This window comes from Rhodococcus sp. NPDC060090, assembly GCF_042729855.1.
Classification (GTDB): domain Bacteria; phylum Actinomycetota; class Actinomycetes; order Mycobacteriales; family Mycobacteriaceae; genus Rhodococcus.
Map to the genome: position 1 here is coordinate 22,428 of NZ_JBHWXB010000004.1, position 225,550 is coordinate 247,977.

Sequence of the window (225,550 nt, forward strand, 5' to 3'; positions counted from 1 at the left end):
CTGCCACTTTGGCGGGGGGCCTACCCTATTGTAAGTTATCGTGGGTTTTTCCTTTGGGGGGGGGGGGGCGCCCTTTTCGGGCACGGCGCGGCCGGCCCGATCATCGATCGTCCGGCCGTCGCTCTTCTGTCCGGCACCGTGCTTCTCATCGGCACCGTGTGTTCCGGTTACGCCTTGTCCGGTTCGCGGGCTGCCGGCGGTTCTCCCAACAGATACGGGTCTCGGTCGAGGTACGCCTTCGTCTCCCGCGCGATCATGCCGGACAGTATGACAAGGCCGATGAGGTTCGGCAGCGCCATCAGACCGTTCATCACGTCCGAGAAGTTCCACACCACTTCGAGCTCCGTGGTCGCGCCGATGAACACGACGAGCACGAAGATCGCGCGATACGGCACCACACCGCCGCGGCCGACCAGACGTTCGACGCAGCGCTCGCCGTAGTACGACCATCCGAGGATCGTCGAGAAGGCGAAGAACACCACGGAGATCGCCACGATCCAGCTGCCCCACTCGCCGCCCAGGCCGTCCGAGAATGCGGTGGAGGTCATCGCGGCGCCCTGCTCACCCGACGTCCACGCGCCGGTGGTGATGATGACCATGCCGGTGAAGGTGACGACGATGATGGTGTCGATGAACGTCTGGGTCATCGACACCAGGCCCTGACGGACGGGGTGCGTCGTCCGGGCTGCTGCAGCCGCGATCGCGGCACTGCCCATGCCCGACTCGTTGGAGAAGATGCCGCGCGCGACGCCGTACCGCATCGCGGCCATGAACACCGATCCGATGAAGCCGCCGGTCGCGGCGGTGCCGGTGAACGCGTCGGTGAACACGAGACCGAGGGCGGACGGAATCTCACCGAAGTTGACGGCGAGCACGAGAATGCCCGCCCCGACGTACAGGACGATCATGGCAGGCACGAACCCTGCCGTGACCCGGCCGATGGACTTGATTCCCCCCAGCAGCACGGCGCCCGCGAGCACCATCATGACGGCGCCGCTCATCCACGTCGGCACCCCGAACGTGCCGTCGAGTTGTGTCGCGACAGTGTTGGCCTGGGTCATGTTACCGATACCGAAGCTTGCGAGCACCGCGAACACCGCGAACACCAGGCTCAGTACAAGTCCGAACTTGTTCGGGATCGCCCGGGCCAGGTAGTACTGCGGCCCGCCGCTCATCTCACCCTTCGCATCGGTCTTGCGGTACTTGACCCCGAGGAACGCTTCCGAATACTTGCTCGCCATTCCGACCAGGCCGGTCACCCACATCCAGAACAGCGCGCCGGGACCGCCGAGATAGATGGCCGTCGCGACACCGGCGATGTTGCCGACGCCCACGGTGGCGGCCAGCGCGGTGGTCAACGCCTGGTACTGGGAGATGTCGCCTACTGAGGCGCCGGGGTCGTTGCGGGTGATCAGTCCCAGCTTCAGCGCGGGCCCCAGCTTGCGGAACTGCAGTCCGCGGAGCCGGATGGTCAGGAGCAGGCCGGTGCCGAGGAGTAGGGGGATCAGCAGGAACGGGCCCCACACCACCCCTGCCACCTCGACCAGGAAATCGTTGACAGCGTCCATACACTTCTCCTGCTCGTCGACCGTTGAGGTGGATCCGATGGAGGGAAAGTGTAGGCCCGGGGTGCGGTCGTACAGAGATCAGACGCGCCGAGCCACCAACACCGCGTCGTACAGTTCTTTCTTCGACACACCGGTCCCCGCGACGTGAGCGCATGCGTCCTTGAGTCGCATGCCATCCGCAACCAGTTCTTCGACATCGTCGACGAGATCGGCGGGGTCACTGCTGCGCGGCGCTGCACCTTCGAGCACGACGGTGATCTCACCCCGCACCCCGCCTGCTGCCCATTCCGCGAGTTCGGCAAGGGTTCCGCGCTTGACTTCCTCGTAGGTCTTCGTCAGCTCGCGACACACCGCGGCGCGGCGTTCCCCGCCGAGGACCTCCACGGCGTCGGCGAGGCACGCGGCCAGCCGGTGCGGCGCTTCGAAGAACACGGCGGCGCGGGGCTCGGTCGCGAGTGTTGCCAGCCAGGTGCGGCGCTGGCCTTGCTTTCGCGGAGGAAATCCGTCGAAGCAGAACCGCTCGACGGGTAGGCCCGACAATGCGAGCGCAGTGGTCACAGCGGAAGGACCCGGCAGGCACGTCACGGGCAGATCCGCCTCGACGCATGCCGAGACCAACCGATACCCGGGATCGCTCACCGACGGCATGCCCGCGTCGGTGACGAGCAACACCGTGCGGCCGCCTTCGATGTCGGCGATCAGCGCGGGCGCCCGCGACACCTCCACCTGATCGTAGAAACTCACGATGCGGCCCGTGATGGTCACGCCGAGTGCAGAGGCGAGAGACCGGGTGCGGCGGGTGTCCTCGGCGGCGACGACGTCGGCGGTGGCCAGCGCGTCGCGGAGTCGTTGGGAGGCGTCGCCGACATCGCCCATCGGTGTGGCGGCCAGCACGAGCCGACCCTGTCCCGGATTCGCGTGTTGTCCCGGATTCTCTGCCTGCATGCGGTTCAGCCTACGATCGGATTGTGATCGCGACGGACCTGCGCCCTTTCGAGGCCCCGCACCGTCGCCTCTTGAGCCCCGCTCCGCAGGTGCCACCACCGCAGTCCGGTCCGACCGATCGGGCGCGCGGCTGGATCGTCACGGCGTTCGTCACTGCTCTTGCCGCCATCACGCGTTTCACGATGCTGAATTATCCGACGGACGCCAAGACTCCGGTGTTCGACGAGAAGCATTACGTCCCTCAGGGCTGGCAGGTCCTCACCGGCGGTGGGATCGAGGACAACCCCGGCTATGGGCTGGTGGTGCACCCGCCCGTAGGTAAGCAACTCATCGCGGTGGGCGAGGCACTGTTCGGTTACAACGGCTGGGGTTGGCGGTTCTCGTCGGCCGTCGCGGGTGTCGTCCTGGTGCTGTTGGTGGTGCGCATCGTGCGGCGGATCACGCATTCGACGATGCTCGGTGCCGTCGCCGGGCTGCTCCTCATCGTCGACGGAGTCACGTTCGTGACGTCGCGTATGGGCATGCTCGATATCTTCCAATCGGTGTTCGTCGTCGCCGCGTTCGGCGCTCTGATCGTCGACCGCGACGAGATCCGACGACGCATGGCCCGCGTGTACGCCGAGGGTCGCATCGGCGAATCGCGGTGGGGGCCTCGACTCGGGGTCCGGTGGTGGCGTTTCGGAGCCGGGGTGCTGCTGGGTCTGGCGGCGGGCACGAAGTGGTCGGGGTTGTACTTCATCGCGTTCTTCGGCCTGATGTCGGTGGCATTCGACCTCGCTGCGCGCCGCGCCTACGGTGTGCAGCGTCCGTGGATCGGCACTGCGCTTCGCGACATCGGTCCCGCGTTGTACGCGCTGGTGGTGATCCCGATCGGCGTCTACCTCGCGACGTTCTGGGCGTGGTTCGCCAGCGAGACGGGTGTATACCGGCACGCCGTCGGTAATCAGATCGGCCAGGACGGTGCCTTCTCGTTCGTCCCCGACGCCCTGCGGTCGCTGTGGTACTACAGCGCGAGTGTCCTGCAATTCCATTCGGGCCTGACCAACTCGGCGGGCAACATCCACCCGTGGGAATCGAAGCCGTGGACGTGGCCGATGGGGTTGCGTCCGATGCTGTACTACTTCGCGGACGGCCAGAAGATCGAGGGCTGCGGAGCAGACGAGTGCGTCAAAGCCGTGATGCTCATCGGCACTCCAGCGCTGTGGTGGGTGTCGCTGCCCGTCCTCGTCTGGGGGCTGTGGCAGATGCTCGTGCGCCGCGACTGGCGTTGGGCGGCCGTGCTCACCGGGTACGGGGCGGGCATTCTGCCGTGGCTCGTGAGCCTCGATCGGCAGATGTACTACTTCTACGCGGTTCCCCTCGCGCCGTTCCTCGTCATGGGGATCACGCTGGTTCTCGGTGAGGTGCTGGGACAGCGTCACGCGGCGCCGGAAAGGCGAACCACCGGTCTGCTCGTGGTGTGCCTCTACGTGGGTCTGGTGGTCGCGAACTTCGTGTGGTTGTGGCCGATCCTGACCGGCCTGCCCATCACGGTGGCGGACTGGCACAACCAGCTGTGGTTGCCCAGCTGGCGTTGATGCGCCTGTTCAGTTGGGTTCGTCGAACACTGTCGGCTCGTCGGACAGGGCGGACTCCGCATCGATGTCGCCGGTGTACCGCTCTCCGTCGAAGCGCTGTGCGAATCCGGTGTCGACGCTGCCGAGCAGCACCCTCAGGGCCCCGAAGAGGTCGATGAGGTGCCGGGGCACGAACGGGTCGCCCATCACATCGATCGTCGCCACGAGCCGGTCTTCGACGAGAAGGAGTTTGATGTGTGGCCATACGCGGTTGAGCTCGAGCAATTCTTCGGCTGCCTGCGCACGCCCGGTGATGCCGTGCAGCAGGGGCGCCCACAGCTGGATGGTGCGGGCGATGTCGTCGACCACGACGAACACGGCCTGTGAGTCGACGATGACGACGTAGTCGCCGTCGGCGTCGATGGGGATGGGTCGGCCGAACTGCAGTTTCAGTGCCTGCGCGACACGGGAGCGCAGTGTGCGGGGATCGTCGGGTTCGTCGCGGCGCAGGAAGGTGGGGTGCAGAACGCCGTGCGTCCTGCGTAGTGCCGAGACGACGCGCTGCGCGATTTCATCGGCTCGACGTGCGGGGATGATATTCGAGCCTGCGCCCATCATCTCGACCTCGATGCGCCGCGAATCGAGCGCGACGAGCTTCACGAGGGTGACGTATTCACCTGCGGATTCGGCCGCGAGTTCGATCTGCTCGCCCTTCCCGAGCGTCGCGATCCGTGCGGCCAGCCGAGTGCGGAAACGGTTCCAGCCCCGTTCCAGAATTCCGTCGAAGCGGTCTGTGTGGGCCATCCGTGACTCCCCTCTCGCGGTGCAACAGCGGGCTGCGGTCACGCTACTGCCGGGTGCCGACAAACCCTGTCAGGCGCACCGATCTCTGATCGCCATGACACCGATCTCTGATCGCCATGACACCGATCTCTGATCGCCATGACACCGATCTGCGATGGCGAGATCACCGAGGATTAACGGTCCGAGAGCCATTCGTGGCGGGTTCGTGGCATTCCGCTCGCACCTCCTGAGGTGGGACGCACCGCGAGCACCTGGTGGATCGTCAACCGCCCGGGCTCTTCGAATCCGAGCGCGCTCGCCGAGAGGTACAGCAACCAGGTTCGGGCACGTTCGGCGCCGACGAGTGCCACCGCGTCGTCCCATCCTTCGTGCAGATTCGCCACCCACGCTCGGAGGGTCAGCGCATAGTGTTCGCGCAGCGCCTCGGAGTCGCGGACTTCGAGTCCGGCGCGTTCGAATGCGTCGAGCGTCCGGCTCAGCGGCAGTATCTCCCCGTCCGGGAAGACGTAGCGGTCGATGAACGTCGCGGGTCGACTGCGGGAAAATGTCGAGGGTCGACTGCGGGGCTCGGGGCGGTACACCACCGAGGCGATGGCGTGATTGAGTAACCGCCCACCGGGGACGAGCAGTTCGTGCAGGTGGCGCGCATATTCGGGGAGTCTTGCGGCCCCGACGTGTTCGGACATTCCGATGCTCGAGATCGCGTCGAACGGGTTCTCGTCTATGTCGCGGTAGTCCTGCAACCGGATTTCGATGCGATCCGACATGCCTGCCTCGGCGATTCGGGCTCGCGCGAAGTCTCGTTGTTCGGCGCTGAGGGTGACGCCGAGGACGTCGACGCCGTAGTGCTGCGCGGCGTGCAGCGCCATCGACCCCCATCCGCACCCGACGTCGAGCAGTCGCATTCCCGGTTCGAGTCCGAGTTTGCGGCAGACCAGATCGAGCTTGTCGTGCTGGGCGTCCTGAAGACCGGCGGTGCCGGTGTCGGGTCGGGACCAATAGCCACACGAGTACACCATCGACGGGCCGAGAAACAGCCTGTAGAAATCGTTTCCGACGTCGTAGTGGTGCGAGACGGCCTGCGCGTCGCGTCGCTTGCTGTGGAGGGCTCCTCGCCGGCGAGGGATTTCGACCGACGGTGGTCGCGGCGGTGGCCCGATTATGCCGAGCGCGGCGAACTTCCGGGCCAGGCGCGCAAGTTCACCTGGCGATGTGTTGCTCAGGGTTCGGGTGCCGAGTGCGTCGACGAGGTCCGGGAGTGCGAGAACGGCATAGAGATCGCCGTCGATCACGAGGTCGCCGCTGACGTAGGCGCGGGTCAGGCCAAGTTCATTGGGTGCCCACAGCACGTGGCGCAGTGCCCGGCGGTTGCGGAATTCGACGCGGACCTCAGAGTCGGAGGGTCCGGCTTCCGACCCGTCCCAGCATCGCACGTGGACCGGAAGCGGCACCCGCAGGAACTCTTCGAAGGCGGTCAGGAGATCGCGTGCGGCGCTCATCCTTTCACCATTGCACAGAGCCCGATGACGCACCGGCCTTCGAGTATGTCGACGATCGCGAGTCCTGCATGCGAGAGTGTCGTGCTGATCCGCATGGACAGTGACCCGGCCGAATCGTCCTCTCCCGGTGAGTCGAACACCCACAGTTGTCCGGCGGGCAAGAGCAGCTCGGGGATACCGGCGAGCCGCGACACGTCGCTGTCGCGGAACTCCGGTATCCCGAAGGCGCAGACGAGGTCGGAGGCGCCGGCCGCGCCGGCCAGGTTGTCACCGGCCGCGCCGGCCAGGTTGTCACCGGCCGCGTCGGCCAGGTTGTCACCGGCCGCATCGGCCAGGTTGTCACCGGCCGCATCGGCCAGGTTCTCACTGACGCGGACCTCGACGTCGGGGCCGACGCGGGCCGCGAATGCACCGGCCTCGGTACCGGATCCGATCACGAGGACACTGCATCCCGGCTGCGGATCGGTCACCTCGATCGCGAATGCCACGCACTCCCTCACTCGATGCGTTTGAGCAGTCGTCGTCGCCGGCCGCCGGTGATCAGCGGATCTCGCCTCAGGTCGCGGTACAGCGACACGCACAGCCCGATCATCACGATGACGAACGGTGCTGCCGCGATGATCGTCATCGTCTGGAGCGCGTTGAGGGCCTCGGAGCCGCCCGTCCACAGCAGGAGCGCTGCGACACCACCGGTGAGACCGCCCCAGAACACGACGACGCCACGACTCGGCGTAAGTGTTCCCCGCTGGGTGAGGCTACCCATCACCATGGATGCTGCGTCGGCACCGGAGACGAAGAAGATCGATACGAGAACCATCACGACCACTGTGGAAATACCCACGAGGGGCAGGTTGTCGAGCATTCCGAACAGCTGCTCTTCGACGGTGTCCGCGCCTGCGATGTCGAATCCCTCTTCCTGCTGCTGGATCCCGGCGCCGCCGAAGACGGAGAACCACAACAGGCTCACGAAGCTCGGCACGATCATCACGCCGACGACGAACTCCCGGATCGTTCGGCCGCGGCTGATCCGCGCGAGGAACATCCCGACGAAGGGCGCCCACGAGATCCACCATGCCCAGTAGAAGATCGTCCAGCTGGAGAGCCATTCACCTGCTCCCGGACCCGAGGCTGCCGTGCGAGCAGACATCCTGGCGAGATCTGCTGCGTACGCGCCGAGAGTCGTGGGAATGAGGTTGAGGATGAAGATGGTGGGGCCGAGAACGAACACGAACAGCGCGAGGACGGCTGCCAGCACCATGTTGATGTTCGAGAGCCACTGGATACCTTTCGCGACTCCCGATACAGCGGACGCCACGAAGGCGAGGGTGAGGATCGCGACGATCGCCACGAGTAGGCCGACCCCGGCGGTCTCGAGCCATCCGGTGACCTCGAAACCCGAGCCGATCTGCAGGGCCCCGAGACCGAGCGAGGCGGCCGTACCGAACAAGGTCGCGTACAGGGCGAGGATGTCGATCAGCTTGCCGATCGGACCTTCCGAACGGCGGCCGATGAGAGGGATGAATGCGGCGCTCACCAGCTGCTTCCGGCCTTTTCGGAAGGTGCCGTAGGCGATGGCCAGACCGACGACCGCGTAGATCGCCCACGGGTGCAGGCTCCAATGGAACATTGTGGTTGCCATCGCCACGCCGGTTCCGCCTACGGTGCCGGGCGGTGGCGATGCGTAGTGCGACACCGGCTCGGAGACACCGAAGAACATCAGTCCGATGCCCATCCCGGCGCTGAACATCATCGCGATCCAGCTGACGGTGCGGAACTCGGGTACCTCGTCGTCCTTGCCGAGCGGAATATTCCCGTACTTACTCACCGCGATCCACAGCACGAAGATGACGAACGCGGTCGCGGCGATCACGAACAGCCAGCCCATCTCGATGACGATCCAGTCGAGGACGGATCCGGTCACGGAGGTGAAGTTGTCGGAAGCCGCCAGGCCCCACACCACGATGGCGACGACGAGGGCCGCAGATATGCCGAAGACGACGACGTCGGTGCGCGCGCGCGGTGGATCTGTCGGTGGAGTCTCCGGGGGCCCGGCCGCTACAGGTACTTCTGCAGCGTCGGTCCGGTCGTCAGGCACAGTCATGTGTCCCAACTTGCCTCCGTCGCCTGGATATTGTGCCGCTTTCGCAGAACTCGGTCGAGGCGAGTGCACATTTTTCCTGTGCGTTGGCAAAATTGTGATCTCGACGATATTCGATCGTTCAGGCGCGCAGCGCTACCTCGACGAATTCGGTGATTTCCTCGTCGGACATTCCCAGCACACGCACCGATGCGACGTACTCGATCGTCGCCTGCTGCGCCAGCGAACGCGTGGGGTCTCCCGAGTCCGCGATGAAGGTTCCGGCTCTCCCCCGTGTCTCGAGGACACCGAGTTGCTCGAGTTCCCGATACGTCTTCGCCACCGTGTTCGGCGCGATCCCGAGGGTCTCGGCCATTCCGCGCACGGTGGGCAGTTTGGTTCCTGCGATCAACTCCCCATCCCGGACGAGCTCCACGATTCGCCGTCGAAGTTGCTCGAACGGTGGGACGGACGAATCCGAATCGATCACGATATCGAGCATTATTGCAGGCTAGCAGCGTCTCGCAGAGGTTTCGACCGGAAGAGAAACGGCGGCCCAGCGTTGCGCGGGACCGCCGTTCGATCGAGCAACCGCGTGGTCAGACCCGAGCCTTGTCGCTGTGGCGACCGTCGGTGTCGTCGTCGACCGTGTTGTAGCTGCCCGTCTCGAGCAGATCGCGGATCTGGATGAGCAAGTCGGTCTCGCTCAGCGGCTCGTCCTCCGGTTCCTTGTCCGGGGCGAAGCGCGCCTTGGCGGCGTTGACCGGCACGATCAGCACGAAGTACACGACCGCGGCGATGATCATGAAGTTGATCAGGGCCGAGACCACAGCACCGAGGTTGATGAAGGTCGCCGCATTGTCGGGGAGGATCTGGAACCCCCAACCCATCTCGTTCTCGCCACCGACCACTGCGACGAGCGGATTGATGATGTTGTCGGTGAACGCGGTGACGATCGCGGTGAAGGCCGCGCCCACCACCACGGCAACTGCAAGTTCGATGACGTTCCCGCGCAGCAGGAAATCCTTGAAACCTTTGAGCATATCCCCGGGCCTTTCACGGAGGAACCACGTTGATGCAGACGGATTGACCCTGGAATGTTAAAGGGCCCGGTGGCCGCGTTCAACAGAGACAATTCCGGCGGTCCCACCGGCAGGGCACAATCGAGACATGGCACACACCGCAACGATTTATCACAATCCTCGCTGCAGCACGTCCCGCAACACCCTCGCGCTCCTGCGCGAGGAGGGCCTCGAACCGACGATCGTGAAGTACCTCGACACGCCACCGTCGCGCGACGGCCTGCGCAAACTCCTCGACGATGCGGGCCTGAGGCCCAGCGAAGCGATCCGTAAGAAGGAAGCCGTCTACAAGGAACTGAACCTCGCCGACGCATCCGAGGACGAACTGCTCGTCGCGATGGTCGAGAACCCGATCCTCATCGAACGTCCCCTCGTCGTCACCGACAAGGGGACGGTGCTCGCGCGACCGGTCGACAAGGTTCGCGACATTCTCTGACGCCTCTACAGTGCCGCCCGCGCCAACGGGCACGACATGCATCGCGGACCGCCGCGGCCGGAGCCCAACTCCGACCCGGCGATCCGCAGCACCTCGATTCCTGAATCTTCGAGCCGCGTGTTGGTTTCGACATTGCGCTCGTACGCAACCACCACCCCCGGTGCGACCGCGAGGGTGTTGTTGCCGTCGTCCCACTGTTCGCGTTCCGCCACAACGGAATCGAGACCGGTATCGATCACCCGGAGCTTCTCGATCCCCATCGAGTCGGCCGCCGCGGCGAGGAACGGCCGGGGTCCGGATATCCGGGCACGGCCGTCCTCACGCCGAATCGTGAACGCCTCCAACGTGTCGCGGATGGCGGGATACATCACAACCGCGTCGACATCGACCATGGTGCAGACCGTGTCGAGATGCATCGACGCACGTCGCTGTTCGATGGGCACCGCGAGCACCGTGTGCGCGAGATCGTCCTCGAACACACTGCGCGCCAGCGCTTCTGCACCGGCCGGACTGGTCCGCTCCCCCACTCCCACAGCGATCACGCCGGGCGCGAGGAGCAACACATCGCCACCTTCGACGGGTGCCGTGTGCGACTCGTATGCGCGTCGCACCCCGAGGAACTTCGGGTGGAACGCATAGATGAGATCGGTCAGGTTGGTTTCGCGTCGCCGCGCCGGGAGCGCCAGGGTCGAGATCGCCACGCGCGAGCCCACCCAGAACGACGAATCCCGAGTGAAGAGCAGGTTCGGGAGCGGATCGATCACGAAATCGGGGCCGTGATGCATCAGCCGCACGAGCGACGGCGCCGCGCCCATCCCGGCCGCGGGCAGTTCGTCGAAGGTCATCCCACCGATGAGGATTCGCGCGAGTTCAGGAGCGGGCACAGCGCGCAGGTGACCGGAGAGTTCCTGCGCAAGCGCATGTCCGAGTCTGCGCGGGTCGACGGCCGACGTAATGCTCTGCACCCGCGCCGCACCGCTGACCTCGAGTGTCTCGGTCAGCAGATCTGCGAGCAGGTAGACCTCGACACCGCGACTGCGCAGCACCTCGGCGAACGCATCGTGCTCCTCCTGTGCCCGCGCCACCCACGGCAACGCGTCGAACAACAACTGATCGCTGTTCCGGGGCGTGAGCCGTTCGAGTTCCGCGCCGGGCCGATGCAACATCACGGAGGTGAGGGCGCCCACCTCGGAATCGACACCCCACTGCTGGTTCATGCGACAACGGTAGCCGTCTGCGCGAGGATGGTGGGAGTGCACGCGCAGCCCACTCGCGAGGAGTTCCACCATGACCGAAAACGATCCGCTCGGCGAGCTCGCCCCGTTCGCGGGTCGCTGGGTGGGAGGCGGCGACGGCCACTACCCGACCATCGACGACTTCTCGTACGACGAGACGATCGAGTTCGCGTCGATCCCCGGAAAACCGTTCCTGATGTACATCAGCCGGACCCGTCACCGCACCGAGGCCCGGCCGCTCCACACCGAGAACGGGTACCTCCGGAACAGTGGTCACGACATCGAGCTACTCGTGTCGCAGCCGACGGGATTCGTCGAGATCCAGCGAGGCCGGCTCAGCCACGGTGTTCTCGACCTGGTCACCGTCGTGCTCGAACGCTCCCCCGACGCAAAGCCGGTGCACGAACTGAAGCGCCGATTCGTTCTCGACGGCGACACCCTCACCTACGACATGTGGATGGCGCACGCCGACACCCCCCTCACCCACCACCTGCGCGCGCAACTCCACCGAGACTCGTGATCACGCTTCCCGCGGGCTTGTCCGCTTCCCGCGGGCACAATTGCAGCAGCGGGAAACAACTACGCACGCGGGAGGATCAGCTGCCGGTGCGGGTGGTGCGGAGAACCTTGCGGAAGTAGTCGTTGGCGCCCTGCATGACGAGGTTGTAGGGCGGCGCGAACTTTCGGGCCCACCAGAAACCGAACCGGGTGTCGAACGACGTGTACACCATGAACCGGTTCTTCTTGATACCCACGAGGATGCGGTCGGCCACCTTGTCCGGTGAGGCCGCGTGCTTCACGAAACGGCCGGTGAGCTTGCGGACCGCGGGCGCATCTCGGTCGACGCCGATGATCTGCACCGTGTCGACCAGCGGAGTCGCCACCGCACCCGGCACCACGAGCGAGACACCGATCTTGTCGCGTTTGAGGTCGAATCGGAGCACCTCCGACACACCCCGCAGCCCGAACTTGCTGGCGCTGTATGCCGAGTGCCAGGGAAGGGCGAGCAGTCCCGCGGCCGACGACACGTTGACGATGTGCCCGCCGCGTCGCGTCGCCATCATCTGCGGCACGAAGTTCTCGATGACGTGGATCGGCCCCATCAGATTGACGTCGACCATGAGTTTCCAGTGCTTGTGTTCGAGCCGGTCGACGGTGCCCCACACCGACACCCCCGCAACGTTCGCCACGATGTCGACCGACTCGCACAGTTCGTGGACCTCGTGTGCGAACGCGGTGACGGCGTCGTAATCGGAGATGTCGAACGCAGCGGAATGCAGCACCGTCCCCCCGCGGTTGCGGACAGCCGTCACGACGTCGTCGAGGCCGTCCGGGTGGAGGTCGGTCAGGACGAGTTCGGCGCCTTCGTCGGCCGCAGCGAAAGCGAGAGCCCGGCCGATTCCACTGGCCGCGCCCGTGACGAGAAACCTCGTGCCGCGCAGATCCTTGATCGCCATGGCGACACCCTAACCGCCAGAGCACTCCGGAAAGCGCAACCTGCCCTCAAAGCCTCTCCGACATCTCCTTCTGGTAGTCGAGAATGGTCCGTTCCATCATTGCGGCGTCGTCCTCACGGCTCTCGTTGCGCGCAAGGTCCGCGCGTTCACGCAGCACCCGAATCGCGCGCCGCAATTCGTCGTCACTCATCCTGTGGTCCATGTCACATAGTGTGCCGGGTTCTCCGGATCCGCGCCATCGTCTCGTGTGACGGTTGCACGGTCGAGACAGTGCTCACAGGCAGGGGAACGTCAGCGTAGGACACCTTCGTGGAGTGCCCGCAACACCGCGTTGGTGCGGTCGCGGGCACCGAACTTCAGCAGAATCGACGAGACGTGGTTCTTCACCGTGCCTTCGGCGAGGAACAAGGCCTCGGAGATCCGGCGATTGCTGAATCCCTCGGCCATCAGGCGGAGCACCTCGAGTTCCCGGTCGGTGAGATCCTGTGCCCGCGAGACTTCCGCCCCCGGCGACGACGGTCCGGACCGGATAGCCCGGAGCAGCCGGTCGGTGATCGACGGCGCGATGAGAGTGCCGCCGTCGGCCAGAGTGCGCACCGCGTGCGTCAACTGCTCCAGAGTGACGTCCTTCAGCAGATAGCCGCGCGCGCCTGCGCGAAGCGCGGCGAGAACGAGTGCATCGTCGTCGAAGGTGGTGAGCACCAGCACGGGTACCGCGATGTCCTGCTCACGCAACCGGTCGAGTGTCCAGATGCCGTCGTATCCGGGCATTCTCAGGTCCAGCAGCACCACGTCGGGATCCGTCGAGGATATGACGTCGAGGGCCACCCTGCCATCGTCGGCTTCACCGATCACGTCGATCTCGGCGATCTCCAGAAGACTCCGGATCCCCTGGCGCACGAGGGTCTGATCGTCGACCACCACGACACTGGTCATGAGGAAGGTACCCACGCGGTGACCCGGAAGCCGCAGGTCCCATCGAACGAGACACTTCCACCGAGCGCCTCGAAACGCTCCGCAAGACCTCGCAGACCGTTACCGACGGTCAGCTTCCGCGCGCCGGCACCATCGTCCACCGCGGACAGGACGGCACCGCCGCGCTCCGACGACACCTCGATCCACAGTGTGCGGGCACCGGCGTGGCGGAGGGCGTTGGTGACGAGCTCCTGCACCGCACGCACGAATGCAGCGGCCTGATCTTCACCGACGTCCACGTCGGGAGCGACATCGATCTGCACCTCGAGCCCCGGCAGATCACACGCCACCTGGGTCAATGCGGCGGCCAGGTTCAGAGGTTCGACCCGCAGCTCACCCACCGTGGACCGCACGTCGGCGAGCAACTCCCGCGCGACACCGTTCGCCCGCTCGACATGCTCACGCGCCTGCTCGCCATCCCGGTGACGCGCCGTTTCGAGTTCGAGAGCCAGAACGGTGAGCTGATGACCGATGAGGTCGTGCAGGTCGCGAGAGATCCGCAGTCGTTCCGCGGTGCGCGCCGACTCCGACAGCAGGACGCTCGCCGCTTGTAGTTCGACATGGGCCTCCGTCAGCTCCCGCCGCATTCGCTGTTCCCTCAGGAGCGACACCGAACTGAACAGCGTCGCCAGCTGGATGAGGAGATAGAAACCGCTGGTGAGGATCGTCGCGCCCGTATCTCCGCTCTGCTGGGCCGTGGCCCACGCGATGACAAAGGTATTGAGTGCCACCACGCACAGACCGACACGTACAGGCACGATGTAGACGCTCACCGCGGCGACGATGACCAGCAGCACCGGCAGCAGGCCCATACCCGGCGCTGTCGACACCACGGCCCAGGCCGTCACGACCGCCACCGCCCACGACACTGCACCGACCGTCGAAGGCCGTTCTGTCGCAGCGGCGACGAAAAGGGCCACGAGCAGGGCGCCGAACAGCACGATCCATAGAGCGCGCGGAATCTCGGGCTGCGCGGCCCCGAACAGCACCGGGCCACCCACCACGACCGAGACGACGAGCATCGCCACGCCCGACAGCCCCTCTGGTGTCCATCGATGCACGTCACCACTCTAAGCCGCACCACCGGCACCGGGCGGGTGCCGAAAGTCATGGTCGGCATTCCTGACATCCGGCACGCGCGACCACCCACGCTCGGCTCCTAACGTCGGCGTCATGGACACCAGCGCCCCACAGGCGATCGTTGCCGAACACCTCCACAAGCGGTACCGCGACAAGGTCGCGGTCGACGACATGAGCTTCACACTCGGGATCGGCGAGACACTCGGCATCGTCGGCGCGAACGGCGCGGGGAAGACCACCACCGTCGAGATGGTTGCGGGGCTTCGAAAACCGGACGGTGGACGGGTGCGTGTCCTCGGCCTCGACCCGGACCGTGACCGCTCCCGCCTCCGTCAGGTGCTGGGTGTTCAGCTGCAACAGTCCACACTGCACGGGTCGCTGACCGTCGCCGAACTCGTCGGCCTGTATCGCACGTTCTATCCGAATCCCGTTCCTGCCGGCGAACTTCTGGAGATGGTCGGTCTCACCGAACAACGTGATGTCCGATTCGAGAAGCTCTCCGGCGGGCAACAGCAGCGGTTGTCGATCGCGCTCGCTCTCGTCGGGCGGCCACGTGTGGTCATCCTCGACGAACTGACCACCGGCCTCGATCCCCGCGCGCGGCGACAGATGTGGAAGACCATCGAGCGGCTGCGCGGCGACGACGTCGCAGTTCTGCTGGTCAGCCACGCGATGGAAGAGGTCGAGCACCTCTGCGACCGTGTGGCGCTGCTCGATGCGGGAAACATCGTCGCGCTGGACACCCCGTCCGGCCTCGTCGTACGAGCGGCGGCGGAGAACCTCGACGATGCGTTCGTCGCACTCACCGGACGTGAACTGGAGGAGACGGAATGAGCACCGCGGTCGAAACCCACCGTCCAGGACCCGCTGCCTGGCTCACGCTGACCGTGTGCGAGGCGAAGATGGTCGCACGCGACACCGCCGGCCTCGTCGTTCCGATCGGCCTTCCCCTGCTGATCCTGGTGATGAGCGCCTCGTCGGCGAGCACCGAAGAAGTGGCGAACGGACGCTCGGTGCTGGACGTATTCGTGCTGCCGTTGGTGTTCACGATCATCACCGCCACGATCGGTGTCATCAATATGCCGAGCTTCCTCGCGTACTACCGGCGCACGGGAATTCTGCGACGACTGTCGGTGACTCCCGCGTCCCCCGCGATGGTCCTGGTGGCCCAGGTCGTGGTCAGCGTGCTGCAGACCCTCGTCGGGCTCACCGCAGCTCTCGTCGTGGCCACTGTCTTCTTCGACGCCCGCCTGCCCGTGAATCTCGGCACCGCTCTCGGTGTGTTCGCACTGTCGATGGCGGCGATGTACGCCGTGGGGATGATCGTCGCGGCAGTGTCCCCGACCCCGAACTCCGCCGTGGCGATCGGGCTCGTCGCGTTCTTCGCACTGGGTGCGACCGGTGGCTTGTTCGGTAGCCGTGATGCCCTTCCCGGCCCTGTGGCGACGGTCGGCGAATGGTTGCCGTTCGGCGCTTCGGTCGAGGCGATGTCTGCCGCCTGGGCAGGAAACCCCGCCGACCCTGCGCACTTCGTCGCACTCTGCGTGACGATCGTGGTCGGTGTCGTGGTCGCGGCTGCACTCTTCCGATGGGAGTGATCCTGTGACGATCATCGGCTCTGTCGCACTCGTCGTGTTCGTCGTCGTCTTTCTCGTCGACGGGTGGACCCGCCCCGGTTGTCACCCTGTGCGCCAACCGGTCAGCGCACTCGCGCTGGGCCGCCGAGGCCGGGTCCAAGCGACCAACTTCGTCGTGTGCGGTTCGGCAGTGACGATCGGGGCAGTCGGTGTCGCCGATGCCTTCGGCAGCGTGCTTCTCGCGGTCGCGATCGGGGTATTCGGATTGTCGCTCGTGGTCTCGGGCCTCTTCCCGATGGACGCCATGCGCGGATACCCGCCGGGCACGCCGGACGAGACCCCGACGGAGTACTCGCGCCGGCACACCATCCACGACCAGGCGGGTGCGGTCGTCTTCACTTCGCTTCCCGCGGCGGCGATCATCGCAGTCTTCACCGTGCCCGGCGCGGGATGGGCGTGGTTCTCCGGTCTGACCGCTGCCGCGCTGACCGCCGGTTTCGTCGTGTTCGGGCAGTCGTGGGAGAACGATTCCCGCTACGCCGGCCTCATCCAGCGGGCAGTGATCACAGTCGGCTGGGCGTGGCTCGCCCTGCTGTTCGTCCACGCAGCGCACTCACCCGTACCCGCCACATAAAGGCTGCGAGTGGTCATGGGTGCACAAGAATTCCCGTACACCCATCACCATTGCGCGCACTTATAGCGCTGCGAGCTCACCCTCCGGTGCTGGGCAGACGACAAAGGCACGATCTCACGTGGAGATCGTGCCTGTGAAGTGGTGGAGCTGAGGGGAATCGAACCCCTGACCTCTTCGATGCGAACGAAGCGCGCTACCAACTGCGCCACAGCCCCGAAAGTCCATACGGACCAACTCGAAAAACCTTAGCAAACCGACCCCGCGAACACGAAATCCGGCTATCTCAGCAGGTCACAGGGCCAAGCAGCAGAAAACCCGCACCGTGTGATGCGGGCTTTCCGAGGTCGTAGATCGCACGCTTCCGGTCATGCACCGGAAGCGTGCCGGACCGGGAAGTCGTCAGGTTCGTCGTAGCCCGGGTCGACGTAGTCCGGGTCGCCGTAGCCTGGGTACTCGTACTCGTCGTCGAACCGGTCGAGGTGCTCGAACTCGGGATCTTCGTCGTCGAGCTCGAGAACCACTGCCCCCGGACGGCGCAGCCGCGAGGGAACTTCGCCGTGGTCGCCGTCGCCGCGCACATGCACTCCGGTCGCCGCCGACCGCTGCAGTCGTGCCATTCGACGCCGACGAATGTCTTGCTCGAGCCGAACCTGGCGACGCAGATAGAACAGGTAGCCGACCAGACCGGCCGTCACCAGACCACACACCCACCACATCGCCGACGAGAGGATCATGGCCAGCGCCGCGGTCATGATGGCGCCGATGAGCAGACCCAGGACGGCGCGCTGCCGGAAGTCGTATCGCTCGGCCGACGCAACGGCGTCTGCCTGCGGATCGAATCCTCCTCGGCCGCGTCGACGCGGAACGCTCTGACGAGCCGGCGGGCCGTCGACCTCGTACTGATACTCGTCGGAGTTCTCTGGTGCAGCGCCGTCGAGGTCGCTGAGTTCGAGTTCGGTGTCGAGCCTGTCGTCTGTCTGAGTGTTCATACGAGCCTCCGCATGGCGGTGCGTGTGATCACGACTCGGACGCCAGTTCGGATCAGTGCGGTGACCGGCCGCGGGCCCACGGGGAGCCTTCGGCTTCTGGTCACCGCGATGCAGAACCCGTGTTGCGAGTGCGGCGTCGGTCGTCTGACGGATACGAGGACGCTTCGTGACCAGCATGGGAACCAGGACGAACAACCACACGGCAACTAGCCCGATCCACAGGAGTGAGTTCGGCATTCCGGCGGCCCTCCTCCCAGTTGTCGCCTACCAGTCCGTCGACGCCACTGACCGTTCCCAGGTTAACGGCATCACCACTCTTATCCCTACAGAAACGCCGACTCAGACGGCTACAGCCGTCACACGAGTCACGCGAAACCATGTGACACACTCTTCACTCTAGTCACACAGATATATATTCGCGGTGGGGATTGTTACTTATGTTGTACGTAACTTGCGTTACACATGCAGCTGTTCACCGCTGAGTTGGGGGCTCAGGACCAGGTCGCGCGACCGCTACGCACCAACCGGTCCGCCACCGAACCCGGAACTTCCTCCGCCGTCATCGCAACGAGAAGATGATCACGAAAACGTCCGTGCACATCGAGGTACCGCTGCAACAGTCCCTCTTCACGGAATCCGACGTTGCGCAGCACGGCGCGGCTGGGTTCGTTCTCGGGACGCACTGTCGCCTCGACGCGGTGCAGCCCGAGGGGACCGAAGCAGTGATCGAGCCCGAGGGCAAGGGCTGCCGTCGCCACTCCGAGGCCGTTGACTTCCTTCTCCACCCAGTAGCCGATCCAGGCCGACCGCAGCGCACCGCGCACGATGTTGCCCACCGTGATCTGACCGCAGTACCGCCCGTCGAGCTCGATCGCCATAGGCACCATCAGCCCCTTACGGGCCTCCACACGCAGACTCCGATACAGGCCGGGCCACACGGAGATGTGGTGCCGCACCTCCCACGGGGATTCACCCGTCGGCTCCCACGGCTCGAGATGATCCCGATCGCGCGTACGCAGCCGGCTCCACGCGGCGGCGTCCCTCAGACGCACCGACCGCACCGTCACAAGCCCACCCGAGACCCGAAGCGGCCCCAGATCGGCCGGCCACCCGGGGTGACGACTCATCCACGCTGCCCCAGGAACGACACATCCACCGGGTCGCCCGTGCGAATCTCGGACACGTCCGGCGGAACCAGGACAAGGCAATTTGCTTCTGCGAGCGTCGCGAGCAGGTGCGACGACCCGCCCGCGGCACCACCGAGCGCCTGCACGAGATAGTCGCCCGTCTCCTCGTCGCGCATGAGCTGCCCGCGCAGGAAACCCTTGCGACCGGGAATCGACGTGATCGGGGCGACCGTGCGAGCGGTGACGATCCGTCGCATCGGCTGCCGACGTCCCAGCGCGATCCGGATGAGCGGGCGCACCATCACCTCGAACACGACGAGCGAACTGACCGGATTCGACGGAAGCAGGAAAGTGGGCACCTCGTCGCGTCCGAGCTGACCGAATCCCTGCACGGATCCCGGATGCATGGCCACCCGCTCGACCTCGAGTGTCCCGAGGTCGGTCAGGGCCTCACGGACGTCATCGAGCGCACCGCCACCGACAGCACCCGCGATCACGACGATCTCCGAGCGGATCAGCTGGCCCTCGACCACCTCGCGCAGCCGCTTCGGTTCGGTGCTCGCGATCCCGACCCGATTGACGTCGGCGCCGGCGTCGCGCGCGGCCGCGGCCAGCGCATAGGAATTCACGTCGTAGACCTGCCCCGGCCCGGGCGTGCGGTCGATGTCGACGAGTTCGCCACCGACCGAGATCACCGACAGTCGCGGTCGCGGGTGCACGAGGACCTTGGCGCGGCCGACGGCCGCGAGAAGACCCACCTGCGCGGCACCGATGATCGCGCCCGCGCGCACTGCCACGTCGCCGGGCTGCACATCGTCGCCGGTACGGCGGACGTATTCGCCCGACCGGACCGCTTCGAGCACCTTGATCCGAACATCGCCGCCGTCGGTGCTCTCGAGCGGGAGTACCGCGTCGGCGAGTGTCGGCAACGGCGCACCCGTGTCGACGCGCACGGCCTGTCGTGGCTGCAACCGGATCGGCTGGCGCGAGCCCGCACGAACTTCGCCGACGACCGGCAACGTCACCTCGGTGCGCTCCTCGCCGGACTCCGGGTCCGGTCGCGCGCCCACCGCCTGTACATCGACGCTGCGCACCGCATAGCCGTCGATCGCCGCCTGGTCGAATCCGGGCAACGGCCGCTCGGTCACCACTTCTTCTGCGCAGAGCAGGCCTTGTGCCTCGGAGATCGCCACCCGGACAGGCCTGGGTGCCACGGCTGCCGCCGTCACCCTGGTCTGCTGATCCTCAACCGACCGCATACCGCTACTCGTCCTCCAGCCCGCGCTACCCAGCGTCACCGTTCACAGATCACCCGTTCGACATCACCGTTCGAGACGTTCGACCAGCCACTCACGAAGCGAGGGACCGTACTCCTCGGTGTTCAACGCAGAGTCAACCGCAGCGCGGAGGTAGCCGCCGGGATTTCCGAGGTCGTGTCGGGTGCCGCGGTGAACCACGACGTGCACGGGATGGCCTTCGGAGATCAACAGGGCGATCGCATCGGTCAGTTGGAGTTCTCCGCCCGCACCCGGCTCGATGCGACGCAGCGCATCGAAGATCGCACGATCGAGCAGGTACCGGCCGGCTGCAGCGAAGGTCGACGGCGCATCTTCGATGGCCGGCTTCTCCACCATGCCGAGCACCTTGAGCACGTCGGGGTTGGCGGCGTCGGGCACGACCTCGACGTCGAAGACGCCGTAGGCACTCACCTGCTCCTTCGGCACGTCGATAGCGCACAGCACCGAACCACCGCGCTTGCTGCGCACCTTCTGCATGGTTTCGAGGACGCCGACGGGTAGCACGAGGTCGTCGGGCAGGAGCACCGCGATCGCGTCCTCGTCGCCGTCCAGCGCGTCCTCGGCGCAGGACACGGCGTGGCCGAGGCCGAGCGGCTGCGCCTGGATCACCGAGTCCACCTCGAGGATGCCCGACGACTTGCGCACCTTCGCGAGGAGTTCGTACTTACCCTTCTCCTCGAGCTTGGACTCCAGGACGAGATCTTCGACGAAGTGCGCGACCACGCCGTCCTTACCGGGTGAGGTGACGATCAGCAGACGCTCGGCGCCCGATTCGGCCGCCTCGCCCGCCACCAGCTCGATCCCCGGCGTGTCGACCACGGGAAGCAGTTCCTTCGGCACGGTCTTGGTGGCCGGGAGGAAGCGCGTGCCCATACCTGCCGCCGGCACGACCGCGGTTCTGAAATGCCGCGCGACCTCGGTCGAATTGTTCGTCATAAGCTCCAACCCTAACTTTTGCCGGCGAAGTGATGGCTTGGTGATCCTAAGGTGACGAATATGCATCCCCCGACCAAGGCCGATTGGCGTACCAAGGTCCTCGATGGGCGGCGCACGCTCGACACCGAACGGCGCCGTAGCGAGAATGCCGCTTTGGCCACGTTAGCCGCAACGCTCGTTCCCGCGGACGTGACGGTGTGCGCGTATGTTCCCGTCGGCTCCGAGCCCGGCGCGATCTCCATGCTCGACGCACTGATCGATGCGGGCGCCGAGGTGCTCGTGCCGATCACCCGGCCGGACACACCGCTGTGCTGGGCGCATTTCCTCGGCGCCGACTCACTGGCCGCGGCAGGCTTCGGGCTGCACGAACCCACCGGCGACGTACTGCCGTCCGAGACGGTGGGTCTGGCACACACCATTCTCGTGCCCGCCCTCGCGGTGGACCGGCGAGGCGTACGGCTGGGCCGCGGCGCAGGCTTCTACGACCGCATCCTCCACTTGGCCGCGCGAGATGCGCGGATCGTCGCAGTGGTGCGTGACGACGAAGTCGTCGACGAACTACCCGAGGAGCCGCACGACGTTCGGATGGGATGGGCACTCACGCCGGGATCAGGGCTGGTCCGCCTCGACTCCGGCGGGCGTGCGGAACAACACAGTCCGTAGATTTGTTGGCACTGTCGGTTGTAGAGTGCTAAAGCCGAACTTATACGCGGAGGAGTCCCCGGTGCCTACTTATTCATATGCCTGCACGGCGTGCGACAACAAGTTCGACATCGTGCAGTCGTTCAGCGACGAGTCGTTGACCGCATGCCCGCAGTGCACCGGCAAGCTTCGTAAGCTTTTCAACTCGGTCGGCATCGTCTTCAAGGGCAGCGGCTTCTACCGCACTGATTCGCGCAGCGGTGGTACCTCGAGCGAATCCGCGACTCCCGCGAAGACCGAGACCAAGTCCGATTCGGCGCCCGCCGCGGCGTCCACGTCGTCGACCTCGACCGCCGCAGCCGCCAGCTGACCCGTCCGACTCCCCCGGAGTTGTCCACAGGCACCTTGTTCATCCACAGGTTGCCCGAATTCGCCGGTTTCTCAGGTCCGGCGGGCCGATCCGAACCCTAGATTCGGAGCATGCCCGCCGGACCTGTGCTGTTTCGCCACCGTTCCCCACGACCCGCGTCGTCGCTGGAGCTGAGCCTTCCCGACCGCATCCGTACCCTTCTGCGCCCCGGCTGGGCCCGCTCCGTGGCCGTCAGACGTATCGTTGCGGCGCTCCTCGTCGCCCTGGCCGCACTTCTCGCGCTCAGAGACGATCCTGCCTCTGAACGGACCGCCGTGGTGGTTGCCGCGCGCGATCTGACTCCGGGGGTCTCGCTCACCGCCGAGGACGTCGAGTTCGCGGATCGCGACACTTCGGCCCTCGCGGCAGGAACCCTCACCGATCTCGCCCACGTCGTGGGCCACACCCTCGCCGGCCCGGTGCCTGCCGGTGAAGCGCTCGTCGACACGAGGATCCTCGGGCCGCGTCTCGCCGCTGCCGCGGTGGGCACCGACAATGCGCGCGTCGTCCCCATCCGGCTTGCCGACGCAGGAGTCGGCCGGTTGCTGCGCGAAGGAGACAGAGTCGACGTCCTGACCGTGACGGGCGAGTCCGACGCGGCGATGCCCGATGCACATGTGCTTGCCCGTGGCGCCGTGGTGGTACTCGCTCAACACGAGGAAGCGTCCGACCAGCGCGAACGCGTGATTCTCGTGGCACTCGAGCCGGAACAGGCCACCGCGGTGGCTGCGGCGTCGCTTGTAAGCGCATTGACCGTGACGCTCCACTGAGCCCACACGGCAGACCCGATCGGATTATCGTCCCTCTATCGGCATGTGATGCAGAGCACAACGCATCGCAGACGCGCCGATGCCGCGTCCACGCGGTCCAGCCGAAAGGGAGAGCACCGCATGTTGAAAGGCTTCAAGGACTTTCTACTGAGAGGCAATGTCCTCGATCTTGCCGTCGCGGTAGTGATCGGCACCGCCTTCACCGCCATCGTCACCGCCTTCACCGAGTACATCATCGAGCCGCTCATCGCCGCGCTCGGCGGCGAGAACGAGATGGGGTGGGGCTTCCAGCTCATCGCCGACAACCCGTCGACGTTCATCAACATCGGCGCCGTGATCTCCGCGGCCATCAACTTCATCATCATCGCGGCGGTCGTGTATTTCGTGCTGATCGTGCCTGCCAACGCCGCGAAGAAGCGCTTCGTCACCGAGGAGTCCGACGAGAAGGCCAGCGCCGAGGACCTGCTCATCCAGATCCGCGACATCCTCGAAACTCAGGCCTCACAACCGGGCCAGGGTGGCGCGCACGCCAAACCCGCGCCCGACCAACTCTGACCGCGAACGGGAGTCCCTTCGCCGGTGCGTGAAAAAGCTGGGCCCGCTCGCAGTGCGAGCGGGCCCAGCTTGTGAAACTTCGGCGTGCGCCGGACGTCTACTTAGACGGTCCAGGCCTGACCGTAGGTGGTGACGTTGTCGCCGTTCGCGGTGATCGCGCGGACGAACGGACGCACCTGGACAGCGCCGAGCACGCCGGAGGCGGTGCCGTGGACGTTGGAGAACTGAACGGTCTTGAAGTCGCCGTCGAACTCGCCCTCGGCGACGACGAGCTCCTCGATGCCCGGAGCCGGGGTCAGCTCGAGCTCGGCGTATGCCTGCGGGAGGATGTCGGTGACCTTGGCGCTGGGCTTGTCCGACAGCGACAGCTCGAGCTGCGGAGTGGAGTAGGTGACGCCGATGGCGCCGTCGATGCTGCCGGCCCATGCGAACTGGTAGCCGAACTGCATGGTGGTGCCGGCCTCGTCCGCTGCACCCTCACCGAGGAGGTTCACGGTGCCGCGGCCGTTGTGGAAGAACTCGCGGTTGAACGGGCTGCCACCGAGCGCCGGGACACCCTGGATGAAGGTGTCTTCCTGCGTCACGACGACCTCGAGGCCGTCGGAGACGATGCGGTTCTGGTCATTGACCTCGGCCGAAGCGGCACCCGAAGCACCGACGACCATGCCGAGGACTGCGGCACCGGCCAGGACGCTGTTGCGTGCGGCCTTGAAGCCACGCGACTTGATTCCCATGATTACTCCGTACTAGGTGGTGGGGATTTACTGCGGGAGTGCTCGGACCGGACTCAGAGAGTCCAGACCTGGCCGTAAGTGGTGACGTTGTCGCCGTTGTCCGTGATCGCACGAACGAACGGGCGAACAGAGACGGGCCCGATGACGCCGGTGGCGGCACCGTGGACGTTGGCGATCTGCACTTCCTTGAAGTCGCCGTCGAATGCGTTCTCAGCAACGACGACCTCCGCGATACCGGGAGCCTGAGTCAGCTCGACGCCAGCGGTGACCTGCGGAAGCAGACCCTTGACGGTGGGCGTCGTCTTGACCGTATCTACCAGGGTGTACGCAGGAACCTTCTTGCCCTCAGCATCGAGGATCTCCTCGCCGTTCTCGTCGTGCTGGTAAACCGGCTCCCCGTCCGCGTCGAGGATCGGTTCCTGCACCTGGGCCGTTTCGAACTTGGCCTCGAGGTCCGGACTGGTCCAGCTGAAGCCGATCGCACCGTCGAGCGATGCCGACCATGCAACCTGGTAGCCGAACTGGAAGGTCGTGCCCTCGAACTCTGCAGCCTCGGGCCCGACGATGTTGGCGAGGCCGCGACCGTTGTGGAACCACTCGCGGCTCAGCGGGCTGCCACCGATCGGGGGCACACCGTTGATGAAGGTGTCTTCCTGGGTGACGATGACCTCGTGGCCGTCGGAGACGATCCGGTTCTGATCATTGACCTCGGCGCTTGCCGCTCCGGCCGATCCGAGAACCAGACCGGCCACAGCGGCCGCCGCCACCGTGGCGTTGCGGGCGGTCCGGAAACCGCGTCGCGTCTGAATCTTCATGAATGCCTCATTCGTTCTCTGGTGCCGGTTTGCGCGCCCGCGTCCGACAACTTGGTCGCCCTAGCCGTCCGCGAGGCGCATCCCACACTGAGCTCACCGCCGGTCTTTGCCGTCGGTGAGCTCGTTGTTGATCAACGTCCGCACGGTTTGCGTTACCGATTCGTGATCAAAGTGGGGTCGCCGCGACCTTTCCTTGACCTGATCGAACCTGTGAGGAGATTAGACCGTGACCAATCTCGAGGCAATGGCTACACCCAGCCTGCGGAACTCTCACGAAACACAGTCAGACACAAGTAGGAAACGCAAGATATGCGTCACCCGGATTCACCCCAAGATTCCGGAATGACCCGCGGTCATTGGGTGTTGCCATCAAGATTCGGACATTCATGCAGGTAACTGCTCGAATTACGTGCACTTTAAGTGCACATACCTCACCCGCCCCTGTGATCATGAACACCCGTTGCGCTCGCCACGCGGACACCCTGCAGGGAAACGCGACATTACGAATGGGTTGCGACACGCCGACCCGAGGACAATGCCAGGACTTAAGTTACCCTATGCAAAGTGACTGATATCACAATCATCCGTGATGAGGGGGTACCTGACGTTTGAGCCATTCGTCGGAGTCGCCCGATCTCTCTTCGTCGACCCCGCGTTCGTCCTTCGTCGTGTCGGGAAGGGCGTCCCCGAAGATCCGAGCAAGCCGCGCCCGGTCGATCCGGGCGCGGCTCTTCTCTTCAGCGGTGTTGTCCGACCGAGCGGTGTAGTCGCGCTCGTCGTCGTCCGCCATGTCGTCAGCAGAGATGAGTTATTCCTCCACTCGCGACAACTCTTCGATGACATGGGTCGCGAGAGGCAACAACGTTGCCATGCCGTCGCGGATCGCCGCGCGCGACGACGCGAGATTCACGACGAGCGTCGAACCCGACACTCCGACGAGCCCGCGCGAGAGGCCCGCATCGACGGCACCCGACGCGAGGCCGGACGACCGCAGAGCTTCGGCGATCCCCCTGATCTCGTGATCGAGCACGTCCGCGGTCGCGTCCGGAGTCACGTCGCGCGGGGTCACGCCGGTGCCGCCGACCGAAATCACGAGATCCACTCCTCCGATCACCGCAGTGTTGAGCGCGTTGCGGATCTCGATCTCGTCGGCGGATACCGACACGACGCCGTCGACGGCGTAGCCGGCTTCGACGAGCAGTTCCGTCACGAGCGGGCCGGTCGAATCGGGGCTGTCTCCGTGGGAGACCCGGTCGTCGACGATCACGACGAGTGCGCGTCCCTTTAGGGGAGTTTCGAGTTCCATGGAGTCAAAGGTAGTTCGCAGGTCGTCCGGACGCGCAGTGTGTTCGACAATCTCCATGATGTCTGCCTCCTGAATCATCGGCCACCATCCGCGTCGGAGGCGGTTTGAACATCGACCGTCGTCGGGTTGTTGCCCTGCGCGTCGGTGTACGTGACGCTCACCGTGGTGCCCGGCGCCTGCGAGCGGATCGCCGCGATCAGGGAATCGCCGTCCGTGACGACGCGGTCGTTCACCTTCGTGATGACCGAACCGGCGGGGATCCCGGCACGATCGGCGGGCCCGTCCTGAACCACCTCGACCACGGCAGCGCCGTTCACGTCCGCCCGAGCGGGGACCTGGACACCGATGAGCGCATGTGTCGCGGTGCCCGTGGCGATGAGTTCGTCTGCGATCCGCCGTGCCTGATCGACGGGAATCGCGAAGCCGAGGCCGATGGATCCGGACTGTTGACCCGACGTCGCGATAGCGGTGTTGATTCCGACGAGGCGACCTTCCATGTCGACGAGCGCACCACCCGAGTTGCCGGGGTTGATGGCGGCATCGGTCTGGATCGCGTCGATCACGGTGTTCTGATTCCCGGTTTCACCACTGGCAGAGACGGGCCGGTTGAGCGCCGAAACGATTCCCGAGGTCACCGTGCTTTCGAGGCCGAGCGGTGAGCCGACCGCCACCACGGGCTGACCCACCTGGAGGTTCTCCGAGTTGCCCATCTCGATGGGGGTGAGGTCGTCGCGGCCTTCGGCACGGATCACCGCGATGTCGGTCATCGGGTCCGTCCCGACCACCGTGGCCTTTGCCGACGATCCGTCGGCGAAGGCCACGGTGAGCTCTGCGCCCGGACCGGCTCCTGCCACGACGTGATTGTTGCTGAGGATCAGACCGTCGGACGAGAGGACGACCCCCGACCCTTCACCCGCACCGGAACGCCCGACCACCTCGATACGGACGACGCTGGGCACGACCCGCTGCGCGACCGCCTGCACCGACCCCTCGGGGGCATTCGCCACCGTCGTGGTCTCCGGTCGAGGTGAGTCGAGTGAGTTGACCACCCCGGCTCCGCCGGAATCACGAACCGACCATGCACCCACCGCGCCACCGATACCGCCACTGACGATCGCCAGGGCGACAGCACCCACGACGAGTGCGGTACGCCCGGACCTGCGCTGTTGCGGGGGCTGCGGCGCCTGCTGGTACGGAGCCGTCGGCGGGGTTCCGTACTGGTACGGCTGCTGCGGCTGCGCGGAGCCGGGTTGTGCATGCCCAGGTTGCCCGTGCGCAGGTTGTCCGGAACCGTGGGTGGGGTCGTCGGTCATTCGTTCGTCGCCTTCATCCTTAGAGTCGATCCGAGTGGAGGATTTCTACTTCATCCAATATGGACCCGACAGCTGAGAAGGTCCTGAAGAATCAGCTCAGAGTTTCCTGGCAATTCCACTCTCTCGGCGATCATCAGGCATCGAGTTGCGGAGTGCCCGGAAGAACGATGCGGATGAGGGCACCCCCGCGCTCCGACCTGTCCACCGCGATCGTCCCGCCGTGCTTCATCACCACCTGCCGCACGATCGCCAGACCCAGCCCCGAGCCGGGCATCGACCGCGCGGTCGTCGCACGGTAGAACCGTTCGAACACCAGCTCACGCTCTTCTTCTGGGATGCCGGGTCCGGCGTCGTCGACGGTCAGTTCCATCAGGCCGGTGCCGATCTGGTGCATCTTCACCACCACGTCCTGGTCGGCCGGACTCCACTTCGCCGCATTGTCGAGGACGTTGACCACCGCTCGGGTGAGTGTCGCGTGGTCGCCGAAGACGAACCACTGTTCGGTGACAGCGGTGAAATCGATCTCCGTGCGACGTCGTCGTGCGCGCTCGAGGCTGCGATCGACAACCTCGGCGATGTCGACGGCCTCGAACACCGTCTCCGGCGCATCCTCCCTTGCCAGGTCGACGAGGTCGCCGACCAGCGTCGACAGTTCCGCGATCTGACCGACGACGTCTTCGCGGAGTTCGGCCATGTCGTCGTCGGGCAGGCTCGGTGCCCCGGGGCGGCTCGCGGCGATGAGCAGTTCCATGTTGGTTCGCAGCGAGGTCAGTGGCGTGCGCAGCTCGTGGCCTGCATCGGCGACGAGCCTGGACTGTCGCTCCCGTGATTCGGCGAGCGCCCGCAACATCATGTTGAAGCTCTCGGTGAGTCGCGCGAGTTCGTCGTGCCCGGTCACCCGGATGGGTCTCAGGTCGTCGGTCCTCGCGACACGTTCGGCGGCGGCGGTGAGTCGCGCGATCGGCCGCAGACCGGTGCGACCCACCGTTGCACCGACAGCCGCGGCGAGCACCACCCCGCACCCGCCGACGATGAACAGCACGCTCGCGAGCCGGTTGAGCACTTCGACGGTGGGTCGCAGTCGCTGCGCGATGACGATGGTGCTGCCGTCGGGGATCTGCTGCGCCAGGACCCGGTGCTGCGCGACGGTCCGCAACGACGACGGTTGATCGCCCTCGGCGACGGCGAGTTCGGGATCTCCGATCGGCACCGACGACCCGGGCGGCACATATCGGCCGAGGTCGGGGTAGATGAGCGCGACGCTGATGTCGGAGCTGTAGAGCTGGGCGCCCCCGATGTAGCGGGGATCGTAGGTGATCAGCGTGCTCGATTCGACGAGCGCGGCCACCCGGGCGTGCAGTTGCTTGTCGATGTCGGAATAGAGGGCACGCGACACCACCATGTACGCGGCAATGGATGTCACCGCGACCGCGAGCGCTACCGCTCCGGCAGCCAGCCAGGTGACCCGGGTGCGCAGCGGCACCGAACGGGTCAACAACATGGGAGGTCTCATCTGCTCACTCACGGAGGGGTCTCGCGGAGCACGTAGCCGACGCCGCGCACCGTGTGGATGAGTCGCGGTTCGCCCCCGGCCTCGGTCTTGCGGCGCAGGTACCCGACGTACACCTCGAGGGCGTTACCCGACGTCGGGAAGTCGTAGCCCCACACTTCCTCGAGGATCCGGCTACGAGTGAGCACACGCCGCGGATTCGCCATGAGCATCTCCATGAGCGCGAACTCGGTGCGGGTGAAGCTGATCTGCCTGTCCCCGCGGGCCACCTCACGGGTCGCGGGATTGAGGGTGAGGTCGTCGAAGCTCATCGCGTCCTCGAGCCCACCTTCCGGATCCGGGCCGGCGCGGCGCAGCAGCGCCCGGAGCCGGGCGAGGAGTTCTTCGAGCGCGAACGGTTTGGGGAGGTAGTCGTCGGCGCCGGCATCGAGCCCCGATACCCGCTCCGACACCGAGTCGCGTGCGGTGAGCACGAGGATCGGCAGGTCGTCGCCGGTGCTCCGCAGTCGGCGGCACACTTCGAGCCCGTCGACGCGCGGCATCATGACGTCGAGCACCATCGCGTCGGGTCGGGCGGCGGCGACCTTCTCGAGTGCGTCGTGCCCGTCGAACGCCAAGTCGACGGTGTATCCATTGAAGCTGAGTGATCGGCGCAGGGACTCCCGCACCGCCCGGTCGTCGTCGACCACCAAGATGCGCATGCACACCAGTGTGAACCGAAGCGCTGAGAGGTGCCTGAGAACGGTTGCGCTGTCAAGCCCGTGTCGCGAGTCCGGTACGATTGCGCAATCGAGACGCTGCGGACGGTCGCCCACGCGGCCACCTGCGGAAGTTCGGGTTCTCATGGACACGTGAGCCTGCCCGCCCCGGGAGTTACCCGGCGTCCACGTCGAGCTGGTGAGGAGCGAGGAATGGCTGTCAAGCGAGGACCGTCGAAGAAGTCGCGTGCCGTCGAGGGCCGCAAGCCGAAGAAGAATCCCCTCTTCGCGGCAAAGATCGATCATGTCGATTACAAGGACGTGAACCTGCTCCGCACGTTCATCTCTGACCGCGGCAAGATCCGCAGCCGCCGCGTCACGGGCCTGACCCCGCAGCAGCAGCGCGAGGTCGCCATCGCCGTCAAGAACGCCCGCGAGATGGCTCTGCTGCCCTACGTCACCAGCAAGTAACACGCATCGAAGGCGCCCCTCCCGATTTTCGGGAGGGGCGCCTTTCGTCACGGTCGAGTGTGCAGTTGTTGTCGTCTGTACTCGATGCGCGCGCCGAGTTGTGCACGCTCAAACTGGCGCTCCGGCCGCACGGAGCCGCTGCCGGACCCGGGCCACGATCGATGCGGGCTTTCGCCGAAGCTGCTCGGAGTTGACGCGGACCACCGACCATCCGAGCGACGCAAACGCTTCGTAGCGCTCGATGTCGTACGTGCGCTGACGTTCGTCGGTCCAATGGTGAGTTCCGTCGTACTCGACGGCTGTGCGCCATTGTCGCCATCCCATATCGGCGTGCCCGATCACCCGTGAGCCGTCGACGATCGGCACCTGCGTCTCGGGGGTCGGTAGGCCGCTACGGACGAGCAGCAGCCGAACCCGGGTCTCGGGGATCGATTCGGCGCCCGGGTCTACCAGCGCCACAACCGCGGCCAACTGCTTCAAGCCACGCTCACCGGGATGACGCGCAGCGAGGTCGAGGATGCCGCGGGGGTGAAGGCCGGTCGCTCGGCACAGTCCGTCCAGTGTGGCGATCGCGTCGTCACGCTCGAGCCGGCGCCCCACGTCGAACGCTGTCCGGGCCGGTGTCGTGACACGCATCGCGTCGACGACGCACATCTCGTCGTCGCTCAATGCGGTGCTGTGGATCACCACTCCGGCGGAGCCTCGGCGGCTACCGGTGCGAACGAGTTCGGCCGGGGCGGTCGTGTCGATCCAGCGGCAGCCGTGCAGAGCCGCAGCGGACAATCCCGCCGCCACACCGCCGCGAGCGGACCACAGCCACGCCGCCCGCGCCCGCAGTACCGGAGTCACCTCCACGTCCGGATGGATGTAGACGTTGCGGTGCACCCGCCGGAAGCGGCGGAGCTGTCGCAGCGACACTCGGCCCGCGGCCACCGCTTCGGTGCCGATGAACGGTTCGTCGAATTCCCCCATGAGCACCGACAATGCCCGGCGCTGCGCCCGCAGGGAAGGCGCGGGAGGCATATGTGGACAACTTCGTCGTTGTGCACAAGTGGGCAGTTTTCATGACATTTGCGACCAGATGTGCACGGTCGATCGAGCGCCGTCAGGAGATCATTAGACTAGGCAATCGTGTCTGGCGTGATCTCGGGATTCACTGTGATCTTCGTGATCATCGCAATCGGCTTCGTGCTGGGCCGACGCGGCACGCTCGGCGCCGAGGCACAGACGGTACTCAGTCGCATGGTGTTCGTCGTCGCCACGCCCGCGTTGTTGTTCGACGCGCTCGCCACCTCCGACCTGTCGACAATCTTCTCCGAGCACCTCTACGTCGGCGCGACCACCGCGTTCGCCGTGTCCATCGTCTACATCGTGATCGCCCGCATATGGCTGAAACGTGCGGTCCCCGAGTTGACGATCGGCGCGCTCTCATCCGGATACGTCAACTCCGCGAACCTCGGCATCCCCATCGCCGTGTTCGTGCTCGGCGACGCCTCGTTCGTCGCGCCCCTGATGCTGTTCCAGATCGTGGTGCTCTCCCCCATCGCGCTCACCGCCCTCGACCTGTCCACCGCGCGACAGGGAGCATCGCGGATCCAGACGCTCATCACACCGTTCAAGAACCCGATCGTCGTCGCCGGTGCTGCCGGGCTCGTCGTCGCAGGGAGGGGGTGGAGCGTGCCCGACGCACTGCTGCAACCGATCCAGCTTCTCGGCGGCGCGTCGGTGCCCGGCGCACTTCTCGCGTTCGGGTTGTCGCTGCAGGGCGTGCGGGTACTCCAGAAGGGCACCAGCCCGAGGCGCGACATCGCGCTCGCGTCGATGCTCAAGATCGTCGTCCAGCCGGTGCTCGCGTGGGCGATGGGTCGCTACCTGCTCGGGCTCGACGGCACAGAACTGTTCGCGGTGGTCGTCGTCGCGATGCTGCCGACCGCGCAGAGCGTGTTCGTCTACGCGAGCGCCTACGGCCGCGGCATGGTCCTCGCCCGCGACGCCGCGCTCGTCACCACCATCGCGGCGATCCCAGGGATCGGCGTGGTCGCCGCGCTACTCGCCTGATCTTCCCACCGACCACGCGGCCCACAGTCGCGCATACCGGCCGCCGCGGCGAACCAGCTCGTCGTGCGAGCCCTGTTCGACGATCCGCCCGTCGTCCATCAGCACGATCCGGTCGGCGCGCGCCGCCTGGCTCAACCGATGAGCGACGATCAGCGCGCTCCGCCCCTTCAATGCTTCCTCCGCCGACGCCTCGAGCTCGTCGGCGCCTGCCGACCCGGCGTCGGCCGTGGCCTCGTCGAGAATGACCAGGGCCGGATCGAGCAGGATCAGGCGTGCCAGCGCGAGCTGCTGTTCCTGCATCGGAGTGAGGACGTGGCCGCCCGAGCCCACCTCGGTGTCGAGCCCCGACGGCAGCCGCGACACCCAGCCGTGAGCTCCGACCCGTTCGAGCACGGAGACGAGCTGCTCGTCCGTTGCGTCGGGAGCTGCCATCCGCAGGTCGTCGCGCACCGCTCCGGAGAACACGTGCACTTCCTGGGTGACGAGAGCGATCTCGCGGGTACGACGCTCGTCGCCCAGTTCAGCGATCGGGACTCCACCGAACGTCACGGTTCCGGCGCGTACGGGATGCACGCCCGCGAGCAGCGCTGCGAAGGTGGTCTTCCCCGCCCCGGAGGCACCGACGAGCGCGACGTGTTCGCCGTCGCCGATTGTGAGATCCACCCCGTGCACGATCTCCGGTCCGGTCTCGTATCCGAAACGCACGTCGCGCGCGACGAGTTCACGGCCCGCCGGCGACGGCGACTCGGCATCCTCGCGATCCGTGCCGTCGTACTCTTCGCACTCCTCGATCAGACCCGCGATCCGCGACAGGGACGCGAGTCCGCTCTGCAGCGAGTCCATCACCATCAGCAGCTGTCCGAGCGGCCCGAACAGTCGCAGGAAGAACAGCATCGCGGTGGTGGTGACGCCGACGGTGACCGCGCCGCCGTCGACGAGCAGGAACCCGACGAACAGGATCGACGCCATGCCGAGGAATTCGGCGAGGTTCACCCGGCCGAACAGGCGGTTCACGACGATGCGGGCCCGCAGCTCCCACCGCGCGACCCACCACGAATGTTCGTCGATCGGGCCGGCGAGGCTCGGTCCGAGATCGAACGCGTGCACCGTCGGCAGGCCACGGATCCCGCCGAGTACGTGGTGCGCACGCTCCCCCATCGCGATCCGCGACTTCTGATAGATCGGCGGGGCGGCGCGCGTGTACATGCGCGCACCCAGATAGTGGACGGGCAGCACCACGATCAGCACAATCAGGAAACGCCAGTCCAGCACCGCCAGGCCGAGCATCGTGAGCACGACGGTGAACAGTGCACCGGAGATCGCGGGGGCGGCCTCACGGATTGCGGAACTGACCTGAGCGACATCGTCCGTCGCCCGCGACACGAGGTCGCCGCTGCCCGCCGATTCGATCCGGGCCAGCGGCATGCGCATCGCCGCCGCGAGCATGCGTTCGCGCAGGCGTGCCAGACCGGTCTCGAAAAGCTGCGAGGTGAGCATCAGGCCGAAACCACTCAATGCAGCGAACACCACGACGCCGACGACCATCGCCGCGGCGAGCCACGCGATGTCGGTGAGATCGCCACCCTCGAGCACGACATCGACCGACCGCCCCATCGCCCACGGCGTCACCAATCCGGCCGCGGCACCGACCACCAGCACGACGAACAGGCCGCACGCCGCGGGGCCCTTACCTGCGAACGCCGAGCGCGAGATGCGGACAGTGCCGCGCGCATCCGCGGTCCGGAACCGCTCACCTGCACGAACGCCAGTGGTGGTCATCGGCTCTCTCCAGGGGATGCGAAGGAACGTCCAGGTACGTCGCGGTCGGTCAGCACGACCACGTCGTCGGCCGCTGCCGTGAACGCGGGCGATCGGGTGAACACGACCGTGGTCTGTCCGCGCCGCAGCTCCGGCAGGCGTTCGGCGATCGTGGCCTCGGTGACGGAGTCGACGGCCGTCGTCGGATCGACCAGAACGAGCACCTCCGCCGGCGCGGCGAGAGCGCGTGCGAGCGAGACACGCTGGCGCTGTCCACCGGACAGCAGCCGCCCGGCCTCACCGACCGGTGTGTCGAGTCCGGCGGGCAGTACTCGTGCGACGTCGTCGCACGCGGCAGCGAACACCGCACGGGTGACCCGCGCATCGGCATCGGAAGCGCCCTCCGGTATTCCCGCGGCGATGTTGTCGACGACGGTGCCCTCGAACAGGTGCGACGCGTGCGGCACCACCCGCATGCTGCGCCTGGCTGCGTCGGATCCGAGGTCGAACAGGTCGACGCCACCGATGAGGACGCGGCCGCGTTCCGGGTGTCGTGAGCGCGACAACACGGCGACGAGATCTGCGGTGGTCTCTGCGTCGGTGTGGACCACGACGAAGGCACCCGCGGTGATGCTCAGGTCCAGGTCGCGCGCGTGTCCGGCAGTCAATGAATCGAATTCGACGGCGGAGTCGCCGGGAGCGTCACGATCACCGGTGTCGACGGCGGGCGGCGCCTGCAGAACACTGAGAACTCGTTCCGCGGAGGCGACCGCTGCCGCCCACACCGCACCCATGTTGGATCCGAGCGCGGCGAGCGGACCCATGATCACCTGTGTCACGCCGACGACGGTGATGAGCTGCCCCACGGTCAGCGACCCGGTCACCGCCATCGCTCCTGCCGCCACAGCGACACCGACGATGAGCAGGCCCGACGCGAATTCCATGGTCGCGATGTATGCGCCTTCGGCACGGGCCGAACGGAGCACGCCGTCGAGGGCACGGCGACTCGCTCCCACATACCGCCGCGACGCCTCCGCGTCGGCACCGATGCCCTTGACGACACGAATGCCCGTGACGAGGTCGGTGGCGGTGCCTGCGGCCGCACCCGCGACCCGCTGTTCCTCGAAGCTGCGCCGGCGCAACGGGCCCGAACCTTTGTCGAGCAGCCACAGGATCACCGGCGCTCCGATGAGAATCGCCAGGCCGAGCGGCCACGACACGCTCAGAAGCATGATTGCTCCGAACACGACCGCGGCGACGTGACCGATCGGGTACACCATGACGGCGATGCCACGGGCGAGCTGCTCGACGTCCGACGTCGCGATGTTGAGCATGTCGCCGGGGGTCCGCTGCGGACCGCCCACACCGCGCACGTCGAGGATCCGGTCGGTCACGCGCGTGCGCATCCGATGCTGCACCGCGAGCATGCCTGCCTGCCCGATCCGCCCGCCGAACCGGGCCGACACCGTCAGGACCGCGAAGACCGCGGCGAGGACGAGCAGCCACCGCCACAGCGCATCGAAGTCCCTGGTGGCGACCGCCCGGTCGATGGCCTGCCCCATGACGACGGGCACGAGCGTCTCGCACACCTGATGGATCGCGACCAGCAGCGCGGCGGGAATCGTCCACTTCTTCGCCGCCAGCATCGTCCGCACGGTGAACCGGCGCGGAGTGGTCGTGTCGTCGACGACGACCTCGGGCGTCGGCATCGCCCGGGGAGGCGGGTCGAAAAACACTGGCAGCTTCATGGTCCTCCGGTCATCGTGCGCGGCCTCCACACATTGCCACGTGGCACGCCTACGGTGGAAAGCATGCGTCTGTTCGTGCTCCTCGCCTGCTGCCTTCTCGCCGCCGCCTGCGGTTCGACACCCCCGGACGTCGAGCCGCTACCGGAGAGTCCCGAACCCGCAGGCGCCACGGTGTTTTCGGCGCGACCCGACATCGTCGAGGCTCATCCTCTGACGATCACGTCTTTCTCGCGCAGCGGCGACGACCGGATCTCGCTGCATTTCGAGACCGGAACTCCGCAGTGCTTCGGCGTCGATCCGACCGTGACCGAGACCGACGACGTCGTGACGGTGTCGCTGATGGGCGGCACCTTGCCCGAGATGCAGGACAGCATGTGCATCATGGTCGCGGTGTTCGGAACCATCGAGGTTCAGTTGGAGTCACCGCTCGGGGATCGAGTGGTCACCGCCGCCTGACCCATGCAGTCTCCTCCTCGGCACTGGCTCCTCTACCTCTGCGTCTCCACCGCACTGCTGCATGCGGCATTCCAGTCGGTGCGCGTCCTCGTCTCCTACCGGATCCTCTCCCTCGGCGGCGACGCCGCGGCGATCGGCATCATCACTGCCCTGTACGCGCTCGTACCGTTGCTCGCGGCGGTCCGGATGGGACGTGCCGTCGACCGCGGTCACGCCACCGTGATCCTGCGTGTCGGGATCGTCGTGTCCACGGTGGGGGTCGGACTGATCGCGATGAGTTCGGGCCTGCTGGTGCTCGGACTCGGCAACATCGTGCTCGGGCTCGGCCAGCTGCTCGTCACCGTGTCCGGTCAGGCATTCGTCTCGATCCTGTCGCCGCCGGGCGAACTCGACCGTGGCTTTGCCGGCATCACCCTCGGTGTGTCGATCGGACAGGCGGTGGGCGTACCGATCGCGGGTGCGATCGCCGCGACACACAGCACCGGCGACGGCGACGTCGAGACCACGGGCGCACTCGTGGCGATGACTGTGCTGGCGGCGCTCGCGTTGCCCTTCGTCCTCGGCTTGCGGCAACCGCCCGGATCGGGGCGCAGCGCCGACGACGGGCCACCCCAATCGGTACGTTCGATGCTCGCCACCCCCGGCATGAAGCCCGCGATGTTGTCGAGCCTGATCGTGCTGGCCTCCGTCGACCTCATCGTGGTGTACCTGCCGCTTCTCGGTGAGAAGTTCGGATTCGGGGTGCTGCTCGTGTCGGCGCTGCTCACCGCGCGGACCGTCGCGTCGATCGTGTCGCGCGCGTTGCTGCCGTGGGCGCTGCGACGGATCCCGCGTCGGCAGCTGCTGTTGTCGGCGACGGCGGGCACGATCGTGCCGGTCGCGTTGATCCCGCTGGTGCCGAATCCGTGGGTGATCGGTGTGCTGCTCGCGGTGTGCGGGGTGTTCTGGGGTGTGGGGCAACCGCTGACGATGACGTGGGTCGTCGGGCTGGTCGCGCCGCCGGATCGAGCGTCGGCGCTCGCGGTGCGGCTCACCGGAAACCGTCTCGGTCAGGTGATGGTGCCGCTCGCGGCGGGCGCGATCGCCGGCGTCGCGGGTGTCGCCTCGGTGTTCTGGGTGACGGCGGCCCTGCTGTCGGCGGCGGCCACCTCGACGTGGCGCGCCCTGCGCAGCTAGCGACGCCGCCGCATCCGCACGTAGTTGCCCACCACCGCGGCACCGAGACCATCGAGATCCGGCGCCACCACCCGGCCACCCACACGCCGCGCCATGTGGTCGACGATCCGTGCGAGCCCGGGATCGTCGCCGAGACGGAAGATCGTCACCTGCGCATCGATCTTCGCGAGATGATCGAGTTCCCGCACGGTCAGCCCGAGTGTCCGTGCGCTGGGCGGATAGTCGAACGCCGCGTACCCGTCCGGTTCGAGGTGCGCGGTGGGCTCGCCGTCGGTGACGACGAGCACCACCGGCTGCGCGTTCGGATGACGTCGTACGTGTCTGCCCGCGAGCAACAGCGCGTGATGCAGGTTGGTGCCCTGCTCGTAGACGCCGTCCAACCCTGCGAGTTCGGGGGCCGTCACGACGCGCGCGTGCCGTCCGAACGCGATGAGTTGCAGTGCATCGCCGCGAAAGCGGGTGGACACCAAGTGGTTCAATGCGAGCGCGGTGCGCTTCATGGGCACCCATCGTCCGTCCATGACCATCGAGAACGAGGTGTCGACGAGAAGCGCGACCGCGGCCTGCGCACGCTGTTCCGTCTCGACCACTTCGACGTCCGACACCGCCATCCGCACGGGCACCCCCGGATCGCGCAGGGTCGCATTGGTCAAGGTCCGAACCACATCCCACGGTTCGGTGTCGCCGAATTCCCACTGCTTGGTGGCCCCGGTCGGTTCACCCATCGCACCCGCGCGGCGCGTCTCGCGTTGCCCGCCCCGCGACGAGATCCGGTTCATCACATCGCGCAGCGCGTGCTGCCCGAGTTGCCGCATCGCCTTCGGCGACAAGCGCCACTGTCCGTCGGCACCGCGATCGAAGAACCCCTGTTTCTGCAGTTCCTTCTCGAGTTCGGCGAGGGTTCGCGCATCGGCGGCGGCTTCCGGGCCGAGGTGACGTTCGAGTGCGTCGAGGTCGACGTCGTCGAGCGACGCACCCGCATACTGCTGCGACAGCTGCTCGGCGAGCTGGTCGAGTTCGGAGATCTCCTGCAGCGCACCGGTGCCCTCTCCGAGCCCCATGCCCTCGTCGCCACGGAACCGCTGCGACCCCGTCCAATCTTCACCGGGCCTTGCCGCGCGCAGGTTCCCGTCGAGCCGGTCGAGCTGCTGCATGAGGTCGGGTGATCCGAATGCCTGCTGAGCCAGCGCATCGAGCTCGTCGCGCTGTTCCTGCGTCAGCGAATTGCGCAGTCGCTGCGCCGCGGCAGCACGCTGCGCGAGAGAGTCGAGCAGTTCCTCGACGTTCTGCGGATTCTCCGGGAAGAACTCGCCGTGCTCGGCCATGAACTGTTCGAAATCTTCCGGGGTGTCCTCACCGCGGGAGTGCTTGTCGAGCAGATCGTTGAGGTCCGAGAGCATCTCGGCGATGCGCTGCCGATCTTCGGCGGTCGCGCCCTCGAGCGCTTGTTTCATCCCCGTGAATCGCTGGTCGAGCATCTCCCGGCCCAGCAGGTCGCGGATCTTCTCGTAGTCCTCGCGCGCCTGGGTGCTGCGCCAGTCGTAGTCGGCGAGTTCCTGCACGGCTTGCGCCGTGGAACCCGGAAGTTCCTCCATGCGCATCTCCGAGAAGCGCGCATCGTCGTCGAGGGCCCGCGCGAGCGTTTTCCGTTCTTCGAGGACCGCCTTGTCCAGCAGTTCGCGCACTTCCCGCAGGGTGCCGTCGAGGTTGGTGCGGTCGAGCAGCTCACGCTTACGCCGGTTCGCCTGCGCCGCAAGTTTGTCCAAGCCTCGCATGTTGTCCTGACCGCGCCGGAGCAACTCGCGGAGGGCCTGCCGCGGGGAGCTACCGGCGAGGACGTCGTCGCCGATCGAGGCGAGTGCCTCGCGCAGATCCACCGGCGGAGCGAGCGGGTCACCGCCGTGATACGGACCGTAGCGAGCGGCCCGACTCATCAGGAGTACACCGCCGCGCCGTCGTCGCCGGTGTCCTTGGAGATCCGGCGTGCGAGGTAGAGCCCTTCGAGGGCGAGTTCGATTGCGGATGCCCTGGATCCGGGGTCGCTCGCGTCGAGTCGGTCGGCGACGTCGTCGAGCACCGGCAGTTCCGGCAGCTCGTCGAGCAGTACTTTCGCCGTGATCCGCTCACCTGTCACCACGGGCTCGCCCTGTTCGACGGCCGAGACAAGGGGCGCGAGATCGATGCCTGCGAGGCGGGCGCGCGCGGTCTCTGCGGTCGCGCGACGCAGCAGATGGTCGAGGACCTCGAATTCGCGTCCTTCTTCACCGGACTCGAATTCGACCTTGCCGCGCAGCACCTCGACGACCGTGGCGAGATCGACCGGGCGCGCCACCGGGTCGGCCTCCCCCAGCACCGCACCGCGGCGCACGGCCGCGGCGGCGACGGTCTCGGCACCCGCGACCGCGAACCGCGCCGACACACCGGAACGTTGATCGACGGACGTCGACTCACGCAGCAGCCGGGTGAAGCGCGCGAGGATCTCGAGCAGGAATCCTGGGACGCGTGCCTGCAGGTCGGCTTCCTGCTCGATGACCGCGATCTCGTCGTGGAGTTCCATCGGATAGTGGGTGCGGATCTCGGCGCCGAAGCGGTCCTTGAGCGGAGTGATGATGCGCCCGCGGTTCGTGTAGTCCTCCGGGTTGGCGCTCGCCACGAGCAGCACGTCGAGCGGAAGCCTGATGGTGTATCCGCGCACCTGGATGTCGCGTTCCTCCATCACGTTCAGCAGCGACACCTGGATGCGTTCGGCGAGGTCGGGCAGCTCGTTGACGGCGACGATGCCGCGGTGCGAACGCGGCACGAGACCGAAGTGGATGGTCTCGGGGTCGCCGAGGCTGCGACCCTCCGCGACCTTGACGGGGTCGACGTCGCCCACGAGGTCGGCGACGGACGTGTCCGGCGTGGCCAGCTTCTCCGAGTAACGCTCACTGCGGTGCCGCCACGCGACGGGCAGGTCGTCGCCGAGTTCGGCCGCGCGACGGATCGACGCGGGTGTGATCGGCTCGTAGGGATGCTCGCCAAGTTCCGACCCGGCGATCACGGGTGTCCATTCGTCGAGCAGTAGCGGCAGGGTGCGCAGCAGCCTGGTCTTGCCCTGACCTCGCTCACCGAGCAACACCACGTCGTGGCCGGCGAGCAAGGCCCGTTCGAGCTGCGGGACCACCGTCTCGTCGAATCCGACGATGCCGGGCCACGGGTCGGCGCCGTCGCGTAGCGCTGTGAGCAGGTTCTGCCTGATCTCATCCTTGACGGAGCGCTGCACGTGTCCGGACGCGCGCAGCTCACCGAGGGTGGATGGGCGGGATGTGGGTGACGTCACCTCACCCAAGGTACGACCGTCGCGTCGTTTCGGCATCCCCTCCGGTTTCCCGGGGCGTGAAAGGGCAGCGCCGGGGCGTGTCGCACTTACACTTCCGCTCATGGACACCTGGCTCCTGGTGACACTGCTCGGTCTCGGCCTGGCCGCCGCGACCGGGTTGCGCACGTTCCTCCCGCTGCTGATGTTGAGCGCGGCCGTGCACTTCGAACTGTTCGGCATTGCCGTGGGTGATTCGATGCAGTGGGTCGGTTCCATGGCGGCGCTCACGGCGCTGGCGATCGCGACCGTCGCGGAGGTGCTCGCAGATCTGATCCCGTTCGTCGACAATGCATTGTCTCTGGCCGGTACGGTCACTCGCCCGATCGCGGGTGCGCTGGTGGCGTGGGCGGCGTTCAGCAATCTCGATCCGACGTGGGCGGCGATCGCCGGGATCGTCGTGGGCGCGCCCACCGCGCTTGCGGTGAGCACCGCGCAGACCGGCACCCGCGCCGTGAGTACCGCCACAACCGCGGGAGCAGGCAACCCCGTGTTGTCGGTGGTCGACAGCACCGTGTCGTTCGTGACGTCGCTGATCGCGCTGGTCCTGCCGCTGCTCATCATCCCTTTGTTGATCTTGTTCGGCTGGGTCGGGTTCAAGGGATACGACCGGATGCGACGCGCACGCCGCGCACGACCGGCCTGAATGCCCGCACGGTCGGGTCCTTCTGATAGACAAATGACATGTCGGACACCGAGATCACCTTTTCCAGCGGCGATGTGACCCTGCACGGCAGCATGCGCATCCCCGTCTCGATCAAGGGAGCGGTACCGGCAGTTCTGTTGCTCGCGGGCAGCGGCCCCACCGATCGCAACGGCGACAGCGCCCTGCTCCCGGGCCCGATCGGGACGCTTCGCCATCTCGCCGACGTCCTCGAAGACAACGGGTTCGCCAGCCTGCGCTACGACAAGCTCGGCAGCGGCACCACAGGCCTCGGCCCTTACGAAGTCGAAGACGTCGCCGATCTCGGATTCTCGACGTTCATCGACGCAGCCGCCGATGCAATGGCGTTCCTCGCACGGCAACGTGGCGTCGACTCCACACGGATGTACGTCATCGGACACAGCGAGGGTGCGCTCATCGCCCTGGCTCTCGCCCAGGACACCGCTCAACACGACAGCAAGGCGAGCGGAGCGACGGGGAACGAGATCGACATCAAGGGCCTCGGTCTGCTCGAGCCGCTGGCCGTGCGCCTGCTCGACCTGCTGACCGCCCAGATCGACGCCCAGCTCGACGCCGTGGTGTCCGCGCGGCAGCTCCCGGTGCAGATCGCCGACGAACTACGTGTCGCGCTGGCGGGTGCTGTCGAGTCACTGCGCGCCGACGGCACGCTGAGCGACAACCTGCCCGAGCCGCTGCGCAACGCAGGTCTCGTCTCGGCCAACGCAAAGGCACTCGCCGAAGAGGATGCCCTCGATCCGCGGATGCTCGCCGCGCAGGTCGACGGCAATCTCCCCGTGCTCACCACCGTCTCGTCGAAAGACATCCAGGTTCGCATCGAGGACGTCGACGCGCTCGACTCCGCCCTGGTGCACACCCGGTTGACGTCGCTGCGCATGCAGCGCACCAACCACGTCCTCAAGGACATCGGCGACCAGCAGTCCACCGGTTCCGACTACGTCGCCGACCTGCCCTACTCCCAGGAGTTCACCTCCGGTTTCGAGAAGTGGCTCAAATCGCTCTGACCAGGTCGTCCGCGATGCGTCGGGGAATTTTAGATGTCACTTACGCGTCGATAGTGTATGGTTTGCCGTTAACCCGCTGGAGTACTCGAGAAAGGTACGGTCCGATGCAACGTCAGTATCACTTCTGTAAGCGCCGCTTCGTACCGTTCGCCTTCTTCCACTCCCACGTAGCCCCGCGGCAACCCCGAGAATAGAGTCCTCGACGACTCGCCTCTCGGGCACCCGGGCACTTCGCCCCGGGTGCCTTTTTCTTTACCTTCCAACAGGAGAACACCATGAAATTCCGACTCACCGCTATGGGCGAGATCCCGCAAGAGCTGCCTGAAGATCTCACAGGCCACGCCATCACCATCGATCTCAGCCACGTCGACGCCGAGAAGGGCGCCGAAGCCGCAGATCTCATCCGCCGACTGCTCGATCGCGGCGCTGCCCGCCTCGTCATCGCCGACGACCGCGGGATCCTCGAAGACCCCGCACAGCACACCGCCCACTCGCACGCCGCCTGACAACAGCGACTGTGAGTGGGCGGTAGCCCTGCGAAGATCGACTCAGCGCAGGATCTTGCTCAGTGTGCGAAGTGGCGCGCACCCGTCAGGTACAGCGTGACTCCGGCCTCGCGAGCAGCGTCGATGACCTCGTTGTCGCGCACCGATCCGCCCGGCTGCACCACTGCCTTGACGCCCGCCTCGGTCAGAACCTGCAGGCCGTCCGCGAACGGGAAGAACGCGTCGGACGCCGCAACGGAACCGACGACACGATCACCGGCGCGGGTCACAGCGAGCCGCGACGAATCGACCCGGTTTACCTGCCCCATACCGACACCGACGGTCGCGCCGCCCGACACCAGCAGAATCGCGTTCGACTTCACGGCACGCACCGTACGCCACGCGAACTCGAGGTCGCGCAGAGTTGCCTCGTCGGCGGGGTCACCGCACGCAAGCTGCCAGTTGGCGGGCGAATCACCCTCGGCAGTGAGCGCGTCGCGCTCCTGTAGAAGCAGACCACCGGAGATCTGACGCATCTCGATCTGCGCCGACTTCGGCGGATCCGCACGCAGGATCCGGATGTTCTTCTTGCGGGAGAGCACCTCGACGGCACCGTCGGCGTACGACGGGGCGATGATCACCTCGGTGAAGATCTCGGCGACCTGCTCGGCCATCTTCACACTGACCTCGCGGTTCGCGGCGATCACGCCACCGAACGCCGAGACCGGGTCGCACTCGTGCGCATTGCGGTGGGCTGCGGCGATGTCGTCGGAGATCGCGATGCCACACGGGTTGGCGTGCTTGATGATCGCGACGCACGGCTCACTGTGGTCGTGCGCAGAGCGCCACGCGGCGTCGGCGTCCTGGTAGTTGTTGTACGACATTTCCTTGCCGTGGAACTGCTCGGCCTGCGCCAGCCCGGGCTCGCCACCCTCGGACACGTACAGTGCCGCGGCCTGGTGCGGGTTCTCGCCGTAGCGCAGCACGTTCGTCCGCGTCCACGTCGCGCCTGCCCATTCCGGGAACTGGGACCTATCCTCAGTGGCATTCCCCGTCGCTTCGCTCGCCCCGGACTCAGCTGCATAACCGCTGTTCATCCAGCTCGCGACCGCAACGTCGTACGCGGCGGTGTGCTGGAAGGCCTGCGCCGCGAGACGCTTGCGCTGCGCCAGCGTGAACCCGCCACCCTTGACGGATTCGAGAACGTCACCGTAACCGGCGGGGTCGACGACCACAGCCACCGACGGATGGTTCTTCGCGGCAGCACGCACCATGGACGGGCCACCGATATCGATCTGCTCGACGCACTCGTCGGGGGTCGCGCCCGATGCCACGGTCTGCGTGAACGGGTACAGGTTGACGATCACCAGCTCGAAGGCCTCGATGCCGAGATCGGCGATCTGGTCGAGGTGGTCCTGCTTGCGAGTGTCGGCGAGGATGCCTGCGTGCACACGCGGGTGCAGCGTCTTGACGCGACCTTCGAGGCATTCGGGGAACCCGGTGAGCTCCTCGACCCGGGTCACGGGCACGCCTGCTCCGGCGATCGTCGCGGCGGTGGAGCCGGTGGACACCAGTTCGACGCCCGCATCGTGCAGCCCACTCGCCAGCTCGACCAGTCCGCTCTTGTCGTAGACGCTGACCAGTGCGCGGCGCACAGTCTTACGTTCGGTCACTGGGGATCACGGCCTTTCGTCCATCGGATACAACTCCACGGGTCGCGACGGCGGCGACAACGTCGGCCAGCAAGCGTCGTTCCACAACCTTGATGCGTTCGTGCAGGGCCGCCTCGTCGTCGCCGTCGAGAACCGGCACTGGTTCCTGCGCGAGAATCGGCCCGGTATCCACACCACCGTCGACGAGATGCACGGTCGACCCGGTGACCTTCACGCCGTAGGCCAGCGCGTCGGGGACGGCGTGCGCGCCGGGGAACGACGGCAGCAGAGCGGGGTGCGTATTGATGATTCGCCCACCGAAACGTTCGAGGAACGTGTTACCCAGGATCTTCATGAACCCTGCGGTGACGATCAGGTCGGGTTCGTGTTTCGCGACGGCGGCAGTGAGGGCACGATCCCACTCGGTGCGATCGGCGTAGTCGCGCAAAGCGACCTCGAACTGCGGAATGCCTGCGGCGTCGGCGTGCTCTTGCGCGGTGCACACGCGGTCCACCCCGACCGCGATGATCTGCGCGGGATATCCATCGGTGTGGGTCGCGGCGAGGAGCGAATGCAGCAGACTTCCCGTACCCGAAGCGAGGACGACGATCCGCGCGGGCGCGGTGGGCGGCAGCTGGTCACGCGAGGCAGTCAGCGCTCTACTCCTGGAACTCGAGGGGGCAGGCCGGAAAGGCGGCCGCCTCAGAGACTAGTCGCCGCCTTTCTCGCGCTTGTCTTCGACCTCCCCGTCGACAATGCCGGATGCCCCACGATCGGTATCTGCGTCGACCGCAGTGTCCGACTCGTCGTCTTCGAGGGCGACCACCTCTGCCTCGATGACGTTCGGGTCATCGTCGATATCTGTGTCGACTGTGTCGTCTGTGTCGTCTGCGTCGTCTGCGTCGTCTGCGTCGTCTGCGTCGTCTGCGTCGTCTGCGTCGTCTGCGTCGTCTGCGTCGTCTGCGTCGTCGTCGACAGTCTCAGCGTCGGGGCCCTCGATCGCCTTGACCTCGTCGGCGGCGTCGTCGTCATCTTCATCGAAGTCGAGATCGTCGTCGTACTCGTCGTCGGTGTCGTATTCGTCGGTGTCGGCGTCGAAGGCGTCGTCGTCGAGCGTCTGCGCCGCGGCGAACTTGCCTTCCCTCCACATCAGCAACTGAGCGGTGATCAGCCCGAGCAGGCCAACCCATGCGAAGACCAGAACACCGGTGAGCCACCAGTTGCTGCCCACGATCCCGAAGATCCCGAGCGGGCCGCCCGCTGCCCAAGTCAGCAGAGCGATCGCGATTCCGGTCTGGGCGGCTGTCGCGAGAATCGTCAGCGACGCGTCGGCGCTACGCACCGGCACACCATCTGCCTGCGCCTGCAGGACGCGCTGCGCGACGAACCGGCCCGCGAGCGCGCCGACAGTCGCCGGCACGGCAAGCATCACGGGCCAGAACGCAGCCGCAGGACCGGCCGGAATCGCGGCGAGGACGGGGAGTGCCGGCAGATCGCCGCCGCTCGCCTCGAACAGACTCAACCGGACGTCGCCGAACTGCACGGTGCTTCCGGCCATAATCGATGAGGCGCCGAAGAAGACATTGGGGAGGTAGAGAATCGACAGCACCGTCAGCCCCAGAACACCGACGACTCCCCCACCTCGCTCGAGCAGGTCTCCCATGGTGGTCCACGACAACGCCATGCCCACCGCGGTGAGCACACCACCCATCAGGAACATGCTCAGTAGCGCTCGCACCGCCGGGCGCACCGACAGAACGAGCCATTCCGGGATGTCGTAGCGTCGGCACACCACCAGCCACGTCCGGGAGCCGACCCCCAGCACTGCGGCAAGCAGGTACAGACCGGTGACCCAGGCCAGAGCTGCAGCCGCGTTGGGCGGCGTCACAGGGAGGACACCCGCGGCATCCTGCATCACGACGAGTGCGACCACCGTGATCACCAGGGGCCCCGCGATGGTCGCGACGATGACCCGCAACGCGTCCTGCAGCGTCAGATTCTGTTCGGTGTGGTCGATGGTCGCATCCACGGCCGCGGCACTCGCCCGCGCCGCCTGCCACACGATGAGCGCTGTGGGAAGCAGTGGCAGCACGCCGAGTGAGGTGCCGTCGATCGTCAGGGTCACCTGGTGCAGTGCAAGCCATGTACCGGCGATCGCCGCGTAGATTCCCGTGAGATCGCTGTTCACCGCGACCATCGTGGTCACCACGAGGGTCGCGACGAAGGCGATTGTCACCGCAGGAACACGCGTCGCCGCAGCGATCAGGATCCGGAAGCGCTCCGAGTCGAGCTGGTCGTCCTCGGAAGGTGTGTGCCGAACGGGCCGGCCGAGCGTCGAAGTCATCGCCTCGATGGTTGCACCGTCGGCCGGTCGACGGTGTCAGGCGCGCCGATCACCGCTGGTCGTCGGGTGCACGGAACACCTGAGTCGGCGCCTCGTCGGTGTTCTCGGCCACAGGTACCGTGCCCGATCCCGTGTCGCGGGACCGATCCGGCTCGGTCTGTTCGTGCGACTGCACCGGTTCGTGCGACTGCACCGGTTCGTGCGACTGCGTCTGCTCGTTCGACACTGCCTCGCGCTGTGCCGCCGCGTACGGCTGCAGGTATTCGCTGTAGGGGGCTTGCTGGGGTATCTGCCCCGAGAATTGGTCCTGCTGGCCGGGGTAGGGCTGCTGCATTCCCGGGTTCTGCATCCGACCGGGTTGCTGCTGTGCTCCGAACTGCTGCTGTTGTGCTCCGAATTGCTGGGCAGGATATTGCCCACCCTGCTGGTCAGGATATTGCCCACCGTATTGACCGGCAGGAAACTGCTGAGGGAAGCCCTGCTGTGCAACACCCTGCTGTGCAACACCCTGCTGGGTACCGCCCTGCTGGAAGGGTTGCTGTGGGAAGCCCTGCCCGTACCCGCCGTGCTGGGCAGGTCGCTGCCCCGGCACAAGGACACCTATCCCGAAGAGCAACGCGAACACGGCGAGCGCCGTCTGAATGAGACCGAGGACGAGGATCGTCACGCCGCCCCAGGCGATGCCCGTGTCCTGGGGCAGGTGGAACAGCTGGAACAGCGACGTGACGAAACCGACCCCCGACGCGACCACCGCGGCCGCGCGCAGGTCTTGGCCCGGCAGCAACGACAGGGCCGCACAACCACCGCCGAACAGCAGCAGCGCGAGCGGCACGACCGCAAAGCCGAAGTCGAACGACGACAGCGACACGAACGAGCCGAACGTGATCCTCACGTATGGGGCCAGTCCGACGATGAAGTTCACGATGCCGAGGACTGCCACACCGATGGGCAACAGCAACGGCACAACCTTGCTCGGCACGGATGGGCCGCTGGTGTATGACATCGAGCCTCCTGCAGTAGTCGGTCGCTGATCACCACCCTATGCATCCGGCGCCAGAATGGTGGCCATGCCGCACACACTCGCGCCAGGATCGGACATTGCCGTCGAGACGGAGGTGAAGAACTCGCGTTTCCTCGCCGCGCTCCGTCGCGTGGATTCGTCCGAGGACGCCACGGCATTCATCGGCGAGCAACGTCGGCTGTACCCCGACGCACGTCACCACTGCTGGGCCTTCGTGGTGGGTGACGATCAGGCGCACCGCGCAGAGCGGTCGAGTGACGACGGCGAGCCCGGCGGCACGGCCGGGGTGCCGATGATGCAGGTGCTGCACCATCGCGACCTCGTGAACGTCGTCGTGGTGGTCACCCGATGGTTCGGCGGCATCAAACTCGGTGCGGGAGGTCTCGTGCGCGCGTATTCGGGCGCGGTGTCGACGGCGCTGGACACCGCCTCGCTCGTCGAACGCCGCAAACGCGAGAAATTCACTTTGGGAGTCGGGCATGCCGATGCCGGACGACTCGAAGCAGAGTTGCGGGGGCGCGGAGTGGTGCTGCTCGACGTCGCCTACACGGACCGAGTGGTGTTCACGGTCGCCGGTGATCCGACCGAACTTGAAGGCCTGGTGGCGTCGCTGACCTCGGGTACAGGTGAGCTCGAGCCCGCGGGCACCGAATGGATCGATCGGTGAACCGGCCAGAACCTCTCCCCCACACCTGAGCGAATGGCTCATTCGGCTTGTCAGAACTAACGAGGGATACATTCGCTCAGCGACGCGATGGGGCGCGGGTCGACGAACAAGACGGTGGGAACGCGAACGCGGCGCCCTCCCGAACCGTGAGGTTCGGGAGGGCGCCGCGGTGGAACTGCTCAGGCGCTACAGGCTTCAGAGCGAAGCCAGGATCTCGCGCGCGAGGGCAGCGGTCTCGGACGGCGTCTTGCCGACCTTGACGCCTGCAGCCTCGAGGGCGTCCTTCTTGGCCTGGGCCGTACCCGAGGAGCCGGAGACGATGGCGCCTGCGTGGCCCATGGTCTTGCCCTCGGGAGCGGTGAAGCCCGCGACGTAGCCGACGACCGGCTTCGTGACGTTGGCCTTGATGTAGTCGGCAGCGCGCTCCTCGGCGTCGCCGCCGATTTCGCCGATCATCACGATGACCTTGGTCTCGGGATCCTTCTCGAACGCCTCGATGGCGTCGATGTGGGTGGTGCCGACGACCGGGTCGCCGCCGATACCGATGGCCGTCGAGAAGCCGTACTCGCGGAGCTCGAACATCATCTGGTAGGTCAGCGTGCCGGACTTGGAGACCAGGCCGACCGGGCCCTTGCCTGCGATGTTCGCCGGGGTGATGCCGACGAGCGCCTCACCGGGGGTGATGATGCCGGGGCAGTTGGGGCCGATGATCCGGGTCTTGTTGCCCTTCTCGACGTTGTAGGCCCACGCGTACGCGGAGTCCTGCACCGGGATGCCCTCGGTGATGACCACGAGCAGCGGGATCTCCGCGTCGATGGCTTCGACGATGGCGTCCTTGGAGAAGGCCGGGGGAACGAACGCGATCGAGACGTCCGCGCCGGTCTCCTTCATGGCCTCGGCGACGGTGCCGAAGACCGGCAGCTCGACGGCCTTGCCATCTTTGTCGGTGTGCGAGACCGTCGTGCCGGCCTTGCGTGCGTTGACGCCACCGACGACCTGGGTGCCGGCCTTGAGCATCAGCGCGGTGTGCTTGGTGCCTTCGCCGCCGGTGATGCCCTGGACGATGACCTTGGAATCCTTGGTCAGGAAGATTGCCATTGTTCTGTGTGTCCCTTACTTCGCGGCGAAGGCGAGCTCGGCGGCCTTGTCGGCAGCCTCGTCCATGGTTGCGACGACCGTGACCAGCGGGTGAGCGGCCTCGGCGAGGATACGCCGACCCTCGTCGACGTTGTTGCCGTCCAGGCGCACGACGAGCGGCTTGTTGGCCTCGTCGCCCAGGGTCTTCAGGGCACCGACGATGCCGTTGGCAACCGCGTCGCACGCGGTGATGCCGCCGAAGACGTTCACGAACACGCTCTTGACCTGCGCGTCGTTCAGGATGACGTCGAGGCCTGCAGCCATGACGGCAGCCGAAGCGCCGCCGCCGATGTCGAGGAAGTTGGCGGGCTTGACGCCGCCGTGCTTCTCGCCGGCGTAGGCGACGACGTCCAGGGTCGACATGACCAGGCCTGCACCGTTACCGATGATGCCGACCTCGCCGTCGAGCTTGACGTAGTTGAGGTCGTTCTCCTTGGCCTTGAGCTCGAGGGGGTCGGTGGCGTCCCGATCCTCGAATGCCTCGTGGCCGGGCTGACGGAACGCAGCGTTCTCGTCCAGCGTCACCTTGCCGTCGAGCGCCAGGATCTGGTCGTCGGGGGTGCGGACGAGGGGGTTCACCTCGACGAGGAGAGCGTCCTCCTTGATGAACACCTCCCAGAGCTTCTGGATCGTGTTGGCAGCTGCGTCGAGCACCTCTGCGGGCAGCTTGCCCGCTTCGGCGATCCGGCGGGCGAAGGCGAGATCGACGCCCTTGACGGCATCCACCTGGATCTTCGCGAGCGCGTCGGGGTTCTCCTCTGCGGTGACCTCGATCTCGACGCCACCCTCCACCGAGCACATGGCCAGGTAGGTGCGGTTGGTGCGGTCGAGCAGGAAGGAGATGTAGTACTCCTCCGCAATATCGCTCGCCTCTGCGACCAGCAGCTTCTTGACGACGTGACCCTTGATGTCGAGGCCGAGGATGTTCTCGGCGTGGGTCTGCGCGTCGTCGGCAGTGGCGGAGTACTTCACGCCACCAGCCTTGCCGCGGCCACCGACCTTGACCTGCGCCTTGACCATCACGGGCTTGCCGATTTCCTCGGCGATCTCGCGGGCACCGGCGACGGTGTCGGTCACACGGCCGGCCGAAGTCGGCACGTCATGCTTGGCGAAGAGTTCCTTCGCCTGGTATTCGAAGAGATCCATCTGCTCACCGTCTCGTCTGCGTTCTCGCCCGCTCGGGGGTAATGAGCGGGCCGATTTCGGACTCTAGTTTCTCGGACGACCTGCGAAACGACCGCGCCCGCACTCTGTGGCGCACATCACCGAATCCGCAGGTCTCGTACTACCTCACGGGGTTACCTCCGGGAAGGTAGCTGGACGACAACCGAGAGGACCACCTCGTCCAGAATGACAGGTGGTCGATGCCACATGACGACCGGCACCCGACGGGGGATCCGGTGGTCGCGCACACAGCAATCTGCGGCACTTGCCGATCACATCTGCAACCTCAGCGATATCCGAGGGTTTCGATTCGTGACCTCGGGGGAATGGCCCGATTCGACCTGGTCCACACTGTGATGCCAGTCACATAAGGGCCTGGTTCGGTCCTACGGCTTGCCACCTACGCGACCGTTTCGTTACCGTCTCATCCAGTTGAAGTAACGATGAGGTCACGATGAAGGAGGACGGCATGCGTCCAGGCAGCCAGATCACCGGCAGCCCCGCTCGCCGCTCCACCCCCGAACCGGAGGCCTGGGACCCGTGGGCCTCGTCCGATGCCCCGCACTTCCGCGATACCCCGCACTTCCGCGATACCGACTTCCGCAACTCCGGTAAGGCACAACCCACGTACTACGGCAGCGAGCCGGTCGAGGACGTCAACTCCCCCGCGCCCCGTACAGGTGCCCACCGCATCCCCACACCCCCCACCGCGCTCAAGGGTCGCGCAGCCGTCTTCGCGGTTGCCGCCGGCGCTGTCGTCGCCGCCGGACAGGCCGCGAGCAGCAATTCCGGCTCGAGCCCCGAGACTTCCGAGATCGCACTCGCCGCCGACAGCGCGAACTCGAGCACGCTCACCGCGACGGCCGTGCCGCAGGCTGCACAGTTCGCCTCCGATTCCACGAGTGGCGGCGCAGCGGCCTCACAGGCGCCCCAGGTTCTCAACATCGCGGATCCCAACGACCTGTCGCAGTTCTCGAATCTTCTCGCCAAGGGCCAGCGTTTCAGCGAGGAGCGGGCAGCGCGCGAAGAGGCCGCCCGTCGTCCCCTGTTCGCTCTTCCTGCCGTCGGCGCCTTCACCTCGAACTACGGAGCCCGCTGGGGCACCCTGCACGCGGGCGTCGACATCGCGGGCCCGATCGGCACCCCGATCCTCGCGGTGGCCGACGGTGAGGTCATCGACTCCGGCCCGGCATCGGGCTTCGGTATGTGGATCCGCTTGCTCCATGCCGACGGCACGGTCACCGTGTACGGGCATATCGACCAGTCGATGGTGAGCGTCGGCCAGCACGTCATGGCAGGCGATCAGATCGCCACCATGGGCAACCGTGGATTTTCCACCGGCCCCCACCTGCATTTCGAGGTTCACCTCAACGGCGTCGACAAGATCGACCCCATCCCGTGGCTCGCGACACGTGGCATCGCCCTCGGTTTCAACCGCGACTGAGCCCAATCCTCGGCACTCCGCCGGCACAGCACGACACCACTGCAGCAGAGCACTGCAGTAAGAGCACTGCAGTGAAAGCACTGCACTCAGAGCTTGGTCATCGGCACACCGCCGACCAGCATCAGCCGCACCTTGCCTGCGCTTCCGAAGTCGATGACCACCGTCGCTGTTGGCCCGGCTCCCTTGGTTTCGAGCACCGACCCCAGTCCGTACTTGTCGTGTGTGACGCGATCGCCGACGGCGAGCACGAGATGATTGTTCCGCCCCCGTGCGGCACCGAAACTCGGAGTTGCCGAACGTGATTCGCCGTCCGAGAATCGTGAGCCCGTTCCCGAACCGATCGACATTCCCCGCGTCGGCCCCGGATCGGTCCGGCGCCAATCGACGAGTTCTTGCGGAACCTCCTGCAAGAAGCGTGATTCCGGGTTGGTCACCGGCTGTCCCCATGCCGAACGCAGCACCGCCCGAGAGAGATAGAGACGACGACGCGCGCGGGTGATCCCCACGTACGCGAGGCGCCTTTCCTCGGACAACTCGGCCGGGTCGCCGAGTGCACGCATGTGCGGGAATTGCCCGTCTTCCCAACCGGTTACGAACACCACCGGAAACTCGAGGCCCTTCGCGGTGTGCAGCGTCATGAGCGTGACGACGCCGTCGTCGTTGTCGGGGAGCTGGTCGGCATCGGCCACCAGCGACACCTTCTCGAGGAACGCCGCGAGTGAACCCGGAGCGGGCTCTCCTTCTTCGAGTTCCACCTCGACCACACCGGCTGCGTTGCGAGCGTCAGAACTGAATTCTCGTGCGACGCTGACGAGTTCGTGCAGGTTGTCGAGGCGGGTGCCGTCCTGGGGGTCGTCGCTGGCGGCAAGTTCGGCGCGGTAGCCGGTGCGTTCGATGATCGCCTCGACCACGTCGCCGATGTCGGCCGCGTCGTTTCCGTCGGCGTCGGTCTCGCTCAACATCATCCGCAGGTCGTCGAGCATACCGACGAAGCCTGCGATCGCCTTCTGCGCGCGCGTGTTCAGCAACGCGACGTTGCCTTCCGCCGCGTCGAGCAGTGCCTGCCCGAAACTCACACCGTGCCGTTCTGCGTGGACGGCGACACACGCCTCGGCGCGATCGCCGATACCGCGCCGAGGGGTGTTGAGGATCCGACGCAGACTCACGGTGTCGTGGGGGTTGTCGAGCGCCTTCAGATAGGCGACGGCGTCGCGCACCTCCTTGCGCTCGTAGAAGCGCACTCCCCCGACCACCTTGTAGGGCACACCGTGACGGATGAACACGTCTTCGAAGGGCCGGGAGGCGTTGTTGGTGCGGTAGAAGACCGCAATGTCGGAGTACTTGACCTCGCCGGTGTCGACCAGCCTGTCGATCTCGGAGGCGACGAATCGGGCTTCGTCGTGCTCGTTGTCGGCCACGTAGCCGGTGATCGCTTCTCCTGTGCCTGCGTCGGTCCACAGCCGCTTCTCGCGGCGCCCGGTGTTGCGGGAGATGACGGCGTTCGCGGCCGACAGGATGTTCTGCGTCGACCGGTAGTTCTGTTCGAGCAGGATCGTGCGGGCCTGCGGGTAGTCGCGCTCGAATTCCTCGATGTTGCGGATCGTCGCGCCGCGGAACGCGTAGATCGACTGGTCGGCGTCGCCCACCACACACAGTTCGCTCGGCGGAACAGCGGCCGGTTCGTCGGGGTCGCCCACGAGTGTGCGCACGAGCGCATATTGCGCGTGGTTGGTGTCCTGGTATTCGTCGACGAGAACGTGACGGAAGCGGCGACGGTAGTACTCGGTGACCTGCGGATGCGCCTGCAGGAGCGCGACCGTCTCGCCGATGAGGTCGTCGAAGTCGAATGCGTTGGCCGCACGCAACCGCTTCTGATACTGCGCGTACACACTCGCGACGAGCTTCGGAAGCGGAGTGGGATCGGAGCTCGCGGTGGTTGCGGCCTCGTCGGGGCCGATCAGTTCGTTCTTCAGGTTCGAGATCTGGGTGGCGAGCAGCCGGGCGGAGTACTTCTTGGTGTCGAGCTCGAGATCTTTCGCGATCATCGTCAGCAGGCGACGGGAGTCGTCGGAGTCGTAGATCGTGAAGTTGGAGTTCATGCCGGTCAGCAGTGCCGATTGCGCCCGGAGAATCCGCACGCAGCTCGAATGGAACGTCGAGACCCACATCGAATGCGCGCGCGGCCCGACGAGGCCTGCGACACGCTCGCGCATCTCGGCCGCGGCCTTGTTGGTGAACGTGATGGCGAGCACCTGCCCGGGTGCTACACCGCGCTCCGCCAGCAGATACGCGATCCGGCGGGTGAGCACGGCCGTCTTACCCGAACCTGCTCCGGCGACGATGAGCAGCGGTGCACCTTCGTGGGTGACCGCTTCCCGCTGTTGCGGATTGAGACCCTCGAGGAGGGCGTCAGAAGCGGGGAGCGAATGGGCGAGCGCTGCAGGAGTGTTCATCGTCTTCCCAAACTACCGGACGGGTCGGACATCGAATCCGACTTGGCCGCGAGGTGTCCGAGTGGCAAACTGGACGCCATGTCATGTGTCCTTCGTTCGGCCGAGCTGCGATCGTACGGTCGGTTTCGCGTCTCGACCACCGACGTTTCCCGATTCCGGTAACAGCCCCCGTTTCCCGGACGATTTCAGAGCTGACGCGAGGAGATGACATGAGTACGAACATCGACGCTTCCATGTCCGACGGAGCTGCCACCCCGAACGGTGTCGCAACCGACCCCGTGCCCACCACCGAGGCCGAGATCGATGAGCTCCGCCAGGAGATCGACCGCCTCGACGCGGAGATCCTGGCCGCCGTCAAGCGCCGCGCCGAAGTGTCCCGTCTGATCGGCCGTACGCGCATGGCCTCCGGTGGTACCAGGCTCGTCCATAGCCGTGAGATGAAGGTGCTCGAGCGCTTCAGCGAGCTCGGCCAGGAAGGCCACACCCTGGCGATGCTGCTGCTGCGCCTCGGCCGTGGACGCCTCGGCCACTAGTCCCGGTCACTGCAAGACGGTCGGTTCACTGCAAGGCGGTCGGTTCACTGCAAGGCGATGTACTTGGTATCGAGGTACTCCTCGATACCTTCGCTTCCGCCTTCCCGGCCGAGTCCGGAATCCTTGACACCGCCGAACGGTGCGGCGACGTCGGAGACCACTCCGCGGTTGACGCCCAGGATGCCGGAATCGATCGCGTCCGAGAGGCGTAGTGCTCGGTCCAGATCGTTGGTGAAGGCATACGCCGCCAGCCCGTACTCGGTGGCATTGGCGGCTTCAATCGCTTCGTCCTCCGTGTCGAACCCGCTGATCGCGGCGACGGGCCCGAACACTTCCTCGCGCAGGATGCGGGCCTGCTGCGGGACGTCGTCGATCACGGTTGCGGGATAGAACCATCCCGGACCGTCCGGGACCTGACCGCCGAGGCGCACTCGTGCACCGGCCGAGACCGCGTCGTCGACGAGTTCGACGACGGTGTTCCGCTGGGATTCGTTGATCAGGGGTCCGAGCGTCGTGTCCGGGTCGGTGCCGGGCCCCATCCGATAGGTCGACATCCGCTCGAGCAGCTTGGTGACGAATTCCTCCTTCACAGAGTTCGCGACATGGAATCGATTCGCGGCGGTGCAGGCTTCGCCGCCGTTGCGCAGCTTCGCGGCCACGGCGCCGTCGACGGCAGCGTCGACGTCGGCGTCGTCGAACACCAGGAACGGTGCGTTGCCGCCGAGTTCGAGTGAGGTGCGCAGCAGCGACCGGCCTGCGGCTTCGGCAAGTGAGCGGCCCACCCCGGTCGATCCGGTGAAGGTGAGCTTCTGCAGCCGCGGGTCCTCGAGCAGGGGTTCGGTGACCGCGCTCGCGTGGGACGTCGGTAGCACCGACAGCACGCCTTCGGGAAGACCTGCCTCGGCGAAGATCTGTGCGAGCAACAGCAGCGTCAGCGGGGTTTCGGATGCGGGTTTGACCAGCATGGTGCAGCCGGCCGCGAGCGCGGGGCCGATCTTGCGGGTGCCCATCGCGAGGGGGAAGTTCCACGGTGTGATGGCGAGGCACGGCCCCACCGGCTGCTTCGTGACGAGGATGCGTCCCGTCCCGGCCGGGGACTGGGCGTAGCGACCAGCGATGCGGACCGCTTCCTCGGAGAACCATCGCAGGAACTCGGCGCCGTAGGCGACTTCGGATCGGCTCTCGGGGAGCGCTTTGCCCATCTCGAGCGACATGAGGTGGGCAAAGTCGTCGGCACGCGCGGTGATCTTTTCGAACGCGCTCCGGAGGATCTCGCCGCGCTGACGCGGAGGGGTCGCCGCCCAGTCGCGTCCGGCCGCCACGGCCGCGTCGAGTGCTCTGGCAGCGTCACCGGGCGAAGCATCTGCCACTCGGGTCAGTTCGTCGCCGGTGGCCGGATCGCGGACGGCGAAGGTGGCACCCCCTTCCGCGGCTACCCAGCGGCCGCCGAGGAACAGGTCTGTGGGAAGGGAACGGATCAACTCTGCGGTGTCCATTTCCTTATAATGCTTGATAGGACACCGTTCGTCATCAACCCGGCGGTAACCGCAGGTGAGAGTTAGTCTTCTCGCATGATCGACATCACGTCCACCGTCGAATGGCAGCAACTCGCCGCGCACCGGACGGAGGTCGAGTCGATACATCTGCGGGACCTCTTCGAGCAGGACCCTCAGCGTGCCATCCGGATGCACACCTCCGCGGGTGATCTGGCGATCGACTACAGCAAGCATCGGATCACCGACCGAACCCTCGAGTTGCTGCTCGATCTCGCGCGGGCCGCACAGATCGAGGACCGCCGCGACGCGATGTTCGCCGGCGAGCGGATCAACGTGACCGAGGACCGCTCGGTCCTGCACACCGCCCTGCGGCTGCCCCGCGGGTCGTCGCTGGTGGTCGACGGCGAGGACGTGGTCGCGCAGGTCCACGAGGTGCTCGACGCAATGGGTGCGTTCACCGATCGCGTGCGTTCGGGTCAGTGGCGCGGCGCCACCGGTGAACGGATTTCGACGGTCGTCAACATCGGAATCGGCGGCTCCGATCTGGGGCCGGTGATGGTCACCCGCGCGATGCGGCACTATGCCGACGGCCCCGAGGTGCGGTTCGTGTCGAATGTGGATCCGGCGGATCTGAGAGCGCGGCTCACCGGACTCGACCCCGCGTCGACGCTGTTCGTGGTGGCGTCGAAGACCTTCTCGACACTCGAAACCCTCTCGAACGCGACAGCCGCGCGACGATGGTTGATCGCCGCGCTCGGAGACGACGCGGTCGCATCGCATTTCGTCGCGGTTTCGACGCATCGCGAACGGGTCGCCGAGTTCGGGATCGATCCGGCGAACATGTTCGGATTCTGGGATTGGGTGGGTGGCCGCTACTCGGTGGATTCGGCGATCGGGCTGGCGGTGATGTGCGCGATCGGCCGAGAGCGGTTCGGGGAATTCCTGGCGGGTTTCCACACGATGGACACTCATTTCCGCACGGCACCGCTGGAAGAGAACGCGCCGGTTCTGCTCGGGATACTGGGCCTGTGGTACACGAGTTTCCTCGGCGCGGAGTCGCGGGCGGTGTTGCCGTATGCCAATGATCTGGTGCGGTTTCCGGCGTATCTGCAGCAGCTGACGATGGAGTCGAACGGCAAGTCGGTACGGGTCGACGGGTCTGCCGTCGAATGCGCGACCGGTGAGATCTTCTGGGGTGAGCCGGGCACGAACGGGCAGCACGCGTTCTATCAGTTGTTGCATCAGGGCACGCATCTGGTGCCCGCCGATTTCATCGGGTTCGCACGGGCACTCGACGACCTACCCGGCCTCGACGGCAACGGATCGATGCACGCGATCCTGATGGCGAACATGCTGGCGCAGTCGAAGGTGCTGGCGTTCGGGAAGTCTGCGGAGCAGATCCGCGCCGAGGGCACCGCGGATGTGCTCGTGCCGCACAAGGTGATGCCCGGCAATCGGCCCTCGACGACGATCCTCGCGCCGCAACTGTCGCCGTCCACCCTCGGTCAGCTGATCGCGTTGTACGAGCACCAGGTGTTCGTACAGGGTGTGGTGTGGGGTATCGATTCGTTCGATCAGTGGGGCGTGGAGCTGGGAAAGGTCCAGGCCACAGCACTGCAGCCGGCATTGTCCGGCGGCGACGAACCCGCAACCGGCGACACCTCCACCGACGCACTCATCCGGACGTACCACCGGATGCGCGAAGAGTGACGCGTATCAGGCCGCGCGCGGATCCGACCAGGTCGGCGTCGTGTGGATCCGCCCCCTCGAATCGATGAGCCGACCCGGGAGTTCGTACTGTTCGAGCCAGGACAGCGCCCCGATTCCCCGGTGCAGGGCCGTCGCCGCAGCGGCGTCCGCCCACACCGCATCCGCTGCCATGACGGTGACCGTGCTCCACAACTCCTCGTCACCGGCCGTTGCCCGCGAACTCATCGCGGCACCTGTCGGGAGCTCGACGATCCCGTGGTCGGGCAGCGACACCTGCCACCCGCCCGCCGGGCAGTGTCCTGCTGTCGCGATCGTCTCCCCCATCTGCACCAGGACCCCGCATTCGAGGACGGTCGCGACGAGCGTCGCCGCCCTGTCGGCGACGTCGGCGTGCGCGGTGGCGGTGATGTCGAGGCTCGCGCCCCACGGTGCGAGGACCGTGTCGTCGTCGAGCTGCACGTCGAGATAGCGCGGAATCGGATGGATCGGAGGCACCGACTTCTCGTCGAGCATCGCGTCGTCGCCCGCAACGGGATCGACCGCGCCGTCGGTCATCCGCGCGGCCCACAGCGCCGACCGCAGGAGTGCTGCCAGCCTGGGGCTCACGCGCACCGGTGTGCCCTGCGCGAGGTTCACGGCGTGGATCTCCGCGTCGCCGCGTTGCAGGTCGCATGCGGCCGCGGATTCTTCGATCACCGACCGCACGAGCTCTTCGGCTTCACCGAGTGCCGCGCACTCGGTGACGGCCAACGCGACGTCTTCCCCCCACCCCCGCCACTGTGTGCTGCTGATCATGACGGGCACCACCCGCAATCGTTTCTGGGACGTTGGTTTCCAGTATGCCTCGAATATTCGCGCCGGTCAGGCCCCGAAATTGAATTCAGCAGTCGTCAGATTCGAGACAGTATGCCCGCGGTGTCGACTCCTGTGGGCAGAGTGCCCAGTGCGATTCCCCAGTCGGAATCGAGTCGGCTCGCGCAGAACGCGTCGGCCACCGCCGGATGACCGTGCCGGACCAACTGGGCGCCCTGCAGCACCAGCGCCATGAGTTCGACGATGCGTCGGGCGCGGTATTCGATGTTCTCGAAGTCGGCGAGTTCCTTTCCGACGCGGGAGATCGCGTCGTCGAGTCGGCTGTCGGCGCCCTGCGCCAGTCGGACCTCGGAGAAGAACGCTTCGACGCTGTCGGGTTGTTTGACCATCGCGCGAAGTGCGTCGAGTGCAGCGACGTTGCCCGAGCCCTCCCAGATGGACATGAGCGGTGCCTCCCGATACAACCGCGGCATGCCCGAGTCCTCGACGTAGCCGTTGCCACCGAGGCATTCGAGTGCTTCGGCGCTGTGCGCGGGGGCGCGTTTGCACACCCAGTACTTGGTGACCGCAAGCGCGATCCGGCGCATCGCCGCTTCCTGGTCGTCACTGGCCGCGCGGTCGGTCGCTCCGGCGAGCCGCATCATCACGGTGGTCGCCGCCTCGGATTCGACGACGAGGTCGGCGAGGACGTTGCGCATGAGCGGCTGGTCGATGAGCAGCGCACCGAACGCCTTGCGGTGACGTGCATGGTGCACGGCGCGCAGCGTCGCCGCCCGCATGCCGGTCGACGAACCGATCACGCAGTCGAGCCTGGTCATGTTGACCATCTCGATGATCGTGCTGACGCCGCGGCCCTCCTCCCCGACGAGCCAACCGGTTGCGCCCTGGTATTCGATCTCGGACGACGCGTTGGACTTGTTGCCGAGCTTGTCCTTGAGACGCTGGATATGTATGCGGTTGCGGCTGCCGTCCGGCAGCACGCGTGGCAGCAGAAAACACGACGAACCGGTCTCGGTATTCGCCAGGGTCAGGAACAGGTCGGACATCGGCGCCGAGGTGAACCATTTGTGCCCGACGATCGTGTGGGTGCCGTCGGCGTTGGGGGTCGCGGTCGTGGTGTTGGCGCGGACGTCGGAGCCGCCCTGTTTCTCGGTCATGGACATGCCCGCGATGAGACCGCGCTTGGACGACGGTTCGCGCAGGCCGAAGTCGTAGTGGGGGGCAGCGAGGAGTGGTTCGTAGAGTGCGGCGAGCTCGGGGTTGTGCCGCAGTGCAGGGATCGCGGCGTAGGTCATAGAGATCGGGCACATGTGCCCGGCGTCGGCGTGCCCCCACACGTAGAACTTGGCGGCGCGGGCGACGTGCGCGCCGGGGCGGGGGTCGCGCCAGGGTGCGCCGTGCAGGCCGTGCTCGACGGCGACGGTCATCAGATCGTGCCAGTGCGGATGGAATTCGACCTCGTCGATCCGGTTTCCGTACCGGTCGTGGGTGTGCAGCACCGGCGGGTGCTCGTCGGCGAGCCTGCCCCAGGTCTGCGCCTCGGCACTCCCGGCGAGCGCGCCGAGCTCACGGACCTCGTCCTCGGCCCATGCCGCGCCCTCCCGGTGAAGTCCTTCGAGCAGGGGCAGGTCGTCGGCCGCCTGGTACGGCACCAGGTCGGGGGCCTGATTGAACACGTCGTGGGTGGCAGGGAAAGTCATGGTTGCGCTCCTTCGTGCCGGTGCGGCGGGATCGGGCCTGCGCCCGATGCCCGCAGGGCGAGGGTGACGAGATCGGGGACGGTGGTGGTGGACGTGACGCCGGCCCGGAGCGGGCCGGTGAGGACTTCGCCGACTGCCCCGACAAGGGCAGCGGCCACGAGCTCCGGATCCTGCGGGGGAAGCTCGCCGGTGGTCACGCCGTGACGGATCGCGTCGGCGAAGGCGCCGGCGAATGCGCGACGGAAGACGAGGCGCTCGGCGTCGACAGCAGCGTCGACGGGTTCGGCGAGCAGCGCGTAGGCGAGGGTGGGTTTCCGCAATGCGCGGGAAGCGAACGTCTCGACGACCCGCACGACACGCTCGGCGGCCGAACCCGCGGAGGCGACGGCCTCGACTGCGTCGACCTCGCGGCGGCACTGCTCACGGAACACTCGGATCATGAGATCGGATTTGTCGGTGAAATGCCGGTAGACGGTGCCGGTGGCAACCCCGGCCTGTTCCGCGACGGCCGCGATGGACAGCCCCTGGTACCCGTGTTCGGTCAGCAGTGCGACCGCCGCGGATGCGATCGAATCGCGTTGCGCGTCGAGTCGTTGCTGCACTGCAGGTGTTCGGCGGTAGGCCACACCAAGAATTGAACCTTGCTTCATCACTTGGGTCAAGGGATTCGATGCCTGGATAGCGAGTCGGAGATACCGTCGTATTTGTGAATCGTCGCAACGACCGGACCGTCGAGGACAACGTCGGCCATAAAACCGATCGCCTCACCGTGGTGGACGAACTGTTTCTCCACCGGCACCGAGGGCTCGGTCTGCCGTCGGTGATGCAAGGTCTGTGGCGCACCGACGACCACGTAGGAGCACCCCTGCTCATCTCGCTGCACGACGCGTTGTCGCACGGCCCGTTGGGTCGGCGGGTGGTGCGCTCGAAGGTGCCCGGCGCCCGCCCCCGCTTCGAACCCACCACCGTGACGTACCCCTTGCGCTACACCCACGATGCTCTCGGCGAAGGCGAGATCCTCGGCTGGGCCGATACCCAAGCGGAGATCGACCTCGACCCCGTGCGCGCACCGGGCTGGGCGCTCGGCGCCGCACCCACCGCAGACGGCGGCACCGTCGTGTCGCTCGTGTGCTCGCACGTCCTCACCGACGCTCGCGGACTGATCGAAGCAGTGGCCGATGCCCTTGCCGGGAAGATCGACGCCACCGAGAACGACAGAGCGTCCGACGCCCACGACTCCGATCTCCGCGACGCCCTGAGGCTCACCGGCCGGGTCGCCAAGGGACTGCGCAACGTCCGCTTCGGACGCCCACTCGGCAGCGCCCCGGCCTCTCCACCGACCCCACCGTCGCGACCGGTGCGGTCCAAGGCCCGCACCGCACTTGTCGATGTCGATGCCGCCGCATGGGACGATGCGGCGAATACCGCAGGCGGAACCCCCAACTCACTGTTCCTCTCGCTCACCACCGGCATCGCCCGACGCGCAGGGATCATGCTGCCGCTGCGCATCGCGGTACCGATCGACAAACGTGACACCGCCACGATGTCGAACGGGGTGACGATGACGGAGGTCGTCGCCGACGACGGCGACACACCTGCCACATTGCGCACCAAGGCCTCGGCGGCCTATCGCACCCCGCCCGAAGGTGCTCCGTACGGGATTCCGGAGGAGATCCTCCAGCTGATGCCCGACCGGGTGGCCGCGCGCCTGGCCCGCGGGGCAGGAGAACGCGATCTGCTGTGCTCGAACATCGGCCGCACGCCGCCACTGCTCGACACGTTCGGTCCGCATCGCAGCGGTGGTGTCGCCATGCGCGCCATGCACCCTGGTCTCGAGAAGCTGGAGGTGTCGACACCGACAAAACTGTCGTCGTACCTCAGCCGCAACCGCAACATCTATTCGCTCGCACTGGTCGCGCTGGACGAGGACGCATTCCCCGACGGAGCGACGTTGCGCCGGTGCCTCGACGACGAACTCGTCGCGCGAGGTCTCGAGCCTGTGCACTGGTGAGAGTCAGGCCGTCGGGGCCAGTGCCTCCACCAGACGTGTGCGCGCACGATTGATGCGGCTCTTGACGGTCTGCACCGGAATTCCTTGATGTTCGGCGATTTCGGCATAGCTGAGCTGCGCGTATTCACGGAGCACGACCGCGGAGCGGTACTCGTCGGGCAGCTCTGCGAGCGCGCGGCGCACGGCGTCGACATCGACGACGCGATCGGCGACCGAAGGTTCGGAGCTTGCACCGAGGTCGATCTCGTCAACCGTGACCTCCCGACGCCGACGCACGGTGGCCAGGGCCGCATTCGCTGCGATGCGATGCAGCCACGTACTGAACTTCGCGGCGCCCCGGAACTTGTCGAGGTTCTGCCAGGCCGCCGTCAATGCGTCCTGGAGCGCGTCCTCGGCATCGTGCCTGTTTCCGGTGATCTGGAGGCACACCGCCCAGGTCCTGGTTCGATAGGCGCCCACCAGCTCACCGAACGCTGCAGTGTCGCCGGCGCGGCACCGCTCGATCAGCTCGTCGTCATTCATCTACTCCCCCACGTCGTGGCGGTAGAGTACCGCCTTCGACCTCGGCCGGTGTTCACCATCCCTGGTCGAGCTCGTCCGGTCCATCGGAGCCGGAATTACCCAGGTCGATGTCGAGGTCGTCGTACATGTCGGAGGTGTCCTCATCCCACGGGGACACACCGTCGTCCTGAATGATGCCGTCGCCGTCATCGAGCTCGGATACCGGCTCGGGTACGAGTTCGGAGGCGACGACCGCCGCGTCCGGGTCGACCGCCGCTCCCACAGCGGCCTCCCACAGATCATCGGGTACCGGTTCGAGGACACTGTCGGGAGACAGCCCCAAGGCCTCCCACAGAGAGACGTCCGAGTCGTTCATCGCATCACCTTCCCGGAGTCGGTCACATCAGGTCGGTCGAGTCGGGCGACCCTGCCGATCCGGTGTCGGGTTCGAGTGTGTAGACCTCGTCGGCATAGCCGTCCTGGTCGTAGTCGACACCCATGACGTCGGCCACGCCGTCGCCGTCGACGTCGATCATCACCGTGTCGACGATACCGTCGCCATCCATGTCGAAATTGCCTTCGTCGATCACGCCGTCCTCGTTGTGATCGAACAGTGCGCCATCGATGCGGCCGTCGCCGTCGAGGTCGACATACAGGGTGTCGGCCACCCCGTTGCCGTCACGGTCGACCGCGCCGTCGCCGAGTGCGGGGTTCGCGATCGGTCCCTGCTCCGACGTGGATCCGGGTCCGACACCGTAAGGATTCTGCGCCATCATGTCCTCGTTTCTCGCTGCTCACCGTGCTGACAACAATGAGATGCCACGGCAACCGCAAATGTTCCCGAGTGACGACGATCGGTCGGAACGAGAACTACGACCAGTGCTCGGCAACCACCGTCGGCTGAGCGGTCGACGGGGTCGTTCCGGTCCCGTGAGCAGCGGAGTTCTCCGGAAGCCCGCGCACCGCGGCGAGGGCCACACCGGCCACGACCAGAGCGCCTGCCACCGCGATCCCCACGGGTCGAATCCAGCCGATCGCGCGGGCACGCAGACTCCGTCTGCTGTTCTCGGCCACGATCAGTGCACCCTCTGCCACCACTGCGGGATTGTTCGGTGTGGCGAGAGACCCGAGGTGCGCCAATCTTCTGGTCAGCAGTGGGATCCGCGCCGAGCCTCCGGTGGTGCAGAGGACGCCGAGTTCCTCCACCCCGTATCCGGCATCGGTCAATGTGCCCCACATCGTCTCGACCACGCGGTCGATGTGCGGCGTGATTGCCGCATCGAAGTCCTCACGGGTGAGCGTCACGGTGTGGTCGCAGCCGTCCAGCGTGACGACGATCGTGGCCGTGTGCTCGTCGGTCAACGATTCCTTGGCGCGCCGCGCCTGCTCGTCGAACTCGCGGTGCACGCCCAGCGGCGCCTGTTTCAGCTGCGTGGCGAACCCGGGGTCGCGCGTGGTGAAGACCTCCTCGGCCCATCTGCGGACGGCAGCGTCGAGGGTACGTCCACCGAGGGTGCCGTCGCCTCGGGCCTCGACCACATCGAACCCGCCGGTGTCGGTCACGACGACGACGGCCGTATCGAGTGAGGTACCCCCGACGTCGCACACCGCGAGGACCGTCCCGCGCCGGAGCGTCCTGCCCTGGGTGCAGTACTCCACCGTTGCCCGAGCCTCGGAAACCGTCATGATCGTGCGCGCATCGATTCCCGCCCGCGCCGCGGCGTCGGCGAGCGTCCGTACCTGCTGCTCCGACCAGGAATCCGGATGAGTCAGGACCACGACCTTCGGACGTTGCCCGTGATGTGCGGTGAGAGTCCGCTCGTACACAACTTCGAGGGGCCGGACCGCATCGTCGACAACCAGCGACTCGACCGTCCCGCGCACCGGATTAGTGTGCGCAGCAACAGTATTCGATGCACCGAAATCGATCGACAGAATCCAGCCGGACAACGAACCCCCTCTACGAACACACCGTTTCGTCCGACATCATGCCCTATACGATTCTGTTATCAACCGTGGGTCCGCCAGATGGTGGTATAGGCCCGGGTGAGCACCGTCAGGGCCGCATCCTCGGCAGCGGTGGACGCGGTCAACGTGCGTTGCTGAACGGCCGCGAGCCGCTGCGCCGCCGCGTCGCGGATCGCACCCGGGGGGGCCGACGCGGGCATCCGCAACCGCTCTGCGAACGTCCGACCACGCAACAGGTCGGCCAACTCCGCGACCAGCGGCGCCGACGGATCCGCGCGCAACAGCGCCCGCAACGCCCGCAGCAACAGCACCGGAGTCAACGCAGGATCGTTCTCCAGCCCGAATGCGATCGACCGGATGTGCTCCCGCGCGGGATGACTGTAGGCGAGCGAGTCGATCTCCTGCAGGATCCGACCGGCACGTTGCAGCACCGCGTATTCGCGCAGCGAAGTGTGCAGCACCTCGCGGAGACGGCCGATACCCGACCGTTCGGTCAGCCAGGCCCCCAGCGCGTGCGCACCACCGGTGGCCACCTGCCGTCCGTGCACGAGCCCGTACTCGCCGACGAGGTCGAGCAGTCGCTCGACGGTCGGTGCATCCACCGGCATCGGGTCGCCGACATCGATGATGTCGAACAACTCCGCACCGGGCGGACCCGCCAACGAACGCAACGCCCGTGCATCGGTCTCGGTGAGCCGGCCCGTGTGGCTGGTCTCCGCCAGCAGTCCCGCGACGGGAATCACCGAGCCGACGAGTCCGGGCAACTGGCCGGCCAGCACCGCGGCATGTTCGGCGGCGTGGCCGAGCGGATCGCGTCGGCCCAACGCTCCCTCACCGAATCCGTCGGCGCGCGAGAGCACCCCGAGCGTCGTCAGCGGGGTGAAGCCGAGCTGGTGCAGGAAGTCGACCTCGTCCGCGCGCGGTGCGGAATCGAACAGGAAGATCGCCGCGTCGGCATCCACCGATGCCGTGCGGGTCTGTTCGTATCCGTCGATCAACGCGCGCCGCGTCATGGCAGCGTTGTCGACCGTCAATGTCGCAAGCCCCGGCGTGTCGATGAGGGTGATCTCCGACAGCGACTGGGACGGCAGAAACCGCTGCACATAGGCGATGTCGGTGGGCGGGAAGGCCGGTTCGACCGTGCCCCCGAAACTCAGGGGCTGTGGGACGACGCTGCCGTCGAGCTTGACCACCTCGGCGCGCGACGGCGCCCCGTTGCTGTAGACGGTGACGACGTTGGTCGCCTCCAGCGCGGCCGTCTCCGCCAGCGGCGCACCGATCAGCGCATTGACCAGCGTCGACTTACCTGCCTTGAGACGACCGACGACGACGATGCGCGGCGGCGAGAACAGGATCGCCCCGATCCGCGACGCGTGCGACGGAAGGTCGCCGCCCAGATTCGCGAGGGAATGCAATGCCGACTCGATTCGAGCGTGCACCGGGTCGTTGCTTCGCGGGGAGCCCCCGCCCTGATACATCAACTCTGTAGCCCTGAACTCAGTGTCCCCGAAGCCTGGGACCCCGCAAGCAGCTTCTCGATCGCGTCGATCCGGTTCTGCACGATCTTCCGGTTCTTCGCCAGCCGCTCGAGGGTCTTCTCTCGGGTCGCGGTGTCGAGCCGGGCCGCTTCCTGCGCTTCCTTCAACTGGCTCTGCAGATCGTCGATCCGGGCCTTGAGGTCGTCGCGGTGGCGCAGCACTATCTCCGGCCGCCCCACCGACAGCGCAGACTCGAGCATGCGTGAACTGCTGGTGCGGGTCGCGGCCAAGGTCTCACGCAACCAGTTGAGCAGGTTGGTCTTTCCCGTCCGCATCGCCTTGTAACCGAGATTGACAGCCACCCACACCACTCCGGCCACGGCACCGACACCGATGACCGCGCCGAGCATCGATGTGCCGATCATGCCCATCGTCAGCACACTCGGGTCGAGCAGTCCCTGACGCTTCGAGCCGACCTCTCCCGCGCTGATGGTGCCCGTCTGCATCCCAGCCCACACGAGTTCGCGGATCTCCGACCACTGCGGTGAATTCGGGCCGAACAGTTCCGCAACGATCGCTTCGAGGCGTTCGAGGAACACCTGTGCCGCCGATTCCATTGCCGCGAGCAGATCGGTCTGCATGTCGGCGGTGAAACTCTGTGCGCTGCGCCGCATCACCTCGAGCGACGACTTGTTGACCCGAGTGGTCCACTGCTGTCTGATCCGGTCGAGTTCCCCGTCGAGATGGGTCAGCGCGGCCTGGCGGGCCAGCGTCAGATCACGAGCGAGGTACTGCTCCCACTGCTGCGACCGATTCTTCAGGTCCTGCAGACGATCGCGTTCCGCGGTGAGATCGGCGGTGGCGGTGGCGCTGTCTTCGACGACCGCGATATCCGAGGCAACCCGTTCATCGACGCGACGAAGCCCCTCGAGGAGGGTGCGAAGCGTATCCGCCTGGGGCAGTTCGGCTCTCTCGTCGAGCAGGACATCGATCTGCTCGCGCAGTTCGATGATGCCCGACGCACGTTCGGCTCGATCCCTCGCAGGACCGGGTGGCATCTGCGCGGCGAGTCCGGCACGCAGGCTCGACACGCCCAGCACCGGTATCTGCCGCTGCAGGTGACGTTCGATCAACATGCGGTCCTCGGCCACGATCGGACGCCACCGTCGCAGGTTCTTGTCGGTCTTGGTGACTGCGACGACCACCGATTCCACCGACGCGGACGCATCGCGCAGGAAATTCATCTCGGGTTCGGTCAGGGGTGTGGAGGCGTCACACACCATCACCAGAACGGAGGCCTGGCGTGCCGACTGGGTCGCGAGCGCCGTGTGAGAGGCGACGAGCCCCCCGGAACCCGGGGTGTCCACGACGACAGCACCGCCGAGCACCGGCCGCGCGATCGCGACGACCGCGCCGGTCGGCAGGTCCTCGATCGTGGGATCGGAGACGCGCGCACCGGTGCTCGTGATCCAGTCCGGGAGTTCGGCGCGGGCGATCGGCACGCTCCGATCGGCGTACAGCAGTTCAGCGGATCCCGGTGGGTGCCGATCGTCGGGCGGAACGAACCGCACCGCTGCGGACGTCGTGGTTTCGACCGCGGACGGCGACGCATCGAGTTCCCCGACGAGCGCGTTGACGAGCGCGCTCTTACCGCGCTGCACCTCACCGACCACGACGACGGTGCGACGCTGCACAGACGCCTTCGATTTGGCCAGGGCGAGGTCGGCCGTGGCGTTGCGGCCGTAGGCGCGCAGCACCTTCACCGACGCCTCTACCAGCACATCCACGTCGACAACCGCAGAACCGCTCGTCGTTGCAGTGGAGTGCGCAGGCTGCGTGGTCCGGGTCCCTGTCACCAACGCCTCCTCTCCTGCATCGGACGCGACATTATCGGACCCGGGAAAACCGGGCATTACCGGACATGTGCGTCCTCCACCGACCCCCGCTGAGACAGGCCGTCACGTAGAGTGCGGAGATCATGTCCGAGACGCTCGTCACAACCCCGGATGGCACCGTCCGCGGAGTCCGCAGCGGCGACCTCCTCGCGTGGCGGGGCATCCCCTACGCCGCGCCTCCGGTCGGTCCGCTGCGACTGCGCGCGCCGCAACCCGTGGAGCCGTGGCCGGGTGTCCTCGATGCGACACGCTTCGGGAACGCCGCGAGCCAACATCCGCGCGGCCTCGTGACAGGCGCAGGCACCCGGGTCACCGCCGGCGAGGACTGCCTGACACTCAACGTGCTCGCCCCGACGGGCAACGTCCACGCGCCACGGCCGGTGATGATGTTCATCCACGGCGGCGCCTTCACCATGGGCACCAGCGCGTTGTCGCTCTACGGCGGCGAATCCCTCGTGCGCGGCGGCGACATCGTGTACGTCTCACTCAACTACCGTCTCGGTGCGCTCGGCTACCTCGACTTCTCCGAATTCTCCGACGCATCGGGGCCTTTCGCTTCCAACCTCGGCCTGCGCGACCAGGTGGCCGCGCTCGAATGGGTTCAGCGCAACATCGCCGCGTTCGGCGGAGACCCCGGCAACGTGACCATCTTCGGTGAGTCCGCGGGCGGCACGTCGGTCACCACCCTCCTCGCGACCCCTGCCGCGCGGGGACTGTTCGCGCGGGCCATCGCGCAGAGCCCCGCGCCGGGACTGGTGAACACCGTCGACCGCAGCCGCGAATGGGGTCGACGCTTCATCGAGCTGCTCGGCGCCGACACAGACTCCGCAGCGAAGGCACTGTCGGACGCAACACCGGCCGAACTGGGTCGTACGGGCTCTCGCGTCGGCGCGTCGGTCCTGCGTTCGACGCCGGGGCTGCATCCGTTCGGTCCGGTCGTCGACGGCGACTACCTGCCGGTTTTTCCGCTCGAGGCGTACGAGAAGGGCACCGCACACGCGGTTCCCCTGATCATCGGCACCAACGACCGCGAGGGCGCGCTGTTTCCGCGGTTCCTCGACGCGCTTCCCACCAACCCGCAGCGAATCGACAAGATGTTCGCGGGCACCGATCCCGACGCGCACGCTCGTGTCACTGCCGCGTATCCCGGTTATCCCTCGGAACGCGCCGCCATCGACCTCGGCGGCGACACCACCTTCTGGTATCCGTCGGTGCAGATCGCGCAGGCCCACGCCCGGCATGCACCGACGTTCACCTACCGCTACGATTTCGCTCCCCGCCTGCTGCGGTGGACGGGCTTCGACGCCACGCACGCAGTCGAATTGTTCGCCGTGTTCGGACAAGCAGATGAACTGCTGGGGAAGCTCCTGACCTCGGCAGGTGGGCGTCGCGATCTGCGGGCGGTCTCCGCATCGGTGCAGCGGCAGTGGTTACAGTTCGCGAAGCACGGCGAGCCCTTGCCGTCGTGGCCGCGCTACGACGAGACCGACCGCGCGACGGTGGTGTTCGACGTGCCGACCCGCGTCGAGCACGATCCTCGAAGCGAACGTCGGCTCGCGTGGGAGGGCTACCGGGGCTACGCCGCCGCACTCGGGTAGACACCGCTCTCGGGTAGCCACTGTTTCTCACACGGACACTGCACTCACATGGACACCGCGCTCACATGGACACGGTGAGGATGAAGACAACATCCTCGAGTGCTTCGACGCTGTGTCGCGCGGCCGGGATGATCAACAGATCTCCCGACGACCCCTTCCACGAATCCTCTCCCGCGATCAGCTGGAGTTGACCGCTGAGGACCTGCAGGGTCGCCTCGCCCGGGCTGTCGTGCTCGCGCAGTTCGCGGCCGGCCTGCAATGCGACGACGGTCTGCCGCAGGCTCTTGGCGTGCCCACCGAAGACGGTGTGCGAGCTGCGTCCGCTGCTCGACGTGGCGGCGAGTTTCAGTTGCTGGCGGGCCAGTGCGGTGAGCGAGAGCTTGTCCATGGTTCGCAGTATGGCGCACCGGAAGACGCGACACTCAGCTTCGGATGTACCTGATCCAGCGGAATCGCGTTCCGGACGTCGACGTCGTCCATTCGCCTGTGTCTGCAGGGGTCCACTCCGGCCCGATCGCCGGCGCGACCGCGTCGCCGTCGACCTCGAGATCGACCTCCGTGACGAGCAAATGCGTCGCATGTTCCATGGCCTGCGCGTAGATCTGGCCACCGCCCATCACGACGACCTCACCGTCGACCGTCTTCAGCGCCTCGTCGACGCTCGACGCGGTGACAGCACCGTCGGCCGCCCACTCGGGATTGCGGGTGATCACGACGTTCCGGCGACCGGGCAGCGGCCGGAATCGTTCCGGCAACGAGTCCCAGGTGAGGCGACCCATCACGACGGGCAGGCCCATCGTCGCGTTCTTGAAGAACGCCATGTCTTCGGGGATGTGCCACGGGATCGCGCCGTCGCGACCGATCACACCACCGTGGGCCTGCGCCCAGATCAGCGTGACGTGGTCGCTCACACCGCCACCGGTGCCTTGATCGCGGGGTGATGCCGATAGTCGACGATCTCGACATCGTCGAAGCGGTAGTCGAAGATCGAGTCGCGCTGCGCCAGCTTCAACGTCGGATACGGGTATGCCTCGCGGGTGAGCTGCTCGGTGACCTGCTCGATGTGGTTGTCGTAGATGTGGCAGTCGCCGCCGGTCCAGATGAACTCGCCCACCTCGAGCCCGGTCTGCTGCGCCACCATGTGGGTGAGCAGCGCGTAGCTGGCGATGTTGAACGGCACGCCGAGGAACATGTCGGCGCTGCGCTGGTACAGCTGGCAGCTGAGCTTGCCGTCGGCGACGTAGAACTGGAAGAACGCGTGGCACGGCATGAGCGCCATGTCGTCGAGGTCCGCGACGTTCCACGCCGAGACGATCATGCGACGCGAATCGGGGTTGTTCCGGATCGTGTCGATGACGCCGGAGATCTGGTCGATGTGCTGCCCGTCGGGTGTCGGCCACGAGCGCCACTGAACGCCGTAGACGGGTCCGAGTTCACCCTCCTCGGATGCCCACTCGTCCCAGATCGTCACTCCGTGTTCCTGCAGCCACTTCACGTTCGAGTCGCCGCGAAGGAACCACAGCAACTCGTACACGATCGACTTGAGGTGGACCTTCTTCGTCGTGATCAAAGGGAAGCCCTGCGCGAGGTCGAAGCGCATCTGGTGTCCGAACAGGCTGCGTGTGCCGGTGCCGGTGCGGTCGGACTTCGGCGTCCCGGTGTCCAGGACCAGGCGCAACAGATCTTCGTACGGCGTCGGGACAGTCACGAACAGCAGTCTAGGCGGAGCTCTACGAAGTAGCCTTACCGCATGCCGGAGCTCCCCGAAGTGGAAGCACTCGCCGTGTTCCTGCGAGAACACGCGCTCGGGTCGGTGGTGGGTCGCATCGACGTCGCGGCGCTCAGCGTGTTGCAGACCGCCGATCCCCCGATCACCGCTCTGCAAGGCCACGATGTCACCGGCGCCCGCCGGTTCGGCAAGTTCCTCTCCGTCGACTGCGGTGACCTGTCGCTGATCACTCACCTGTCGCGGGCCGGGTGGCTGCGGTGGCGGGGCGAGCCGTCGCAGGCACCACCGAAGCTCGGCAAGGGGCCGCTCGCGCTGCGCGTGCACCTGTTCCGCCCCGACGCCTCCACCCCCGCGTTCGATCTCACCGAGGCCGGCACCAAGAAACGCCTGGCGGTCTGGGTCGTCCGCGACCCGGCCCACGTCCGGGGTATCGCGCGGCTCGGGCCGGATGCCCTCGCCGTGACCGCCGACGAGTTCGGCGCACTGCTCGCAGGCAGTACTGCACGGCTGAAGACTCTTCTCGTCGACCAGTCGGTGCTCGCCGGGATCGGCAATGCGTACTCCGACGAGATCCTGCATGTCGCCCGGTTGTCACCCTTCGCCACCGCGTCGCGCCTTACCGGCGAACAGGTCGCTGTGCTCTACGACGCGATGCGCTCGGTCCTCATCGACGCCGTCGACAGGTCGGTGGGCCAGGACGCCGCCCGGCTGAAAGGGGAGAAACGCTCGGGGTTGCGCGTGCATGCCCGGACAGGGCTGCCGTGCCCGATCTGCGGCGACACCGTCCGCGAGGTGTCGTACTCCGAACGGTCCTTCCAGTACTGCCCCACCTGCCAGACCGGCGGGAGGATCCTCGCCGACCGCAGGATGTCGCGGTTGCTGAAGTAAGGTCCCCGACGTGGACTTCTCGACCCGCTCGAGCGCGGCGGTCCGGTCGCTCGCACCCGGTTACTTCGCTCTCGTCATGTCCAGCGGGATCATCTCGATCGGCCTCCATCTCCGCGGATTCGACGTCGCCTCGCTGGCCCTGCTGATCGTCGCGGCCGTCGCCTTCGCAGTACTGGTGGTGTTCTCGACCTGGCGACTCGTGTCGTTCCGAAGTGCCCTGCGCGCGGACATGGCCGATTCGTCGCGGGCGTTCGGGTTCTTCACCTTCATCGCAGGCAGCAACGTGCTGGGTGTGCGCCTGATGATGCAGGGCTGGCATTCGACCGCCGCAGTGCTGCTCGTCGTCGCCGCACTGACCTGGCTGGTCCTCGGATATGTCATTCCGTGGACCGCGGTTCTCGGCACCACGCAGCGCCCCGTGCTCGCCAAGGCCAACGGCACCTGGTTCATCTGGGTGGTGGCCAGCGAATCGGTGGCCATCGCCGCAGCCACGTTGCAGCCCGTCTACCAGGACCTGAACCGGCTGCTGGCTGCGGTCGCGGTCTTCGCCTGGGCAGTGGGTCTGTTCCTGTACGCCGCGGCCGGGATATTCGTCGGCGCACGGATGCTGCAGTATCCGCTGCGCCCCACCGACCTGACCGCACCGTACTGGGTTGCGATGGGTGCCTGTTCGATCACCGTGGTGGCCGGTGCGCGGATCGTCGAGATGAACGACGCACCCATGGTCGATGCCACCCGTGGATTGATCGCCGGCCTCGCCGTGGTGATCTGGGCATTCGCCACGTGGCTGTTCCCCCCGCTGATCGCGGCGGGCTGGTGGCGCCACCGCATCCACCGGGTGCCGTTGACCTACGACTCGTCGCTGTGGTCCATCGTGTTCCCACTCGGCATGTACGCCGTCGCGGGGATCTATCTCGGCCAGGCCGACGACCTGCCACTCGTCGGCGCAGTCGGTGCGGCCGAACTGTGGATTGCGGTGGCGGTGTGGGTGCTCGTCTTCGTCGCGATGCTCCGCCATCTGTGGACGACGCTGCTCGGCCCCCGGGTCCACTCCGGATAGTCGACTTCGGTGGGAGCGCTTCCACCACCGGTTACCGTGTGAGTGTGAGCGTCGAAATGCTGGACACCGACACCGTGCACGGCCACCTGCATGTCCCCGATGGTGAGCCTCGCGGCGCGATCGCGCTCGCCCACGGTGCCGGCGGCAACTGCGACGCGAAGATTCTGCAGCTGATGTGCGACCGGTTCTCCGAACACGGTTTCGTCGCATTGCGCTACGACCTGCCGTTCCGTCGGCGCAATCCCAAGGGTCCGCCGCAGCCGTCCCGCGCCGGGCAGGACCGCGCGGGCGTGGCCGATGCCGCCGCAGCACTGCGCGAACGCTTCACCGGCCCGCTCGTCCTCGGCGGCGTCTCCTACGGCGGCAGGCAGACGTCGATGCTCGTTGCGGAACAACCGGCGCCGGCCGACGCACTGCTGCTGCTGTCCTACCCGCTGCATCCCCCGGGCAAGCCGGAGAAGGCCCGCACCGAACACCTGCCCGACATCACCGTGCCCACCACATTCGTCAGCGGCGCCAGCGATCCTTTCGGGACGCTCGACGAACTGCGCGCAGCGCAGGCATTGATCCCGGCCCCGACCGCACTGGTGGAGGTGACGGGTGCAGGCCACGACCTGAGCCGCGCGAAGATCGACCCGTCCGAGGCCACGGTGTCGTCGATGCTGGAAATTCTGGAGAGCGCATGATGAGAGACGCGATCACAACAGCCATCGATACCCTGCTCACCGATCTCCGCGACGGCACCGGTGACGGTGGCCTGCCCTCCGCCAAGCTGCACAATCTGTTCGAGGCGGTGTTGGTCGTCGGATCCGGCCTCGAACTGGACTCGATGCTCCAGCGCATCGTCCAGAGTGCGATCTCACTGCTGGGCGCACGGTACGGGGCGCTCGGTGTCCGGGCCGCCGACGGCGGGCTGTCCGAATTCGTCTACGAGGGCATCAACCCCGAGCAGCGCAGTCATCTCGGGCATCTGCCCGAGGGCCGAGGCATTCTCGGATTACTGATCAACGATCCGCGTCCGGTGCGGCTGGCGGATCTGTCGAAGCATCCGGCATCCATCGGGTTCCCACCGAATCATCCGCCGATGAAGAGTTTCCTGGGAACCCCGATCATGGTGCGGGGTAAGGTCTTCGGGAGCATCTACCTCACCGAGAAGCTCGGCGCGACGGAGTTCACCGAGGAAGACGGCGTCATTCTCGAGGTGCTCGCGAAGTCTGCGGGCATGGCTATCGACAATGCCCGGTTGTTCGAGAGCGCGTTGACCCGCGAGCGTTGGCTCGCCGCGATGGCCGCCATCAATGCGCGCCTCCTCGTGGGTGGTTCGGTCGACGAAACACTCGACCTGCTCACCGGCCACGTACGCGATCTCACCCGTGGAGCAGGCTCATTCGTCGTGCTCGTCGACGGTGCACACGGCACAGTGCGCGCAGCCTCCCCCATCCCCCCTACACGCGGAGTCCGCATCGATCTGACCGATTCTCCTGTGCTGCACGCCCTGAAGACGCGGCGTGAGGTGCTGACCGACACGCTCGCGGGCTTGCCGTCCGCCGGCGACCGCGACGCAGGCAAGGCCGTTGTGCTGCCACTGTCGGCCACCTCAACCATCACGGGAGTGCTGATCGCGACCCGAGAGAAGGGATCCGACCCGTGGGACGAGGAAGACGTCGCGCGGCTGGATTCGATGGCGAACCTCGCAGCAGTAGCACTCGAATTCGCCGAACAGCAACGCAAGAAGAGACTACTCGACGTCCTCGCCGATCGAGATCGCATCGCACAAGATTTGCACGACAACGTGATTCAACGATTGTTTGCAACCGGAATGAGCCTGCAGAGTGTGCTGGGTCCCGGAACCGACACTGAGCGCGTCACCGACGTGGTTCATCACGCCGTCGAACAACTCGACCGGACTGTCCGCGAGATCCGCACAACCATTTTCGACCTGCACACGACGGGCGCCTCGGCGGGGACCAGCCTCCGGCGGCGACTACTCGACGTCGTCGGCGACCTCAGCATCCACTCGTCCGTCTCACCCAATGTCCAATTCATCGGCCCGATCGACACATTGGTACCCGACCGCATCCACCCTCACGCCGAAGCCGTGCTGCGCGAAGGCCTGAGCAATGCGCTGCGGCACTCGCAATCCGAGAACATCACAGTGTCGGTGACCGCCGAGGACGATTTCAGCATCGAGATCCTCGACGACGGCACCGGGCTCCCCTCCACCGCACGACGAAGCGGGCTGGCCAACCTCGAACGCCGGGCCGCACAATGCGGAGGTGTATTCCTCATCGGCCCCGGCGACAGCGGCGGCACCCGGTTGTCGTGGCGGGCTCCGATCTGAATCACCCTGCAGTTCAGCAATACTAGGACTGCCCCTGCTCCTTGCCCTTACGCAGCTCGGTCGCCAGAACTGCGGCCTGGGTCCGACGCTGCATCCCGAGCTTGGCCAGCAACCGCGATACGTAGTTCTTCACGGTCTTCTCGGCGAGGAACAGCCGCTCGGCGATCTCGCGATTGGTCATGCCCTCGCCGATCAGCTCGAACACCGCCTTCTCCTGATCGGACAGCTCCGCGAGCGGATCCGCGGTCCGCGACGCGCGGATCCGATTCATCAGGGCGGCGGTGGCGCGGCTGTCGAGCAGAGAGCCGCCCTCGCCCACGGTGCGGACCGCCGACACGAGGTCGGTGCCGAGGATCTGCTTGAGAACGAATCCCGACGCACCCGCCATGATTGCGTCGAACAGCGCCTCGTCGTCGGAGTACGACGTCAACATCAGCGCGCGCAACTCAGGCATCCGGGCACGCAACTCCCGACACAATTCGACGCCGTTGCCGTCGGGAAGCCGAACGTCGAGCACTGCGACGTCGGCGCCGCTACCGGGGACCCGGGCCAGCGCCTCCCCCACCGAGGCGGCCTCACCCACGACGGTGAAGTCAGGGACGCTGCTGAGCAGGTCCACCAGTCCACGCCGGACGATCTCGTGGTCGTCGACGAGAAATATGCGGGGCATCGCACGCACCTTTCGTTCTGCTGGTAATGGTGCCATCGTCTCAGCCCGCCCGGACCCCATTCACCACAGGGCCGTTCGACGTCAAGATCGGGACCTTCGCCACCTGTGCCCTTCTGCACCCGTGAGAGAGGCTCGGAGTACACCGGGATATCTGTCCGAGCCCGGTGACGACCGGATTGGGAGGGTGGCGATGACCGTCGATTCCGAAACCTGGTCTCACAGCGATACGGAGATCATTGCGCGGGCCGTCATCGAGGCGCCGTCGGTGCACGACACGCAGCCGTGGAATCTTCGGCTTCCCGGCTCCGCCGCGGAACTCGAGGAACGCCTCGAATTCGCCGAGCCGGGCGCCGATCCCCTACGCCCGGACCGGCTCATCTCGTGCGGTACCGCCGTGGCTCACCTCGAGCTCGCGATGCGCGTCCTCGGCAGGCAGACCCGCACCGACCTGTGTCCGGACCCCGACCGTCCCGCGCTCATCGCGCGTATCGAGACGCTCGGGCCGGCTGTCCCCACGAGCTCGGATCTACGGCTCTACGCTGCAATCTCACATCGCAAGAGCCACCGCGACGCTTTCGCTGACATCCCGGTGCCCGCCGAGACCATCGGCGACGTCGTGTCCGCAGGCGCCGACGTTCCTGGCGTCGGTATCCGTCTACTGGCGTCCGACGAGGCCCCGGCTCTCGCCGACATGCTCACCTACTCCGCCGAGGCCAAACGTCGCAATCCTCACTATCAGCGCGAGATGTTCTCGTGGACATCGCATTGGCAGCCGGAAGGTAACGCCGAGGTCGTCGAGGGCTGGGACGCCACGCTGGACGAGCGCGGCGCCGCGGGCAAGGCCATGATCACCACCGACATACCCGACACTTCGGCCCTTGCCGCCTCGATCGACCGCGAAACCGTCCTGCTGTTCAACGCTCCTTCCACCGACCCGATCGATCTGGTCCGGGTCGGAATGGCCACCGAGCGTGCGTGGCTGGCGGCCGTCGATGCCCGTCTCTCGGCCTCGGTTCTCACCCACCCGCTCCGGATCGGAGACTCCGCCGATCGTCTCGGTACACGACTGGGAATGACCACCCCGCCGCAGCTGATCATGCGGATCGGTTTCTGACTGTGAGGAAGGATCGTCGAAGGTGACGCAAGAACTCACCGCGATCGAACTCGAGGAATCACCGAGTTCCGAGCTGTTCCAGGCTGTTCTGGACATGGCGCAGGCAGCGAAGGCCGGCAACACCTCGGGGTGGCTGGCGGCGCGCTACAGCGGTCTCCCCCTCGAAGACCTCGCCTACACCTGCACGGAAATGCTGGGAATCCTCATCGAGAACAACGCAATCCGTGAGGGTGTGCATCCGGCCGACATGTGGCGTCGCGTGCGCACGGCCGGCGTCGACGAATTCGGCTGACCGGGTCGACAGCTGCGACACAGTCGGGTACGACGGAGCTTATGGCGACGATCCATATTGCGCCCAGCTTCACCGCAGGGGTTGCACTGCACAGGGCGCTGTCCGCTGCCGGCGCCGAGTGCACGATTCTGGCCGACCTCGACGATCTCAGCCACGGGCCGATCGATGCGCAGTCACTGCGCCGCCACTCGTCCGGCCGGCTGTTCAGTCATGTCACCGCGCGCGAGGAGCACTCCCGTCATATCGCGTGGCTACCTGCCTACGGTCGTTGGGATCCACGATTCATCGACCTGGATACCCCCACGGTGTTCTGGTTCGGCAGGAGATCCGCTGAAGAAATGTGCAGCATGCTGTATTTCGCGAGCGCCGCCGAGGGCCGTCCGTGGTCCTTCATCGACGTCACCGAAAGCAACGACCATGGGCACGTCGCCGCCACGAGCCCATCGGAATTGGAGTTGCTCATCGACAGTCAGGTACCGGTGGACGACACGCTGTCCGCCGAACTGGCCGAACGTTGGCGAATTCTTCAACACGAAAACGCGCCGTTTCGGGTACTGACCGGTTCCGCTCTGACATCAGTGCCGGAAGACTACTTCGATCGGCTGTTGCTTCAACACACGCCGACTCTTCCGACACCGATGAGTCGAGTGATTGCTGAAACTATGGGCAGGGCACCGTCAGGGCCAGTAGCTGATTATGTCTTGCGTGGACGCTTGATCGAGTTGATAGCCGAGGGGAAGATCGCAGCAGAGGGCAACCCCAGCACGATGGAATCGTGTCTCTTGTACCGCGTAGGCATATGACTCACCCCATGTGTCGGCTTCGCGGGAAAGAAAGGCGCCGCCCGAGTTCGTCTCGATTCACCCCTGGGAAGTGGCCTCGAGCTTGGTTCCGAACTCGACGATGACGCGGTGGCGTTCGTCGTCACTGAGCAGCACCGACAGCGGCGACAGATTGCGCATCTCCCGACTGGTGTCATCGTCGCTCTCGACGATGACACGGATGCCGTCTATGTCGTTGTCGCGGAGGGTCTTCTCCCAGCGATCCAGGTAGCGATCCATCAACGGACTACGACCCACCTGCCGGCGGGTGGTCTCCAAATTCCGACGCACCGGCTCGGTGTCAACGGAGATACCTTCTCGTATGATCTTGTCCAAGACCGCGGCCTGGAGGAGTTGCTGGCGCAGAGTCTTCGGCGTGACAACAGACATCTGCCTCACCCACTCCAACTAGTAATGTCCGCTCGGACCCTTCCGATGATAAAGGGTGCGTGCAACGGGTTACACAAACGGCGGATTCCAGAATACGTTGCAGCGGCATCAACCGTTATCTTGACAGTTCTGAAGCCGTAGAACTGCGCAAATGCGGAAGGGGTGCCCCGACGCTATCGGACCATCGAAGTCTACGGAATGTGGCCGACGTCCCCGAGAGTATGCAATGTGCGGTTATAAAAATAGTCGTCTTCCTCGAGAATGGTGATGCTCCCAGGCCTGCCTCGGAAAGAGGCGTAAGCACAGGCACTCATCGGCAGTCGTTGCCAAGCCGCAATGACCCAGCTGAGGGAACCACCGTGGGTGACAACAATGAGATCGTCGGAGTTGTCCTGAGTGATGCGGTCGACGGCTCGGTAGACACGGGTAACCCACTCCAGCTTCGTCTCCGCGGCCTCGATCCCTTCGTCGTGGTCCAAACGCTCACCGACACGAGGCGGAGGTGCAAACCGAGAATCGAGCCATGCTTGTGGGCGCCCGCCTGCGACTCCATAAGACTTCTCCCGTAGGTCCCGAAGTAACACCGGTTCGATTCCGAACAAGTCTGCGATGGGACGAGCGGTTTGACGGGCGCGTGCGAGATCCGATGTATACAGCGCGGGCACTCGATCGGTTGGAATGATCTCACGCAACCGTGCTGCAGTGGCACAAGCGTCTTCGACTCCGCGAGCGGTCAGTTCGGAATCGTGCCAGCCACCGACGAGACCTTCGACGTGGTGCATTGCCTCAGTGTGTGTGACGACGTATACGCGTTTCATCCGCTCACTCTTTCATGGCTTGTTCATCTCAGAATCCCTGCAAGCCTTCGGTGCTGGACTTGTGGGGGTGTCCTGATTCCACCTCGGTGCCACGTCGCCCGCGGTTCCGGTGGTGCGCGCCCACCTGTGTTCGATCGAGACATGTACCGGCCGTGACATGCCGTCGAGTGCGGCATCAGAGGCGTCGTCAGTGCGCACGGTAATGCTCGGCCACCGCAGTGAACGCTTCCTTGGGTTCCCACGCCATATCGGGGTACGTCTGCCCGCGGCGCCCTTCGAGGACCTTGACGATCCCGAGGCTGGCAAGGTCGAGATCCTCGCGCGGATCACCGTCGGGACGGTGGGGGTGACTGTGGAGCGCGAAGAGGAACACGAAGGCGCTGTCGACACCCTCCGTGTCGAAGATTTCCAACAGCTCACGCAGATACGTGGCTTGGCCGGCCTCGTCACGTGTGTAGTGCCCATTCAACCGAAGCGGATCACCGTTCTCGTCGTGCTCGACGATCTCCATGCTGCGCGGCGCCAGGTCGCCGGAACCGCGCCAAGTCGCTGTCCCGAATCCGGTGACGGCCAATGGTTTTCCTTGCGCAACCAACGCGCGCACACCGTCGCGGAAGCGGTCCGCGACCTCGGCCGACCGGATCAGCTCGATCGACAGGTAGTCGAAAGGCGCCCAGTCGATCTGCTCGAACTGTATGCAGGCGTAGGTGACCTTTCCCAGGAAGTGTGCGCGCACGATCGGCAACGCTGTACGGAAGAAGTCGTTGAGACGAGCGCTCACATCGGCGAACCGGGCGGGCCTGGCCTCCGGGACTCCGAGTAGGTTGTCCAGTCGCTCCGACGTGCTGTCGCCAGCGATGAATCCCCGGTTCATGATGCTCAGCTCGACACCGGCGACGAACACGACCTCGACTCCTGCGCGTCGGAGCTGTTCGGCCCGCTCGGCGCACTCGGTGAACAGAGCCAGGATCTCATCGGAAGTCAGTTCCAAGGGATAAGGGGAAAACCACACTTCCAGGCCCGACTCGGCGGCACAGCGGGCCGCGAACTCGAGGCGGTCGGGATCACCTCCTGTGATCTGGACGGCGGTGCAGTGCAGATCGTTGCGAATGATGGCGAGTTCGCGCCTGACGACCTCTGGATCGAACTCCTCACGTGAGATCCTGCCTTTCCGGATAAAGCCGGTGTCGTATGTCATTCCCTTGCCCCGCATACGCACTGCTTCCTTCCCCGCTCCGTCGATTCAAAGCCCACAGTACATAAATACTGCGTGCACGCAATATTGCGGGCGCGTACATTCTCCAGTCATGATGGTTCCGTGACGACGAACCAGCTCGGATTACGAGAGCGAAAAAAGCAGAACACCCGCCGGGCATTGCGCGAATCGGCACTGCAGCTGGCTCTCGAACACGGGCCGGAGAACGTACGCGTCGAGGACATCGCCGAGGCAGCCGGTGTCTCGCCCAGGACCTACAACAACTACTTCCCCAGCCGAGAGCACGCGATCGTCGCGGCGGTCACCGCCGAACGCGAAGCGCAAGTCGCAGCGGCAGTTACAGCACAACCTTCGACCACCAGACTTTCCGATGCCATCACCGACGCGATCGTCACCCAGTACACCGACCCAGGCGAAGAACGTCGCGACGCACTACTGCTGATCACCACCCGCCCGGCCCTCCGAGAGGTGTTCCTGGGCTCCACACGTGCCATGGAGCAACCCCTCGCCGACGCCATCGCCGACCGACTCGACGGCGCCGACAGGCGCGCAGCCCACGTACTCGCCGCGAGCGCGGCGGCCGCGGTTCGCATCGCACTCGAGGAGTGGCTACGACCCGCCACCGATGCCCTCGGTACCAGCGGGCTGGTCACGGTGTCCGGCGCGCTTTCCGATGAACTCCGTGCAGCACTGTCCCCCCTCGCGCCGGCATTCGATGCTGCCGAGAGAAGTCGCCCCGACTCGCGGCGGTGAAGGCGGTGTGTGCGCGTCTCTACATCTCAGCGGATCTTGCGGCGGTAGACCGCTCCCGCGGCAACATACGCGGCGATGAGGATACCGACACACCACGCGAGCGCGATCCAGATGTCGTTGCCCACCGGTTGCTGGGCGAACAGATCGCGAATGGTGTTGACGATCGAGGTCACCGGCTGATTCTCCGCGAACCACTGCACCGGGCCGGGCATGGTGTCGGTGGGCACGAACGCCGAACTGACAAACGGCAGGAAGATCAGCGGGTAGGCGAACGCTCCCGCGCCGTCGACGGTCTTCGCGGATAAACCTGCAACCACCGCGACCCAGGTCAACGCCAGTGTGAACAGGCCCAAGATGCCCACCACCGCGAGCCACGCCACCGGGCTCGCACCCGTGCGGAACCCCATCACCACGGCGATTCCGACGACGACCGCGAGGGAGACCATGTTGGCGACCAGCGACGTCAGCACATGCGCCCACAGCGCACTGGAGCGGGCGATCGGCATGGACTGGAACCGTTCGAAGATCCCGCCCTGCATATCCATGAAGAGTCGATAGGAGGTGTAGGCAATACCCGACGCGATCGTGATGAGAAGGATGCCGGGCAGCATGAAGTTCAGGTACGACTCCGAACCGGTGTCGATCGCGCCGCCGAACACGTAGACGAATATCAACATGAGTGCGACCGGGGTGACCGCGGTCGTGATGATGGTGTCCGGGCTGCGCAGGATATGGCGTAGTGAACGGCCTGTCAGCGCGGTGGTGTCGCTGTAGAAGTACGCGGTGGTCATCCTCGCTCCTCCTCGCTCGTGCGATTGTCGTCGGCGGTGTTGGTGCCGACATTGCCGTCGCCACTGGTGATCGCTAGGAAGATCTCTTCGAGGGTGGGCCGTTTCTCGACGTACTCCACGGTCGCGGCCGGCAGCAGTGCCTCGAGTTCGGCCAGGGTGCCGTTGACGATGATCCGGCCCTGGTGCAGGATCGCGATCCGGTCGGCGAGCTGTTCGGCCTCGTCCAGATACTGCGTCGTCAGTAGCACGGTGGTGCCGTTGTCGGCGAGTTCTCGGATCGTCTGCCACACGTCGAGACGTGCCTGAGGGTCGAGGCCGGTGGTCGGTTCGTCGAGGAAGATGACCGGCGGATCCCCGATCAGGCTCATCGCGATGTCGAGGCGTCGGCGCATGCCACCCGAGTACTCGGCTGCTTTCCGGTCTCCCGCGTCGGTGAGCGAGAAGCGAGCGAGGAGGTGGTCGGCGATCGCGCCCGGATTCTCGACGTGGCGCAGTTTCGCGACCAGCACGAGATTCTCTCGCCCACTGAGGATCTCGTCGACGGCCGCGAATTGCCCGGTGAGACTGATCGACTCTCGCACGTCGCCGGCCTGGGTAGCGACGTCGAAGCCGTTGACCGTGGCCGTGCCGGTGTCTGCCCGGAGCAACGTGGACAGGATTTTCACGACAGTGGTCTTGCCCGCCCCGTTCGAGCCGAGCAAGGCGAAGATGCTGCCCCGTGTGACGTCGAAGTCGACCCCGCGCAATACGTGCAGGTCGTTGTACGACTTTTCCAGGTGCTGCACCCGGATCGCGGTCGCCGTGGTCATCGCTGTTGCCGTTCCGCGTCGTCGATGGCCTTGACCAGGCGGGCGCGCTCCTTGTCGATCCACCGCTTGCCGCCGTAGGCCTCGGCGAAGGTTTCCACGAACTCGACCGGGTCCTTTCCGACGATCTCGCGCACCGGCGTACCGTCGACGGCCGCTCGCTCCCAGAGGTCGACGAAGTCGCCCATCATCGCGACGAGGGTCGCACCGTCGGTGATGCTGCCGTGGTGCAAGATATACCGCTGCAAGGCTTTTGCGGCGGCAGCGTACGGTTCCGGAAGGGCGTCAAGGCGCGCCTTGTGTTGTTTGTACTGCTTCTTCTGCTCGAACGATCCGGTGATGGTTTCGATCCAGTTGGTCATGATCACTTCATTCCTTCGTGAAGTTGTTCGATACGTTCCGCCAGGAAGCTCCATGTCTTCCAGAATTCGTCGAGTTCGCGTCGCCCTTGTGGATTGAGCGAGTACACCTTTCGTGGAGGCCCCTTGTCGGATGGGACCTTCTCGACATCGACGATCTTGCGGCGCTCGATCCGGACGAGCAAGGCGTAGATCGTGCCTTCGGCTATATCGACGAAACCGCGCTCTCGCAGGTGCGCTGTGATCTCGTATCCGTACGCGGGCTTCTCGGCAAGAATTGCCAGGACGATGCCTTCGAGCGCGCCCTTGAGCATCTCCGTCATCTGGTTGGCCACTACCCACCTCCCTTCTAGTCAGCGTTACTGACTACCGGTAGAAAGTAACACTGAGTACCGGTAGTCAGCAACACCGAATAGTGGGACGGTCAGCAGATGCCTCCACCACTCCCCTGATCAAAATTCCGCACAGATGATTCTCGGTACCGGAATCCGGAAAGAACTGCGCCGTGGTCAGGTTCGCCGGTAAGACGCCATAGCGAACCGAACAATCGTTCGAGTTGACCCCGATCGCGCCACGTGAGATCATCCCTGCACCGGCCTGAATACAGGTCGACCCCGGCAGGTGCGCTAACACCGAACCGGGGTCTGGGCACACGACAGAAAGAGCTGTCATGCACCGTACGGTGGATTCTATCCACACGCCCTTCAGAGGCGTAAATCAGCAGCGAGCCGCGAGCGCATTCTGCCGCGCCGGCCACCATATCCCCTGCCCGCCGGGGGCTTCACTGACGTCGTAACCTTCGAGCCCCTCGACCTCCAGGTCGAGGGGCTCGAGGTGTTCGCTTCGCTTCGACATGTGCGCGGGCCGTTCCGGTAGCCGCGACACGTCGGGCATTCGTCGCTCATCTCCTCAGGTCCGACGTCAGCGCATCGACGCTGCGTACCGGGGTTCCATTCCCTGGCACGAAACCGACTGGGCGCCAGTATCCTTCGTCTCCACAGCTGGCGGTGGAGCACCCGATCGCGCGGGTCGACACAACCGACCGGGTCCAGTACAAGCCACGCGTCACCTCCGACGTGGGGCCAGAAGTGCTGGCCGAGACGGTCTATCGGGGTATGGCGACCGGGCAGCGTTGGGGAAGGGGCCGAAGGCAAGCTCAGGGACCCGTAGGGTCTCCGCATGGTCAGGCGCAGCCGCCCGCAGGGCGCCCGCTTCTTTCTACTTCGGGCAACTCCCGCTGTACCGGTCGAGACCCAGACCATTGTTCCGCTTCTTGCTCCGACCGGTGGGCCCGCCCTTCGGCTTACGAACCCACCTACTGCTCGAGTCCAACCCGGGCATGCGCTCACTCCCCCGATCGCCGTATCGGGTCTCGCCGTCCACGGTCAGAACGCCGTCCTGGACGTCGATGTGAGCGACCGTCGCCCAGTACGAATCCTTTCCGTTGCCCACGTACACGAGGATCTCGTCGGCGTCCGGGCCGGGCAGACCGTCGCGTCCCGCGCGCCCGTATCGGATTGCGACGCGCGGCTTTCCGAATGTATCGATCGCGCCCGCTCCGTTGTCGACGCTCTGATAGATGTTGACGAGCAGATCCCCATTTTCGTTCGGCAGCACCCGAACCTGTTCGACGGCAGGCTTCTTCCCACGGCCAGGACCTTGACTGTCGCCGTAGTGATGGATGTACGGCCACGTCTGAAGGTCGCCGCGATGTCCGGGATCTCCGCTGATCACGACGTACTTGTCGGTCTCTTCGTCACGACAGTAGAAGTAGACGTCGAGGTCGCCGGTACCGAACTTCTTCACCTTGCCGTTCCGGTCGTAGATCGCACGGCGCCCGTCCCATTCGAGACCGACGGTGAGCACCCAGTTCGGATCGCCCTGGGATTTCCGCAGGTCGATCCGGGCACTCTGGGTGGGTGAGTCCTTGGTGAGTGAGACCTGCACCTTCTCGAAGGAGATCGGACGCTCCGCAGGCGCAGGCGCAGGCGCAGGCGCCGAAGTGTTCACGGGTTCGGGTGACGGTTGGTCGCCCGGGTCGTCGACAGAGATACCGTGATCGGTCGCGAACGCTGCGAGCCCCTCCTGATACCCCTGCCCGATGGCGTCGAGGCGCCACCCGTCACCACGTCGGTACAGCGCGACGACCTGGAGGACTGTTTCGGTCGTCAATCCAGGCGGGGCGAACTCGAGGGCCTGGCCCGGCCCTCGCACTTCGACGCCTACTCCCGGCACATCCCCGAACCTTCGTCCCTGCGCTTCGGTACTCGCGGCGACGAGCACCCGCTGGACGTCTGCAGGCACCTCGGACAGTACGACGACAGCGGAGGTATCGGACGTGAGCTGGACGCCGGGAGCCTTCGGGTTGTTGAAGAACACGAAGTCGTCGTCGCTGCGGACGCGCCCGTTGTCGGCGAGGAGAACAACCATCAGGTCGGCTACGCCCGCTGCTCCAGCTCCGAGGCCGATCTCGTACCGAACATCGGTGAGATCGGTTTTCGAGCCCTTCGATACCGCAACCATTCAGTTCCCTACTCCTACGTCACCTTCGACTGCTGAGGCAGGCGCCTACTCCCCGACCACCTCGGACCGCGCGACCAGCACCGGGCAGTCTGCGGTCTGGATCAGCGCATTGCTGGTGGACCCAAGGAGCAACCCCTTGAATCCTCCGCGCCCGCGCGACCCCACCACGAGAAGCTGTGCGCTCTCGGCATATTCACTGAGCACCCGTACGGGCCTGTCGCGCGCGACGATCCGTTCGACAACAACGTCGGGATACCGCTCGTGGAAGCCGGCCAGGCGTTCGGCGAGCACGATCTCCTCGCCGGTCTGGATGCGGCTCCAGTGCGGGTCTTCGGGGACGGCGCCCAGCGACGGCTGCACGCTCACATCGCTCCACACGTTGACGGCGACGAGGGTCGCGCGCCGTGCGGCAGCCTCTTCGAATGCGACCTCGACGGCCGCCCGACAGGATTCCGACCCGTCCACTCCGACCACGACGGGGCCTTCGGCCGGGGGTGCTCCGTCGAGTGTGCGACCGCGCACGACGACGACGGGAGCCGCGGAGTGGGCGGCCAGGGCCGTCGACACCGATCCCGCGAGCAGGCCCTTGACCTCGCCGAGGCCACGCGACCCGACGACCATTCGGTCGGCGTGTTCGGACAGCTCGATCAGGGTGTTGGTGATCTTGCCCTCGATCTGCTCGGTGCTGATCTCGACCGATCCGTTGTTGTCGTCGACGACCTTCCGCGCGAGCACCCCGGCATTGGCGAGCCGGTCGCGGGCCGTCGCCTTCATCTCCTCGTGGAAGCTCTGCGCGAGGTAGGGCTCCGAGTAGTAGAACGAAGGGACGTGGACGACCGTGACGATGCGCAACGGCAGCGATCGGGCACTTGCCGCGCGGGCCCCCCAGATCACCGCGCCCGAGGCCGCATCGGACCCATCGACCGCGACGACGATCGGCTTGGTCTCGCTCATGTCGGGAACCTTTCTCCGTGAGTCAGCTACAGATATTTCGCATCTGCTCGATCAGACGTACCCGACCGGCGGTGTCGCCGGCGAGCGGGGTCACATTCAGTGTCGTAGCGCCGGCTTCCTCGAAAGCTGCGACACGCTCACGCACGTAGCTTTCGGGGCCGATCAGCGACACGGCGCGCACGAGATCCTCGGGCACTGCCGCGGCCGCCTGCTCCTTCTTGCCGTCCAGGTAGAGCTCCTGGATGAGCGCCGCTTCCTTCTCGAAGCCGTAGCGGACGGCGAGATCGTTGTAGAAGTTCTTGCCCTTGGCGCCCATACCGCCGATGTACAGCGCAAGCATCGGCCGGACCCAGTCGATCATGTGGTCGACGTCGTCGCCGATCGCGAGTGCGACCTGGACGTAGGTCTGCAGTTCACCCAACGCGGGGTCGCGCTTGGCCTTGCCCTTGGCCAGCGCGTCGCCCCACACCTCGGAAACCTTCTCCGGGTAGTAGAAGATGGGCTCCCAGCCCTCGGCGATCTCGGCGGTCAGCTCGACGTTCTTCGGGCCGATCGACGCGATGACCACCGGGATCCGTTCGCGCACAGGCTGGTTGATCAGCTTGAGCGGCTTACCGAGCCCGGTTCCCTTGTCTTCGGGAAGCGGGAGCTGGTAGTACTTGCCCTGGTACTCGACCTTCTCGCGCCGCCACACTTTGCGGCAGATTTCGACGATCTCGCGGGTGCGCCCGAGGGGCGCGTGGTACGGAACGCCGTGGAAGCCTTCGATGACCTGCGGACCCGATGCTCCGATACCCATGACGAAGCGACCGTCGGACACGTAGTCGAGGCCGGCCGCGGTCATCGCGGTCAGCGTGGGCGTGCGGGTGTAGAGCTGGAAGATGCCGGACGCGAGCTCGACTCGCGAGGTCTTGGCGGCGATATAACCGATCTGGCTCACTGCATCGAACGAATAGGCTTCAGGGACGAAGACGATGTCGAGGCCGGCACGCTCGAGGTCGGCGACCTCGGCGACCGTCTCGGCGAATCCGCCACTGTAGTTCAAACCCATTCCGATTCGCATGCACACACCTCAACTCTGCAGCGTGCGGGGCACGCCTGTGGACCGTGTCCCGAACACTACCGTCGTCAGGTTTCGTCCGGACGAACAACCATGACCGGGCAGTGGGCCTCACGCAGGAGCGAGTTGCTCGTGGAACCGAGGACGAGTCCCTTGAATCCGCCTCGGCCTCGGCTGCCGACCACGATCAGCTGCGCGTTTTCGCTCCATGCCTGCAAATGTGTGCGTGGTCCGTCGATGTAGACCTTGCGAACGACGGTGACATCGGGATAGCGCTCACCGTAGCCGGCCAGGCGCTCACCGAGCAGCACGCGCTCGATGTCTTCGAGGGCCTGGGGCTCGAATTCGAGGGGCATCGCCTCGAGACTTCCGACCTTCATGTCGCTCCAGATGTGCACAGCCACGAGGTCGACGCCGCGGAACGATGCCTCCTCGAATGCCGCCGCCAGGGCGTTCTCGCTCAACGGGCTGCCGTCGACTCCGACAACGACGGGTCGACGGTCGGGTTCGGGTGGCGCGTCGCCGCGCACGACGACGACGGGGCATGAAGCGTGGCCGACCACTGCCACCGGCGTCGAACCGAGGAACACTTCGCCGAGACGGCCGCTTCCGGATTCCCCGAGGACGAGCATCCGAGTCTCCTGCGACAATCGGACCAGCCATTTCGCGGTTCCGGTCAGGGCCACCGCGGCGGTGATCTCGAGGCCCGGGGCGCTCTCCTCCGCCAACTGCTCGGCTTCGCCGAGAACGACCTGGGCATCGTCCTCCGCCCACTCGAATATCGAGGAGGACTGAACGAAGGGGGTCGCGGCCCATCCCGTGGTGGCGAAGTCGACCGCGTGTACCAGATGCAGAGACAGTCCGCGCTGGGCGGCGGTGGTCGCGGCCCAGCGGATCGCTCGGGTGGCCGCAGGCGATCCATCCACACCGACCGTCACATTGTTGTGGTCCCGAGGTGTTTCACCGTGAGGTTTCACAAGATCGAGACTAGTCCCTAACGATGTGGTGTGGAATGGACTTTCGTCCCTGTAGCCAGAGACCTAAGCGAGACAACGAGATTCCAACAGCGATCTACGTCACACTAAATTGTCATTCTGGATGCAAATTAACTAACGTGAGGGCATGCAACTCACCCAGTTCACCGATCTCGGACTGAGAGTTGTCATGCACCTGGCCGCATCCCCTGCGGACTACGTACCGAGAACGAAACTCGTTGCCGAGCAGCTACATCTGTCGTATGCACATACGACGAAGGTGGTCGCCCGGCTGAGCGAGCTCGGTGTCGTCACTACCCGTCGCGGACGAGGCGGAGGGCTGGCCATCACCGAACTCGGCCGCACCGCCACCATCGGATGGCTGGCGCGGCAGCTCGAAGGAGACGAGGAAGTGGTCGACTGCGAGGGCTCGAACCCGTGCCCTCTCCGCCACGGCTGCACACTCAGGAAGGCACTGCGCGATGCGCAGGAGGCCTTCTACGCCACGCTCGACGACATCACCGTCGCCGACCTGGCCACATCGAAGATCGAACCGGTCCTGTTGACCCTCACCCAGCCCACACTCTGACAGGAAATGGAGTTCACCATGACTCTCTCGCCCGAATCCAAGGAAGTCATCGCCGCGACACTGCCCGCCGTCGGCGCGGCAATCGGCGATATCACTCCCCTCTTCTACAAGAAGATGTTCGCGGCGCACCCCGAACTCGAGCGCGACCTGTTCAACCGGGGCAACCAGAAGCAGGGTGAGCAGCAGAAGGCACTCGCCGGTTCGATCGCAGCATTCGCCACGCTTCAGCTCGATCCCGATCCCGCCCGCGTCGAAGCGATCCTCTCGCGCATCGCCAACAAGCATGCCTCGCTCGGCATCAAGCCCGACGAGTACTGGATCGTGCACAAGCACCTCTTCGCGGCGATCGTCGAAGTACTGGGTGCCGCAGTCACTCCCGAGGTGGCGAAGGCATGGGACGAGGTGTACTGGCTGATGGCGAATACCCTCATATCCCTCGAGGCAGACCTCTACAAGGCTGCCGGCGTCGAGGTCGGAGAGGTGTGGCGCACCGTGCGTGTCGCCGAGCGTCTATACCAGTCAGCCGACACCGTCTCGTTCGTACTCACCTCACTCGACGGCGCTGCGCTTCCCACTTTCCGTCCAGGACAGTATCTTTCGGTCGGCGTCAAGCTGCCCGACGGCGCCCGCCAGATCCGTCAGTACAGCCTGTCCAATGCCCCGTCGCAGGGCGACTGGCGCATCACCGTCAAGAGCGTGGCCTCTTCCTCCGCTCCCGACGGGACGGTCATTCCCGCTGGTGAGGTCTCGAACTTCCTGTTCCAGAATCTCTTCGAAGGCGATGAACTTCAGGTGACCACGCCGTTCGGCGACCTCGTCCTCACTGATGAGGACGCCCCCCTGTTTCTCGCATCGGCCGGTATCGGCTGCACCCCGATGATCGGCATGCTCTCGCATCTCGCGGAGGTCGGCGATCAGCGCCCGATCTCGGTGTTGCACGCAGACCGGTCCGCAGCCAACCATGCACACCGGCATGAACTCTCGACACTCGTCGGACGGATCCCGTCGGCCGATGTGTACCGCTGGTACGAGGACCTCGGCGCACGTCAGCCGCTCGAGACGATCCGCGTCGGCCGCGCCGACATCACGGACCTGCCGCTCGACCCGAAGACCCACGCCTACCTGTGCGGGCCGCTCCCGTTCATGCTGTCGCTGCGTGAGGCTCTCCTCGAGCGCAACGTACCCGCCGAGAACATCCACTACGAGGTGTTCGGCCCCGACAGCTGGGCACCCGCGGGCGCCTGAACGCGAGTGATCCACTGATGGGCAGTGCCCCGGCTTGTCGGCCGGGGCTCTGCCCGTTTTGACCGCTACGCTCGGTCCATGGACACCACTGCGTCCGGCGACGCTCGGGCTCTGCCCCGGCTGCCGAGCCTCCTCTCGCTGCTCGCTCTTCTCGTCGTCGGACTCGCAACGGTGCTGCTGCCCGCCGCGGCGACGCCGCTCGGACCCGATGCTGCGGACGAGGTCTTCAGTGCCGGCCGCGCCGCCACCCACATCGAAGCGGTCTCCGCCGAACCCCGTGTGCTGGGCTCCCCCGCTCACCGAGCTGCCCGCGAGTACCTCGTCGGCGAACTGGAAGAACTGGGCTGGCGTACCTCCGTCAAGAGTGGGGTGGGCTGGTTCTCTCCCCAAGACGGAACAACGCAGCGCGGTGCCCGAGTGCACAACATCGTTGCCCTTCTGCCCGGAACGGATCCCACCGGGACGGTCGTGCTCGCCGCCCACTACGACACCGTGCGGGGCTCGCCCGGCGCCGGGGACGACGGGATCGGCATCGGCACCGTCCTCGAGTCCGCCCGCGCGATCACCGCCGGACCGCCGCCGCGCAACGACATCATGGTCCTACTCACCGACGGCGAGGAGGACGGACTTCTCGGCGCCGACATGTTCACCAGCACACGCTCGCCGTCCCTCGGACCCACTGTCGTCCTGAACCACGAAGCACGCGGCAACTCCGGCGCACCCGTCACCTTTCGTATCTCCGACCCCAATGGTGCCCTCATCGAGGCTCTTGCCGGCGCACCCGACGCCAGCGCGGATTCCCTCACGCAACTCGGATTCGAGCTGCTCCCCAACGACACCGACTTCAAGCATTTCGACAACGCCGGATTTCACGCATACGACACGGCGATCTCCCGAGGTTCGGCCTTCTATCACAGCCCACTCGACACTCCCGACCGGCTGAGCCACGAGTCACTGCAACAGATGGGCGAGATCGCCCTCGCCACCGCGCACTCTCTCATCGACGCCGACCTCACCGAGCTCGATTCGGGAGGCGAAAAGGTCGTGACCACCACGCCGTGGGGGTTGCTCTACTACGCGCGGTGGGTGGAGGTTGCGCTGACCGCATTGTTCTTCGTCGCGGTCGGGTGGCTCGTCATCGCACGGATCCGGCGAGCCGAGGCCAGTATCTGGTCCGTGGCCGCCGCCGCTGGGGTGTCGGTCGCCACCGTCGGAGCCACGGCGCTCGCAGCGTGGCTACCGTGGTGGCTCGCCCAACGGCTCGCTCCGGGGATGGCGTCGCCCGTCGTCTCGGAGCCCTACCGCCCGGGCATGTACGAACTCGCCGCCGTCGTCGCAGCACTGGGTGTGCTCATCACGGCCTATCTGTGGGCCCGCAAGCACCTGTCCGCAGGGTCTCTCGTCGTCGGCGCCTTCGTTCTGATCGCAGTGGTGGCAGCGGTCGCGCTTCCGTTCAGCGGTGCCGCATCGGCGCTGGTTCTGCCCGCATTGCCGGCCCTCGTGGGCATGCACGTCGCCCGATTCGTCGTCGACCGTCCACCGCTTCCGGTAGTAGCGGTGGCGATCGGCTCGATCCCGGCCGCTGTGCTCCTCGTCCCCGCTGTAGTGCTGTCGTTCGACGCCGGACTCATGTTCGGTGCCCCCCTCGCCGGAGTGTTCGTCGCGGTGTTGTTCGTCCTGACCCTCACGCTGTGGGAAGCCGTACTTCCGTCATCCCGCACCTCTGTCGGCATCGCCTCCGTTACTCGCGTTGCCGGAACCGCTACCCTCGCATCGGTACTCGTCTGCGCGCTCGTCGCGGGATTCCTCAACCGGGACGGCGCGACAGAGCCACGGCAGGAACACCTGTGGTACGCGCTCAACAGCGATCTCGACACCGCGGTCTGGGCTTCGCCGGACTCCCCTCGCTCCGAGTGGAGCCGCGAACTACTCATCGACCAGGCAAGTCCCCTGCCCGTAGAATTCCCGTGGCGCGACGAGCAGATGGCACACGGTCCAGCACCCGTCGCCCCTCTCCAGGCTCCCGAGGTCGAGGTGCTCGACGACACGTCGGCCGGCGGTGCCCGCGAACTCCGCCTGCGCCTGTCGTCTCCACGAGGCGCGAACGCCGTCGGCCTGTGGGTCGACAGCACCACGGCCACCGTTCACGGCGCAACCGTCGACGGGCACCGTGCCGAACCGGCAGAAAATTTCGGATTCCGGTTCTGGGGGGCCGGGCCGGAAGGGGTCGAGGTGACTCTCACTCTCAGCGTCCTCGAAGACCGAGTGGGACTGCGCATCATCGACCTGTCGGATGATCTGAGCGTTGTGCCCGGCTACGAACCACCGACCGACCGGGTGGTGGTGGCACCCACCGTTGTGGTCGCGCGGTCGCTGCGGATCTGATCGGCCGTCAACTCCAGGTGTGGACCGGCGCTCCCGTCAGCATGTTCTCCACGTAGTCACGCATCATCCGGGTGAGCGCGGTCTTCCGGTCGGTCCCACTTGCTTCCTGTCGTGCGACGTGCTCGCGTTGCCACGCGGCGCCTGTGCGCCGGTTCAGGCACCGCCCCTCGATGACGCCGAGGTAGCGGTCGCGGGATTGCGCCGAGAGACCGAACGAGTCCAAACCCCGGTCGGCGAGCGGAAGCAATCGCCGCAGGACGAGTTCGTCGGCAGCGACCCAACCCAATTTCGGCCAGTACAAACGGGATTCGAGTCCGTGCTTGGCACCGATGATCAGGTTCTCTTCGGCCGCATCGAAACTCATCCGCCGCCACAACGGGTCGTCGTCCTCGACGAGCGCCCGCAGCAATCCGTAGTAGAACGCGGCGTTCGCCATGGTGTCGAGCACGGTCGGTCCCGCTGGTAGGACACGATTCTCGATCCTCAGGTGCGCCTGGCCGTTACTGATGTCGTAGACGGGACGGTTCCACCGGTAGATGGTGCCGTTGTGCATCTGCAGTTCGCGCAGTTGCGGAATCAGGCCCGCGTCGAGTTCGGCGGCGGGATCGGCATCGGTGATCTCCGGGAGTAGCGCAGTGAAGTAGCGGGAGTTCTCCTCGAACAGATCGATCGGGGACTCGATCCACCGTTCCCCGAACCACACCCGCGGACGGACACCCTGGTTCTTCAGCTCGAGCGGCCGCGTGTCGGTTGCCTGGGCGAACAGGGGAATCCGGCTCTCGTGCCACAGTGCCTTGCCCGCCAGAAACGGCGAGTTCGCCGCGAGGGCCACCTGCACCCCCGACAAGCACTGCGCCGCGTTCCAGTGCGGCGCGAAGTCTTCGGGTGCCACCCGCAGGTGCAGTTGCAGTGACGTGCAGGCCGCTTCGGGCACCACCGAGTTGGTATCGGCGCGCAACCGTTCGATCTCCTCCGTTCCTGGGAGGGGCACACCGTCGAGGTCGAGTTCGATGTCTTCGCCTCTGGCCGCGAAGATCTGCTCGTTGAGTGCCTCGTAGCGTGGATTCGCGGTGATCCGATCACGACCGAGATGGTCGAGTTCGAGTGTCGGCAGCATCCCGATCATGACGAGCTGGGCGTCGAACAGGTGCATGCGTTCGTCGGCTCGCCGAAGGGATTGACGAAGAGAATCCTCGATCTCGAGGGTCGCGTCGCCGGTGAGTGGGCCCGGTTCGACGTTCATCTCGACGTTGAACTGGCCGAGCTCGGTCTGAAAGACCGCATGGTCGTCGATCGCCTGGAGAACTTCGAGGTTGGACATTGCCGGGGCCATGTCGCTCTGGACCAGGTTGAATTCGATCTCCATGCCGAGCTGCGGCTCGGGCGAGGAGTGCGCATCGGCGAATGCGCCATCACGGAGCATGCGTTCGAGCGCACCCATGCACTCACGAACCTTGTGCCGGAACTGTCGGCGGTCTGCCCCGGTGAACGAACGAGCAGAAATCTCTGTGCCCACGGGTTCTCCCGGTCTGTGCCGTCGGACGTTTTCGCAAGCCTAACCGCTGTCCGTCTCGAATCGCATGATCCCACGACGTCCATCCTGTGAATGCGAAACACACCCGGCCGCAGGGCCGGGTGTGTTTCGAAGTTTTCGGAAGTGACGGTCAGACCGCGCGGTAGCTGCTCCAGTCGGCGACGACGCCGCGGTCGCTGAGCCAGGTGTTCGGGTTGGTCTTGTTGCCGGACGCATCCCACACCTCGAAGTGCAGGTGCGGCCCGGTGGACCAGCCACGGTTACCGACGGTGGCGATCTGCTGGCCCGCGCTCACGCGCTGACCGGAAGAGACCTGGAAGGTATCGACGTGGCCGTAGACGGCGGTGGTGCCGTCATCGTTGAGGACGCGAACCCACTGGCCGTAGCCGGACGCGGCGCCCGCATCGAGGACCGTGCCGTCGGAGGCCGACTGGATCGGGGTGCCGATGGGAGCAGCGATATCGATTCCGCCGTGGTGCGAACCCCAGCGCGAGCCCCAGTCCGAGGTCAGGGTGCCGGAGACCGGCTGCACCGTGCTGGGCTTGATGGGGTTGAGGTCGTTGAGCCAGTTGCCGCCACCGGTGAACTGGTCGACGAGGCCCTGGACCTCGACGGGCAGCTGCGGAGCGCCCTGCTCGGCGGGAGTGGTGATACCGGGGATCGCCGGAAGTTCGATGCCCGCGGGAAGTTCGAACGGAAGCTGCGGGGCAGCGGGCGCGGCCTGGACCGGTCCGTGATCGTGGCCGGGGTGAGCAGCGGCGGTGCCTGCGGTGAACTGCGCGCCGATGGCCATGAAGGCGCCCGTGGCGCACGCCACGGTCGCGGCCTTGGCAGGAGCCGACGGGCCCGTCGGTTCGATGCGATGACGTCCACGCTGTGCCGGTCCGGCCGTCAGGCCGATCTCGTATGCCGATGCATCTTCGCGTGTCCGCTGGTGCCGTGCCACAGTTGCTGTCCCGTTCGTAGTCCCGATTCGACCGGTTCGTAACGTTCCGGCCGTTCCTGGCGATTCAAGGTAACAAAACGATATACGCCAGGTCCAGCGTTACCTCTTCCTGATCTCACAGAGCGGGAACCGAACCAACCGGTCGGTAACAAAGGGCGGATTTTCCGCTCTCTTCGTCACCGCGGGAGAGCGACCGCTACACTCACACCGCGCCGCGATTCGGTCCGCCGGATGGGCGCGCGCCCTCGTAGCTCAGGGGATAGAGCAACCCTCTCCTAAAGGGTAGGTCGCAGGTTCGAATCCTGCCGAGGGCACACACTCTCCATACGCCGCTCTCCCGCTACAAAAGCAGCTTCCCGCGTCAGCGATTGCTGAAGCGGGAAGCTGATAAGCGCGCGGGAACACTCAGCCGGGCGAGTCCACGAGTTCCACCCCATGGATCCTCGCAGCATTCTGCATGCCACGATCCAGCGTCATCAGCTGATAGCTGAGACGTCGGGCAAGCGCCAAGTACAAGGCCTCCGCGTACGTGGCGTTATCGATCAACCCGACTGCAGCCACCGAATCGATCGGCTCACGGATTCGCTCCACAGGGTGATCACTGAACGCAGCTATGAGCGCACGCGCCTGATCGTGCTCCAGTTCCCCTCGACGCACCAGACTGAGGAGCGCGGAGCCGACCTCGAAGTCCACGTGCGGCGGAGACACACATCCTGCCGCACGGATCCGGTCCGCGTAGCCGGCAGGCAAGGCCCCTCGCAACAGATCGACCCACACCGATGCATCGACGACGATCACTTTTCTCCCCGGTCGTACTCGTCTCGAATGTCTCGCACGACTTCAGCACCGGACATCGTCGCCCTGCCGGAGATCGCCAGCCGCCGCTGCGTCTGCTCCAACTTCTCGTCCCACGCGGCAATGGCGCGCCGCTGCAACTCCCGCCGAACGTCGGCCGCCATCAGATCCCGCAGATACGCCGATACCGACTTGTGCTCGGCAAGAGCTTTCTCCGCGATCACCGCGGCGACTTCGTCCGGGACATCACGCACCTGAAGCGTTGCCATCACCCCTCCTCCGCATGCATAACTTCATGCAGAAGTTAGCATGCGCCGAGGCCTACAGTCCGACCTTCTCCAGAGCAGCCTCGTACACATCCATGGCCTCTTCGACCGACTTCCCCTCTGCGAGCGCGCCCGAGTACACCGCGCGCAACTCGTCGCCCTGCTCCTCGAACTTCGCCGACCACCGCTCGGCATCCTCACGCCAGTAGCCGACGATGTCGTACTGGTCGCGCGACCAGCCGAGTGAACGCAGGTGCTTCTTGGCGGCGCGGATGTCGGCGGCCTCGCCCGCGAACCAGCAGTATCCGTCGGCAGGCAGGTCGAGCTCGGCGAGCGCAGCGGACAGTCGTGTGCGCGACACTCCGTTTCCGGTACCGATGAGCTCGACGATCTCAGTGTTCTCCCGAGCAGGCAGGTACTCGAGCTCGCTGCGGTGGAGCACCTCGGCAACGACGGTCACGTGAACTGCGGGGTCTGTCTGCTCCAGGACTCTGGCCAAAGCCGGCAACGCGGCGAGATCTCCGGCCAGGACGTGACGGGTCGCCGAGGGCGGGGGCGCGTGCCACGAGCGCGGACCGGCCATCAGCACACGCCAGCCGGGTTCCGCGGCGCGCAGCCACTCGATCGCGGGACCGTGATCGTGCTCGGCGAAGTCGATCACCATCTCGCGGGACTCCGCGTCGTAGGAGCGCACCGTGTAGTTGCGGTGTCCGGCGTTGCGCTCCTCGTCGGCGATCTCCCACCCGCCGAGGGCATTCGGATTTTCGCTGGGTCTTGCGTGCAGCTCTTCCGCGTCGCGCGAGAGATAGAACGCCACCGACTCGTCGGCTGCAGCCAGCGGAAGGTAACCGTTCCCGGTCCCTTCCCCGACCTCGAGGCGGGCACGCAACAGATGCTCGGCGACCTGCTCACGCGCGACCAACGTGGCAACAAAATTCTCCCACTTCATTAGGCCAGGCTAACCGATCACGATTCCGCACCTGTGACCGCAACAACACTGCGGTGCCCGAAACCGCCCCTCGATGATCGACTGCTCGATAGAATCACGAAAGTCTTTCGGTCGTGGGACGCGCCACGCGAGCAATACGCACTGTGGTCGGCACCCGGACACGTCATTCTCACCTCTGAGGAGCCCGCAGCATGTCTGCAGTGCGATTCACCAGTCGAGCACTCACATTCGCAGCCCCCGTCGCAGCCGCTGTTCTGTTCGCCGGTGTCGCCACGGCGGCTCCGACGCAACCGCTGGGTACTGCGATCACCATCGGCTGCCTCAATCAGGGCAGCCTCGCGTCGCTCACATCGGTAGCAGCCCATCCCGGCCCCGACGAGGAACACGGGATCGCCGCGGGCCACGTGCTGTTCTCCACGACGCAGGCGGTGTGGCCGATACCGGCCGCCGGTCAGGTGACGGTCGCCTGGCTCAACCCGGACAATGGACGCACCGGCATCGTCGACCTCACCGGGGCGTACCCGAACCTGTCTGCGATGGTCGATACCGGGCCGGGCCAGGTGCTGACCACCGTGTTCGGATCGGTGAGCCTCGCGAGCGGCCCGCTGTGCAATTCGACGCCTGCGACCGGCGGGGTCACCGTCGGCTGAGCCCTTTCCATGGCACGATCATCGGCACGTGGGTCCGGTAGGAGCGATATCGCTCACCGAATGTCGCGATGAGGTCGTGCTCTTCGAACCTGATCGCCACCAGGATGTACGCGGTGGTGACCGCAGCGAAGAGCAGGTGCCCGACAGACATGGTCGGCGCAGCCCAGAACGCGACGACGAACCCCAGATAGAGCGGGTGCCGCACCGACCGGTACAGCAGCGGTATCCGGAAGGCGTTCGCGGCGGGCGGTTTTCCGAGCTGATGACGGACGACCTGCCTCAACCCGAACAGGTCGAAATGATTGATGGCGAACGTGGAGACGAGCACGAGCCCGAATCCGCCGAGCGACACCGCGTAGAGCAGAACTCGCAGCGGACCGGTCTCGATGTCCCAGATCGGGTGCGGGAGTGGACGCCACTGCCACATCACGAGCGCCAGCGCGGCCGAGGCGAGCAAGACGTAGGTCGATCGTTCGGCGGGTTCGGGCACGATCCGGGTCCAGCGTTTCTTGAACCAGGGTCTGGCCATCACCGAGTGCTGCACGGCGAACAGCGAGAGCAACGCCAGATTGATCACGATGGCGATTCCGGCCGGGGCACGCGGCCCTTCGTCGATGTTCCGGGGGACCACCAGTCGTTCGACCCACCCGATCGCGTACAGGAACACCGCGAGGAATATGAGATACGCGCCCACCCCGTATCCGGTGACGAGTAGGCGTGAGGCCAGGGTTCGGGTGCGAGGGCCCGTATTCGTTGTTGTTGTCATGCGCCCAGTGTCAGGACTATGACTGCCGCTCAGAAGATCCCCTGAGGTGGGTACCCGGCCACCCTTCGGCGCGCGGCTACCGCGGCGCGTACATGATCACGGCGACACCTGCGAGACACACCAGCGCGCCCGCGATGTCCCAGCGATCCGGGCGGAATCCGTCCATCACGACACCCCACAGCAGCGAGCCCGCGACGAACACTCCCCCGTACGCGGCGAGGATGCGGCCGAAATTGGCATCCGGTTGCAGCGTCGCGACGAATCCGTACGCCCCTAGCGCCAGTACACCGAGGCCCATCCAGATCCACCCGCGATGCTCGCGCACACCCTGCCAGACCAGCCACGCCCCACCGATTTCGAACAGTGCAGCCACAGCGAACAGAACGAGGGACTTCAGGACGGTCATGTTGGGACAGGCTACGGATCGGCGGCTACAGCTCGTCGATGGACACGACACCGTCCTGGAGCGCGCGCACGAGCAGCGACGTCTTGGTATTTGCGGGCCGCCCGACCCGCATGTACTTGTCGCGGATGCGGGCGATGTGAGTACTCACGGTGGCCGCGGTCACGAACAGACGAGACGCTGTCTCGGACTTGGACTCGCACAGAAGCCACTCCCGGAGGATCTCGGTTTCACGGGCCGAGAGCTGCGGCGAGGAGTAGGTGCGGATGGGTGCAAGCACACTCGTCATGTCGGGTTCCTTCGTTGAGCGGTCTGACGAACCGGTGGCTCCCCGACAAAGCCATTACGTCCGGTATCAGAAGAACATACGATTTTGCACCGACAACTACCAGTCGATGACCGAGTCGGACACTATTCGCGGTGCACATCCTGCGGGTCCAGATCGTCGCGAAGGCCGCGCCAACTCGGATGACGGAGTCGGCCACCCTCGGTCCACGACCCGAACCGCACCTCTCCCACCAGCACGGGTGCCACCCACACCGCGTCGCGCCGATCGACGGCCGGTAGCTCGTCCTCGAAGGGACTCGTGTCGCGCCGCAGCTCCCGCAACGACGACGTCAGCGCCGCGAGAGCCCGGTCGTCGAACCCCGTGCCGACCCTTCCCACGTAGACGAGCCCGTCGTCGCCGGGGATACCGAGCAACAACGATCCGAACGACCCCGCGCGGTTACCCTGACCTCGGCGATACCCGCCGATGACCACCGATTGTGTGAGCCAGTTCTTCGCCTTCACCCACGCCGCGCTCCGCTTCCCGGTCAGATACACCGAGTCACGTCGCTTTGCGACCACGCCCTCCCACCCGTACTCCAGACTCGCGGCGAGTGCGTCGGCGCCGTTCCCGGTCAACAGCTCCGGCACGATCAGCTTCGCCGATACCGCGGCGAGCGCCTCGAGCACCCGGCGGCGGTCGTCGTACGTCTTGCGCACGAGCGACACGCCGTCCAGGTAGAGGAGGTCGAACACCCGGTACTCCGGCACCGCCCCGCGCTGCAACTTCTCGAAACTCGTGACACCTTCCGCGTCCACCGCCACGATCTCCCCGTCGAGGACGGCATCGTGACCGGCGAGGACATCCGCAAGTTCAGCGAGCGCGGGAAACTCCTCGGTCACGTCCCGTCCCGATCGGGCACGCAACCGGACTGCGCCGTCGTGCACCTCGGCAATCGCGCGATATCCGTCCCATTTGCCTTCGAACGCCCACGACGAACCGCCCAGGTCCTCGACCTCGCCCGCGGTCGCGAGCATAGGACGCAGATCGACCGGAAATGCCTCCGACCGCCCTGAGCTGGACTGTTGCTTCATCCGGTGGGCGAGCCACTGATCCTTCTCCGTGCGGATCAACGCGTATCGGCCGTCGATGCGCTCACCGCGCAGTCGCACGATCACCTCGTCGTCGCGCCATTTCTCGGTGTCGTAGGTGCCGGTGTCCCACACCGTCATCGTTCCGGCGCCGTACTCACCGGACGGAATGGTGCCGTGGAAGTCCAGATACTCGAGTGGGTGATCCTCGGTACGGACGGCGAGATGGTTGCGGCCGGTGTCCTCCGGGAGATTCTTCGGCACCGCCCACGACGCAAGCACGCCGTCGCGTTCGAGTCGCAGGTCGTAATGTAGGCGCCTGGCGTGGTGCTTCTGGATGACGAACCGATCGTCGTGGCCGGTCTCGGCGACACGGGACGGGATCGGCTCCGGGGTACGCCCAGCGTTGCGCTTGCGCCGGTAGTCGGTGAGCGCGTCGGCGGCGGAGTCTTCGGACTGCGTGTCGCCGAGCGGGGGGTCGAGGCCCGCGAGCAAATCACCGTGGTCTGCGACCCGTTCGAGCACTTCGTCGAACGTGAGCTGCCGCAGCTTCGGGTCGTCGAGTTCGTCCCAGCTCCGCGGCGCCGCCACCCACGGTTCGGCGCGTCCACGCAACGAATACGGCGCGACCGTCGTCTTTGCCGCGTTGTTCTGACTCCAGTCGACGAACACCCTCCCACCGCGCACCACCTTTGCCATGGTCGCGGTGACGAGATCCGGGTGCAGCGTCGCAAGATTCGTCGCGACCTGTCGCGCGACGGTCGACGCACCGTCGGAGCCCAACTGCCGATCCAACGGCACGTAGAGGTGAAGACCCTTGCTGCCACTCGTGACGGGATAGGTCTCCCACCCGAGTTCCGCGACCATGTCGCGCACATACCGCGCGACCTCGGCGCACTCCGAGAGCCCCGCGCCCGGCCCAGGATCGAGGTCGAACACGAGCCGGGTCGCAGGGCCGGGGGTGGATCCGGCGAACCGCCACTGCGGGACGTGCAGCTCGAGCGAGGCCTGCTGCCCGAGCCACGCGATACCCGCCACCGAGTCGAACACCGGGTAGGTGACCGAGCGTTGCTTGTGATGCACCGTGCGGCGGTCGAGCCACGCCGGCGCGTGCGGCGCCAGGTTCTTCTCGAAGAAGGCCGGTTCGTCGACGCCGTTGGGCCAGCGCTTACGGGTACCGGGACGACCCACGACGTGTGGCAGCATGACCTCGGCGACGGCGACGTAGTAGTCGATCACCTCACCCTTGACGGTGCCGGTGCGGGGGTACAGCACCTTGTCGAGGTTCGTCAGAGTGAGACGACGGTCCCCGATCGTGCGGGTCGGCATCGTCTCATTGTGCCAACCGCGTCCTACCGCTCCCCCACATTCGAGCGAATGTATCGTTCGCTAGGTCTGAGGAGACGGGTGAGCCATTCGCTCAGTCACGGTCAGCCGTAGAGTTCCGCAAACTTGCGCAGTGAGGCGTCGAGGTCACCTTGGAGGGCGCGCGCCACACCCGACCCGATGGGTCCGAACAGCGGCGCTCCCCCGAGTTCGATCTTCATCGTCAACCGCGAACCCGACCCCGCGTCGGCAACAGCGAGCCGCATCTTGAACTTGGTGCCGCCCTTACCCGACCCACGGAGCACGACGTGGTGCGGTGCGTCGAGTTCCTCGACCGTCCACTCCACCCGGTTGCGCATTCCCTTGACCGACACCACCGACTGCAGTGCCACTCCGACTTCGAGTGTGTCGGGGAGTTCGCCGCGCCAGCCGTCGTGGATGCTCAGCCATTCGCCGAACGCTTCCAGGTCGGATGCCTTCTCCCACGCGGATTGTGGGTCGAGCGGAAGATCGGTCGCGACTTCGAGTTTCGCCATGCCCGCAGCGTAAACCGTTCCCCACGACAGAGCGAACGGCACCTTTCGCTCGATCAGATCGATCGAAGGTGCCGTTCGCTCGGGCAAGGGTAGGGAACCGTCAGTGCGACCCTCTCAGTGCGACACGGCCTTCTCGACACCGACACCGGTGAGCGAGCGCACCTCCATCTCCGCCTGCTTGAACGAATCCTCCGGCTTGTTGCGGCCGATGTACGTGCCGATGATGCCGAGGCCGAAGGCGAGCGGGATGGACACGATGCCCGGGTTGGACAGCGGGAAGAACGAGAAGTCGACATCCGGGAACATCGACGACGGACTGCCGGACACCGCCGGGGAGAACACGATCAGCAGCAGGCAGCTGATGAGGCCGCCGTAGATGCTGAACAACGCACCGGTGGTGTTGAACTTCTTCCAGAACAGCGAGTACAGCAGCGTCGGCAGGTTCGCCGAGGCGGCAACGGCGAAGGCCAGCGCCACGAGGAAGGCGATGTTCTGCCCCATTGCGAGGATGCCGAGCACGATCGAGACGAGGCCGATCACGACGACGGTGATGCGCGAGACCCGCACCTGCTCGTCCTCGGTCGCCTTACCGTGCTTGAGCACGCTCGCGTAGATGTCGTGGGCGAACGATGCGGATGCCGTGATCGCCAGACCTGCGACGACCGCGAGGATCGTGGCGAATGCGACTGCGGAGATGACGGCGAGGAAGATCGTGCCGCCCAGTTCGTAGGCGAGCAGCGGTGCGGCCGCGTTCTCCTTGCCCGGGGCATTGAGAATGACGTCGGGGCCCACCATCTTTGCGGCGCCGTAGCCGAGGACCAGGGTGAACAGGTAGAAGGCGCCGATGAGCGCGATCGCCCAGGTCACCGAACGTCGTGCTTCCTTGGCGGTCGGCACCGTGTAGAACCGCATCAGCACGTGCGGCAGACCCGCGGTGCCGAGCACCAGCGCGATGCCCAGGGAGATGAAGTCGATCCGGGTCATGCCGCTGATGCCGTACTTCGCTCCGGGAGCGAGGATGTCGCGGCCGGCGACCGCTTCGTCCGTGGAGCTGGATGCCATCGCCTGAGCGTCGGCGAGCAGCTGCGAGAAGTTGCCGCGTACCGCGAACAGCACGAGCACGAACATCACGCCTGCGCCCGCGATCAGCAGGACTGCCTTGACCATCTGGACGTACGTGGTGCCCTTCATGCCGCCGATGAGGACGTACACGATCATGAGCACACCGACGACGGCGACGACGATCGCCTGTCCGGCCTTGTCCTGGATGTCGAGCAGCAGCGCGACAAGGCCACCGGCACCGGCCATCTGGGCGAGCAGGTAGAACAGCGACACCGCAAGGGTCGACAGCGCCGCGGCCATCCGCACGGGCCGCTGCTTGAGTCGGAAGCTCAGCACATCGGCCATCGTGAATCGTCCGGTGTTGCGGAGCAGTTCGGCGACGAGCAACAGCGCGACGAGCCACGCGACGAGGAAGCCGATCGAGTACAGGAATCCGTCGTAGCCGTAGACAGCGATGGCGCCGGCGATACCGAGGAACGACGCCGCCGACAGGTAATCGCCTGCGATCGCGAAACCGTTCTGGGGACCGGAGAACTGGCCGCCGCCGGTGTAGAAGTCCGATGCCTTCTTCGTGGTGCGGCTGGCCTTGATGACCAGCCCCATCGTGACGACGACGAACGCCACGAAGATGGCGATGTTGAGCAGCGGGCTACCGACGTCGGTGCTGCCCTGGGCAAGTACGGTCACTTCTGCGGCCCTTCCAGTTCGTCGCGGATCGCTGCCGAGCGCGGATCGAGCTCACGGCCGGCGAACTTCACGTACACGGCGGTGATGATGAACGTGGTGACGAACTGCCCCAGGCCGAGGATCAGGCCGAGGTTGATGTTGCCGATCACCTTGGTTGCCATGAAATCCGCCGCGTAGGTCGCGAGCAGAACGTACAGGGCGTACCAGGCCAGGAAGAACACCGTCACCGGGAAGACGAACCGGCGCAAACGGCTGCGCAACTCCTGGAACTCCGGGCTCGCCTGCATGTCGACGAAGTCCTGCGGCGTGGGTTCTCGCCGCTCCGGTACGTCACTCTCGCTGAGTGGTGCTGTGGTCACTGCCGACTCCTTGGTCGTACGTGTGAGGTGTAGTTCACACAGACGCTAGTGAGACGGTCATCACACAGAAAGGGGTGCGTGCAGGTTGCACGCCGAGCTGTCGTGGCGTGCGCCGAACGGTCGACTCACCGCGACGAACGGCGCTCCCCGAATGCGCCGAGCTCTCGGTCGCGACCCATCCCGAGACGCTCCGGAACATGCATCCGAGAAAAGGTGCGGCCGACGTCGGCGGGCACCCTCCGCCTCGTTGCCAGGCTCACCCCGATCATGACGAGGAAGGCCAGTGGCACGCTCACCGCGCCCGGATAGGCCGACAGAACGGCAGGCCATCCCCCCGCGGTCGACGGGTCGAACCGCACCACGACTGCGAGCATGGCCGCACCTCCGGCCACCGCACCTCCCACGACCATTCCCGCAGCTGCGCCGATCGCGGTCAGTCCACGCCACCAGATCCCCAGTACGAGCAGCGGGCACAGCGTCGACGCGGCGATCGCGAACACCTGCCCCACCGACCTGGACAGGTCCAGCGAGACCACCGACACGGCCAGCAGTAACGGAACGATCCCCGCCAGTACCGCTGCCATCCGGAAGTCCCGGACCCGTCCGCGCAGCACGTCGGTCGACAACACCCCGGCGACACTCACCAGCAGACCGGACGACGTCGACAGGAACGCGGCGATCGCACCCGACGCGACGAGCGCGGCGAGGAGCTGACCCACCCACCCCGAGAGCACCGAGTTGGGCAGCAGCAACACCGCGGCGTCGGATCGGCCCGTGATGAGCAGCTGCGGCACGTACAGGCGCGCGAACACTCCGAGGATGGTGGGAAACAGATAGAACAATCCGAGCAGCCCGATCACGGCGAACGACGTCACGCGCGCCGCGCGGCCGTCGGGGTTCGTGTAGAACCGCACCAGGACGTGCGGTAGGCCCATCGTTCCGAGGAACGTGGCGATCATCAGCGAATACACCTGGAACAGGTGGTGCTCGCCACCGGCGCCGATCCCCGCGCCCGGCGACCCCCACGCATCGTTGTCGGAGGGTGCGCCCGCCACCACCGGCACGGACGACCCTTCATCGAGGACCAGTTCGGTGCCCGCGCCGAGTTCGTGCTCGCCGGGGGTCAGGACGATCCGGCCTGCCACCGGCCGGGAATCCACCTCGCCCGTGACCGTCACGGGGATCGGCTCCGCGACCTGCACGACGACGTCGACGGTGATGTCGACGGTGGTGATCTCGGTGACGGTGGGCGGCAATGGTTCGTCGACACCGCGGCTGTCGTTCACGAAATAGATCGTGAGGAACAGCGCGGGAACAGCGACCGCGGTGAGTTTGAGCCAGTACTGGAAGGCCTGCACGAACGTGATCGACCGCATGCCGCCGCCCACCACATTGGCGATGACGATGACGCCGACGACCGCCGCCCCGACCCAGCTGGGAAGTCCGAGCAGGATGTTCAGCGTCAGTCCGGCGCCCTGGAACTGCGGTACCAGGTAGAGCACGCAGATGACCGCCACGACCACCATCGACAGCGACCGCAACCAGGGTTCGCCGAGTCGGAACTCGGCGAAATCCGGCACGGTGTACGCGCCCGAGCGACGCAGCGGCGCGGCGACGAACAGCAACAGGCCGAGGTAGCCGGCGGTGAACCCCACCGGATACCACAGGGCGTCGGTGCCGTATTTGGCGACGAGACCCGCGACACCGAGAAACGATGCGGCGGAAAGGTATTCACCCGATATCGCGGCGGCGTTCCAGCGGGGTCCGACACTGCGGGACGCGACAAGAAAATCCGAGGTGGTGCGGGAGATCCGCACCCCGTACACGCCGATCGCGACCGTCGCGATCGCGGCGGCGACGATGCCGACCACTGTGAGGACAGGAACCGAGGTATCCATGGAGGTGGAACGTCAGTCGTCGGTCAGGTCGGTGAAATCCTGCTCATTGCGTTCGGCCAGGCGCACATACAGCCACGCACAGCCCAAGAGCAGGAGATACGAGACGAAGCCCAGGAGGATCCACGGCATCCGCACCTTCCACAGCGTGAGGTCGGCCAGCGCGGGAAACAGGGCCAGCACCACAGGGATCGCGCCGAGCAGGCACACCGGGACCACCGCGATCCGCAGGGCGAGCCCGAGTTGCGCGCGCACCAGACCTCGAACCATCGCGTCGCCCACCTCGGTCTGTTGCTGCACTTCGACGCGGGTGCGCACCATGCGCGCGCCGCGTCGCTTCGCCAGCACGACACGTTCGCGGTGCGGTCCGGCGGGGCGTGCGGCCGGGCCGGTCACCGCGACATCCACGACTGCATCGGACCTCTGATCAACCGGTCCTTGAGTTCACGAGTGTGGCGGCGGCTCACGGGTAATTCCACCGGGGCTTGGCCACCGACGGGTTTCATGCACACCACCAGCCCCGTTCCGGCGCTGCGGATACCGGTCACCAACGGCAGCGACACCAGGTAGGAGCGGTGGACGCGCAGGAAGCCTGCGTTCGCCCAGCGGCTCTCGAGCGACGAGATGGGAATGCGTACGAGGTGCGAACCGGTATCGGTGTGCAGTCGCGTGTAGTCGCCGTCGGCTTCCACCCAGCGCACCGACGACCGCGACACCAGGGTGGTCACGCCGCCGAGTTCGACGGGAATCACCTCGTCGCGAGCCTCCGCATCGGCAGGCTCGGGCGTCGCCGGTGGGTGACGTTCGACGATGCGACGCACGGCCTCGGCGAGCCGCCCCTCCCGCAACGGTTTGAGCACGTAGTCCACCGCGCCCAGGTCGAACGCCGAGACGGCCCGGTCGTCGTGCGCGGTCACGAACACCACCGACGGCGGCGCCGCGAAGTTCCGCAGGATCCCTGCCAGTTCGAGCCCGTCGAGGCCCGGCATGTTGATGTCGAGGAACACAGCGTCGATCCCGCCGTCGCGCAGCAACCGCAGCGCGGTGGTCGCGTCGCCCGCGGTGTGAACCTGCCCGATATCGGGCCGGGCACGCAGCAGGTAGGCCAGCTCGTCGAGCGCGGGCGGTTCGTCGTCGACGGCGAGTACGGTCAGGTTCTCGGTGTTCTCATTCACAGCGAACTCATCGTGCCACGAACGATTCCGGTCACGGCCGGATACCCGCCCGGAATTTCGGCACCCTCATGCTCACCTTGGTGCCTGCGCCCGGTGCGGTGTCGACGACGAGGCCGTAGTCGTTGCCGAACGCGGCACGCAGCCGGTCGTCGACGTTGGCAAGTCCGACGTGCGCGGATTCCTTGATCCCGCTGCCCTCGGTGCCGTCGGCGGTCGAATCGAGTACTCCCGACCGCAGCAGTTCCGGGTCCATGCCGACACCGTCGTCCTCCACGCTGATGATGCAGTCGGTGCCCTCATCCGCGGCCACGATCGTGATGGTGCCTGCGCGCGCCGACTTACCGGCGATGCCGTGCCGCACCGCGTTCTCCACGAGTGGCTGCAATGCCAGGAACGGCAACGCGACGTTGAGTACCTCGGGCGCGACCTGCAACCGAACCTCGAGTGAGTTGCCGAAGCGGGCGCGTTCCAGCGTCAGATATCGGTCGATGTTGCGCAGCTCATCGGCGAGCAACGTGTATTCGCCGGTCGCGCGGAACGAGTAGCGGGTGAAGTCCGCGAAATCGAGCAGCAACTCGCGGGCCCGGTCGGGGTCGGTGCGCACGAACGAGGCGACCGTGTTCAGTGCGTTGTAGATGAAGTGAGGGCTGATCTGTGCCCGCAGCGCACGTACCTCGGCGCGGTCGAGGCGAGCGCGGGACGCATCGAGTTCGGCGAGTTCGAGCTGGCTGCACGCGTATCTGGCCACCTCGGTGAGCGCGCCGAGCAGCGCAGGCCCCGGGTCGGTGGTGGTGACGACACCGAGCACACCAGCGACACCGACCTCGTCGATGACCAGCGGCTGCGCGACCACGGCACGCGCCGCGACATCGCCGAATCCGCGTTCGAGAGAACTGTGCCCGACGAGGACGCGCCGCTCACCGTCGATCGCGCGGGCCGCCGCATCCTGGACCTGCTCGGACAGTGTTTCGAACGGCCCGTCCCACGCGAGCATGAGTCCGTCCGCGTCGAACAGAGCCACCGCCTGCGCCTCGGCGAGAAGCATCCGCAGGTGCGGGGCTGCTTCCTGCGCGGAGGCCGCATCCAGGCCGCTGCGCAGCGGTCGCGCAGCGAGCGACGCGGTGTGCAGAGTTGCGTGGACGGCCCGCTCGGCGGGTGTCGTGACAACTCGGCGCGTGCGCGCCCACACCGCGGCGATCCCCGCGGCAACGCACAGTGCCACGACAGCGACGACGAGCAGGACGGTTCCGGTCACGGATCTACGCTACGACGCGCATGAACGAAGATGCGCACCGAACGGATCAGTCCCGGCCGCGCCGGTCGATCCGCTCCTCCGCCGCGGCCTCTTCGACGTCGAGAGTCTCGAGTTCGGTCCGGAGCGTTTCGTCGTCGAGCGTGCCGTCGTCGCGCGCGGCGATCAGCGCGGTGCGTTGGGCACGCAGTACGGCACGACGGAACCGGTCGAACAACACACCCGCGTCCGGACTCTGCTCGACGTCGATCTCCGATTCGGTCCGCTCGACGTCGGCACGCGCCTGGATCGACCGGTCGACGCGTTCGAGGATTCGGCGCACCGCGTCGGCGTCGGTTCCTTCAGGGAGCTCCACGGACAGGGCGTGCAGTCGGCTTCTCGCCGCAGTGGAACTGATCGACCGGGCCAGCGCACGCTGTTCTTCGGCCCGCAGCCGTTCGTACGGATCGGTGACGTCGAGACGGCGGATCAGCGCGGGCATGGTCGAGCCCTGGATGAGCAGGGTGCCGACGGCGACGACGATCGCGGTGAGATGAATGATCTCCCGGCCGGGGAACGGCTCACCGGAGGCCAGTACGAACGGGATGCCGCCTGCGGCGGCGAGCGTCACGACGCCGCGCATCCCGGCCCAGGACACCACGACGTGCTCTCGGAAGCTGAGCGTGTCGCGGCCGAGTCTGTGCAATCCGGCCTTCCGGACTGCTCGTCGCCGGCTCCAATTCAGCAGGCCCCAGGCCGGACGGACCAGCATGACCACGACCAGCACTGCGAACGCATACAGCAGAATCGTGACGACGTCGTAGCCGTTGTCGGTCACTTCGTCGAGAACGAACTTCAGCTGTAATCCCATGTACGCGAACACGAACATCTCGAGCAGTGTGTCGAGACTTTCCCAGACGAAGCGTTCCTGGAGTCTGGTCGAGACCGACAGGTCGGTCGACCGGTGCCCCATGTAGAGGCCGGCGGCGACGACCGCGAGCACCCCGGATGCGTGGATTTCCTCTGCAACGAGATACGCGGTGAACGGAATGACCAGGCCCAGCGCTGTTTCCAACGACGGATGATCCATACGGGAACGCACCCAATGCACGGTCACCGCGAGAAGGAGACCCACCGCGACACCACCGACGACCTCGTAGCCGAAGAACACGACGGGCGAGTCGACGAATACCTGTGTGCCCACGACCGTGGAGACCGCCACAGTGAACAGCGTCAGGGCAGTGGCGTCGTTGACCAGGCCTTCACCGGTGAGGATGGCGATGACCCGCTTCGGCAGACCGAGTTTCTGCCCGACCGCGACCGCGCTGACCGCATCGGTGGGCGCGACGACGGCACCGAGGACCAGTGCCGCGCCGAAGGTGAGTTCCGGGACGAGCCATTCCGCGAAGAACGCCACGGCGAATGCGGTGACGAGGACCGTCCCGACACCGAGACGAAGAATATGCGACAGGTTGCGTTTGAAAGTGGGAACCGAGAACCGCAGCGCAGCCGAGTACAGCAGCGGCGGCAGGACCACCCCGAGGAGGACGTGCGGTTCGAGTTCGAGCTGTGGCAGGCCGGGGATGAACGACGCGAGGGCCCCGATCACGACGAGCACCAGCGGGGCCTGCAGATTTCCGCGGTTCGCCAGTCCGGTGACGGCGATCGCCGCGATGACGACGAGAAGAATCCAGGTTCCGCTCACCTGGTCGATTGTGCGTCAGGGGCCCGTGTCGCGGGCCCGAAGCGCAACGCCCCACGCACGAGGCATGCGTGGGGCAGGAGGCCTCAGACGGTGCCGAGGCTCTTCTTCGCCGCATCCTGGGCGCTGTCGACCTTGTCGGCGAACTTGCCGCCGGTCTTGTCGTCGGCCAGGTCGCCGACCTTGTCGATCGCCTGGTTCACCTTGTCCGGGTGCTCGGCGGCCAGATCTTTGCCCTTGTCGACGATGCCTTTGACCTGATCCATGAATCCCACAGCGTGTCCCTTTCGTTCGGCTATCGAGCGAAGAAATCCTCGCACAGCAGGGAAAGGGAGACGGCGGAGCACACGGACACGTCGACGGACTGCGCTATGGGGTGCGCGGCCCCGGTTGTGCCTCCGGGCCAGGATCGGACTGTGGCCCGGGGTCGCCGCCGGCACCGGGTTGGGCGCCGGGCGCGGGATTGCCGGAAGTACCGAGGTGCTTCTTCGCAGCGTCCTGCGCCTTGTCGACGTGTTGCGAATACTTGCCGCCGGTCTTCCCGTCGACCGTGTCGCCCGCCTTGTCGATGTACCCCTGGACCTTGTCGGGGTTCTGTGAGGCGTAGTCCTTGCCCTTACCGAGCAAACCCTTGAGCGAATCCATCAAACCCATGCCGTCCTCCTTCTGTGGGTGGAGTCGTCGACACGATTTCCCGCCCGAGAGGCCTTGCGAAACATGCACCGACGAATCCAGGCAGCGGTCGACGGTCAGTGTACTCCCGGGAGCAGGTCGTCCGGGGCTGCGAACAGACGCCGGTGCTCGCCGTGCAGGCGCCCCGAGACCCACCAGATGACCTCGACGAGCACCACACCGATCGCACCGCACGTCACCGCGATCGTCGAATAGGCAACGTTGGACGGGTCCAGCGCGAAGAATTCGCGCGTGGCCGGAACCGAGAACAACACGACGTAGCCGAGCAATGAACCGGTCAGCAAGACGATCTTCCACCACTGGTACGGGCGTGCCACCACAGCCAGAACCCACAGCGCGATCATGATCAGCGTGATCAGCGCCGACGTCCCGGCCTGGATCTTCTGCTCTTCGGTCTGATCCGGCCCGCCGTAGACGAGCACGTAACAGACAAACGTGGCCACACCGGTCACCACGCCCGACGGGATCGCCAGACGCATCACCCGCGACACGAATCCCGACCGCGCACGCTCGTTGTTCGGTGCGAGCGACAACAGGAACGCCGGGATACCGATGGTGAACCACGCCGCGATCGTCACGTGTCGCGGAAGAAACGGATACGGCAACGGCTCGAAATCGAAGACCTGCGACAGCGCCCCCGACACACCTATCAGGAAGGCCAGCAACACCGAGTACACGGTCTTGGTGAGGAACAGGTTGGAGACGCGTTCGATGTTGCCGATCACGCGGCGCCCCTCCCCCACCACGTACGGCAGGGTCGCGAACTTGTTGTCGAGCAAGACGATCTGCGCAACAGATCGGGTCGCCGGGCTGCCCGATCCCATCGCGACCCCGATGTCGGCGTCCTTGAGCGCCAGCACGTCGTTGACGCCGTCGCCGGTCATCGCGACGGTGTGTCCCCGCGACTGCAGGGCGGCCACCATCGCACGCTTCTGATCCGGTCGGACGCGTCCGAATGTCGTTGCGGATCCGACGGTCTCGGCAAGTTCGGTCGGGTCGTCGGGCAACGTGCGGGCGTCGATCGGACGGTCACCGCCTTGAAGTCCCAGCGACGACGCGACCGCACCCACCGATACGGCGTTGTCGCCGGAGATCACCTTGACGTCGACCTTCTGACCTGCGAAGTATTCGAGAGTGTCCTGCGCGTCGGGCCGGATCCGTTGCTCGAGCACCACGAGCGCTTGCGGAGTCACCGTGCCGGGAGCATCGGGATCGTCGACCGGGCGGTCGCCCGAGGCGAGCAGCAGCACCCGCAGCCCCTTCGCTCCGATCTCCTCCGCCTTCAACGCGAAATCGGATGTGGGGTCGAGCAACACGTCGGGTGCACCGAGCAGCCAGTTGCCGTGGTTTCCGTAGGACTGCCCGCTCCATTTCTTCGCCGACGAGAACGGCGCGACCGCAGTCGATTCCCCCCATCCCGGATCGTCCGGGAACGCCTCGCCGATCGCGAACACACTCGCGTTGGGTCGCGGATCGTCGGCAGCGAGCGCGGCGAGTGCCGCACGGGCGGTATCGAGATCGGTGCCGTCGGCGGGAACGACGTCCGCCAACCGCATTCCGTTCTCGGTGAGTGTGCCGGTCTTGTCGGCGCACACGACATCGACGCGAGCGAGACCCTCGATGGCGGGAAGTTCCTGCACGAGACACTGTCGGCGTCCGAGCCTGATCACACCCACCGCAAACGCGATCGACGTCATCAGCACAAGCCCTTCGGGCACCATCGGGACGAGTGCGGCGACCATGCCACTCAATGCCGGCCCGAGCGCCTCGCCGCTCGAGAACAACTGGTTGTAGATGATGAGCAGGCCCGCGGGAACCATCAGGTAGGTGATGAACTTCAGGATCTTGTTGATCCCGGCGTTGAGTTCGGAATGCACCAGCGTGAACTTGCTGGCCTCGTCCGCGAGCCTGGCCGCATACGCATCGCGTCCCACCTTCGTCGCCCGGTACGCACCGCTGCCCGACGCCACGAAACTGCCCGACATCACCGTCGAGCCCGGTGTCTTGTCGATCGCGTCGGCTTCGCCGGTGAGCAGCGATTCGTCGAGTTCGAGTGCTGCTGCATCGACGACGACCCCGTCGACCACGAGCTGGTCGCCGGGGCCGAGTTCGATGATGTCGTCGAGCACCACCTCGCGCGGCGACAGCTCTGCGGACATGCCGTTTCGGCGCACCACCGGTTTGGCCTGCCCGACGATCGCAAGCTTGTCGAGTGTGCTTTTGGCACGCACCTCCTGGATGATGCCGATCCCGCTGTTCGCGATGATCAACAGCCCGAACATGCCGTCGATGATCGACCCGGTGAACAGCACGATCAGGAAGAGCACACCGAGGATCGCGTTGATGCGCGTGAATACGTTGGCGCGCACGATGTCCTTGACCGACCGTGACGCCCTGTCGGGAACGTCGTTGGTCTCGCCCCGCGCGACCCGTTCGGCGATCTGCTCGGTCGTCAGCCCGTTCGCGACATGCGTCGCGTCGGTCTCGATCGTCTCACCCGGCCCTAACGTCACGGTGGGCTCGTCTGCTGTCATGCCGATCAGGCTATGCCGTGAGCCGACATTTTTTTCAGTGCCCTCTGGTGCACAACCCTGCCGGAGCTGATCGCGCATTCCTCCATGCTGTTGTGGCCGAGGTCGGAGGTGAAATCAGCCGAGGTCGACCCACCACTGCTGGTCCGCACGCGGCCGAGACACGTCCACCCGCTGCCCCGGCATCGGGACGGCCGTCGCGACATTGTTCTCCTGCGCTGCAGGCAACAGACGGGCGATCGGTTCCGACCATGCGTGGAACGCGAGGTTGAACGTGCCCCAATGCACCGGCACGAGGAGGCTGTCACGGCGCTCGGTTCCGCCGAGGTCGAGGTGGGTGCGCACCGCCTCTTCCGGGTTCATGTGGATGTCGGGCCACCGTAGGTCGTACGCCCCGACGGGGAGAAGTGTCAGGTCGAACGGCCCGTACTTCTCGCCGAGGTCGGCGAAGCGGCGGGTGTATCCGCTGTCACCGCCGAAGAACACCGAATGGGAAGGCCCGGTGAGCACCCACGACGACCACAACGTGATGTTGCGCTGCAGACCGCGGCCCGAGAAGTGGCGGGCCTCGGTGCAGGTCACCTTCAGTCCGTCGATCTCGGCGTGTTCGTCCCAGTCGAGTTCGACGATGCGATCCTCGGGTACCCGCCACTTCCGCAGATGCGCTCCCACCCCGACGGGCACGAGGAACTTGGTCCGGGGTTGTGTTGCCGCGAGCGATTCGACGGTGAAGCGATCGAGGTGGTCGTAGTGATCGTGCGAGATGATCACCGCGTCGATCGGCGGCAACACCGACAGTTCCATCGGCATGCGATGCAGACGCATCGGACCGACCGTCGCCGAAGGCGACACCCTGTCGCTCCACACGGGGTCTGCGAGCACCCGATACCCGTCGATCTCGATCAGGACGCTCGAATGCCCGAGCCAGGTCACTGCCAGCGGCGCTGCCTCGACCGGCGCCACGTACGGGGCGACGGGGACTTCACCCTGCGGTGTTCCGCGGGAACCACGGGCGAACAGGTCCTTGACGAACCCACCGCCTGCCTCGGGGCCGAGAGCCTGCGCGGGCTCGGAATTGTGGAAGCGCCCCTCGCGGTACTGCGGCGATCCCGCTGCGTACGGGCGGATGTCGGCAACCGAGGCACCGATCGACGCGGGCAATCCGTGTGCCGCGCGCGCCAACCACACGAGCCCTGCGCCCGCAGCCGCAGAGGAGGCCATCCGCCCGATGTTCATCGGCCGCGGAAGATCGGGTCGCGACGTTCGGCCCGCGCCTGGCGCGCTTCCTGCGCGTCCTCGCTGAGCCACGCCGCGGCAGCTGCCGCCTGCTGTTCGGCGGTGGGGTCGCGGCGAGTTCCGTCGTCGTTGAGAAAGAGCTTGTGCGCGTGCATCGAGAGCGGTGCGAGCTTCGCGATCTCCTGCGCCCACGACTGGGCAGCCGCCAGATCGCCGATCTTGTTGGCCAGGCCGTGGGCCAACGCGTCGTCGGCCTCGATCGCCTCGCACGCGAGCATCACCGTGCGGGCACGACCACCACCGACGAGCGACGCGAGCCGCCGCACCGTCCACCGATCCACCGAGATCCCCAACTTCGCCGCGGGCACCGCGAATCTTGCGCCGGGAGCCACCACGCGCAGATCGGATGCGAGCGCCAGCTGGGTTCCCGCACCGATCGCCGGACCGTTGACGGCGGCGATCACCGGGAGCGGCGCCTCCACGATCGTGCGGAGCAGCTCGGCGAGACTCTCGGTGAATCCCTCCGCGTACACATCGCCGGACAGGTCGGCACCCGCACAGAACGACGTACCGCGCCCGGTGATCACGACAACTCGTGCGTCGTCTTCCACGGCCTTCTCCACGGCCTCGCGGATCTCCACACACAACTGTGTGGTGAGCGCGTTGCGGCGTTCCTCACGCTGGAGTTCCACCGTCAACACGGCACCGTCGCGGCTGATTCCGATCATCACTTCCCCATCCTGTTCGACTCGGGCATCCGCATCATCCCACCACCGCGTGCGGTGTTGAAACCGATGACCATTGTCCCTGGACCCGACGACGCCGACAGCGAACAATGGGGACAAGGCCCGACCTGTCGAACGAGGACGGAGCGCTGATGAGCACCCGCATTCCCGATTCCGACGTGGTGCGTATGGCCGTGGATCTCGCGTGCCGCGCACCCTCGGTGCACAACAGTCAGCCGTGGCACTGGCGATACGAGACCGGGGCGCTCGACCTGCACGCCGACGCGACGCGGATGCTCGCGGCCACCGACCCTTCGGGCAGGCAGCTCGTCCTCAGCTGCGGCGCGGCCCTGCATCACCTCGAGGTCGCGTTCACGGCGTTGAAATGGTCGACCGACGTCCGACGACTTCCCGACGGCGCACATTCCGATCATCTCGCCACCGTCCGTTTCGGACACGGCGCCCGGCCCGCGTCACACGATTTCGATCTCGTCGCGGCGATCAGGCGCCGTTATTCCGACCGGCGACCGCTCGGAACGCCCGACACGGCCATCACCCGGAGCATCGCGTCGAGAGCCGGGACGGATGCCGCGCAGGTGACCGTCCTGTCTCCCGAAGCACGTGCGGTGTTGGCCGACGCGACCGCGCGCAGCGCCGCCCTCCGCCGCTACGACACCTCGTACCAGGAGGAGCTGCGCTGGTGGGCGGGGCACACCACCACGACAACCGGCATCCCGCCCGAAGCACTGGTGACCACGGAACAACATCCCCGGGTCGACGTCGGGCGCCGCTTCCCCGCGGGCAGTAGAACCACCCCGGAGGGAGTCCCGGTCGAAGACGATGCCTCGACGGTCCTGCTGGTCAGCACCTCGGCCGACGAGCGGCACTCGTGGCTGGCCGCCGGCAGGCTGCTCTCGGAACTGCTCCTCGAAGCGACGGTGCACGGCTTGGCGACATGCCCTCTGACTCATGTGACCGAGCTGCCGGGTAGCCGAGAGATCATCGCCGGAGTCACGCCCGACGGCGGTTGTCCGCAGGCACTGATCCGAATCGGGACAGCCGTGCCCGAAGGCAGGCCCGCACCGACGCCGCGGCTTCCCACCGAGGCGGTGCTGTCGGTTGCATCGAGCCGGCGCTGACCGGTCATTCGGCAGCGAGCTCGATCAGCCGTGCTCGACGACCGTCGACTGTTCAGTGCTGTCCACCGTCTCGACAGGGCCGGTGAATTGACTGATGTACAGGTCGTAATAGGCACCGCGGGCAGCGAGGAGCTCCTCGTGGTTTCCCTGCTCGACGATGTGTCCGTCCTCCATGACGACGATGACGTCGGCGTCACGGATCGTGGAGAGACGGTGTGCGATGACGAAACTCGTCCGGTCGGTGCGCAGCGTCGCCATGGCCTGCTGGATGAGCAGTTCGGTGCGGGTATCGACGGAACTGGTCGCCTCGTCGAGGATGAGCACGACCGGCTTGGCCAGGAAGGCCCGCGCGATTGTGATCAGCTGCCGTTCCCCGGCGCTGACGCCTCCGCCTTCCTCGTCGAGCATCGTGTCGTAGCCGTCGGGTAGCGACCGTACGAAATGGTCGACGTGACTCAGCTCGGCGGCTTCGATCACTTCCTCTCGGGAAGCGCTCGGATCGCCGTAGGCGATGTTCTCGTAGATGGTGCCGCCGAACAGCCAGGAATCCTGCAGGACCATGCCGGTGCGTTCGCGCAGATCGTCGCGGGTCATGCGCTGGGAGTCCACACCGTCGACGCGGATCGTCCCCGAGTCGACGTCGTAGAACCGCATGATGAGGTTGACGAGGGTGGTCTTGCCCGCGCCGGTCGGTCCGACGATCGCGACCATGTGCCCGGGTTCGGCCACCAGCGTCAGGTTCTCGATGAGCGGCCTGTCGGGAACGTAGCGGAACGACACGTCGTCGAAGTCGATGCGTCCGCTGTTGGTCGCCGGGGTCTGCGGGTCTTCCGGATCGGAGCTCTGTTCCTCGGCGTCGAGGATGTCGAAGATCCGTTCGGCCGAGGCCACTCCGCTCTGCAGCAGATTGACCATGGACCCGATCTGGGCGAGCGGCTGGGTGAATTGCCGCGAGTACTGGATGAACGCCTGCACCGACCCGAGACTCAACGAGCCCGACGCGACCTGGAGTCCGCCGACGACGGCCACCGCGACGAAGTTCAGGTTGCCCAGGAACATGATGGCCGGCTGGACCAGACCGGAGATGAACTGGGCGCGCCAACTCGAGTTGTAGAGCTTGTCGTTGCGGGTGTCGAACTCGTTCTCGACTTCCTGCTGCCGACCGAACGCCAGCATCAGTTCGTGCCCGGTGATCGCTTCTTCGACCTGCGCATTGAGTTTGCCGGTCGACGACCATTGCGCAGAGAAGTGCGGTTTGGAACGCCGGGCGATCAGGACGGTCGCGAGGATCGACAGTGGGATCGCCACCAGCGCGATGATCGTGAGCAGCGGTGAGATGGAGAGCATCATGATCAGGATCGCGATGACGGTGAGCACCGAGTTCAGTGCCTGCGAGACGGTCTGCTGCAGGCTCTGCGACAGATTGTCGAGGTCGTTGGTGACTCGGCTGAGCAGATCCCCGCGCGGTGTCGTGTCGTAGTAGTGCAGGGGCAGGCGATGAACCTTCTCCTCCACATCGGAACGCAAGCGCTTGATCGTGCCGACGACGACGATGTTGAGCAGATATGCACCGACCCACGCGAGCAGTGCCGACCCCACATACAGGGCGAGAACCGTCAGCAGCACCTGCCCGACTGCAGTGAAGTCGATGCCGACACCGGGGGTGAGGTCCATCGAGCCGACCATGTCGGCGAACGTGTCCTGTCCCTGTGCTCGAAGGTCGGCGACCGCCTGATCCTTGGTGGTGCCTGCCGGGAGCATCCGGCCGATGACACCGTTGAAGATCAGGTCGGTGGCGTGCCCCAGGATCCGCGGGGCGATCGCCGTGAGAATCACTGATCCGACGGTCGCGGTCAGGATCACGATCATGAAGCCGCGATACGACACCAGCAGGTGCAGTAGCCGTTTCATGGACGGCACGAACGAGCGAGGCTTCTGCACCGGCGCACCCAGCGGCTGCCTGCCGCCCGGGCCGGTCACGACCGCTCCTCGACGGCGAGCTGCGATCGGACGATCTCGGAGTAGGTCTCGCACGAGTCGAGTAGTTCGTCGTGCCGCCCCAACCCGACGATTCGTCCGCGGTCGAGTACCACGATCTGGTCGGCATCCATGATCGTCGACACCCGCTGCGCGACGATGATCACCGCAGAGGCGGTGGTCGCGGGGCGTAGCGCGGATCTCAGGCGCGCGTCTGTCGACAGGTCCAGCGCAGAGAATGCGTCGTCGAACAGGTAGATGGACGGCCTGCGGACGACTGCCCGCGCGATCGCCAGGCGCTGCCGCTGACCACCCGAGACCGTCGTGCCGCCCTGGGCTATCGGCGTGTCGAGGCCCTGCGGCATCGCGCGAACGAAGTCTTCGGCCTGCGCGATACGTAGCGCCTCCCAGACCTCGTCGTCGGTGGCATCCGGTTTCCCGTAGCGCACAGTGGAGGCGACGGTGCCGGAGAACAGGTACGCGCGTTGTGGGACCAGCCCGATCGCCGCCCGCAATGCGTCGGGGTCGAGATTCCGGACGTCGATGCCGCCCACCAGAACCGACCCGTCGGTGACGTCGATCAGGCGCGGCACCAATCCGATCAGGGTCGTCTTGCCCGACCCCGTCGATCCGATGACCGCTGTGGTGGTGCCGGGTGCGACACGGAACGACATGCCGTCCACCACCGGGCTGTCGGCACCGGGATAGCGGAACTGCGCGCCGCGGAACTCGACGGTGGCCGGATCCAGGGCGAACCCGACCGGCTTTGCCGGACGCACCACCGACGTCTCGGTGGCGAGGACCTCACCGATCCGTTCGGCGCACACGCTCGCTCTGGGAGCCATCATCGCGAGGAACGACGCCATCATGACCGACATCATGATCTGCATGACGTAGCTGATCATTGCACTCAGGGCACCGATCTCCACGCTGCCGTCGGAGATTTCGTGCCCGCCGACCCAGATGATCGCAACGATGGTCACGTTCGTGATTCCCATGACCACGGGGAACATCAACGCCATCATCCGCCCGACCCGCAGGCTCGCGTCTGCGAGTTCGTCGTTGGCGACCTCGAACCTGTCGGCCTCGTGTCGTTCCCGGACGAATGCGCGCACCACGCGGATCCCCGTGATCTGCTCCCGCAGGATCCGATTGACGCTGTCGAGTCGGGCTTGCATCACTCGGAAACCGGGGACCATCACCCGGATGATCAGGGCCATGGTGACACCGAGAACGGGCACTGCCACCGCGAGCACCCACGCCATGGGCGCCGCGACATGAATCCCCATGGCAATCCCGCCGATACACATGATCGGCGCCGTAACCAGGATGAACGAGCTCATCACCAGCAGGAGCTGGACCTGTTGCACGTCGTTGGTCGTGCGGGTGATCAACGACGGCGCACCGAACGTGCCGACTTCACGTGCCGAGAAGGTGTTCACCCGGTGCAGCAGATCGTGGCGGAGGTCGCGTCCCACGGCAAGTGCACCGCGGGCACCGAAGTACTGACCCCACATCATGCAGACCAGTTGCACGAACGTCACCACGAACATCCAGCCACCGATACGCAGGATGTATCCGGTGTCGCCTTTGGCGACACCGTTGTCGATGATGTCGGCGTTGAGAGTCGGCAGGTAGAGCATCGCGGCCGTTGCCACGAACTGCAGGATCACCACCGCCGCGACGTTGACGCGATATCGCGGCAGGTACGCGGCGATCAGACGAATCAGCATGACGCCATCACCCCAACGACAGTAGTAGGCATGATCATGATCGACCAGCGAATTCTCACCTGTCCGGTTGCGTTCGCGTCGTTCGTTCTAGGAGATCAGGCCCTCGGCGATCAACCACTCGTACGCGACCTCGGAGGGCTCCTGCCCCTCGATGTCGACCTTGCCGTTGAGGTCCCGCATCACATCGTCGGTCAGCCGTGCAGACAACGTGCCCATGAGCTCCGCGATCTCCGGGTATTCGGCCAGGACCTCACCGCGGATCACCGCGGTCCCGCTGTAGGGCAGGAAGAACTCCCGAGTGTCTTCGAGGACGACGAGGTCGAGGTTCTTGATCCGTCCGTCGGTGGTGTAGACCATGCCGAAGTTGCAGGGTTCGCCCGCCGCGGTGGAGGTGTAGATCACGCCCGCATCCATCCTGGTCACGTTGTCTGCGGGAACTCCGTTCGGGTCGTTCAACGGGATCCCGTAGGCATCGAGCATCGGAACGAAACCATCCGGACGACTGAAGAACTCGTCGTCCACACAGAACGTGCGTTCCGCGACAGGCAGGCCTGCGATGTCCTCGAGGCTCTGCACGCCGAGACGCTCGGCCGTCGGCGACGACGCGGCGAACGCGTAGGTGTTGTCGAAATTCGCCGGCGGTAGCCACACGAGGTCGTATTGCTGTTCCTCGAGCTCACGCACCCGCTCCCAGAGTTCACGCGGATCGGCGATCGTCTCGGTCTGTCCGTGATAGGTCACCCATCCGGTGCCCGTGTATTCCCAGACGATGTCGACGTCACCGTTGAGCAGCGCCTGGCGCGACGACGCCGACCCGGGCGCACCCGTGAGATCGGCGACGTCCGCACCGGCCGCCGCGAGGTAGGTGGCGGTGATCTTGCCGAGAACGACGCCCTCGGTGAAGCTCTTGGACGAAACCGTCACCGACGCACCGGCCAGGGGTTCGTCGCCGTCCGGGAGAGCAGCGCTCCGATAGGTACCCGAGGAGCTGACCAGGCCGCACGCACCGAGAACGACCACGCTGACAACCAGGAGAAGAAGGCGAACAGCGTGCGGTTTCATGCGAGGCCTCGGGGGGTCGCGGCGAGCTCGACCAGCCGGCCGAGCCAATCGATGATCATCGCGAGGAGCGCGACCAGGACTGCACCCGAAATGAGCAGAGCGGGAAGGAACAACGTGACGCCGGTGGTGATGAGCGTTCCCAGACTCGGTGCACCGATGAACGTGCTGAGGGTGGCGGTTCCGACCAGGATCACCAGCGCGGTGCGAATACCGTTGAGAATGATGGGTACTGCGAGTGGAAGCTCGACACGGACCAGGGTTCGTGTGCTGGAGAATCCGATGCCTCGCGCCGCCTCGACCACCCGCCGATCCACCTGCCGCAGGCCGACGATCGTGTTCTGGAGAATCGGAAGGATCGCGTATACGACGAGTCCGATCACCGCGGTCCGGAATCCGGTGCCGAACCACATCGTGAACAGGACGAGCAATCCCACTGCCGGGGCAGCCTGCCCGACGTTCGCCGCGTTGACGACCACCGGATTGAGCCAGCGCATCGAGTCGCGGCTCAGGAGGATCCCGAGCGGCACGGCGATCACGATCACGATCACCGCTGCCACCACCGTCAGCACGATGTGGTCCATGATGGTCGCGCGTAAGTTGCCCCACCCGAGGGCGGCCTGCTCGGTGTCCGTGAACGACGACGTCAGGTACCAATACGCGTAGCCGGCACCGATGACGACAATGATCAGTGGCTCGACCCAGACGTCCACCGGCACACGCCGGGTGCGGTTCATCGCGCCCCCCGCACCGGACCACCGCCGGGTTCGCGGTCGGCACCTTCCTCGTGCGAGGTGTACGACGCCTCGTCGCCCGAACGCACCTCGGCCGTGTATGCGCGGATCACCGCCATGACGGTGCCGATTCTCAGTGCGCCCTGCACCACGCCGCGACCGTCCGTGACGAGAACACCGCCCTGACTCGCGGCGAGCATCATGTCGAGCGCGTCGTTCAGTGTGGACGACGCACTCACCACTGGAAGCCGCACGTCGACGAAGTCGGATATCTGCGGCTTCGTGGCGACTTCGGCGAGAGTCGGCCAGGCACGCGGCCGTCCACGTGAGTCCACCACCGCGATCCAATCGTGGCCGGCAGCGCGAGCCCGATCGATCACCTGCTGGGCCGCCTCCCCGACTGTGGCCGTGACGACGGGCTCGTAGTCGACATCCCGGACTCGCGCCAGCGTCAACTGTGCGAGGGTGGCGCCCGACCCGACGAATTCCTCGACGAACGGAGTCGCGGGGTCGGCGAGAATTTCGGAGGGGGGCGCGTACTGTTCGATGTGGCCACCCTCCGACAGGATCAACACCCTGTCGCCGAGTTTCGTCGCCTCCTGAAAATCGTGTGTGACCAGGACGATCGTCTTTCCCAGTTCTTGCTGGATGGCGAGAAGGCTGTCCTGCAGACGTACTCGGGTGAGCGGATCCACCGCGCCGAACGGTTCGTCCATCAGCAACACCGGCGGATCGGCGGCGAGTGCCCGCGCGACGCCCACCCGCTGCTGCTGGCCACCGGACATGTCCTTGGGAAGCCGGTCGGCGTACGTCTGCGGCTCGAGTCCGACGAGTTCGAGAAGATAGTCGGTGCGTTCCGCGATCTGCTTACGGCTCCACCCCAGGACCCGGGGAACTGCGCCGATGTTCTTCGCGACCGACCAGTGCGGGAAGAGTCCTCCCGATTGGATCACGTATCCGATCGACTGCCTGAGCCGGTCCGGGTTCTCTCCGGTGACGTCCCGGTCGCCGATGAGAATGCGACCTTCGGTCGGTTCGATCATTCTGTTGATCATCTTGAGCGTCGTGGTCTTGCCGCATCCCGAGGGTCCGACGAAGGCCACGATCTCGCCCGCGGCGATCTCGAGGTCCAGCCGCTCGACCGCAGGCTTCGTCTGGCCCCGATAGCGTTTGACCACGCCGTCGAGTCGGATCGATTCTCCGGTGATACGCCGATCCGACCCGTCACCTGCGACGACCTCGGGGGTGGTGCGGTCGCTCGTCATCACAGCCCCTTCGAAATGGTAAGGCGTCCGAGCAGGACGAGGAGGGCATCGAAGACCAACGCCACGACGACGACGAGAATGGTTCCGGTCAGCGCCATTTCGACAGCGTTGGTGCCGCCGAGGCGGGACAGACCGTTGAAGATCAAGGATCCGAGGCCCGGCCCGAGGACGTAGGCGACGATGGCCGCGACACCGACGACCATCTGCGTCGAGACGCGAATTCCGCTGAGGATGACCGGCCACGCGATCGGCAATTCGACGAATGCGAGTATCCGCCACCGCGCGAGTCCTATTCCCCGCGCCGATTCGACGACCGCAGGCGACACCGACCGCAGGCCCACCACGGCACTGCCGATCACCGGCATCGCCGCGAAGAAGGCGAGCATCACGAACGAAGGGGTGACACCGAGCCCGAACGGAATGATCAGCAGCGCAAGCAGTGCAAGCGACGGGATCGTCAACGCCACGCGGCTGCCGGTGAGTGTGAGCGAGGACAGCACCGGAAGACGGTAGACCGCAATGCCGATCGCCAACGCGACAAGGCTGCCCACCAGCACGGTTTGGAACGCGAGGGAGGCGTGTTGGTAGGTCAGGAACAGCAATGTCTCCTCACGTCCCTGGATGTAGCCCCACAAACTCACGGCGTACCTCTTGACCTCGTGACCGAGACGCTCCGTCGTGTCGGCGTCGGAGACGCCCCGTCGTGTCGGCGTCGGAGACGCCCCGTCTGATCGGCGAGGCGCCTCCGGACAAGCTATCCGCAATGGAAAGCGGATGTGGGCGGTTCGAACTGTTCTCCCCCCACATCGGGGATCCCGGTCATTCCTCCTCGTCGGCGCGGGGACGACCGGGCCTGCGGATCTGCCCGGCATCCCGAGGCATCCGTCCTTCGTCGGTCAAGGCACGACGGAGGACGAACTCGATCTGCGCATTGGTGCTGCGCAACTCGTCCGAGGCCCATCGCGCGAGCGCGTCGTGGACCGCGGGGTCGAGCCGCAGCAGCACCTTCTTACGTTCGGCCATGCCCCATCGTCCTACTGGTAGAGCGAGCCCGCGTTGACGACGGGTTGTGCACCGTGGTCGCCGCAGAGGACGACGAGGAGGTTGGAGACCATCGCGGCCTTACGTTCTTCGTCGAGTTCGACGGTGTTCTCGGCCACGAGCCGGTCGAGCGCGCTGCCGACGATCGTGACGGCGCCATGGACGATCTGCTCGCGCGCTGCGATCACCGCGCCGGCCTGCTGGCGGCGCAGCATGGCCTGTGCGATCTCCGGGGCGTAGGCGAGTTGGTTGATGCGGGTTTCGATGATGCGAACCCCCGCGGACTGCACCCGCTCGTGGACCTCCTCCGACAGCCTGGTGGTGATCTCGTCGGCGTTCTGACGCAGCGACATCACCTCGGTGGGGCCGTCGTACGGGTAGCTGCCTGCCACGTGGCGGACGGCGGCTTCGGTCTGGACCGCGACGAATTCTTCGAAGTCGTCGACGTCGAACACTGCGCGGGCGGTGTCCTCGACCTGCCAGACGATGATCGCGGAGATCTCGATGGGGTTGCCGTCGGCGTCGTTGACTTTCGCCCTTCCCGTTTCGTGGTTGCGGATGCGGGTGGTGATCTTGTGGCGCGAGTTGAGCGGGTTCATCCACAGCAGACCGGGTTCGCGCAACGTACCCGAGTACGACCCACCGAGCAGCTGCAGAACGCGGGCTTCGTTGGGCTCCACCAATATCAACCCGGTGAGGAGCACGGTGGCGACGACGAAGACCACCGCACCGATGACGATCAGCGGCACGTCGACCTCGATCGCGCCCCACACGATCAGTCCGATCGCGGCGAGCCCCACGACGAGGCCCGCGACGAGCACGGCCCAGCCGTTGAACGAGCGGCCCGGTCGCTCGACTGTGAATGTGTCCGGTGTGTCCATGAAGCTCCCTCTCGATACCTTTAGGATATTAAATTGATATCACATTATCGGGCCGGAGCACCATCACGAATCCGATGTACCGGACGTCGACCCAACTCCCTGCACCGTTGCCGCACACGCACCCGCTTTGCGAGGCATCATTGGAGACACGAGAGTCGACGGGGAGGGGTTCGATGACGCCCGAGGACACCGCGGCCGATACGAAGGCCGTCGACGTCGTCGTGATCGGCGCCGGGCAGGCGGGGCTGTCCTCCGCGTACTACCTGCGCCGATTCGGTGCCCCTCCGGAAACCGGTTTCGTTGTCCTGGACCGCTCCTACGGACCCGGCGGAGCATGGCAGCACCGGTGGCCGTCCCTGACATTGAGCACCGTCAACGGAATTCACGACCTTCCCGGGTCCGCATTCGAGGACATCGCCGGTTCCGGGTCCGGTCTCGCCCCCGCGTCCACGGCGGTGCCCGAGTACTACGCGGACTACGAGAAGCGGTTCGAACTCCCGATCCACCGCCCGGTCCAGGTCACGGTGGTCTGCGACCGCGGCGACCACCTGCGCGTCGAAACCGACTCCGGGATATACACCGCCAGGGGCATCATCAACGCCACCGGAACCTGGGAGCACCCCTTCGTCCCCTGGTATCCCGGAGCCACTCGCTTCCGCGGGAGGCAATTGCATACCAAGGACTACCACTCCGCCGACGAGTTCGTCGGCAGACACGTACTGGTCGTCGGCGGCGGCATCTCGGCGGTGCAACTGCTCGACGAGATCTCCCGTGTCACGAGAACCACCTGGACCACGCGACGCGAACCCGCGTGGCGCGACGAGGAATTCACTCCCGAGATCGGCAGGGCCGCAGTGGCATTCGTCGAGAATCGGGTGCGACGCGGCCTACCGCCCGGCTCCGTCGTCTCCGTCACCGGGCTACCCGTCACCCCGGCGATCCGAGCCGCCCGCGAGCGTGGCGTCCTCGAACGGCAGCCGATATTCTCCGAGATCACCGAGACCGGCGTGCAATGGCCCGACGGATCACAACTCGACGTCGATGTCATCCTGTGGTGCACGGGCTTTCGCAGTTCCCTCGACCACCTCGCACCATTGAACCTGCGCAACGCGGGCGGCGGGATCACACTGACCGGCCGGCTCGCAACCCGGGTCGAAGGTGATCCTCGAATCCATCTGGTGGGGTACGGTCCGTCGGCGTCCACCATCGGCGCCAACCGCGCAGGGCGCGCGGCGGCACGCGAACTCGTCGACCACCTGGAGGCGGAGGCCCACGCGACGTGAGTGGGCGCGGCGGGTCGGTGCTGCTGGTGGCGCTCGCTGCCACCGCGAGTCTCCTGGTGAGCGCACCCGCCGTCGTCGAGGTCGAGACACCCCCGCCTGCACCCGTCGCGGCACCCGCACCACCGCCACCCCTGCCGTCCCTGTCGTTCGACGAACTCGTCTCCCGCACCGAGTCGGTGGTGGTCAACATCGACGCGCACCGCGGGTGGAGCGGGGTTGCCGGCACGGGAATCGTCCTCACCTCCGACGGCGTCACGCTGACGAATCATCACGTCGTGAGCGGCGCCACCGAAATCACTGCAGTCAGTCCCGCAACCGGACTGATCTACGACGTCGCCGTCACCGGCTACGACCGCACCCGCGACATCGCGGTCCTGCAACTCGGCGCGGCACACGATCTGCCGGTCGCCGACCTGGCCGAGGCGCCACCGGAGGTCGGATCCCCCGTCACTGCATTCGGCAATGCCGACGGCGGCGGTGTGGTCGTCGCGGCACCGGGCACGGTCGTCGCGCACGACCGTAACGTCGTGGTGCGCGACTCGACCGATGGTTCGCGCCACCGGCTCACCGGCATGCTCCAGACCGACGCGGCGATCCGGCCCGGCGATTCGGGTGGTCCCCTCGTCGACGCATTCGGTGTGGTGGTCGGAGTCAATACCGCGGGTTCGGTCTACCGCGACGAAACGGAAATCATCGGGATCGAAACCGGCGATTCACCCGAGGCGTACGCCGTACCCATCAGCGAAGCACTCGACGTGCTCGAACAAGTGCGCAGCGGGGTCGGTTCCGATACCGTCCACGTGGGCCCCACCCCGCACCTCGGTGTCAGCGTCACCACCGCCCGCTCCGACAGCGGCGACCGGGGCGCCGAGATCCTGTGGGTGTCGTACGACTCCCCCGCCTACCATGCGGGTCTCGAAACAGGCTCTGTGATAGTCGATTTCAACGGTGCGCCGGTCTCCTCGACCGCCGACCTCGAGGACGCACTCGGCCGCCTTCGCCCGGGCGATCAAGTACGTGTCGAGTGGATCGACGAGACAGGGGCATCGCACTCCACCGACCTGACGCTCGAGACCGGCCCCGTCCGCTGACCCTCGATCGAGTGCGCAGTTGTCGTCGCATTCTTCGAGAAGGAGCGACGACAACTGCGCACTCGATGCGGAACTATCTGCCACCCTGCGACAGAAACGACAAGAGGTACGATGTTGTTATTGTCGCACCACAGGAGGCCGACATGAACATCGATCACGATCTCGACGCAGAACTGCGCGCCCTGCCCGATGGCGCGTTTTTCACCCTTCTTGCCCGCGAAGTCGACCGTCGCGAGTCGATGAGCTCGGTCCGCGACGCCCTGCTCTCACTTGTCGCCTCAGGGCCCACCCTCAGCGCCTCCATCGCTTCGGCTGTCCCCACGCACACAGTGACAGAGGCCGTCACGCGGGCCCGGATCGAAACGTCTGCCCGGCAACAGATCTTCGAGCACCCCCATCTCGAGGCGAACGATATCGCCGAGGTCCTGCAGTCCCGTGACAAAAACCGGCGCAGCCCGGCCAGCCGGCTACGCGAACGCAGCGACATCGTCGGATACGAGATCGGCGGACGCTTCCTCTACCCGAGTTTCCAGTTCGACGCCGCCACGGCGAAGGTCCGGCCCATCGTCTCCGAAGTCAATCAGCTTCTCGACGCCAAGCACGACCCATGGGGGGTGAGCTCCTGGTGGCTCAGCCCATCAGGATGGCTCGAGGACGGGCAATCGCCTGCTGATCTCGCTACGGCCGGCGGTCACGAAGATCGGATCCGCGCCATCGCCCACGACCTGCTGGCGGACTGACCCGGTGCCCGCAGCACCACCGCCACCCGGCCTGACCGGAAAGCCCGTCCTGGTGCCCCTCCGGGCAGGCACCGAACTGTGGCGGATCCACCACGAAAAATACGCTGCCAATGCGATGAATCCGACTCCGCAGCCCGCAATTCCCGGCGGCGCCCGATTCGACAGCCTTACCGGCGACTACGCCTACACCTACCTCGGCGATTCGCCCGAGGCGGCCGTCGCAGAAACCCTGTGCCGGAACCTGGCGGTAACCGCACGGCCTCGGTTGATTCCTCGCGCCCAGGTCTCAGGCCGCGTACTGAGCCGACTCACCGTCACCACCGACATCACCGTGATCGCCCTGCACGGCCCGCACCTGTCCGCCGTCGGACAGGACACCTGGCTCACCAAATGTGATCCCTCCGACTACGTGCAGACCCGATCCTGGGCACGCGCACTGCTGACCGCGGCGCCCTCGGCCGCTGGACTGACATATCGATGCCGTCACAACGAAGACCGCTTCGCCTGGATGCTCACCACCGACCCCGCCTACCCCCGCCACCCGACCCTCGACAGCAACGACTCAGTCCCGCTCCACAGCCCGGCCGGCCTGGTGCTCGTCGAACGAATGCTCGCGCACTACAACGCGGCGCTGGCCTCTACGGTCTGATCAACTCCCGCCCAGTAACAGCACCCACCACACATGGGGCAGGCCAGGAACCCGACCCATCTAGCGGAACCTGTGGGCGGTCTGCCCGTGCGGTTTCTTCGCGAACGCGAGCACTTTGCGAGGCGCGACGCGGAACACCCACGCGAACTCGTCGGCAATGCCGAAGCCCTCGTCGCCGACCTCGAAGCGCCACGCCTCGCCGTACTTGTCGAGGTAGGCGGCAGCGATCGCGGTGAGCGTGTCGTGGTCGGTGACGCGGGCGGCTTCACCTTCGAGAACCACGTCGACGCCGGAATCCCACTCGTTGCGCCCGGTGGTGACGGCGATCCTGGGGTCTCGTACGAGGTTGAGCGCCTTCTGCTCGCCCGGGCCGACCGTCAGGTGGAAGGCGTCGTCGTGCCAGACGCCCACAAGGGGTGCGACGTGTGGTCGGCCGGAGGTGTGGGTGGTGCTCACCCAGTACAACGGTGCAGATGCGAACAGTGCCTCGGTCTCGGGCCACGGCGTGGGTTCGGCGCCCGGTTCGCCGTATCGGGAGTCGATGGTGGTGGTGACAGTGGGTGTGGTCATACCGGTACCGACCCGCGCCGGACGGCGAACTCATCGCGACGGCGATAATCATGGGGTGAGCGCAACCCTACGTATCAGCGACCTGTCGGCCTCCCGCGGCGAACGCACCCTGTTCGACGGGCTGGACCTCACGGTCGCACCCGGCGACGTGATCGGCCTGGTGGGCGCCAACGGCGCCGGAAAGTCGACCCTGCTCACGACCCTCGCAGGTACAGGAAGCGCCGATGTCACCGGCACCGTCACATTGAGCCCTCCCGACGCGACGATCGGCTATCTCGCGCAGGAACCCGAGCGTGTGCCCGGCGAAACGATCCTCGGCTTCCTGGGGCGCCGCACCGGCGTCGCCGACGCCGAACACACCATGAACGCGGCAGCCGAAGCTCTGGGCGTCTCCGAGGTCGACGACTACACCCCCGCACTCGAACGGTGGCTTGCGCTCGGCGGCGCCGATCTCGCCGAACGGGCAGAGAAGGTTGTCGCCGATCTCGGCCTCGACGTGGGTCTCGACGCGCCGATGGACGGCCTGTCGGGCGGGCAGGCCGCCCGCGCCGGCCTCGCGGCCCTGTTGCTGTCGCGCTACGACGTGCTGCTGCTCGACGAACCGACGAACGATCTGGATCTGGCCGGGCTCGAACAGCTCGAACAGTTCGTCTCCGAGACCCGCATCGCACTGATGGTCATCAGTCACGACCGAGAGTTCCTGGCGCGGACGGTGACGGGAATCGTCGAACTCGACCCTGTACAGCAACAGATCTCGGTGTACGACGGGGGTTACGAGGCGTATCTCGTCGAGCGTGACGTCGCGCGACGTCACGCCCGCGAACAGTACGAGGAGTACTCCGATACGAAATCGACGCTCGAGGATCGCGCGCAGATGCAACGCAACTGGCTCGAACACGGCGTCCGCAATGCGCGACGCAAATCCAAGGACAACGACAAGGCCGGACGCAAGGTCCGCGCCGAATCCACCGAGAAGCAGGCCGCGAAGGCGCGACAGACCCAACGGCGGATCGAACGCCTCGACGTGGTCGAGGAGCCACGCAAGGAGTGGGAACTGCGCATGTCGATCGCTGCGGCACCGCGCAGCGGCACGATGGTCGCGTCGCTCGACGGCGCGGTCGTCACTCGCGGCGATTTCACACTCGGTCCCGTCACCACACAGGTCGAGTGGGGAGACCGGATCATCCTCACGGGGCCGAACGGTGCCGGGAAGACGACCCTGCTCCGCATGCTCCTCGGCACCCTCACACCGGATTCGGGGCGTGCCACCCTCGGTTCCGGAGTGCTCATCGGCGAAATCGACCAGGCGCGAGCACTTTTCGAGGGAGACGAGCCGCTCGTCGAGGCGTTCGGACAGCAAATTCCCGACTGGCCCGACGCCGAGGTGCGGACACTGCTCGCCAAGTTCGCTCTCAAGGGGCACCACGTCCTCCGGCCGGCGGCATCGCTGTCGCCGGGGGAACGCACCCGCGCGGGCCTCGCGCTGCTGCAGGCGCGCGGGGTGAACCTACTGGTACTCGACGAGCCCACCAACCACCTCGACCTGCCTGCGATCGAACAGCTCGAGCAGGCCATCGAGAGCTTCGACGGAACGCTGCTGTTGGTGACGCACGACCGTCGCATGCTGGAGACCACGCGCAGCACGCGCAGGTGGATGCTCGATGACGGACGACTGAGCGAGGAGTTGCTGTAGATGAGCGGAAGTGTCCGGGTGGACAGCTGGACGTGGTCGGTGCGCTTGTTCAAGACCCGTTCGGCTGCGGCGAGTGCATGCCGGGGCGGGCACGTGCGGGTCGACGGCGCGACTGCGAAGCCGTCGACGCCGGTCACGATCGGCGCCGAAGTGCGGGTCCGCGTACACGGAGTGGAGAAGATCGTCGAGGTCGCGCAGCTCGTGAACAAGAGGGTGGGCGCACCGGTCGCGGCGACGACGTACATCGATCACAGCCCTCCCCCGCCTCCGAAGGAGGTCTTGGCTTCCATTCCGCGCCGCGATCGTGGTGCGGGGCGGCCGACCAAGAAAGAGCGGCGCGAACTGGACCGTCTCCACGGCTTCAACGAGGACTAGAACTTTTTGTGTGACCTATGGTCAGCGCGGCGCGCGTGCTGGGTGAGCGCATCGGCGCCGGTGGCATTCGCAAGGACCTCGATGCGGAGGTGTTGCTCGACTGCATGGTCGGGACCCACGTTATCGAGTGCTCGGCACGTCCGAGAGCTCAGGTAATGGCCGTGCGGCGATGTCCCGCGCCTCACCGGGGGTGACGCCGACCATACAGAGCATCGCCTGAGCGAATACCTCGTCGATGCCATCTTTTACCGGCGCGGAGATCACGTAATGCAGGGTCGACAACAAGGCCCCGAAGACGCACGCCGTGGTCATATCCACATCGGCAATGGTGAAGCGTCCACTGTCCACACCTTGGCGCAGGTCACGCGCAGCCCGGGGTCCGAGGATGCCGATGAGCTTGGGGTGAGCGACACCGAGTCGCACCACGAACCATCCCCACAAGGGGTCGCCGATCGCATGACGCACGAGGTGACGCAACGACGAGGAAAAGATCTCGGCAGCATCGTCCATCCCGGCTGCCATCAAATCCATTCTGGCACCGAGTGATTCGATCGACGCCTCGGCCACAGCCTCGACGATCTCGTCTCGGGACTGGAAGTAGTTGTAGAACGTCCCGACCCCGAGGTCGGCGGCCTCGGTGATGTCCGACAGACCCACAGCATCCACGCCGCGTTCTGCGACGAGAGTCCGGGCCGCATCGATCAGACGTGCTCGCGTCTTCTCGCGCCGACGCTGGTGACGCGACGTCGATGCGGGCGTCGCGGAGCTGTTCGTCGTTGCGGGCACGTCGCAAACGTTACGTGATCGCGCCGACTGCCGAGCCCGCACGAAAGTGGCGCATGACGCATCTTTCATAACTGAGGCATTGCTCAATATTGAGTCCTATGTCATTATCGGATCGTCACTATGACCCAGATCACCCACGGAAGGAAGCTCGCGATGACGGACACACGGACGTCCCACCCCGGGGCAGACCTCGCGTACGACGCCGACGTAGCAGTGGTCGGCTGCGGCCCCGTCGGCACGCTGCTGGCAGTGCTGCTCGGCCAACGCGGTCACCGCGTGACGATCGTCGACAAATGGCCCGCACCGTACGAACAGCCCCGCGCGGTCACCTACGACCACGAAATCGCCCGCATCCTCTCGATTCTGGGCATCGACTCGGACAACGACCCGGCGGTCGAGTACCACGACGACCTCTATCACTGGCGCAACGCCGAGGGAGAAACCCTCCTCGAAGTCGACTGGAAGTCCATCGCACCATCCGGCTGGCGCACGCGGTACTGGTTCTCCCAGCCCGAACTCGAGAAGCGACTGCGCGACGTCGCCTCGACTTTGCCCAGCGTGACGATGCGACGCAGCTGGTTCGCTACCGATCTCGAGCAGGACGACGAGGGGATCACGCTGACCGGGCAGCTCACCGGCACAGACGGCACTCAGGTTTCCGAGGTGATCAGAGCGCGATACGTCGTCGGGGCGGACGGCGCCAACAGCTTCGTCCGCACGGCGCTCGGCCTCGAGTTCGCCGACCACGGGTTCTTCTTCGACTGGCTGATCCTCGACATGATCATGCCGGACACTTCCGGTCTCGATCTCGGCCCGACGCACTGGCAGCTGTGCGACCCGGCCCGGCCGACAACGATCGTCCCGGGCGGTCCCGGCCGCCGCCGCTGGGAGTACATGGTGCTGCCTGGGGAGAACCCCGTCGAACTCGCCTCCGAGCAGTCCACGTGGCACCTGCTAGAACCGTGGGGCGTCACTCCCGACAACGCCGAACTCGAACGTTCGGCGGTCTACCGGTTCCAGGCACGGTGGGCGGAGAACTGGCGCAACGGCAGCGGACTGATCGCAGGCGATGCCGCACATCTGATGCCGCCGTTCGCCGGCGAGGGCATGTGCGCCGGCCTTCGGGATTCGGTGGCCCTGGCATGGCGTCTGGATCTCGTGCTCTCGGGCAAGTCCGGCGACGACGTACTTGATTCTTACGGCACCGAACGCAAGGGACACGTCCAGCACTACATCGACTTCTCCATGCGCCTGGGCAAAATCATCTGCATCGCCGACGCCGACGAGGCGACCGCCCGGGACCAGCAGATGATCACCGAACTGGCCGCCTCCGACGGCACCCCGGTCGACACCGACATGGCCTCGCTGGGCCCGGGACTGTGGCTCGCCGGCAACGCACACGCCGGGGAACTCTCCGTCCAGGGCATCGTGGAGGCGAACGGTCGACGGGGCCGCTTCGACGAGGTCGCGGGCCGCGGCTGGACCGTGATCGGCCGCGGTGTATTCCCGGCCGAGGTGCTCACCGACGAACAAAGCCGGGCGTGGGAGGACCTGGACGGACGCTGTGTCCGGATCGGGACAGCGGGTACGAACTGCGATGTGGTCGACGTGGACGGCACGTACGAGAAGTGGCTCGACGAGATCGGCGCCGACTTCGTGATCGTGCGCCCAGATTTCTACGTCGCGGCCACCGCCTCCGATGCGGCAACACTGCGGGCCTCGCTCGACACCATTGTCGACGGGCTGCACCTGACCACCCTCGACCGCACGCCGGTCGCAGCCCGATGAAAGGAGCCACTCCCGTGAGTCCGACTTTCGATCACGTCACCCTCGGCCAGCGTGTTCTGTTCGGATCGGGGCGCGCCGCCGACAACCTCGCAGCGGAAGTGACCAGGCTAGGCGCGCGACGCATCATGGTCATCGCCTCACCGTCCGAAGTCCCTGTGGCCCAAGAAGTCACGAAACACATCGATGGGACCCTCTTCCACGACGACGTCGCCCCGCACGTGCCGATCGCCAAGGCCGAATCGGCCCGCGCGGCGGCGGCGGAGCACTCGATCGACCTGCTGGTGTGTGTCGGCGGCGGCTCGACCACCGGGCTGGCCAAAGCCGTTGCGCTGACAACGGGGTTGCCGATCGTCGCGGTACCCACCACATACGCCGGCTCCGAGGCGACCAATGTGTGGGGCCTGACCGAGGCTGCCCGCAAGACGACCGGCGTCGACGATCGGGTGCTGCCCGTCACGGTGATCTACGACGCGCACCTGACGCTGTCTCTGCCGGTGGAATTGTCGGTCGCGTCCGGCCTCAACGGTATGGCCCACTGCATCGACTCGATGTGGGCGCCGCGCACCGACCCGATCAACCGTGCTTTGGCCGCCGAGGGCATCCGGGCGCTCGCCGAGGGGCTGCCCGCGATCAAGAACGATCCGCAGAACCTGAGAGGACGCGAACAGACTCTGTACGGCGCATACCTGTCCGCGGTCGCTTTCGCTTCGGCCGGATCCGGTCTGCATCACAAGATCTGCCACGTCCTCGGCGGCGCCTACGACCTGCCCCACGCCCAAACCCATGCCACGGTCCTGCCCTACGTGCTCGCGTTCAACGCTCCCGCCGCGCCCGAGGCGGAACACAGGATCGCCGGCGCATTCGGTACCGACACCGCCGTCGCGGGACTGGACGCTCTGCGGGTCGCGCTCGACGCCCCCCGAGCCTTGAAGAACTACGGACTCGACGAGGCCTGGATTGCTGAGGCCGTGGAGCTGATTCTGCCCTTCGTTCCCGACTCGAACCCTCGTCCGGTGACCGCCACCGATCTCGAAGCGCTCCTGCGCGCGGCCCACGCAGGCGAAACCCCTGTGCTGTAAAGGAACATCGTGCTGTGAAAGGAACACCGGAGATGACCACCCACACCGAAACACCTGTCAGCCCAGAACAGCAAGCTCTCGAGGACGAACTCGTCGCCACCGTCGTCGCCTCGTTCGACGCCGCCGACAATCCGCGTCTGAAACACGTCATGCAGTCGCTGACCCGGCACCTGCACGCGTTCATCCGCGACGTGCGCCTGACGGAAGAAGAATGGAGCAAGGCAATCGGGTTCCTCACCGCCGTCGGGGAGATCACCGACGACAAACGCCAAGAATTCGTTCTGCTCTCCGACGTGCTCGGCGCATCCATGCAGACCATCGCCGTCAACAACCAGGCCCACAAGGGCGCCACCGACGCGACGGTCTTCGGCCCGTTCTTCGTCGACGACGCCCCCGAGATCCCGCTCGGCGGCGACATTGCCGGCGGCGCAACGGGACAGCCGTGCTGGGTCGAAGGCACCGTCACCGATACCGACGGCAACCCCGTGGCCGACGCCCGCATCGAAGTATGGGAATGCGACGAAGACGGGTACTACGACGTGCAATACAGCGACGAACGAATTGCCGGCCGCGCGCACCTGTTCACCGACGACAAGGGGCAATACCGATTCTGGGCCCTGACACCGGTGCCCTACCCCATCCCGCACGACGGACCGGTCGGCAAGATGCTCGCGGCCGTAGGACGCTCCCCCGTCCGCGCGGCACACCTCCACTTCATGGTCACCGCCGACGATCTGCGCACCCTGGTCACCCACATCTTCGTCGACGGTGATCCACAGATCGAGATCGGCGACAGCGTCTTCGGTGTCAAGGACTCACTGATCAAGCAGTTCGACGCGCAGTCGCCCGGCACCCCCACTCCGGACGGCCGCAGCCTCGGCGACCGCAGCTGGGCACGGGCGCGTTTCGACATCGTGCTGGCACCCGCCGGAGTCTGACGAAGCGCACGGCGCCCGATAGCCGTCCCCGCTTCATGCGCGCGACCGTAACCGGACCGTTACAGTTGTCGTCATGACTTCAGTTCTCGGCGTATCCGTCGGTGCCAGCGCTGTGCGCTTCGCGTGCCGTGAAGCCGAGAGCCTCGACAGCCCGGTATTCCGATCACGCTCGGTGACCACGACCCTGGAACGGCCGGAAGAACTGGTCGCCGACTTCATCGAAACGTTGCTCGCCGATACCCGCGAAATCGGCGAGGTGCAGGCCATCGGCGTCGCGTACCGGAACGAGACGCAGGCCGACGTCGTCCACGCCGCGATGGCACGGCTGGAGATCAGTAACGTCCAACTGGTTCCCGAAGTGACGGCCGCCCTGCAGATGCTGGAGACGTCCGGAGAGCTCGGTGACACCGAGACGCTCGTGTTCTACGACCTCGGCAGCTCCGGCCTCACCGTCACTGTCGTCGATCGAACCACCTCGATAGTGCTCAGTACTGCTCGTTCGGACCAGATCAGCGGCGACCTCGTCGACCGGCTGATCTTCGACCACCAACTCGAACTGCACCGCTTCACGCAGCCCGCCGACGCGGCAGCGCAGCGCGCTCTCGCCGCGAGGTGCCGCGATGCGAAGGAGCAGCTGTCCACCAACGGCGCGGTATGTCTGCCAGGCGAGGGCGGTCTGCTGCTGCTCTCACAGGACAGTTTCGATTCGCTCATCGACGACCCCGTGGAGACGTCGGCCCGCCTCGCTCGTGAGGTCATCCGAAGCTCGGGACGCAGCCCCGACGCCGCGGTCCTGATCGGCGGCGGTGGACACATTCCGCTGGTCGCGTCCGTGATGGAATCGTGGCTCGACGTTCCGGTGATCGTGCCCGCACATCCCGAGCTGGTTGCCGCGGAGGGTGCGGCGCTGCTCGCTGGTCCGGGAACCGGCGAGGTCGCTGCCGCGGTGGTATCGCCGGCGGAGATACCGTCAACGGACAACACGCGCGAGTCCACCGACACCCTCGACGCCCCCGGGACGTCCGCACCGACACACAACGCCGCGGCCGACGGGCAGCGGAAACAAAAGACCTTCGTACTGGCCGGCGGTGCCATCGCGGTGGTCGCTGCGGTCGGACTCGGCGTCGTCCTACTGCAGGGCTCGGAAGGCGACGCACAGCCCGTCGTCACGCAGCAGAACACGCAGGCACCGGCGGCGCGGGAAATAGCGCCGCCGCAGCCCACCCTCACCACAGAAGTGGTCTCACCTCCGGCAGTCGCCCCGCTGCCGGTCGACGAAGTGCCGACGATCCCCGCGCAGACCGAGGCGGTCACCACGTATCCGCCGCAGACACAGAGTCCGGCACAGGCGCCTGTCGTCCCCCAGCCGCAGAGTGTTACGCCGGCCGACTCGTCGGCACCGCCGCCGCCGTCGCCGGAACCTGCCCCGCTCATTCCCGGTCTGCCACAGATCCAGCTGCCCACGCTTCCTCCGCCCCCGCCGCTCCCCCTGCCGGAGTTGCCCCGTATCCCCGGGTTCTGAGCTCACCTACCGTCGAAAGCTCGAGCAACGACGCGTCGGACCGCAAGTCATCAGACCTCTGATGTCTTCGCTACACTCCTCGGCGTGACTGCACGACATACTCTGCGAAACGGACCGCTCGTTCCGCAGCTCGAGACACTCCTCACCGAACTCATCCGGGCCGAGAGGTGGACAGTCGGAACCCGCATCCCGAGCGAGGCGGAACTGGCCGCCGAACTGGGCGTCGGGCGGTCGTCGGTGCGCGAAGCAGTACGACTCCTGGCCAGGGACGGTCTCCTCGATGTCCGGCACGGAGTCGGAACATTCGTCGGCCGTCCTGCCGCGGGAAACGCAGGACTCGACCGACTCTTGAGTCGTGCTCGACTGCTCGAAGTGTACGAAGTCCGACGCGCCCTCGAGATCGAGGCGGCACGACTCGCCGCCGAACGGGCCCGACCACAGGACCTCGACCGCCTGCGCGCACATCTGGTGCGCAGACATGAAAGCCGTGCAGAGCCCAGCTCCGTGTTCGTCGCCACAGATCTCGATTTCCACGCCGCGATCCTCGACGTCGCAGGCAACACGATCCTGTCCGCGCTGTTCGAATCAATCCGGCCCCAACTACTCGACGCGCTCACCGATCTCGTCGACAACGTGCCCGGACGACCCGACACCCACTGCGCCCACGACGACCTCGTCCGTGCACTCGAATCCGGAGATGCGGATGCTGCCGTCGCAGCAACGGCAGCGAATCTCGATCCCGTCCTGCGCATACTCCGGAAAGGTGACAGCTAGTGGAGAAGTCCATTCCCGTCGTGAGTGTCGAGTCGGTCGACCTGGTTCGTGACGGCAGGTTCCTCCTGCGAGATGTCACGCTGCAGGTTCGGCGCGGCGAACACTGGGTGTTGCTGGGCGCCAACGGTGCCGGTAAGAGCACATTGCTCTCGCTGCTGGGAGCGATGGCGCATCCCACGGCAGGCACCGTCCATGTTCTCGGGCACCGGCTGGGACGGGTCGACATGCGGGAACTGCGCACACACATCGGTCACGTCAACCCGCGACACCTGGTCCGAGCCCCTTTGACCGTCAGGGATGTCGTTCTCACCGGCCTGACCAACACGCCCGAGTTCCTCCCCCGGTGGGCACCGACAGGAGCGCACATCGCGCGCGCCGAGGAGCTCGTCCACGCTCTAGGGATGGGATCTCGCTTGAATCTGCTGTGGCCGAACCTGTCCCAGGGAGAGCGGGGCCGAGCGCTGATCGCCCGTGCCCTCATGCCCGAGCCCGAGCTGCTACTGCTCGACGAACCGGCCACAGGCCTCGACCTGGCTGCACGCGAACAACTTCTGACCTCGCTCGACGAGCTTCGCTCCCGGGACCCGCACCGCGCCAGCATCCTCGTGACTCATCACCTCGAGGAAATTCCCACTACGACCACTCATGCTGTTCTCGTGAGGGAAGGTCTGATCGTTGCGCAGGGGCCGGTATCCGATGTCCTCACCACCTCCAACATCAGTCACTGCTTCGATCACTCCATCACCATCTCGAAGAGCCACGGACGCTGGGTGGCACAGACTCGGATGCCCGAAACCGTAAGCTGATCGAACGCACCAGCCAACCAGACTGCATGCTTCTATTGACAAATCGTTGTGTTTTCACAACACTTTGTTCCATGAGTCCGGTACGCCGTGGGGAAACGCTCCCCATCTACAACCGCATCCGCGTCCTGCGCGCGGAACGTGGCATGAGCCGCGCGCAACTGGCCGAGCTCATCGACGTGAACCCGCAAACCGTGGGCGCGCTCGAACGCGGCAACCACTACCCGAGCCTCGACCTCGCATTCCGTATCTGCGACGTATTTTCGCTGCCCGTGGAGGCCGTCTTCTCCCGCACCGAGTTCACCCCCTTGTCGACCGAGCTCTACAAGCCCCGGAAGGAGGCCTGACATGCCCACGCAGTCCATGCTCGATCGCTACGAGGCCCGCCGCACCCGACGATTCCTCAAGAACGAGGAACTGACTGCCCACTGGCTCCCCGGCTGGCGCACACAACACCGTCGCCGAATCCTCGCCGGCAGCGTCACCGCATTGATCGCCGTCATGTTCGTCGTTGCGATCACCTCGTACTTCACGATGTTTGCCGCGATCGCCTGGCTTCCGGTCACCTTGACGTTCCTACCGACCTGGACGTGCCTGCAGATCGTGTCCGGCCGCCAGTCCGACGCACCCCGCCACGCCCTCGACGAACGCGAGATCGCCGAACGCAACAGCGCCCGGTCCATCGGCCTGTCCGTCGCCCAGACTCTGCTACTGATACCGATTTTCGCCCTCATATTCGGTGCGACGATCGATTCTCTCGACCACCAATCCCTTGCGTACTCGGCGGGCGGATTCGCGCTCGCATCGATACTGTTCAGCGGATGCCTACCCGCCGTCCTGCTCGCCTGGAACCGCCCCGACGACGACCCGGAGGACCAGCCATGACCCTGACAATCGACAATCTTTCGAAACGCTACGGCAGCACCGTCGCGCTCGACGGGGCAAGTTTCGACGTCCGCCCGGGCGAACTGTTCGGTTTCGTCGGCAGCAACGGCGCAGGCAAGACCACCACGATGCGCATCATCCTCGGTGTCCTCGCCGCCGACTCCGGCGAGGTCCGGCTCGACGGCAACCCCGTCGACCTCGACGTACGCCGCACCATCGGCTACATGCCGGAAGAACGCGGTTTGTACCCGAAAATGAAGGTGGGGAAGCAACTTTCCTACTTGGCACAACTGCACGGACTGTCGAAGTCGGAGTCATCCGACGCGGTGCAGCGGTGGACCGAGCGCCTGGGAATCTCCGAACGACTCGGCGACACGGTCGATTCACTCTCACTCGGCAATCAGCAACGCGTCCAGCTCGCCGCCGCGCTCGTACACGACCCGAAGGTTCTCGTCCTCGACGAGCCGTTCTCCGGGCTCGACCCCGTCGCCGTGGATGTCATGAGTGAGGTTCTGGTCGAGAAGGCGAACGAGGGTGTACCCGTGATCTTCTCGAGCCACCAGCTCGATCTGGTGCAACGTCTGTGCCATCGTGTGGGCATCATTTCCAAGGGTCGGATGCGCGCCGTGGGAACCGTCGACGAACTGCGCTCCGGCGGAGAATCCCGGCTCGTGGTGCACGCCCCCCAAGCTCCGACCGGATGGGCCGACGGGCTCCCGGGTGTCACGACCGTCGAGCACACCGGCGAGCGAACCGTCCTGGCGGTCCTGCCCGGTGTCGACGACCAGCAGATCCTGAAGACCGCGCTGGAAACCGGTCCCGTTCATGAGTTCTCACTGCACCAGCCGTCCCTGACCGACCTGTTCCGAGAGGTGGTTGCCGCATGAGCGCCCCATTGACCACACCGCGTGCCATCGCGCTCGTCGCCGGCCGTGAATTCCAGACCCAGGTCCAGAAGAAGAGTTTCCTGATCAGCAACGGGATCATCCTGGTCGCGATCGTCGTCGGCATCGTCGCGATGTCGATCTTCGGCGGCGGCGACGAGGATCGCACCACCGTGGGCGTCGTCGGAGGGTCGAGCCTGAGCGCTACCCTCGGCGCCCTCGGCGAGGCGACGGGGAGCCCCCTGGAGATCTCCGAACTTCCCGACGCCGACACGGGCCGAGCACAGGTCACCGAGGGCGAACTCGAGGTCGCCCTAGTGCCCGGCGACAACGGCAGTGTCGTCGCCTTCACCGAATCCGACATCGACACCACCCTGAAGACGCTGATCGATACCGCGGTCGCGCAGGAGGCGCAGGCTGCCGCACTGACCGACCAGGGTGTCGATCCGGCCGACATCGCGGCCGCAACCGCTGCAGCGACCGTCACGGTCGAAGCCATCGATCCACCCGACGCCGAACAGGGCGAACGCATGATCCTGGCGATCATCGCCGTCATCCTGCTCTACATGCAGATCCTGATGTTCGGCATGTACGTCGCGATGGGCGTCGTCGAGGAGAAGTCGTCGCGCGTGGTCGAGCTGCTGCTGTCGACGCTGCGCCCACTGCAGCTGCTGTGGGGCAAGATCTTCGGCATCGGCGCTGTCGGCCTGCTCCAGCTCACGGCCTACGGAGCCGTCGGCGTCGGCGCCGCCTTGGCCACCGACACCCTCACCATCACCGGGACCGCGATCAGCGTGTTCGCCAGCACGCTCGGCTGGTTCGTCCTCGGATTCGCGTTCTTCGCGGTGCTCTACGCCGCGGCCGGATCGATGGTGTCGCGTCAGGAAGACGTCAACGCCACCTCCGGACCGCTGATGTTCATCATTCTCGCGATGTTCTTCGCGGCGTTCTCGTCGATCGACAACCCCGAGGCCACGTGGAGCACGGTGCTCAGCTGGATCCCGCCGTTCTCGGCGATCCTCATGCCGCTGCGGATCGCAGCGGGTGTCGCGTCACCGTTCCAGATCGTGGGAACGATCGTGCTGATGATCCTCGTCACCGCTGCCCTCGCCATGGTGGCCGCGAAGATCTACCAGCGCTCGATCCTGCGCATCGGTCGTACCGTGACCTGGAAGGAAGCGCTCGGCCGGTAAACACCATCGAGTGACCCGACGGACAAGGAGGCGATGTGGCCGGTACCAGGATCTCGGCACAGCAGTTCATCGATGCGGTGCTCGATGAGGGCAGTTTCGTCTCGTGGGACGAAACACCGATCGACGTCCACCCCGACGACTCGTACCGCGCCGAGCTCGAACGTGCCGCTGAGAAGTCCGGGGTCGACGAGTCGGTACTCACCGGCGTCGGCACCGTCCACGGACGCCGGGTGGCGCTGATCGCCTGCGAATTCGCCTTCCTCGCCGGATCGATCGGTGTCGCGGCATCCGAACGCATCGTCTCGGCGATCGAGCGCGCCACCGCGGAAGGACTCCCCCTACTCGCGTCCCCCACGTCGGGCGGCACGAGAATGCAGGAAGGCACGCTCGCCTTCGTGCAGATGGTGAAGATCGCCGCGGCCGTTGCAGCACACAAGGCGGCGCACCTGGGCTATCTCGTGTATCTGCGCAATCCCACGACGGGCGGGGTGTTCGCGTCGTGGGGGTCGCTCGGGCACGTCACGGCAGCAGAACCGGGTGCACTCGTCGGATTCCTCGGGCCACGGGTCTACAAGGCCCTGTACCAGGAGGATTTCCCCGAGGGAGTGCAGACGGCCGAGAACCTCCATCGCCGGGGCGTGATCGACGGAGTGATCCCACTCGGGGGCATGCGGCAGGTGGTGCACCGGCTGTTGAGGGTTCTCGTCGAACCGGATCGCCCCGACACGTCCGCAGAGACCGCACTCACCGAGGTCGATGAGGTACCCGACATTCCGGCCTGGCAGTCGGTGATGCTCACCCGTCGACCCGAGCGCCCCGGGATCCGTCAGCTCCTGCGACACGCGGCGTCGGCGCAGGTACCGCTCTCCGGCACCGGCGAGGGCGAAACCGACTCCGCCGTGATGTTGTCGCTCGCACGATTCCGCGGTGTGTCGTGTGTGCTGTTCGGTCAGGATCGCAGTGGTCAGTCGGCGGCGGAACCCATGGGCCCGGGAGCGTTGAGGGAGGCGCGGCGCGCGATGCGGCTCGCCGACGAACTGCAACTTCCGCTCGTCCTCGTCATCGACACACTCGGTGCTGCCCTGTCGAAGGAGGCCGAAGAACGTGGTCTCGCACCCGAGATCGCCCGCTGTCTTGCCGATTTGGTGACGCTTGCGACCCCGACCGTGTCGGTGCTGCTCGGCCAGGGCACGGGCGGCGGCGCGCTCGCGCTGTTGCCCGCCGACCGGGTGCTGTGTGCGCAACACGGCTGGCTCGCGCCACTGCCCCCGGAGGGCGCCAGCGCGATCGTGCACCGCGACACCACTCATGCCCCGCAGATGGCTGCGGCGCAGGGAATCCGGTCCCGGGATCTGCTGCGCGACGGAATCGTCGACGGGGTCATACCCGAATACCACGATGCCGCAGACGATCCGATCGGGTTCCTCAAACGCGTGGGCGCTGCGGTCGCGCGCGAATTGTCCTCCCTCACGGATGAGTCCGCCGACGATCGCTACCGCCGACGGATCGCCCGCTTCCGCAATCTGGGACTACCCACCTGACCGCGGTCACTCAGCTGCTCGCCACCACCGCGGGTACGGTGACGGCCACGATGATCGCGGTGTTCACCGCATCGACCGCCTGACGAACCGCCTTACCCGCCCACTCTCCTTCTGATATTTCCTTGGCGCGCTCCGTAATCCGCTTCTTGTCCACATCCGGGAAGATCTTCGGTGCCAGCTTCGTAGCCGACAGCAACGAGATCAGCCCTGCCGAATGCGGCGACGGCGTCACCCCGTCGACCAGTACGGAATACAGCTCGCTGCGCACCTGCCGTTCATGACTCTCGTCGACGGCAGGCCAGCGCCGCGTCGGGAACAGCCCGAGGACCTTGCCGCGTTCTTCGCGCACCCACCCGTTCGCCACGACACGCTCCAGCACGACGTCCCGCAGGTTCTTACTCAGCTTCTCGATCGCTGCTGCCGGCTTCATCGGCTTCCGGCCACCGAGAAGCGCCACCGAATCGGCCAACAACGGATCGGCGGGCGCAGTACCGCCGACCACCACTCGGCCCTTCTTGCCCTTCACTCCCGCTTCATCGAGGAGGACGGCGCCCGCGAGCGCCAATTCGAGGAGCACCGCGCCCGCGAGCGCACGGGGCAAAGTGATGCTGTCGACGATCGACTTGCCGGATTCGTCGTCGAGCGCGAGAAGCAGCAGATCTTCCGCAAGCAAAGACATGGTCACACGGTACGTCCGTTCATCGACCGATCGGTACCACCGGGCGCAGATGCGCGCCATCCGGCCACTGCCCGCGCACCGGGTCGAATAGGGTGGTCGCGATCACGTCGATGTCGAGGAAGGACACGAACCGATGAGCTCGTACGAGGACGCGTTCCGGCAGAGTGTGGACGATCCGGAGGCGTTCTGGCTCGCCGCCGCGCAGGGAGTCGAGTGGGACACCGCTCCGACACGCGCCCTCGACGACGCGCAGGCGCCGTCGTACAAGTGGTTCCCGGACGGCACCCTCAATACGAGTGTCAATGCTCTCGACCGGCACGTCCAGGCCGGTCACGGCGACCGCCCTGCGCTGATCTGGGATTCGGCGATGGTGCCCGCGAAGCGCACGTACACCTATGCGGAACTGCTCGACGAGGTGGCCACGTTTGCCGGCGTCCTGCGCGATCAAGGCGTCGCCCCCGGCGACCGCGTGATCATCTACATGCCGATGATCCCCGAGGCTGCCATCTCGATGCTCGCCTGCGCGCGCATCGGCGCGGTCCACTCGGTGGTCTTCGGCGGTTTCGCGGCGAAAGAACTCGCCACCCGCATCGACGACGCGCAACCGGTCCTGCTGGTGACCGCCTCCGGTGGGCTCGAGCCCGGGCGCACCATCGAGTATCTGCCGATGGTCGAGCAGGCAGTGCAGTTGTCGCAGACTCCCCCGCACACCGTGATCGTGAAGGACCGCGAGCAGATTCCCGGTTCCGCAGCCGACTACAGGACTTCCGCAGCGGCGTGGTTCGACTGGGACGAATTGGCCGCCGACGCATCCCCGGCCGACCCGGTCAGCGTGGCAGCCACCGACCCGTTGTACATCCTGTACACCTCGGGCACGACCGGGAAGCCGAAGGGCGTGGTCCGCGACAACGGCGGTCACGCGGTCGCGCTCACCTGGTCGATGCGCAACATCTACGACATCGCTGCCGGCGACGTGTGGTGGACGGCCTCCGATGTCGGCTGGGTGGTCGGCCACTCGTACATCGTGTACGGACCGCTGCTGGTGGGCGCAACGACGGTGATGTACGAGGGCAAGCCCGTCGGCACCCCCGACGCCGGCGCATTCTGGCGGGTCATCTCCGAGTACGGGGTCAAGGCGCTGTTCACCGCGCCGACCGCGATCCGGGCCGTGCGCAAGGCAGACCCGAACGCAGAGGAACTCGAGAAGTACGACATCTCCTCGATGCAGACGCTGTTCGCGGCCGGGGAGCGACTCGACCCGGACACGTACGAGTGGGCGACCAAGGTGCTCGAGCGCCCCGTGGTAGACCACTGGTGGCAGACGGAGACAGGCTGGGCCATCGCCGCGAACCTGCGCGGACTCGACCCGATGCCGCTCAAGGCCGGCTCCCCCACCGTTCCCGTCCCGGGATATCGCGTCGAGATCGTCGATGCCGAAGGCAAGCGGGTCGAAGCGAACGCAGAGGGCAACATCGTCGTGCGTCTGCCGTTACCGCCCGGCACCCTGGCCGGGCTGTGGCGCGACGACGACCGCTACCGCCGCTCGTACCTCGATACCTTCCCCGGCTACTACCTCACAGGCGACTCCGGTTTCATCGACGAGGACGGTTACGTGTTCGTGCTCGGACGCTCCGACGACGTCATCAACGTTGCCGGGCACCGCCTTTCCACCGGCAGCATGGAGGCCGTGGTCGCAGGGCATTCCGCGGTCGCCGAGTGCGCCGTCGTCGGTATCCGCGACGAACTCAAGGGGCAGCGCCCGTCCGGTTACGTCGTGCTCAAGGCCGGTGTCGACATCGACCACGAAACGCTGCGCCAGGAACTGGTGAAGATGGTCCGCGACCAGATCGGTGCCGTTGCCACGTTCCGCGACGTGACCGTAGTGGAGGCGTTGCCGAAGACCCGCTCGGGCAAGATTCTGCGAAAGACGATGCGTCAGATCGCTGATCACGAGAAGTACACGGTGCCATCGACGATCGAGGACCCTGCGGTGCTCGAAGCGCTGAAGAAGCAACTCGGAGGCTGACGGCCCCAGCTGTCACGAACGTCAGCCGTCAGCGGCGTCGTCGTCTCCATACGAGTACGACGACGACCGCGGCGAGCGCACCGGCCGCGAGCACGAGCAGATCGGGACGCTCGCGCACCGCCTCCATGCGCTCGTCCGCCGCATGCTTCACACGGGTGGGCACGTCGAGTCTGTCGGCAAGTTCGCCCACGGTCGCGGCAAGTTCCGCGCGTTGCTGCTCGATCCCCTCCTCCGCGGGCAGTGAGGATGCGGGATTGCGAGAGTCGTTGTTTCCCTGGTTGTTCGACACAGCATCACTCATCGGACTGCTCCCTTCGCTGCGGCTACATCGGCACGAACGCTGTCGGCGGTGCGCTCCGGGATCGGAGGCGCTGCATTCTTCGCCTTCGACGCCCCGACCGCAGCGAGGATCCCGCCGATCGCGAGCACCGCGACGGCCACGATCAAGGCGGCCAGCCACGGATCCAACGCGGTCGCCAGACCCAGCACACCGGCTGCGATCAGAGTGGCGAGACCGAGATACAGCAGGAGGGCTCCGGCGCCGGAGATTCCCGCTCCGATTCCGATGCGGGTGCCTTTCGATTTCACTTCGTCGAGGGCGTGGGTCACCTCGGTGCGCACCAGCGTGGACACCTGTTCGGTGAGGCGCTCGGTGAGTTCCACGGTGGACAGGCCTGCCGGTTGCTCCGCGACATGGCGAGGTCCGTTCGAGTGCGTGGTCATCTTCGGTTTCCTTCCGTATTGCGGTCGGCTTCGCCGCGGTGGGAGGTGTCGTGCTCGGCTCGCAGCCGTCGGCCTTCTTCGATGAGATCCCGATGCTTCGCGTCGTTCTTCTCGATGACACGTGTGTCACGTTCGGGCAGCTGCAGACTGCTCTCTGCTTCGATTCCCGCCTGCAGTTGGCGTCCGCGCTCGAGTTCCGCGTCGAACTCCGCGCCGAACAGCAGTGCAAGGTTCGTGATCCACAACCACAGAAGGAAGATCACCGCGCCGGCGAGGGATCCGTACGTCTGGTTGTAGCTGCCGAAATTGGACACGTAGAAGGCGAAGAGCACCGAGGCGACGATCCAGGTCAGGATCGCGATGAGAGAGCCGAGGCTGACCCACCGGAACTTCGGTTGCGCCACGTTGGGTGTCGCGTAGTACAGCACTGCCACGATCAGCACCACGAGGATCAGCATCACCGGCCATTTCGCAATGTTCCACACCGTGACCGCGGTGTCACCGAGCCCGATCGTGTCGCCGATGGCACGCGCGATCGGCCCGCTGACCACCAGCATCAGTGCGGTCGCGCCCGCAGCGACCAACGCCAGCGCCGTCACGACGAGCATCAAGGGCCGAAGCTTCCAGATCGGCCGACCCTCCTCGATCTCGTAGATGCGGTTCATCGCACGACCGAATGCGCCGACGTAGCCGGACGCCGTCCACAGCGCGCCCACCACACCGATGAGGAGAGCGACACCTGCGGTCGGTGCTTGGACCAGCTGTTCGATGGGTCCGCGCAACGTGTCCACCGCCGAGGCCGGACCGAGATCCTCGACCATCTGCAGCAGTGTGTCGACCGTGGACTGCCCCTGCCCGAACACGCCCAGCAGCGATACCACCACCAGCAACGCCGGAAACAGCGACAGCACGGCATAGTAGGTGAGTGCCGCCGCCAGGTCCGTACATTGATCGCGGCTGAACTCACGAGCCGTGCGGCGGAGCGCATACTTCCACGACGGGGTTCTCAGATCCGTCGGTGAGTCGGGTTTGCGTGGATCGTCGGGTGACGGAGTTCGCGTCGACGCAGCCTTCGAACCCTCTTCGTCCGTCATGACTACTGGAGTACCGCGCCGACAGCGGACTCAAACGCGGGACTCGAACGCGCATCCCAGCGGTACGCTTTGCTCATGTCCGGCAGCATCAGTGGTTCCACCGAAGGCTTCTCGGCGATCGTGTCGAAGCTCGACTATCCGATGTTCGTCGTCACGGCACGAGCGATGAACGAACGCAGTGGGTGCCTGGTCGGTTTCGCGACGCAGACCGCGATCGATCCGCCGCGGTTCCTCGTCGGCCTGTCCGACAAGAACCGCACTTTCCGTGTGGCGGGGGCGGCCGAACACCTGGCGGTGCATGTCGTCGATCGGTCGAACCTGGAGCTCGCTGCACTGTTCGGCGAGAAGACAGGCGACGAGGTCGACAAGTTCGCGCAGTGCGCGTGGAGCGAGGGGCCACACGGGCTGCCGATCCTCGACGAGGCGGCCGCGTGGTTCACCGGAGCAATCATCGGACGAGCCGAACTGGGCGATCACATCGGGTTTCTTCTCGAGCCTGATCTCGGTGAGTTGCGCGTCGACCTGGACGATCTCGTGACGTTCCAGAATGTTCGCGACCTGGATCCCGGGCACGGCGCGTGACCACGCATCGATAGTCGTGGTCTGATCGACGGTATGCAGCGACTCGACGATCCCAGCACTCCGACCCAGCTCCTCGACGACGCAGACCTGCGCGAGTTGTACGCGTATCCGAGAGACCTCACGCATCCGTGGATGCGGGTGAACTTCGTGTCCTCACTCGACGGGGCGGTCGCGGTGGACGGGCGTTCGGGCGGGCTCGGGACACCCGCCGACAAGTTGGTCTTCGGAATGCTCCGCGAACTCGCCGACGTGATCCTCGTCGGTGCGGGCACCGCGCGCACCGAGAACTACGGGGGGGCACGTACGAGCGAGGCCTTACGCGAGCGCCGTGCAGCAGCGGGGTTGTCGGCGGTGCCGCCGATCGCGGTGATCACGGCATCGGGCAACCTCGACCCGGGAATGCGACTGTTCACCGACACAACCGTGCCTCCGATCGTGTTCACCAGCAGCGCGGTATCCGAAAAAAAGCGCCGCAGCCTCGCGGATGCCGGCGCCGACGTCCGCGTCATCGCCGCCGACGACATCAGCGGCGATGCCCTCGTCGCCGCATCGACCGAGGCCGGATGGAATCGCATTCTCTGCGAGGGCGGTCCCCGGCTCTTCGGTCGCATGATCGCAGACAACGTCGTCGACGACCTGTGCCTGACCTTCACACCGGTGCTCGCGGCCGGATCGGCAGACCGTATCGCCCACTCCCCCGCGTCCGCCGTCACCGCCATGCGGCGTGCTCATCTCGTGTGCGACGACGACGGCACAATCCTCACCCGATGGGTACGCGATTCTCCAGCAGGGTAGCCAGTAGCAACTTTTGCGTCGAAACAGGCCGAATGTGCTGGCATCGGGGGCATTCTCGTTCTAGCGTGGCTGTTCGATCAGGTCTCGGTCTGTACCCACTTTCGAGGAGGACTGCGTGCGCACACTGACCTATTACGTCGCGACGACACTGGACGGATTCATTGGCGATCCGTCCGGCGGCTTCGAATTCTTCCCGGTCGAGGGCGATCACATGTATCACCTGATCGAGGAGTACCCCGAGACTCTGCCCGTGCACGTGCGCGACCAGCTCGAGGTCACTGCGCCGGGCAAGCACTTCGACGCGGTCGTGATGGGTCGACGCACATGGGAACCGTCGCTCAGTGCCGGCCTCACCAGCGCCTATCCGCATCTTCAGCAGTACGTCTTCTCGAAGACTCTGACCGAGGCTCCGGACGACACCGTCACCCTCGTCTCGACCGACCCACTCGAATACGTCCGTAATCTGAAGCAGCAGGACGGCAGGGGAATCTGGCTGTGCGGTGACGCGACACTCGCAGGTGAACTGCTCCCCGAGATCGACGAGCTGATTCTGAAAGTCAATCCGATCGTCGCGGGAAACGGGATCCCGCTGTTCCGAACCGGATTCGAGCCGCGCTACTTCGAACTGACGGAAAGCCGCGTGTTCGACAGCGGTGTCGTCGTCAACCGGCTCGCAGCGAAGCGCTGAGGCCGACGAGAACGGAATGGCACCGATGGACCACGATCACGATGTCGTCGAAGGCACCGATCTCTCCGATGCACTGATCGACGAACTGACAACGCTCGCATCCGATCGCAGCGTCACGATCGGATGCGCGGAATCCTTGACGGCAGGCACCCTGGCGGCGCGACTCGGAGCGGCCGAAGGCAGTTCCGGGTGGTTCCGCGGCGCGATCGTGGCCTACTCGCGATCCGTCAAACATGGATTGCTCGATGTCCCCGAAGGCCCGGTCGTGTGCGAGTCGGCAGCGCGCGTGATGGCCGAGTCCACAGCACGTCTGCTCGACGCCGATATCGTCGTCGCGGTCACCGGCGCCGGCGGTCCTGAACCACAGGACGGACGCGCGCCGGGCACGGTGTGTTTCGCAACAACCGGGCACACCGGAACACGCTCCGAAGAACAGCATTTCGACGGAGACCCGGAAAACGTATTGGCACAGACGGTGCGTCACGCCCTGAAATTGCTGATCGCGCGGATGACCGACTGACGGCCGAGCAGCACCGAAAGTCGCGTGCGCGCGCCCAGTGCCGTCATCTACTCTGCACGGCATGCGCGTCGAATTCACCAAGGGGCCCGGTACGAGTTACGAGATCGCCGTACACCGCGAGACCGGCGCGGCACTCGCTCCTCGTAACGGCCCCGGCGGTCACCCCTATCTCCCGCACGACCTGCTGCACCTCCTCGCCGAAATCGAGGCAGGCATTCCGCTCGGCGTCTTCGGGCAACTCGCTGCCGGCGACAACGGCCTGTTCTGGCCCGCCGACCCCGCAGAACGCACCAAGGCTGCGCGCCGTCGAAAAATCAAGGCAACCAAGATGTCTCCGCAGGAGAAGGCCGACATGGCCCGATCCGAGGAGCTCGTCGGGGTGGCGTTACCCGTCTGGGAGTACCGACGCGGCCACGCGGGGGAACTGCCGCCGTCGATGACGGACGACGCAGTTCCCCCGCTGGTCGAGCGGATCGTCGCCCGGTTCGACGACTACGCCGACCGCTGGTACTCCCTGCGTGTGGGCGACACGCTCTCGGTGACCTGGTGACGCAGGGTCAGAACACGCTCGGCGAGACGTCGAGCGTCGTACGGTCGAGGCTCGAGAGCAGATCGAACTGCGGGCCGGTCTTCGGCAGCTCGAAACGGTAGAAGTACCGCGCCGCTGCACGCTTGCCATCGAAGAAGTCGCCTTCACGCTCCCCCACCGCCAGCAGCTGCTCGAGCCAGATCCAGGCCACCACGACGTGGCCCACCGCTTCGAGATACACCGACGAATTCGCGAGTGCTACAGACGGATCTCCGTTCGACCACAAAGTTGCAGTCGTCGCCGCGACACGGTCGGTCGCGGTACTCAGTTGCGCTGCGTATTCGGCCACGTCGCCGCCGGACGCGAGCGCCTTGTCGACGGTGGCGCCGATCGTCTCACCGAGAAGTACGAGTCCGGCCCCGCCCTGCATGACGACCTTGCGTCCCAGTAGATCCATGCCCTGGATCCCGTGTGTACCCTCGTGAATGGGGTTGAGCCGGTTGTCGCGGTAGTACTGTTCGACGTCGAATTCACGGGTGTAGCCGTAACCACCGAGAACCTGAATCGCGAGGCTGTTGGCCTCGAGACACCACTGCGACGGCCAGGACTTCGCGATCGGGGTGAGCACGTCGAGCAGCACACCGGCCTTGGCTCGTGCATCATCGTCGCTCGCAGTGCGCTGTTCGTCGACGAGCTTCGAGCAGTACAGCCCAAGAGCCATCGCACCCTCGACATACGACTTCTGCGCGAGCAGCATGCGTCGGACGTCGGTGTGTTCGATGAGCGGAACCTGCGGCGACGCCGGATCTTTCGCCCCGAGCGGCCTCCCCTGAGTGCGGGTGCGCGCGTAGTCGAGCGACTGCAGGTAACCCGCGTAGCCCAGTGAGGTCGCGAGGAACCCGACGCCTATCCGCGCCTCGTTCATCATGTGGAACATGTACTGCAGGCCCTTGTGGGGCTCACCGAGGAGGTAGCCGACGGCCCCGGCTTCTCCACCGGGCGTGACGGCGCCCTCGCCGAAGTTGAGCAGCGCGTTGGTCGTGCCGCGGTTGCCCATCTTGTGGTTGAGGCCCACCAGCGCGACATCGTTGCGGTCGCCCAGCGTGCCGTCGTCGTTCACCAGGAACTTCGGCACGATGAACAGCGAGATGCCCTTGACCCCGGCGGGACCGCCGGGAATCTTCGCGAGCACCAGGTGGACGATGTTCTCGGTCAGCTCGTGATCTCCACCGGAGATCCACATCTTCGTTCCGGTGATCCGGTACGTGCCGTCGTCGGCCGGGACAGCCCTGGTCGTGATGTCGGCCAGCGACGACCCCGCCTGCGGCTCCGACAGGCACATCGTGCCGAAGAATCGGCCTTCGAGCATGGGCGGCACGAACGTCGCGATCTGATCCTCGCTGCCGTGTGTGACGAGCAGGCTCGCGTTGGCCGCGGTGAGGAACGGGTACGACGAGGTTCCGGCATTCGCCGCCTGGAACCATGCCATCGATGCCCGCAGCAATGTCATCGGCAACTGCATTCCGCCGAGCGACTCGTCGAAGCCGCCTGCGATGAGCCCGGCCTTGGCGAACAGGTCCAGGGCGTCCTTCACCTCCGGAATGATCTCCACGACGCCGTCCTCACCGATCCGAGGCTCCTGAGCGTCGGCCTTTTTGTTGTGCGTCGCGAAATGCTTGGTGGCAAGATCGGCACTCAGGTCGAGGACGGCATCGAACGTGTCGCGCGAATGCTCGGCGAAGTGCTCCCGCGACGTCAGCGATCCGACGTCGAGCCAGTCGTAGAGCAGGAAGTCGAGGTCGCGACGGGACAGGACGGGAGCGGGCACGGACGATCCTTATGTTCGTAGTTGCAGTTACTTCGTGAGTCGAACACCGTGTTCTTCAGAACCATCCCAGTACACCAACGGGCGTGCATGATGTCCAGCAGACGCAATGTTCTGTCGAGGTTCGATACGGAGAACCGATGAGCGATGAGATCGTGGTCGAGCACGAGTCGATCGTCGATGCGCCGAATACCGTTGTGTGGGCGCGTGTCACGAGCGCAGAAGGCATCAACGACGAGCTTGCGCCGATACTCGCGATGCGCATGCCCCGCTGGGCCCACACACTCACCGAGGACACCGTTCCCATAGGGCGCCCGATCGCCCGGGTCCCGCTGTTGCTGTTCGGCGTACTGCCGGTGGAGTACGACCACCTGACCATCGCCGAGTTCGAACCCGGCCGCCGATTCCACGAGAAGTCGACGATGATGCTCATGCGACGCTGGGAGCACGAACGCACACTGGATCCGCTATCGCCGGAAAGCACGCGGGTGCACGACCGGCTCACGTTCGAACTCCGCATTCCGTTGTCGCGGATTCCGGGTGCTCAGGCGGTCGCGCGCCGCGTGATTGCCACTTTGTTCGCGCACAGGCATCGGCGGCTGGCGCAATTCTTCGAAAGGTCCTGACGCCTACACAGGCTGCCGACGTGCAGTGATGGCGCCGTGCGGTCTGTGACCGCTTGCCGTTCGTGTGTGGGCTTCGGTCACCTCGAAGCCGGCCACAGCGAGTTCTCTGCCGAGTTCTTCGACCGGCCATCGATACGCAGCGGTCACGGCGTGGTCGAAGGCCTCGACGGCCGGTCCTTCGAAGAAACCCACCAGCAATGCGCCGCCCGGCCGAATCACGCGCGCGAACTCGGCGAGCGGCATTCGGATGTCCGCCGGAGCATGGTGGATGAGCGAATACCACGACAGCACCCCGCCCAGCGATCCTGTCGCCGCGTTCAATTTCTCGAACCGTCCGAGCTCGAAAGAGAGTTGGGGATACTCGCTGCGAGCGCGGTCGACGAATTCGGGCACCAGATCGATCCCGCTCGCCGCAGATCCGCACCGAGCCAGAAAGTCTGTCCACTGCCCCGGACCACATCCGGCGTCGAGCACCCGGCCTGTCAGTGTGTCTGCCCAGCTGCGCACCAGGGCCTGATCGCACGGGTGTGTCGAGCCGATGGTGCCGAAGAGATCGACATACTCCCGCGATCTGGCCGAGTACGAGTCTCGCACGATGTGGATCGGTGAGGCGTCCGCGTTCTCCATGCTGTCGATGATCACCCACCGGGTGCGCCGAACCCACCCCTGGGGCGGGTTCGACCGACGCGTCCTACGACGCATTCTTGTTCCAGTCACCACACCCGGCCCAGGAGAACCGAATGTCGAAGCACCACAAAGCTTTCGCCGCCACCTTCATGATCGCCGCAGCGCTACTCGGCGGTACCGCGACCGCCGCCGCCGATTCGATGTCCGATCACGACGACGATCACAAGAGAGGTTGCGCCGTCTTCGTCGAGAACCACCGCGGGGACGTCGAGGTCGAGTACGTCCGGACCGGCACCCGTAGCGGCGACTTCGTGTGTCGCATCAACGGCGAGTGGGAGCACCGCTGACCGGCCCCTCCAACGGCAGAAACGACCGGGAAATGCGCGCAGACCCCGCATCACCATGGATGCGGGGCCTGCGTTCAGATGTGTATCAGCGCGCTGCGCGGATCAGTTGGTGCCCATGAGGTCGATGACGAACACCAGGGTCTTGCCTCCGAGCTGATGACCGGATCCGGCCGGACCGTACGCGAGCTCCGGCGGTACCGTCAGCTTGCGACGTCCGCCGACCTTCATGCCGGGGATGCCCTGCTGCCAGCCCGGGATGAGGCGAGCGAGCGGGAAGGCGACGGACTGGCCGCGGCTCCACGACGAGTCGAACTCCTCGCCCGTGTCGAACTCGACGCCCTTGTAGTGCACGTCGACGGTGGCTCCGGGCTGAGCCTCGGCACCGTCGCCGATCTCGATGTCTTCGACGACCAGCTCGGTCGGGGCCGGACCTTCGGGCTTCTCGATCACCGGCGGCTCCGGCGGCACCTGGACGCCGAGCAGATCGATGATGAACACCAAGGTCTTGCCGGACAGCTGGTGCCCCGACCCTGCCGGACCGTACGCGAGCTCCGGGGGAATCGTCAGCTGGCGGCGCCCGCCTGCCTTCATACCGGGGATGCCTTCCTGCCAACCGGCGATCAGACCCGCGAGCGGGAAGCGGATCGACTCACCGCGGCTCCACGACGAGTCGAACTCCTCGCCCGTGTCGTACTCGACACCCACGTAGTGGACGTCGACGATTGCGCCCGGAACAGCCTCTGCCCCGTCGCCGACGGTGATGTCCTTGACAACCAGTTCGGTGGGGGCAGGCCCCTCCTGGAATTCGATCTCCGGCTTGGTCATAGGTCTAACTCCCTCGTCGAACGGTCGATCGTCTCACTCATGGTGGATGGCACTCAGCGTGCGTCGAGTCCCTGGTAGTCGCGCTCGGTGTAACCGGTGTAGATCTGGCGCGGGCGGCCGATCTTCAGAGTCGGATCCGAATGCATCTCACGCCAGTGCGCGATCCAGCCCGGCAGGCGACCCAGCGCGAACAGCACGGTGAACATGCGGTCCGGGAATCCCATCGCCCGGTAGATCAGGCCCGTGTAGAAGTCCACGTTCGGGTACAGCTTGCGCTCGATGAAGTACTCATCGGTCAGCGCGGCTTCTTCGAGCTTCATCGCGATCTCGAGCAGCTCGTCGCCGGCGCCGAGCTTGTTGAGAATCTTGTCCGCGGTCTTCTTCACGATCGCAGCACGCGGATCGTAGTTGCGGTAGACGCGGTGCCCGAAGCCCATGAGCTTCACGCCGTCTTCCTTGTTCTTGACCTTGCGCACGAACTCGCTGACGTCACCGCCGGAGAGCTTGATCTGATCGAGCATCTCGAGCACGGCCTGATTGGCGCCACCGTGCAGGGGGCCCCACAACGCGTTGATTCCGCCCGAGATGGAGGTGAACAGGTTGGCGTCGGACGAGCCGACCAGCCGAACCGTCGAGGTGGAGCAGTTCTGCTCGTGGTCGGCATGCAGGATCAGCAGCATGTCGAGCGCCTTGGCGATCTCGGGGTCGATCTCGTACGGCTCGGCCGGGAACCCGAACGTCATGCGCATGAAGTTCTCGACCAGCGACAACGAGTTGTCGGGGTAGAGGAACGGCTGACCGACGGACTTCTTGTACGCGTACGCAGCGATCGTCGGCAGCTTGGCCAGCAGACGGATCGTCGACAGCTCTACCTGCTCGGTGTCGTCCGGGTCGAGTGAGTCCGGGTAGTACGCGGACAACGCGTTCACGGCACTCGAGACCACCGGCATCGGGTGCGCGTTGCGCGGGAATCCGTCGAAGAAGCGCTTGAGGTCCTCGTGCAGCAGCGTGTGCCGGCGGATCTGATCGGTGAAGACATCGAGCTGGTCGGTGGTCGGCAGCTCACCGTAGATCAGCAGGTAGCTGACCTCGATGAACGTCGACTTCTCCGCCAGCTGCTCGATGGGGTATCCGCGGTACCGCAGGATTCCCTTCTCGCCATCGATGTATGTGATCGCCGACTTGGTGGAGGCGGTGTTGACGAAACCGGGATCAAGGGTGGTGTACCCCGTGTCCGCAAGGAGCTTGCCGAGCTCGATGCCGTCATTGCCTTCCGTCGCCTTGGCGATAGCCATTGTGTGCTCGCCACCGGGGTAGCTGAGGGTGGGCTGTGTGTCATTCTCAGCGGGCACGAAGGATCCCTCTCAAGCTCAGACCTACCAGAAACTTCCGAACATTCACGTAGAACCTAACGGTTCAGTGGCCGCAGCGCGGAGGCAGGGTCGGTCGAAAGTCCCGGAACGGTGCGTCACACCCACCGTCGACGGGAGCTCGACTTCCTCCTCCGAATCCCAGGGGGGAGGTCGCTGCACACCGCTCACCAGCACCGATCGTACGCGGCGTGCGGCAGAACTCATCTGTCGGCTTCGTATCCTCGCAGTCCCCATCGTCCGCTCCACCGTTCTCCCGACTGCAGGACCAGCAGGTCGATGCCGAGGTTGAACGCGTCGGGTGGGCACGTCATCGGGGCGAGCACGAGCGCACGGGGTTCGGCGTCCTCGATCGTCGTCGCCTGGAGCCATCCGAAGCCCGGACCGGTCCAGAGTTCGACTCCTCGGCCGTCCGCTCCGCACAGCCGGTGCCGGGAGTTGCCGTCGAGATCCGCGTCGAGAGCACTGAAGGGAACATCGAGGTGCACACCCTCCAGAGACCTCGGCCGGGTGAAGTCGTACTCGGTGTTCGTGACGGACTGCGAGTATGCAGCGGGCAAGGCCCGCGCGCGGTCGAGCGGCATTCTCGTCCCGGCTGCCACCTGCAGCGTGCACTCGTCGAGCGGGATGTCGCCGACCCGCAGGTACGGGCGCACCCCCACCCCGAACGGCGAGTGGTACCCGCCGACGTTCGTCGCAGTGTGGGTGACGGTGAGACCATCCGGGCCCAGCTCATGCGCGACCGTCAACCGCAGTTGGTAGGGCCAGCCCTTGTGCAGCCCCACTTCCAGCGTCTGCTGAATCCTCGAATCGGTGAGCGCAGAGACCTCCCAGCTCCGATACCAGGCGAGACCGTTCACCGCGGCGCCCCGCTCGGAATCGGTGAGGGCGAGTTGATGCTCGATTCCATCGAAGTAGAAGTGCCCGTCGCGGATGCCGCCGGGCCACGGTGCGAGCACCGCGCCGCCGTAGTTCAGTGGGGGCTCGTGGCCGCCGGGGGTCTCGACCAGCCGGTAGGGCTGCACCGATCCCTGCATGTACGAGGGGTCGTCGTAGTCGAGTGCGAGCAGTGCGGCACCGGTACCGGACACCGTGGCACGGTATCCGCCACCTCGGATCGAGTGGTGGAGCGGCTCGGACATGATCATCAGTGTGCCTGCCGGGCACAGTCTCCACGGCCGATTCGGCCTGCCGGTTCAACGTCTCCGAATCAGGGCGCGACCCGCAGCTCCGCCACGAGCGCGGCCGTCGCATCCACGATCGGGGCGTTCTCGAAGGGAGCATCGACGTCCCCCGTCGTGGAATCGGAGAGAATCACCAGCACCAACGGCTCGCCATCCGGCGACCAGACGACTCCGGCGTCATTGACGGTGCCGTAATAGCCTCCCCCGGACTTGTCTGCGGCTACCCAGCCCGACGGGAGCCCCGCACGCATCTTCGTGTCGGATGTGCTGCTCGCGCGCATCCATCCCGTGAGCATGCGTTGACGTGCCGGGTCGAGCGTCGAGCTGAGGAGCAGCTCCCGATAGCCGCGCGCCAGCCCCTCCGCGGTCGTCGTGTCGCGCTCATCGCCGCGCACGGCATCGTTCAGCTCGGGTTCCCACCGGTCGAGGCGCGTCGTCTCGTCGCCCACCGAGCGCGCGAGCGTGGTGACCGCGGGCGGTCCGCCGATCTGTCGCAGCAGGAGGTTGCCTGCGGTGTTGTCGCTACGCGTGAGCGCAGCCTCACAGAGTTGCTCGACGGTCATCACCCTGCCTTGATGTTCGGAGGTCACCGGCGAGTTCACGACGATATCGCCCGGTTCGATGACGACGGTGTCGTCGAGCCGGAGCCGTCCTTCGGATTCGAGTTGCAGGATGCCCGCTGCCGCGTAGACCTTGAAAAGCGAACACATCGCGAACCGCTCGTCGCCGCGATGCGTGTAGGTACGGCCACTGTCCGGTGAATACGCGAGAACCCCGAGACGCACCGCGTGCCGATTTTCGAGCTCGGTGAGGCGCTCGTCGAGCGCGGTCGAGCGGATCGTCATCTCGGGTACTGCACCGGCCGGGGCCTGGTCCGGAGCGGTCTCGGCGCTCGGTGTTCCGCATGCTGCCGCGACGGGGATCGACGCAACCATAAGAGTCGAGGAGAGAAAACCTCTGCGGGACAGTGTCGTTCGATGCTGGTTCATGCCATCACCACAGCACCCGAGCGACGCGGGCCGCCAATATCCGCACGTGCCGGGAGCGGGTCGCAAAAAGTATCGCCGCTGGTGGGCGACCCGGAAGTCGCGAACACCGGGTACCCGGGACACCGATCCGCCGGCCGCGGCGCGGACGCTGGTTCAATGGCGTCATGGATCTGATCCGCCACCTCCGCTTCTTCGTCACCGTCGCGGAAGAAGGGCATTTCGGGCGCGCGGCAGCCACGCTGAACATGACACAACCCCCTCTGTCGCAAGGGCTTCGACGACTCGAGCAGCACATCGGCACCGATCTGGTGCACCGGACCCGGCAAGGAGCGGTACTGACCGCCGCCGGCACCGCACTACTCCCCCGTGCACGGCTGCTCGTCGACGACTCCGAGCGATTCCTCGCCGAAGCCGAACGCATCTCGGAGGCGCGGGGCGTCGTTCGCTGGGGTGCAACGGCTACCCTCCCCGACCGGACACTCACCGCGTGCGCCGCAGCGCTGCGCACCGAACCGGACGTGACGGTCTCGACCGAGGTGTCCTCCACGGTCGATCTGGTGGCCGCGGTCCGGTCCGGCATGTGCGACCTCGCGGTCGTCGAACACCCCGCGCTCCTCGACGGCGTCGAGGCGGGACCGGTGACGAAGGTGCCGCGATGGGTGATCGTGCCTGCGGCGCACCGCAGCGCCCGAGCGGAACGTCCCCGCTTCCCGATGCTCTCCGACCTGTCGTTCGCGGCGCTTCCTCGAACCGGTAACCCGGCGAGTTTCGATTCCACACAGGACATTCTGCGAGAACGGGGTCTCGACATCGACGCAACAACCGTCCCTGACGACCGGACGGCACTTGCTGCGGTCGCCGCTGGCATGCACTTCGGGATATCCACTGCGCCCCCGCGCTCGGTTCCCGGTGTCGCGTGGCTGACTCTCGCGCCGGATGCCATCGCTCTGCGTGTGCGCGTCGTGTGGCGTCCCGGCGCCGAGGTCGACCGGCACGTCGCGGCGATCGATCGCGTTCTGTTCCGGGAGCGAGTGAAATGAGCACGGCTGCCGATCGGATCCAGGCGGTGTTCGCCGACGCCGGGTGCAGCGGCTGGTTGCACGCGCGCCGGTGTTCGGACGACGACGCCGTGTTGTCGGTGCGCGGCGACCAGCGGGTGGTGCTCGCCTCGGTGTACAAACTGCCGTTGTTCCTCGCGTTCTGTGCAGAGGTGGATGCGGGCAGGATCGATCCGACGTCCGAGTTGCGGATCGTGCCGTCGGAGTGCACGCCTGGCGCGACCGGCATCGCGACCATGCGTGATCCGGTCACCATGAGCAGGCGCGATATCGCTGCGTCGATGATGACCGTCTCCGACAACGCCGCCGCCGACGTGCTGCTCGGTGAGATCGGCACCGCCGCGGTCCACGCCATGCTCGCCCGACTCCGCCTCGAGCACACGAACATCGTGGGCGGCACCTCGGACATATACCGAAGACTGGTCGAGGAGACGGACAGCCACACCACAGTCGAGGCGTTCAAGGCCCTGACCGACAACGACGAAGCGTGGTCGGTTTCGGCCTACGACCCCGCGTTCACAAGCGCCACCACTCCCGAGGAGATGACGCGACTGCTGGCCGCGGTGTGGGCCGGTGAGGTGCTCTCCGCCGAGCAGACGAGTTTCGTTCAGAACGTGATGCGCAGCCAGATCTGGCCCCATCGCATCGCGACAGCCTTTCCGTATCGCGGGGTCATGATCGCGGGAAAGACCGGCACGATCGGCATCATCCGCAACGAGGTCGCGGTCGTCGAATTCCCCGGCGAGCACCCGGTGGCGGTCGCGGTGTTCACGCGCGCTGCCCGCGCAGAACCATCTCTTCCGGTAGTCGACGCGGCGATCGGTGAGGCCGCGCGGATCGCCGTCACCGAACTGCGTGCGCCGAACATGTCGAGTGTGCAGTTGTTCTGAATCCGCCCGGCGTGTCGCGACAACAACTGCACACTCGAATCACGGCTGCAGCCGCTGGGTATGCCACCGGCCGTCGACGAGCCTGGTACGCACGCGGTTGTGCATCCGGTTGGGTCTGCCCTGCCAGAATTCGACGAAGTCCGGGGATATCCGGAAGCCACCCCAGAACGGGGGCACGGGAATGTCGTCGTCGATGCCGAACCGCTCACCGGCCTCGACGAGCGCGTGATCGAGGTCTGCGCGCGACGCAACGGGCTGCGACTGCGCAGACGCCCACGCGCCCAGTTGTGAGCCGCGCGGCCTGGTCCGCCAGTAGGTCTGTGTCTCCTCGGCCGAGACACGGGTGACCGGGCCCCGGATACTGATCTGCCGGTGCAGCGGCAGCCACACGAACGTCGCCGATGCGTACGGCACCGCGTCGAGGTGGCGTGCTTTGTCGGAGCCGTAGTTGGTGAAGAAGGTGACGCCGTCGGTGTCGATTCCTTTGCACAGCACCGTTCGGGTCGCGGGGTGGCCGAGTTCGTCGACGGTGCCGAGGACGATGGCGTTCGGTTCGGGAACACCTGCGGATACCGCGGCCGCCAGCCAGCGTCGTGCACACGGAAGCCAGCCGTCATCGAGGTCTCCGGGACCGAGATCGATGTCCGGCGACTCCTCCACCGGAGCGGACGGTGTGTAGTTCACACGCATCGACGCGAACGGGTTCTGCGGATCCTGCTGCACGATGTGAAGATACTCCGAGTACTCGGGCCGGTCCGGCCGGTCGTACAGGGTCGCGGGCGACTAGAGTTCCTCACGACGACCGAATGAGTTGCCGATCACAAGACGACGAACTCATTGCACCGGCAGTGCAGCCCGGACCGGGCCGCACCTGAACGAGGAGAAGCCAGACCGTCATGGCATCACACGCGCCCGTACCCGAAGACTTCGTTGCCGGACTCGAAGGTGTCGTGGCTTTCACCAGCGACATCGCCGAACCCGACAAAGACGGTGGCTCGCTGCGATACCGCGGTGTCGATATCGAAGAACTCGTCGGCAGAGGCGTGACCTTCGGCGACGTGTGGGCACTGCTCGTCGACGCCGAATTCGGCCGCGGACTACACCCCGCCGAACCGTTCCCGCTGCCCATCCACACCGGCGACGTACGCGTCGACGTGCAGGCCGGCCTCGCCATGCTCGCACCCATCTGGGGGTTCTCCCCGCTGCTCGACATCGACGACGCCACTGCCCGCGACAACCTCGCACGCTCGGCCGTGATGGCCCTGTCGTACGTCGCGCAATCGGCACGCGGCATCTACCAGCCGGCCGTACCGCAGGCCCGCGTCGACGAGGCACAGACCGTCACCGAACGCTTCATGGTGCGCTGGAAAGGCGAGCCCGACCCGAAGCACGTCGAGGCCATCGACGCCTACTGGGTGTCCGCCGCCGAACACGGCATGAACGCCTCCACGTTCACCGCCCGCGTCATCGCCTCGACCGGCGCCGATGCCCCGGCCGCCCTGTCGGGCGCCGTGGGTGCGATGTCCGGCCCTTTGCACGGCGGTGCACCCGCACGCGTACTGCCGATGATCGAGGAAACCGAGCGCAGCGGCGACCCGCGCGCCATGGTCAAGGGGATCCTCGACCGCAAAGAGAAGCTCATGGGCTTCGGCCACCGCGTGTACCGCGCGGAAGATCCCCGCGCCCGTGTCCTGCGCGCTACCGCCAAGCGACTCGACGCACCCCGCTACGAGGCCGCTGCCGCTCTCGAGCAGGCCGCACTCGCCGAGCTGCGTGAGCGTCGCCCCGACCGCGCAATCGAAACGAACGTCGAATTCTGGGCTGCGGTCATCCTGGACTTCGCCGAGGTTCCCGCCGCGATGATGCCCGCGATGTTCACGTGCGGCCGTACCGGCGGCTGGTGCGCGCACATTCTCGAGCAGAAGAAGCTCGGCAAGCTGGTGCGTCCGGCAGCGATCTACACCGGTCCCGATCCGCGTTCCGCCGAGACGGTCGCGGGATGGGATTCGATCACACATCGGTGATCGGCGGCGCAGGGCGGTTTAGACTACTTCCTGCACTTGTCCCTCGACGCTTAGGACACGCTTTCCGATGGCTGACGCTTCACCGATCATTCCCGCCGATCTCAAGCCCGCCGACGGCCGCTTCGGCTGCGGCCCCTCCAAGGTCCGCCCCGAGCAGCTGCAGTCGCTGGTAGATGTCGGCGCTTCGGTGTTCGGCACCAGCCACCGCCAGAAGCCCGTCAAGGACGTCGTGGCGCGTGTCCGCTCCGGTCTGCGCGACCTCTTCTCGCTGCCCGAGGGCTACGAGGTCGTGCTCGGCAACGGCGGCACCACCGCGTTCTGGGATGCCGCCGCATTCGGCCTGGTCCGCGAGCGTTCGCAGCACTTCACGTACGGCGAGTTCTCGTCGAAGTTCGCGACCGTCACGAAGAACAACCCGTTCATCGGCGACCCGATCGTCGTGAGCGCCGATCCGGGCTCGGCTCCCGAGATCGTTGCCGACTCGTCCGTCGACCTGATCGGCTGGGCGCACAACGAGACGTCGACCGGTGTTGCTGTGCCGGTGTCGCGTCCCGCGGGCTCCGAGAACGCGCTGATCGCGATCGACGCCACGTCGGGCGCGGGTGGTCTGCCTGTGAACATCGCCGACACCGACGTCTACTACTTCGCGCCGCAGAAGTGCTTCGCGGCCGACGGCGGCCTGTGGATCGCGCTGATGAGCCCAGCTGCGCTCGAGCGTGTCGCCGAGATCAAGGCGTCGGGCCGGTTCACGCCGGAGTTCCTGTCGCTGCCGATCGCTGTCGACAACAGCAGTAAGGATCAGACCTACAACACTCCGGCGCTCGCGACGCTGCTGTTGTTCGCCGACCAGATCGAGTGGATGAACAGCAACGGCGGGCTGGACTGGACGGTCGCGCGCACGAAGGATTCGTCGTCGCGTCTGTACGAGTGGGCCGAGGCTTCCGAGTTCGCCACGTCTTTCGTCACCGACCCGGCTCTGCGGTCGCAGGTGGTCGGCACCATCGACTTCACCGAGTCGGTCGACGCGGCAAAGGTCGCAAAGATCCTGCGCGCCAACGGCATTGTCGACACCGAGCCGTACCGCAAGCTCGGCCGGAACCAGTTGCGCGTCGGCATGTTCCCGGCGATCGATCCCGAGGACATCACGCAGCTGACCAAGAGCATCGACTGGGTCGTCTCCCAGCTCTGATCTCCACAGCCCTGATTGCACAGCCCTGACTTCACAGCGCTGATCACACGAGGGCCGGACCCATACGCGGTCCGGCCCTCGCACCATCCCCGAAACCCTCAACCGCACATCGAGACATAATCGGCAAACTTAGGACCATAACGCCCCCGAGAGCATTTCTTGTGACCCCACTCGGCGTGGCGCGGCGTGTTGACCGCCCGGATCGAGGACAACTCCGATAATCTCGGGAAAGTCGATCGCGAGCCGGCGCGAGGAGGTCAGTGTGCGAGAACTGAAGGTGGTGGGTCTCGAGCCGGATGCTAAGCATGTGGTGCTCGCGGACCCCACAACGGGGGACAAGTTTCGCATTCCGGTCGACGACACACTTCGTGCCGCTTCGCGCGGCGACCTTGCCCGACTGGGGCAGATCCAGATCGAAACCGCCAGCGCACTCCGCCCGCGGGAGATCCAGGCCCGCATCAGGGCCGGCGCGTCGGTCGAGCAAGTTGCCGAGGAAGCCGGGATCCCGCTCTCGAAGGTCGAGCGTTTCGCGTATCCGGTACTGCTCGAGCGTTCCCGCGCGGCCGAGATGGCACAGAAGGGTCATCCGGTGCGTCCCGACGGCCCCACGGTGCAGACGCTCCTCGAGATCGTCTCGCAGGCATTCCGTTCACGCGGACACAACCTCGACGACGCGACCTGGGATGCATGGCGCGACGACGACGGGCACTGGGTCGCTCAACTCGAGTGGCAGGCCGGTCGTTCCACCAATGCTGCGCACTGGCGCTACCAGCCCGATGCGCACGGCGGCACCATCGCCGCACTCGACGACATCGCCGCAGATCTCGTCGACCCGGATTGCGGTCGTCCTCTCCGCTACCTGACGCCGGTGTACTCCTCGCGCGACACCGACGACACGATGGAGACCGAACCCGAACGGTTCGTCGCTGCGCCGGCCGACGCGGTCGTCATCGACCGGCAGCCGGAGCCCGCCGACCACGAAGCCCACGCGGCCGAGACAGCACGGACGATTCCCGTCGTCGCCGACCACGAACCCGACGCGGCCGCGGCGACCAAGCCGGCAGCGAGCGCGAACAAAGACAAGCGTGGCAAGCCCGCGTTACCGTCGTGGGACGACGTACTGCTCGGCGTCCGCAGCAACGGACGCGCCTGAGGCCGAGCCGATGGCGGCGGTCGTGTCGACGCTCTGGTACGTCGACGCCCCGGATCCTGCTGCAGTACTGCGTAATTCGACTCCCGACCGCGATACCGCGCACGCTGTACTCGCGCGGCTGCATCCCGATCGGCACGCCACAGCGGTCGGTCGCGCGACACTCACCCAGGTGGCTGCGGGCAAGGGAGCCGACGATGCCGACTTCGACGACAACACGATCTTCGTCGGCAGCTTTCCCGGTGTCACCGTGGTGTGCAGCCGCGAACTCGCCCATCGGCGTCCCTCCGCGGTGGGCGACAAGTGGCTGCACACACTCGCCTCCGAGAACACCTACCTGATCGTGTCCGACGCCGCCGGAGGGTGGGGTTCGTTCGGCGCATGGGAGCGAGGCACGCTCCGGCGCGCATTCGGCGCCGGAGCGATCGAGTTCTACGAGGACGAAGGCATCCCGTTCGTGTGGGAACGTCCGTACTGGTCTGGCGAACACCCCATGCGATGGCCGTCCGGGGCCGTTCCGCATCCCGAAGCGCTGCCGTTCCATCCCCGCCGCCTCGTCGAAGCCGCCAACGCCGCGTGGCTCGGCTTCCGGTATGTCGGTCGCGGCGACGACGAACCCGATCCGGGCGACATCCAGGTGTGGAGTTTCACCCTGTGTCCATCGGGAGAAGCAGCACCGCCTGCTGCGCAGCAGACCAGGCAACCCTGGTGGCGTCGCGCGGTGGGCTTGTAGTTCTCGCCGCGCTCACCCGAACAGCAACACGCCCCACGCCACGGGCACTGCGGCAGCGATGCCCATCGACACCCACCGCCACACCGGTCGCCGGCGCCAGACCAGGAGGGTCGGTGTGGCCCCCGCAACAGCAACGACATTGACGAACACCGCCACCACGGGATGGATGTCGACGAGTACCTCTCCGATCGCGATGAACGTGACCACCGTTATCGCGAAGACGAACGCGGTCAGCGTCAGCCCTGTCGACCACGGGGTGGTCGGCGCGGGCACGGACGCCGCACTCACCGCGGGATCCGAACCCGCTCGTAGAACGCCATCGCCGCGGCCGTCGCCACATTGAGAGAATCGGTTCCCGTCGCCATCGGGATGCGAGCACGCACATCGGTCGCGCGCATCGCGGACTCGGTCAACCCCGGTCCTTCCGCGCCGAGCAGCAACGCCACCTTCTCCCCCGTCATCGCCTCGGCCAGCGGTACCGCCTCCGGATTCGGGGTCAGCGAAATCAGCTGGAAGCCCCGGTCACGAAGCGTATCGAGGTCGTACGGCCAGTCGTCGACGTGTGCGAACGGGACGCGCAGGACATGCCCCATCGACACGCGCACCGCACGACGGTACAGCGGATCGGCGCAGCCCTTACCGAACAGCACTGCATCGACGCCGAATCCTGCCGCGTTGCGGAACATCGACCCGATGTTCTCGTGATCGTTGATGCCTTCGAGCACCGCGACAGTAGTGGCCTTCTCGATCACCTCGACGACGTCGAGCGGCCGGGGCCGATACGCGACCCCGAATACTCCTCGATTGAGGTGGAAGCCGACCACCTCGGCCATGGTGTCCGCGTCGGTCCGGTAGAACGGCACCTCCGGTGACAATCCCGCCCATCCCCCGTTGTCGCACACAGCGTCGGCCAGTTCACCGAGACGGCGATCGACGCCGAGCATGGCATGCAGCGGGAAGCGGGAGTCGAGCATGCGCTGGACGACCAGTCCGCCTTCGGCGACCACCAATCCCTTGCCGCCGGGCAGATCAGGACGGCGGTCCGAGGAATTGAGGTCGCGGAAGTCGTCCAACCGAGGGTCGGCGGGATCGTCGATGTCGATGACGTGAACCACCACCACATTCTCCCAGCCGGAGACGTGATCGCCGCATCGGAGTCGGCTAGCCGTCCTCGGACACCAACTCCGTCAGGATGACCACGGCGTCGCGCAGGGTCGCGACACTCGCGTCGTCGAGTCGGGCGAGCCGCTCGGTCAACCACTCCTCGCGCGCTTGGTGCTCCTCCATGAGCAGGCTGTCTCCCACAGGCGACAGCTTGACGATGATCTGCCTGCCGTCGGTGGGGTGCGGAGTGCGCTCCACCAGACCGAGTTCGTTCAGCGACGCGATCACACGGGTCATCGACGGCGGCTGAACCCGTTCGCGGGAGGCGAGCACCCCGGGGGTCATCGCCCCCTCCGTCCGCAATGTCTGCATCGCCGACAGTTGGGTCAGAGTGACTCGGGAATGGCTGCGCTGCCCCCGTAGATGACGCGTCAAACGCACCACAGCAAGCGCGAGGTCGCCTGCGAGTGCCCGTGTGTCCGAGATCATGGCGAGGACAATACGGGACAGACCGGACCTTCGACCCGCCGCTGTGTCAGGTGAGCAGTTCCGTGAGTGGATCGACGGAGAAATACAGCGCGAACAGCGCCGCTACCACCCACAGCAGCGGATGGACGGTGCGTGCCTTACCGCTCACCGCGTGGAGGACGACCCAGGTGATGAAGCCGACGCCGATGCCGTTGGCGATCGAGTAGGTGAACGGCATGACCATGATCGTCATGAACGCGGGGAGAGCGATTTCGAACTTCGTGAAGTCGATGTCGCGGACCTGTCCGATCATGAGCGCACCGACGACGACGAGCGCGGGCGCTGCCGCCTCGATCGGCACGACCTCGTAGAGCGGGGTCAGGAACATCGCAAGCAGGAACAGCAGACCCGTGACGACGTTGGCGAGGCCGGTACGGGCGCCTTCCGCGATACCCGACGCGGACTCGACGAACACCGTGTTGGACGATGCGGACGCACCACCACCGACGATGGCGCCTGCGCCTTCGACCACGAGCGCCTTGCCGATACCCGGCAGGTTGCCGTCCTTGTCGGTGAGTCGAGCTTCCTTTCCGAGGCCCGTCATGGTGCCCATGGCGTCGAAGAAGTTGGCCAGCACGAGGGTGAAGACGAGCAGCGACGCGGCGATCACGCCGATACGAGTGAATGCGCCGAACAGGTTGACGTCACCCACCAACGACAGGTTCGGGATGCCGAAGAAGGAGTCGGGTGCAGCAGGAAGGCCGAGGTTCCAGCCCTTCGGGTTGGTGCCCTGCGACGGCCCCACCTTGGCGATGGCCTCGACGATCATCGCGACGATCGTCGTGGTGATGATGCCGATGAGCAGGCCGCCGGGGACCTTCTTCACCACCAGCACGCCCATGAGGAGCACGCCGAACACGAAGACGAAGGTCGGCCACGAGGCGATGGAACCGTCGATGCCCAGCCCGACGGGGACGGTGGTACCGGCCGCGTCGGGGATGCGCCGCACGAATCCGGCGTCGACCATGCCGATGAACGCGATGAACGCACCGATACCGGCCGCGATCCCTGCCTTGAGTTCCTTCGGAATCGCGTTGAACACGGCGGTACGGAAACCGGTGAGGGCGAGCGCGACGATGATGATGCCATCGATGACGACCAGACCCATCGCTTCGGGCCACGTCACCTGGGGAGCGATCGTCACCGCGAGCAGGCTGTTGATGCCCAGGCCGGCGGCGATCGCGAACGGGTAGTTCGCGACCACACCGAAGATGATGCTCATCAGACCCGCCACGAGCGCGGTGACCGCGGCGACCTGGTTGACAGGCAGGATGTTGCCCAGGACGTCGATCTTCGCGGTCGCGTCCTCAGCGGAGAAGCTGCCGAGAATCAGGGGGTTGAGCACCACGATGTACGACATCGCGAAGAACGTGACGAGGCCGCCACGCACCTCCCGCGAGACCGTCGAACCTCGCTCGGTGATCTTGAAATACGTGTCCAGAAATGATGATTTCTTGGAATCGGTGCCTACGGCCATGTCCACTTTTCCGCTCGTCGAGTACCGTGCGTCGCAACGGATGAAGATTATTGCAGCGGTGAGGTTCTAATCTGCAATCGTGAGAAACTCAGAAAACATCGCCGCGCGTATCCGGATCCTGGCCGACCCCCGGCCCGCACTGGCGATCGGAACCGCGTTCTGGGCGATCGCCTCGCTCGTGGTCCTGTTCGCCGACGACCGATGGTCGGATGCCCTGCCCGTGTGTATCGCCGGAATCATCGTGGGGCTCTTGGGAACTTCTCTGTTCCTGATTCAGCGGTCGGCGTCGCGTCGCGGTCGGAGGGGTGCACAGACAGGCCTGGACTGAACACCGCAACGGGCCACGTATCCCGCGCTAGCGGCGTCCACGCCTGCCCTGGATCCACGTGAGCAACCACACCCACGACAACGCCCAGGCGACACCGAGAATCCACCCGGCGACGACATCGGTCGACCAGTGCGCCGCGAGGTACACGCGGCTCGAGCCCACCAGCACCGTGTAGGCGCCGAGGCCGACGATCGCGGCCGTTCTACGACGATCGCCGCGAGGCCAGGTCCGGATCGCGACGACAGCGAGTGTCGTCGCGATCACCGCGCTCATCATCGCGTGCCCCGACGGAAACGACCACGTGGCGAGGTCCATCAACCGGTCCGGCTCCGCCGGCCGAGCCCGGTCGATCAGATTCTTCATCGCTGTCATCACGGGCCAGCCCGTGGCCACCGCTCCTCCGACGAGCAACGCGTCGGCCGGCCTGGATGCGCGCAGCAGGAGCATCACGGCAATCAGGGCGACCACGAAGTTCGCGACCCCACCACCGGTATGGGTGATCACGGTGAACACCGTGGTGAGCTCCGGGCTCCGGATGTCGAGGACCCAGTCGAGCATTGCCTCGTCGAGTGTCACAGCCCCGTCGAGTGCCACAGCCCCGTCGAGTGTCACGAGCTGCGGGACAGCCCGGCGATCGCGCCCGGAAGGCCGCTACGCGTGCAGTGGACGGCGCCGGATGCATCGACCCACCACGGCACCTCTCGGTCGCCGATGATCGCACCGGTGCAGCGCACCGTGAGCGACTCGTGCATCACCAGTGGCCGCGTGGGCAGCGGCAGCCCCGCGGTGACCGCAGCGAGTACAGCCTCCGGTTCACGACCCCACGTCGTGGACCGGCCGTGCCCGGCCGGTTCGCCGGACACCACAGTCGACGCTGCAGCGATGTCTAGGAGCTCGGCGAGCGCGGCCGCGTGCGCGTGGCCGACGGCGACGAGCCGATCGGCCGGGATCACCGCAGCGAACCACGGTAGGTCGGCCACGAGGGCGTCTGCGGCATCGACGACGGTGCCCGCGAGGCTGCGGACCCCGGCGGGCAGGATCACGCCGTCGAGGTCGATGGTGCCTGCGGCGTAGCACTGCGCGAGGGCGGTGTGCACCGCGACCACGGCCGCCGGGCCGGGCCGACGCCCGGGGTCTGCGAGCCGATCGAGCAGGATCTCGGCGAGGTCGGGATCCTCGATCCGGGTTCCGGCCAGGCATGCGCGGAATGCTCCCGCATCGGGATGTGTACACGGGTCGAGCAGACCCTCGAAATCAGCGTCGTCGACGTACCGGAGGTGTCCGAGCGGCTGGTCGCCGAGCACGGCGTAGTTGCGCAGCCACCACGCGGTATAGCCGTCGCGGTCGGTGAGTGTCGCGGCGGTGCCGGGCTCCGCGGCCAGCAACGCGAGGGCCCGGCCCCAGCGGGTCTCGTCGACGAGATCGAGATCGCGCACCGCGACAAGCGTCTCGGGGTCGGTATCGACGGTCTGCCACCAGGTGTCCTCGTCGGGCAGGTCGTGGTCGGGTCCGGTCGGCAGCTCGGCGCGCAGCACGGTGAATCCCCAGCCGACACCGATTGCGCGCAGCGGTTCGGCGCCGTACTTCTCGACGAGAACCGCATCGATCGTGCCGAACGGCGAATCCTCGACGAGGACCTCCGCGAGCGGCGCATCCGGGAGGAGCAGCTCGTCGGCGGGGGCGAGCTCACCGTCTGCGTCGGTCAACAGCAACGCCCCGAGTTCGCGGGGCACGGCACCGACGGGGACCCTCGCGACGAGCGTCAGCACGACGGCGGCGAGGTTCTCGGCCGTCTCTTCGTCGGGATCGTGGTGCACGTCGTCGATGGCCGCAGCAAGCGCCGGATCGCCGAGCAGGTCTTCGGCGGTCACGGTGCCCGCGCCGAGCCTGGTCAGTAGCGGGTGCGCCGCGTCGGGATGCACGAGCCGCACCCACGGCAACGCGAGGGAGCCGAGATCGTGCATCACCGTGGTCCGCGGGCCGGTGACGGTTCGCCCGTCGGACAGCGGCACGGGTAGCGCCGCGAGCTCCTCCGCGGTGACCGCGTCGACGACGAACGGTGTCAGTGCCTCGTACAGCCGGTTCCACCAGCCCGGCTCCCGGGAGTGCCCGGCAAGCAGATCGGCGACACGTGCGAGACCGATGCGATGCACATCGACAGCAGCGAGCGCCGCCGCGTGTCGCGGCGAGCACAGCGCCGGGGAGATCAGCCCGGGGACAACCTCGTCGAGGGCTTCGGCCAGGTCGTCGTCGAGTCCGGTCAGTGCCGCCGCACGGTCGGGTGCGAGGTCGTCTCCCTCACCTGCGGCAGGGAGCCACCTGGTGCGCCGCAACTCTTCGAACAGCGCCTCGCGGATGCGTCCGTCGACCTCGCTGCGCGCGAAACCCGGTGTCGGCACCAGGTGGAGTCGCTGATCACCGGGCAGGGCCGCGACGAAGTCGGCGTACCCCTGCGCGAGATGGTCGACCGGCGCACCCGGCAGCATCCGTCTGCGGTCCGGCTGCATCGGGACGTCGGCGACCACGAGCGCGGGCAACGACAGTTCCTCGTCCGACCGGGTGGGTGCGCGGAGCACGTCGTCGTGGACCGGCCGGACCACGCCGTCGACGACAGGCACGAGCCATCGGGCTGCCGCGCCGCGGTGCTCCCACCAGCAGTGTTCGCCGATACGTAGTTCTCGCAGCCCCGACTCGAGAATGCGTTCGGTACGGACGAACTCGTCGTCGTCGATGACGATCGTCTGCAGCGCGGGCAGTTCGAGGAGCAGATCGATCGCCTCACGGCGGAAATCGTCGAGCAGCGTCTCGGCATCGATTCCGGAACGGACGTCGAGCACCACTTCGGTATCGCTGCCCGCAACCGGCTCGGTCGCGCTCGGCCACACCAGACGCAGGGTCGGCACGCTGCCGTCGGGAACGATCAATCCGTGTTCGGCCAGGACGTCACGGGTCTGCGCGGCGGAGAACCTGATGGCCCCGGTGCGCGACCGCACCTCGACCTCGTCGGAAATCGCGAGGACCGCGGTGAATCCGACTCCGAACCGCCCGACACCACCGGTCTTGCTCGACGCACGCAACGCGGTCAGTGCCTGGACGCCGGTCTCGTCGAGGGGCGCTCCGGTGTTGGCGATGTGCAGGCACGTCCCGATCTGCCACACCCGCAGTGTGCCCGCGATACCGGCACGACTCGCAGCGTCGGCTGCGTTCTGTGCCAGCTCGGTCAGAACTCGGTCGCGGTATCCGGCGCGGACGAGATCCGCTTCGGTGGCGATGTCCTCCCGCAGACGTGTCGGCGACGACCGCCACGCGGCAACGAGACCGTCGCGTAGCGCCGCGGTGCCGAAGGGATCCGCGGTGTCGGGGACCTGCACGTCAGTCGGTCTGTTCCGACTGCGCATTCTCGGTGCCGGTTGTGTTCTCGGTGTGTTCTGCGGCGACGGCAGGGAGCTCGACGATCTCGATCGCCCCGTCGTCGTACGCGTCGAACTGCGGCGAACCCGCGCCGGTGGGCAAGGTGGTATCGGAGTGCGCACCGCAACCGAATTCGGCGTGCACAACATGGCCGTCGGCGGCGAACTCGTTTCCGCACACACCGAACGCAGCCCGCAACGACCCCGCGAGCGGCAGGTAGAACGCGCACAGCATGCACGTCGACGGCGCAGCCTTGGCCATCTCCGAATGGGGGCCGTACTCACTGTCGAGCCATCGCTGCGCTGCGCCGAGCCGGCCTTCGAGACTCATCACCTGCTTGCGACCGAGCCCGATCTCACCGGCTGTCTCGTCGACGTCGGGATCGCCCGAGGCGGTGTATCCCGGCACGAGCCGCTCGTCGTCGGGCGCGGAGGCCAGCAGATCGCCCGGCCCCAGGTCGCCGGGGCGGATCCGCTCGTTCCACGGCACCCATGCCGGTGCGACCAGCGATTCGGGGCCCGGCAGCAATACCAGTTCACTCACGGTGACGTGATCGGATTCGGGCGCGGCCGCCACCACGACCGCCCACTGCCAACCGTGATATCCGGCCAGGTCGGCTGCGAAGCGGTGGGTAGCCGCGCATTCGTCGTCGGCGGTGACGCCCAGATAGGCGCCGACGACGCCCTCTCCGAGCTCGTTCAGGGCAGCCCGGGCGACCTCCACGGCCTCAGCGAGCACCGATCGGACAGCCGGATCCACCGAAGGTTCCGTTCCGGGGGCAACGGCAGAAGATGCAACGCTCACGAGCACCATTGTGCCGGACAGATGCCCCGGCGTGGCGCCCGGCCATGAGAAGACACCTGAGACGACCGTGAAGAAACAGAAGTCGGCATCGGGAAGATGGACTCATGAAGCGTCGACCGGCCCCCTTCGCCCTCGCCCTCGCCCTCCTGACCGCGGGCTGCAGCGACACCGTCGTCACCGAACCCGGGCCACCGGCCGACGAACTCCGCGTCGAGATCGTCGCGGAGCATCCACATGATCCGGGGGCGTTCACCCAGGGTCTCGAACTCGACGGCGGTGACCTGTTCGAGGGCACCGGGCGAGAGGGGTCGTCGTGGGTGTCGGCCCGCCCGCTCGACACACTCACCGAGCGCACCCGGGTGCCACTTCCCGACGACATGTTCGGCGAAGGCATCACCGTCGCCGATGGGGTGGTGTGGCAGCTCACATGGAAGGACGGGGTGGCGTTCGTCCGCGACCGCGACAGTCTCGCAGAGCTGCGGCGTGTCGACTTCGACGGTGAGGGCTGGGGCCTGTGCGACCAGCCCGAGCGTCTGGTGATGAGCGACGGCTCCGCGGAGCTGACGTTCCGCGACCGCGACACCTTCGCCGAACTGGGGCGGGTCACGGTGCATCGCGACGGTCGTGCGGTGTCGAATCTGAACGAGCTCGAATGCACCGACGACGGTGCCGTGTACGCAAATGTGTGGAAGACCGAGGAGATCGTGCGGATCGACCCCGAGTCCGGCCGGGTGGGCGCGACGATCGACGCGTCGGCACTCCTCGACAGACTCGCCGAGACCGATCGGAACAATATCGACGTCATGAACGGGATCGCCCACATCCCAGGTACGGACCGTTTCCTCGTGACCGGCAAGTTGTGGCCGACGCTGTTCGAAGTTCGCTTCGTACCGTGACCCGCGCTGCGAGCGACCCGACTGCACAACGGGTGCGCGGTGGTGAAGAATCGAAGCGTGACCGAACCGGAAGAGCGACCTGCCGATAGGGCGGACGATCGTGCCCCGGGCTCTCGGCATCCGGGGTACAGCAACTATCCGCCGCCGCGCCGCGTCTCTGCGCGCCGGACACCGTTGCCACCGTTGCATCCGATAGACGAGCCGCAGCACCCACGCCCTGAAGGCGCCGACAAACGCACGGCTGCGAACAGCGGCGCCGGGCCGTCGAAGGATTCCTCCGACGCGAAGGACGACCGGTCGGGTGGCAACAGCCGGTCCAGTGGCAACAGGGGGCCCCACGCGCCGCGGATGCCCCGCAAACTCACCGTGACGCGGGTCGCGGCGTTCCGCAGCCGCGAGCTCACCCACAAGGGCATCGCGACGTTCCGCCGCGCCGCGACCGCCGACGGCGCCGACAAGTCCGGTCTGACGGCGCTGACCTACGCGACCATGGCGAACTTCGCCGCCGACGCGGCGATGGCGGTGGCATTGGCGAACACTCTGTTCTTCTCGGCCGCGACCGGTGAGGACAAGACGAAGGTCGCGTTGTATCTGCTCATCACGATCGCGCCGTTCGCCGTCATCGCTCCGTTGATCGGCCCGCTCCTGGACCGGCTCCAGCACGGGCGGCGGCTCGCGCTGGCGACGTCGTTCGGGTTGCGGACCGTCCTCGCCGTCGTCTTGATCTTCAACTTCGACAGCTGGGCGTTGTATCCCGCTGCGCTGGCGATGATGGTGCTCAGTAAATCGTTCGCGGTCCTCAAGTCCGCGGTCACGCCGAGGGTGCTGCCACCCGAGATAGACCTGGTACGGGTCAACTCCAGACTCACCGTGTTCGGCCTGGTCGGAGGCACACTCGGCTTCGGCGCGATAGCCGGCGCCGCGGCGTGGACGTTCAACTCTGCCGGTGCGCTGTGGCTGTGTGCCGGGATCACCGTGTTCGGTGCGTACCTGAGCATGCGGATACCGGCATGGGTCGAGGTCACCGAAGGTGAGGTTCCCGCGACGCTGTCGTACCACGGGCCCGAGGCGCGCACCGACGTGCTCGACACCAGGACCGAGGTGATCTCTGCCAACGGCAAGAGCCGGCAGCCACTCGGTCGCACTGTGGTCACCGGACTGTGGGGCAACGGCACGATCCGTGTGCTCACCGGCTTCCTCACCTTGTTCATCGCGTTCGTGGCGAAGAGCGCCACCGAACAGTCCCCGCTCATGCAGGCCGCGATGCTCGGTTTCGTCGGTGCTGCCGCGGCGATCGGAAACTTCGCGGGCAACGCGACCGGCGCACGGATGGCGTTGGGTCGTCCCGCACTGATCGTCGTGCGATGTGCGGCCGCCGTGGTTGTGGTCGCCGCGATCGTCGCGGCGACGGACAATGTGGTCGCCGCCGCCTTGGCCGCGTTGATCGCTGCCTGCGCGAGTGCCCTGGCGAAGGTGTCGCTCGACGCATCGCTGCAGCAGGATCTCCCCGAGGAATCCATCGCATCGGGATTCGGCCGGTCGGAAACCGTCCTTCAGCTGAGTTGGGTGCTGGGCGGCGCCATGGGAGTTCTGCTTCCGACCGAGCTGTGGATCGGTTTCTCGGTCGTGACGGTGGTGCTGGTACTCGGGTTCACCCAGACCCTGCTCACTTACCGTGGAAAGACGTTGCTGCCCGGCCTGGGCGGCAGGAGGCCCGAGCATGCCTCCACCGAAACTGCCGACGAGCGCGGTGCGCGCCCGGACGGGCAGCCGACACGAAATGGGAGCCGATGAATCTGCAAGCCCGGACGAAGAAGGCGATCGCGCTGATCGCGGTAGTCCTGGTGGTGGTCGCTGTGGGTATCGGCGCGGTGATCTGGAAGCTCGTCGACTCGGCCGAGCCGCGGCTGCCCGAGATCACCGCCTTCGGCGACGGCACCTCGGTCACGGTGCCTCCGACGCAGCACTGCAACGTCAACCTCGAGGACTGCGTCGAGAATCCGATCACCCAGCTCTCCGTCCGCGCCGGGTATCCCCTGCAGTTGTCGCTGCCGTCGGCGATCTCCGATGCGCCGTGGCGGCTGATCGCGGTGTACGGCGATCTCGAGACGGGCCAGACGTTCCTCGACGGCATCATGGTCGATCCGGGGCAGCAGCGCGCGATCACCGTGCCGAGCGATCCGTCGCTGCAGTTGCTCGGTGTGGAGGTTCAGCTGCCCTCCGCTGTGGTGGACGAGGCCGGCGAGCCGATCGCTCACGCCGTGTGGGCAGTCCAGACGTTCTGAGGCCGCTGCTTCGAGGGCCGAAAGATGCCGAATGCCGTATCCGAACGAATCGGATACGGCATTCGGCGTTTCTGTCGCGGTCGTCCGTCTCAGTGGTCGAGCTCGCGGGCGACGGCGCGCATGACCTCGGAGATCCGCTGCCCGGCCTTGCGGTCCGGATAGCGACCACGCCGCAAGTCGGGCTGGATCGCGGCTTCGAGCAGCTTGATCATGTCCTCGACCATGCCGTGCAGTTCGTCGGGTGAGCGTCGTTCACGTGCCGGCGCTTCACGTCGTCCGCCCTGCTGCCGCAGCGTCGGCTGCTCGAGCAACTCGACCTTGAGCGCCTGGGGCCCACGACGACCGACGGCCATCCCGAATTCGACGCGCTGGCCCGCTTTGAGGCTCTCGACGCCCTCGGGGAGTGCCGATGCGCGGACGTAGACGTCCTCGCCTTCGTCCTGAGACAGGAAGCCGAAGCCCTTCTCGACGTCGTACCATTTCACCTTGCCGGTCGGCACCGCGCTCACCTGCTCCTCGACGGCCGCGCCCGAGGGCACGATGTGGACATGCAAAACAACGCGCCCCAACCCTCACCGAGCGGGACGCGCATACGCGTTGAGTGTACCTCGGCGCACATACCGCCCCCGACGGCCGGCGACTACCGTAGTCGTCGTGGGTAACTCTTCTTCCGATTCCGTTCGTGCGTCCGGCAAGGGTCTGTTCAATGCCGCCATCGTGTGCTTCGCGGTGGGCATCGTGGCAGTGGTGGCAATCTTCCTGACTCCGATCCTCACCGACGGCAAGCCGGGTCTCGTCCTGTTTCTCCTCACTCTCGCGTGGCCGCTCGGCTTCGCGTTGGCCATCGCGTTCGCCCTGCAGTCGGGTCGGCGCTCGAAGGGCGGTAACGGTTCATGAGGGTTGTTCTCAACATCATCTGGCTGGTCTTCGGCGGTTTGTGGCTGGCGCTCGGATACTTCCTCGCGGGCATCATCTGCTGCATCCTCATCATCACGATTCCGTTCGGTATCGCCTCGTTCCGTATCGGCGTCTATGCGCTGTGGCCGTTCGGGAAGACAGCTGTCGACAAGCCGACTGCGGGAGCCGGCTCGATGATCGGGAATGTGATCTGGATCGTGATCGCCGGCATCTGGCTGGCCCTCGGACACATCGCGACAGCGATCGCCATGGCCATCACGATCATCGGCATTCCGCTCGCGATCGCGAACCTGAAAATGATCCCGATCTCTCTGATGCCACTCGGGAAAGACATCGTTCCCGTCGATGCACGCCCGACATACATGTGACCTTTATCACATAACGAGCTGATAACAGCACGGGTTCGAAACGGGTTTCGGAGGCTACTCGCGCGACTACCAGCGAGTTCGCTCCGGAATAGCCCCAGTACAGCCTCGAGACCTCATCCGGTCGTGCGTTACCAATTGGTGACACTCGCCCACCGGACCGTTACCGTCGTCATCGGTCGGACCGCCTGGTCCAACCAACCCGGGCCCGCCGCGCCAAATTCCTGTCCCGCGGAAACCCGGTTATCCCGACAAACGATCCACGAGGGACAGGAAACGGGGGACCCAACCGGTCTCCCTCGGAAGTACCCCGGCCCCCGCCGGGACGCTTCCCCGGAGGCCCGGCCGGCCGCTCACGCGACAGGCCTCGGGGTGAAGCCGGAACGCTCGATGAGCGCAACGGCCGGACTACCTCTTCAGTCCGAACCCGACAGCTGACCTCGTAGGCGCGTGCGGAGAGGAAACGGAACCGACATGAGCGGACGCCATCGCAAGCCTTCCAACACCGGCCGGACTGTCGCGAAGTTCGCGCTGACCGGCGCCGTCCTCGGCGTGACGGGTGTCGCCTTCAGCGGCACCGCCGCCGCAGCGCCCGACTCCGACTGGGACCGCCTCGCACAGTGCGAGTCCGGCGGAAACTGGGCCATCGCCACCGGCAACGGCTACCACGGTGGCCTGCAGTTCTCGCCGAGCACCTGGAACGCCTACGGCGGTCAGGAATACGCAGCCACCGCCAACCAGGCCAGCCGCGACCAGCAGATCGCCGTCGCCGAGCGCGTCCTCGCCGGCCAGGGCTGGGGCGCATGGCCGTCCTGCTCCTCGAGCCTCGGCCTGTCCAGCTCCCCGACACAGCGTGAGGCCCCCAGCGCTCCCGCTCAGTCCACCCCCGCGCCGGTCACCGAGAACCGCCAGATCCCGCAGCTTTCCGAGGTTCCGGCACTGCCCGCCGAGGCCCAGGGCATCATCGACGGCTTCGAACAGGGCGTCGACGCACTGCAGGCCGCCGGTATCGCGCTCGACCCGGCCGTCCTCGACGCAGTCCGCGCCGTTCTGCCCCAGTAGGCAACACTCAGCAGTACCAGCAAAGAACCCCGCACCGGATTCGGTGCGGGGTTCTTCGTTGTCGGGGAGCCTGACGACCGAGGAAGACTCGGTGCCGAGGAACTCAGCGGTTGATGACGGTGCGCGGGTGCGTGTAGGGAAGCTCCTCCGCCGGGACGGGGAACACGGCGTCCTCGCCGTACGGGGAGAGCGGACCCGAACGCGTCGACGACAGTTCGGTGACCGCATGGTCGCCATCTGCCAACTCCGGCCATCCGCGATCGACGTAGAGGTTCTTCGATTTGTCAGCCATGACGCTCATTTTGGCAGGTGAGTTCGTCTTAGGCCATCTCAGGTCTCTAATCTGGATCTGATGACACCCGCCACGCCCGCCCCCGACGCCGCATCGGACTCGCTCGCCCAGTGGCTGTCCGATCGCCGCGACACGGAACTCGTCGCTCTTCTGCGCTCGAGACCCGACCTGGTGGTGCCCCCACCCGCGACGATGAGCGTGCTCGCGAATCGCGCGCGCCAACGCGCTTCGGTGTTCCGCGCAGCGAACGACTTCACCACCGCGGAGTTCGGGGTCATCGAGGCACTCGCGCGGCTCGGGGCCGTCGACGACGGGGTGCCGAGGAAAACTCTCGTCGACGATCTGCGAGGGCGGATCACTGCCAAGTCCGTCGATCGGATTCTCGACCGTCTGCGCTCCGTCCTGCTGGTGTGGGACACCTCCGACGGCCTGCGTCTCGTCGCAGCCGCCGTCGAGGCCGTGCCGTGGAGGGTCGGACGCACACCCGAAACGGACGCGTTCACCCGCGAAGAGCTCGAAGTGGTCCTCGCCGAACTCGAGCCCTCGCAACGCAGCATTCTCGACACCCTGGCGCGGACGTCGCCCATCGGGCGCACCCGCGACGCCGCGCCCGGATCCGACGAGACCCGACCCGTACAGAAGCTCCTGGCAGCCGGGTTGCTCACCCGCATCGACGACGAGACGGTCGAACTTCCCCACCGGGTCGGGCAAGCATTGCGCGGCGAAGCACCGTTCGATCCGGCATCCCTGACTCCCCCGGGCTTCAAGGCGACCACCAAAACCGCTCCCGATACGAACAGCACCGCCGCAGGCGCCGCATTGGAACTACTGCGCCACTGCGAAGACCTGATCACCGCGCTGGGCCGCCAGCCCGCCCCCGCACTGCGCTCCGGTGGTCTGGGAGTCCGCGAGCTCCACCGGCTCGCGAAGTCGCTCGATCTCACCGACGACCACACCGCACTGCTCGTCGAGGTACTCGCAGCGGCAGGAATCATCGCACGCGGAAACCCCGATCCCGCTCCGCCCGGCGACATCGACGACTATTGGGCTCCCACCACCTCGGCCGACGGATGGCTCACCGCGAACACCGCGCACCGCTGGGCGGTTCTCGCCGGTGCGTGGCTGGACGCGCCGCGGCGTCCCTGGCTGATCGGACGTCGCGACCAGAACGACAAGCCGATCGCGGCGTTGTCCGACGAGGTGAACTCCCCGACCGCGGCCTACGACCGCAGGATCCTCCTCGAAGTACTCGCCGACCACATTGCGCCGTCCCCGGCCGAAGTGCAGGCCGTCGTGGCCTGGCGGCGACCTCGGTCCGCAGGCCACTTCGGCCACGAGACGGTGACCCAGACAATCCGTGAAGCCACCGCGCTCGCGTTGGTCGCCCACGACAATCTCGGCTCACCCGGCAAGGCCCTGCTGCACGGTGGCGACGCCGAAACCGAGATGGCGAACACGCTTCCCGAACCCGTCGACCACGTCCTCGTCCAGGCCGACCTCACCGTCGTCGCACCCGGACCTCTCGTCCCGGAACTCGCCGGGCGGGTCGCACTTGTCGCCGACGTCGAATCCGCAGGCGCCGCCACGGTCTACCGGATCAGTGAGGGCACCGTGCGCCGTGCGCTCGACGCGGGCCTCGGTGCAGGTGAGCTGCACGCCCTGTTCTCGGCCCACTCGCGCACACCCGTCCCTCAGTCGCTGACCTACCTGATCGACGACGTGGCACGGCGCCACGGCCGGTTGCGCGCAGGCATCGCGTCGTCGTTCGTACGCGCCGACGATCCGGCACTGCTCGCAGAGGTGCTCGCGACACCGGTCGCCGCGACGCTGGCGTTGCGTGCGGTCGCACCGACGGTCGCCATCTCGCAGGCGCCCCTCGCCGAGGTACTCACCTCACTGAGGCAAGCAGGCTTCGCTCCGGCAGGCGAGGACGCATCCGGCGCGGTGCTGGATCTGCGCCCGCGCGGCGCACGGCTGGTGGTGCCGCGGTCGCGTCCCCGCTACGCCGGACCGCTTCCGCCCAACGACGAACAGCTCGAAACGCTGGTACGCACGCTGCGCGCCGGCGACCGCGCCGCGTCCGCCCCGGCGAGTACACCGGTGCGCGGAGACGGCAGCCGTACGGGTGGTGCGGCAACGATGGCGCTGCTGCAACTGGCGGTCCATGCCAAGCGCAGTGTGACCCTCGGATACGTCGACGCACAGGGCACCGCAACCCGTCGCATCGTGGACCCGGTCAGCATCGCGGGCGGACAGCTCGACGCATTCGACCCCGCGACCGGCTCGGTGCGCAGTTTCGTGCTGCACCGTGTCGCGTCGGTCGCGCTGGTGGACTGAGTCTGCCGCTCGTCACACCGCAGGCACTGATGCTCGCGCGTTCGCGTCGACAACGAATTGGTTGCCGGGGCGAGGAAGTCCGTAGTGGCCACGCAACGTCGTCTCGGTGTATTCGGTGCGGAACAGTCTGCGCTCCTGCAGGATCGGCACCACCCGGTCGACGAAGAGCTCGAGGCCGGACGGCAAGACCGCCGGCATGATGTTGAATCCGTCGGCGGCGCCGCTGCGGAACCAGTGTTCGATCGTGTCCGCAACCTGCTCGGCTGTGCCTGCGAACGTGCGGTGTCCACGGCCGCCCCCGAGACGCGCGATGAGCTCACGCACCGTCAACCTGTCACGGCGGCCAAGTTGCACGATCAGTGTGTACCGGCTCTTGGCTCCTTCGATCTCGTCTTCCGACGGCAGATCTTCCGGCAGTTCCCGATCGAGATCGAGGTCCTCGGGTGCAAGCCCGAAGCGCTCGGCGAGCTGGTCTCGCGCATACTCGGGTGAGATAAGCCGGGCGAGTTCGGCGTCGAGTTCGCGGGCCTGTTCCTCCGTGTCGCCGATGACGGGCACTATCCCGGGGAGAATCAGCACCTGGTCGGGATTGCGTCCGACTTTCGCGACCCGGTCCTTGACGTCGTCGTAGAAGGCCTTGCCCTCTTCGAAGGTGGGCTGCGCCGTGAAGATCGCCTCTGAGTAGAGCGCGGCGAAATCTTTACCGTTCTCCGATGACCCGGCCTGCACGAGCAGCGGATATCCCTGCGGGGAGCGGGGAACGTTGAGCGGTCCGGCGACCTTGAAGAACTCGCCGTCGTGGTCGAACCCGTGGACCTTCGCCGAATCGGAATGGACGGCCGATTCCTTGTCCGCAACGATCGCGTCGTCTTCCCAGCTGTCCCACAGCTTCGTGGAGACCTCGACGAACTCGGCGGCGCGCTGGTAACGGGTCTTGTGCGCGGGCACGCCGTCGAGACCGAAGTTGCGGGCGGCGGCGTCGCCCGCGGTGGTGACGATGTTCCAGCCGGCCCGGCCCCCGCTCACGAAGTCGAGGGAGGCGAAGCGACGCGCGAGGTTGTAGGGCTCGTTGTAGCTCGTCGATGCCGTGGCGATCAAACCGATCCTCGACGTCGCTGCTCCGATGGCCGTCAGGATGATCGTCGGTTCGAGCTTGCCAGAGGGGCGCCGCTCGGGAACGCCCATCAGAACGGGGCTGTCGGCAAGGAACACTGAGTCGAACTTCCCACGCTCGGCAAACTGTGCGAGCGAGATGTAATGGCCGATATCGAGGTTCGCGTTCGGGTCGCTCTCGGGAAGTCGCCACGCGGCCTCGTGATGCCCGATCGGCATCAGGAAGACGTTGAGGTGAAGCGTGCGGTTCTCAGGTGTACTTGTCATCACTTCTCCTGCTGGGAAAGGGTTTCGACGCCGAGAGCGCCGAGAAGGGTGTCTCTGATCTGACGAAAACCGGGATCGTCGAAGGATCGGGGCTTCGGGAGGTCGACGATCCTGTCGACCTCGATTCGCCCCTCGTGTAGTACCACGACGCGGTCGGCGAGCATGATCGCTTCGTCCACATCATGGGTGACGAGCAGGACGGTGGGCCGGTGCCTTTCGATCAGCTGGTCGAGGAGGCCGTGCATCTTGATGCGCGTCAGCGCGTCCAGGGCGCCGAACGGCTCGTCGGCAAGCAGAAGCCTGGGATCTCGCACGAGTGCGCGGGCCAACGCGACCCGCTGTTGCTCACCGCCCGACAGGTCGAGCGGCCACGCATCCTCGCGACCGGTCAGACCTACTTCGCAGAGAAGCGCACTTCCTTTCTCCCGGTCTTTGTGGCCGAGCCCGAGTGTCACGTTGTCGAGCACGCGGAGCCATGGAAGCAGTCTCGAATCCTGGAAGGCAACCGAAATCTCTTCGGGAACAGAAAGAGTTCCACCGTGGACCTCGACGTCGTAGTCGAGGCCAGCAAGTGCGCGCAGCAACGTGGATTTGCCGGATCCACTCTTGCCGAGCAATGCCACGAACTGTCCGTCGGGAATGTCGAGGTCGAGTTCGTCGAGGACATGCCTGTCGCCGAAACCGCGGATCAGGCCACGGATCTGCACTGCGCTCATCCGCCGAGCGTCTTCCGCCAGGCGAGCGCACGCCGCTCGAGTGCGCGCAGTCCAGCGTCGGAGAGCAATCCGAACACGGCGTAGACGACGAGACCGACGAGGATGACGTCGGACTGACCGTAGTTCTGCGCATTGTACATCATCTTGCCCAGCCCGGTGACGGCGTTGATGCCCTCGACCACTATGAGCGTGAGCCACGCCCCCGTGACGGACAACCGAAGTCCGAGAAAGAACCCGGGCAGGGCACCGGGCAATACGACCTTGCGGATGAATGCGGCACGGGAGAGCCTCAGGACCTCGGAGAGTTCGACGTACCGCTGGTCGATGGCGGTCAGCGAGTTGTGTGTCTGGATGTACATGTGTACGACGACACCCAGCGCGATGATCGTGATCTTGAAGGTCTCACCGATGCCGAGCCACAGGATCAGCAGCGGAATCAGGCCGAGTGTCGGAATCGCACGTTTGACCTGTACGGGCCCGTCGATCAGCGCTTCGCCAGTGCGGGTGAGGCCGGACGCCAAGGCAAGAGCGGTACCGATGGCCACACCGATCACGAACCCGAGGCCTGCCCGGCCCAGTGAGGTCAGGACATGCTGTTGCAGGACGCCATCGGAGATGAGTTCGATTGCAGTGGACACAACCGTCCAGGGCGCCGACAGTTTGCGCTCGTCGATCAATCCCGCAGCCGATCCGATCGCCCAGACCGCGAGCAGAATCACTACACCGGCCATACGGGAGAAGGGGAATGCCTTGCGAAGACCGAGTCTTCGGATCGGTCGGATTCCGCCGCCCGCCATGGGTTCGTGGGCGAGTGCGTCGGGACGGATTCCCGGCGGCTTGATCAGTGTTTCGGTCACAAGTCCGCTCCTACGCGATAAATTTCCGGAACAGATTCGTAGGCAAGGGTTTCGAATCTACGGTCGAACAAGTCTTCAGCGTCGACCTCGGAGAACCAACCGCCCTCGGCGAGGATGTCTGCAGTCTCCTGCGTCCACTGGATGGCGTAATCCCACGACGACGGGTACCGCGGCTCCTGACCGACCGAATCGATGATGCGCTTGCCGTCCTCGAACGACACACCTTCGGAATCGACGTAATACGCCTGGATCCACTTATCGGGGTTCTCCCAGGCCCACACGTCACTTCGAGCCCAGAGCGGGATGACCGACTTGATCGCGGCAGCCTTCGCTGGATCTTCAAGCACCGAGACCGGCGCCCAGAGCACCGACAGAGCATCTACCTCCGGTGTGACGATGCCGCGCGCGCCCTCGTCACCGTACTCATCGAGATACTTGGTCAGTGACGGCTCGCTCAGGGGTGCCACGTCGACCTGCCCCGACTGGAGCGCGGTGAGGAACTGAGTGCTGGGCAGCTCGACGATCTCCACTTCATCGAATCCGATCCCGAGAGTCTTCAATGTCCGGAGCACGACGACACCCTGCGCCTGTCCTGGCGAGACCGCGATCTTCCTACCTCGCAGATCGTCGAGCGACTCCACCTCCGAACCGGGCGACGTCGCGAGCTCGTACTGCGCCTTGTCCTTCTCTTTGACCGCGACGATCTTGGCGTCGAAGCCGGTGGCGGCGGCCTGAATCGGGGGTACAGCGGCGTTGGTCGCAAGAGCGATCGCGTCACCACGGAATCCCTGGATGACGTCTGGTCCCGCAGAAACGTCCGGCCAATCCGACACAGTGAATCCCAGCTCGTCGATCAAGCCGGACGCCTCGAGTTGAACTTTCGTCGTCTTGGTGGCAAGGCTCAACGAGGTACCGGCAGGCACGTCGTCGGGAATCGGTGCATCTGCCGCGAGGCCGCCCCCTCCCGAATCGGTAGCGCACCCGGCGAGCACAAGGCTCGCTACCGCAGCAACCGCGAGTGCATCCCGCGCTTTTCGAGCGCGGCCGAGTACAGCAGATGACATCTGGTCCCCCGAAGGTCGGTGTGTGGATCGTGTGACGGGCACGCTAACCCCGGGGATCTCCCCCGGACCAGGGATAGGCGCTGCGTGAACTTAAGTCACCCTTTTTTGCAAACTGGATTTTTCTGGAATTTGACGTATGGTGTGGCTCGTTGAGTAATTGCCACTTCGAAAAGAGGAGCGACAATGGCCGACAAGGGAAAAACACTCAAGAAACCCGCGCAGTCCATGAAAGAACGCCGGGAAGAAAAGCGCCAGAAGGCAGCGGATGCCGGAGAATTCATCCGCAAACGGAAGCGGAGCTGAGACCGGCGAACGCCATGACTACCGAAACTGCAGTGCTCGAAGCACTGTACGAAACGATCCGCGACCTGCCGGTTCATTCGGTCGGCAGCGAGGCGCGAAGCAACGGATATCGAGCAGCCCTGGCCCGCGCACGAGTGTTCGTCCTCGACGAACGAGCCGGAGCGATCAGAACACCGGCATGAGATGAGAAAAACGGTGACCGAATGAAACGGACGCTACACGCCCTGGACAGAATTCAGGAAAGACTCGAAGGGGAATTGGATTCCGTGACGGTCTCGTCGGAAAAGGAAGCCGGATACCGATCCGGGATTTCGGAGGCGCTCGTGTGCGTGATGGAGGTGCGCCGATCGCTGACGAGCTGACCCCGCGGTGGATCGACACCGCTGCGGGTCGGAACTGGTGATGTCCGGACGCATGGGCGGCGCGCAGGTGGCGCGCCGCCCTCCGCATCTGGACAATGGAGGAGTTCTACTTTTCTCTCACCAGGAGGCTTCGTGGCCGACGGACCGTTGATCGTCCAGTCAGACAAGACCGTGCTGCTCGAGGTCGACCACGAATTGGCGAACGCAGCCCGGCAGGCCATCGCTCCCTTCGCGGAACTCGAGCGGGCACCCGAGCACGTCCACACCTACCGGGTCACTCCGCTGGCACTGTGGAACGCACGCGCAGCAGGCCATGACGCCGAACAGGTCGTCGACGCGCTCGTCACATACTCACGCTTCGCTGTGCCGCAGCCGCTGCTCGTCGACATCGTCGACACCATGGGCCGGTACGGCCGCCTCCAGCTCGTGAAGAATCCCGCCCACGGACTGACGCTCGTCAGCTTCGACAACGCGGTGCTGATCGAGATCATGCGCAACAAGAAGATCGCGCCGATGCTCGGCGCGCGCATCGACGACGACACGGTGCTCGTGCACCCCAGCGAACGCGGTCGTCTCAAGCAGATGCTGCTCAAGGTGGGTTGGCCGGCGGAGGATCTCGCCGGGTACGTCGACGGTGAGGCGCACACTATCGACCTCGACTTCGAGACACATCCGTGGCATCTGCGCGACTACCAGGAGATGGCCGCGGATTCCTTCTGGGACGGCGGGTCCGGTGTCGTCGTGCTGCCCTGCGGTGCAGGCAAGACGATGGTGGGCGCGGCCGCCATGGCGAAGGCCGGTGCCACCACACTGATCCTCGTGACGAACACCGTCGCGGGTCGGCAGTGGAAACGCGAGTTGATCGCACGCACCTCGCTCACCGAGGAAGAGATCGGCGAGTACTCGGGTGAGAAGAAGGAGATCCGCCCGGTGACCATCGCCACCTACCAGGTGGTCACCCGTAAGACGAAGGGTGAGTACCGCCACCTCGAGCTGTTCGATTCCCGCGACTGGGGACTGATGATCTACGACGAGGTGCACCTGCTCCCGGCACCCGTATTCCGGATGACGGCGGATCTGCAGTCGCGGCGACGCCTCGGACTGACCGCCACGCTCGTGCGTGAGGACGGACGCGAAGGCGACGTGTTCTCCCTCATCGGACCCAAGCGATACGACGCGCCGTGGAAGGACATCGAAGCGCAGGGCTGGATCGCCCCGGCCGACTGTGTGGAGGTGCGTGTCACGCTCACCGATGCCGAACGGATGGCGTACGCGGTGGCCGAACCGGAAGAGCGCTACAAGCTGTGCTCGACGGCACGCACCAAGAACGCGGTGGTCAAGTCGATCCTCGCCCGCCACCCGAACTCGCCGACACTCGTCATCGGCGCCTATCTCGATCAGCTCGACGAGCTCGGTGAGGCGCTCGATGCTCCGGTGATCAAGGGTTCGACGCGCAGCAAGGAACGCGAGTTGTTGTTCGATCGCTTCCGCAACGGCGAGGTCGATGTGCTCGTCGTGTCGAAGGTCGCGAACTTCTCGATCGACCTGCCGGAGGCGTCGGTGGCGGTGCAGGTGTCGGGTACGTTCGGGTCGCGACAGGAAGAGGCCCAGCGGCTCGGGAGGCTCCTGCGCCCGAAGCAGGACGGCGGGCAGGCGCACTTCTACTCGGTCGTCTCACGCGACACCCTCGACGCCGAGTACGCCGCGCACCGTCAGCGATTCCTTGCCGAACAGGGCTACGCATACCGGATCACCGACGCCGACGACCTGCTGGGACCTCAGATCGGCTGAGCTGATGTCCTGGAAGGGGACGGCCACGGCCGTCGCCGCAGTGCGTCCGTAATCGTGGCGGCCGCCAAGAAGGGGTGGCGGGACCTCGTCGCGCTCGAAGACGTCCTAGGCTCGACGTCGTGAGCATGCGTGCAGGAATCGTCGTGACCGGGACCGAGATACTCACGGGCAGGATCACCGACCAGAACGGGCCGTGGCTGTCCCACCAGCTCCTGATACTCGGCGTCGACGTCGCCCACATCACGATCTGCGGCGACCGGCCCACCGACCTGATCGCACAACTACGCTTCCTCGCTGATCAGGACGTCGACCTCATCGTCACCAGCGGTGGTCTCGGCCCCACTGCCGACGACCTCACCGTCGCTACCGTCGCCGAGTTCTGCACTCGCGAGCTACGGCTCGACCCCGAACTCGAAGAACACATCGCGGGCATCATCCGCCACCACCGCCCGCACACCCCCGACCTCGACGCAGGGCCGACGCGTATCGGGATCCGCAAGCAGGCGCAGATCCCGACCGGTGCCACCGCCCTACCGCCGACCGGCACAGCACCGGGCGTGGTAATCCCCGCAGTAGCCGGTGACCGGCCGGTCCCGACCATCGTCATCCTCCCCGGTCCTCCCGGAGAACTACAGGCGATGTGGCCCAGCGCGATCACCTCACCAGCGGTCGCCGAGGTGCTGACCCGAGCCGACGACCTGCAGCAGGAAACCGTGCGCGCCTACGGATTGCACGAGGCACAACTCGCCGAGACACTGCGCCGAGCCGAAGCAGAGATCGCCGACCTCGATCGACTCGAGATCACCACATGTCTTCGAGACGGTGAACTCGACATGGTGACCCGATTCGCCTCCGGCGACGCGGACCTCTATCGCCGTCTTCTCGACGTTCTCGCCGAACATCATGGACGCCAGATCTTCTCGACCGACGGCTCCACCATCGAAGACCAGCTGATCGACGCCCTCGCGGGCCGGCTGATCGCGACTGCGGAGTCGTGCACGGGCGGGCTCATCGCTGCGCGTCTCACCGACCGCCCCGGGTCGTCGTCCTATGTCGTGGGCGGCGTCGTCTCGTACTCCAACGAGGCGAAGTCCGATCTGCTCGACGTACCGGCCGAGATGATCGCCGCGCACGGTGCGGTGAGCGAACGAGTCGCCGCAGCCATGGCCGAGGGCGCCAGATCCCGTCTCGGGGCCGACGTCGCGGTCTCTACCACCGGGATCGCTGGCCCCGGCGGTGGCACCGAAGCCAAGCCGGTGGGCACAGTCTGCTTCGGCGTCGCGATCGACGGACGGCCGACATACGCCATCACCCGCCGCTTCCCCGGGGACCGCGAACGAGTCCGAACCCTCACCACCACAGCCGCACTGCATCTGGTTGTCGCACAACTCGAACGAGGTTGAATCTGTATCTCTGTCAGAGCCCACTGGCCCGGACGAGTCGATATTCCTGCTCGGGTCGTCCGGTGCTGCCGTATCTCAGCTGCATCCGCAGTTGCCCTTTCGCAACGAGGGCTGCCAGGTAGCGCTGAGCGGTCGCGCGCGACATCCCCGTTGCCATCGCGACCTCACCGGCCGACAGTGGTTGCGACGATTCCCGAAGCGCGTTCATCACAAGATCTTTGGTAACCGAACGCGCTAGCGGCGCAGCGGAGGTGGAGGTCGGCAGCACGGGACGCAGCGCAGCGAGTGCCGTGTCGATCTCGGTTTGGGTGAGTTCCGCCGACGAGACGATGCGTCGATACTGCGCGTATGCGGCGAGTCTGCGCGCCAGTTCGGTATTGGAGAACGGTTTGACGAGGTAGACCAGCGCCCCGGCAGTCATTGCCTGCCGTACCGTGATGCCTTCACCGGCAGCGCCGAGGACGAAACTGTCGCAGTCCAGTTCGCGGATCAGGTCGACCCCCGACCCGTCGGGGAGATACACGTCCACCAGCGCCAGGTCGACCGGGGTACGCCGGACCGCGTCCCGCGCCGCAGCGACACTGCCCACCGTGTTCACGACCGTGAAGCCGGCGACGCCCGACACCACCTGCGCGTGTAGGTCGGCGACGCGGAAATCGTCGTCGACGACGAGCACCGTCAGATCTGATCCGCCCACCGCGTGTCTCCTTCGTCGAGAACTCCGGCGAGAGTTGCGAGGAACACCGCGCCACCGGTCGGGTTGTCCGGGCTTCGATGTCCGCCGCGATCGACCAGGCGCACATCTCCCCCGTGGTCACGTGCGATCTGCCGCGCCAAGGCCAGTCCCATCCCACGTCCACCCGGTACCCCGCTGTCGATGTGGGTGGTAGCACCCTCCACGAAGACGTCGGAAAGCTCGGCCGCAACGCCGTTTCCGGTATCGGCGACCGTAATGTGCAGATCCGCGCTGTCCTCGACGAGCTCGATTTCCACTTCCGCCGGGCGATGACCGCTCTCCTTTGCCGCCTCGATCCCATTGTCGAGCAGGTTCCCGAGAACGGTTGTCACATCGACGGGGACGCGCAACACGCCGTGCACCCACGTGTTCTCCCCCAGAACCAGGCGGACGCCACTCTCACGCGCATGGGACGCCTTCGCGGTGAGGAACGCGTGCAGATACGGGTCGGCCACGGTGCCGATACCGTCGAGCTGCTGCCCCAGAGGTCCCGACCCGATGATCTGCTCGATGAAGTCGGCGGCCTGCGTCGTGCGTCCCCGCTGCAGAAGCCCGTTCAACAAGTGGAGCCGATTGGCGAACTCGTGCCGCTGCGCACGCAATGCCGTGGTGAGCGACTGGACGGCCCCGAGTTCACGTGTGAGGTTCTCGATGTCGGTGCGGTCGCGCACCGACATCACCGTGCCGAGATTCTTTCGATCACGTACCACCCGCCGCGCGACCGCGACGACAACCCGGTCTCCTGCGGTCGCCGCGACCGGCATGCTCTGCGCATCGTGCAGGATGTCCAGCAGACGCGGACTGATCCCGATCTCGTCGATCGGATCGCCTGCGCCGCCGTGCAGGTTCAGCAGTCGGCGCGCTTCTGAGTTGACCACGGTCACGGTGCCGCTCGCGTCCGTGGCGACCACACCATCAGAGATTCCGTGCAGCACCACCTCCTGCTCGCGGACGAGCTCCGCGAGCTGATCGGGTTCGAGACCGAGCGTGAGTGTTTTCCACCGGTTCGCCAGCAGTATCGACCCGGCGGTCCCGAACGCCAACGCCCCGAGCGCAATCAGAGCCGCATAGCCGAGGTCGCTTCGCAGGTCGGAATGAACCCGGTCGGTAGAGATCCCGACGCTCACCTCTCCAACGACAACGGACTCTCCGGCAACAACGGACTCTCCGGCAACACTGTCCGACGCGGGGCCCGTCACGGGCACCTTCGCGCGGACGGACTGCCCGAGTGTTCCGGACTCGCTCACCACCACCTCGCGTCCGGCCAGAGCCTCGGCCGGATCCGTGCTGACCCGCAGGCCGAGCAACCGCGGGTCCGGGTGTGCGAGCCGCAATCCCTTCTCGTCGGTGATCACGACGAACAGTGCCCCGGTCGCGGCCCGTACGGATTCGGCGGCCGCCTGCAGTTCCCCGTCCGCCAGTTCCGGATTGTCGGGTCCGACCACCCCGTCGTCGGCCGCCGCGAGCCGGGCCACCTCACCGCGCACGGTCTCGTCTGCGGCGACGGTCCTCGCGACTGCAAGCGCACGCTGCCCGTGTTCGTCGGTGACCCTTTTCTCCGTGGTCGTGGCGAACACCGCGAACCCGATACCGAGGGTGACCGCCACGACCGCGGACTGCAGCAGCAACACCTGCGTGCGGAGTTTCACGGCGTCCCCGGATCTGTCGACATTTCAGCTCTGCCACACACATGCCCAGTGTGGACCGTGACGTTGCTCAGCCGAATGGAATCTGCCCGATGAGCACCGCGGTCACGAGCATCGCGAGCGACACCAGCACCGCCCGCCACAACACCTTCTTGTGGTGGTCGGCGAGGTGCACCCCGGCGAGGGTGACGAGGAGCAGGATCGCGGGAACCAGCGGGCTCTGCATGTGGACGGGTTGGCCGGTGATCGATGCGCGCGCCATCTCGACAGGCTCGATCCCGTACTGTGCCGCGGTCTCGGCGAGAACGGGCAGCACCCCGAAGTAGAACGCGTCGTTGGTCATGAAGAAGGTCATCGGAATGCTCAACACACCGGTGATCACGGCGAGGAACGGCCCGAACGAATCGGGGATCACTCCGGTCAGCCACAGCGCCATCGCCTCGACCATTCCGGTGCCCTGGAACACGCCGGTCAGGACGGCGGCGGCGAACACCATGGCGACCACCGACACGATGCTCGACGAGTGACGCACAATTGCCGCGGACTGATCGGCGATCCGGGGGAAGTTCACGGCCAGCGCAATGCCTGCGGCGATCATGAACAGAACCGGGATTGGCAGGATGTCCAGTCCGAGGACCACCAGCAATGCGACGGTCAGGGCCGCGTTGAACCACAACAACCGTGGACGAAGGGTGGGGCGGTCCGGGTCGAGCCCGTCCACGAATCCGTCTGTGCCACCGGTCTCGTCGTTGTCATCACCCGTTCCGGTAGAGCCGCCCGTACCACCCGAGCCGACACGGGCCGGAATCCGCTCGGAGGTGAGGACGAGTGTGCCGATCCTTCGCCGCTCCATGATTCCGAGGTGGAATGCGAAGCCCAGCACGACGACCAGACCCACCACGAGCGACGGGATCATGGGCACGAACACATCCGACGGCGACAGACCCAACGCACTCGCGGCACGGACCGTCGGGCCTCCCCACGGGATGATGTTCATCGTCGCGTTCGCCAGTCCTGCAACCACAGTGAGCACAACGGGACTCACCTTCAGTTTCATGTACAGGGGGAGCATCGCAGACGTGGTGATGATGAACGTCGTCGAACCGTCACCGTCGAGCGAAACCACCATCGCGAGCACCGCGGTACCCACGACAAGTCGCGCTGGATCGTTGCGCACCAGCCTCAGGATGAGGCGAACGAGCGGATCGAACAGGCCGACGTCGATCATGATCCCGAAGAAGATGATCGCGAAGAACAACAACGCCGCGGTCGGAGCAAGGGATTCGACACCGCCGACGATCATGTCGCCGATGTCGGTACCGGCGCCGGCGATGAGCCCGAACGCCACGGGGACGAGGATCAGGCCCACTACGGGAGTCGCCCGCTTCGACAGAACGAGATACATGAAGACGGCGACCATGAGGAAGCCGAGACCTACCAGCATCGAGCGCACTCACTTTCTCGAGTCCGGATGCGGTCGGCACATGCCACCTGCGCCCCGTTTGTACGGCCGGGCGAGATGCTGGAAGTGGTAACCGTGAATCCATCCGGTTGTGACATCAACTACAACGAGTGTGGGGTGCGTCACCGGGGCCGGTCACGCTTGAGTGCGATAGTCCCGTTGTGTGCATTGTGCTCGAGTACGTGGCCGAGCTCGTCCCATAAGCTGTGGGTGTGCGCCGATTCGAGTTCCCCGTCGACCTGCCCCATGCCAAGAGCGTGAACCAGACGCTCGCCGAGGTCCGCAGCCTGCGGCGCTCCGGTGTGATCGTCGCGGTGTTGTGTGCCGCTGCCGCGGCGTGGCTGATCTACCTCGGCAAGCCGTGGTCGTACGTGGTGGGCGCAGTGCTGGTCGTCGCAACACTCACATCACTGTGGGTGGCGCTCTGGGCACCACGCAAGATCGGCACCATCGAGGAGCTCTACCACGACAGCCCGCTGGTCCCGGCGGTCGTCGCAGCAACACGTGCCCGCGGCATGACGCTGCTCGCCCTCATCGATATCGCGAAACCGGAGGCAGGCGCTCGCCACTACGCGCTGGTTACCCGCGACGTCCTGGCGATCCCCGGGCACCGCGCACGCGTCGGCGAACAGGTGCCGTCGGTAGCCGTGCTGTCCGACCGCACGACGAAGAACAAGACGGATGCCTGGCAGATGGCCAGCCCCATGCCGCTCGCATGGGGCACCCGCGACACGAAGGTTCTGGCCGAAGCCGCGGGCTCGATCGACAATGCCGAATGGAAGCTACTCGCGAACAAGCTGAAGCTCGTGGACGAGGTCAACTCCACCGACGAGCGACGCATGGTGCTCGAAGGTAAGGATCTTCCACCGGAGCTGCGCTGACATGGAACCTCGGGCTGACATGGAACCTCGGGCTGACATGGAACCTCGGACGCTCACCGACGGCAGGGTGACCCTGTCGCCGCCCCGGCCCGCAGACATCGACACCATCACCGAGGCCTGCCGGGACGCGGCGATCGCGGAATGGACGACCGTGCCTGCTCCATACGAACGGGCCGACGCCGTTCGGTTCGTCGGCGATATCGTTCCAGCGAAATGGGAACGCGGCTTTCCGGATTGGGCTATTCGCACGAGCGACCACGGGCCCCTGTGCGGCATGGTCGGTTTCGTTGCGCGTGGAGACACAGAACCCGAGATCGGATACTGGGTGGCGCCCGACGCGCGGCAGCAGGGCCTGGCGACCGCTGCGGTGCGGCTCGCGTGCGACTTCGCATTCAGCTCTGAAGGTATGGGCGTATGGCGGATCGCATGGCGCGCGTTCGTCGGCAACGTGTCATCGGCATCGGTTGCCCGGCATGCCGGGTTCCGGTTCGAAGGTGTCGCGCGACACGGACTGCTGCAGCGAGGCACCCCGCGCGACGCGTGGGTCGCCGGACTGCTGCCCGACGACCCCCGCACGCCCGGCGACGCCTGGCCGATCTGAGTACCCGTCACGCGAGATGCGGAAGCACTTCCTTCTCGAGCATCTCCAGTCCGGACGTGTCGTACGCGGCTTCGGGTACGTAGAAGATCGCGTACTCGAGGCCCTGATTCTTCAACGCCGTGAGGTTCTCCACGATCTGCTCAGGGGTTCCCACGGCGGGCATTCCACGGAACGCGTCGAGCGCGCCGTCGGCCTTCTCAGCACCGACGATCGGTTCGAGACGGCTACGAAGTTGCTCGAGCCGGTCCTGGACTTCCTTCTCCGTCCGACCGATCGCGACGTTGTAGTTCGCCGAACGCACGATCGCGTCGAAGTCGGTGCCGACCTCCGCGCAGTGGTTGCGCAGGATCTCCGACTTGTGGGCGAACCCCTCTGGGGTGCCGTCGAAGTTGGTGTACTGCGCGTATTTCGCGGCGATCTTCAAGGTGACCTTCTCGCCGCCACCCGCGATCCACAGCGGGATACCGTCGTCCTGCAACGGAAGCGGACGGCAGATCGCTCCGTCGACCTGGTAGTACTTGCCGTCGAGAGTAGCGACGCCGTCGGTCCACGCCTGCTTGAAGATCTGCACGCCTTCGTCGAGGCGACCCAACCGCTCCCCCGCCGACGGAAACCCGTAACCGTATGCGCGCCACTCGTTCTCGTACCAGCCGCCGCCGATACCCATCTCGATGCGGCCACCGGAAATGATGTCGGCAGTGGCCGCTACCTTCGCCAGATAGGCGGGGTTGCGGTAGGCCATCGCCGTGCACATCTGCCCGATGCGTACGCGGTCCGTCACCGCCGCAAACGCCGACACCAGCGACCATGCCTCCTGGGTCGCTTCCTCCGACGGTGCGGGCACCGTGTGGAAGTGGTCGTACACCCAGATCGACTCCCACGGGCCCTTGTCGGCGCGCTGCGCGAGATCACGCATGACCCGCCACTGATCGACGGGGTCGATACCGACGAGGTCGAGTCGCCAGCCCTGGGGAACGAAGTAGCCGAAGCGCATACGAGTCCTTTCTGACGGTGATCGGTCCGCCGGGCGAAATCGAGAACCCGGCACTGCACCATCGAGTATCGCGGACTCCACAGCAGCATGCAGTCGACAGGACCGCGAGATCGTATTCTGAATTATGCCGCCGAGCCCTTTCGTCCCGCCGCCGTACCGCAACGGAGTCGGTGACACGGCGCTCGTCGCCGGAATCATCGCCGCAGTATCCGCTTTCCTGCCCATCGTCGGCGACCTGATCACGATCCCTGCCGGACTGATCGCAGTGGTGTGCGGCTGGATCGGGCTGGTGCGCGTGGAGAACGGTGTGGCCGACAACCACCGGAATGCCATGATCGGGGCCGTACTCGGCATTGCAGGATTGTTCGTCGTGTTCCTGGTCTTCGTCGCGACCCACAGCCCGGGCCAATAGGGCAGGCCGTGCGACCAGAGCAGACCGTGCGACCAGAGCAGACCGTGCGACCAGAGCAGACCAGGGCACCGCACGCAGCATAACCACACTTATGTACCATTGTCTGTGCTGCTCAGAAAGCTGACATTGCAGCCCGAGTCGGTCCGGTACGGCGCGCTACTACCCGAGTACGGACGGTCGAAGCGCGTCATCTGTGAGGAACGAATGTCACACGAATTGCACCACTTCACCATGGGCTTGTGGGTGCTGGGATTGGCGTATGCGGTATCCGTCGTGGGTGCCTACACCGGTTTGTCGTGTGCCCATCAGGCCGCCAGGCATCCACCCGGGAGCACCCGCAGAGGATGGCTGCTGATGGCCTCGGTCGCCATCGGCGGCGTGGGGATCTGGCTGATGCATTTCATGGGAATGATGGGCTTCGACGTGCCCGCCACACTGGTCCGGTACGACCTCGGACTGACGGTGTTCTCAGCGGTGGTGGCCGTGGCCGCGACCCTGTTCGGACTCTGGCTCGTCACGCTACGAACATTCGCCGGCCGGCGGTTGCCCCGTGCACTCACCCTGTCCGTCGGCGGGCTGCTGATGGGCCTGGCAGTGAGTCTGATGCACTACAGCGGCATGGCCGCGATCCGCATCCAAGGCACCCTCACACACACGCCGATGTTCGTCGTGGCCTCGGTGATCATCGGGATCGTCGCCGCCACCGCCGCGCTGTGGCTGGCAGGAGTCGCCGAACGACACCTCACGCGTATCGCGGGAGCCTTGATCATGGGGTGCGCCGTAGTCGCATTGCACTACACGGGCATGGCCGGGACGCAGGCCACAGTCGATCCGACCGCACAGGCACCGGAGGGGCTGACCGTCCTGTCGCTGCTGCTGCCTGCATATGCCCTCGGCATGATCGTGCTGGCCGTGCCGATCGTCGCGTTGCTGCTCGCGCCGCAGACCACAGAAGCTCATTACGACACGAAGATCGCGCAGTTGACCGCGCTCGGTGCGGCCGAGGCCGTCGACTCACCTCAGCAGGGCACGCCCGCGTAAAGAAGTCGTCAGGACATCGCACGGAAGCGTCAGGATTTCGCATGGATCCGGCCGGGTCTGCTCCGGCGGCGCGATGGTGTGGTGCGGCGCCGACCGGCGCCGCACCATGTCGACGACAGGAAACGAGATGGCCGACGTCGCATATGTGACGCTGATGATCGCCGGAATCGTGATGTGCGCGCTCACGTTGCGCGCACTCCACGGCAGTGCCCCTCACAGCAACTCCTCCCAGAGCACAGGAGAACGCTGATGACGTGGGCAGGGGTGACGACCACCGCGCTGATCGTGATCGCAGCGGCGATGGTGGTGTACCTCCTGGTCGCGTTGCTCGATCCGGAGAGGTTCTGACGCCGCGATGACTCCTGCTCTTGCTGCGGGGCTGCAGATCGCGCTGGTCGTCGCAGTGCTCGCAGTGTTGTATGTCCCCGTCGGCGACTACATGGCGAAGGTGTACACCACCGACACCGACCTGCGGACGAAGGATCTGCGGATCGAGTCGATTCTCTATCGGGCGTGCCGGATCGACTCCCGCGCGGAACAGACCTGGTACGGGTATGCCACGAGCGTGCTGGGCTTTTCACTCGCGAGCGCGCTCTTCCTCTACGGTCTGCAACGCGTCCAAGGTGTGCTGCCGCTCAACAACGATCTCGAAGGCGTCAGCCCCGCCGTCGCGTTCAACACCGCGATCTCGTTCGTCACCAACACCAACTGGCAGTCGTACGTACCCGAGACCACCATGAGTCCGCTGACGCAGTCGGCCGGACTCGCGGTGCAGAACTTCGTGTCCGCCGCGGTGGGCATGGGTGTCGCCGTCGCATTGATCCGCGGGCTCGTTCGCGTCGGCCGGGGCGGAGAGATCGGCAATTTCTGGGTCGATCTCACCCGCGGTACGCTGCGCATCCTGCTTCCCCTCTCGTTCGTCATCGCGCTGATCCTGCTGAGTCAAGGCGTGATCCAGTCCTACCGGAGCGGTTTTGCCGCAACGGGACTCGACGGACATGCGCTGACCACCGCGCTGGCTCCGGTCGCATCGCAAGAGGCGATCAAGGAACTGGGAACCAACGGTGGCGGCGTGCTCGCCGCGAACTCGGCGCACCCGTTCGAGAACCCGACACCGGTGAGCAACATCGTGGAGATCATTGCGATCCTGCTCATTCCGGTCGCGCTCACCCGCACGTTCGGCACCATGATCGGTAACCGCAGGCAGGGTCTCACTGTGCTGGCCGTGATGGCGACCCTCTACACCGCGGTGCTCGCGGTGACGCTCGCGGCCGAATCCCGCACGCACGGTGTCGCCGCCGACGCAGCGGGAGCGATGCTGGAAGGCAAAGAAGTCCGATTCGGCATTCCAGGATCGACGCTCTTCGCGGTGTCCACCACCGGCACGAGCACCGGTGCGGTGAACTCCGCACACGACAGTATGTCGCCGCTCGGCGGCGGCGCCGTCCTGCTCAACATGTTGTTCGGCGAAATCGCGCCGGGCGGTGTCGGAACCGGGTTGTACGGAGTTCTCGTCGTCGCGATGGTCGCGGTGTTCGTCGGCGGCCTGCTCGTCGGCCGCACCCCCGAGTTCCTCGGTAAGAAACTGCGCACCCGCGAGATCACCCTCGCGGCGCTGAGCATCCTGGTGATGCCTGCGCTCGTGCTGGCCGGCACCGCGATCGCCGTCGTCCTGTCGGCAACGGCAGGTGCCCTCGGCAACTCGGGAGACCCCGGAACACCGGGAGCGATCCACGGATTCACCGAAGTGCTCTACGCATACGCATCGGCGGCGAACAACAACGGCAGCGCCTTCGGCGGCCTCACCGTCACGAACGACTGGTTCCAAGCGAGCCTTGGGATGTGCATGTTGTTCGGACGCTTCCTGCCGATCGTGTTCGTCCTCGCGCTCGCCGGCTCTCTGGCGTCTGCGCAGCGTGTGCCCACCGGCGCCGGAACCTTGCCCACCTCGGGCGTCGCATTCGCCGGACTACTGACCGGAACAGCTGTACTGGTGGCCGCACTGACCTTCTTCCCTGCCCTTGCGCTGGGCCCGATCGCGGAGGCATTGCATTGACCGCGTCCACTACTCCCCACACCTCCGACCCGCACCCTGCCGTGCCTCACACTGCCGGGACGCACCCCGACCGCATCACCGCGGGTGTGTTCGACCCCCGTCAACTCGCCGCCGCCGTCCCCGGTGCATTCCGCAAGCTCGACCCACGACACGTCGCACGCAATCCCGTGATGTTCGTCGTGCTGGTGGGATCGGCGATCGCAACGGTCGCGGCCGTCATCGACCCCAGCATGTTCGCGTGGGCGATCGCCGTCTGGCTGTGGTTCACCCTGTTGTTCGCCAACCTCGCCGAATCCGTCGCCGAAGGGCGTGGCAAGGCGCAGGCCGAGTCTCTACGGAAGACCAAGCAGGACACCATAGCCCGAAGGCTCACTGCCTCGGGTGACGAGAAGCCGATCAACGGTACCGAGCTGCGGGTCGGTGACCTCGTGGTGGTCGAAGCCGGCGAACTCATCCCCGGAGACGGCGATGTGGTCGAGGGCATCGCGACGGTCGACGAATCCGCGATCACCGGCGAATCCGCCCCCGTGATACGCGAATCCGGCGGCGACCGCTGCGCTGTCACCGCAGGCACCACCGTGTTGTCCGATCGCATCGTCGTCCGGGTCACCGCCGAGCCCGGGCACACGTTCGTCGACCGCATGATCGCGCTCGTCGAAGGCGCGGTCCGGCAGAAGACGCCCAACGAGATCGCGCTGAACATCCTTCTCGCGGCCTTGACGATCGTGCTACTCCTCGCGGTGGTCGCGGTCGGGCCGATGAGCGCGTACGCCGGTGCACAGCAGGGGCCGATCGAGCTGATCGCGCTGCTGGTGTGCTTGATCCCCACCACGATCGGCGCGTTGCTGTCGGCGATCGGCATTGCCGGGATGGACCGGCTCGTGCAGCGCAACGTCCTGGCCAAGTCGGGGCGCGCGGTCGAAGCGGCAGGCGACATCGACACGCTGCTGCTCGACAAGACCGGCACCATCACCTACGGCAATCGGCGCGCCACCGCGCTACACCCCGCACCCGGTGTCACCGAGCACGATCTGGCAGCCGCAGCGAGGTCGTCCAGCCTGTCGGACGGCACCCCGGAAGGGCGCAGCATCGTCGAACTGTGCGCCGAGCACTACCGGCTCGATCCCCACACTTCCACCGCCGAGGACGCTGCCGAGTTCGTGCCGTTCACGGCACAGACCCGGATGAGTGGCGTCGACATCGCCGGCTCCCCCCACACCACCGACAGCGGAACTGTCGTCCACATCCGTAAGGGTGCTGCCGACACCGTCGCACGTTGGGTGCGCGAACAGCACGGCACGGTCCCCGGCGAAGTGACCGCGACCGTCGACGACGTCGCAGGCCGCGGCGGCACACCGCTCATGGTCGCACGCACGGACACGCGCGGAGCTGTGGTCGTCGGTGTCGTCGAGCTCTCGGATGTCGTCAAGCCCGGTATGGCCCAACGATTCGCGCAGCTACGTGCGATGGGCATCCGTACCGTGATGATCACCGGCGACAACCCGCTGACCGCCGCGGCGATCGCGGCAGAAGCCGGCGTGGACGACTATCTCGCCGAGGCGGCACCCGAGGACAAGCTCGCACTGATCCGTTCGGAACAACAGGGCGGTCGCCTCGTTGCGATGACCGGCGACGGCACCAACGACGCTCCCGCGCTCGCGCAGGCGGACGTCGGTGTCGCGATGAACACCGGGACCTCCGCCGCGAAGGAGGCGGGCAACATGGTCGATCTCGATTCCGACCCGACCAAACTCATCGAGGTCGTCGAGATCGGCAAGCAACTGCTCATCACGCGCGGCGCACTCACCACGTTCTCGCTCGCCAACGACCTGGCGAAGTACTTTGCGATCCTGCCCGCACTGTTCAGCGGGATCTACCCGCAACTGTCGTCGCTGAACATCATGGGCCTGGCGACCCCGCAGTCCGCGATCCTGTCGGCGGTCATCTTCAATGCGCTCGTGATCGTCGCGTTGATTCCGTTGGCGCTGCGGGGTGTCCGGTACCGCCCGTCGAGCGCGTCGTCGCTGCTGGGCCGCAACCTGCTCCTCTACGGCGTCGGTGGTGTCGCGACACCGTTCGTCGGGATCTGGCTCATCGACCTCGTGGTCCGACTCGCACCGGGAATGGGATAAAGCATGCACACCACGAACTTTCTACGGCAGCTGCGCGTGGGCGCGGTCGTGTTGCTGATGCTCACTGCCGTCGTCGGAGGCGCGTATCCGGCAGCGGTGTGGGCGGTGAGCCGCCTCGGGACCGCGAGCGCCGAGGGAGCACCGTTGACCGACGCGGACGGGTGCGTGGTCGGCAGCGCGCTGGTCGGTGTGGATCCGCAGGTCGCGCCCGGCGATCCCGACCCGTTCTTCCACCTGAGGGTCGTGGGGTCGATCGCGGACGAGGATCCCTTCGCACCTGGCGATCCTGCGGCCGCGCTGCCATCGAACCAAGGTCCGAGCAGCGCTATTCTGGCAACGTTCATCGAGGAGCGGCGCGCCGCGATCGCTGCTCGTGAAAGTGTGTCTGCTGAGGAGGTGCCGGTCGATGCGGTCACCGGGTCCGGGTCCGGCGTGGACCCTCATATTTCCCCCGAGTACGCCGCACTGCAGACCCAGCGGGTGGCACGAGTGACCGGCCTGAGCGTCGACCACGTCCGCGAACTCGTCGCCGAACACACCGACGGCAGGCAGTTCGGGTTCCTCGGCATGGAACGGGTGAACGTGCCGGAGCTGAATGTGGCACTCGGTCTGACGGCGCCCGAGTGCACCACCGGCTCATGAGAGTGCGATGAGCGACACCACCGCCCCGCCGACCCGGCGCGGACGCCTGAGAATCTATCTCGGCGCCGCGCCGGGTGCCGGCAAGACGTACGCGATGCTGGGGGAAGCGCATCGGCGGGTCGCGCGCGGCGGCGACGTCGTCGTCGCGATCGTCGACACCCACGGGCGAATCCGCACCGAGGAGCAGCTCACCGACCTCGAAGTCGTTCCGTCACAGCACAGGACGTATCGAGGAACCGAGTTCGACGAGCTCGACCTCGACGCGGTGCTCGCGCGAAAACCTGCGGTCGCCTTGGTGGACGAGCTCGCACACACGAACGTGCCGGGCGGCAGGAACGAGAAGCGCTGGCAGGACGTCGAAGAGTTGCTCGACGCGGGCATCGACGTGCTGTCAACCGTCAACATCCAGCATCTCGAATCACTCAACGATGTCGTCGAGCAGATCACCGGGATCGCGCAACGCGAAACGGTCCCGGACGCGGTGGTGCGCCGCGCCGAGCAGGTCGAGCTCGTCGACATCACCCCGCAGGCACTGCAACGGCGGCTCGCGCACGGCAACGTCTACGCGCAGGACAAGGTCGACGCCGCGCTGCGCAACTATTTCCGCGAGGGCAACCTCACTGCGCTGCGGGAGATCGCACTGCTGTGGCTCGCCGACCAGGTCGACGTGGCACTCGCGAAGTACCGCGGCGAGCACGCCATCACCGACACGTGGGAAGCACGCGAACGTGTGGTCGTCGCCGTCACCGGCGGCCCCGAGTCCGACACTCTGATTCGTCGTGCAAGCCGGATCGCTGCGAAGGCGAGCGCCGAACTACTGGTCGTGCACATCGTTCGCGGCGATGGCCTCACCCGGGTCTCGGACCGTCAGATGGGCAGGGTTCGGCAGCTCGCCGCAAGCCTGGGTGCGGGAGTGCACAGCGTCGTCGGCGACGACGTACCGTCGACATTGCTTGCGTTCGCGCGGGAGGTGAACGCCACGCAACTCGTGATCGGCACCTCGCGACGCTCCCGCTGGGCCCGCATCGTCGACGAGGGCATCGGGGCAGCCGTCATCCGTGACTCCGGCCGGATCGACGTGCACATGGTCACCCACGAACACACCGCGCACGCGCCGAGAGTCGCGTTCCTCGGTCGCCACGAACGGCGAGTACAGGCCTGGATCGCCGCGTTCGCGATCCCGGTGGTGGCCACCGCGCTGATGATGCTGATCGACCGCACCATCGGGGTCGCGGGCCAGGAAGCCCTGTTCTTCGTCGTCGTGCTGACCGTCGCACTGTTCGGCGGTATCGGACCGGCCATCGTCGCTGCTCTGCTGTCCGGTCTGCTGTTGAACTTCTTCTTCACCGAACCGCTGCACAGTCTCACGATCGCGGCACCGGAAAACTTCGTCACCACCGTCGTACTGCTCGTCGTCTCGGTGGCCGTGGCCGCGCTCGTCGATGCGGCCGCCGCGCGGGCGCGGGAGGCCCGCTTCGTATCCCAGGAAGCCGAGCTGCTCGCGCTCTTCGCGGGTGCTGTCCTCCGTGGCGCCGACGTGCATGCGCTGCTCGTCAAGGTACGAGAGACATATGGCCAGAAGGGTGTGACCGTCCTACGCGTCGAGGACGGCGTACACCACGTAGTCGACAGCACCGGAGACTCCGCGCCGACCTCACCCGATACGGCCGACACGGTGTGCGAGGTCGACGAGGGTCGGTACGCACTGTTGCTGTCGGGAGGACGTCTGCGTCCACGCGACCGGCGGATCCTCACCGCGGTCACCGGGCAGATCGCCGGGCTCGTCCAGCAGCGCGAACTCGCCGCCGAAGCCTCCCGCGCGTCGGCGCTCACCGAGACCGACCGGCTACGACGACTGCTGCTCTCCGCCGTCAGCCACGACCTGCGCACCCCGCTCGCTGCGGTCAAGGCTGCTGTATCGAGCTTGCGGAGCACCGACATCGAGTTCTCCGAAGAAGACACCGCCGAATTGCTCGCAACCGTCGAAGAATCCACCGATCAGCTCACCCGGCTGGTGACCAACCTCCTCGACTCGTCGCGCCTTGCTTCCGGGGTCGTATCACCCGCGCTCGATGTGGTCTACCTGGACGAAGTGGTCCATCGCGCGGTGCTCACCCTCGCCGGCGGCGGCACCGACATCGCCCGCGCGCTCCGCGAACGCATCGCCATCGAGGTCGACGACACGACCGTCTGCGCCGACGAGGCACTGCTCGAGCGGGTTCTCGCGAACCTGATCGACAACGCGGTGCGGTATGCACCCGACGGCCCCGTGCGTGTCGGCGCCACCGTCGCCGAAGGCCGCACCATCATCACCGTCGCCGACCGCGGCCCCGGCTTTCGGCGCGCCGACCACAGCGACGCGTTCGCCGTCTTCCCGCGATCCGGGGATCGCCGGTCGACCGGCGGCGCGGGCCTCGGGCTCACCGTCGCCCGAGGATTCGTCGACGCCATGGGCGGCATCCTCACCATCACCGACACCCCCGGCGGAGGCACCACCGTGGTGATCGACCTCCCCACTTCACCGGGCAGGATGGATTCGTGACTCGCATCCTGGTGGTCGACGACGAACCACAGATCCTGCGTGCCCTGCGCATCAACCTCAAGGCCCGTGGCTACGACGTTGTCACCGCCTCCGATGGCGCCACAGCCCTGCGTGCCGCGGCACAGCACCGTCCCGACGTGATCGTCCTCGATCTCGGTCTGCCCGACATCGACGGGATCGAGGTCCTGGCAGGACTCCGCGGCTGGTGCACCGCGTCGGTGATCGTGCTGTCCGCCCGCACCGATGCGGCCGACAAGGTCGCGGCCCTCGACACCGGAGCCGACGACTACGTCACCAAGCCGTTCGGGATGGAGGAGTTCATGGCCCGGATCCGCGCGGCCGTCCGACGCGCCACCGCATCCCCCGGGCTACCGAATCCCGTGGTGGTGGCCGCAGCCTTCACCGTCGACCTCGAAGCCAAGAGGGTCACGCGCGACGGTGTCGACGTGCACCTGACCCCCAACGAATGGGGAATGCTCGAGATGCTCGTCCGCAACGGTGGCAAACTCGTCGGGCAACGCGAACTACTCACCGAACTGTGGGGGCCGACGTACGTCACGCAGACGCATTATCTGCGCGTCTATCTCACCCAATTGCGCCACAAACTCGAACCGGACCCCGCGCACCCGCGGCACTTGATCACGGAACCGGGCCGGGGCTACCGGTTCGAACCGTGACGACTCCCGGATGGTCGGCGTCACGCAGTCGCAACAGCCGACCGCGATGCGGGCGCGTAGCTGCTCACCGGGCGGTCCAGCCCGTAATGTCCACGCAGCGTCGTCGCGGTGTAGTCGGTCCGGAACAGGCCACGCTCCTGCAGGATCGGCACGACCAGCGCCGTGAAATCCTCCAGGCCGCCTGGCAGATACGGCGGCATGACGTTGAACCCGTCGGCTGCATCACTGGCGAACCAGAGCTGGATCTCGTCGGCGATCTGTGTGGGTGTACCGGCGAACGTGCGGTGCCCGCGCCCGCCGCCGAGCTTGGCGATCAGCTGCCGCACGGTGAGCTCCTCCTTCTCGGCGAGGTCCTTCACCAGCTGGTAGCGGCTCTTGTTGCCCTGGATCTCGTCGATGGGAGGCAGCGGCGGCAGCGGCGCGTCGAGTGAATGCTCGGTGAGGTCGACGCCGACCATCCGAGAGAGCTGGCGCAACGAGTAGGCGGGCGAGATGAGATCGGTGAACTCCTGTTCGAGGGCTTTCGCCTCGCCTTCCGTCGCGGCGATGAACGGGACGATCCCCGGCAGGATCTTCAGCGACTGCGGGTCGCGGCCCGCCTTGATGACACGGGCTTTCAAGTCTCGGTAGAACTCCTGTCCCTCGGTCAGCGTGCGTTGTGCGGTGAACACAGCTTCTGCATATTCCGCGGCGAAGTCCTTGCCGCTCTCCGACGATCCGGCTTGCACCAGGACGGGACGGCCCTGCACCGAACGCGGTGAGTTGAGCGGACCTCGGACCCGGAAGCGTTCACCCTGATGCTCGACTGCATGGACCTTGGAAGGATCAGCGAATCGACCTGTTGCGGAATCGAGTTCGATCGCATCGTCCTCCCAGCTGTCCCACAGTGCAACAGCGACATCGACGAACTCGGCTGCGCGGTCGTAGCGGCCCGCGTGGTCGGGAGTCTCGTCGTAGCCGAAGTTGCGAGCCTCGTCCTCACCACCCGAGGTGACGATGTTCCATCCTGCGCGGCCACCACTGATGTGATCGAGGGACGCAAACTTCCGAGCCAGGTTGTAGGGCTCGCTGTACCCGGTGGAGGCGGTGGCGATGAGACCGACGTGCTCGGTCACCACGGCCATTGTAGTGAGGAGCGTGATGGGCTCGAAGATGGCCTGCGTGTTGTGTTCGACGCGTGGCCCAACGGCAAGTCCGTCGGCGAAGAACACCGAGTCGAGCTTTCCACGTTCGGCGATCTGCGCGAGTTCCTGGAAATGCTTCACATCGAGGACCCGGTGGGCTTCGGTGCGGGGGTGACGCCACGCTGCTTCGTGATGGCCGACGCCCATCAAGAATGCGTTGAGGTTGAGTTGCTTCGGAGAGTGAGACATGACTACCTGCCCAGGGACGTTTCCGAATGGATGAAAGGCACGATCACTGCGAGACGCGCCAGCGTGAGAGCCTGCGTTCGACGGTCACGAGGATGCCGTTGAAGACGAGACCGACGATCGAGATCGCAATGATGCCCGCGTACATGTTCGGGATCTGGAAATTGAGCTGCGACGCGGTGATCAGATATCCGAGACCGGCTTTGGCGCCGACCATTTCAGCGGCGATGAGCACCAGGATCGAGGATGCCGCCGCCATCCGGATTCCCGTGAAGATCGTCGGCACCGCGGCCGGCAGGATCACCTCCTGGAACAGCCGGTACGACGGAAGACCCAGTGACCTGGCCGATTTGACCAGCAGCGGATCCACCGTGCGCACACCCGAGATGGTGTTGAGCAGGATCGGGAAGGTGCTCGCGTAGACCACGAGGGCAATCTTCGAGGTCTCGCCGATACCGAGGATCAGGATGAACACCGGAAGCAACGCGAGCGCGGCCGTATTGCGGAAGATCTCGAGGATCGGGTTGATGGTTTCGGCGACCGGCTTGTACCAGCCGATCGCCACACCGAGCGGCACAGCGAACACGAGCGCGATCGCGAATCCGGTGAGTGCGCGGGTCAGGCTTGCCTCCAGATGCTGCGCGAGCTGACCGTTGGTTGCCAATTCCCAGAACGCTTCCAGAACAGTGGTGAGCGGAGGCAGGAACACGTCGTCGACAAGACCCACGCGTGGCGCGATCTCCCAGAGGGCGAAGAACGCGACGATGGCGACGGCCGGCTTGAAGATCTTCCACGCCACTGCACGTCCGCGGCCCGCCGCGGTCGACGTGGAGGCAACGGCCGGCGTGTCCGCCTTCCGTTCGATGACGGACGCAGGCTCTTCGATGGGCCGGATCAGTGTGGAACTAGTGCTGGACATGATTCACCTCGGTATGTAGTTCGCTCCAGATGTCGTGGCGATGACGACGGAATGCGTCGCCGGACCTGACATCGTCGACGGTGCGATCGATCTCGATGTCGACGACGGTCTTGATTCGTCCCGGACGGGCGGTCAGGACTGCGACACGCTGCCCGAGGTAGACGGCTTCGTCGATACCGTGGGTGATGAACAGGATCGTCTTGCCTGTTTCCCGCCAGATCCGCAGCAGTTCGTCCTGCAATGATTCGCGGGTCTGCGCGTCGAGCGCCGCGAAGGGTTCGTCCATCAACAGCACCTCAGGGTCGAACGCGAGGCTGCGCGCGATAGCCACACGTTGCTTCATACCACCCGAGAGTTCATGCGGATAGCGGTCGCCGAATCCGTGCAAGCCGACGAGTTCGAGGTAGTGCTCGGCGAGTTCACGCCGAGCCTTCTTCTGCAATCCCTTCGCTTCGAGCCCGAATTCGATGTTCGAGCGGGCCGTGCGCCACGGGAGGAGCGCGTACTGCTGGAAGACGATGCCCCGGTCGAGTCCCGGACCCGATATCTCGCGGCCGTCCAGAAGGATTCGACCGGAGGTCGGTTCGCTCAGCCCGCCGAGAAGATCGAGCAGCGTGGACTTACCGCACCCGCTGGGGCCGACGAGGACGAGGAACTCGCCGTCCGCGAGATCGATGCTGACGTCGTCGAGTGCGGTCAATCGGCCGTTGCTGTCGCGAACGTCGAACTGCTTGGTCACGTTCTCCAGTCGGAGCTTCGGGGTCGTCTTCAGGATTGTCACTGCACTGCCTCCTCGACGGGTTCACCGTTCGGGCCACTGTTCGGGTCGTAGGTTCCGTTGGCGTAGGGGTTGAATTCGTTGGTGTAGACCTCGGAGGTCGTGAACGTGCCCTCGTCGAGTTCACCGTTGCGGGTCAGCCAGTCCAGCCACGTCTGGATTTCTTTCTCGGCGATCACGCCGCCCGGACCGGCAACTCCGGTGCTCTTCCAATAGCCCACGAGGTCGGTGTTCTCGTTGCGCCCGCGACTGTTGATGATCTCTTCGAACTCGGCGACCACCTCGTCGCGGGGAGTGGTCTGAGCCCAGCGGATGGCACGGGCGGTGCCCTGCACGAAATCTTCGACGGCGTCGCTGTTCTTCGCGATGAAGTCGTCGCGGAACACGTAGGTGCCGTAGCTGAAGGACCCGAAGAGCGATTCGTCGGTGAACAGAGGGCGGATTCCACCGCGCTCGAGAGCGGTCTCGCGGAAGATGCTACCGAGTGTTCCGACGTCGATCTGGCCTTCGCGTAGAGCCTGCTCGGTGTTGACGGGGGGCACCACAGTGAGCTGGACCTGTGCGATCTCCTCGGGAGTCAGCCCCTCCTGTGCGAGCCATTCGCGTGTCAGGAATTCGTGGTGGGCTCCGAGTGTGTTCATGCCGACCTTCTTGCCGATCAGGTCGCGCGCCTCACGGATCGGACTGTCGTCGAGCACGTAGTACCCGGTAAAGCTCGCCTTGTCAGAGCCGTAGGAGGCCAGCACTCCGGTGAGTGGAGCTCCTCCGGCCTGCGCTTTGATGACAGCGCCGTTGAACGCGGAGCCGAATTCGATCTGGTTGGTTGCCGTGTTCTGCAGCGACTGCGGCCCGTTGCCGTTGTCGCCGATCCATTCGAGCTCGACGTCTTCGTAGTAACCGAGGGATTCGGCGAGCTCCGGGAAGCCGACCTGCGCCGGCGAGCCTTCGTACCTCAGGACGGTCTTACCGTCGGCGGTCACGGCGGTATCCGAGCTCGACGAGCAGGCGGCGGTCAGTGAGGTCAGAGTGAGAAGTGCTGCAGCTGTAGAGACGGCGGTTACGAGGCGCCGGCGCAGCGTGTGGTGAGACATCGTGTTGGAGGTGTCCTTGCGTCGGCCCGTATGCACGGGCACCGGTTCGAGGTGGTTGCGGTTCAGCGACAACGGCTTGCGCGACAGCACGGACAGCTACACACGACGAGTTCCCTTCTGTTCGACGACGACCGTGCAAGCATCGCGATCTGTCACCTCACCGACAATGGTTCGACGCACGGCGAGCAAAAGACGCCACAGACGCGACCTTCGGTGCGCATCCTTCGTCGCCGAGCACAGACGCGCGCTCGATGGGCAAGAGCGTCGTGCCGACAGCACGCGGCTATCCGGTGCTGTCGCGGATATCAGGGTGCGTCACTCGACGCGATAGCGGCGGCCGAGGTCGTCGAGGCGCGCGCGAAGCCCTTCGAGAATGGGACGCTGCCCTTTGTGGAGCTTGAACTCGGCGTCGGGCAGCGACCACCACTGCGCGTCGTCGACCTCCGGAAACTGCTGCATTTTCCCCGACTTCGGAGGCCATTCGAGGTCGAACATATTGCTGGACAACAACTGCAGGTCTGTCTCGGTTTCGCCGGTGTAGACGCTCACGATCTTTCCGGACGGTTGCTTGTAACGTCCCAGCAGAGTCAACGGCACATCGGGAGCGGGAAATCCGCACTCCTCCTCGAATTCGCGTAATGCAACGTCGCGCGGTTCCTCCTCGTCGCCGTACTCGCCCTTCGGAACCGACCACGCGGCCTCGTCCTTACCCTTCCAGTACGGCCCGCCCGGATGCACGAGCCACACCTGAAGAAGGCCCGAGTCATCGATGCGATACAGCAGCAGGCCCGCGCTCGTGACGGTCATACGACGGCAACCGGCTGCCGAAGAATGGTTTTCAGCTTCTCCGGTGCGGTCCGCCGAGGGTCGCTCAGATAGATCTCGTGATGTTTGCCGTCGAAGGTGAAGCCTCGCTCTGGAATCACACGGTGATGAAGCCTCTCGAGAACCGGGCCTTCATCGTCGTAGGCGCCGATGTGCAGGATCTGTACGCATTTTCCCTCGGTCCACGTCATGGGATACAGCTTCGGCAACGCCGGCAGATCCTTCTTCGCCGCCGCGACAGACTTCGCCGAGTCGATCATGTCGTCGGTGATCCACGGCGGCTGGTTGATCATCATCGTCCACTTCCAGGCCTGCTTGTCGCGGGTGACGAAGGTCGACATGTCGTCGGCCCACCACAATCCCTCCAACGGCCCCACAACGGCGTCGCGCTCGAGGCTCTTCTTCGACGCGAACTTCACCGTGTAGGACACGCTGTACAGGGCCTCGACCGCCTCCGCATATGCCGAGCAGATGTTCGGGTCGCCATTCCCGTCGACAGCGAGGTACCGGAACTCGGGTACATCCACTTCCGTAAAGTTCTCGGACGGCGGAGAATACAAGTTCTTGTGTACACGTTTGACGTCGTACTTCTCCATACGCCTCTCGTCTCCGGTCCTGTTGCGTCGTAGCATCGAGGATATGCGCGCACCCGCGATGGCGGAATCGTTCGAAGAACACCGTGGCCACTTGTTGTCGGTTGCATACCGGCTCACCGGCAGCGTGGCCGACGCCGAAGACGCGGTTCAGGATGCGTGGCTTCGACTCGACAGTGCAGACGCCGACAGTATTGATGATCTGCGGGCGTGGTTGACCACCGTCGTGGGACGCCTGTGCCTCGACAGACTGAAATCGGCCGCGGTCCGCCGCGAGAAATACGTGGGCCAGTGGCTGCCCGAGCCGATCGTCACACCCCTCGCCGGCGCGACGCCGCCCGATCCTCTCGAGCAGGTCGTGCGCAGCGAGGACAACCGACTGGCGGCACTGGTTGTGCTCGATACCCTCACGCCCACACAACGGATCGCGTTCGTGCTGCACGACGGATTCGGTGTCCCGTTCGACGAGGTAGCGCGCATCCTCGACATCGAGGTTCCGGCGGCGCGGCAACTCGCGTCACGTGGTCGACGCGCCGTCTCCGACGCCCCGCCACCACCGTCCCCGAGCGAACACGAGCACGCGGTACAGCAGCTGATGGCAGCCATCGCCACCGGCGACATCGACAAGGTGATCGCGGCACTCCACCCGGACGCCCGCATGATCGGCGACGCAGGCGGAACCACGCGCACTGCAGTCAACGTCATCGTGGGCCCCGAGAACTTTGCGCGGTTCTTCCTCGGGCTCGTACGCCTCTACGGCGCGGAGGCACTCACGTCGCTCGAGCCCGCGCTCATCAACGGCGAGCTGGGGTTCCTCAATCGCGGGTCTGCCGGCGACGACACACACCGAGGGTTTCCCGGACGCGTCATGGGAGTCACTGTGCGTGACGGACGCGTGTGGGCCGCATACGACATGGCAAACCCGGCCAAGCTCGGCGGTGTCCGACTTCCGTCCGACCCGCAAGGGTGAACGTGGATCAGCGCATCGGCTTCATCAGGGAGGATTCGAACGGATGTTCCAAAAACCTTGAAGTTCGAATGCTTATTCGATAGAATTCGGACATGGGTGGGGAGCAATGGAAACTCGACAATCGTCAGCTGATGGCCACCACGCTCGCCGTCTGCGCCGAGATCCACACGCTGCAGGTGCAACGCGTCGATCTGGTCATCGACATGTTCGAACGCGACACCGTCCTCGAGCACGGCTACCGTAGCCCCGCGCATTGGCTGGCCGCTGCGACGAACCTCGAGATCGGTGAATGTCATCGCATCGAAGCACTCGCGAAGCTACTGCGGCTCGAACCGGAAGTACGCGAAGCGTATTCATCCGGATTACTCGACGCTGAGAAGGCCCGCCAGATCGCCTACTTCTGCCAGCACTACCCGAAGAACATGAACCCCTACGACTTCGAGAAGGCCCGCACCATCCTGCTCGAACACGCCAGCGAAAAGGTCGCGACGAAGGCTACCGTGCGAGCCCTGATCCGCAGACTCGAGCATCTCTTCGGCACCGGCGACGGTCCACCACCGGGTGAAGACTCGTCGCGTAACGAACTGTTCGTCTCCACCACCTGGCACGGCCGGGTGGTGATCAAAGGCGAGTTCGACGCCGTCACCGGTGCCCGCCTGCGGCATCTGCTCTCCCCGCTCTCCGCACCACGGCCCGAGACGGGCGGTGTGAAGGATGATCGGCCGGCGTCGAAACGCAACGCCGATGCGCTCGACCAGCTGTTGCAGTTCGTCGAAGCCGCCGGACTCGCCCCCGTCGAAGGCGGTGTGAAGCCGCATTTATCGGTCACCGCGTCGATCAAAGACCTCACCAACAACGCCGCACTGAAAGAACTGTTCGCGAACAGCCCCGAACACGGATATGCCACCGAACCATGGGCCGGACCGATCTCGATCGACGCCGCCCGCATGCTCGCCTGCGACTGCCACGTCACGAGCATTCTTCTCGACGAACACGGCGTGCCCCTTGTGCACGGCCGCATGCAACGCACGGCGACCGTCGCGCAACGTCGCGCCCTGGCGGTGCGGGACGGAGGATGCGCCTTCCCTGCATGTAGCACTCCGCCGGCGTGGACGGATGCGCATCACGTGGAGCATTGGGCCGACGGCGGCAACACCGACCTCGACAATTTGGTGTTGTTATGTGGTCATCATCATCGGTTGATGCACCACACAGGCTGGGACGTGAAAATTACGGAATCCCGGCGGCCGCAGTTCATTCCACCCGCGAGTGTCGATCTGTTCCGGACACCGATACCGGGAAACCGACCGGATCTGGTCGCCTGACCCACAACCGAACATCTCCAGCCAGCGTCACCAGGGCACCCGTGTGCCCTGGTGACGCTGGCTGCGTCGACACGCGTTACTTCGCGGACCGCGGCGTGATCACCGATTTCGTGCTGTCCTGAGTGTCACCGGCTGCCGGCGCTTCCGCCCACGGCACGCGACACGCATCGGTGCTGAAGCCCTGGTCGTGTATTCCGAGCGCCGAGTTCATCCGTGCGCGCATGTTCTCGAGCGCAATCTGGTACGTCAGTTCCACGACACCCGCCCGACCGAACCGCTGTTCGAGGTCGGTGACCTGCTCGTCGGTCACATCGTTCGCCACGTCGCCGGTCATCGCGTCGGCGTAGGCGATCGCGGCCCTCTCGTCGTCGCTGTAGAGATCCGAGGTCGCGTACTCGGCGATGCGCTCGAGCCTATCGGTGTCCAGACCGTCGAGCCGCTGCAGCATCGTCCCGAAATCCACGCACCACGAGCAGCCCACCGTCCACGCGGTGCGGTACACCGCGATTTCCCGGACGTTCTTCGGCAGCACCTTCGATGCCCGATCGACGAGCATCTCGTGCAGACCGCTCGCGCGCAGCAATCCGGGGTGGTACGCCACCACGGTGAACGGCTCGGGAATCTGGTCGAACATTCGCCCTGCGACCTTGTACATCGCCTTCGTCGTCAATCCGGCCTGGCCCGGGGCCAACGGTGGTATCCGTGTCATGGCCTGTCTCCTCCGTCGTAGTTTCGTCCTCCACCTTGTGGACGAAACACCGCACCCGGATGTGACACGGCAGCCGAACACCGCGGATGCGCAGCGACTACGCTGCAGAAATGCCAGATTCGTCGAACTCGCGACAGGCTCGCACCGTCGCTCGCCTGCGACCGTTCGCCTCCACGATCTTCGCCGAGATGACCTCGCTCGCCGTCGAGCACGGCGCGATCAACCTCGGGCAGGGCTTCCCCGACACCGACGGGCCACCCGAGATGCTCGAGGTCGCTCGTCGCGCGATCGCCGATGGGGTCAACCAATACCCGCCCGGGTCCGGGATGCCCGCGTTGAGGACGGCGATCGCCGCCGACCGGTCGGTGCGCTACGGCCTCGACCACGATCCCGATACCGAGGTCCTGGTCACCGTCGGCGCGACCGAGGCCATCAGCGCTGCACTGCTCGGTCTCGTCGAACCCGGCGACGAAGTGCTGCTCACCGAGCCCTACTACGACTCCTACGCAGCGTCGGTCGCGATGGCAGGCGCGACCCGACGGACTGTGCCGCTGACTCGCTCGGGCAGCGAGTTCGCTCTCGACGTCGATGCGCTCCGGGACGCGGTCACGGACCGCACCCGCATGCTCGTCGTCAACACCCCGCACAACCCGACAGGAACCGTGTACGACGACGACGCGCTGGCCGCGATCGCCGAACTCGCGTGCGAGCGCGATCTGCTGGTGCTGTCCGACGAGGTCTACGAACACCTCGTCTTCGACGGCCGCCATCACACTCCCGTCGCGTCCCTACCCGGAATGGCCGAGCGCACGATCACGGTGTCGAGCGCCGCGAAGACCTTCAACGTCACCGGCTGGAAGATCGGGTGGGCGATCGGCCCCCGCGCCCTGATCGACGGAGTACGCGCGGCCAAACAGTTCATGACGTTCGTCGGCGGCGCGCCGTTCCAGCCCGCGGTCGCGCACGCGCTCACTCACGAGCAACCATGGGTCGCATCGATGCGTGAGGACCTACAGCGCAAACGGACACTGTTGTCGGGCGCGCTCGTCGAGGCCGGTTTCGACGTGCTCGATTCGGCGGGTACGTATTTCGTCTGCGCGGACATCACGCCGCTCGGCTTCCGCGACGGGGTTTCGTTCTGTCGGTCACTGCCGGAGAAGGTGGGTGTCGCCGCAGTGCCGGTGAGCGTGTTCGTCGACGACACCCCGGCATGGAATCATCTGGTGCGTTTCGCGTTCTGCAAGCGCGATGATGTTCTCGCCGAAGCGGTCCGGCGACTTCACGGTATCGGGGAGGAATTGTAGACGATGTCGGCACCGACGATTCCCTCCGATTTCGTCAGCCGAGCAGTGAGTGTGGCGGCGGACGACGGCATCGACCTCACGCCGGCACTCGACGCAGGCAGGATCAGCCGAGCGGTACTCGCCCAGCCGCACGCGCGTCTCACCCCCGAGCAGGTCAGCCTGTTCACTCGCGCAGTCTGGCAGATCACCGACGACGAGCTGTTCGGACTCGGTACCGGTTCGGTACCGCGCGGGTCGTTCCGGATCATGACGTTGACGTTGATCCACTGTCCGGACCTCGCGCATGCGCTCGCTCGCATCATCGAGGTCAACCGGGTCCTTCAGGGACTCCCGAAGATGAGTCTGTCCATCGGCGAGACGAGCACCTACCTCGATGTGGGCCTTCCCGCCGAGGTGACGGAAAAGACCCGCGTGACAGTCGATTTCCTCTTGATGCTCATGCACCGATTCGCGGCATGGCTCGTTGGCGGCCGAGTACCGCTCGTGTCGGTGGCGCTGCCGTACACCGAGCCCGATCCCGTCCTCGCCCGCAGCTACGACGCGATCTTCGGTGTCCCCGTCACCTTCCTTGCGGGCCGCGCCGCCCTCGAAATCGACAGCGCCGCTCTGAGGTCGCCGATCATCCGGTCGGAGGAAGCACTCGAGGAATATCTGCGAGACTCCCCGAACCTCATGCTGTCGGAGCGCGACTACGAATCGACGGTCTCCACCCAGGTACGCAGGATCTTCGAGTCTGGCATCAAGGGTCGCACCTCGACCGCCGACGAAATCGCCGACATGCTCGCGGTGAGTCCACCGCATCTGCGGCGACTGTTGCGTCAGGAAGGCACCTCCCTCGGCCGACTGCGCGAGGAAGTGCTGTGCGACCTTGCGATCGCCGGACTACGACGGGGCGAACCGGTGGACAACCTGTCGGCCCGTCTCGGATTCTCCGAGCCGAGCGCATTCCGACGCGCGTTCAAGCGGTGGACGGGCAACACGCCGCGCGCCTACCGGGCGCACGACTGAGAAGTGACCCCGGCAAGCGGCTGTCACACGATGCAGAACTCGTTGCCTTCCGGATCGGCCATCGTGATCCACTCGTAAGGCCCCTGGCTGCCACGATGCAGCATCGTGGCGCCCGCGCCTGCGAGCCGCTCGGCTACCACCTCTCGACCGTCTCCCGCCTGGATATCCAGGTGCATGCGGTTCTTCACCGTCTTTCCCTCCGGGACACGCTGGAACAACATCCGGGGCCGGTGCGGGTGGTCGGGGTCGGCGATCGCGGCCCCGGCCCGCCACACGAGTGTGCCGTCGAAAATTTCGGTGTCTTCCTCGCGTGCGTGGCCGGCCGCCACCAGTCCGCGGATGAAGTCCTCGTCGCTGGGTTCGACGCGCCATTCGAGCGCTTCGGCCCACCATCGCGCCTGAATGTGGGGGTTGCTGCAATCGACTGTTACTTGAAATTCGTATCCCATCTCACGACCCTAACGCCGACCTCCGACAGGGCTCCCCGCTCGACGCGCAACCCGACGAACTGGGCGTTCTCTGCCGCATGCCCTGTATGTCGGGTTGCATAACCGGCCTCGGAGTGAGACGGTCGAGAGGAACCATCGTCGATCCTCGAGAGGGTGATTCGGAAGACATGCGTACGGTCGTGAAGGACGAATATCCGACTCGCAACCGAACTGTTTCGGAATCCATCGCGCGAAAGGATCCTGTCGTCTGGGGCTCCGCCACCGGACCACTCGATTCCTGCGCGGTCGCGGAATACGAGAAGAGCGGATTCCACACGGCGAAGACACTTCTCGCCGCCAACGATGTCGGCAATCTACTGGAAGAAACATCACGACTCGGTCGTGAGCTCGGCAACGACGAACGAGTCATCCGCGAGCAGGGCAGCGGTGATGTGCGCTCGATCTTCGACGTACACCGCCTGAGCACACTCGTGGACAGAATCATTCGACGTCCCGAAATAGTGGGTATGGCAAGACAATTGCTTGATTCGGACGTGTACGTCCACCAGTCCCGTCTCAACGTCAAACCCGGATTCCGGGGTGGTCCGTTCTACTGGCACTCGGACTTCGAGACGTGGCACGCCGAAGACGGCATGCCGACCCCCCGCGCGCTCAGCATCTCGATCGCATTGACCGAAAACTACGGATTCAATGGCGGATTGATGATCATGCCTGGTTCACACAAGACGTTCGTCTCGTGTGTCGGCGAGACTCCGGACGACTACTACCGAGAGTCGCTGGTCACCCATGTCCCGCCGACAGGGTCGCCCGACGAAGACACCCTGACCCGGATGAGCGCCGAGTGCGGCATCACCACGTTCCGCGGATCTGCGGGTTCGGCAACGGTTTTCGATTCGAACTGCATGCACGGATCGAACGGGAACATCACACCGCTCCCCCGTTCCAACCTGTTCGTGGTGTTCAACAGCGTCGAGAACACGCCTACCGAGCCGTTCGCGGCGAGCAAGCCGCGCCCGTCGTACCTCGGTAGCAGGGACTTCACGCCCCTGGCCTGAACCGCCCTGGTCTGGACTGCTCGGCTCTGAGCTGCGCCGCCACCGCCCCGGGATCGTCGACCTGCAACGACAGGCGCGATACCGAGGCGGTGGCGCGTGTGTGTTCGAAGAAGGCCGGTCGCCGGACCTCGACGGGTTCGGTCAGCACCGGCCAGAGGATGATTGGGACCTTGTACTCCCGCGACATCCACGTCGGGGAGTTGATTTTCCACAGTGCCAAGGGCTGTCGATATACGGCGGTTCGGTTCACGCAGCGGCTCGTGAATGCTGGCATCGCCCGTTCACCGGCAGTATCGGGATAATTGATCTGGATCAATGAAGTAAATTTCTGCGGTCTCTACGCTGAGCTTGTCGACCAGAAGCGCTGAGGCGCGATCGACGTCGAAATTCAGTCGAGGAGGACTGCAGTATGAATACCACTACCACCACACACACCGTTCTTCGCGCCGAAGGCTTTTCTTGCCCATCCTGCGTGGCGAAAATCGAGAAGCGGGTTAACCGCTTGAAGGGCGTCAAGAAGGTGGAGGTCCACTTCGCGTCCGCTCGCATCGAGGTCGATCACGATGCAGAGGTGGCGTCGGTGGACGACATCGTCGCAGCCGTAGCCAAGGCGGGATACACCGCCCGGCCCTCGGCATTTTGATTACGTCCGCCCCCGGGCATCCCAGATCAACCGGCCGAGGCGGGCACGGACAGATCCCAGGTCTCACGTCTGAAAGGACGTAGCGTCGTGAACAGGTTCCAACGGTGGATCTACGGCAAGTGGTCGGTTCCCACCACCGCCGGTGCGCTGATTGCCATTTCTCTGCTCCTCGAGCATGTGCTGAGCGAGTCGCTCAATCCCACTGTCGGGCCCCAGTGGTGGATCGACGCCGCGGAGCACTCCACCACGTCCCCGGTCTTCACGCTGGCGAACGCACTGATGCTCGCCGCGGCGGTAGTGGCCGGCTACGGCATTGTTGTCGCGGCGTTGCGCGCCCTGACGGTCAAGCACCTCGCCATCGATCTTCTGGTCTCGATCGCGGCGATCGGTGCGATCATCATCGGCAACTTCTGGGAAGCGGCTGCGGTCACGTTCCTGTTCGCCATCGGCCACGCGCTCGAGGCAGCGACCATCAACAAGACTCGCTCGGCTCTGGCCGAACTGGTGGCCGTGGCCCCGGACACCGCTGTCGTCATGCGCAACGGCGAACAGCAGCAGGTTCCCGCGTCCGAGGTCAGGATGGGCGAAATCGTTCTGGTGAAGAACGGCGCCAAGGTCCCGGTCGACGGACAGGTCGTGGCCGGTACCGGCGCGATCGACGAGGCCTCGATCACCGGTGAATCGATCCCGGTCGAGAAATCCAAGTCGGATCAGGTCTTTGCCGGTACGGTTTCCCGCGGTGGTTTCCTGCAGGTGCTTGCCACCGGCATCGGAGCCGACACGACCTTGGCCCGCATCATCCACCGTGTGGAGGACGCTCAGGACGCCAAGGCCAAAACCCAGGCGTTCATCGACCGGTTCTCCACCTGGTACACCCCGGCCGTCATGGTGCTGGCCCTTGTGGCCGGGCTGATCTCCGGCGACGTCGTCCTGGCACTGACCCTGCTGGTCATCGGTTGCCCCGGCGCGCTGGTCATCTCCATTCCGGTCGCGATCGTCTCCGGTATCGGCCGTGCCGCCCGCAACGGCATCCTCATCAAGGGCGGCGAGTTCCTCGAAACCTCCGCGAAGATCTCGGCCGTGGCGGTCGACAAGACCGGAACCCTTACCGAGGGTCGGCCGCAGCTGACCGACGTCGTGGTGTTGGCGCCCGACCTCGATCGTGTCGAGGTGCTGCGTTGGGCCGCAGCCGCCGAGGCAGGGTCGGAGCACCCTCTCGCCCGCCCGATCCTCGACACCGCCCGCGCCGAGGGAGTGGCGCCGAAGGGTATTCCAGGCACCGTCACCCCGGTGCCGGGCAAGGGCATCGTGACCGATGTCGAGGGCAGGCAGGTCCTCATCGGCAATATGCCCTTGTTGGAGCAGTACGGCGTCATCGACGACGTGGACGCCGCGGCCGCGGCAAGAGAACTTGCCGCGGCGGGTAGGACCCCCATGATCGTGGCCGTCGACAGTGCGGTCATCGGCGTCGTCGCTGTGGCGGACCAGATTCGCCGGGACGCGCCGGAGATGGTCCGGCGATTGCACGACGCCGGCGTCGAGAAGGTCGTCATGCTCACCGGTGACACCCGACTGGTGGCCGAGGCCGTCGGCAAGGCGACAGATATCGACGAAATCCACGCCGGCCTCCTTCCCGAGGACAAGCTGGACGCGGTGTCGGAGTTGCAGCGGCAGGGACACACGGTGGCCATGGTAGGCGACGGCGTGAACGACGCCCCGGCCCTGGCCACCGCGGACATCGGGGTGGCCATGGGAGCGGCAGGTTCGGCCGTCGCCGTGGAGACCGCGGACATCGCGCTGATGGGCGACAACCTGCTCAAACTCCCGGAGTCGATCGGGTTGGCCAAGCGCACGGTGGCGGTGATGCAACAGAACATCGCGATCGCTCTGTTCACCGTCGTCGTTCTCTTGGCGGGTGTCTTCTTCGGTGGTGTGACGATGTCGATCGGGATGCTCGTCCACGAGGGTTCGGTGCTCATCGTGATCATCAACGCCATGCGACTGCTGCGAAATACGCAGGGTTCCACCGCGAACCCCCAGAGAAAGCAGATCCGAGCGGCAACCGACGCCGAGACGATTGCTGTCTGAAACCGAAGCCGGGCGTGGCCCGTCACCCCGGACCCCGCGCGGTACCGACAACCACCATCCACCCGCGACAGATCACCACCAACACACGCAAGGAGTGTGCAATGAGCAAGCAGAACTTCTCCCTCGAGGGCAACGTCGAGCATTTCACGATCGAGGACGTGGCCCGGGCCAACCCGGACTTCCGCAAGGTGCTGTGGACCGGCAAATACGCCCAGATCGTGGTCATGACCATCCCGGTCGGCGGTGAGATCGGGGATGAGGTCCACGAGAGCACCGACCAGATCCTGACCTTCGTCTCCGGAACAGGCGAAGCCGTGCTGAACGGGCACACCCACATGGTCGAGGCCGGCGATCAGTGCGCGGTCGCCGCGGGTGCTCGCCACAACTTCCGCAATATCGGCGACGAACCTTTGGTGCTGTACACGATGTACAGCCCGCCGGAGCACGCCGCCGACGGCGCCTATGCCACCAAGGAAGAGGCCGACGCGGCCGAGGCCGCCGGCGAGGACGAGCCCCCGCATGCCTAGCGAAGGATTCCTCACGCATCCTCACCACCGCGAAACCTGACACCGCACGCGAACTCGGCCGGGCGCCCGTCCAACCCACGGACGAGAGTCTGGAGAAGATCACCGAAGTAATCGGGTACGGCCTCGTGGACCCCACCGTGACGGCGCGCTACGGCCTGGACGACACTGCCCGGGCGATCGCCGCCGTCGAGGAAGGGCACACCGTAGGCACGCTCGTCGTCGAGCCGTGACCTGACCGGCGGGGACAGTACGCCGAACGCACCGGGCAGCCGATGAGCTCGCTGCTCGCACGACGCGAGCAGCGAGTACCTCGGAAATGGTGGTGCTCCGGCAGGTGGCGCGGTCGGATGCCCGAAAGGGGTCAGATTTCAGGCGGCGTTGACAGCGCCGCAATTCGTAAGCTCCCAGAGAGCCAGGAGTGAGGGATCCTGAGCGCTCAGGAGTATGATTGTTGGCCTTGCTGGCTCGTCACCGTGGTAAGTAGAAAGACGCTGTCGGCGAGGGCCAGCACCGAATGGCGTTCATGGGTGAGAATCCACAGTTCGCCTTCGCCGAATTCCCCTTGAGACTCCTCTTCGAGGTCGACGCGAACTCGTCCCGCGAGTACTTGGAGGCTCGCCGCCGGCGGGGAATTGTGTTCGGCAAGCCGGGTGCCCTCCCGAAGTGCGATCACCGTCTGACGGAGTGGTCCATCATTGGCGACGAGTGCGGCGCTGCGGCCGTGTTTGTCCGTTCGCGCCGTGGAGAGATGGGATTCGGTCAGCTCTCTGAGATTCGCCATGATCGTCCTTTCAGCGTGCCTGCTGGGTCTGTCTCAACCTACGTGGGCGAACCGATCGAACTTCGTCGTGGTCGACACCCGCCTGCGATCCGCGGCCGCCGCAGCCGCCGACGTGATCGCGGCAGCTTCCCCAGGAGCGAAGCGACCCGAAAACCGGCAGCGACTCGCCTCGAGTATCCGTATACAGCGGATCCGGCTGCACGTCGGAGGTGTTCTTCAGCAGACCGTCGATGATGTAGACCATGGGGCACGCTTCACCGTCGAACTGCCCATACCCACCACCGGGCACTGACCCGCTGCGTTCCGAGCCCGAGGGAAAGAACGCAGGACTGCTACCGCGAACGCGGTAGCCACCCGAGAAACCGACATCTGTCGAGCCGACGGTCAGGTGACCGAAAGCTGCTTGCCCCTATACATGGGTACAGGGTTCAGAATAGCGGTATGCGCAGAAGCGAGCTGGCAACCCGTGCCGGAGTCAACGTCCAGATACTGCGATACGTCCAGACACTGCGATACTACGAACGCCGGGGCCTGCTGGCGCAACCACCGCGGTCACCGTCGGGGTATCGGGCCTACCCGCCCGGCACCGGTGGTCCGGTTCATAAAACGAGCCCAAGCCCACGGGTTCAGCCTCGACCGGACAAGGCACGCCGGGCAGTGCGGTGGGGAGAAGACCGGTGACGGGTGAGGAGCGGCGATGACCTCGGGACGCCTCCACGGTGACGCGGCGCACGATCACGACCATCGGTTCCGATGCGTGAGCCTCGTGCCGTTGTTCGCGGCGCTGTCGGAGAAAGACCGGCATCGGATTGCCGAATCAGCGGTCACACGACGGTACGAACGCGGCGAACACGTCTTCCGGGCCGGGGACCGGCTGGACCTGCACATCGTCCATCGGGGGCGGGTCAAGGTGTACCGGCTGCTCGAATCCGGCAGTGAACAACTGATCCGTATCCTGGGGACGGGCGAGTTCCTCGGCGAGACCGCGGTGCTGTCCGAAACGGAAGTCGACCACTTCGCCGTCGCCCTCGACGACGCGGAGGTGTGCTCGATCGACCGGCGCCGGATTCTCGCCGTCCTCACCGAACGGCCGTCGGTGGCGGTGACGATGTTGCAGACCGTCTCGCAACGGTTGTCGGCCGCCGAACAGATGGTGTCGTCGTTGACCGGGCGGTCGGTCGAGCAGCGACTGGCCGAGCATCTGCTGCAGCTGGCATACGATGCAGATTCGCTACGGTTCCGCTTGCCGTCCAGCAAGAAGGACCTCGCCTCGTATCTGGGCACGACAGCAGAAACGCTCAGCCG

General features: G+C 66.0%; 230 protein-coding genes, 2 tRNA genes, 4 pseudogenes and 1 riboswitch (1 of these 237 running past the window's edge). Of the genes and pseudogenes, 102 read left to right on the top strand and 134 right to left on the bottom strand.

The window, feature by feature from the left end; genetic code table 11:
• Positions 1 to 167: 167 nt before the first annotated feature.
• Complete coding sequence (locus ACFWCF_RS06570; RefSeq protein ID WP_378558735.1) at positions 168 to 1,568, bottom strand: alanine/glycine:cation symporter family protein; 1,401 nt, start codon at positions 1,566 to 1,568, stop codon at positions 168 to 170.
• A gap of 78 nt (positions 1,569 to 1,646) precedes the next feature.
• Positions 1,647 to 2,513 (bottom strand): 16S rRNA (cytidine(1402)-2'-O)-methyltransferase, encoded by an 867-nt coding sequence (gene rsmI / locus ACFWCF_RS06575; RefSeq protein ID WP_378558738.1) that lies wholly within the window; start codon positions 2,511 to 2,513, stop codon positions 1,647 to 1,649.
• Positions 2,514 to 2,536: 23 nt separating this feature from the next.
• On the opposite strand from rsmI, the gene ACFWCF_RS06580 reads away from it, so the two are divergent.
• Complete coding sequence (locus ACFWCF_RS06580) at positions 2,537 to 4,090, top strand: dolichyl-phosphate-mannose--protein mannosyltransferase (RefSeq protein WP_378558740.1); 1,554 nt, start codon at positions 2,537 to 2,539, stop codon at positions 4,088 to 4,090.
• 9 nt (positions 4,091 to 4,099) lie between these two features.
• On the opposite strand, the gene ACFWCF_RS06585 is transcribed toward ACFWCF_RS06580, so the two are convergent.
• The 6 genes from ACFWCF_RS06585 to mscL (ACFWCF_RS06610) all read right to left on the bottom strand — a co-directional run bounded on the left by ACFWCF_RS06585 (position 4,100) and on the right by mscL (ACFWCF_RS06610) (position 9,492).
• Complete coding sequence (locus ACFWCF_RS06585; RefSeq protein ID WP_378491928.1) at positions 4,100 to 4,873, bottom strand: hypothetical protein; 774 nt, start codon at positions 4,871 to 4,873, stop codon at positions 4,100 to 4,102.
• A 173-nt stretch (positions 4,874 to 5,046) separates the two neighbouring features.
• A complete protein-coding gene (locus ACFWCF_RS06590; RefSeq protein ID WP_378558743.1) occupies positions 5,047 to 6,372 on the bottom strand; it encodes a class I SAM-dependent methyltransferase in 1,326 nt (441 codons plus the stop codon).
• A complete protein-coding gene (locus ACFWCF_RS06595) occupies positions 6,369 to 6,860 on the bottom strand; it encodes a hypothetical protein (protein WP_378558745.1) in 492 nt (163 codons plus the stop codon). Before ACFWCF_RS06595 ends, ACFWCF_RS06590 begins: the two co-directional genes overlap by 4 nt.
• Positions 6,861 to 6,868: 8 nt before the next feature.
• The gene (locus tag ACFWCF_RS06600) at positions 6,869 to 8,473 is read right to left on the bottom strand and encodes a BCCT family transporter (RefSeq protein ID WP_378558748.1); all 1,605 of its coding nucleotides are present in this window, start codon (positions 8,471 to 8,473) and stop codon (positions 6,869 to 6,871) included.
• Positions 8,474 to 8,591: 118 nt separating this feature from the next.
• Positions 8,592 to 8,951, bottom strand: a complete 360-nt coding sequence (locus tag ACFWCF_RS06605) for a GntR family transcriptional regulator (protein WP_378491924.1) — start codon at positions 8,949 to 8,951, stop codon at positions 8,592 to 8,594.
• A 97-nt stretch (positions 8,952 to 9,048) separates the two neighbouring features.
• Positions 9,049 to 9,492, bottom strand: a complete 444-nt coding sequence (mscL, locus tag ACFWCF_RS06610) for a large conductance mechanosensitive channel protein MscL (protein WP_378491923.1) — start codon at positions 9,490 to 9,492, stop codon at positions 9,049 to 9,051.
• 127 nt (positions 9,493 to 9,619) lie between these two features.
• Between mscL (ACFWCF_RS06610) and arsC the strand changes: the two genes are divergently transcribed.
• Positions 9,620 to 9,967 (top strand): arsenate reductase (glutaredoxin), encoded by a 348-nt coding sequence (gene arsC / locus ACFWCF_RS06615; protein ID WP_378491922.1) that lies wholly within the window; start codon positions 9,620 to 9,622, stop codon positions 9,965 to 9,967.
• A 5-nt stretch (positions 9,968 to 9,972) separates the two neighbouring features.
• Here the strand turns inward: arsC and ACFWCF_RS06620 are convergent, their stop codons facing one another.
• Positions 9,973 to 11,184 carry an arginine deiminase gene (locus ACFWCF_RS06620; RefSeq protein ID WP_378558751.1) on the bottom strand — a complete coding sequence of 404 codons (1,212 nt, stop codon included), beginning with the start codon at positions 11,182 to 11,184 and terminating at the stop codon, positions 9,973 to 9,975.
• Positions 11,185 to 11,254: 70 nt separating this feature from the next.
• Here ACFWCF_RS06620 and ACFWCF_RS06625 point away from each other — a divergent pair, with 70 nt between their 5' ends.
• The gene (locus ACFWCF_RS06625; RefSeq protein ID WP_378558753.1) at positions 11,255 to 11,722 is read left to right on the top strand and encodes an FABP family protein; all 468 of its coding nucleotides are present in this window, start codon (positions 11,255 to 11,257) and stop codon (positions 11,720 to 11,722) included.
• 76 nt (positions 11,723 to 11,798) lie between these two features.
• Here ACFWCF_RS06625 and ACFWCF_RS06630 read toward each other — a convergent pair whose 3' ends face one another.
• The 4 genes from ACFWCF_RS06630 to ACFWCF_RS06645 all read right to left on the bottom strand — a co-directional run bounded on the left by ACFWCF_RS06630 (position 11,799) and on the right by ACFWCF_RS06645 (position 14,695).
• Positions 11,799 to 12,659 carry an SDR family oxidoreductase gene (locus ACFWCF_RS06630; RefSeq protein WP_378558756.1) on the bottom strand — a complete coding sequence of 287 codons (861 nt, stop codon included), beginning with the start codon at positions 12,657 to 12,659 and terminating at the stop codon, positions 11,799 to 11,801.
• A gap of 46 nt (positions 12,660 to 12,705) precedes the next feature.
• Entirely contained in the window at positions 12,706 to 12,849 is a 144-nt protein-coding gene (locus ACFWCF_RS06635) for a hypothetical protein (RefSeq protein ID WP_378558759.1), read from the bottom strand.
• A 101-nt stretch (positions 12,850 to 12,950) separates the two neighbouring features.
• Positions 12,951 to 13,595, bottom strand: coding sequence for a response regulator (locus ACFWCF_RS06640; RefSeq protein WP_378558761.1), 645 nt, complete (start codon positions 13,593 to 13,595; stop codon positions 12,951 to 12,953).
• The gene (locus ACFWCF_RS06645) at positions 13,592 to 14,695 is read right to left on the bottom strand and encodes a sensor histidine kinase (RefSeq protein ID WP_378558764.1); all 1,104 of its coding nucleotides are present in this window, start codon (positions 14,693 to 14,695) and stop codon (positions 13,592 to 13,594) included. The genes ACFWCF_RS06640 and ACFWCF_RS06645 overlap by 4 nt, the downstream gene beginning before the upstream one ends.
• A 112-nt stretch (positions 14,696 to 14,807) precedes the next feature.
• Here ACFWCF_RS06645 and ACFWCF_RS06650 point away from each other — a divergent pair, with 112 nt between their 5' ends.
• From ACFWCF_RS06650 to ACFWCF_RS06660, 3 genes are read left to right on the top strand one after another with little or no spacing between them, the layout of a single operon-like run.
• A complete protein-coding gene (locus tag ACFWCF_RS06650) occupies positions 14,808 to 15,548 on the top strand; it encodes an ABC transporter ATP-binding protein (RefSeq protein ID WP_378558767.1) in 741 nt (246 codons plus the stop codon).
• Positions 15,545 to 16,312 (top strand): ABC transporter permease, encoded by a 768-nt coding sequence (locus ACFWCF_RS06655; protein ID WP_378558770.1) that lies wholly within the window; start codon positions 15,545 to 15,547, stop codon positions 16,310 to 16,312. Before ACFWCF_RS06650 ends, ACFWCF_RS06655 begins: the two co-directional genes overlap by 4 nt.
• A gap of 4 nt (positions 16,313 to 16,316) precedes the next feature.
• The gene (locus tag ACFWCF_RS06660; protein WP_378558773.1) at positions 16,317 to 16,925 is read left to right on the top strand and encodes a DUF998 domain-containing protein; all 609 of its coding nucleotides are present in this window, start codon (positions 16,317 to 16,319) and stop codon (positions 16,923 to 16,925) included.
• 139 nt (positions 16,926 to 17,064) lie between these two features.
• Here ACFWCF_RS06660 and ACFWCF_RS06665 read toward each other — a convergent pair.
• From ACFWCF_RS06665 to ACFWCF_RS06685, 5 genes are all read right to left on the bottom strand, one after another.
• Positions 17,065 to 17,140 (bottom strand) — tRNA-Ala (locus tag ACFWCF_RS06665).
• 150 nt (positions 17,141 to 17,290) lie between these two features.
• Positions 17,291 to 18,151, bottom strand: a complete 861-nt coding sequence (gene glpR, locus ACFWCF_RS06670; protein WP_378558776.1) for a gephyrin-like molybdotransferase receptor GlpR — start codon at positions 18,149 to 18,151, stop codon at positions 17,291 to 17,293.
• Positions 18,152 to 18,405: 254 nt separating this feature from the next.
• Entirely contained in the window at positions 18,406 to 19,041 is a 636-nt protein-coding gene (locus ACFWCF_RS06675) for a GNAT family N-acetyltransferase (RefSeq protein ID WP_378558779.1), read from the bottom strand.
• Positions 19,038 to 20,300, bottom strand: coding sequence for a gephyrin-like molybdotransferase Glp (gene glp, locus ACFWCF_RS06680; protein ID WP_378558782.1), 1,263 nt, complete (start codon positions 20,298 to 20,300; stop codon positions 19,038 to 19,040). Before glp ends, ACFWCF_RS06675 begins: the two co-directional genes overlap by 4 nt.
• 63 nt (positions 20,301 to 20,363) lie before the next feature.
• The gene (locus ACFWCF_RS06685; protein WP_378558785.1) at positions 20,364 to 21,275 is read right to left on the bottom strand and encodes a UTP--glucose-1-phosphate uridylyltransferase; all 912 of its coding nucleotides are present in this window, start codon (positions 21,273 to 21,275) and stop codon (positions 20,364 to 20,366) included.
• Between the two features lie 60 nt (positions 21,276 to 21,335).
• Between ACFWCF_RS06685 and ACFWCF_RS06690 the strand changes: the two genes are divergently transcribed.
• The 4 genes from ACFWCF_RS06690 to mscL (ACFWCF_RS06705) all read left to right on the top strand — a co-directional run bounded on the left by ACFWCF_RS06690 (position 21,336) and on the right by mscL (ACFWCF_RS06705) (position 23,651).
• Positions 21,336 to 21,938, top strand: coding sequence for a 5-formyltetrahydrofolate cyclo-ligase (locus ACFWCF_RS06690; protein WP_378558787.1), 603 nt, complete (start codon positions 21,336 to 21,338; stop codon positions 21,936 to 21,938).
• A 61-nt stretch (positions 21,939 to 21,999) separates the two neighbouring features.
• On the top strand, positions 22,000 to 22,287 hold the full coding sequence (locus tag ACFWCF_RS06695; RefSeq protein WP_378558790.1) for an FmdB family zinc ribbon protein: 288 nt from the start codon (positions 22,000 to 22,002) through the stop codon (positions 22,285 to 22,287).
• Between the two features lie 110 nt (positions 22,288 to 22,397).
• Positions 22,398 to 23,096 (top strand): SAF domain-containing protein, encoded by a 699-nt coding sequence (locus ACFWCF_RS06700; protein ID WP_378558792.1) that lies wholly within the window; start codon positions 22,398 to 22,400, stop codon positions 23,094 to 23,096.
• Positions 23,097 to 23,216: 120 nt separating this feature from the next.
• Complete coding sequence (gene mscL, locus ACFWCF_RS06705) at positions 23,217 to 23,651, top strand: large-conductance mechanosensitive channel protein MscL (protein WP_378558795.1); 435 nt, start codon at positions 23,217 to 23,219, stop codon at positions 23,649 to 23,651.
• 101 nt (positions 23,652 to 23,752) lie between these two features.
• Here mscL (ACFWCF_RS06705) and ACFWCF_RS06710 read toward each other — a convergent pair whose 3' ends face one another.
• From ACFWCF_RS06710 to ACFWCF_RS06740, 7 genes are all read right to left on the bottom strand, one after another.
• Positions 23,753 to 24,385, bottom strand: coding sequence for an MspA family porin (locus ACFWCF_RS06710; RefSeq protein ID WP_378558798.1), 633 nt, complete (start codon positions 24,383 to 24,385; stop codon positions 23,753 to 23,755).
• Between the two features lie 53 nt (positions 24,386 to 24,438).
• Positions 24,439 to 25,200: an MspA family porin gene (locus tag ACFWCF_RS06715; protein WP_378558800.1), complete on the bottom strand. Its 762-nt coding sequence runs from the start codon at positions 25,198 to 25,200 to the stop codon at positions 24,439 to 24,441.
• A gap of 580 nt (positions 25,201 to 25,780) precedes the next feature.
• Complete coding sequence (locus ACFWCF_RS06720) at positions 25,781 to 25,990, bottom strand: hypothetical protein (RefSeq protein ID WP_378558803.1); 210 nt, start codon at positions 25,988 to 25,990, stop codon at positions 25,781 to 25,783.
• Between the two features lie 18 nt (positions 25,991 to 26,008).
• Positions 26,009 to 26,506: a molybdenum cofactor biosynthesis protein B gene (locus tag ACFWCF_RS06725; RefSeq protein WP_378558806.1), complete on the bottom strand. Its 498-nt coding sequence runs from the start codon at positions 26,504 to 26,506 to the stop codon at positions 26,009 to 26,011.
• Between the two features lie 74 nt (positions 26,507 to 26,580).
• Positions 26,581 to 27,819, bottom strand: coding sequence for a S1C family serine protease (locus ACFWCF_RS06730; RefSeq protein ID WP_378558809.1), 1,239 nt, complete (start codon positions 27,817 to 27,819; stop codon positions 26,581 to 26,583).
• A gap of 133 nt (positions 27,820 to 27,952) precedes the next feature.
• Positions 27,953 to 29,332, bottom strand: a complete 1,380-nt coding sequence (locus ACFWCF_RS06735) for an ATP-binding protein (protein ID WP_378558812.1) — start codon at positions 29,330 to 29,332, stop codon at positions 27,953 to 27,955.
• Positions 29,333 to 29,340: 8 nt separating this feature from the next.
• Complete coding sequence (locus tag ACFWCF_RS06740; protein ID WP_378491897.1) at positions 29,341 to 30,030, bottom strand: response regulator transcription factor; 690 nt, start codon at positions 30,028 to 30,030, stop codon at positions 29,341 to 29,343.
• 53 nt (positions 30,031 to 30,083) lie between these two features.
• Between ACFWCF_RS06740 and ACFWCF_RS06745 the strand changes: the two are divergent.
• Together ACFWCF_RS06745 and rpsR are read left to right on the top strand one after the other, a co-directional pair.
• Positions 30,084 to 30,230: pseudogene (locus tag ACFWCF_RS06745) on the top strand (30S ribosomal protein S14); the annotation flags it as partial.
• Positions 30,231 to 30,240: 10 nt separating this feature from the next.
• Positions 30,241 to 30,498, top strand: a complete 258-nt coding sequence (rpsR, locus tag ACFWCF_RS06750) for a 30S ribosomal protein S18 (RefSeq protein WP_378558816.1) — start codon at positions 30,241 to 30,243, stop codon at positions 30,496 to 30,498.
• A gap of 108 nt (positions 30,499 to 30,606) precedes the next feature.
• Here rpsR and ACFWCF_RS06755 read toward each other — a convergent pair whose 3' ends face one another.
• On the bottom strand, positions 30,607 to 31,470 hold the full coding sequence (locus ACFWCF_RS06755; protein ID WP_378491933.1) for a DUF559 domain-containing protein: 864 nt from the start codon (positions 31,468 to 31,470) through the stop codon (positions 30,607 to 30,609).
• A 159-nt stretch (positions 31,471 to 31,629) separates the two neighbouring features.
• Here ACFWCF_RS06755 and ACFWCF_RS06760 point away from each other — a divergent pair, with 159 nt between their 5' ends.
• On the top strand, positions 31,630 to 32,556 hold the full coding sequence (locus ACFWCF_RS06760; protein ID WP_378558819.1) for an AEC family transporter: 927 nt from the start codon (positions 31,630 to 31,632) through the stop codon (positions 32,554 to 32,556).
• Here ACFWCF_RS06760 and ACFWCF_RS06765 read toward each other — a convergent pair.
• Positions 32,545 to 34,335 carry an ABC transporter ATP-binding protein gene (locus tag ACFWCF_RS06765; protein WP_378491895.1) on the bottom strand — a complete coding sequence of 597 codons (1,791 nt, stop codon included), beginning with the start codon at positions 34,333 to 34,335 and terminating at the stop codon, positions 32,545 to 32,547. The genes ACFWCF_RS06760 and ACFWCF_RS06765 overlap by 12 nt on opposite strands.
• Positions 34,332 to 36,062 carry an ABC transporter ATP-binding protein gene (locus tag ACFWCF_RS06770; protein WP_378558822.1) on the bottom strand — a complete coding sequence of 577 codons (1,731 nt, stop codon included), beginning with the start codon at positions 36,060 to 36,062 and terminating at the stop codon, positions 34,332 to 34,334. Before ACFWCF_RS06770 ends, ACFWCF_RS06765 begins: the two co-directional genes overlap by 4 nt.
• 63 nt (positions 36,063 to 36,125) lie before the next feature.
• On the opposite strand from ACFWCF_RS06770, the gene ACFWCF_RS06775 reads away from it, so the two are divergent.
• Together ACFWCF_RS06775 and ACFWCF_RS06780 are read left to right on the top strand one after the other, a co-directional pair.
• Positions 36,126 to 36,518, top strand: a complete 393-nt coding sequence (locus ACFWCF_RS06775; protein WP_378491893.1) for a hypothetical protein — start codon at positions 36,126 to 36,128, stop codon at positions 36,516 to 36,518.
• A 3-nt stretch (positions 36,519 to 36,521) separates the two neighbouring features.
• Entirely contained in the window at positions 36,522 to 37,694 is a 1,173-nt protein-coding gene (locus tag ACFWCF_RS06780; RefSeq protein ID WP_378491892.1) for an MFS transporter, read from the top strand.
• On the opposite strand, the gene ACFWCF_RS06785 is transcribed toward ACFWCF_RS06780, so the two are convergent.
• Both ACFWCF_RS06785 and ACFWCF_RS06790 read right to left on the bottom strand, forming a co-directional pair.
• Entirely contained in the window at positions 37,691 to 39,628 is a 1,938-nt protein-coding gene (locus tag ACFWCF_RS06785; protein WP_378491891.1) for a VWA domain-containing protein, read from the bottom strand. The two genes, ACFWCF_RS06780 and ACFWCF_RS06785, sit on opposite strands and share 4 nt — an antisense overlap.
• The gene (locus ACFWCF_RS06790; RefSeq protein ID WP_378558825.1) at positions 39,628 to 41,013 is read right to left on the bottom strand and encodes a sigma 54-interacting transcriptional regulator; all 1,386 of its coding nucleotides are present in this window, start codon (positions 41,011 to 41,013) and stop codon (positions 39,628 to 39,630) included. Before ACFWCF_RS06790 ends, ACFWCF_RS06785 begins: the two co-directional genes overlap by 1 nt.
• Before the next feature lie 100 nt (positions 41,014 to 41,113).
• Here ACFWCF_RS06790 and ACFWCF_RS06795 point away from each other — a divergent pair, with 100 nt between their 5' ends.
• From ACFWCF_RS06795 to ACFWCF_RS06805, 3 genes are all read left to right on the top strand, one after another.
• Positions 41,114 to 41,695 carry a DUF4126 domain-containing protein gene (locus tag ACFWCF_RS06795; RefSeq protein ID WP_378558827.1) on the top strand — a complete coding sequence of 194 codons (582 nt, stop codon included), beginning with the start codon at positions 41,114 to 41,116 and terminating at the stop codon, positions 41,693 to 41,695.
• A 38-nt stretch (positions 41,696 to 41,733) separates the two neighbouring features.
• Positions 41,734 to 42,735 carry an alpha/beta hydrolase gene (locus ACFWCF_RS06800; RefSeq protein ID WP_378558830.1) on the top strand — a complete coding sequence of 334 codons (1,002 nt, stop codon included), beginning with the start codon at positions 41,734 to 41,736 and terminating at the stop codon, positions 42,733 to 42,735.
• Between the two features lie 275 nt (positions 42,736 to 43,010).
• Positions 43,011 to 43,241 (top strand): hypothetical protein, encoded by a 231-nt coding sequence (locus ACFWCF_RS06805; RefSeq protein ID WP_378491887.1) that lies wholly within the window; start codon positions 43,011 to 43,013, stop codon positions 43,239 to 43,241.
• A 59-nt stretch (positions 43,242 to 43,300) separates the two neighbouring features.
• On the opposite strand, the gene purH is transcribed toward ACFWCF_RS06805, so the two are convergent.
• The 4 genes from purH to ACFWCF_RS06825 are packed head-to-tail and all read right to left on the bottom strand — an operon-like array spanning position 43,301 to position 48,219.
• Positions 43,301 to 44,893: a bifunctional phosphoribosylaminoimidazolecarboxamide formyltransferase/IMP cyclohydrolase gene (gene purH / locus ACFWCF_RS06810; RefSeq protein WP_378491886.1), complete on the bottom strand. Its 1,593-nt coding sequence runs from the start codon at positions 44,891 to 44,893 to the stop codon at positions 43,301 to 43,303.
• On the bottom strand, positions 44,880 to 45,527 hold the full coding sequence (gene purN, locus ACFWCF_RS06815; RefSeq protein ID WP_378559411.1) for a phosphoribosylglycinamide formyltransferase: 648 nt from the start codon (positions 45,525 to 45,527) through the stop codon (positions 44,880 to 44,882). The genes purH and purN overlap by 14 nt, the downstream gene beginning before the upstream one ends.
• A gap of 54 nt (positions 45,528 to 45,581) precedes the next feature.
• The gene (locus ACFWCF_RS06820) at positions 45,582 to 47,216 is read right to left on the bottom strand and encodes a DUF6350 family protein (protein ID WP_378558833.1); all 1,635 of its coding nucleotides are present in this window, start codon (positions 47,214 to 47,216) and stop codon (positions 45,582 to 45,584) included.
• Between the two features lie 49 nt (positions 47,217 to 47,265).
• Positions 47,266 to 48,219, bottom strand: a complete 954-nt coding sequence (locus tag ACFWCF_RS06825; RefSeq protein ID WP_378558836.1) for a DUF5336 domain-containing protein — start codon at positions 48,217 to 48,219, stop codon at positions 47,266 to 47,268.
• 64 nt (positions 48,220 to 48,283) lie between these two features.
• Between ACFWCF_RS06825 and ACFWCF_RS06830 the strand changes: the two genes are divergently transcribed.
• Positions 48,284 to 48,904: an IMPACT family protein gene (locus ACFWCF_RS06830; protein ID WP_378491883.1), complete on the top strand. Its 621-nt coding sequence runs from the start codon at positions 48,284 to 48,286 to the stop codon at positions 48,902 to 48,904.
• 195 nt (positions 48,905 to 49,099) lie between these two features.
• Here ACFWCF_RS06830 and sucD read toward each other — a convergent pair whose 3' ends face one another.
• The gene (gene sucD / locus ACFWCF_RS06835) at positions 49,100 to 50,002 is read right to left on the bottom strand and encodes a succinate--CoA ligase subunit alpha (protein ID WP_378558839.1); all 903 of its coding nucleotides are present in this window, start codon (positions 50,000 to 50,002) and stop codon (positions 49,100 to 49,102) included.
• A 15-nt stretch (positions 50,003 to 50,017) separates the two neighbouring features.
• Entirely contained in the window at positions 50,018 to 51,187 is a 1,170-nt protein-coding gene (sucC, locus tag ACFWCF_RS06840) for an ADP-forming succinate--CoA ligase subunit beta (protein WP_378489298.1), read from the bottom strand.
• A 487-nt stretch (positions 51,188 to 51,674) separates the two neighbouring features.
• Between sucC and ACFWCF_RS06845 the strand changes: the two genes are divergently transcribed.
• Positions 51,675 to 52,649, top strand: a complete 975-nt coding sequence (locus tag ACFWCF_RS06845; protein WP_378558842.1) for a M23 family metallopeptidase — start codon at positions 51,675 to 51,677, stop codon at positions 52,647 to 52,649.
• Between the two features lie 86 nt (positions 52,650 to 52,735).
• Here the strand turns inward: ACFWCF_RS06845 and pcrA are convergent, their stop codons facing one another.
• On the bottom strand, positions 52,736 to 55,102 hold the full coding sequence (gene pcrA, locus ACFWCF_RS06850) for a DNA helicase PcrA (RefSeq protein ID WP_378558845.1): 2,367 nt from the start codon (positions 55,100 to 55,102) through the stop codon (positions 52,736 to 52,738).
• 233 nt (positions 55,103 to 55,335) lie between these two features.
• Here pcrA and ACFWCF_RS06855 point away from each other — a divergent pair, with 233 nt between their 5' ends.
• Complete coding sequence (locus ACFWCF_RS06855; protein ID WP_378489311.1) at positions 55,336 to 55,635, top strand: chorismate mutase; 300 nt, start codon at positions 55,336 to 55,338, stop codon at positions 55,633 to 55,635.
• A 44-nt stretch (positions 55,636 to 55,679) separates the two neighbouring features.
• On the opposite strand, the gene ACFWCF_RS06860 is transcribed toward ACFWCF_RS06855, so the two are convergent.
• Complete coding sequence (locus ACFWCF_RS06860) at positions 55,680 to 57,131, bottom strand: NAD-dependent succinate-semialdehyde dehydrogenase (protein WP_378558848.1); 1,452 nt, start codon at positions 57,129 to 57,131, stop codon at positions 55,680 to 55,682.
• A gap of 75 nt (positions 57,132 to 57,206) precedes the next feature.
• Between ACFWCF_RS06860 and pgi the strand changes: the two genes are divergently transcribed.
• On the top strand, positions 57,207 to 58,841 hold the full coding sequence (gene pgi / locus ACFWCF_RS06865; RefSeq protein ID WP_378558850.1) for a glucose-6-phosphate isomerase: 1,635 nt from the start codon (positions 57,207 to 57,209) through the stop codon (positions 58,839 to 58,841).
• Between the two features lie 6 nt (positions 58,842 to 58,847).
• Here the strand turns inward: pgi and ACFWCF_RS06870 are convergent, their stop codons facing one another.
• The 3 genes from ACFWCF_RS06870 to ACFWCF_RS06880 all read right to left on the bottom strand — a co-directional run bounded on the left by ACFWCF_RS06870 (position 58,848) and on the right by ACFWCF_RS06880 (position 61,980).
• Positions 58,848 to 59,636, bottom strand: coding sequence for an FAD:protein FMN transferase (locus ACFWCF_RS06870; protein WP_378558853.1), 789 nt, complete (start codon positions 59,634 to 59,636; stop codon positions 58,848 to 58,850).
• Between the two features lie 95 nt (positions 59,637 to 59,731).
• A complete protein-coding gene (locus tag ACFWCF_RS06875) occupies positions 59,732 to 61,354 on the bottom strand; it encodes an acyl-CoA dehydrogenase family protein (protein WP_378558856.1) in 1,623 nt (540 codons plus the stop codon).
• A complete protein-coding gene (locus ACFWCF_RS06880) occupies positions 61,351 to 61,980 on the bottom strand; it encodes a TetR/AcrR family transcriptional regulator (protein ID WP_378558858.1) in 630 nt (209 codons plus the stop codon). Before ACFWCF_RS06880 ends, ACFWCF_RS06875 begins: the two co-directional genes overlap by 4 nt.
• 80 nt (positions 61,981 to 62,060) lie before the next feature.
• Between ACFWCF_RS06880 and ACFWCF_RS06885 the strand changes: the two genes are divergently transcribed.
• A complete protein-coding gene (locus ACFWCF_RS06885; protein WP_378558861.1) occupies positions 62,061 to 63,365 on the top strand; it encodes a hypothetical protein in 1,305 nt (434 codons plus the stop codon).
• Positions 63,366 to 63,368: 3 nt separating this feature from the next.
• Here the strand turns inward: ACFWCF_RS06885 and ACFWCF_RS06890 are convergent, their stop codons facing one another.
• The 6 genes from ACFWCF_RS06890 to ACFWCF_RS06915 all read right to left on the bottom strand — a co-directional run bounded on the left by ACFWCF_RS06890 (position 63,369) and on the right by ACFWCF_RS06915 (position 69,168).
• A complete protein-coding gene (locus tag ACFWCF_RS06890; RefSeq protein WP_378489289.1) occupies positions 63,369 to 63,887 on the bottom strand; it encodes an RNA polymerase sigma factor in 519 nt (172 codons plus the stop codon).
• Between the two features lie 52 nt (positions 63,888 to 63,939).
• Positions 63,940 to 64,242, bottom strand: a complete 303-nt coding sequence (locus tag ACFWCF_RS06895; protein WP_378489288.1) for a hypothetical protein — start codon at positions 64,240 to 64,242, stop codon at positions 63,940 to 63,942.
• A 22-nt stretch (positions 64,243 to 64,264) separates the two neighbouring features.
• Positions 64,265 to 64,639 (bottom strand): hypothetical protein, encoded by a 375-nt coding sequence (locus ACFWCF_RS06900; RefSeq protein WP_378489287.1) that lies wholly within the window; start codon positions 64,637 to 64,639, stop codon positions 64,265 to 64,267.
• 97 nt (positions 64,640 to 64,736) lie between these two features.
• Complete coding sequence (locus ACFWCF_RS06905) at positions 64,737 to 65,750, bottom strand: Hsp70 family protein (protein WP_378558864.1); 1,014 nt, start codon at positions 65,748 to 65,750, stop codon at positions 64,737 to 64,739.
• Between the two features lie 125 nt (positions 65,751 to 65,875).
• The gene (locus ACFWCF_RS06910; RefSeq protein ID WP_378558866.1) at positions 65,876 to 67,273 is read right to left on the bottom strand and encodes a GTPase; all 1,398 of its coding nucleotides are present in this window, start codon (positions 67,271 to 67,273) and stop codon (positions 65,876 to 65,878) included.
• 38 nt (positions 67,274 to 67,311) lie between these two features.
• Entirely contained in the window at positions 67,312 to 69,168 is a 1,857-nt protein-coding gene (locus tag ACFWCF_RS06915; protein ID WP_378558869.1) for a dynamin family protein, read from the bottom strand.
• A gap of 119 nt (positions 69,169 to 69,287) precedes the next feature.
• On the opposite strand from ACFWCF_RS06915, the gene ACFWCF_RS06920 reads away from it, so the two are divergent.
• The gene (locus tag ACFWCF_RS06920; protein WP_378559414.1) at positions 69,288 to 70,805 is read left to right on the top strand and encodes a carboxylesterase/lipase family protein; all 1,518 of its coding nucleotides are present in this window, start codon (positions 69,288 to 69,290) and stop codon (positions 70,803 to 70,805) included.
• Positions 70,806 to 70,866: 61 nt separating this feature from the next.
• On the opposite strand, the gene ACFWCF_RS06925 is transcribed toward ACFWCF_RS06920, so the two are convergent.
• From ACFWCF_RS06925 to ACFWCF_RS06935, 3 genes are read right to left on the bottom strand one after another with little or no spacing between them, the layout of a single operon-like run.
• Entirely contained in the window at positions 70,867 to 71,193 is a 327-nt protein-coding gene (locus tag ACFWCF_RS06925; protein WP_378489283.1) for a cupin domain-containing protein, read from the bottom strand.
• Between the two features lie 34 nt (positions 71,194 to 71,227).
• On the bottom strand, positions 71,228 to 71,716 hold the full coding sequence (locus ACFWCF_RS06930; protein WP_378558872.1) for a dihydrofolate reductase: 489 nt from the start codon (positions 71,714 to 71,716) through the stop codon (positions 71,228 to 71,230).
• Positions 71,713 to 72,513 (bottom strand): thymidylate synthase, encoded by an 801-nt coding sequence (locus ACFWCF_RS06935; RefSeq protein WP_378489281.1) that lies wholly within the window; start codon positions 72,511 to 72,513, stop codon positions 71,713 to 71,715. The genes ACFWCF_RS06930 and ACFWCF_RS06935 overlap by 4 nt, the downstream gene beginning before the upstream one ends.
• 42 nt (positions 72,514 to 72,555) lie before the next feature.
• Here ACFWCF_RS06935 and ACFWCF_RS06940 point away from each other — a divergent pair, with 42 nt between their 5' ends.
• Genes ACFWCF_RS06940 through ACFWCF_RS06955 form a run of 4 tightly spaced genes read left to right on the top strand, consistent with a single transcriptional unit; the run spans position 72,556 to position 76,823 of the window.
• Positions 72,556 to 73,422 (top strand): Fpg/Nei family DNA glycosylase, encoded by an 867-nt coding sequence (locus ACFWCF_RS06940; protein WP_378489280.1) that lies wholly within the window; start codon positions 72,556 to 72,558, stop codon positions 73,420 to 73,422.
• A gap of 10 nt (positions 73,423 to 73,432) precedes the next feature.
• Entirely contained in the window at positions 73,433 to 74,482 is a 1,050-nt protein-coding gene (locus ACFWCF_RS06945; protein WP_378558875.1) for a tellurite resistance/C4-dicarboxylate transporter family protein, read from the top strand.
• 44 nt (positions 74,483 to 74,526) lie between these two features.
• A complete protein-coding gene (locus tag ACFWCF_RS06950) occupies positions 74,527 to 75,168 on the top strand; it encodes an alpha/beta family hydrolase (protein ID WP_378558878.1) in 642 nt (213 codons plus the stop codon).
• Positions 75,168 to 76,823 (top strand): GAF domain-containing sensor histidine kinase, encoded by a 1,656-nt coding sequence (locus ACFWCF_RS06955; RefSeq protein ID WP_378559417.1) that lies wholly within the window; start codon positions 75,168 to 75,170, stop codon positions 76,821 to 76,823. The genes ACFWCF_RS06950 and ACFWCF_RS06955 overlap by 1 nt, the downstream gene beginning before the upstream one ends.
• Before the next feature lie 22 nt (positions 76,824 to 76,845).
• On the opposite strand, the gene ACFWCF_RS06960 is transcribed toward ACFWCF_RS06955, so the two are convergent.
• Complete coding sequence (locus ACFWCF_RS06960) at positions 76,846 to 77,493, bottom strand: response regulator (protein ID WP_378558881.1); 648 nt, start codon at positions 77,491 to 77,493, stop codon at positions 76,846 to 76,848.
• Between the two features lie 190 nt (positions 77,494 to 77,683).
• Between ACFWCF_RS06960 and ACFWCF_RS06965 the strand changes: the two genes are divergently transcribed.
• The 3 genes from ACFWCF_RS06965 to ACFWCF_RS06975 are packed head-to-tail and all read left to right on the top strand — an operon-like array spanning position 77,684 to position 79,702.
• Complete coding sequence (locus ACFWCF_RS06965; RefSeq protein WP_378558884.1) at positions 77,684 to 78,607, top strand: hypothetical protein; 924 nt, start codon at positions 77,684 to 77,686, stop codon at positions 78,605 to 78,607.
• Positions 78,608 to 78,629: 22 nt separating this feature from the next.
• Positions 78,630 to 78,899, top strand: coding sequence for a hypothetical protein (locus tag ACFWCF_RS06970; RefSeq protein ID WP_378558887.1), 270 nt, complete (start codon positions 78,630 to 78,632; stop codon positions 78,897 to 78,899).
• 41 nt (positions 78,900 to 78,940) lie between these two features.
• Positions 78,941 to 79,702: a DUF3658 domain-containing protein gene (locus tag ACFWCF_RS06975; protein WP_378558890.1), complete on the top strand. Its 762-nt coding sequence runs from the start codon at positions 78,941 to 78,943 to the stop codon at positions 79,700 to 79,702.
• Positions 79,703 to 79,759: 57 nt separating this feature from the next.
• Here the strand turns inward: ACFWCF_RS06975 and ACFWCF_RS06980 are convergent, their stop codons facing one another.
• The 3 genes from ACFWCF_RS06980 to ACFWCF_RS06990 form a co-directional block, all read right to left on the bottom strand.
• The gene (locus tag ACFWCF_RS06980) at positions 79,760 to 80,110 is read right to left on the bottom strand and encodes a hypothetical protein (RefSeq protein WP_378558893.1); all 351 of its coding nucleotides are present in this window, start codon (positions 80,108 to 80,110) and stop codon (positions 79,760 to 79,762) included.
• 191 nt (positions 80,111 to 80,301) lie between these two features.
• A complete protein-coding gene (locus ACFWCF_RS06985) occupies positions 80,302 to 80,928 on the bottom strand; it encodes a histidine phosphatase family protein (protein ID WP_378558896.1) in 627 nt (208 codons plus the stop codon).
• A 187-nt stretch (positions 80,929 to 81,115) separates the two neighbouring features.
• Positions 81,116 to 82,126 carry a hypothetical protein gene (locus tag ACFWCF_RS06990; RefSeq protein WP_378558898.1) on the bottom strand — a complete coding sequence of 337 codons (1,011 nt, stop codon included), beginning with the start codon at positions 82,124 to 82,126 and terminating at the stop codon, positions 81,116 to 81,118.
• A 120-nt stretch (positions 82,127 to 82,246) separates the two neighbouring features.
• Here ACFWCF_RS06990 and ACFWCF_RS06995 point away from each other — a divergent pair, with 120 nt between their 5' ends.
• Complete coding sequence (locus ACFWCF_RS06995; RefSeq protein WP_378558901.1) at positions 82,247 to 82,897, top strand: TetR/AcrR family transcriptional regulator; 651 nt, start codon at positions 82,247 to 82,249, stop codon at positions 82,895 to 82,897.
• A gap of 26 nt (positions 82,898 to 82,923) precedes the next feature.
• Here ACFWCF_RS06995 and ACFWCF_RS07000 read toward each other — a convergent pair whose 3' ends face one another.
• From ACFWCF_RS07000 to ACFWCF_RS07040, 9 genes are all read right to left on the bottom strand, one after another.
• Positions 82,924 to 83,688: an ABC transporter permease gene (locus ACFWCF_RS07000; protein ID WP_378558903.1), complete on the bottom strand. Its 765-nt coding sequence runs from the start codon at positions 83,686 to 83,688 to the stop codon at positions 82,924 to 82,926.
• Entirely contained in the window at positions 83,685 to 84,497 is an 813-nt protein-coding gene (locus ACFWCF_RS07005; RefSeq protein WP_378558906.1) for an ABC transporter ATP-binding protein, read from the bottom strand. The genes ACFWCF_RS07000 and ACFWCF_RS07005 overlap by 4 nt, the downstream gene beginning before the upstream one ends.
• On the bottom strand, positions 84,494 to 84,856 hold the full coding sequence (locus tag ACFWCF_RS07010; RefSeq protein ID WP_378558909.1) for a DUF1048 domain-containing protein: 363 nt from the start codon (positions 84,854 to 84,856) through the stop codon (positions 84,494 to 84,496). Before ACFWCF_RS07010 ends, ACFWCF_RS07005 begins: the two co-directional genes overlap by 4 nt.
• Positions 84,857 to 84,858: 2 nt before the next feature.
• Positions 84,859 to 85,188, bottom strand: a complete 330-nt coding sequence (locus ACFWCF_RS07015) for a PadR family transcriptional regulator (RefSeq protein ID WP_378558912.1) — start codon at positions 85,186 to 85,188, stop codon at positions 84,859 to 84,861.
• A gap of 382 nt (positions 85,189 to 85,570) precedes the next feature.
• Positions 85,571 to 85,747, bottom strand: coding sequence for a hypothetical protein (locus ACFWCF_RS07020; RefSeq protein WP_378558915.1), 177 nt, complete (start codon positions 85,745 to 85,747; stop codon positions 85,571 to 85,573).
• Between the two features lie 324 nt (positions 85,748 to 86,071).
• Complete coding sequence (locus ACFWCF_RS07025; RefSeq protein WP_378558917.1) at positions 86,072 to 87,376, bottom strand: TerD family protein; 1,305 nt, start codon at positions 87,374 to 87,376, stop codon at positions 86,072 to 86,074.
• 45 nt (positions 87,377 to 87,421) lie between these two features.
• Entirely contained in the window at positions 87,422 to 88,330 is a 909-nt protein-coding gene (locus ACFWCF_RS07030) for a universal stress protein (RefSeq protein ID WP_378558920.1), read from the bottom strand.
• A 22-nt stretch (positions 88,331 to 88,352) separates the two neighbouring features.
• Positions 88,353 to 89,393, bottom strand: a complete 1,041-nt coding sequence (locus ACFWCF_RS07035; RefSeq protein ID WP_378558923.1) for an LLM class F420-dependent oxidoreductase — start codon at positions 89,391 to 89,393, stop codon at positions 88,353 to 88,355.
• A gap of 65 nt (positions 89,394 to 89,458) precedes the next feature.
• Positions 89,459 to 90,367 (bottom strand): universal stress protein, encoded by a 909-nt coding sequence (locus ACFWCF_RS07040; protein ID WP_378558926.1) that lies wholly within the window; start codon positions 90,365 to 90,367, stop codon positions 89,459 to 89,461.
• Between the two features lie 145 nt (positions 90,368 to 90,512).
• Between ACFWCF_RS07040 and ACFWCF_RS07045 the strand changes: the two genes are divergently transcribed.
• From ACFWCF_RS07045 to ACFWCF_RS07055, 3 genes are all read left to right on the top strand, one after another.
• Positions 90,513 to 90,953 (top strand): RrF2 family transcriptional regulator, encoded by a 441-nt coding sequence (locus ACFWCF_RS07045; RefSeq protein ID WP_378558928.1) that lies wholly within the window; start codon positions 90,513 to 90,515, stop codon positions 90,951 to 90,953.
• 18 nt (positions 90,954 to 90,971) lie between these two features.
• Positions 90,972 to 92,198 carry a globin domain-containing protein gene (locus ACFWCF_RS07050; protein ID WP_378558931.1) on the top strand — a complete coding sequence of 409 codons (1,227 nt, stop codon included), beginning with the start codon at positions 90,972 to 90,974 and terminating at the stop codon, positions 92,196 to 92,198.
• A 78-nt stretch (positions 92,199 to 92,276) separates the two neighbouring features.
• Entirely contained in the window at positions 92,277 to 94,583 is a 2,307-nt protein-coding gene (locus ACFWCF_RS07055) for a M28 family peptidase (RefSeq protein ID WP_378558934.1), read from the top strand.
• Positions 94,584 to 94,590: 7 nt separating this feature from the next.
• On the opposite strand, the gene ACFWCF_RS07060 is transcribed toward ACFWCF_RS07055, so the two are convergent.
• Positions 94,591 to 96,099 (bottom strand): glutamate-cysteine ligase family protein, encoded by a 1,509-nt coding sequence (locus ACFWCF_RS07060; RefSeq protein ID WP_378558936.1) that lies wholly within the window; start codon positions 96,097 to 96,099, stop codon positions 94,591 to 94,593.
• 148 nt (positions 96,100 to 96,247) lie between these two features.
• Positions 96,248 to 97,063, bottom strand: a complete 816-nt coding sequence (locus ACFWCF_RS07065) for a peptidoglycan DD-metalloendopeptidase family protein (protein ID WP_378558939.1) — start codon at positions 97,061 to 97,063, stop codon at positions 96,248 to 96,250.
• A 241-nt stretch (positions 97,064 to 97,304) separates the two neighbouring features.
• Here ACFWCF_RS07065 and ACFWCF_RS07070 point away from each other — a divergent pair.
• A tRNA-Arg gene (locus tag ACFWCF_RS07070) sits at positions 97,305 to 97,377 on the top strand.
• Positions 97,378 to 97,468: 91 nt separating this feature from the next.
• On the opposite strand, the gene ACFWCF_RS07075 is transcribed toward ACFWCF_RS07070, so the two are convergent.
• From ACFWCF_RS07075 to ACFWCF_RS07085, 3 genes are read right to left on the bottom strand one after another with little or no spacing between them, the layout of a single operon-like run.
• On the bottom strand, positions 97,469 to 97,861 hold the full coding sequence (locus ACFWCF_RS07075) for a type II toxin-antitoxin system VapC family toxin (protein ID WP_378558942.1): 393 nt from the start codon (positions 97,859 to 97,861) through the stop codon (positions 97,469 to 97,471).
• Complete coding sequence (locus tag ACFWCF_RS07080) at positions 97,858 to 98,127, bottom strand: hypothetical protein (RefSeq protein ID WP_378558944.1); 270 nt, start codon at positions 98,125 to 98,127, stop codon at positions 97,858 to 97,860. The genes ACFWCF_RS07075 and ACFWCF_RS07080 overlap by 4 nt, the downstream gene beginning before the upstream one ends.
• Before the next feature lie 52 nt (positions 98,128 to 98,179).
• Positions 98,180 to 99,073, bottom strand: coding sequence for a siderophore-interacting protein (locus ACFWCF_RS07085; protein WP_378489255.1), 894 nt, complete (start codon positions 99,071 to 99,073; stop codon positions 98,180 to 98,182).
• A 191-nt stretch (positions 99,074 to 99,264) separates the two neighbouring features.
• Here ACFWCF_RS07085 and ACFWCF_RS07090 point away from each other — a divergent pair, with 191 nt between their 5' ends.
• Positions 99,265 to 99,723, top strand: coding sequence for a hypothetical protein (locus ACFWCF_RS07090; protein ID WP_378558947.1), 459 nt, complete (start codon positions 99,265 to 99,267; stop codon positions 99,721 to 99,723).
• Here the strand turns inward: ACFWCF_RS07090 and mddA are convergent.
• The 17 genes from mddA to ACFWCF_RS07175 all read right to left on the bottom strand — a co-directional run bounded on the left by mddA (position 99,710) and on the right by ACFWCF_RS07175 (position 117,412).
• Positions 99,710 to 100,489 carry a methanethiol S-methyltransferase gene (gene mddA, locus ACFWCF_RS07095; protein ID WP_378558950.1) on the bottom strand — a complete coding sequence of 260 codons (780 nt, stop codon included), beginning with the start codon at positions 100,487 to 100,489 and terminating at the stop codon, positions 99,710 to 99,712. The two genes, ACFWCF_RS07090 and mddA, sit on opposite strands and share 14 nt — an antisense overlap.
• A gap of 76 nt (positions 100,490 to 100,565) precedes the next feature.
• Positions 100,566 to 100,895, bottom strand: a complete 330-nt coding sequence (locus tag ACFWCF_RS07100) for a YnfA family protein (RefSeq protein WP_378489252.1) — start codon at positions 100,893 to 100,895, stop codon at positions 100,566 to 100,568.
• Between the two features lie 25 nt (positions 100,896 to 100,920).
• Complete coding sequence (locus ACFWCF_RS07105; RefSeq protein ID WP_378489251.1) at positions 100,921 to 101,181, bottom strand: LuxR C-terminal-related transcriptional regulator; 261 nt, start codon at positions 101,179 to 101,181, stop codon at positions 100,921 to 100,923.
• A gap of 122 nt (positions 101,182 to 101,303) precedes the next feature.
• Complete coding sequence (locus ACFWCF_RS07110) at positions 101,304 to 103,580, bottom strand: ATP-dependent DNA ligase (RefSeq protein ID WP_378558953.1); 2,277 nt, start codon at positions 103,578 to 103,580, stop codon at positions 101,304 to 101,306.
• A 101-nt stretch (positions 103,581 to 103,681) separates the two neighbouring features.
• Positions 103,682 to 104,113, bottom strand: coding sequence for an SRPBCC family protein (locus ACFWCF_RS07115; protein WP_378558956.1), 432 nt, complete (start codon positions 104,111 to 104,113; stop codon positions 103,682 to 103,684).
• A gap of 114 nt (positions 104,114 to 104,227) precedes the next feature.
• Positions 104,228 to 105,862, bottom strand: a complete 1,635-nt coding sequence (locus tag ACFWCF_RS07120) for a cation acetate symporter (protein WP_378558959.1) — start codon at positions 105,860 to 105,862, stop codon at positions 104,228 to 104,230.
• Positions 105,859 to 106,221, bottom strand: coding sequence for a DUF485 domain-containing protein (locus ACFWCF_RS07125; RefSeq protein ID WP_378558962.1), 363 nt, complete (start codon positions 106,219 to 106,221; stop codon positions 105,859 to 105,861). Before ACFWCF_RS07125 ends, ACFWCF_RS07120 begins: the two co-directional genes overlap by 4 nt.
• 125 nt (positions 106,222 to 106,346) lie before the next feature.
• Complete coding sequence (locus ACFWCF_RS07130) at positions 106,347 to 108,119, bottom strand: cation acetate symporter (RefSeq protein WP_378558964.1); 1,773 nt, start codon at positions 108,117 to 108,119, stop codon at positions 106,347 to 106,349.
• A gap of 12 nt (positions 108,120 to 108,131) precedes the next feature.
• On the bottom strand, positions 108,132 to 108,437 hold the full coding sequence (locus ACFWCF_RS07135) for a hypothetical protein (protein ID WP_378559420.1): 306 nt from the start codon (positions 108,435 to 108,437) through the stop codon (positions 108,132 to 108,134).
• A gap of 71 nt (positions 108,438 to 108,508) precedes the next feature.
• Positions 108,509 to 109,291: a LytR/AlgR family response regulator transcription factor gene (locus tag ACFWCF_RS07140; protein ID WP_378558967.1), complete on the bottom strand. Its 783-nt coding sequence runs from the start codon at positions 109,289 to 109,291 to the stop codon at positions 108,509 to 108,511.
• 31 nt (positions 109,292 to 109,322) lie between these two features.
• Positions 109,323 to 110,546, bottom strand: a complete 1,224-nt coding sequence (locus ACFWCF_RS07145) for a sensor histidine kinase (protein WP_378489243.1) — start codon at positions 110,544 to 110,546, stop codon at positions 109,323 to 109,325.
• Between the two features lie 46 nt (positions 110,547 to 110,592).
• Positions 110,593 to 112,227: a Na+/H+ antiporter gene (locus ACFWCF_RS07150; RefSeq protein WP_378558970.1), complete on the bottom strand. Its 1,635-nt coding sequence runs from the start codon at positions 112,225 to 112,227 to the stop codon at positions 110,593 to 110,595.
• Between the two features lie 83 nt (positions 112,228 to 112,310).
• Positions 112,311 to 112,499 (bottom strand): antitoxin, encoded by a 189-nt coding sequence (locus tag ACFWCF_RS07155; protein WP_378558972.1) that lies wholly within the window; start codon positions 112,497 to 112,499, stop codon positions 112,311 to 112,313.
• Positions 112,500 to 112,593: 94 nt separating this feature from the next.
• Positions 112,594 to 112,878 (bottom strand): antitoxin, encoded by a 285-nt coding sequence (locus tag ACFWCF_RS07160; protein WP_378489240.1) that lies wholly within the window; start codon positions 112,876 to 112,878, stop codon positions 112,594 to 112,596.
• A 95-nt stretch (positions 112,879 to 112,973) separates the two neighbouring features.
• Complete coding sequence (locus ACFWCF_RS07165; protein ID WP_378558975.1) at positions 112,974 to 115,451, bottom strand: HAD-IC family P-type ATPase; 2,478 nt, start codon at positions 115,449 to 115,451, stop codon at positions 112,974 to 112,976.
• A 114-nt stretch (positions 115,452 to 115,565) separates the two neighbouring features.
• On the bottom strand, positions 115,566 to 116,684 hold the full coding sequence (locus ACFWCF_RS07170; protein ID WP_378558978.1) for an MBL fold metallo-hydrolase: 1,119 nt from the start codon (positions 116,682 to 116,684) through the stop codon (positions 115,566 to 115,568).
• Positions 116,681 to 117,412, bottom strand: a complete 732-nt coding sequence (locus tag ACFWCF_RS07175) for an enoyl-CoA hydratase (RefSeq protein WP_378489237.1) — start codon at positions 117,410 to 117,412, stop codon at positions 116,681 to 116,683. Before ACFWCF_RS07175 ends, ACFWCF_RS07170 begins: the two co-directional genes overlap by 4 nt.
• Positions 117,413 to 117,561: 149 nt before the next feature.
• On the opposite strand from ACFWCF_RS07175, the gene ACFWCF_RS07180 reads away from it, so the two are divergent.
• Entirely contained in the window at positions 117,562 to 118,548 is a 987-nt protein-coding gene (locus ACFWCF_RS07180; protein WP_378558983.1) for an Acg family FMN-binding oxidoreductase, read from the top strand.
• Between the two features lie 24 nt (positions 118,549 to 118,572).
• Here ACFWCF_RS07180 and ACFWCF_RS07185 read toward each other — a convergent pair whose 3' ends face one another.
• The 8 genes from ACFWCF_RS07185 to ACFWCF_RS07220 all read right to left on the bottom strand — a co-directional run bounded on the left by ACFWCF_RS07185 (position 118,573) and on the right by ACFWCF_RS07220 (position 127,238).
• Positions 118,573 to 120,528 carry an ABC transporter ATP-binding protein gene (locus ACFWCF_RS07185; protein WP_378558986.1) on the bottom strand — a complete coding sequence of 652 codons (1,956 nt, stop codon included), beginning with the start codon at positions 120,526 to 120,528 and terminating at the stop codon, positions 118,573 to 118,575.
• Positions 120,525 to 122,258, bottom strand: a complete 1,734-nt coding sequence (locus ACFWCF_RS07190) for an ABC transporter ATP-binding protein (protein ID WP_378558989.1) — start codon at positions 122,256 to 122,258, stop codon at positions 120,525 to 120,527. Before ACFWCF_RS07190 ends, ACFWCF_RS07185 begins: the two co-directional genes overlap by 4 nt.
• Before the next feature lie 87 nt (positions 122,259 to 122,345).
• Positions 122,346 to 123,320 (bottom strand): glycine betaine ABC transporter substrate-binding protein, encoded by a 975-nt coding sequence (locus ACFWCF_RS07195; RefSeq protein WP_378558992.1) that lies wholly within the window; start codon positions 123,318 to 123,320, stop codon positions 122,346 to 122,348.
• On the bottom strand, positions 123,317 to 124,054 hold the full coding sequence (locus ACFWCF_RS07200; protein ID WP_378558995.1) for an ABC transporter permease: 738 nt from the start codon (positions 124,052 to 124,054) through the stop codon (positions 123,317 to 123,319). The genes ACFWCF_RS07195 and ACFWCF_RS07200 overlap by 4 nt, the downstream gene beginning before the upstream one ends.
• Positions 124,051 to 125,316 (bottom strand): ATP-binding cassette domain-containing protein, encoded by a 1,266-nt coding sequence (locus tag ACFWCF_RS07205; protein WP_378489231.1) that lies wholly within the window; start codon positions 125,314 to 125,316, stop codon positions 124,051 to 124,053. The genes ACFWCF_RS07200 and ACFWCF_RS07205 overlap by 4 nt, the downstream gene beginning before the upstream one ends.
• On the bottom strand, positions 125,316 to 125,957 hold the full coding sequence (locus tag ACFWCF_RS07210) for an ABC transporter permease (RefSeq protein ID WP_378489230.1): 642 nt from the start codon (positions 125,955 to 125,957) through the stop codon (positions 125,316 to 125,318). Before ACFWCF_RS07210 ends, ACFWCF_RS07205 begins: the two co-directional genes overlap by 1 nt.
• A gap of 178 nt (positions 125,958 to 126,135) precedes the next feature.
• Positions 126,136 to 126,339, bottom strand: a complete 204-nt coding sequence (locus ACFWCF_RS07215) for a hypothetical protein (RefSeq protein WP_378489229.1) — start codon at positions 126,337 to 126,339, stop codon at positions 126,136 to 126,138.
• An 11-nt stretch (positions 126,340 to 126,350) separates the two neighbouring features.
• Positions 126,351 to 127,238 carry an SPFH domain-containing protein gene (locus ACFWCF_RS07220; protein ID WP_378558999.1) on the bottom strand — a complete coding sequence of 296 codons (888 nt, stop codon included), beginning with the start codon at positions 127,236 to 127,238 and terminating at the stop codon, positions 126,351 to 126,353.
• Between the two features lie 173 nt (positions 127,239 to 127,411).
• On the opposite strand from ACFWCF_RS07220, the gene ACFWCF_RS07225 reads away from it, so the two are divergent.
• The 4 genes from ACFWCF_RS07225 to ACFWCF_RS07240 all read left to right on the top strand — a co-directional run bounded on the left by ACFWCF_RS07225 (position 127,412) and on the right by ACFWCF_RS07240 (position 131,001).
• Positions 127,412 to 128,521 (top strand): NAD(P)-binding domain-containing protein, encoded by a 1,110-nt coding sequence (locus ACFWCF_RS07225; protein WP_378559002.1) that lies wholly within the window; start codon positions 127,412 to 127,414, stop codon positions 128,519 to 128,521.
• Positions 128,518 to 129,612: a S1C family serine protease gene (locus ACFWCF_RS07230; RefSeq protein WP_378559005.1), complete on the top strand. Its 1,095-nt coding sequence runs from the start codon at positions 128,518 to 128,520 to the stop codon at positions 129,610 to 129,612. Before ACFWCF_RS07225 ends, ACFWCF_RS07230 begins: the two co-directional genes overlap by 4 nt.
• Positions 129,613 to 129,755: 143 nt before the next feature.
• Positions 129,756 to 130,352, top strand: a complete 597-nt coding sequence (locus ACFWCF_RS07235; protein WP_378559007.1) for a hypothetical protein — start codon at positions 129,756 to 129,758, stop codon at positions 130,350 to 130,352.
• A gap of 4 nt (positions 130,353 to 130,356) precedes the next feature.
• Positions 130,357 to 131,001 (top strand): RES family NAD+ phosphorylase, encoded by a 645-nt coding sequence (locus ACFWCF_RS07240; protein WP_378559010.1) that lies wholly within the window; start codon positions 130,357 to 130,359, stop codon positions 130,999 to 131,001.
• A gap of 60 nt (positions 131,002 to 131,061) precedes the next feature.
• Here the strand turns inward: ACFWCF_RS07240 and ACFWCF_RS07245 are convergent, their stop codons facing one another.
• A complete protein-coding gene (locus ACFWCF_RS07245) occupies positions 131,062 to 131,571 on the bottom strand; it encodes a pyridoxamine 5'-phosphate oxidase family protein (RefSeq protein ID WP_378559013.1) in 510 nt (169 codons plus the stop codon).
• Positions 131,572 to 131,626: 55 nt separating this feature from the next.
• On the opposite strand from ACFWCF_RS07245, the gene ACFWCF_RS07250 reads away from it, so the two are divergent.
• Both ACFWCF_RS07250 and ACFWCF_RS07255 read left to right on the top strand, forming a co-directional pair.
• Positions 131,627 to 133,264 carry an ABC-F family ATP-binding cassette domain-containing protein gene (locus ACFWCF_RS07250; protein WP_378489222.1) on the top strand — a complete coding sequence of 546 codons (1,638 nt, stop codon included), beginning with the start codon at positions 131,627 to 131,629 and terminating at the stop codon, positions 133,262 to 133,264.
• A complete protein-coding gene (locus ACFWCF_RS07255; RefSeq protein ID WP_378559016.1) occupies positions 133,265 to 133,639 on the top strand; it encodes an RNA-binding S4 domain-containing protein in 375 nt (124 codons plus the stop codon).
• Positions 133,640 to 133,759: 120 nt separating this feature from the next.
• Here the strand turns inward: ACFWCF_RS07255 and ACFWCF_RS07260 are convergent, their stop codons facing one another.
• Positions 133,760 to 134,425 (bottom strand): TetR/AcrR family transcriptional regulator, encoded by a 666-nt coding sequence (locus tag ACFWCF_RS07260; RefSeq protein ID WP_378559019.1) that lies wholly within the window; start codon positions 134,423 to 134,425, stop codon positions 133,760 to 133,762.
• A 153-nt stretch (positions 134,426 to 134,578) separates the two neighbouring features.
• Between ACFWCF_RS07260 and ACFWCF_RS07265 the strand changes: the two genes are divergently transcribed.
• From ACFWCF_RS07265 to ACFWCF_RS07315, 11 genes are all read left to right on the top strand, one after another.
• Positions 134,579 to 136,213: a bifunctional 3-(3-hydroxy-phenyl)propionate/3-hydroxycinnamic acid hydroxylase gene (locus ACFWCF_RS07265; protein WP_378559022.1), complete on the top strand. Its 1,635-nt coding sequence runs from the start codon at positions 134,579 to 134,581 to the stop codon at positions 136,211 to 136,213.
• Positions 136,214 to 136,227: 14 nt separating this feature from the next.
• Positions 136,228 to 137,292: a maleylacetate reductase gene (locus tag ACFWCF_RS07270; protein ID WP_378559024.1), complete on the top strand. Its 1,065-nt coding sequence runs from the start codon at positions 136,228 to 136,230 to the stop codon at positions 137,290 to 137,292.
• Between the two features lie 32 nt (positions 137,293 to 137,324).
• Entirely contained in the window at positions 137,325 to 138,230 is a 906-nt protein-coding gene (locus ACFWCF_RS07275; protein WP_378559026.1) for a dioxygenase, read from the top strand.
• 73 nt (positions 138,231 to 138,303) lie between these two features.
• A complete protein-coding gene (locus tag ACFWCF_RS07280) occupies positions 138,304 to 139,752 on the top strand; it encodes an Hsp70 family protein (protein WP_378559028.1) in 1,449 nt (482 codons plus the stop codon).
• Positions 139,753 to 139,836: 84 nt separating this feature from the next.
• Positions 139,837 to 140,526: a FadR/GntR family transcriptional regulator gene (locus ACFWCF_RS07285; RefSeq protein ID WP_378559031.1), complete on the top strand. Its 690-nt coding sequence runs from the start codon at positions 139,837 to 139,839 to the stop codon at positions 140,524 to 140,526.
• Positions 140,527 to 140,537: 11 nt separating this feature from the next.
• A complete protein-coding gene (locus ACFWCF_RS07290; protein WP_378559423.1) occupies positions 140,538 to 141,332 on the top strand; it encodes an ABC transporter ATP-binding protein in 795 nt (264 codons plus the stop codon).
• 71 nt (positions 141,333 to 141,403) lie between these two features.
• Positions 141,404 to 141,676 (top strand): helix-turn-helix transcriptional regulator, encoded by a 273-nt coding sequence (locus ACFWCF_RS07295; protein WP_054806144.1) that lies wholly within the window; start codon positions 141,404 to 141,406, stop codon positions 141,674 to 141,676.
• A 1-nt stretch (position 141,677) separates the two neighbouring features.
• Positions 141,678 to 142,214: a hypothetical protein gene (locus tag ACFWCF_RS07300; RefSeq protein WP_378559034.1), complete on the top strand. Its 537-nt coding sequence runs from the start codon at positions 141,678 to 141,680 to the stop codon at positions 142,212 to 142,214.
• Complete coding sequence (locus ACFWCF_RS07305) at positions 142,211 to 143,101, top strand: ABC transporter ATP-binding protein (protein ID WP_378559037.1); 891 nt, start codon at positions 142,211 to 142,213, stop codon at positions 143,099 to 143,101. Before ACFWCF_RS07300 ends, ACFWCF_RS07305 begins: the two co-directional genes overlap by 4 nt.
• Positions 143,098 to 144,291, top strand: coding sequence for an ABC transporter permease (locus ACFWCF_RS07310; protein WP_378559040.1), 1,194 nt, complete (start codon positions 143,098 to 143,100; stop codon positions 144,289 to 144,291). The genes ACFWCF_RS07305 and ACFWCF_RS07310 overlap by 4 nt, the downstream gene beginning before the upstream one ends.
• 35 nt (positions 144,292 to 144,326) lie before the next feature.
• On the top strand, positions 144,327 to 145,832 hold the full coding sequence (locus ACFWCF_RS07315; RefSeq protein WP_378559043.1) for a carboxyl transferase domain-containing protein: 1,506 nt from the start codon (positions 144,327 to 144,329) through the stop codon (positions 145,830 to 145,832).
• Between the two features lie 10 nt (positions 145,833 to 145,842).
• On the opposite strand, the gene ACFWCF_RS07320 is transcribed toward ACFWCF_RS07315, so the two are convergent.
• Complete coding sequence (locus ACFWCF_RS07320) at positions 145,843 to 146,511, bottom strand: GPP34 family phosphoprotein (protein WP_378559047.1); 669 nt, start codon at positions 146,509 to 146,511, stop codon at positions 145,843 to 145,845.
• 133 nt (positions 146,512 to 146,644) lie between these two features.
• On the opposite strand from ACFWCF_RS07320, the gene ACFWCF_RS07325 reads away from it, so the two are divergent.
• Entirely contained in the window at positions 146,645 to 148,537 is a 1,893-nt protein-coding gene (locus tag ACFWCF_RS07325) for a propionyl-CoA synthetase (protein ID WP_378559050.1), read from the top strand.
• A 28-nt stretch (positions 148,538 to 148,565) separates the two neighbouring features.
• On the opposite strand, the gene ACFWCF_RS07330 is transcribed toward ACFWCF_RS07325, so the two are convergent.
• The 3 genes from ACFWCF_RS07330 to ACFWCF_RS07340 are packed head-to-tail and all read right to left on the bottom strand — an operon-like array spanning position 148,566 to position 150,354.
• The gene (locus tag ACFWCF_RS07330; protein ID WP_378489209.1) at positions 148,566 to 148,838 is read right to left on the bottom strand and encodes a DUF3618 domain-containing protein; all 273 of its coding nucleotides are present in this window, start codon (positions 148,836 to 148,838) and stop codon (positions 148,566 to 148,568) included.
• Positions 148,835 to 149,260 (bottom strand): phage holin family protein, encoded by a 426-nt coding sequence (locus ACFWCF_RS07335; RefSeq protein WP_378489208.1) that lies wholly within the window; start codon positions 149,258 to 149,260, stop codon positions 148,835 to 148,837. The genes ACFWCF_RS07330 and ACFWCF_RS07335 overlap by 4 nt, the downstream gene beginning before the upstream one ends.
• A complete protein-coding gene (locus ACFWCF_RS07340) occupies positions 149,257 to 150,354 on the bottom strand; it encodes a YihY/virulence factor BrkB family protein (protein ID WP_378559053.1) in 1,098 nt (365 codons plus the stop codon). The genes ACFWCF_RS07335 and ACFWCF_RS07340 overlap by 4 nt, the downstream gene beginning before the upstream one ends.
• A 75-nt stretch (positions 150,355 to 150,429) precedes the next feature.
• Between ACFWCF_RS07340 and ACFWCF_RS07345 the strand changes: the two genes are divergently transcribed.
• The 5 genes from ACFWCF_RS07345 (at position 150,430) to ACFWCF_RS07365 (ending at position 153,489) form a co-directional block, all read left to right on the top strand.
• Positions 150,430 to 150,936, top strand: a complete 507-nt coding sequence (locus tag ACFWCF_RS07345; protein ID WP_378559056.1) for a flavin reductase family protein — start codon at positions 150,430 to 150,432, stop codon at positions 150,934 to 150,936.
• Positions 150,937 to 150,969: 33 nt separating this feature from the next.
• Positions 150,970 to 151,731 carry a pyrimidine reductase family protein gene (locus tag ACFWCF_RS07350; protein ID WP_378559059.1) on the top strand — a complete coding sequence of 254 codons (762 nt, stop codon included), beginning with the start codon at positions 150,970 to 150,972 and terminating at the stop codon, positions 151,729 to 151,731.
• A gap of 115 nt (positions 151,732 to 151,846) precedes the next feature.
• A complete protein-coding gene (locus tag ACFWCF_RS07355) occupies positions 151,847 to 152,419 on the top strand; it encodes a dihydrofolate reductase family protein (RefSeq protein WP_378559062.1) in 573 nt (190 codons plus the stop codon).
• Between the two features lie 25 nt (positions 152,420 to 152,444).
• Positions 152,445 to 152,939, top strand: a complete 495-nt coding sequence (locus tag ACFWCF_RS07360; RefSeq protein ID WP_378559426.1) for a CinA family protein — start codon at positions 152,445 to 152,447, stop codon at positions 152,937 to 152,939.
• A gap of 61 nt (positions 152,940 to 153,000) precedes the next feature.
• The gene (locus tag ACFWCF_RS07365) at positions 153,001 to 153,489 is read left to right on the top strand and encodes a hypothetical protein (RefSeq protein WP_378559065.1); all 489 of its coding nucleotides are present in this window, start codon (positions 153,001 to 153,003) and stop codon (positions 153,487 to 153,489) included.
• A 7-nt stretch (positions 153,490 to 153,496) separates the two neighbouring features.
• On the opposite strand, the gene ACFWCF_RS07370 is transcribed toward ACFWCF_RS07365, so the two are convergent.
• Positions 153,497 to 155,296 carry an acyl-CoA dehydrogenase gene (locus tag ACFWCF_RS07370; protein ID WP_378559068.1) on the bottom strand — a complete coding sequence of 600 codons (1,800 nt, stop codon included), beginning with the start codon at positions 155,294 to 155,296 and terminating at the stop codon, positions 153,497 to 153,499.
• Positions 155,297 to 155,433: 137 nt separating this feature from the next.
• On the opposite strand from ACFWCF_RS07370, the gene ACFWCF_RS07375 reads away from it, so the two are divergent.
• The gene (locus ACFWCF_RS07375) at positions 155,434 to 155,919 is read left to right on the top strand and encodes a hypothetical protein (RefSeq protein WP_378559071.1); all 486 of its coding nucleotides are present in this window, start codon (positions 155,434 to 155,436) and stop codon (positions 155,917 to 155,919) included.
• Between the two features lie 3 nt (positions 155,920 to 155,922).
• Here the strand turns inward: ACFWCF_RS07375 and ACFWCF_RS07380 are convergent, their stop codons facing one another.
• Positions 155,923 to 156,546: a class I SAM-dependent methyltransferase gene (locus tag ACFWCF_RS07380; protein WP_378559074.1), complete on the bottom strand. Its 624-nt coding sequence runs from the start codon at positions 156,544 to 156,546 to the stop codon at positions 155,923 to 155,925.
• Positions 156,547 to 156,659: 113 nt separating this feature from the next.
• Between ACFWCF_RS07380 and ACFWCF_RS07385 the strand changes: the two genes are divergently transcribed.
• A complete protein-coding gene (locus ACFWCF_RS07385) occupies positions 156,660 to 156,893 on the top strand; it encodes a hypothetical protein (RefSeq protein ID WP_378559077.1) in 234 nt (77 codons plus the stop codon).
• Positions 156,894 to 156,995: 102 nt separating this feature from the next.
• Here ACFWCF_RS07385 and ACFWCF_RS07390 read toward each other — a convergent pair whose 3' ends face one another.
• The 5 genes and pseudogenes from ACFWCF_RS07390 to bla form a co-directional block, all read right to left on the bottom strand.
• Positions 156,996 to 157,361 (bottom strand): FKBP-type peptidyl-prolyl cis-trans isomerase, encoded by a 366-nt coding sequence (locus ACFWCF_RS07390; RefSeq protein ID WP_378489306.1) that lies wholly within the window; start codon positions 157,359 to 157,361, stop codon positions 156,996 to 156,998.
• Between the two features lie 9 nt (positions 157,362 to 157,370).
• A pseudogene (locus ACFWCF_RS07395) lies at positions 157,371 to 157,718 on the bottom strand (FKBP-type peptidyl-prolyl cis-trans isomerase); the annotation flags it as partial.
• Between the two features lie 53 nt (positions 157,719 to 157,771).
• Positions 157,772 to 159,070 (bottom strand): citrate synthase, encoded by a 1,299-nt coding sequence (locus ACFWCF_RS07400; protein ID WP_378489197.1) that lies wholly within the window; start codon positions 159,068 to 159,070, stop codon positions 157,772 to 157,774.
• Between the two features lie 221 nt (positions 159,071 to 159,291).
• The gene (locus ACFWCF_RS07405) at positions 159,292 to 160,230 is read right to left on the bottom strand and encodes an aldose epimerase (RefSeq protein ID WP_378559081.1); all 939 of its coding nucleotides are present in this window, start codon (positions 160,228 to 160,230) and stop codon (positions 159,292 to 159,294) included.
• A gap of 68 nt (positions 160,231 to 160,298) precedes the next feature.
• Positions 160,299 to 161,207 (bottom strand): class A beta-lactamase, encoded by a 909-nt coding sequence (bla, locus tag ACFWCF_RS07410; RefSeq protein WP_378559084.1) that lies wholly within the window; start codon positions 161,205 to 161,207, stop codon positions 160,299 to 160,301.
• Between the two features lie 218 nt (positions 161,208 to 161,425).
• Between bla and ACFWCF_RS07415 the strand changes: the two genes are divergently transcribed.
• Positions 161,426 to 162,301, top strand: a complete 876-nt coding sequence (locus tag ACFWCF_RS07415; RefSeq protein WP_378559087.1) for a LysR family transcriptional regulator — start codon at positions 161,426 to 161,428, stop codon at positions 162,299 to 162,301.
• Positions 162,298 to 163,209 (top strand): serine hydrolase, encoded by a 912-nt coding sequence (locus tag ACFWCF_RS07420; protein WP_378559090.1) that lies wholly within the window; start codon positions 162,298 to 162,300, stop codon positions 163,207 to 163,209. Before ACFWCF_RS07415 ends, ACFWCF_RS07420 begins: the two co-directional genes overlap by 4 nt.
• 39 nt (positions 163,210 to 163,248) lie before the next feature.
• Here ACFWCF_RS07420 and pdxH read toward each other — a convergent pair whose 3' ends face one another.
• Positions 163,249 to 163,932, bottom strand: coding sequence for a pyridoxamine 5'-phosphate oxidase (pdxH, locus tag ACFWCF_RS07425; protein ID WP_378559094.1), 684 nt, complete (start codon positions 163,930 to 163,932; stop codon positions 163,249 to 163,251).
• Positions 163,933 to 164,105: 173 nt separating this feature from the next.
• Between pdxH and ACFWCF_RS07430 the strand changes: the two genes are divergently transcribed.
• From ACFWCF_RS07430 to ACFWCF_RS07445, 4 genes are all read left to right on the top strand, one after another.
• Positions 164,106 to 165,233, top strand: a complete 1,128-nt coding sequence (locus ACFWCF_RS07430; RefSeq protein WP_378559097.1) for a citrate synthase 2 — start codon at positions 164,106 to 164,108, stop codon at positions 165,231 to 165,233.
• 67 nt (positions 165,234 to 165,300) lie between these two features.
• Entirely contained in the window at positions 165,301 to 166,422 is a 1,122-nt protein-coding gene (serC, locus tag ACFWCF_RS07435) for a phosphoserine transaminase (protein ID WP_378559100.1), read from the top strand.
• A 262-nt stretch (positions 166,423 to 166,684) separates the two neighbouring features.
• Positions 166,685 to 167,575, top strand: a complete 891-nt coding sequence (gene sepH / locus ACFWCF_RS07440) for a septation protein SepH (RefSeq protein WP_378559103.1) — start codon at positions 166,685 to 166,687, stop codon at positions 167,573 to 167,575.
• A gap of 10 nt (positions 167,576 to 167,585) precedes the next feature.
• Entirely contained in the window at positions 167,586 to 168,305 is a 720-nt protein-coding gene (locus ACFWCF_RS07445) for a DUF6928 family protein (RefSeq protein WP_378559106.1), read from the top strand.
• Between the two features lie 12 nt (positions 168,306 to 168,317).
• On the opposite strand, the gene ACFWCF_RS07450 is transcribed toward ACFWCF_RS07445, so the two are convergent.
• The 4 genes from ACFWCF_RS07450 to ACFWCF_RS07465 are packed head-to-tail and all read right to left on the bottom strand — an operon-like array spanning position 168,318 to position 171,414.
• Positions 168,318 to 168,593, bottom strand: coding sequence for a DUF2537 domain-containing protein (locus ACFWCF_RS07450; protein WP_378559109.1), 276 nt, complete (start codon positions 168,591 to 168,593; stop codon positions 168,318 to 168,320).
• Positions 168,590 to 169,420 (bottom strand): TrmH family RNA methyltransferase, encoded by an 831-nt coding sequence (locus ACFWCF_RS07455; protein WP_378559429.1) that lies wholly within the window; start codon positions 169,418 to 169,420, stop codon positions 168,590 to 168,592. The genes ACFWCF_RS07450 and ACFWCF_RS07455 overlap by 4 nt, the downstream gene beginning before the upstream one ends.
• A gap of 46 nt (positions 169,421 to 169,466) precedes the next feature.
• Positions 169,467 to 169,898 carry a MarR family winged helix-turn-helix transcriptional regulator gene (locus tag ACFWCF_RS07460; protein WP_378559112.1) on the bottom strand — a complete coding sequence of 144 codons (432 nt, stop codon included), beginning with the start codon at positions 169,896 to 169,898 and terminating at the stop codon, positions 169,467 to 169,469.
• Between the two features lie 46 nt (positions 169,899 to 169,944).
• Positions 169,945 to 171,414: an NCS2 family permease gene (locus ACFWCF_RS07465; protein ID WP_378489188.1), complete on the bottom strand. Its 1,470-nt coding sequence runs from the start codon at positions 171,412 to 171,414 to the stop codon at positions 169,945 to 169,947.
• A 79-nt stretch (positions 171,415 to 171,493) separates the two neighbouring features.
• Here ACFWCF_RS07465 and ACFWCF_RS07470 point away from each other — a divergent pair, with 79 nt between their 5' ends.
• On the top strand, positions 171,494 to 171,742 hold the full coding sequence (locus ACFWCF_RS07470) for a DUF2530 domain-containing protein (RefSeq protein WP_378489187.1): 249 nt from the start codon (positions 171,494 to 171,496) through the stop codon (positions 171,740 to 171,742).
• Positions 171,743 to 171,769: 27 nt separating this feature from the next.
• Here ACFWCF_RS07470 and ACFWCF_RS07475 read toward each other — a convergent pair whose 3' ends face one another.
• Genes ACFWCF_RS07475 through ACFWCF_RS07485 form a run of 3 tightly spaced genes read right to left on the bottom strand, consistent with a single transcriptional unit; the run spans position 171,770 to position 175,966 of the window.
• Positions 171,770 to 172,336: a phosphatase PAP2 family protein gene (locus tag ACFWCF_RS07475; RefSeq protein WP_378559115.1), complete on the bottom strand. Its 567-nt coding sequence runs from the start codon at positions 172,334 to 172,336 to the stop codon at positions 171,770 to 171,772.
• Between the two features lie 14 nt (positions 172,337 to 172,350).
• Entirely contained in the window at positions 172,351 to 175,113 is a 2,763-nt protein-coding gene (locus ACFWCF_RS07480; protein WP_378559118.1) for a sacsin N-terminal ATP-binding-like domain-containing protein, read from the bottom strand.
• Position 175,114: 1 nt separating this feature from the next.
• Positions 175,115 to 175,966: a DUF3027 domain-containing protein gene (locus ACFWCF_RS07485; protein WP_378559121.1), complete on the bottom strand. Its 852-nt coding sequence runs from the start codon at positions 175,964 to 175,966 to the stop codon at positions 175,115 to 175,117.
• 95 nt (positions 175,967 to 176,061) lie between these two features.
• Here ACFWCF_RS07485 and ACFWCF_RS07490 point away from each other — a divergent pair, with 95 nt between their 5' ends.
• Genes ACFWCF_RS07490 through ACFWCF_RS07500 form a run of 3 tightly spaced genes read left to right on the top strand, consistent with a single transcriptional unit; the run spans position 176,062 to position 179,138 of the window.
• Positions 176,062 to 176,853, top strand: a complete 792-nt coding sequence (locus ACFWCF_RS07490) for a glutaminyl-peptide cyclotransferase (protein ID WP_378559124.1) — start codon at positions 176,062 to 176,064, stop codon at positions 176,851 to 176,853.
• 57 nt (positions 176,854 to 176,910) lie between these two features.
• Positions 176,911 to 178,647 carry an MFS transporter gene (locus ACFWCF_RS07495; RefSeq protein WP_378559127.1) on the top strand — a complete coding sequence of 579 codons (1,737 nt, stop codon included), beginning with the start codon at positions 176,911 to 176,913 and terminating at the stop codon, positions 178,645 to 178,647.
• Positions 178,644 to 179,138 (top strand): DUF2771 domain-containing protein, encoded by a 495-nt coding sequence (locus tag ACFWCF_RS07500; RefSeq protein WP_378489181.1) that lies wholly within the window; start codon positions 178,644 to 178,646, stop codon positions 179,136 to 179,138. The genes ACFWCF_RS07495 and ACFWCF_RS07500 overlap by 4 nt, the downstream gene beginning before the upstream one ends.
• A gap of 89 nt (positions 179,139 to 179,227) precedes the next feature.
• Here the strand turns inward: ACFWCF_RS07500 and ACFWCF_RS07505 are convergent, their stop codons facing one another.
• Positions 179,228 to 179,638 (bottom strand): cold-shock protein, encoded by a 411-nt coding sequence (locus ACFWCF_RS07505; protein ID WP_378559432.1) that lies wholly within the window; start codon positions 179,636 to 179,638, stop codon positions 179,228 to 179,230.
• A gap of 154 nt (positions 179,639 to 179,792) precedes the next feature.
• Between ACFWCF_RS07505 and ACFWCF_RS07510 the strand changes: the two genes are divergently transcribed.
• From ACFWCF_RS07510 to ACFWCF_RS07520, 3 genes are all read left to right on the top strand, one after another.
• Complete coding sequence (locus ACFWCF_RS07510; RefSeq protein WP_378489180.1) at positions 179,793 to 180,035, top strand: hypothetical protein; 243 nt, start codon at positions 179,793 to 179,795, stop codon at positions 180,033 to 180,035.
• On the top strand, positions 180,032 to 180,424 hold the full coding sequence (locus ACFWCF_RS07515; RefSeq protein ID WP_378559130.1) for a YccF domain-containing protein: 393 nt from the start codon (positions 180,032 to 180,034) through the stop codon (positions 180,422 to 180,424). The genes ACFWCF_RS07510 and ACFWCF_RS07515 overlap by 4 nt, the downstream gene beginning before the upstream one ends.
• A gap of 217 nt (positions 180,425 to 180,641) precedes the next feature.
• Positions 180,642 to 180,886: riboswitch (cyclic di-AMP (ydaO/yuaA leader) on the top strand.
• Positions 180,887 to 180,895: 9 nt separating this feature from the next.
• Positions 180,896 to 181,483, top strand: coding sequence for a transglycosylase family protein (locus ACFWCF_RS07520; protein ID WP_378559133.1), 588 nt, complete (start codon positions 180,896 to 180,898; stop codon positions 181,481 to 181,483).
• Between the two features lie 103 nt (positions 181,484 to 181,586).
• Here the strand turns inward: ACFWCF_RS07520 and ACFWCF_RS07525 are convergent, their stop codons facing one another.
• Entirely contained in the window at positions 181,587 to 181,775 is a 189-nt protein-coding gene (locus ACFWCF_RS07525; protein WP_378489177.1) for a hypothetical protein, read from the bottom strand.
• Between the two features lie 60 nt (positions 181,776 to 181,835).
• On the opposite strand from ACFWCF_RS07525, the gene ACFWCF_RS07530 reads away from it, so the two are divergent.
• Complete coding sequence (locus ACFWCF_RS07530; protein ID WP_378559136.1) at positions 181,836 to 184,112, top strand: helicase-associated domain-containing protein; 2,277 nt, start codon at positions 181,836 to 181,838, stop codon at positions 184,110 to 184,112.
• A 12-nt stretch (positions 184,113 to 184,124) separates the two neighbouring features.
• Here ACFWCF_RS07530 and ACFWCF_RS07535 read toward each other — a convergent pair whose 3' ends face one another.
• From ACFWCF_RS07535 to ACFWCF_RS07550, 4 genes are read right to left on the bottom strand one after another with little or no spacing between them, the layout of a single operon-like run.
• A complete protein-coding gene (locus ACFWCF_RS07535) occupies positions 184,125 to 185,492 on the bottom strand; it encodes an LLM class flavin-dependent oxidoreductase (RefSeq protein ID WP_378559139.1) in 1,368 nt (455 codons plus the stop codon).
• On the bottom strand, positions 185,492 to 186,229 hold the full coding sequence (locus ACFWCF_RS07540) for an ABC transporter ATP-binding protein (RefSeq protein WP_378559435.1): 738 nt from the start codon (positions 186,227 to 186,229) through the stop codon (positions 185,492 to 185,494). The genes ACFWCF_RS07535 and ACFWCF_RS07540 overlap by 1 nt, the downstream gene beginning before the upstream one ends.
• The gene (locus ACFWCF_RS07545) at positions 186,205 to 187,065 is read right to left on the bottom strand and encodes an ABC transporter permease (RefSeq protein ID WP_378559142.1); all 861 of its coding nucleotides are present in this window, start codon (positions 187,063 to 187,065) and stop codon (positions 186,205 to 186,207) included. The genes ACFWCF_RS07540 and ACFWCF_RS07545 overlap by 25 nt, the downstream gene beginning before the upstream one ends.
• Positions 187,062 to 188,129, bottom strand: a complete 1,068-nt coding sequence (locus tag ACFWCF_RS07550; protein WP_378559145.1) for an ABC transporter substrate-binding protein — start codon at positions 188,127 to 188,129, stop codon at positions 187,062 to 187,064. The genes ACFWCF_RS07545 and ACFWCF_RS07550 overlap by 4 nt, the downstream gene beginning before the upstream one ends.
• Before the next feature lie 317 nt (positions 188,130 to 188,446).
• Here ACFWCF_RS07550 and ACFWCF_RS07555 point away from each other — a divergent pair, with 317 nt between their 5' ends.
• The 3 genes from ACFWCF_RS07555 to ACFWCF_RS07565 all read left to right on the top strand — a co-directional run bounded on the left by ACFWCF_RS07555 (position 188,447) and on the right by ACFWCF_RS07565 (position 191,988).
• Entirely contained in the window at positions 188,447 to 188,614 is a 168-nt protein-coding gene (locus tag ACFWCF_RS07555) for a hypothetical protein (protein WP_378559148.1), read from the top strand.
• Positions 188,615 to 188,926: 312 nt separating this feature from the next.
• The gene (locus ACFWCF_RS07560; protein WP_378489172.1) at positions 188,927 to 190,585 is read left to right on the top strand and encodes a DNA repair helicase XPB; all 1,659 of its coding nucleotides are present in this window, start codon (positions 188,927 to 188,929) and stop codon (positions 190,583 to 190,585) included.
• A 119-nt stretch (positions 190,586 to 190,704) separates the two neighbouring features.
• On the top strand, positions 190,705 to 191,988 hold the full coding sequence (locus ACFWCF_RS07565) for a competence/damage-inducible protein A (RefSeq protein WP_378559152.1): 1,284 nt from the start codon (positions 190,705 to 190,707) through the stop codon (positions 191,986 to 191,988).
• A 13-nt stretch (positions 191,989 to 192,001) separates the two neighbouring features.
• Here the strand turns inward: ACFWCF_RS07565 and ACFWCF_RS07570 are convergent, their stop codons facing one another.
• The 3 genes from ACFWCF_RS07570 to ACFWCF_RS07580 form a co-directional block, all read right to left on the bottom strand.
• Positions 192,002 to 192,685: a response regulator gene (locus tag ACFWCF_RS07570; RefSeq protein WP_378559155.1), complete on the bottom strand. Its 684-nt coding sequence runs from the start codon at positions 192,683 to 192,685 to the stop codon at positions 192,002 to 192,004.
• Positions 192,667 to 194,373: an ATP-binding protein gene (locus ACFWCF_RS07575; protein WP_378559158.1), complete on the bottom strand. Its 1,707-nt coding sequence runs from the start codon at positions 194,371 to 194,373 to the stop codon at positions 192,667 to 192,669. The genes ACFWCF_RS07570 and ACFWCF_RS07575 overlap by 19 nt, the downstream gene beginning before the upstream one ends.
• A 67-nt stretch (positions 194,374 to 194,440) precedes the next feature.
• The gene (locus tag ACFWCF_RS07580) at positions 194,441 to 195,814 is read right to left on the bottom strand and encodes a CitMHS family transporter (RefSeq protein WP_378559161.1); all 1,374 of its coding nucleotides are present in this window, start codon (positions 195,812 to 195,814) and stop codon (positions 194,441 to 194,443) included.
• 230 nt (positions 195,815 to 196,044) lie between these two features.
• Between ACFWCF_RS07580 and ACFWCF_RS07585 the strand changes: the two genes are divergently transcribed.
• The gene (locus ACFWCF_RS07585; protein ID WP_378559164.1) at positions 196,045 to 196,713 is read left to right on the top strand and encodes a DUF3239 domain-containing protein; all 669 of its coding nucleotides are present in this window, start codon (positions 196,045 to 196,047) and stop codon (positions 196,711 to 196,713) included.
• Between the two features lie 37 nt (positions 196,714 to 196,750).
• The gene (locus ACFWCF_RS07590) at positions 196,751 to 197,314 is read left to right on the top strand and encodes a GNAT family N-acetyltransferase (RefSeq protein WP_378559167.1); all 564 of its coding nucleotides are present in this window, start codon (positions 196,751 to 196,753) and stop codon (positions 197,312 to 197,314) included.
• Positions 197,315 to 197,321: 7 nt separating this feature from the next.
• Here the strand turns inward: ACFWCF_RS07590 and ACFWCF_RS07595 are convergent, their stop codons facing one another.
• On the bottom strand, positions 197,322 to 198,308 hold the full coding sequence (locus ACFWCF_RS07595; protein ID WP_378559170.1) for an LLM class F420-dependent oxidoreductase: 987 nt from the start codon (positions 198,306 to 198,308) through the stop codon (positions 197,322 to 197,324).
• Between the two features lie 124 nt (positions 198,309 to 198,432).
• Between ACFWCF_RS07595 and ACFWCF_RS07600 the strand changes: the two genes are divergently transcribed.
• The 9 genes from ACFWCF_RS07600 (at position 198,433) to ACFWCF_RS07640 (ending at position 207,810) form a co-directional block, all read left to right on the top strand.
• Positions 198,433 to 198,720: a hypothetical protein gene (locus ACFWCF_RS07600; protein WP_378559173.1), complete on the top strand. Its 288-nt coding sequence runs from the start codon at positions 198,433 to 198,435 to the stop codon at positions 198,718 to 198,720.
• 204 nt (positions 198,721 to 198,924) lie between these two features.
• On the top strand, positions 198,925 to 199,761 hold the full coding sequence (locus tag ACFWCF_RS07605; RefSeq protein WP_378559176.1) for an MHYT domain-containing protein: 837 nt from the start codon (positions 198,925 to 198,927) through the stop codon (positions 199,759 to 199,761).
• Between the two features lie 127 nt (positions 199,762 to 199,888).
• Positions 199,889 to 200,011, top strand: coding sequence for a hypothetical protein (locus ACFWCF_RS07610; protein WP_378559179.1), 123 nt, complete (start codon positions 199,889 to 199,891; stop codon positions 200,009 to 200,011).
• On the top strand, positions 200,011 to 200,109 hold the full coding sequence (kdpF, locus tag ACFWCF_RS07615; RefSeq protein WP_378489161.1) for a K(+)-transporting ATPase subunit F: 99 nt from the start codon (positions 200,011 to 200,013) through the stop codon (positions 200,107 to 200,109). The genes ACFWCF_RS07610 and kdpF overlap by 1 nt, the downstream gene beginning before the upstream one ends.
• 7 nt (positions 200,110 to 200,116) lie before the next feature.
• Positions 200,117 to 201,817, top strand: a complete 1,701-nt coding sequence (gene kdpA / locus ACFWCF_RS07620) for a potassium-transporting ATPase subunit KdpA (protein WP_378559182.1) — start codon at positions 200,117 to 200,119, stop codon at positions 201,815 to 201,817.
• A 41-nt stretch (positions 201,818 to 201,858) separates the two neighbouring features.
• Positions 201,859 to 203,949 (top strand): potassium-transporting ATPase subunit KdpB, encoded by a 2,091-nt coding sequence (gene kdpB, locus ACFWCF_RS07625; RefSeq protein ID WP_378559438.1) that lies wholly within the window; start codon positions 201,859 to 201,861, stop codon positions 203,947 to 203,949.
• Between the two features lie 3 nt (positions 203,950 to 203,952).
• The gene (locus ACFWCF_RS07630) at positions 203,953 to 204,591 is read left to right on the top strand and encodes a potassium-transporting ATPase subunit C (RefSeq protein ID WP_378559185.1); all 639 of its coding nucleotides are present in this window, start codon (positions 203,953 to 203,955) and stop codon (positions 204,589 to 204,591) included.
• Positions 204,592 to 204,598: 7 nt separating this feature from the next.
• Positions 204,599 to 207,133 carry an ATP-binding protein gene (locus ACFWCF_RS07635; RefSeq protein WP_378559188.1) on the top strand — a complete coding sequence of 845 codons (2,535 nt, stop codon included), beginning with the start codon at positions 204,599 to 204,601 and terminating at the stop codon, positions 207,131 to 207,133.
• Complete coding sequence (locus ACFWCF_RS07640) at positions 207,130 to 207,810, top strand: response regulator (protein ID WP_378559191.1); 681 nt, start codon at positions 207,130 to 207,132, stop codon at positions 207,808 to 207,810. Before ACFWCF_RS07635 ends, ACFWCF_RS07640 begins: the two co-directional genes overlap by 4 nt.
• A 20-nt stretch (positions 207,811 to 207,830) precedes the next feature.
• On the opposite strand, the gene ACFWCF_RS07645 is transcribed toward ACFWCF_RS07640, so the two are convergent.
• The 6 genes from ACFWCF_RS07645 to ACFWCF_RS07670 all read right to left on the bottom strand — a co-directional run bounded on the left by ACFWCF_RS07645 (position 207,831) and on the right by ACFWCF_RS07670 (position 213,389).
• Entirely contained in the window at positions 207,831 to 209,183 is a 1,353-nt protein-coding gene (locus tag ACFWCF_RS07645) for an LLM class flavin-dependent oxidoreductase (RefSeq protein WP_378559194.1), read from the bottom strand.
• A 43-nt stretch (positions 209,184 to 209,226) separates the two neighbouring features.
• Positions 209,227 to 210,099: an ABC transporter permease gene (locus ACFWCF_RS07650; protein WP_378559198.1), complete on the bottom strand. Its 873-nt coding sequence runs from the start codon at positions 210,097 to 210,099 to the stop codon at positions 209,227 to 209,229.
• Positions 210,086 to 210,871 carry an ABC transporter ATP-binding protein gene (locus tag ACFWCF_RS07655; RefSeq protein WP_378559441.1) on the bottom strand — a complete coding sequence of 262 codons (786 nt, stop codon included), beginning with the start codon at positions 210,869 to 210,871 and terminating at the stop codon, positions 210,086 to 210,088. The genes ACFWCF_RS07650 and ACFWCF_RS07655 overlap by 14 nt, the downstream gene beginning before the upstream one ends.
• A gap of 5 nt (positions 210,872 to 210,876) precedes the next feature.
• The gene (locus ACFWCF_RS07660; protein WP_378559444.1) at positions 210,877 to 211,968 is read right to left on the bottom strand and encodes an ABC transporter substrate-binding protein; all 1,092 of its coding nucleotides are present in this window, start codon (positions 211,966 to 211,968) and stop codon (positions 210,877 to 210,879) included.
• A 315-nt stretch (positions 211,969 to 212,283) separates the two neighbouring features.
• A complete protein-coding gene (locus ACFWCF_RS07665; RefSeq protein ID WP_378559201.1) occupies positions 212,284 to 212,775 on the bottom strand; it encodes an NUDIX domain-containing protein in 492 nt (163 codons plus the stop codon).
• Positions 212,772 to 213,389, bottom strand: a complete 618-nt coding sequence (locus ACFWCF_RS07670) for a GyrI-like domain-containing protein (protein WP_378559204.1) — start codon at positions 213,387 to 213,389, stop codon at positions 212,772 to 212,774. The genes ACFWCF_RS07665 and ACFWCF_RS07670 overlap by 4 nt, the downstream gene beginning before the upstream one ends.
• Before the next feature lie 43 nt (positions 213,390 to 213,432).
• On the opposite strand from ACFWCF_RS07670, the gene ACFWCF_RS07675 reads away from it, so the two are divergent.
• Both ACFWCF_RS07675 and ACFWCF_RS07680 read left to right on the top strand, forming a co-directional pair.
• Positions 213,433 to 214,356 (top strand): sigma-70 family RNA polymerase sigma factor, encoded by a 924-nt coding sequence (locus tag ACFWCF_RS07675; protein ID WP_378559207.1) that lies wholly within the window; start codon positions 213,433 to 213,435, stop codon positions 214,354 to 214,356.
• Between the two features lie 92 nt (positions 214,357 to 214,448).
• A complete protein-coding gene (locus tag ACFWCF_RS07680) occupies positions 214,449 to 215,681 on the top strand; it encodes a DUF222 domain-containing protein (protein WP_378559210.1) in 1,233 nt (410 codons plus the stop codon).
• A 76-nt stretch (positions 215,682 to 215,757) separates the two neighbouring features.
• On the opposite strand, the gene ACFWCF_RS07685 is transcribed toward ACFWCF_RS07680, so the two are convergent.
• A complete protein-coding gene (locus ACFWCF_RS07685; protein ID WP_378559213.1) occupies positions 215,758 to 216,390 on the bottom strand; it encodes a carboxymuconolactone decarboxylase family protein in 633 nt (210 codons plus the stop codon).
• 110 nt (positions 216,391 to 216,500) lie between these two features.
• On the opposite strand from ACFWCF_RS07685, the gene ACFWCF_RS07690 reads away from it, so the two are divergent.
• Positions 216,501 to 217,694, top strand: a complete 1,194-nt coding sequence (locus tag ACFWCF_RS07690) for a pyridoxal phosphate-dependent aminotransferase (protein ID WP_378559216.1) — start codon at positions 216,501 to 216,503, stop codon at positions 217,692 to 217,694.
• Positions 217,695 to 217,697: 3 nt separating this feature from the next.
• A complete protein-coding gene (locus ACFWCF_RS07695) occupies positions 217,698 to 218,702 on the top strand; it encodes an AraC family transcriptional regulator (RefSeq protein WP_378559220.1) in 1,005 nt (334 codons plus the stop codon).
• Positions 218,703 to 218,725: 23 nt separating this feature from the next.
• On the opposite strand, the gene ACFWCF_RS07700 is transcribed toward ACFWCF_RS07695, so the two are convergent.
• On the bottom strand, positions 218,726 to 219,151 hold the full coding sequence (locus ACFWCF_RS07700; protein WP_378559223.1) for a VOC family protein: 426 nt from the start codon (positions 219,149 to 219,151) through the stop codon (positions 218,726 to 218,728).
• Positions 219,152 to 219,318: 167 nt separating this feature from the next.
• Here ACFWCF_RS07700 and thpD point away from each other — a divergent pair, with 167 nt between their 5' ends.
• The 5 genes from thpD (at position 219,319) to ACFWCF_RS07725 (ending at position 223,694) form a co-directional block, all read left to right on the top strand.
• Entirely contained in the window at positions 219,319 to 220,206 is an 888-nt protein-coding gene (thpD, locus tag ACFWCF_RS07705; protein ID WP_378559226.1) for an ectoine hydroxylase, read from the top strand.
• A 409-nt stretch (positions 220,207 to 220,615) separates the two neighbouring features.
• Positions 220,616 to 220,849 (top strand): heavy-metal-associated domain-containing protein, encoded by a 234-nt coding sequence (locus tag ACFWCF_RS07710; RefSeq protein WP_054713719.1) that lies wholly within the window; start codon positions 220,616 to 220,618, stop codon positions 220,847 to 220,849.
• A gap of 222 nt (positions 220,850 to 221,071) precedes the next feature.
• Positions 221,072 to 222,937 (top strand): heavy metal translocating P-type ATPase, encoded by a 1,866-nt coding sequence (locus ACFWCF_RS07715; RefSeq protein ID WP_378559447.1) that lies wholly within the window; start codon positions 221,072 to 221,074, stop codon positions 222,935 to 222,937.
• 101 nt (positions 222,938 to 223,038) lie between these two features.
• Positions 223,039 to 223,464, top strand: coding sequence for a cupin domain-containing protein (locus tag ACFWCF_RS07720; protein WP_132472406.1), 426 nt, complete (start codon positions 223,039 to 223,041; stop codon positions 223,462 to 223,464).
• 17 nt (positions 223,465 to 223,481) lie between these two features.
• Positions 223,482 to 223,694, top strand: coding sequence for a zinc-binding dehydrogenase (locus ACFWCF_RS07725; RefSeq protein ID WP_132472510.1), 213 nt, complete (start codon positions 223,482 to 223,484; stop codon positions 223,692 to 223,694).
• A gap of 206 nt (positions 223,695 to 223,900) precedes the next feature.
• Here the strand turns inward: ACFWCF_RS07725 and ACFWCF_RS07730 are convergent, their stop codons facing one another.
• Entirely contained in the window at positions 223,901 to 224,245 is a 345-nt protein-coding gene (locus ACFWCF_RS07730; RefSeq protein ID WP_132472408.1) for a cupin, read from the bottom strand.
• A gap of 145 nt (positions 224,246 to 224,390) precedes the next feature.
• Positions 224,391 to 224,486, bottom strand: a pseudogene (locus ACFWCF_RS07735) (Tn3 family transposase); the annotation flags it as partial.
• A gap of 200 nt (positions 224,487 to 224,686) precedes the next feature.
• Between ACFWCF_RS07735 and ACFWCF_RS07740 the strand changes: the two are divergent.
• Positions 224,687 to 224,882, top strand: a pseudogene (locus ACFWCF_RS07740) (MerR family DNA-binding transcriptional regulator); the annotation flags it as partial.
• A 60-nt stretch (positions 224,883 to 224,942) separates the two neighbouring features.
• On the top strand, positions 224,943 to 225,550 hold the 5' portion of the coding sequence (locus tag ACFWCF_RS07745) for a Crp/Fnr family transcriptional regulator (RefSeq protein WP_054713716.1). The gene runs 106 nt beyond the window's last position; the window shows 608 of its 714 coding nt (coding positions 1–608); it begins with the start codon at positions 224,943 to 224,945; its stop codon lies off the right edge, out of view.

Bases quoted from the DNA above. Each gene is read 5' to 3' on its own strand.
- ACFWCF_RS06755 (WP_378491933.1), bottom strand. From the start codon at position 31,470: ATGGGGGAATTCGACGAACCGTTCATCGGCACCGAAGCGGTGGCCGCG.
- ACFWCF_RS07190 (WP_378558989.1), bottom strand. From the start codon at position 122,258: ATGCTGATTCGTCTGATCGCCGCGTACCTGCCGCGATATCGCGTCAAC.
- ACFWCF_RS06640 (WP_378558761.1), bottom strand. From the start codon at position 13,595: ATGACCAGTGTCGTGGTGGTCGACGATCAGACCCTCGTGCGCCAGGGG.
- ACFWCF_RS07310 (WP_378559040.1), top strand. From the start codon at position 143,098: ATGAGCGCCCCATTGACCACACCGCGTGCCATCGCGCTCGTCGCCGGC.
- pgi (WP_378558850.1), top strand. From the start codon at position 57,207: ATGATCGACATCACGTCCACCGTCGAATGGCAGCAACTCGCCGCGCAC.
- ACFWCF_RS07555 (WP_378559148.1), top strand. From the start codon at position 188,447: ATGACTACCGAAACTGCAGTGCTCGAAGCACTGTACGAAACGATCCGC.
- ACFWCF_RS06820 (WP_378558833.1), bottom strand. From the start codon at position 47,216: ATGACTTCGACGCTCGGCCGGCCCGTTCGGCACACACCTTCCGAGGAC.
- ACFWCF_RS07090 (WP_378558947.1), top strand. From the start codon at position 99,265: ATGTCTGCAGTGCGATTCACCAGTCGAGCACTCACATTCGCAGCCCCC.
- ACFWCF_RS07605 (WP_378559176.1), top strand. From the start codon at position 198,925: ATGTCACACGAATTGCACCACTTCACCATGGGCTTGTGGGTGCTGGGA.
- ACFWCF_RS07100 (WP_378489252.1), bottom strand. From the start codon at position 100,895: ATGACCGTCCTGAAGTCCCTCGTTCTGTTCGCTGTGGCTGCACTGTTC.
- ACFWCF_RS06620 (WP_378558751.1), bottom strand. From the start codon at position 11,184: ATGAACCAGCAGTGGGGTGTCGATTCCGAGGTGGGCGCCCTCACCTCC.
- ACFWCF_RS07325 (WP_378559050.1), top strand. From the start codon at position 146,645: ATGAGCTCGTACGAGGACGCGTTCCGGCAGAGTGTGGACGATCCGGAG.
- sucD (WP_378558839.1), bottom strand. From the start codon at position 50,002: ATGGCAATCTTCCTGACCAAGGATTCCAAGGTCATCGTCCAGGGCATC.
- ACFWCF_RS06635 (WP_378558759.1), bottom strand. From the start codon at position 12,849: ATGAGTGACGACGAATTGCGGCGCGCGATTCGGGTGCTGCGTGAACGC.
- ACFWCF_RS06940 (WP_378489280.1), top strand. From the start codon at position 72,556: ATGCCGGAGCTCCCCGAAGTGGAAGCACTCGCCGTGTTCCTGCGAGAA.
- ACFWCF_RS06675 (WP_378558779.1), bottom strand. From the start codon at position 19,041: ATGAGTCGTCACCCCGGGTGGCCGGCCGATCTGGGGCCGCTTCGGGTC.
- bla (WP_378559084.1), bottom strand. From the start codon at position 161,207: ATGGTTGCGTCGATCCCCGTCGCGGCAGCATGCGGAACACCGAGCGCC.
- ACFWCF_RS07650 (WP_378559198.1), bottom strand. From the start codon at position 210,099: ATGTCCAGCACTAGTTCCACACTGATCCGGCCCATCGAAGAGCCTGCG.
- ACFWCF_RS06990 (WP_378558898.1), bottom strand. From the start codon at position 82,126: ATGACATACGACACCGGCTTTATCCGGAAAGGCAGGATCTCACGTGAG.
- ACFWCF_RS06630 (WP_378558756.1), bottom strand. From the start codon at position 12,659: ATGGCGATCAAGGATCTGCGCGGCACGAGGTTTCTCGTCACGGGCGCG.
- ACFWCF_RS07000 (WP_378558903.1), bottom strand. From the start codon at position 83,688: ATGACCACCGCGTACTTCTACAGCGACACCACCGCGCTGACAGGCCGT.
- ACFWCF_RS06720 (WP_378558803.1), bottom strand. From the start codon at position 25,990: ATGGCGGACGACGACGAGCGCGACTACACCGCTCGGTCGGACAACACC.
- ACFWCF_RS07535 (WP_378559139.1), bottom strand. From the start codon at position 185,492: ATGACAAGTACACCTGAGAACCGCACGCTTCACCTCAACGTCTTCCTG.
- ACFWCF_RS07135 (WP_378559420.1), bottom strand. From the start codon at position 108,437: ATGGTGCGCACCCGCGTCGAAGTGCAGCAACAGACCGAGGTGGGCGAC.
- ACFWCF_RS07610 (WP_378559179.1), top strand. From the start codon at position 199,889: ATGGCCGACGTCGCATATGTGACGCTGATGATCGCCGGAATCGTGATG.
- ACFWCF_RS07020 (WP_378558915.1), bottom strand. From the start codon at position 85,747: ATGCCCGACGTGTCGCGGCTACCGGAACGGCCCGCGCACATGTCGAAG.
- ACFWCF_RS06965 (WP_378558884.1), top strand. From the start codon at position 77,684: ATGACCGTCGATTCCGAAACCTGGTCTCACAGCGATACGGAGATCATT.
- ACFWCF_RS07030 (WP_378558920.1), bottom strand. From the start codon at position 88,330: ATGAGCGAGACCAAGCCGATCGTCGTCGCGGTCGATGGGTCCGATGCG.
- ACFWCF_RS07695 (WP_378559220.1), top strand. From the start codon at position 217,698: ATGTCGGCACCGACGATTCCCTCCGATTTCGTCAGCCGAGCAGTGAGT.
- ACFWCF_RS07330 (WP_378489209.1), bottom strand. From the start codon at position 148,838: ATGAGTGATGCTGTGTCGAACAACCAGGGAAACAACGACTCTCGCAAT.
- ACFWCF_RS06770 (WP_378558822.1), bottom strand. From the start codon at position 36,062: ATGAAGCTGCCAGTGTTTTTCGACCCGCCTCCCCGGGCGATGCCGACG.
- ACFWCF_RS06685 (WP_378558785.1), bottom strand. From the start codon at position 21,275: ATGACGAACAATTCGACCGAGGTCGCGCGGCATTTCAGAACCGCGGTC.
- ACFWCF_RS07235 (WP_378559007.1), top strand. From the start codon at position 129,756: ATGAACATCGATCACGATCTCGACGCAGAACTGCGCGCCCTGCCCGAT.
- ACFWCF_RS06710 (WP_378558798.1), bottom strand. From the start codon at position 24,385: ATGGGAATCAAGTCGCGTGGCTTCAAGGCCGCACGCAACAGCGTCCTG.
- ACFWCF_RS07515 (WP_378559130.1), top strand. From the start codon at position 180,032: ATGAGGGTTGTTCTCAACATCATCTGGCTGGTCTTCGGCGGTTTGTGG.
- ACFWCF_RS07630 (WP_378559185.1), top strand. From the start codon at position 203,953: ATGCACACCACGAACTTTCTACGGCAGCTGCGCGTGGGCGCGGTCGTG.
- ACFWCF_RS06895 (WP_378489288.1), bottom strand. From the start codon at position 64,242: ATGAACGACTCGGACGTCTCTCTGTGGGAGGCCTTGGGGCTGTCTCCC.
- glpR (WP_378558776.1), bottom strand. From the start codon at position 18,151: ATGCCGAACTCACTCCTGTGGATCGGGCTAGTTGCCGTGTGGTTGTTC.
- ACFWCF_RS06655 (WP_378558770.1), top strand. From the start codon at position 15,545: ATGAGCACCGCGGTCGAAACCCACCGTCCAGGACCCGCTGCCTGGCTC.
- ACFWCF_RS07130 (WP_378558964.1), bottom strand. From the start codon at position 108,119: ATGGATACCTCGGTTCCTGTCCTCACAGTGGTCGGCATCGTCGCCGCC.
- ACFWCF_RS07055 (WP_378558934.1), top strand. From the start codon at position 92,277: ATGGACACCACTGCGTCCGGCGACGCTCGGGCTCTGCCCCGGCTGCCG.
- ACFWCF_RS06605 (WP_378491924.1), bottom strand. From the start codon at position 8,951: ATGCTCGATATCGTGATCGATTCGGATTCGTCCGTCCCACCGTTCGAG.
- ACFWCF_RS07445 (WP_378559106.1), top strand. From the start codon at position 167,586: ATGGCGGCGGTCGTGTCGACGCTCTGGTACGTCGACGCCCCGGATCCT.
- ACFWCF_RS07175 (WP_378489237.1), bottom strand. From the start codon at position 117,412: ATGATCGGAATCAGCCGCGACGGTGCCGTGTTGACGGTGGAACTCCAG.
- ACFWCF_RS07590 (WP_378559167.1), top strand. From the start codon at position 196,751: ATGGAACCTCGGACGCTCACCGACGGCAGGGTGACCCTGTCGCCGCCC.
- ACFWCF_RS07680 (WP_378559210.1), top strand. From the start codon at position 214,449: ATGGGTGGGGAGCAATGGAAACTCGACAATCGTCAGCTGATGGCCACC.
- ACFWCF_RS06780 (WP_378491892.1), top strand. From the start codon at position 36,522: ATGCAGTCTCCTCCTCGGCACTGGCTCCTCTACCTCTGCGTCTCCACC.
- ACFWCF_RS07170 (WP_378558978.1), bottom strand. From the start codon at position 116,684: ATGAACATCGGGCGGATGGCCTCCTCTGCGGCTGCGGGCGCAGGGCTC.
- ACFWCF_RS07465 (WP_378489188.1), bottom strand. From the start codon at position 171,414: ATGGCCGTAGGCACCGATTCCAAGAAATCATCATTTCTGGACACGTAT.
- ACFWCF_RS07730 (WP_132472408.1), bottom strand. From the start codon at position 224,245: ATGGCGAATCTCAGAGAGCTGACCGAATCCCATCTCTCCACGGCGCGA.
- ACFWCF_RS07195 (WP_378558992.1), bottom strand. From the start codon at position 123,320: ATGAAACCGCACGCTGTTCGCCTTCTTCTCCTGGTTGTCAGCGTGGTC.
- ACFWCF_RS07200 (WP_378558995.1), bottom strand. From the start codon at position 124,054: ATGAACCGCACCCGGCGTGTGCCGGTGGACGTCTGGGTCGAGCCACTG.
- ACFWCF_RS06775 (WP_378491893.1), top strand. From the start codon at position 36,126: ATGCGTCTGTTCGTGCTCCTCGCCTGCTGCCTTCTCGCCGCCGCCTGC.
- ACFWCF_RS07010 (WP_378558909.1), bottom strand. From the start codon at position 84,856: ATGACCAACTGGATCGAAACCATCACCGGATCGTTCGAGCAGAAGAAG.
- ACFWCF_RS07275 (WP_378559026.1), top strand. From the start codon at position 137,325: ATGACCACCCACACCGAAACACCTGTCAGCCCAGAACAGCAAGCTCTC.
- serC (WP_378559100.1), top strand. From the start codon at position 165,301: ATGGCTGACGCTTCACCGATCATTCCCGCCGATCTCAAGCCCGCCGAC.
- ACFWCF_RS07025 (WP_378558917.1), bottom strand. From the start codon at position 87,376: ATGGTTGCGGTATCGAAGGGCTCGAAAACCGATCTCACCGATGTTCGG.
- ACFWCF_RS07600 (WP_378559173.1), top strand. From the start codon at position 198,433: ATGCCGCCGAGCCCTTTCGTCCCGCCGCCGTACCGCAACGGAGTCGGT.
- ACFWCF_RS06715 (WP_378558800.1), bottom strand. From the start codon at position 25,200: ATGAAGATTCAGACGCGACGCGGTTTCCGGACCGCCCGCAACGCCACG.
- ACFWCF_RS07685 (WP_378559213.1), bottom strand. From the start codon at position 216,390: ATGACACGGATACCACCGTTGGCCCCGGGCCAGGCCGGATTGACGACG.
- kdpA (WP_378559182.1), top strand. From the start codon at position 200,117: ATGACTCCTGCTCTTGCTGCGGGGCTGCAGATCGCGCTGGTCGTCGCA.
- pcrA (WP_378558845.1), bottom strand. From the start codon at position 55,102: ATGAACACTCCTGCAGCGCTCGCCCATTCGCTCCCCGCTTCTGACGCC.
- ACFWCF_RS07105 (WP_378489251.1), bottom strand. From the start codon at position 101,181: ATGACGAGTGTGCTTGCACCCATCCGCACCTACTCCTCGCCGCAGCTC.
- mscL (WP_378491923.1), bottom strand. From the start codon at position 9,492: ATGCTCAAAGGTTTCAAGGATTTCCTGCTGCGCGGGAACGTCATCGAA.
- ACFWCF_RS07660 (WP_378559444.1), bottom strand. From the start codon at position 211,968: ATGTCTCACCACACGCTGCGCCGGCGCCTCGTAACCGCCGTCTCTACA.
- ACFWCF_RS06730 (WP_378558809.1), bottom strand. From the start codon at position 27,819: ATGACCGACGACCCCACCCACGGTTCCGGACAACCTGCGCACGGGCAA.
- glp (WP_378558782.1), bottom strand. From the start codon at position 20,300: ATGCGGTCGGTTGAGGATCAGCAGACCAGGGTGACGGCGGCAGCCGTG.
- ACFWCF_RS07085 (WP_378489255.1), bottom strand. From the start codon at position 99,073: ATGAAGTGGGAGAATTTTGTTGCCACGTTGGTCGCGCGTGAGCAGGTC.
- kdpF (WP_378489161.1), top strand. From the start codon at position 200,011: ATGACGTGGGCAGGGGTGACGACCACCGCGCTGATCGTGATCGCAGCG.
- ACFWCF_RS07525 (WP_378489177.1), bottom strand. From the start codon at position 181,775: ATGGCTGACAAATCGAAGAACCTCTACGTCGATCGCGGATGGCCGGAG.
- ACFWCF_RS07415 (WP_378559087.1), top strand. From the start codon at position 161,426: ATGGATCTGATCCGCCACCTCCGCTTCTTCGTCACCGTCGCGGAAGAA.
- ACFWCF_RS06955 (WP_378559417.1), top strand. From the start codon at position 75,168: ATGAGAGACGCGATCACAACAGCCATCGATACCCTGCTCACCGATCTC.
- ACFWCF_RS06960 (WP_378558881.1), bottom strand. From the start codon at position 77,493: ATGCCCCGCATATTTCTCGTCGACGACCACGAGATCGTCCGGCGTGGA.
- ACFWCF_RS07485 (WP_378559121.1), bottom strand. From the start codon at position 175,966: ATGGTGCTCGTGAGCGTTGCATCTTCTGCCGTTGCCCCCGGAACGGAA.
- ACFWCF_RS07110 (WP_378558953.1), bottom strand. From the start codon at position 103,580: ATGCCGACCCGCACGATCGGGGACCGTCGTCTCACTCTGACGAACCTC.
- ACFWCF_RS06860 (WP_378558848.1), bottom strand. From the start codon at position 57,131: ATGGACACCGCAGAGTTGATCCGTTCCCTTCCCACAGACCTGTTCCTC.
- rsmI (WP_378558738.1), bottom strand. From the start codon at position 2,513: ATGCAGGCAGAGAATCCGGGACAACACGCGAATCCGGGACAGGGTCGG.
- mscL (WP_378558795.1), top strand. From the start codon at position 23,217: ATGTTGAAAGGCTTCAAGGACTTTCTACTGAGAGGCAATGTCCTCGAT.
- ACFWCF_RS06875 (WP_378558856.1), bottom strand. From the start codon at position 61,354: ATGACTTTCCCTGCCACCCACGACGTGTTCAATCAGGCCCCCGACCTG.
- ACFWCF_RS06700 (WP_378558792.1), top strand. From the start codon at position 22,398: ATGCCCGCCGGACCTGTGCTGTTTCGCCACCGTTCCCCACGACCCGCG.
- ACFWCF_RS07360 (WP_378559426.1), top strand. From the start codon at position 152,445: ATGGACCACGATCACGATGTCGTCGAAGGCACCGATCTCTCCGATGCA.
- ACFWCF_RS07205 (WP_378489231.1), bottom strand. From the start codon at position 125,316: ATGACGAGCGACCGCACCACCCCCGAGGTCGTCGCAGGTGACGGGTCG.
- ACFWCF_RS06890 (WP_378489289.1), bottom strand. From the start codon at position 63,887: ATGAATGACGACGAGCTGATCGAGCGGTGCCGCGCCGGCGACACTGCA.
- ACFWCF_RS07350 (WP_378559059.1), top strand. From the start codon at position 150,970: ATGCAGCGACTCGACGATCCCAGCACTCCGACCCAGCTCCTCGACGAC.
- ACFWCF_RS07375 (WP_378559071.1), top strand. From the start codon at position 155,434: ATGAGCGATGAGATCGTGGTCGAGCACGAGTCGATCGTCGATGCGCCG.
- ACFWCF_RS06600 (WP_378558748.1), bottom strand. From the start codon at position 8,473: ATGACTGTGCCTGACGACCGGACCGACGCTGCAGAAGTACCTGTAGCG.
- ACFWCF_RS06980 (WP_378558893.1), bottom strand. From the start codon at position 80,110: ATGTCTGTTGTCACGCCGAAGACTCTGCGCCAGCAACTCCTCCAGGCC.
- ACFWCF_RS07320 (WP_378559047.1), bottom strand. From the start codon at position 146,511: ATGTCTTTGCTTGCGGAAGATCTGCTGCTTCTCGCGCTCGACGACGAA.
- rpsR (WP_378558816.1), top strand. From the start codon at position 30,241: ATGGCTGTCAAGCGAGGACCGTCGAAGAAGTCGCGTGCCGTCGAGGGC.
- ACFWCF_RS06765 (WP_378491895.1), bottom strand. From the start codon at position 34,335: ATGACCACCACTGGCGTTCGTGCAGGTGAGCGGTTCCGGACCGCGGAT.
- ACFWCF_RS07665 (WP_378559201.1), bottom strand. From the start codon at position 212,775: ATGACCGTCACGAGCGCGGGCCTGCTGCTGTATCGCATCGATGACTCG.
- ACFWCF_RS06825 (WP_378558836.1), bottom strand. From the start codon at position 48,219: ATGTCATACACCAGCGGCCCATCCGTGCCGAGCAAGGTTGTGCCGTTG.
- ACFWCF_RS07635 (WP_378559188.1), top strand. From the start codon at position 204,599: ATGAGCGACACCACCGCCCCGCCGACCCGGCGCGGACGCCTGAGAATC.
- ACFWCF_RS07305 (WP_378559037.1), top strand. From the start codon at position 142,211: ATGACCCTGACAATCGACAATCTTTCGAAACGCTACGGCAGCACCGTC.
- ACFWCF_RS07595 (WP_378559170.1), bottom strand. From the start codon at position 198,308: ATGCGCTTCGGCTACTTCGTTCCCCAGGGCTGGCGACTCGACCTCGTC.
- ACFWCF_RS07255 (WP_378559016.1), top strand. From the start codon at position 133,265: ATGAGCGGAAGTGTCCGGGTGGACAGCTGGACGTGGTCGGTGCGCTTG.
- ACFWCF_RS06585 (WP_378491928.1), bottom strand. From the start codon at position 4,873: ATGGCCCACACAGACCGCTTCGACGGAATTCTGGAACGGGGCTGGAAC.
- ACFWCF_RS07460 (WP_378559112.1), bottom strand. From the start codon at position 169,898: ATGATCTCGGACACACGGGCACTCGCAGGCGACCTCGCGCTTGCTGTG.
- ACFWCF_RS06650 (WP_378558767.1), top strand. From the start codon at position 14,808: ATGGACACCAGCGCCCCACAGGCGATCGTTGCCGAACACCTCCACAAG.
- ACFWCF_RS07225 (WP_378559002.1), top strand. From the start codon at position 127,412: ATGACGCCCGAGGACACCGCGGCCGATACGAAGGCCGTCGACGTCGTC.
- ACFWCF_RS07265 (WP_378559022.1), top strand. From the start codon at position 134,579: ATGACGGACACACGGACGTCCCACCCCGGGGCAGACCTCGCGTACGAC.
- ACFWCF_RS07005 (WP_378558906.1), bottom strand. From the start codon at position 84,497: ATGACCACGGCGACCGCGATCCGGGTGCAGCACCTGGAAAAGTCGTAC.
- ACFWCF_RS07300 (WP_378559034.1), top strand. From the start codon at position 141,678: ATGCCCACGCAGTCCATGCTCGATCGCTACGAGGCCCGCCGCACCCGA.
- ACFWCF_RS07345 (WP_378559056.1), top strand. From the start codon at position 150,430: ATGTCCGGCAGCATCAGTGGTTCCACCGAAGGCTTCTCGGCGATCGTG.
- ACFWCF_RS07180 (WP_378558983.1), top strand. From the start codon at position 117,562: ATGAGCACCCGCATTCCCGATTCCGACGTGGTGCGTATGGCCGTGGAT.
- sucC (WP_378489298.1), bottom strand. From the start codon at position 51,187: ATGGATCTCTTCGAATACCAGGCGAAGGAACTCTTCGCCAAGCATGAC.
- ACFWCF_RS07490 (WP_378559124.1), top strand. From the start codon at position 176,062: ATGAAGCGTCGACCGGCCCCCTTCGCCCTCGCCCTCGCCCTCCTGACC.
- ACFWCF_RS06735 (WP_378558812.1), bottom strand. From the start codon at position 29,332: ATGAGACCTCCCATGTTGTTGACCCGTTCGGTGCCGCTGCGCACCCGG.
- ACFWCF_RS07385 (WP_378559077.1), top strand. From the start codon at position 156,660: ATGTCGAAGCACCACAAAGCTTTCGCCGCCACCTTCATGATCGCCGCA.
- ACFWCF_RS07115 (WP_378558956.1), bottom strand. From the start codon at position 104,113: ATGGCGAAACTCGAAGTCGCGACCGATCTTCCGCTCGACCCACAATCC.
- ACFWCF_RS07220 (WP_378558999.1), bottom strand. From the start codon at position 127,238: ATGGACACACCGGACACATTCACAGTCGAGCGACCGGGCCGCTCGTTC.
- ACFWCF_RS06830 (WP_378491883.1), top strand. From the start codon at position 48,284: ATGCCGCACACACTCGCGCCAGGATCGGACATTGCCGTCGAGACGGAG.
- mddA (WP_378558950.1), bottom strand. From the start codon at position 100,489: ATGACAACAACAACGAATACGGGCCCTCGCACCCGAACCCTGGCCTCA.
- ACFWCF_RS07080 (WP_378558944.1), bottom strand. From the start codon at position 98,127: ATGGCAACGCTTCAGGTGCGTGATGTCCCGGACGAAGTCGCCGCGGTG.
- ACFWCF_RS06900 (WP_378489287.1), bottom strand. From the start codon at position 64,639: ATGGCGCAGAATCCTTACGGTGTCGGACCCGGATCCACGTCGGAGCAG.
- ACFWCF_RS07160 (WP_378489240.1), bottom strand. From the start codon at position 112,878: ATGGGTTTGATGGATTCGCTCAAGGGTTTGCTCGGTAAGGGCAAGGAC.
- ACFWCF_RS06925 (WP_378489283.1), bottom strand. From the start codon at position 71,193: ATGGACAAGCTCTCGCTCACCGCACTGGCCCGCCAGCAACTGAAACTC.
- ACFWCF_RS07520 (WP_378559133.1), top strand. From the start codon at position 180,896: ATGAGCGGACGCCATCGCAAGCCTTCCAACACCGGCCGGACTGTCGCG.
- ACFWCF_RS07365 (WP_378559065.1), top strand. From the start codon at position 153,001: ATGCGCGTCGAATTCACCAAGGGGCCCGGTACGAGTTACGAGATCGCC.
- ACFWCF_RS07035 (WP_378558923.1), bottom strand. From the start codon at position 89,393: ATGCGAATCGGAATGGGTTTGAACTACAGTGGCGGATTCGCCGAGACG.
- ACFWCF_RS07550 (WP_378559145.1), bottom strand. From the start codon at position 188,129: ATGTCATCTGCTGTACTCGGCCGCGCTCGAAAAGCGCGGGATGCACTC.
- ACFWCF_RS07690 (WP_378559216.1), top strand. From the start codon at position 216,501: ATGCCAGATTCGTCGAACTCGCGACAGGCTCGCACCGTCGCTCGCCTG.
- ACFWCF_RS07645 (WP_378559194.1), bottom strand. From the start codon at position 209,183: ATGTCTCACTCTCCGAAGCAACTCAACCTCAACGCATTCTTGATGGGC.
- ACFWCF_RS06845 (WP_378558842.1), top strand. From the start codon at position 51,675: ATGCGTCCAGGCAGCCAGATCACCGGCAGCCCCGCTCGCCGCTCCACC.
- ACFWCF_RS07530 (WP_378559136.1), top strand. From the start codon at position 181,836: ATGACACCCGCCACGCCCGCCCCCGACGCCGCATCGGACTCGCTCGCC.
- ACFWCF_RS06690 (WP_378558787.1), top strand. From the start codon at position 21,336: ATGCATCCCCCGACCAAGGCCGATTGGCGTACCAAGGTCCTCGATGGG.
- ACFWCF_RS06570 (WP_378558735.1), bottom strand. From the start codon at position 1,568: ATGGACGCTGTCAACGATTTCCTGGTCGAGGTGGCAGGGGTGGTGTGG.
- ACFWCF_RS06805 (WP_378491887.1), top strand. From the start codon at position 43,011: ATGAAATTCCGACTCACCGCTATGGGCGAGATCCCGCAAGAGCTGCCT.
- ACFWCF_RS07335 (WP_378489208.1), bottom strand. From the start codon at position 149,260: ATGACCACGCACTCGAACGGACCTCGCCATGTCGCGGAGCAACCGGCA.
- ACFWCF_RS06625 (WP_378558753.1), top strand. From the start codon at position 11,255: ATGACCGAAAACGATCCGCTCGGCGAGCTCGCCCCGTTCGCGGGTCGC.
- ACFWCF_RS07380 (WP_378559074.1), bottom strand. From the start codon at position 156,546: ATGGAGAACGCGGACGCCTCACCGATCCACATCGTGCGAGACTCGTAC.
- ACFWCF_RS06975 (WP_378558890.1), top strand. From the start codon at position 78,941: ATGGCGACGATCCATATTGCGCCCAGCTTCACCGCAGGGGTTGCACTG.
- ACFWCF_RS07500 (WP_378489181.1), top strand. From the start codon at position 178,644: ATGAATCTGCAAGCCCGGACGAAGAAGGCGATCGCGCTGATCGCGGTA.
- ACFWCF_RS07710 (WP_054713719.1), top strand. From the start codon at position 220,616: ATGAATACCACTACCACCACACACACCGTTCTTCGCGCCGAAGGCTTT.
- thpD (WP_378559226.1), top strand. From the start codon at position 219,319: ATGCGTACGGTCGTGAAGGACGAATATCCGACTCGCAACCGAACTGTT.
- ACFWCF_RS06795 (WP_378558827.1), top strand. From the start codon at position 41,114: ATGGACACCTGGCTCCTGGTGACACTGCTCGGTCTCGGCCTGGCCGCC.
- ACFWCF_RS06985 (WP_378558896.1), bottom strand. From the start codon at position 80,928: ATGAAACGCGTATACGTCGTCACACACACTGAGGCAATGCACCACGTC.
- ACFWCF_RS06725 (WP_378558806.1), bottom strand. From the start codon at position 26,506: ATGGAACTCGAAACTCCCCTAAAGGGACGCGCACTCGTCGTGATCGTC.
- ACFWCF_RS06590 (WP_378558743.1), bottom strand. From the start codon at position 6,372: ATGAGCGCCGCACGCGATCTCCTGACCGCCTTCGAAGAGTTCCTGCGG.
- ACFWCF_RS07675 (WP_378559207.1), top strand. From the start codon at position 213,433: ATGCGCGCACCCGCGATGGCGGAATCGTTCGAAGAACACCGTGGCCAC.
- ACFWCF_RS07340 (WP_378559053.1), bottom strand. From the start codon at position 150,354: ATGACGGACGAAGAGGGTTCGAAGGCTGCGTCGACGCGAACTCCGTCA.
- ACFWCF_RS07580 (WP_378559161.1), bottom strand. From the start codon at position 195,814: ATGCTGGTAGGTCTCGGCTTCCTCATGGTCGCCGTCTTCATGTATCTC.
- arsC (WP_378491922.1), top strand. From the start codon at position 9,620: ATGGCACACACCGCAACGATTTATCACAATCCTCGCTGCAGCACGTCC.
- ACFWCF_RS06870 (WP_378558853.1), bottom strand. From the start codon at position 59,636: ATGATCAGCAGCACACAGTGGCGGGGGTGGGGGGAAGACGTCGCGTTG.
- ACFWCF_RS07720 (WP_132472406.1), top strand. From the start codon at position 223,039: ATGAGCAAGCAGAACTTCTCCCTCGAGGGCAACGTCGAGCATTTCACG.
- ACFWCF_RS06800 (WP_378558830.1), top strand. From the start codon at position 41,734: ATGTCGGACACCGAGATCACCTTTTCCAGCGGCGATGTGACCCTGCAC.
- ACFWCF_RS07245 (WP_378559013.1), bottom strand. From the start codon at position 131,571: ATGACCACACCCACTGTCACCACCACCATCGACTCCCGATACGGCGAA.
- ACFWCF_RS07165 (WP_378558975.1), bottom strand. From the start codon at position 115,451: ATGACAGCAGACGAGCCCACCGTGACGTTAGGGCCGGGTGAGACGATC.
- ACFWCF_RS07420 (WP_378559090.1), top strand. From the start codon at position 162,298: ATGAGCACGGCTGCCGATCGGATCCAGGCGGTGTTCGCCGACGCCGGG.
- ACFWCF_RS07280 (WP_378559028.1), top strand. From the start codon at position 138,304: ATGACTTCAGTTCTCGGCGTATCCGTCGGTGCCAGCGCTGTGCGCTTC.
- ACFWCF_RS07430 (WP_378559097.1), top strand. From the start codon at position 164,106: ATGGCATCACACGCGCCCGTACCCGAAGACTTCGTTGCCGGACTCGAA.
- ACFWCF_RS07045 (WP_378558928.1), top strand. From the start codon at position 90,513: ATGCAACTCACCCAGTTCACCGATCTCGGACTGAGAGTTGTCATGCAC.
- ACFWCF_RS06740 (WP_378491897.1), bottom strand. From the start codon at position 30,030: ATGCGCATCTTGGTGGTCGACGACGACCGGGCGGTGCGGGAGTCCCTG.
- ACFWCF_RS07405 (WP_378559081.1), bottom strand. From the start codon at position 160,230: ATGTCCGAGCCGCTCCACCACTCGATCCGAGGTGGCGGATACCGTGCC.
- ACFWCF_RS07670 (WP_378559204.1), bottom strand. From the start codon at position 213,389: ATGGAGAAGTACGACGTCAAACGTGTACACAAGAACTTGTATTCTCCG.
- ACFWCF_RS07215 (WP_378489229.1), bottom strand. From the start codon at position 126,339: ATGGCCGAACGTAAGAAGGTGCTGCTGCGGCTCGACCCCGCGGTCCAC.
- ACFWCF_RS06785 (WP_378491891.1), bottom strand. From the start codon at position 39,628: ATGAGTCGGGCCGCTCGCTACGGTCCGTATCACGGCGGTGACCCGCTC.
- ACFWCF_RS07050 (WP_378558931.1), top strand. From the start codon at position 90,972: ATGACTCTCTCGCCCGAATCCAAGGAAGTCATCGCCGCGACACTGCCC.
- ACFWCF_RS06855 (WP_378489311.1), top strand. From the start codon at position 55,336: ATGTCCGACGGAGCTGCCACCCCGAACGGTGTCGCAACCGACCCCGTG.
- ACFWCF_RS07295 (WP_054806144.1), top strand. From the start codon at position 141,404: ATGAGTCCGGTACGCCGTGGGGAAACGCTCCCCATCTACAACCGCATC.
- ACFWCF_RS07700 (WP_378559223.1), bottom strand. From the start codon at position 219,151: ATGGGATACGAATTTCAAGTAACAGTCGATTGCAGCAACCCCCACATT.